The sequence below is a fragment of the Fervidobacterium gondwanense DSM 13020 genome, from assembly GCF_900143265.1.
Classification (GTDB): Bacteria; Thermotogota; Thermotogae; order Thermotogales; family Fervidobacteriaceae; genus Fervidobacterium; species Fervidobacterium gondwanense.
The window spans coordinates 288358-490392 of record NZ_FRDJ01000001.1; the positions used below are offsets into that span (position 1 = coordinate 288358).

At 40.8% G+C, this 202035-nt stretch carries 174 protein-coding genes, 3 tRNA genes and 3 pseudogenes (1 of these 180 only partly in view); 85 read left to right on the forward strand and 95 right to left on the reverse strand.

All coding sequences use genetic code 11. The annotated features are described in order from the left end of the window. The 3 genes in view from mfd to BUA11_RS01315 are tightly spaced (at most 53 nt apart) and all read right to left on the reverse strand, a layout consistent with a single transcriptional unit that may run on beyond the window. Window positions 1-2564 carry the 5' portion of a transcription-repair coupling factor gene (gene mfd / locus BUA11_RS01305; RefSeq protein ID WP_072757485.1) on the reverse strand. 196 nt of this gene lie to the left of the window's left edge, so 2564 of the gene's 2760 nt are visible here — the first part of the coding sequence; its start codon is at window positions 2562-2564; the stop codon falls past the left edge of the window. 53 nt (window positions 2565-2617) lie between these two features. After that, a complete protein-coding gene (locus BUA11_RS01310) occupies window positions 2618-3889 on the reverse strand; it encodes a nucleotidyltransferase (protein ID WP_072757487.1) in 1272 nt (423 codons plus the stop codon). Continuing rightward, window positions 3889-4419: a hypothetical protein gene (locus tag BUA11_RS01315; RefSeq protein WP_245789425.1), complete on the reverse strand. Its 531-nt coding sequence runs from the start codon at window positions 4417-4419 to the stop codon at window positions 3889-3891. The genes BUA11_RS01310 and BUA11_RS01315 overlap by 1 nt, the downstream gene beginning before the upstream one ends. A 216-nt stretch (window positions 4420-4635) precedes the next feature. Between BUA11_RS01315 and BUA11_RS01320 the strand changes: the two genes are divergently transcribed. The 27 genes from BUA11_RS01320 (at window position 4636) to BUA11_RS01450 (ending at window position 29001) form a co-directional block, all read left to right on the forward strand. Further along, window positions 4636-6012, forward strand: a complete 1377-nt coding sequence (locus BUA11_RS01320; RefSeq protein ID WP_072757879.1) for a pyruvate carboxylase subunit B — start codon at window positions 4636-4638, stop codon at window positions 6010-6012. After that, window positions 6009-6815, forward strand: coding sequence for a 2-amino-4-hydroxy-6-hydroxymethyldihydropteridine diphosphokinase (gene folK / locus BUA11_RS01325; RefSeq protein ID WP_072757489.1), 807 nt, complete (start codon window positions 6009-6011; stop codon window positions 6813-6815). Before BUA11_RS01320 ends, folK begins: the two co-directional genes overlap by 4 nt. Before the next feature lie 4 nt (window positions 6816-6819). Continuing rightward, the gene (locus BUA11_RS01330) at window positions 6820-7119 is read left to right on the forward strand and encodes a flagellar protein FliT (RefSeq protein WP_072757490.1); all 300 of its coding nucleotides are present in this window, start codon (window positions 6820-6822) and stop codon (window positions 7117-7119) included. A 43-nt stretch (window positions 7120-7162) separates the two neighbouring features. Continuing rightward, a complete protein-coding gene (locus BUA11_RS01335; RefSeq protein ID WP_072757492.1) occupies window positions 7163-8827 on the forward strand; it encodes an acyl-CoA mutase large subunit family protein in 1665 nt (554 codons plus the stop codon). A 36-nt stretch (window positions 8828-8863) separates the two neighbouring features. Continuing rightward, window positions 8864-9739, forward strand: coding sequence for a pyridoxal 5'-phosphate synthase lyase subunit PdxS (gene pdxS, locus BUA11_RS01340; protein WP_072757494.1), 876 nt, complete (start codon window positions 8864-8866; stop codon window positions 9737-9739). Between the two features lie 3 nt (window positions 9740-9742). Continuing rightward, window positions 9743-10318 (forward strand): pyridoxal 5'-phosphate synthase glutaminase subunit PdxT, encoded by a 576-nt coding sequence (pdxT, locus tag BUA11_RS01345; RefSeq protein WP_072757496.1) that lies wholly within the window; start codon window positions 9743-9745, stop codon window positions 10316-10318. Window positions 10319-10710: 392 nt separating this feature from the next. Further along, the gene (locus tag BUA11_RS01350) at window positions 10711-11196 is read left to right on the forward strand and encodes a Na+/H+ antiporter subunit E (protein ID WP_072757498.1); all 486 of its coding nucleotides are present in this window, start codon (window positions 10711-10713) and stop codon (window positions 11194-11196) included. Next, window positions 11193-11486 carry a monovalent cation/H+ antiporter complex subunit F gene (locus tag BUA11_RS01355; protein WP_072757500.1) on the forward strand — a complete coding sequence of 98 codons (294 nt, stop codon included), beginning with the start codon at window positions 11193-11195 and terminating at the stop codon, window positions 11484-11486. Before BUA11_RS01350 ends, BUA11_RS01355 begins: the two co-directional genes overlap by 4 nt. Then, window positions 11483-11857 (forward strand): monovalent cation/H(+) antiporter subunit G, encoded by a 375-nt coding sequence (gene mnhG, locus BUA11_RS01360; protein WP_072757502.1) that lies wholly within the window; start codon window positions 11483-11485, stop codon window positions 11855-11857. The genes BUA11_RS01355 and mnhG overlap by 4 nt, the downstream gene beginning before the upstream one ends. Further along, window positions 11850-12164, forward strand: coding sequence for a Na(+)/H(+) antiporter subunit B (locus BUA11_RS01365; RefSeq protein WP_084634292.1), 315 nt, complete (start codon window positions 11850-11852; stop codon window positions 12162-12164). Before mnhG ends, BUA11_RS01365 begins: the two co-directional genes overlap by 8 nt. Next, on the forward strand, window positions 12161-12880 hold the full coding sequence (gene mbhE, locus BUA11_RS01370) for a hydrogen gas-evolving membrane-bound hydrogenase subunit E (RefSeq protein WP_072757503.1): 720 nt from the start codon (window positions 12161-12163) through the stop codon (window positions 12878-12880). The genes BUA11_RS01365 and mbhE overlap by 4 nt, the downstream gene beginning before the upstream one ends. 3 nt (window positions 12881-12883) lie before the next feature. Further along, window positions 12884-13228, forward strand: a complete 345-nt coding sequence (locus BUA11_RS01375) for a sodium:proton antiporter (protein ID WP_072757505.1) — start codon at window positions 12884-12886, stop codon at window positions 13226-13228. After that, window positions 13225-14601, forward strand: coding sequence for a complex I subunit 5 family protein (locus BUA11_RS01380; RefSeq protein WP_072757507.1), 1377 nt, complete (start codon window positions 13225-13227; stop codon window positions 14599-14601). Before BUA11_RS01375 ends, BUA11_RS01380 begins: the two co-directional genes overlap by 4 nt. A 2-nt stretch (window positions 14602-14603) precedes the next feature. Then, window positions 14604-16418: a proton-conducting transporter transmembrane domain-containing protein gene (locus BUA11_RS01385; RefSeq protein ID WP_072757509.1), complete on the forward strand. Its 1815-nt coding sequence runs from the start codon at window positions 14604-14606 to the stop codon at window positions 16416-16418. Between the two features lie 3 nt (window positions 16419-16421). Beyond that, entirely contained in the window at window positions 16422-17309 is an 888-nt protein-coding gene (locus BUA11_RS01390; protein WP_072757511.1) for a respiratory chain complex I subunit 1 family protein, read from the forward strand. A 44-nt stretch (window positions 17310-17353) separates the two neighbouring features. Next, the gene (locus BUA11_RS01395) at window positions 17354-17890 is read left to right on the forward strand and encodes a NuoB/complex I 20 kDa subunit family protein (protein ID WP_072757883.1); all 537 of its coding nucleotides are present in this window, start codon (window positions 17354-17356) and stop codon (window positions 17888-17890) included. Further along, window positions 17871-18431, forward strand: coding sequence for an NADH-quinone oxidoreductase subunit C (locus tag BUA11_RS01400; RefSeq protein ID WP_072757512.1), 561 nt, complete (start codon window positions 17871-17873; stop codon window positions 18429-18431). The genes BUA11_RS01395 and BUA11_RS01400 overlap by 20 nt, the downstream gene beginning before the upstream one ends. Continuing rightward, entirely contained in the window at window positions 18424-19527 is a 1104-nt protein-coding gene (locus tag BUA11_RS01405; RefSeq protein ID WP_072757514.1) for an NADH-quinone oxidoreductase subunit D, read from the forward strand. The genes BUA11_RS01400 and BUA11_RS01405 overlap by 8 nt, the downstream gene beginning before the upstream one ends. A gap of 16 nt (window positions 19528-19543) precedes the next feature. Continuing rightward, window positions 19544-21409, forward strand: a complete 1866-nt coding sequence (locus BUA11_RS01410; RefSeq protein ID WP_072757516.1) for an FAD-dependent oxidoreductase — start codon at window positions 19544-19546, stop codon at window positions 21407-21409. A 31-nt stretch (window positions 21410-21440) separates the two neighbouring features. Further along, window positions 21441-21926: a ferritin-like domain-containing protein gene (locus BUA11_RS01415; RefSeq protein ID WP_072757517.1), complete on the forward strand. Its 486-nt coding sequence runs from the start codon at window positions 21441-21443 to the stop codon at window positions 21924-21926. A gap of 469 nt (window positions 21927-22395) precedes the next feature. Beyond that, window positions 22396-23508, forward strand: coding sequence for an ABC transporter substrate-binding protein (locus BUA11_RS01420; RefSeq protein ID WP_072757519.1), 1113 nt, complete (start codon window positions 22396-22398; stop codon window positions 23506-23508). Window positions 23509-23549: 41 nt separating this feature from the next. Then, the gene (locus tag BUA11_RS01425; RefSeq protein ID WP_072757521.1) at window positions 23550-24671 is read left to right on the forward strand and encodes an ABC transporter substrate-binding protein; all 1122 of its coding nucleotides are present in this window, start codon (window positions 23550-23552) and stop codon (window positions 24669-24671) included. Window positions 24672-24770: 99 nt separating this feature from the next. Continuing rightward, window positions 24771-25664 carry a branched-chain amino acid ABC transporter permease gene (locus BUA11_RS01430; RefSeq protein WP_072757523.1) on the forward strand — a complete coding sequence of 298 codons (894 nt, stop codon included), beginning with the start codon at window positions 24771-24773 and terminating at the stop codon, window positions 25662-25664. After that, the gene (locus tag BUA11_RS01435; protein WP_072757536.1) at window positions 25661-26704 is read left to right on the forward strand and encodes a branched-chain amino acid ABC transporter permease; all 1044 of its coding nucleotides are present in this window, start codon (window positions 25661-25663) and stop codon (window positions 26702-26704) included. The genes BUA11_RS01430 and BUA11_RS01435 overlap by 4 nt, the downstream gene beginning before the upstream one ends. Continuing rightward, entirely contained in the window at window positions 26701-27525 is an 825-nt protein-coding gene (locus BUA11_RS01440; protein WP_245789426.1) for an ABC transporter ATP-binding protein, read from the forward strand. Before BUA11_RS01435 ends, BUA11_RS01440 begins: the two co-directional genes overlap by 4 nt. Then, on the forward strand, window positions 27518-28222 hold the full coding sequence (locus BUA11_RS01445; RefSeq protein WP_143145232.1) for an ATP-binding cassette domain-containing protein: 705 nt from the start codon (window positions 27518-27520) through the stop codon (window positions 28220-28222). The genes BUA11_RS01440 and BUA11_RS01445 overlap by 8 nt, the downstream gene beginning before the upstream one ends. A gap of 119 nt (window positions 28223-28341) precedes the next feature. Beyond that, entirely contained in the window at window positions 28342-29001 is a 660-nt protein-coding gene (locus BUA11_RS01450; RefSeq protein ID WP_072757540.1) for an endonuclease III domain-containing protein, read from the forward strand. Window positions 29002-29038: 37 nt separating this feature from the next. Here BUA11_RS01450 and BUA11_RS01455 read toward each other — a convergent pair whose 3' ends face one another. The 4 genes from BUA11_RS01455 to BUA11_RS01470 all read right to left on the reverse strand — a co-directional run bounded on the left by BUA11_RS01455 (window position 29039) and on the right by BUA11_RS01470 (window position 34191). Continuing rightward, the gene (locus BUA11_RS01455; RefSeq protein WP_072757542.1) at window positions 29039-30886 is read right to left on the reverse strand and encodes an ABC transporter substrate-binding protein; all 1848 of its coding nucleotides are present in this window, start codon (window positions 30884-30886) and stop codon (window positions 29039-29041) included. A gap of 172 nt (window positions 30887-31058) precedes the next feature. Then, entirely contained in the window at window positions 31059-31841 is a 783-nt protein-coding gene (gene proC / locus BUA11_RS01460) for a pyrroline-5-carboxylate reductase (RefSeq protein ID WP_072757543.1), read from the reverse strand. A 1-nt stretch (window position 31842) separates the two neighbouring features. Further along, window positions 31843-32922, reverse strand: coding sequence for a glutamate 5-kinase (proB, locus tag BUA11_RS01465; RefSeq protein ID WP_072757545.1), 1080 nt, complete (start codon window positions 32920-32922; stop codon window positions 31843-31845). A 21-nt stretch (window positions 32923-32943) separates the two neighbouring features. Then, window positions 32944-34191, reverse strand: a complete 1248-nt coding sequence (locus tag BUA11_RS01470; RefSeq protein ID WP_072757558.1) for a glutamate-5-semialdehyde dehydrogenase — start codon at window positions 34189-34191, stop codon at window positions 32944-32946. Window positions 34192-34324: 133 nt separating this feature from the next. On the opposite strand from BUA11_RS01470, the gene BUA11_RS01475 reads away from it, so the two are divergent. Both BUA11_RS01475 and BUA11_RS01480 read left to right on the forward strand, forming a co-directional pair. Continuing rightward, window positions 34325-34401: transfer RNA gene (locus BUA11_RS01475), tRNA-Pro, on the forward strand. 110 nt (window positions 34402-34511) lie between these two features. Then, window positions 34512-36656, forward strand: coding sequence for a sodium-translocating pyrophosphatase (locus BUA11_RS01480; protein WP_072757560.1), 2145 nt, complete (start codon window positions 34512-34514; stop codon window positions 36654-36656). Between the two features lie 48 nt (window positions 36657-36704). Here the strand turns inward: BUA11_RS01480 and BUA11_RS01485 are convergent, their stop codons facing one another. From BUA11_RS01485 to ord, 16 genes are all read right to left on the reverse strand, one after another. Continuing rightward, window positions 36705-37772, reverse strand: coding sequence for an ABC transporter ATP-binding protein (locus BUA11_RS01485; RefSeq protein ID WP_072757562.1), 1068 nt, complete (start codon window positions 37770-37772; stop codon window positions 36705-36707). A gap of 15 nt (window positions 37773-37787) precedes the next feature. Next, on the reverse strand, window positions 37788-39932 hold the full coding sequence (locus BUA11_RS01490; protein WP_072757564.1) for an ABC transporter permease: 2145 nt from the start codon (window positions 39930-39932) through the stop codon (window positions 37788-37790). Then, the gene (locus BUA11_RS01495) at window positions 39908-40891 is read right to left on the reverse strand and encodes an ABC transporter substrate-binding protein (RefSeq protein WP_072757566.1); all 984 of its coding nucleotides are present in this window, start codon (window positions 40889-40891) and stop codon (window positions 39908-39910) included. Before BUA11_RS01495 ends, BUA11_RS01490 begins: the two co-directional genes overlap by 25 nt. Window positions 40892-40946: 55 nt before the next feature. Then, window positions 40947-41975, reverse strand: coding sequence for an L-Ala-D/L-Glu epimerase (locus BUA11_RS01500; protein ID WP_072757568.1), 1029 nt, complete (start codon window positions 41973-41975; stop codon window positions 40947-40949). An 18-nt stretch (window positions 41976-41993) separates the two neighbouring features. Then, the gene (locus BUA11_RS01505; protein ID WP_072757570.1) at window positions 41994-43328 is read right to left on the reverse strand and encodes a transglutaminase-like domain-containing protein; all 1335 of its coding nucleotides are present in this window, start codon (window positions 43326-43328) and stop codon (window positions 41994-41996) included. A gap of 201 nt (window positions 43329-43529) precedes the next feature. After that, the gene (locus BUA11_RS01510; protein WP_072757571.1) at window positions 43530-44843 is read right to left on the reverse strand and encodes an alkaline phosphatase; all 1314 of its coding nucleotides are present in this window, start codon (window positions 44841-44843) and stop codon (window positions 43530-43532) included. Window positions 44844-45025: 182 nt separating this feature from the next. Continuing rightward, window positions 45026-45607, reverse strand: coding sequence for a single stranded DNA-binding domain-containing protein (locus BUA11_RS01515; protein ID WP_072757573.1), 582 nt, complete (start codon window positions 45605-45607; stop codon window positions 45026-45028). Window positions 45608-45643: 36 nt separating this feature from the next. Next, window positions 45644-46414: a thermonuclease family protein gene (locus tag BUA11_RS01520; RefSeq protein ID WP_178137734.1), complete on the reverse strand. Its 771-nt coding sequence runs from the start codon at window positions 46412-46414 to the stop codon at window positions 45644-45646. A 51-nt stretch (window positions 46415-46465) separates the two neighbouring features. Next, window positions 46466-48106 carry a hypothetical protein gene (locus tag BUA11_RS01525; protein WP_072757577.1) on the reverse strand — a complete coding sequence of 547 codons (1641 nt, stop codon included), beginning with the start codon at window positions 48104-48106 and terminating at the stop codon, window positions 46466-46468. A gap of 123 nt (window positions 48107-48229) precedes the next feature. Then, window positions 48230-50458 carry a M26 family metallopeptidase gene (locus BUA11_RS01530; protein WP_072757578.1) on the reverse strand — a complete coding sequence of 743 codons (2229 nt, stop codon included), beginning with the start codon at window positions 50456-50458 and terminating at the stop codon, window positions 48230-48232. Window positions 50459-50812: 354 nt separating this feature from the next. Further along, a complete protein-coding gene (gene pruA / locus BUA11_RS01535; protein ID WP_072757580.1) occupies window positions 50813-52387 on the reverse strand; it encodes an L-glutamate gamma-semialdehyde dehydrogenase in 1575 nt (524 codons plus the stop codon). A gap of 59 nt (window positions 52388-52446) precedes the next feature. Further along, on the reverse strand, window positions 52447-54645 hold the full coding sequence (gene oraE, locus BUA11_RS01540) for a D-ornithine 4,5-aminomutase subunit OraE (protein WP_072757582.1): 2199 nt from the start codon (window positions 54643-54645) through the stop codon (window positions 52447-52449). Further along, a complete protein-coding gene (locus BUA11_RS01545) occupies window positions 54638-55012 on the reverse strand; it encodes an ornithine aminomutase subunit alpha (RefSeq protein WP_072757584.1) in 375 nt (124 codons plus the stop codon). Before BUA11_RS01545 ends, oraE begins: the two co-directional genes overlap by 8 nt. Then, window positions 55009-56439, reverse strand: coding sequence for a 2-amino-4-oxopentanoate thiolase subunit OrtB (gene ortB / locus BUA11_RS01550; protein ID WP_072757586.1), 1431 nt, complete (start codon window positions 56437-56439; stop codon window positions 55009-55011). The genes BUA11_RS01545 and ortB overlap by 4 nt, the downstream gene beginning before the upstream one ends. After that, a complete protein-coding gene (gene ortA, locus BUA11_RS01555) occupies window positions 56429-56767 on the reverse strand; it encodes a 2-amino-4-oxopentanoate thiolase subunit OrtA (RefSeq protein WP_072757588.1) in 339 nt (112 codons plus the stop codon). The genes ortB and ortA overlap by 11 nt, the downstream gene beginning before the upstream one ends. Window positions 56768-56797: 30 nt before the next feature. Next, window positions 56798-57808 carry a 2,4-diaminopentanoate dehydrogenase gene (gene ord, locus BUA11_RS01560; RefSeq protein WP_072757590.1) on the reverse strand — a complete coding sequence of 337 codons (1011 nt, stop codon included), beginning with the start codon at window positions 57806-57808 and terminating at the stop codon, window positions 56798-56800. A 361-nt stretch (window positions 57809-58169) separates the two neighbouring features. On the opposite strand from ord, the gene BUA11_RS10320 reads away from it, so the two are divergent. Further along, the gene (locus tag BUA11_RS10320; protein ID WP_178137735.1) at window positions 58170-58454 is read left to right on the forward strand and encodes a hypothetical protein; all 285 of its coding nucleotides are present in this window, start codon (window positions 58170-58172) and stop codon (window positions 58452-58454) included. A gap of 42 nt (window positions 58455-58496) precedes the next feature. Here the strand turns inward: BUA11_RS10320 and purB are convergent, their stop codons facing one another. From purB to BUA11_RS01655, 18 genes are all read right to left on the reverse strand, one after another. Then, entirely contained in the window at window positions 58497-59789 is a 1293-nt protein-coding gene (gene purB, locus BUA11_RS01570; RefSeq protein WP_072757592.1) for an adenylosuccinate lyase, read from the reverse strand. A gap of 4 nt (window positions 59790-59793) precedes the next feature. After that, window positions 59794-60465: a tRNA1(Val) (adenine(37)-N6)-methyltransferase gene (locus BUA11_RS01575; protein WP_072757594.1), complete on the reverse strand. Its 672-nt coding sequence runs from the start codon at window positions 60463-60465 to the stop codon at window positions 59794-59796. A 4-nt stretch (window positions 60466-60469) separates the two neighbouring features. After that, window positions 60470-61363, reverse strand: coding sequence for a flagellar hook-associated protein FlgL (gene flgL / locus BUA11_RS01580; protein WP_072757596.1), 894 nt, complete (start codon window positions 61361-61363; stop codon window positions 60470-60472). A gap of 47 nt (window positions 61364-61410) precedes the next feature. Beyond that, window positions 61411-63954 carry a flagellar hook-associated protein FlgK gene (flgK, locus tag BUA11_RS01585; protein WP_072757598.1) on the reverse strand — a complete coding sequence of 848 codons (2544 nt, stop codon included), beginning with the start codon at window positions 63952-63954 and terminating at the stop codon, window positions 61411-61413. A gap of 100 nt (window positions 63955-64054) precedes the next feature. Then, the gene (gene flgN, locus BUA11_RS01590) at window positions 64055-64528 is read right to left on the reverse strand and encodes a flagellar export chaperone FlgN (RefSeq protein WP_072757600.1); all 474 of its coding nucleotides are present in this window, start codon (window positions 64526-64528) and stop codon (window positions 64055-64057) included. Further along, the gene (gene flgM, locus BUA11_RS01595) at window positions 64525-64812 is read right to left on the reverse strand and encodes a flagellar biosynthesis anti-sigma factor FlgM (RefSeq protein ID WP_072757602.1); all 288 of its coding nucleotides are present in this window, start codon (window positions 64810-64812) and stop codon (window positions 64525-64527) included. Before flgM ends, flgN begins: the two co-directional genes overlap by 4 nt. Before the next feature lie 71 nt (window positions 64813-64883). Next, a complete protein-coding gene (locus tag BUA11_RS01600; RefSeq protein WP_245789427.1) occupies window positions 64884-65330 on the reverse strand; it encodes a 23S rRNA (pseudouridine(1915)-N(3))-methyltransferase RlmH in 447 nt (148 codons plus the stop codon). A gap of 11 nt (window positions 65331-65341) precedes the next feature. Next, window positions 65342-66661, reverse strand: coding sequence for an NYN domain-containing protein (locus tag BUA11_RS01605; RefSeq protein ID WP_072757606.1), 1320 nt, complete (start codon window positions 66659-66661; stop codon window positions 65342-65344). A gap of 67 nt (window positions 66662-66728) precedes the next feature. Then, window positions 66729-67238 carry a DUF501 domain-containing protein gene (locus tag BUA11_RS01610; RefSeq protein ID WP_072757608.1) on the reverse strand — a complete coding sequence of 170 codons (510 nt, stop codon included), beginning with the start codon at window positions 67236-67238 and terminating at the stop codon, window positions 66729-66731. After that, entirely contained in the window at window positions 67211-68008 is a 798-nt protein-coding gene (locus BUA11_RS01615) for a 50S ribosomal protein L11 methyltransferase (RefSeq protein WP_072757610.1), read from the reverse strand. Before BUA11_RS01615 ends, BUA11_RS01610 begins: the two co-directional genes overlap by 28 nt. A gap of 1 nt (window position 68009) precedes the next feature. After that, window positions 68010-68810: a LysM peptidoglycan-binding domain-containing M23 family metallopeptidase gene (locus tag BUA11_RS01620; protein WP_072757612.1), complete on the reverse strand. Its 801-nt coding sequence runs from the start codon at window positions 68808-68810 to the stop codon at window positions 68010-68012. A gap of 120 nt (window positions 68811-68930) precedes the next feature. After that, entirely contained in the window at window positions 68931-70778 is a 1848-nt protein-coding gene (mnmG, locus tag BUA11_RS01625) for a tRNA uridine-5-carboxymethylaminomethyl(34) synthesis enzyme MnmG (protein WP_072757887.1), read from the reverse strand. A gap of 45 nt (window positions 70779-70823) precedes the next feature. After that, window positions 70824-72119, reverse strand: coding sequence for an amidohydrolase (locus BUA11_RS01630; RefSeq protein ID WP_072757614.1), 1296 nt, complete (start codon window positions 72117-72119; stop codon window positions 70824-70826). Between the two features lie 41 nt (window positions 72120-72160). After that, complete coding sequence (gene pfkA, locus BUA11_RS01635; protein WP_072757616.1) at window positions 72161-73120, reverse strand: 6-phosphofructokinase; 960 nt, start codon at window positions 73118-73120, stop codon at window positions 72161-72163. A gap of 107 nt (window positions 73121-73227) precedes the next feature. Further along, window positions 73228-75603 carry a Lon protease family protein gene (locus tag BUA11_RS01640; protein ID WP_084634293.1) on the reverse strand — a complete coding sequence of 792 codons (2376 nt, stop codon included), beginning with the start codon at window positions 75601-75603 and terminating at the stop codon, window positions 73228-73230. After that, window positions 75578-76393 (reverse strand): 4-(cytidine 5'-diphospho)-2-C-methyl-D-erythritol kinase, encoded by an 816-nt coding sequence (gene ispE, locus BUA11_RS01645; RefSeq protein WP_072757618.1) that lies wholly within the window; start codon window positions 76391-76393, stop codon window positions 75578-75580. Before ispE ends, BUA11_RS01640 begins: the two co-directional genes overlap by 26 nt. Then, a complete protein-coding gene (locus tag BUA11_RS01650) occupies window positions 76348-76938 on the reverse strand; it encodes an NUDIX hydrolase (RefSeq protein WP_143145234.1) in 591 nt (196 codons plus the stop codon). Before BUA11_RS01650 ends, ispE begins: the two co-directional genes overlap by 46 nt. A gap of 43 nt (window positions 76939-76981) precedes the next feature. Then, the gene (locus BUA11_RS01655) at window positions 76982-78337 is read right to left on the reverse strand and encodes a GlmL-related ornithine degradation protein (protein ID WP_072757620.1); all 1356 of its coding nucleotides are present in this window, start codon (window positions 78335-78337) and stop codon (window positions 76982-76984) included. Window positions 78338-78726: 389 nt separating this feature from the next. Between BUA11_RS01655 and BUA11_RS01660 the strand changes: the two genes are divergently transcribed. From BUA11_RS01660 to BUA11_RS01675, 4 genes are all read left to right on the forward strand, one after another. Then, window positions 78727-79806 (forward strand): sugar ABC transporter substrate-binding protein, encoded by a 1080-nt coding sequence (locus BUA11_RS01660; RefSeq protein WP_072757622.1) that lies wholly within the window; start codon window positions 78727-78729, stop codon window positions 79804-79806. A 124-nt stretch (window positions 79807-79930) separates the two neighbouring features. Then, window positions 79931-81457, forward strand: a complete 1527-nt coding sequence (locus tag BUA11_RS01665; RefSeq protein WP_072757624.1) for a sugar ABC transporter ATP-binding protein — start codon at window positions 79931-79933, stop codon at window positions 81455-81457. A 25-nt stretch (window positions 81458-81482) separates the two neighbouring features. Beyond that, window positions 81483-82655 carry a sugar ABC transporter permease gene (locus BUA11_RS01670; protein ID WP_072757626.1) on the forward strand — a complete coding sequence of 391 codons (1173 nt, stop codon included), beginning with the start codon at window positions 81483-81485 and terminating at the stop codon, window positions 82653-82655. A gap of 77 nt (window positions 82656-82732) precedes the next feature. Further along, entirely contained in the window at window positions 82733-83857 is a 1125-nt protein-coding gene (locus BUA11_RS01675) for an ROK family protein (protein ID WP_143145235.1), read from the forward strand. A gap of 52 nt (window positions 83858-83909) precedes the next feature. On the opposite strand, the gene BUA11_RS01680 is transcribed toward BUA11_RS01675, so the two are convergent. The 12 genes from BUA11_RS01680 to BUA11_RS01735 form a co-directional block, all read right to left on the reverse strand. Beyond that, on the reverse strand, window positions 83910-84473 hold the full coding sequence (locus tag BUA11_RS01680; protein ID WP_072757628.1) for a LemA family protein: 564 nt from the start codon (window positions 84471-84473) through the stop codon (window positions 83910-83912). Between the two features lie 34 nt (window positions 84474-84507). Then, on the reverse strand, window positions 84508-85443 hold the full coding sequence (locus BUA11_RS01685; RefSeq protein ID WP_072757630.1) for a phosphoribosylformylglycinamidine cyclo-ligase: 936 nt from the start codon (window positions 85441-85443) through the stop codon (window positions 84508-84510). Between the two features lie 45 nt (window positions 85444-85488). Continuing rightward, window positions 85489-86673, reverse strand: coding sequence for a phosphoribosylamine--glycine ligase (purD, locus tag BUA11_RS01690; protein ID WP_072757632.1), 1185 nt, complete (start codon window positions 86671-86673; stop codon window positions 85489-85491). 31 nt (window positions 86674-86704) lie between these two features. Then, window positions 86705-87631: a phosphoribosylaminoimidazolecarboxamide formyltransferase gene (locus BUA11_RS01695; protein WP_245789428.1), complete on the reverse strand. Its 927-nt coding sequence runs from the start codon at window positions 87629-87631 to the stop codon at window positions 86705-86707. 3 nt (window positions 87632-87634) lie between these two features. Further along, window positions 87635-88240 (reverse strand): phosphoribosylglycinamide formyltransferase, encoded by a 606-nt coding sequence (gene purN, locus BUA11_RS01700; RefSeq protein ID WP_072757634.1) that lies wholly within the window; start codon window positions 88238-88240, stop codon window positions 87635-87637. Next, on the reverse strand, window positions 88204-89517 hold the full coding sequence (gene purF / locus BUA11_RS01705; RefSeq protein WP_072757636.1) for an amidophosphoribosyltransferase: 1314 nt from the start codon (window positions 89515-89517) through the stop codon (window positions 88204-88206). The genes purN and purF overlap by 37 nt, the downstream gene beginning before the upstream one ends. 106 nt (window positions 89518-89623) lie before the next feature. Further along, window positions 89624-89854: a DNA-directed RNA polymerase subunit omega gene (locus tag BUA11_RS01710; RefSeq protein WP_072757637.1), complete on the reverse strand. Its 231-nt coding sequence runs from the start codon at window positions 89852-89854 to the stop codon at window positions 89624-89626. Beyond that, entirely contained in the window at window positions 89855-90523 is a 669-nt protein-coding gene (gene gmk / locus BUA11_RS01715; RefSeq protein WP_072757639.1) for a guanylate kinase, read from the reverse strand. A 6-nt stretch (window positions 90524-90529) separates the two neighbouring features. Continuing rightward, complete coding sequence (locus tag BUA11_RS01720; protein ID WP_072757641.1) at window positions 90530-90811, reverse strand: DUF370 domain-containing protein; 282 nt, start codon at window positions 90809-90811, stop codon at window positions 90530-90532. Window positions 90812-90886: 75 nt separating this feature from the next. After that, window positions 90887-91762, reverse strand: a complete 876-nt coding sequence (locus BUA11_RS01725; RefSeq protein WP_072757643.1) for a YicC family protein — start codon at window positions 91760-91762, stop codon at window positions 90887-90889. Between the two features lie 118 nt (window positions 91763-91880). Beyond that, window positions 91881-93752, reverse strand: coding sequence for a transketolase (locus BUA11_RS01730; protein WP_072757656.1), 1872 nt, complete (start codon window positions 93750-93752; stop codon window positions 91881-91883). A gap of 31 nt (window positions 93753-93783) precedes the next feature. Further along, window positions 93784-94941, reverse strand: a complete 1158-nt coding sequence (locus BUA11_RS01735; protein WP_072757658.1) for an iron-containing alcohol dehydrogenase — start codon at window positions 94939-94941, stop codon at window positions 93784-93786. A gap of 173 nt (window positions 94942-95114) precedes the next feature. On the opposite strand from BUA11_RS01735, the gene BUA11_RS01740 reads away from it, so the two are divergent. Further along, complete coding sequence (locus BUA11_RS01740) at window positions 95115-96404, forward strand: PhoPQ-activated protein PqaA family protein (RefSeq protein WP_072757660.1); 1290 nt, start codon at window positions 95115-95117, stop codon at window positions 96402-96404. 59 nt (window positions 96405-96463) lie between these two features. Here BUA11_RS01740 and BUA11_RS01745 read toward each other — a convergent pair whose 3' ends face one another. Further along, entirely contained in the window at window positions 96464-98986 is a 2523-nt protein-coding gene (locus BUA11_RS01745; protein WP_072757662.1) for an alpha-amylase family glycosyl hydrolase, read from the reverse strand. A 98-nt stretch (window positions 98987-99084) separates the two neighbouring features. Between BUA11_RS01745 and BUA11_RS01750 the strand changes: the two genes are divergently transcribed. From BUA11_RS01750 to BUA11_RS01815, 14 genes are read left to right on the forward strand one after another with little or no spacing between them, the layout of a single operon-like run. After that, window positions 99085-99717, forward strand: coding sequence for a response regulator (locus tag BUA11_RS01750; protein ID WP_072757664.1), 633 nt, complete (start codon window positions 99085-99087; stop codon window positions 99715-99717). Next, entirely contained in the window at window positions 99695-100171 is a 477-nt protein-coding gene (locus BUA11_RS01755) for a potassium channel family protein (RefSeq protein ID WP_245789430.1), read from the forward strand. Before BUA11_RS01750 ends, BUA11_RS01755 begins: the two co-directional genes overlap by 23 nt. After that, window positions 100168-100827, forward strand: a complete 660-nt coding sequence (locus BUA11_RS01760; protein ID WP_072757668.1) for a potassium channel family protein — start codon at window positions 100168-100170, stop codon at window positions 100825-100827. The genes BUA11_RS01755 and BUA11_RS01760 overlap by 4 nt, the downstream gene beginning before the upstream one ends. Window positions 100828-100860: 33 nt before the next feature. Then, window positions 100861-102360, forward strand: a complete 1500-nt coding sequence (locus BUA11_RS01765) for a TrkH family potassium uptake protein (RefSeq protein WP_072757670.1) — start codon at window positions 100861-100863, stop codon at window positions 102358-102360. 4 nt (window positions 102361-102364) lie between these two features. Then, entirely contained in the window at window positions 102365-102937 is a 573-nt protein-coding gene (locus BUA11_RS01770; protein WP_072757672.1) for a DUF4897 domain-containing protein, read from the forward strand. 3 nt (window positions 102938-102940) lie between these two features. Next, window positions 102941-103546, forward strand: a complete 606-nt coding sequence (locus BUA11_RS01775; protein ID WP_072757674.1) for a DUF6115 domain-containing protein — start codon at window positions 102941-102943, stop codon at window positions 103544-103546. A 38-nt stretch (window positions 103547-103584) separates the two neighbouring features. Then, on the forward strand, window positions 103585-104103 hold the full coding sequence (gene amrA / locus BUA11_RS01780; protein ID WP_072757676.1) for an AmmeMemoRadiSam system protein A: 519 nt from the start codon (window positions 103585-103587) through the stop codon (window positions 104101-104103). Beyond that, window positions 104100-105434, forward strand: a complete 1335-nt coding sequence (locus BUA11_RS01785) for a hypothetical protein (RefSeq protein WP_072757677.1) — start codon at window positions 104100-104102, stop codon at window positions 105432-105434. The genes amrA and BUA11_RS01785 overlap by 4 nt, the downstream gene beginning before the upstream one ends. An 11-nt stretch (window positions 105435-105445) precedes the next feature. Next, window positions 105446-106300: a tRNA (adenine-N1)-methyltransferase gene (locus BUA11_RS01790; protein WP_072757679.1), complete on the forward strand. Its 855-nt coding sequence runs from the start codon at window positions 105446-105448 to the stop codon at window positions 106298-106300. 21 nt (window positions 106301-106321) lie between these two features. Further along, window positions 106322-107542 (forward strand): S41 family peptidase, encoded by a 1221-nt coding sequence (locus BUA11_RS01795; protein WP_084634294.1) that lies wholly within the window; start codon window positions 106322-106324, stop codon window positions 107540-107542. A 6-nt stretch (window positions 107543-107548) separates the two neighbouring features. Continuing rightward, on the forward strand, window positions 107549-108079 hold the full coding sequence (locus tag BUA11_RS01800) for a hypothetical protein (protein WP_072757681.1): 531 nt from the start codon (window positions 107549-107551) through the stop codon (window positions 108077-108079). 15 nt (window positions 108080-108094) lie between these two features. Continuing rightward, window positions 108095-108499, forward strand: a complete 405-nt coding sequence (locus BUA11_RS01805) for a hypothetical protein (RefSeq protein ID WP_072757683.1) — start codon at window positions 108095-108097, stop codon at window positions 108497-108499. 1 nt (window position 108500) lies between these two features. Next, window positions 108501-110849, forward strand: a complete 2349-nt coding sequence (locus BUA11_RS01810) for an efflux RND transporter permease subunit (protein ID WP_072757685.1) — start codon at window positions 108501-108503, stop codon at window positions 110847-110849. 31 nt (window positions 110850-110880) lie between these two features. Then, window positions 110881-112098, forward strand: coding sequence for a glycosyltransferase family 4 protein (locus BUA11_RS01815; RefSeq protein WP_072757687.1), 1218 nt, complete (start codon window positions 110881-110883; stop codon window positions 112096-112098). Window positions 112099-112100: 2 nt separating this feature from the next. On the opposite strand, the gene rsgA is transcribed toward BUA11_RS01815, so the two are convergent. The 5 genes from rsgA to BUA11_RS01840 are packed head-to-tail and all read right to left on the reverse strand — an operon-like array spanning window position 112101 to window position 116527. Next, window positions 112101-112982: a ribosome small subunit-dependent GTPase A gene (gene rsgA, locus BUA11_RS01820; RefSeq protein WP_072757689.1), complete on the reverse strand. Its 882-nt coding sequence runs from the start codon at window positions 112980-112982 to the stop codon at window positions 112101-112103. A gap of 2 nt (window positions 112983-112984) precedes the next feature. Continuing rightward, window positions 112985-113743, reverse strand: coding sequence for a PASTA domain-containing protein (locus tag BUA11_RS01825; RefSeq protein ID WP_072757690.1), 759 nt, complete (start codon window positions 113741-113743; stop codon window positions 112985-112987). Window positions 113744-113772: 29 nt separating this feature from the next. Then, window positions 113773-114822: a dual-specificity RNA methyltransferase RlmN gene (gene rlmN / locus BUA11_RS01830; RefSeq protein WP_072757692.1), complete on the reverse strand. Its 1050-nt coding sequence runs from the start codon at window positions 114820-114822 to the stop codon at window positions 113773-113775. A 38-nt stretch (window positions 114823-114860) separates the two neighbouring features. After that, entirely contained in the window at window positions 114861-115631 is a 771-nt protein-coding gene (locus tag BUA11_RS01835; RefSeq protein WP_072757694.1) for a radical SAM protein, read from the reverse strand. Continuing rightward, window positions 115619-116527 carry a radical SAM protein gene (locus BUA11_RS01840; protein ID WP_072757696.1) on the reverse strand — a complete coding sequence of 303 codons (909 nt, stop codon included), beginning with the start codon at window positions 116525-116527 and terminating at the stop codon, window positions 115619-115621. The genes BUA11_RS01835 and BUA11_RS01840 overlap by 13 nt, the downstream gene beginning before the upstream one ends. Window positions 116528-116793: 266 nt before the next feature. Between BUA11_RS01840 and BUA11_RS01845 the strand changes: the two genes are divergently transcribed. From BUA11_RS01845 to BUA11_RS10530, 3 genes are read left to right on the forward strand one after another with little or no spacing between them, the layout of a single operon-like run. Beyond that, entirely contained in the window at window positions 116794-117816 is a 1023-nt protein-coding gene (locus BUA11_RS01845) for a M42 family metallopeptidase (protein WP_084634295.1), read from the forward strand. Between the two features lie 6 nt (window positions 117817-117822). Next, on the forward strand, window positions 117823-118791 hold the full coding sequence (locus tag BUA11_RS01850; protein WP_072757699.1) for a hypothetical protein: 969 nt from the start codon (window positions 117823-117825) through the stop codon (window positions 118789-118791). A gap of 57 nt (window positions 118792-118848) precedes the next feature. Further along, window positions 118849-119595 (forward strand): ComEA family DNA-binding protein, encoded by a 747-nt coding sequence (locus tag BUA11_RS10530; RefSeq protein WP_072757701.1) that lies wholly within the window; start codon window positions 118849-118851, stop codon window positions 119593-119595. 14 nt (window positions 119596-119609) lie between these two features. On the opposite strand, the gene BUA11_RS01860 is transcribed toward BUA11_RS10530, so the two are convergent. The 6 genes from BUA11_RS01860 to BUA11_RS01885 form a co-directional block, all read right to left on the reverse strand. After that, window positions 119610-121061, reverse strand: coding sequence for an HD domain-containing phosphohydrolase (locus BUA11_RS01860; RefSeq protein ID WP_245789435.1), 1452 nt, complete (start codon window positions 121059-121061; stop codon window positions 119610-119612). Between the two features lie 38 nt (window positions 121062-121099). After that, window positions 121100-122449, reverse strand: coding sequence for a sensor histidine kinase (locus BUA11_RS01865; RefSeq protein WP_072757703.1), 1350 nt, complete (start codon window positions 122447-122449; stop codon window positions 121100-121102). A gap of 71 nt (window positions 122450-122520) precedes the next feature. Next, the gene (locus tag BUA11_RS01870; protein WP_143145236.1) at window positions 122521-123975 is read right to left on the reverse strand and encodes a substrate-binding periplasmic protein; all 1455 of its coding nucleotides are present in this window, start codon (window positions 123973-123975) and stop codon (window positions 122521-122523) included. Between the two features lie 6 nt (window positions 123976-123981). After that, the gene (locus tag BUA11_RS01875; protein ID WP_072757707.1) at window positions 123982-124527 is read right to left on the reverse strand and encodes a VanZ family protein; all 546 of its coding nucleotides are present in this window, start codon (window positions 124525-124527) and stop codon (window positions 123982-123984) included. Between the two features lie 22 nt (window positions 124528-124549). Further along, window positions 124550-125476: an MBL fold metallo-hydrolase gene (locus BUA11_RS01880; RefSeq protein ID WP_072757709.1), complete on the reverse strand. Its 927-nt coding sequence runs from the start codon at window positions 125474-125476 to the stop codon at window positions 124550-124552. A 51-nt stretch (window positions 125477-125527) separates the two neighbouring features. Next, window positions 125528-126643, reverse strand: a complete 1116-nt coding sequence (locus BUA11_RS01885; RefSeq protein WP_072757711.1) for a DNA polymerase Y family protein — start codon at window positions 126641-126643, stop codon at window positions 125528-125530. A 229-nt stretch (window positions 126644-126872) separates the two neighbouring features. On the opposite strand from BUA11_RS01885, the gene murD reads away from it, so the two are divergent. From murD to eno, 3 genes are all read left to right on the forward strand, one after another. After that, window positions 126873-128135 carry a UDP-N-acetylmuramoyl-L-alanine--D-glutamate ligase gene (gene murD / locus BUA11_RS01890; protein ID WP_072757713.1) on the forward strand — a complete coding sequence of 421 codons (1263 nt, stop codon included), beginning with the start codon at window positions 126873-126875 and terminating at the stop codon, window positions 128133-128135. A 49-nt stretch (window positions 128136-128184) separates the two neighbouring features. Beyond that, window positions 128185-129549 carry an alpha-amylase family glycosyl hydrolase gene (locus tag BUA11_RS01895; protein ID WP_072757715.1) on the forward strand — a complete coding sequence of 455 codons (1365 nt, stop codon included), beginning with the start codon at window positions 128185-128187 and terminating at the stop codon, window positions 129547-129549. Window positions 129550-129749: 200 nt separating this feature from the next. Next, window positions 129750-131045, forward strand: a complete 1296-nt coding sequence (gene eno / locus BUA11_RS01900) for a phosphopyruvate hydratase (protein WP_072757717.1) — start codon at window positions 129750-129752, stop codon at window positions 131043-131045. Between the two features lie 163 nt (window positions 131046-131208). On the opposite strand, the gene BUA11_RS01905 is transcribed toward eno, so the two are convergent. From BUA11_RS01905 to rpsO, 8 genes are all read right to left on the reverse strand, one after another. Next, on the reverse strand, window positions 131209-132558 hold the full coding sequence (locus BUA11_RS01905; RefSeq protein ID WP_072757719.1) for a hypothetical protein: 1350 nt from the start codon (window positions 132556-132558) through the stop codon (window positions 131209-131211). A 169-nt stretch (window positions 132559-132727) separates the two neighbouring features. Continuing rightward, window positions 132728-134020, reverse strand: coding sequence for an S-layer homology domain-containing protein (locus BUA11_RS01910; protein ID WP_072757721.1), 1293 nt, complete (start codon window positions 134018-134020; stop codon window positions 132728-132730). 191 nt (window positions 134021-134211) lie between these two features. After that, window positions 134212-135405: a tyrosine--tRNA ligase gene (gene tyrS, locus BUA11_RS01915; protein ID WP_072757901.1), complete on the reverse strand. Its 1194-nt coding sequence runs from the start codon at window positions 135403-135405 to the stop codon at window positions 134212-134214. A gap of 80 nt (window positions 135406-135485) precedes the next feature. After that, complete coding sequence (gene secG, locus BUA11_RS01920; protein ID WP_072757723.1) at window positions 135486-135719, reverse strand: preprotein translocase subunit SecG; 234 nt, start codon at window positions 135717-135719, stop codon at window positions 135486-135488. A 253-nt stretch (window positions 135720-135972) separates the two neighbouring features. Next, the gene (locus BUA11_RS01925) at window positions 135973-140184 is read right to left on the reverse strand and encodes a PolC-type DNA polymerase III (RefSeq protein WP_072757725.1); all 4212 of its coding nucleotides are present in this window, start codon (window positions 140182-140184) and stop codon (window positions 135973-135975) included. A gap of 39 nt (window positions 140185-140223) precedes the next feature. After that, window positions 140224-140748 (reverse strand): crossover junction endodeoxyribonuclease RuvC, encoded by a 525-nt coding sequence (ruvC, locus tag BUA11_RS01930; protein ID WP_072757727.1) that lies wholly within the window; start codon window positions 140746-140748, stop codon window positions 140224-140226. Window positions 140749-140834: 86 nt separating this feature from the next. Then, a complete protein-coding gene (gene queA / locus BUA11_RS01935; protein WP_072757903.1) occupies window positions 140835-141872 on the reverse strand; it encodes a tRNA preQ1(34) S-adenosylmethionine ribosyltransferase-isomerase QueA in 1038 nt (345 codons plus the stop codon). A gap of 100 nt (window positions 141873-141972) precedes the next feature. Continuing rightward, window positions 141973-142227: a 30S ribosomal protein S15 gene (gene rpsO / locus BUA11_RS01940; RefSeq protein ID WP_072757729.1), complete on the reverse strand. Its 255-nt coding sequence runs from the start codon at window positions 142225-142227 to the stop codon at window positions 141973-141975. 392 nt (window positions 142228-142619) lie between these two features. Between rpsO and BUA11_RS01945 the strand changes: the two genes are divergently transcribed. Beyond that, complete coding sequence (locus BUA11_RS01945; RefSeq protein WP_072757731.1) at window positions 142620-143666, forward strand: hypothetical protein; 1047 nt, start codon at window positions 142620-142622, stop codon at window positions 143664-143666. Between the two features lie 55 nt (window positions 143667-143721). Here the strand turns inward: BUA11_RS01945 and fliE are convergent, their stop codons facing one another. The 3 genes from fliE to flgB are packed head-to-tail and all read right to left on the reverse strand — an operon-like array spanning window position 143722 to window position 144858. Continuing rightward, window positions 143722-144021: a flagellar hook-basal body complex protein FliE gene (gene fliE, locus BUA11_RS01950; RefSeq protein ID WP_072757733.1), complete on the reverse strand. Its 300-nt coding sequence runs from the start codon at window positions 144019-144021 to the stop codon at window positions 143722-143724. Window positions 144022-144026: 5 nt separating this feature from the next. Next, a complete protein-coding gene (gene flgC, locus BUA11_RS01955) occupies window positions 144027-144443 on the reverse strand; it encodes a flagellar basal body rod protein FlgC (RefSeq protein WP_072757735.1) in 417 nt (138 codons plus the stop codon). Window positions 144444-144474: 31 nt separating this feature from the next. Next, window positions 144475-144858 (reverse strand): flagellar basal body rod protein FlgB, encoded by a 384-nt coding sequence (gene flgB, locus BUA11_RS01960; RefSeq protein ID WP_072757905.1) that lies wholly within the window; start codon window positions 144856-144858, stop codon window positions 144475-144477. Window positions 144859-145062: 204 nt separating this feature from the next. Between flgB and BUA11_RS01965 the strand changes: the two genes are divergently transcribed. The 5 genes from BUA11_RS01965 to BUA11_RS01985 all read left to right on the forward strand — a co-directional run bounded on the left by BUA11_RS01965 (window position 145063) and on the right by BUA11_RS01985 (window position 153562). After that, window positions 145063-147555 carry a hypothetical protein gene (locus tag BUA11_RS01965; protein WP_072757737.1) on the forward strand — a complete coding sequence of 831 codons (2493 nt, stop codon included), beginning with the start codon at window positions 145063-145065 and terminating at the stop codon, window positions 147553-147555. Window positions 147556-147569: 14 nt separating this feature from the next. Continuing rightward, window positions 147570-148799: a hypothetical protein gene (locus BUA11_RS01970; protein WP_072757739.1), complete on the forward strand. Its 1230-nt coding sequence runs from the start codon at window positions 147570-147572 to the stop codon at window positions 148797-148799. Between the two features lie 115 nt (window positions 148800-148914). Continuing rightward, entirely contained in the window at window positions 148915-150756 is a 1842-nt protein-coding gene (gene mutL, locus BUA11_RS01975; protein WP_072757740.1) for a DNA mismatch repair endonuclease MutL, read from the forward strand. 104 nt (window positions 150757-150860) lie between these two features. Next, window positions 150861-152258, forward strand: a complete 1398-nt coding sequence (locus tag BUA11_RS01980; protein ID WP_143145238.1) for a TldD/PmbA family protein — start codon at window positions 150861-150863, stop codon at window positions 152256-152258. Continuing rightward, window positions 152255-153562: a TldD/PmbA family protein gene (locus BUA11_RS01985; RefSeq protein ID WP_072757743.1), complete on the forward strand. Its 1308-nt coding sequence runs from the start codon at window positions 152255-152257 to the stop codon at window positions 153560-153562. The genes BUA11_RS01980 and BUA11_RS01985 overlap by 4 nt, the downstream gene beginning before the upstream one ends. A 133-nt stretch (window positions 153563-153695) precedes the next feature. Here the strand turns inward: BUA11_RS01985 and BUA11_RS01990 are convergent, their stop codons facing one another. After that, entirely contained in the window at window positions 153696-157085 is a 3390-nt protein-coding gene (locus tag BUA11_RS01990; RefSeq protein WP_072757745.1) for a fibronectin type III domain-containing protein, read from the reverse strand. A 305-nt stretch (window positions 157086-157390) separates the two neighbouring features. Here BUA11_RS01990 and BUA11_RS01995 point away from each other — a divergent pair, with 305 nt between their 5' ends. The 9 genes from BUA11_RS01995 to BUA11_RS02035 are packed head-to-tail and all read left to right on the forward strand — an operon-like array spanning window position 157391 to window position 167387. After that, window positions 157391-159070, forward strand: coding sequence for an ABC transporter substrate-binding protein (locus tag BUA11_RS01995; RefSeq protein ID WP_072757747.1), 1680 nt, complete (start codon window positions 157391-157393; stop codon window positions 159068-159070). Between the two features lie 24 nt (window positions 159071-159094). Then, window positions 159095-160084, forward strand: a complete 990-nt coding sequence (locus BUA11_RS02000) for an ABC transporter permease (RefSeq protein ID WP_072757749.1) — start codon at window positions 159095-159097, stop codon at window positions 160082-160084. Continuing rightward, on the forward strand, window positions 160084-160926 hold the full coding sequence (locus tag BUA11_RS02005; protein WP_072757750.1) for an ABC transporter permease: 843 nt from the start codon (window positions 160084-160086) through the stop codon (window positions 160924-160926). The genes BUA11_RS02000 and BUA11_RS02005 overlap by 1 nt, the downstream gene beginning before the upstream one ends. Before the next feature lie 36 nt (window positions 160927-160962). After that, a complete protein-coding gene (locus BUA11_RS02010; protein WP_072757751.1) occupies window positions 160963-161919 on the forward strand; it encodes an ABC transporter ATP-binding protein in 957 nt (318 codons plus the stop codon). Then, on the forward strand, window positions 161912-162838 hold the full coding sequence (locus BUA11_RS02015; RefSeq protein ID WP_072757752.1) for an ABC transporter ATP-binding protein: 927 nt from the start codon (window positions 161912-161914) through the stop codon (window positions 162836-162838). The genes BUA11_RS02010 and BUA11_RS02015 overlap by 8 nt, the downstream gene beginning before the upstream one ends. Window positions 162839-162868: 30 nt before the next feature. Beyond that, complete coding sequence (bgaS, locus tag BUA11_RS02020) at window positions 162869-164269, forward strand: beta-galactosidase BgaS (protein ID WP_072757753.1); 1401 nt, start codon at window positions 162869-162871, stop codon at window positions 164267-164269. A gap of 19 nt (window positions 164270-164288) precedes the next feature. Next, entirely contained in the window at window positions 164289-165293 is a 1005-nt protein-coding gene (locus BUA11_RS02025; RefSeq protein WP_072757754.1) for a LacI family DNA-binding transcriptional regulator, read from the forward strand. A gap of 23 nt (window positions 165294-165316) precedes the next feature. Continuing rightward, a complete protein-coding gene (locus BUA11_RS02030) occupies window positions 165317-166381 on the forward strand; it encodes a glycoside hydrolase family 5 protein (RefSeq protein ID WP_072757755.1) in 1065 nt (354 codons plus the stop codon). Window positions 166382-166412: 31 nt separating this feature from the next. Then, complete coding sequence (locus BUA11_RS02035) at window positions 166413-167387, forward strand: glycoside hydrolase family 130 protein (protein ID WP_072757756.1); 975 nt, start codon at window positions 166413-166415, stop codon at window positions 167385-167387. A 112-nt stretch (window positions 167388-167499) separates the two neighbouring features. Here BUA11_RS02035 and BUA11_RS02040 read toward each other — a convergent pair whose 3' ends face one another. The 12 genes and pseudogenes from BUA11_RS02040 to BUA11_RS02095 form a co-directional block, all read right to left on the reverse strand. Continuing rightward, on the reverse strand, window positions 167500-169215 hold the full coding sequence (locus tag BUA11_RS02040) for an ABC transporter permease (protein ID WP_072757757.1): 1716 nt from the start codon (window positions 169213-169215) through the stop codon (window positions 167500-167502). A 14-nt stretch (window positions 169216-169229) separates the two neighbouring features. Then, window positions 169230-170194 (reverse strand): annotated as a pseudogene (locus BUA11_RS02045) (ABC transporter permease). A gap of 153 nt (window positions 170195-170347) precedes the next feature. Continuing rightward, a complete protein-coding gene (locus BUA11_RS02050) occupies window positions 170348-172081 on the reverse strand; it encodes an ABC transporter substrate-binding protein (protein WP_072757758.1) in 1734 nt (577 codons plus the stop codon). Between the two features lie 2 nt (window positions 172082-172083). Further along, entirely contained in the window at window positions 172084-173091 is a 1008-nt protein-coding gene (locus tag BUA11_RS02055; RefSeq protein WP_072757759.1) for an ABC transporter ATP-binding protein, read from the reverse strand. Then, window positions 173081-174082, reverse strand: a complete 1002-nt coding sequence (locus BUA11_RS02060; RefSeq protein WP_072757760.1) for an ABC transporter ATP-binding protein — start codon at window positions 174080-174082, stop codon at window positions 173081-173083. The genes BUA11_RS02055 and BUA11_RS02060 overlap by 11 nt, the downstream gene beginning before the upstream one ends. A gap of 268 nt (window positions 174083-174350) precedes the next feature. After that, window positions 174351-175094, reverse strand: a complete 744-nt coding sequence (locus BUA11_RS02065) for a hypothetical protein (protein WP_072757761.1) — start codon at window positions 175092-175094, stop codon at window positions 174351-174353. Between the two features lie 72 nt (window positions 175095-175166). After that, window positions 175167-175439: an exodeoxyribonuclease VII gene (locus BUA11_RS02070; RefSeq protein WP_072757762.1), complete on the reverse strand. Its 273-nt coding sequence runs from the start codon at window positions 175437-175439 to the stop codon at window positions 175167-175169. A gap of 50 nt (window positions 175440-175489) precedes the next feature. After that, complete coding sequence (xseA, locus tag BUA11_RS02075) at window positions 175490-176965, reverse strand: exodeoxyribonuclease VII large subunit (protein ID WP_072757763.1); 1476 nt, start codon at window positions 176963-176965, stop codon at window positions 175490-175492. Beyond that, a complete protein-coding gene (locus BUA11_RS02080; RefSeq protein ID WP_072757764.1) occupies window positions 176943-179096 on the reverse strand; it encodes a TIM-barrel domain-containing protein in 2154 nt (717 codons plus the stop codon). Before BUA11_RS02080 ends, xseA begins: the two co-directional genes overlap by 23 nt. 28 nt (window positions 179097-179124) lie before the next feature. After that, a complete protein-coding gene (gene panC, locus BUA11_RS02085) occupies window positions 179125-179967 on the reverse strand; it encodes a pantoate--beta-alanine ligase (RefSeq protein WP_072757765.1) in 843 nt (280 codons plus the stop codon). Window positions 179968-180072: 105 nt separating this feature from the next. Then, on the reverse strand, window positions 180073-181086 hold the full coding sequence (dprA, locus tag BUA11_RS02090) for a DNA-processing protein DprA (protein WP_072757766.1): 1014 nt from the start codon (window positions 181084-181086) through the stop codon (window positions 180073-180075). Between the two features lie 20 nt (window positions 181087-181106). Next, the gene (locus BUA11_RS02095) at window positions 181107-181403 is read right to left on the reverse strand and encodes an RnfABCDGE type electron transport complex subunit B (protein ID WP_072757767.1); all 297 of its coding nucleotides are present in this window, start codon (window positions 181401-181403) and stop codon (window positions 181107-181109) included. Window positions 181404-181769: 366 nt separating this feature from the next. Here BUA11_RS02095 and pelG point away from each other — a divergent pair, with 366 nt between their 5' ends. The 5 genes from pelG to priA are packed head-to-tail and all read left to right on the forward strand — an operon-like array spanning window position 181770 to window position 188609. Then, window positions 181770-183197, forward strand: a complete 1428-nt coding sequence (gene pelG / locus BUA11_RS02100; RefSeq protein WP_072757768.1) for an exopolysaccharide Pel transporter PelG — start codon at window positions 181770-181772, stop codon at window positions 183195-183197. After that, on the forward strand, window positions 183166-184470 hold the full coding sequence (locus BUA11_RS02105; RefSeq protein ID WP_245789439.1) for a hypothetical protein: 1305 nt from the start codon (window positions 183166-183168) through the stop codon (window positions 184468-184470). The genes pelG and BUA11_RS02105 overlap by 32 nt, the downstream gene beginning before the upstream one ends. Beyond that, complete coding sequence (locus BUA11_RS02110; RefSeq protein ID WP_072757770.1) at window positions 184451-185344, forward strand: hypothetical protein; 894 nt, start codon at window positions 184451-184453, stop codon at window positions 185342-185344. The genes BUA11_RS02105 and BUA11_RS02110 overlap by 20 nt, the downstream gene beginning before the upstream one ends. A gap of 27 nt (window positions 185345-185371) precedes the next feature. Beyond that, window positions 185372-186238 carry a methylenetetrahydrofolate reductase gene (locus BUA11_RS02115; protein ID WP_072757772.1) on the forward strand — a complete coding sequence of 289 codons (867 nt, stop codon included), beginning with the start codon at window positions 185372-185374 and terminating at the stop codon, window positions 186236-186238. A 43-nt stretch (window positions 186239-186281) separates the two neighbouring features. Beyond that, window positions 186282-188609 (forward strand): replication restart helicase PriA, encoded by a 2328-nt coding sequence (gene priA, locus BUA11_RS02120; protein WP_084634297.1) that lies wholly within the window; start codon window positions 186282-186284, stop codon window positions 188607-188609. Window positions 188610-188817: 208 nt separating this feature from the next. On the opposite strand, the gene BUA11_RS02125 is transcribed toward priA, so the two are convergent. The 5 genes from BUA11_RS02125 to BUA11_RS02145 form a co-directional block, all read right to left on the reverse strand. Next, entirely contained in the window at window positions 188818-190371 is a 1554-nt protein-coding gene (locus tag BUA11_RS02125; RefSeq protein ID WP_245789441.1) for a sodium:neurotransmitter symporter family protein, read from the reverse strand. A gap of 314 nt (window positions 190372-190685) precedes the next feature. Further along, window positions 190686-192254 (reverse strand): CotH kinase family protein, encoded by a 1569-nt coding sequence (locus BUA11_RS02130; protein WP_072757776.1) that lies wholly within the window; start codon window positions 192252-192254, stop codon window positions 190686-190688. A 31-nt stretch (window positions 192255-192285) separates the two neighbouring features. Continuing rightward, window positions 192286-192978, reverse strand: a complete 693-nt coding sequence (locus BUA11_RS02135; RefSeq protein WP_072757778.1) for a hypothetical protein — start codon at window positions 192976-192978, stop codon at window positions 192286-192288. 40 nt (window positions 192979-193018) lie between these two features. After that, on the reverse strand, window positions 193019-194128 hold the full coding sequence (locus BUA11_RS02140) for an ABC transporter permease (protein ID WP_072757780.1): 1110 nt from the start codon (window positions 194126-194128) through the stop codon (window positions 193019-193021). Between the two features lie 21 nt (window positions 194129-194149). Next, window positions 194150-194866: a hypothetical protein gene (locus tag BUA11_RS02145; RefSeq protein WP_072757782.1), complete on the reverse strand. Its 717-nt coding sequence runs from the start codon at window positions 194864-194866 to the stop codon at window positions 194150-194152. Between the two features lie 186 nt (window positions 194867-195052). Here BUA11_RS02145 and BUA11_RS02150 point away from each other — a divergent pair. From BUA11_RS02150 to BUA11_RS02185, 10 genes and pseudogenes are all read left to right on the forward strand, one after another. Next, window positions 195053-195142 (forward strand) — tRNA-Ser (locus BUA11_RS02150). A gap of 80 nt (window positions 195143-195222) precedes the next feature. Further along, a tRNA-Arg gene (locus BUA11_RS02155) sits at window positions 195223-195299 on the forward strand. A 164-nt stretch (window positions 195300-195463) separates the two neighbouring features. Then, window positions 195464-196711, forward strand: a complete 1248-nt coding sequence (locus BUA11_RS02160) for a competence/damage-inducible protein A (RefSeq protein WP_072757784.1) — start codon at window positions 195464-195466, stop codon at window positions 196709-196711. Then, window positions 196678-197679: a LacI family DNA-binding transcriptional regulator gene (locus BUA11_RS02165; RefSeq protein ID WP_072757785.1), complete on the forward strand. Its 1002-nt coding sequence runs from the start codon at window positions 196678-196680 to the stop codon at window positions 197677-197679. Before BUA11_RS02160 ends, BUA11_RS02165 begins: the two co-directional genes overlap by 34 nt. A gap of 40 nt (window positions 197680-197719) precedes the next feature. After that, window positions 197720-198676 carry a D-alanine--D-alanine ligase gene (locus tag BUA11_RS02170; RefSeq protein ID WP_072757787.1) on the forward strand — a complete coding sequence of 319 codons (957 nt, stop codon included), beginning with the start codon at window positions 197720-197722 and terminating at the stop codon, window positions 198674-198676. A 266-nt stretch (window positions 198677-198942) separates the two neighbouring features. After that, window positions 198943-199287 carry an RRXRR domain-containing protein gene (locus BUA11_RS10535; RefSeq protein ID WP_281246560.1) on the forward strand — a complete coding sequence of 115 codons (345 nt, stop codon included), beginning with the start codon at window positions 198943-198945 and terminating at the stop codon, window positions 199285-199287. Next, window positions 199211-199405: pseudogene (locus BUA11_RS10540) on the forward strand (RRXRR domain-containing protein); the annotation flags it as partial. The gene BUA11_RS10535 and the pseudogene BUA11_RS10540, both read left to right, overlap by 77 nt. Window positions 199406-199465: 60 nt before the next feature. Next, complete coding sequence (locus BUA11_RS02175; RefSeq protein WP_245789447.1) at window positions 199466-200191, forward strand: HNH endonuclease; 726 nt, start codon at window positions 199466-199468, stop codon at window positions 200189-200191. 28 nt (window positions 200192-200219) lie between these two features. Further along, window positions 200220-201164 (forward strand): M48 family metallopeptidase, encoded by a 945-nt coding sequence (locus BUA11_RS02180; RefSeq protein WP_072757789.1) that lies wholly within the window; start codon window positions 200220-200222, stop codon window positions 201162-201164. Between the two features lie 18 nt (window positions 201165-201182). After that, on the forward strand, window positions 201183-201743 hold the full coding sequence (locus tag BUA11_RS02185) for a metal-dependent hydrolase (RefSeq protein ID WP_072757791.1): 561 nt from the start codon (window positions 201183-201185) through the stop codon (window positions 201741-201743). Between the two features lie 136 nt (window positions 201744-201879). Here the strand turns inward: BUA11_RS02185 and BUA11_RS10450 are convergent. After that, a pseudogene (locus BUA11_RS10450) lies at window positions 201880-202035 on the reverse strand (IS110 family transposase); the annotation flags it as partial.

The following is a 202035-nucleotide window of genomic DNA, read 5'->3' on the forward strand; positions in this document are numbered from 1 at the left end:
TATGCGTACTTTATTAAATTATTAACACTTACAGGCAACTTGCCGAACCTGTCGACAAGTTCCTCTTGTATGTCAGTAAGTTCCTCTTCAGTGATTGCCGACGCTATCCTTCTGTAAAATCTCATTCTCTCAAATGGATCATATATGTAGCTCTCTGGTATGACTATACTATCAGGTATACCTTCGATTTCTGTATCGATTTTGCTTTGAATATTACCGCTCACTTCCTCGACAGCTTCATTAAGAAGGTCTAAGTAGTATTTTAAGCCGAGGTCGTTTATGTAGCCGTGCTGTTCAAGTCCGAATATCGCACCAACTCCACGAATTTCCATGTCTTTCATCGCTATCTTCATACCACTTCCTGGTCCTTGATAAGACTTTATTGCGTACAACCTTTCCAAAACCTTATCGTTGACATGTTTTGGGTGCAAAAAGTAGGCGAACGCCAATTTATCGCTCCTACCTACCCTGCCACGTAATTGGTATAGCTGAGCCAAGCCATATCTGTGCGCATCGTCTACTATCAACGTATTTGCATCAGGTACATCAATACCATTCTCAACAATAGTGGTACACAATAGAACATCAGCATGCTTGTGATAGAACGCATCTATAACCTTTTTCATTTCACTCTTTGTCTGTTGTCCATGAGCTATTACTATCGATACTTCGGGTATGAGCTCTTTAAGCTTTTCATATACGCTGTAAATCGTATTAACGCGGTTGTGGACGTATATAACTTGTCCGCCCCTTCCGACTTCCCTAAGGATTGCGAGTTTTACTATCCTCTCGTCGTAAGGACCTATATGAACTTGTATTTCTTTTCGTCCAAGCGGTGGGGTCTTTATTTCTGATAGATCTTTTAGATTGGAAAGTGCCATATGTAACGTTCTTGGAATCGGCGTTGCACTCATCGAAAGAACATTGACGTTCACGCGAAGCTTTTTGAACTTTTCCTTTTGCTCAACACCGAACTTCTGTTCTTCGTCAATGACAACAAGCCCCAAATCTGCAAATTTTATATCCTTCAAAATGCTATGAGTACCGATCAACACATCTATTCTACCTTCTTTTACACCCTTCAGTATTTCCTCTCGTTCCCTTTTAGTCGAAAATCTGTTGAGTAGTGCTACTTTTATACCAAAAGGCTCAAATCTTGCCGATATGTTGTCGTAATGCTGTTTTGCGAGAATCGTAGTTGGAGCTAAAAGAGCTGCCTGTTTTCCCGAAGCAACAGCTCTAAATATCGCTCGTATCGCAACTTCTGTCTTACCGTATCCAGCATCTCCGACAAGGAGTCTGTCCATAGGCTTTTCACTCTCGAGGTCTTCAAAAACTTCTCGTATAGCATTGAGCTGGTCAGGAGTTTCTATAAACGGGAAAGTCTTTGCGAATTCCTCTTCAAGCTCTGCTTCGCCAGGAAGTGATACGCCTGTAATTGTATTTCTAACGTGTTGGAGCAACACGAGTTCTCGGACGAGCTCTTCGATGTTCCTTTTGGCTCTTTCGACTTTTCTCGACCAAGTTCCCTTCTTTAATGAGTCAAGTTTTACGTTGATCTCATCACCTACATATTTTTCAACAAGGTCTATGCGCTCTATCGGCACGTAAAGTATGGAGTCTGCAAAATTGAGCACCAGAAATTCTCTCTGTTTTCCGTTCGCATCCACCTTTTTGATTTCGTTGAACCGTGCAATGCCGTATTTTCTGTGGACAACTAAATCACCGACTTGCAGTTCATCTTCAGAAAGAATAGGCACTGAGAGGTACTCTTCTTCGGTAGGTTTAACTTGGACTTTCTGGAGTGGTTGAGATGGATACGCCTGAGCTTTTGAAATTACTTCCTCATAATCAAATATCCCATATTTCTTGTAATTAAAGAGCCTTTCTGCATCGGAAAGTCCCTCGAGAGACTTTCTCAATTCCCTTTCGAAAGACGAGAAGTGCTCAATTACAGACCTTCTATCAGTAGTATACAGCTGAACATCATAGTCAAGAAAGGTGCCGCTGACGTATTTGCCTGTTAGTTGTTCATCGACTGGCTCGAGAGGATTTTCTCTATCTTCGTATACAAATTCTCTTGCAGGTAAAATCAGAGCTGATTCAAGGCTCACTTCACTTCTTTGCGTTTTCAGGTCAAATCTGCGTATATCTTCGATTATATTTCCGTACAATTCTATCCTTGTAGGTATGTTGTTCGGTCCAAGGTAGTCAATTATTTCTCCCCTTATTGAGAATGTCCCGCCCTCTCTGACGTTGAAGACCCGCTCATATCCAAGCCTCGAAAATAGATTCTCGAGGTCTGGCACTTCATCGCCGATTTTGAAAGTGTAGATTTCGTTTTTGAAAACTTCAGGCGGCATTATGTAATGTAATAAAGACCTCAGTGTACAGACTGCTTTCAATTTGCCTTGGAGCGCCAAGTAAAGGGCGTAAATCCGGCGAGATCTGACATACCAAGAGGGTTTGAGATTTTCGTAGGGGAGCACATCGTAGTCGGGAATGTAATAATAACCTTCTATCTCACAATCTTTTTCCGTAGGAACTATTAAGATTTCGTTCATTAAATGATTCGCACACCTCCACGAAACGCACTAAGATTTTCTACGTTTTCAAGTTATATTCTTACAGGTTGTTCAAAGTCCATACCGGCGGTTCGAGTAGATTTGTTTGGATACAAGAATGTATATATGTCACTTGCGAGTAAATCCTTTTCAAACTGCCACAGATACAGTTCGCTATCCACGTCCCACAATCTCTTCTCTTCTGTTATATCCTTTTCTACGCCTTCAAGCACTTGTTTATATAACGAAGCGGTCGATATTATCGGTATAGATGAGTTCTTCTTAATCATCTTCAAAAGTTCTCTGCCTTTTTCATTAAATCCCAGCACTCTTAAATATTGAGGACCAAGTTCATTGCTTTTTTCAACGTGCTCTTTGTCCATTTCGAAGAGAACATGCAATATAGCGCGTCTAATTCTTGAGTATGTAAATCTTTTCGCTTTTACGAGCTCAACAAATTGTTGCAAATCGCCGGTCTCCCTTGCCGATTCGTAGAACCTCAAATCAAGTCCCTCGTTAAAACTGTATATCTTTTCAAAATCTTCCCTTTTCAACTTTCTAAAGAGTGCAATCACAAATTCAAGATTCTCCCAAAAGACGGGTCCTCTTCCCGCTTGGAATTCCTCATGGATTACCTCGTACGTAAATTTCGGCATGGCTTCTTTGGAAGTTTCGAAAAGTCCCTCTTTAATTGCTTTTCGTATAGCACTTGCTGAAGAAAACTTCCCTCTGAACGTTTCGTCGTTGTAATCCGCGCCTATTCGGTTTATCACGTGAGGTGTTATATTGCTGTTGTATCTGATCAGCGCTTTGATATACTCTATTCCAAGTATATCGTTCGACTTTGAAAGTTTGTTGACATCTTTATCGAGGACATCCATTAACGCATATTTCCTCGCATTCGGATACGAATAGCCCAATTTCAATTGTTTCTTAAATGCAACTTCGAATTCCGGAGTCTGGTACGTAAGTAAATGTGCAACTCTTTTCAAAAAGTCTATATCCCCACTCTCACTTCCAAATACTATGTCCGTGACAACCCCCGTCTTGTGAAGGATACCAACTGATCCAAGCGCAAAGCCTCCGGCATCTTGGACGGCATAAATTGTCGGTAACTCGAACACGACGTCTACCCCGTGCATCAGGGCAATCTTCGCACGGGCGAATTTGTTAACTATCGCAGGTTCACCGCGCTGGCAAAAATTGCCGCTCATCACCGCGACTACGTAATCCGGATTAACAAGCCTTATCGATTCGTTCAAGTGATGAAGATGTCCGTAATGGAACGGATTGTACTCAACGACCAATCCCAAAACTTTCGGCACTATTCCTCAAACTCCTTTTTCATTATTGTGTACTGCAGTATGAAGAGTATAAGATTGTAAGCAAAATACACAGCTGATAAGTACATCATCTCAACTGTGTTTCCATGGTCTTTCAAAAGGTCCAGCCCTATCCACGTGGGACCAAAGAACGCAAGTTTGTAAACTTGGACGCCAACTGATATTCCTGATGATATGAAAGCTAAAATTATAAACAGTGAAGAATTACCACCAACCGCTTTAGAATAAGGATAAAGGCTCATAAAGAAGCCACTGACAGTGATCATAACTAATATGAAGAGTAAGAAGCGCGAACCGAGAAAAGTAAGTCCAGTCAGGTTAGAGACTATAGGGGAAATATACATCACAGCAAAATATACGGCGAGCGATATGAACCCAAAGACGAAAGTTAAGAACCCGACTAATATAACGAAATAAAATTCAAAATTATGTTCAGCACCCCTTTTCTTTTGAATGCCTGATGCCACTGGATTTTGCTTCTCCTTATGTTCAAACTGACTCTGCCTTATCAATCCAATTACCCCCTTCTTCTTTCTGTTCACTTAAATTATACCAGATTTATCCTAATCGGTCTATCAATAACAATTATTAGCTTGCTTTGATATACTCTTTCTTGCTTCCAAATACAGTACTTTATACTTTTTACAAGCGTGCTATAATTAATTTGAAACGTGAAAACTTATTTTATATTGCTTCTTCAAGAGGTGAAACAGATGCCAATATTATCAATGTTCACAGACACAACTTTCAGGGATGGACACCAGTCGCTTATAGCCACAAGAATGCGAACAGAAGATATACTCGGAATAATTGAAGAAGTTGATAGTCTCGGTTTTCAAGCGCTCGAAGTTTGGGGCGGAGCAACTTTCGATGTTTGTGTCAGGTTTTTAAACGAAGACCCTTGGGAAAGATTGAGGCTTATAAAGAAAAAGCTAAAAAACGGCAAAGCCCAAATGCTACTGCGTGGGCAGAACTTGGTTGGATACAGGCACTACGCTGATGATGTTGTCGAATTGTTTGTAAAAAAAGCGGTAGAGAATGGCGTTCAGGTAATGAGGATTTTTGATGCTCTCAACGATATTAGGAATTTGGAAAAGAGCATTGAGGTTGCCTTAAAATGTGGGGCACACGTCCAGGGTGCGATATCTTACACCGTAAGTCCATTTCACACAGTAGAGTACTTCGTAAATTATGCAGAGCAGTTGGTTGAACGTGGAGTCCATTCACTCTGTATAAAAGACATGGCTGGGCTGCTAACACCAAAAGTAGCGGGCGAACTTGTTAGCGCCCTGAAAAAGAGATTCGATTTGCCTTTGGAAGTACATTCACATGCCACTGCTGGTCTTGGAGAACTCGCCTACCTCGCGGCTATACAAGCGGGTGCGGATATCATAGACACTGCGTTTTCACCATTCGGAATGACGACAAGCCAACCTGCATTTGAGCCGATATATTATTCTTGGAATGAATACAGACCACTTCCTGAGATAGATTGGCACAAAGTGGACAGAATCGTAAAGTATCTAACAGATGTTCGAAATAAATATGATGCGTACGATGTAAAGATGTACAGCATTGATCACAGAGTGATTACTTCACAAGTTCCGGGTGGTATGTACTCTAACTTAGTTAAGCAACTGTCTGAACAGAAGATGTTAAACAAATTGGATGATGTATTAAGAGAAATTCCGCGCGTGCGTGCAGACCTTGGTTATCCGCCACTTGTAACGCCAACGAGCCAAATTGTGGGAGTTCAAGCTGTGCTCAATGTAATAACAGGTGAAAGATACGCTAAGGTCACCAGGGAAGTAAAGGATTACGTGAAAGGACTTTACGGAAAACCACCAGCGAAGATCGATGAAGATCTTGCAAAGAAAATACTCGGCGATGAAAAACCGATTGAAGGACGCCCAGCTGATTATATAGAACCAGAACTTGAAAAGAGGAAAGGTGAAATTGGGCTACTTGCAGAGAATGATGAAGAGCTTTTGATATACGCTATACTGGGCGAAGTCGGAAAGCAATATCTGAAGAAAAAATACGAAGAAAAATTATACATCGACTGGAACTTGGTTGAGAAGTTTGAAGGGGGTTACCCTGTTTGATAGTCGGTCTTGGAAACGATATAGTGGACATCTCGCGTGTTCAAGTTGACTTAGCAAAAAGAATTCTCACTCCGAGAGAGAAAGGGAACAAAAACAGAATTACTGAACAGTACGTTGCGGGTAGATTCGCATTGAAAGAAAGCTACTTTAAAGCTCTCGGAACAGGTCTTAATGGAAATTCGTTTCAAGATATTTCTTTTCTCAACAGGAATGACGGGAGCCTCTATTGTGTGATTCATAGGTATAGACATGCAAAACACGGGGCATATAATTACATACACACAACGCTGTCTCACGATAAATTCGCAGTAGCCGAAATAATATTAGAAAAGGTCGAAGGAAAAGTTTTTGTAGGCATCGGGACAAATCTTGGAGACAGAAAGAAAAACATACAAGAAGCCATCGAAAGAATTGGAAAGGTAGCGAGCGTAATCTCAACTTCCGATGTTATAGAAACCGAACCTTACGGTAAGACAGATCAACCGAATTTCCTAAATTGCGTAATAGAGATAAGCACTGCCCTATCACCGGAAGAGCTTTTAGATGCTCTGCTGAACATTGAGAAAGAGATGGGAAGAGTTAGAAATGAAAAATGGGGACCAAGAATTATAGATTTAGATATATTGTTTTACGGTAATATAATTGTGGAAAGTGAAAAATTGAGAATTCCGCACTACGATTTTGAAAACAGGATTTTCTTCGTAAAACCGATGGCCCAGATCGCTCCTGACTATATACATCCAATAAGCCTCAGGAAGGTTACGGAAATACTTGAAAGTCTTGAAAAATGGAATGTGGAGTGATACTATGGCAAACAGTGGAGAGAAGGACATATTGAATATCGAAGCTCAGATAGATGAAGCGATAGAGAAAGAAGACTACGAGAAACTGAATCAGTTACTCGATGAGAGAGAAAAGCTCCTTTCGAAGTTATCGAGCGAAGAGTTGATAGAGATATACAAGCGAGACGAGGAGCGGAAGAAAAAACTCGAGCAGAAACTCAATGAATTTAAAGAAATGGCGCTAAAGACCATCGAGGGTGAAAAAATGATGAGATCCTATCTGACGGTTGAAGATAAGGGGAGCAGCATAGACAGGAAAGGTTGAGTAAAGATTAAATTTTTTAAATCGAAGCGAAGGGGGAGTTGGAATGAACGAAAGATTTGTAAAGGCAAAAGCAAAATACGAAGATGTTGTTGCAAAATCGGTAGCAAAGGTACCTGAAAGAAAACCAACTTTTACTTCAACGTCCGGTTATGAAATCAAGAGGCTCTACACTCCAGAGGATATAGAACACATAGATTACGTGGAAGAAATCGGATTCCCCGGTGAATATCCTTACACACGCGGTGTTCAGCCAACAATGTACAGGGCAAGGCACTGGACGATGCGCCAGTATGCAGGCTTTGGAACTGCCGAAGAATCGAATAAGAGGTATAAGTACCTCCTCCAACAAGGACAGACAGGACTTTCGGTTGCATTCGATTTGCCAACTCAAATTGGATACGACTCAGATGACCCAATGGCTGAAGGTGAAGTTGGTAAAGTCGGCGTTGCAATAGACTCGCTTGAGGACATGGAGATACTGTTCGATGGTATTCCACTTGACCAAGTCAGTACTTCCATGACAATAAATAGCACGGCGATGATTCTGCTCTCAATGTACATAGCCGTCGCGGAAAAACAAGGAGTATCGCAAGACAAACTGAGCGGTACGATACAGAACGATATACTCAAAGAATACATAGCAAGGGGAACATATATTTATCCACCTGAACCATCTATGAGGCTTATAACAAACATCTTTGAATACTGCTCGAAGTACATGCCGAAGTGGAATCCGATAAGCATAAGTGGGTATCATATAAGGGAAGCCGGTTCAAGCGCAGTACAAGAAGTTGCGTTCACACTTGCTGATGCTATAGCGTACGTAGACACAGCAATAAAGGCTGGGCTTGATCCAAACGTCTTTGGAAAAAGATTGTCTTTCTTCTTTGCAGCACATAACAACTTCCTTGAAGAGATAGCAAAATTCCGTGCAGCGAGAAGACTATGGGCAAAGATAATGAAGAAAAGATTCGGTGTGACTGATCCAGAGGCATTGAAGTTGAGATTCCATACACAAACCGGCGGTTCTACACTCACAGCTCAACAACCACTTAACAATGTAATCCGCGTCACGATACAAGCACTCGCAGCCGTTTTGGGTGGCACTCAGTCGCTCCACACAAACAGCTACGACGAAGCTCTCGGACTCCCAACGGAAGAATCCGCAAGAATCGCTTTAAGAACGCAACAAATAATCGCTTACGAATCGGGTGTTGCGGACACGATCGACCCACTCGCCGGTTCTTACGTAATAGAAGCAATGACGAGCGAAATTGAAAAGAGAGCGATGGAGTATATCGAGAAGATAGATCAGATGGGTGGAATGATAAAGGCAATTGAGACTGGATACGTACAGAAAGAGATCCACGAAAGCGCTTACAAGCACCAACTTGCAGTTGAAAAAGGTGAAGAGATAATAGTTGGTGTGAACAAATTCCAAATAAACGAAGACTTGAAACAAAAAGAAGTGCTCAAGGTAGATCCAGAGCTTGAAAGAAAGCAAAAAGAACGAGTTAAGAAGCTCAAAGAGAGAAGAGACAACGAAAAAGTGAAGAAGATTCTTAACAAGATAAAAGAAGTTGCGCAGACCGATGAAAATCTCTTCCCGTACGTTCTCGAAGCTGTTAAATCGTACGCAACCGTTGGTGAGATAAGCAACGCACTGAGGGAAGTATTTGGAGAATACACAGAGACTGTAATCATCTGATAAATTGAAACACAATTGAAAAGGAGGGCGATAGATATGGAAAAAGGAACATGGGAAATCAAGAAGGGATTTGCGGAAATGTTCAAAGGTGGCGTCATTATGGACGTCACAACAGCTGAGCAGGCAAAGATCGCAGAAGAAGCAGGAGCGGTTGCCGTCATGGCACTTGAAAGAGTTCCTGCAGACATCAGAAAAGCCGGCGGCGTTGCGAGAATGGCAAGCATTGCCAAAATAAAGGAGATAATGGAAGCAGTTTCCATCCCTGTCATGGCAAAGGTAAGGATTGGACACATCGCAGAGGCACGTATCCTCGAAGCTCTCGGTGTTGACTTCATAGACGAGTCTGAAGTTCTAACGCCTGCAGATGACAAATACCACATAAACAAGCATGAATTCAAAGTCCCGTTTGTTTGCGGTGCAAGAAACCTTGGCGAGGCACTGAGAAGGATCGCAGAAGGCGCAGCGATGATAAGAACAAAAGGTGAAGCTGGTACCGGTAACGTCGTGGAAGCTGTCAAACACATGAGAACAGTGATGGCAGAGATTAGAAAAGTCCAGAACTTGCCATACGAAGAAATAGTAACGTATGCAAAAGAAATAGGCGCACCTGTAGAACTCGTGCAACAAGTGAAAGAACTCGGAAGACTACCGGTTGTGAACTTCGCAGCTGGCGGCGTCGCCACGCCTGCTGACGCTGCACTCATGATGATGCTCGGTGCAGATGGTGTTTTCGTTGGTAGCGGTATATTCAAATCAAAAGACCCAATGAAGATGGCAAAATCGATAGTTATGGCAGTCACGTACTGGAACGACCCAGAGATGCTCTTGAAGATATCAGAAGACATCGGCGAACCAATGGAAGGTTTGGAAATTGAAACGTTAGAAGTAAGGCTCCAAGAAAGAGGTTGGTAAGAAATGGTAATAGGGGTATCAGGCATACAAGGTGATTTTAGAGAACACAAATGGGCGATAGAAAAGCTCGGGGTCGAAACATACGTCGTACGAACTCCAGAAGACCTGGAGAAAGTTGATGGGCTTATCATACCAGGTGGAGAATCTACAACTATGATCCGCATAATGAAGCGCATAGGGCTTTTCGATGCACTGAAAGAAAAGATTTTGAAAGGTTTTCCAGTATACGGAACTTGTGCTGGACTTATAGTCTTGGCCAAAGAAATAGAGAATTACCCGCAAGAGTCCTTAGGGGTAATCAACATCAAAGTGAGGAGAAATGCATACGGACGGCAAGTAGACAGCTTTGACGAAATGGTAGAAATCAAAGGTTTTGACAGACCTTTCAAAGCGATATTCATCCGCGCTCCAAGGGTTGAAGAGTGGGGAAATGAAGTTGAAACATTGGCTTTCTTAGACAAGCACCCAATTATGCTCAGGCAAAAAAACGTGCTCGTCACATCGTTCCACCCAGAGCTAACAGACGACACAAGAGTACATGAATACTTCTTAAGTATGGTTAAGGAGTACAGGAAATAAGCATATTTATCGAGAATTTATAAAAAATTCACAAGGGGCGAACAATTCGCCCCTTTTTTGTTTGAAGAATACTAGATTGAACGCAATTTTGTTTTTAAAAACAATTTTGCTATAATACAGGTGGTTAGTCGCCCAAAATTTCAAGTGTTGTCTCACCATCCAGAAAAACGAATATGAACGATTTGGAGGATATTTTCGAAGATATCAATTAATTTAGATTATATTTGTCCAATTTTTCTATTTGACACATTTGTTGTGTCTGGTAGAATATTAAAGAAAAAATGGAGTATTTTTGTCTATTTTGGCACAAGAACAATAATGCAAGTCTTGCGATCTTGTTCATTTTTATATTCAATACTTTGTGAAAAAAATATCATCTATTAAAGGGAGGGATGTGCGTGAATTTTTCGGTACTCATTGTTACTTTTTTCACATGGTTGTTGTTAACGTGGTCCCTTGATGTTCAAGAGGTTATTGTTGGATTAGTGGTATCGTTTGCTATTTCCATTATTTTCAAACGCTACTACAACATCAAGTTCAACGCCAAGTTCGTACCCGGACTTTTCAAGTTTTTCTTTGTTTACATACCGGTTTTCGTTTGGGAGATGCTGAAAGCAAATTTTGACGTCGCTTCAAGAGTGTTGGACAGTAAAGTACGTGTTAAACCGGGGTTTGTTAGAGTTAAGACATCTTTGAAGGGTGATATTGCCAAATTGACGCTCGCCAATTCGATAACCCTAACACCAGGAACGATTGCTGTTGACATGAAAGATGACGAGCTTTACGTACACTGGATAGAAGTTGGAGGTACCGATGAGAACTCAAAACGCACGTTTTATGGTAGACTTGAAAGGTTCTTGAAGGGGGTGTACGAATGAGTGGCTCTCTTTTAATCGATTTAATTGTCTTTGGATTCACTGGACTCGGTATTTTCTTAACGCTCATCAGGTTCTTGCTCGGTCCAACGAGTTTCGAAAGATTGGTCGCTGTGGATATGATGAACGTCATGTTCATAGGCGTTCTAGTTATGATTGCGTACATATTCAAGAACAATATGTACATGGATATTGCTTTGCTATACGGTTTACTCACTTTTATCGAGACTTTAGTCTTTGCTCGCTATCTTGAAAATCGGGCAGCAAAGACTGCGGACGGTGATAAGAGATGACTGAGATAATAAGAGAAATCGTAGGCTATACGCTCACCGCGCTTGGTGCGTTTTTCTATTTCCTTGCAGGTTTAGGTTTGATTAGAATGCCGGATGTTTATACAAAGCTCCAAGCTTCAACAAAGGCAACGACTCTCGGAACCTTTTCTATCGCGCTTGGGATAGGTATTCTCAATCCAGAATTCTTCGGAAAGTCGATTATATTAATCGCCTTCGTAGCCCTAACAAACCCTGTTGCATCATCTGTAATGATTCGAGCAGCTTACAAAAACAACGCACCCGCATGCAAAGAGACTTGTATTGATGAAATAGCAGAACTAAAAAACAATGCGGTAGAAAAAGCTGTTACGGGTGGTGAGGGCAATGAGTAATTTGAAAGAGTTTTTAACAAGTTTAGAGCTCATCGATTATGTATCTTATTTGGTCGGCGGATTGATGGTAGTCTTTGGAATCTTTGCCGTTGAAGCAAAAAAGATATTCGATTCATTGCTTGCACTTTCTGCTTTAAGCATGTTGTCAGTATTGATATTTGTCGTATTGAAAGCACCAGATGTAGCAATCACGGAAGCGGCAGTTGGTTCAGGACTTGCAAGTGCTGTGATGATTTTTGCACTATTTAGAATTAGCAATCCGGAAAATAAACGAGGCAATAAGAACAAGGCAGGTGAGGAAGAATGAGGCGCATATGGGCAATCCTGCTTTCAGCTGTATTTTTATACTTCTTCTTCACAGTCTATGCTCCAACTCTTCCTGAGTTTGGCATGTTTGACATGTATAGGAGAGTTTCGTTTGATTATATAAGCAAATCAACGACAAAAGAGTACTCACCTGTGGAATTTAAGAAGTCATCCAACCTTGAAGAAGGCAGTGCAAATGTTGTCACTTCAATTGTTGTGAACTACCGTTCTTTCGACACGCTTGGAGAAGTCACTGTACTATTCACAGCAGCACTTGGTGTCGGTTTGCTCGCATCCTACAAGAAAAGAAGAATAGAGTTCGAAAACCACAACGTTCTTTCAACCGCAACAGGTATAGTGTTACCGATAATTTTACTCTTCGGGGCTTACATCTTTATACACGGGCACCTCACACCCGGTGGTGGATTTCCAGGCGGTACGATAATTGGGCTTGGAGTTCTGTTGTTAATTCTTGGAAGAACGGACTTCAAAGTATCCGAAGTGGCTAAGTACACAGAAGGTGTAGCAGGTGCCGGGTACGTTCTCGTTGGATTGGTAGGAATAGCTTTGGCAGGAACGTTTTTGGCAAATTTCCTCCCAACAGGTACGGTAGGATACTTGTTCAGCGCAGGCGTTGTGCCGATAGTCTATACTCTGATAGGCTTCAAGGTTGGAGCAGAGCTTTCGAATATAATTTCAGAAATGAGGGAGGGATAAGATATGCTTTACTACATCTCGTTTGTCCTCTTTGGCATAGGTCTTTATGGAATCATCTCCCAAAAGAACCTTTTTAAACAGCTTGTATCTTTGACAATAATTGATACCGCTGTCAATATTTTCATTGTCTCGCTCGGCTATCTCAAAGGTGCGGAGGCTCCTATCTACTCTGTGATAACTCCTGTCGCAAATTTCGTTGATCCTCTCCCGCAAGCGCTCGTCCTTACAGCAATAGTTATCGGCGTTGGAACTTTAGCTCTTGGTGCAATGCTTTTAGTACACATCAACGAAGAATACGGCTCTGTTGACCCAGATGAAATTCGCGCAGCAAAGGAAGTGATAGAATGATTACTTTGCTAATTGCTGTCCCTCTTGCCCTCGCTTTTGCTACGGTAGCCTTTCCAAAGGCAAGCAAGTACATCTTACCAATCGCCCTTATATTTAATCTAGTTTTGCTTTTCGGATTCTTGAAGCCAGGCACGTTGGTTCAAGTTGGTAATTGGCCCGCTGCTTATGGTATAGCACTTTTGCTTGATAATGTGAATTATCCATTCCTTTTATTCGTGAATATCCTTTTGCTTGCAATATCACTCACCGCAGATTTTAAAGAAAAGCATGGGATTTTGCTCCTTGTGCTTACAGCATCGTTAAATGGGCTGTTGCTCACAGGTGATTTCTTTAACTCATTTGTGTTCCTTGAAATCATATCCGCAATAGCTTACATACTTGCAGCTGAAAAGAAAAACTCTTATGCAGCGTTCAAGTACCTCATTTTCGGTGCTGTTGCAGGAACCCTTTATTTGATAGGTGCAGTAACAGTGTACGTCTATGCAGGTACTTTGAATATGGGATATGCAAGTTTCATCGTTGCACCACAGTATATGGAAATTGCCGGCATTTTCATGCTCTTGGCTCTATTGATAGAGTTGAAAGTCCTTCCTCTTGGACTTTGGGCACCCGATGTGTATTCAAATGGTTCTTCTCTAACACCTGTTGTGCTCGGAACGGCTGTCACCGCTTCGATTTTCTACCTTTTCGCGAGGATTTTCTTTACAATAACACTTCCTGTCAGATTTGAATTGGTCTTCATCCTTTCAACGATTTCAATCATCGTAGCTCAGTTGGCTGCCTTAAAACAGAAAAATCTTGGAAGAGCACTTGCTTACATGGCAATAGCTGGTGCAAGCACGGTAGTGGCAGCACTGTCTGCCGCAGTTCATGGAGAGGATACACTACTTTCAGCTGCTTTCTTTTATCTCTTTGCCGATGTTGTATCAGTATTCGTGCTCTTCTCAATTTTCGCTTACTTGTCACACAAGGGCTTTAAAGGAAACACCACAGTAGGTTTGGCATTTACAATCGCTTCACTTTCGATAATAGGATTACCTCTCACAGCTGGATTCTGGGCGAAAATCAACCTACTTCAATCACTCTTTGAGATGAATAATTTAATTCTTCCTGCTGTATTATTAATTTCAACAGTCATAGAGGCTGGTTATCTCATCAAGTGGAACGTTGAGCTGTGGTACAAAGACCAAGAAGAACAAGAAGATGAAAGCTACATACCATTTGGTACGCAGCTTGTTGTGCTACTCTTAGCTCTTGTACTTATCATCGTAGGTTTCATGCCACAGCTAATCACAGACAAGACTCACAGCATAGCTACGTCGTTAACAGATTTCAGAACCTACTTCGATACTCTCCTGAAAGGAGGTATGTGACAATGCAAAATCTGATACTATACTTGGCTGTCGGAGCACTCGGAAGTTACTTACTTTCCAAAATAGCTAAGCAGATAGGGCCTGTTATATTGTTCGCTCTCTCGATATTCGCTTTGTACATCCTTTGGGGTATGCCAACAGGAACGGTTGAAGGACTATTTGGCCTTGAAGGTATGTTGAAATACACCGCTTTGGCAAAATACTTCTCAATAGTGTCGCTTATAGTATTTGCATCTTTCGGTTTCTTCAATATCTCGTGGATCAGCAAGACAAAAAATCCGAGTGCATTTAACGCTCTTTCGATACTCACATTACTTGGCACACTCGGTGTTTTCTTCTCTTCTAATTTACTCGCATTATACATATTCTGGGAAATCGCCGTTCTTGGTTCGTTGTTCATAGTGCCGATGGGAAAAGAGGAATCTCGTAAGGCAACTATATGGTATATCGTGATAAGCTCGATAGGTACATACATGTTCCTTTACGGAGTGTTCATGCTGTATGCAAAATATTCAACTTTTGACATATTTGAAATCGCTCAGTACTTGCCAAACGAATCACTTGGATTCAGATGGACAGTAGTACTTCTGATGCTTGGTGCTGGTATTGCAAAGAGCGGTATATTCCCGCTCCATACATGGCTGAGGAACGTGCACGGAAACGCACCCGATACGTTCAGTGCAGTACTTTCCGGTCAGCTTGTGAAGATGGGGTCTTACTTGCTCGCTCTGGTTTTAAGCGTATTTCCAATCGCTAATATGTTCTCTGAATTTTACAATGGGATAAATATTCTCTCTTACTTGTTGGTCTGGCTTGGTAATATATCGATCCTCATAGGAACGCTTATGGCCATAAAGCAGAACGATATGAAGATGCTCATAGCGTACTCGACAGTGGCAAACGGTGGTTACATACTTATAGGTCTTGCCACGCTCCATCAAGTCGGATACGCAGGTGGACTCTTCCACGTTGTAAACCACGCCCTTGCCGCAACTATGATATTCCTTTCATTTGCGGCGGTTACATATAGAACAGGTACAACCAAGATCGACGAACTCGGTGGATTAATCCACAGGATGCCGGTCACGTTCGTTACATATTTGGTGGGAATCATCTCGCTTGCAGGTATTCCACCAACAAGCGGATTCATATCAAAATGGATGATATTCCAAAGCTTAGTGTCAAAGGGTATGTTCGTAACAGAACTTTTCGTATTCGTTGGTAGCATCGGTTCGTTCTTGTACGTTTTTAGGCCTCTTGCAGGCGTATTCCTCGGGCAATTGAAGAGTAAACACAAAGATGTTAAAGAAGTGCCAGTAATTATGCAAATTCCTATGATCATCCTCACAGCTTTAACCGTGCTCTGGGGTATATTCCCGCAACAAGTTTTGACATGGATAACCGATGTACAGAAGGAATTTGGCATGAAGCCTTTTGAATTCGAAGGCACGGTCTTAAAGACAAGTTTGGGATACTGGGACACATGGGTAGTCTTCGTGATGTTTGCAGTCGGTTTCATAATCGCAGCAATAATCTACATACTCATGCCAAAAGGCAAGAGGATACCGCTTGAAGATCAGTATACATCTGGTGAGTTCTTGCACAACTATGATCTGTACCATTATGCTGGTAAATTCTATGCCTTCCTCGAAAGAGAATACGAAGGTCATCCTTCATTCGAAGATTGGTACCTGTCTATAGTTAACGTGCTTAAGGCTATCGGAAAAGGTGTCGACTATCTTGCAAGACGCACAGCCTCGGCGTACCTTTTCTGGACTGCTTTGGTTGTTCTGTTGATAATGTGGTGGAGGTGGTAAGACATGGCTATGACGATAGCAAGAGTTGCAGGAGTATTGTTTACAGCCTTCTTCTTTGGCCTGACATTTGAGGGGCTTGGAAGAAAAATTACAGCGCGTATACAAAGAAGATACGGACCACCTTGGTATCAGAACTTTATAGACGTCTTCAAAACTTTGACAAAGCACGGATGGACTCATGGCTGGATATTTGACTTCGGCGTGCTTATGGCTCTCGGTGGAGTCATTGCAACGCTCTCATTTGTTCCACTTGGAAACTTAGTTGCGTTCCCTGGATTGGATAATTTCTTCGTCATAGCTTACTTATTCACAGTCGGTGCACTCGGTATGGCGATGGGAATGGTTGGTACTGGCAACCCGTGGGCGTCCATAGGTGTGGCAAGAGCGCTAACACTCATGCTCGGTTACGAAGTGCCATATCTTATAGTTATCACAACACTTATGTACTTCTACAAAACTGGAAACATATCAAACATCGTAGCAGCTCAGAATGGTACATGGAATCTCTTCAAATTCCCGATAGGTGCACTTGTGGCGTTCATATCGCTCCAAGGTATGCTCGGCAAAGAACCGTTCGAAGCACCGATAGCACCAGCTGAAATCGCATCCGGTCCTATGGTTGAGCTCTCAGCAAAATACATGGGATTGCTGATGCTCATGAATACATTCATGGAATTCGTCGAGATAAGCTTGTTCGTAGACTTCTTCCTTGGCGGCGGAAATTACATAGAATTCTTGCTCAAATATTTCGTAGTCTGGGCTCTTGCAGTAATGATTTCAACGGTGCTCCCAAGATTTAGGATAGAACAAGCCGTTGCGTTTTACTGGACTGTACCAATCCTGCTTGCATTCTTGCAGGTTTTCTTAGTAGTCAATGGCTGGGTGTTTTGATAATTACTGAGTAGATGTGTGCGGAGGTGAAATTGATGGCTCAGATAGATGAAAGAAGCGTGTGGGAAAAGATAGCAGACCAACTCAGAAGCAGATCCATGTGGATGCTCCATTATTGTACTGGTTGTGGTGCTGTAGAGTTGCCACCTTCCATGACCTCAAGGTTCGACATGGAAAGACTTGGCATGGGACCTATGGCAACGCCAAGACAAGCGGATATATTCTTGATAACAGGATATCTCAGCGCAAAAACACTTAGAAGGGTAATTTACACATACGAAAAGATGGCAGATCCAAAGTACGTAATCGGATTTGGCTCGTGTACTATCAACGGCGGTATATATTATGATTCTTATTCAACGATAAACAGGTTAGACTACTACCTTCCTGTCGATTTGTACATCGCAGGTTGTATGCCAAGACCGGAAGCCATTTTGAACGCATTTAACACACTTATGGAAATGATTAGAAAAGGCGAAGCGAACGGCTGGAAGAAGTACAAGGAAAATTACGAGTGGTACAAACAGAATCAACTGCGCAGTCTCGGTGAGGTGATCGTCCATGACCAATTCCACGAATAATGTGGCTAATGTTTCTGAAGTAATCGAAAAAGCAAAGAGTCTTTTCAATATCGAAGTAGAGCAGATAGATGCAAAGCAGTACAAATTTGTAGCAGCAAACGACAAAACGATACCTCTTTTGGCTCACTTAAAGGAAGCAGGATATTCGCATCTATCAATACTAACTTGCGTTGACTGGATAGAAGAAAAGAAATTCGAGCTTGTGTATATTTTATTCAACTGGTCGAATGGGGTAACTTTCCTCGTCTCAACGTTCGTTGATAGGGACAAGCCGATATTCTACACAGTCAAAGATATGTGGCCTGTAGCTGAGTACTATGAACGAGACGTGCACGAGTTCTTCGGTGTTGAGTTCGAAGGAAATGAAAGGTGCAAGTTGCCGATGATTTTAGAAGTCTGGAACGATTTACCACCTCTCAGAAAAGACTTTGACCCTCTGAAATATTCAAAAGATCACTATCCAGACAGGATGTACGAAAAAGACGTTATTCACGAAGCAAAGATAATAAGGGAAGATATAAGAGGTGATATAAATGGGTGAAGTAAAACTGTTTTTTGGTCCAAATCACCCTGGTATGCACGGTAATTTCAGCGTGCATATGTACGTTGAAGGTGACATCGTTGTAAAGGCAAGACCGCTTCCAGGATTTTTGCACAGAGGTTTTGAAAAACTCATGGAAAGAAGGCTTTGGTATCAGAACCTTGCACTTATTCCAAGGATATGCGTTCCAGAACCAGACATCAACGAAGCATGTTATGCTATGGCTATAGAGAAGATAGCAAAAGTAGAAGTACCAGAAAGGGCTCAATGGATAAGGATGTTGGTGCTTGAACTTGCAAGGATAGCAAACCATCTGTGGTCATTCGGTGGTATCGGTGGACCAACTGGCATGTACACGAGCATGTTCTGGTCAGTGAGCGATAGAGATAAAGTCCTCGATATATTTGAGGAACTTTCTGGCGCAAGGATTTACCACATGTATATAATCCCTGGCGGTGTGAGAAAAGACCTCCCACCGAGACTTGAAGAGAAGATACATCAATTGATGGATTATCTCGAAGAAAGAATGCCGGAATATGAGACGTTTATACTAAAGAACAGAATACTCCACACACGTCTAAGAGGAATAGCCAAAATTGATACGGAAACGTGTTTGAAGCTCGGTGTTACCGGTATCGGACTGCGCGCAACCGGTGTGCCGTATGATATACGAAAAATCGACCCGTACCTGTTCTACGACAAAGTGGAATTCGAAGTGCCAACGGCAACTGAAGGAGATGCGTTGGCAAGAATCAGCCTGAAACCAAAAGAAATTAGGCAGAGTATAAGAATTATCAGGCAAGTGCTTGAGAAAATGCCATCAGGACCTGTGAATACGAAGATATCTGATGGTAGTGGTTTGAGAATAAGAGTTCCAAAAGGCATGGCATACGCAAGGGTCGAATCAACACGCGGTGAATACGGCTACTTGGTTGTTTCAAATGGCGGAGAAACGCCTTACCGCGTAGCTGTTAGGGGAGCATCTTATCCTCAAGGACTGTACGGTGTTGAGCACCTATTGCCCGGTACGCGAATAGATGACGTTCCAATCTGGCTTGACACTATGGGTGTTTGCGCACCTGAAATCGATCGATAATCGGGAGGTGCTGATGATGGAAATCAAAGATAAAGGACCTCAGAAGAGCTTCTTCGCTCCACTGCTTGGTTGGAAGAACCTGTTTGAAAAGCCAGTTACAATTAAAGTGCCAAAGGTGTATAGAGAAGCAGCACCAAGGTACAGGGGTTTTCACATAAATGACTGGGAGAAATGTATCGGTTGTGGCACTTGTGCGAAGATATGTCCAACGGATGCAATAACGATGGTCGAAGTACCAGATATGAAAGAAGAATACGGAATGAAACCTCAGAGGCCATCTATAGACTATGGAAGATGTAGCTTCTGTGCGATGTGTGTCGATATATGTACAACTGGCTCGTTGCAGATGACAAGAGAATATATCTTCGTCTCTCCAAATCCAGAGGATTTCTATTATGCACCAACCGAGAAGGGTATATTGAAGAAAGAGCCTGAGGAAATAAAGGTTGGCTGGACAAGGGACGAGGATAGCGAATTGCTTGATCTTGACAGGATCGTTCCAGAGCATATGCCAGCTGAAGAGAGATCTAACTCCTTTGTCGAATTTGTTAAGGCATACAGTAAAGAACAAGCAATCGCCGAGGCTGCAAGATGTGTCGAGTGTGCGATATGTGTGGACAGATGTCCCGAACACATGCAGATACCACAATACATTAAGGCCATCTGGAAAGACGATTTGCAGGATGCACTGAAATGGCTCCTCAAAGGCGTTGAAGACCAGAAGAACTTTGGTGCAAACCCGTTCTCAGGAGTATGTGGAAGAGTTTGTACGCACAGATGTGAGGAAGTATGTTCTATCGGACACAGAGGTGAAGCAATAGCAATAAGGTGGCTGAAAAGGTACATAACAGACAACGTTCCTGCAGAAAAATGGCACGAGATTGTCAAATTTGATTCACCAAAGCAGAACAAGAAGGTAGCGATCGTTGGTAGCGGTCCTGCCGGCCTTTCGGCTGCGTACTTCCTATCATCGATGGGTTATGAGGTTGATGTTTACGAAGCGATGAACAGGCCAGGCGGCGTGATGAGATACGGAATACCAAGATACAGATTACCAGATGAAGCGCTCGATAAAGATATCGCATTTATAGAATCACTGGGTGTAAGAATACTGACAGGTGTAGCTGTTGGAAAGGACATAACATTTGAAGAGCTCAAAAACAGATACGATGCGATATTTATATCGACTGGTTTGACGCTTGGCAGATCGACAAAAATTCCAGGTTCCGACCATCCAAATGTCGTCCAAGCTCTGCCTCTTTTAAGAGAAATAAGGGACTATTTGAGAGGCGAAGGATCCGAGCCAAAGATAGCCAAGCGTGTTGTGGTCATTGGTGGTGGTAATGTCGCGATGGACATTGCAAGGAGTATGGCAAGACTCCAGAAGATGAAATTTGGAGAAGTTCATGTCACGGTCACGTGTCTTGAGAGAACACACGAAGAAATGCCAGCCGATATGGAAGAAATAGAAGAAGCAATTGAAGAAGGTGTCAAAATCTGCCCAGGCTGGGGTCCAAGAAAGGTTATCTTCGATGACAAAGACAACATCAAAGGAATTGAATGTGTGAAGTGTACAGAAGTGTTTGACGAGAACAAAAGGTTTAACCCGAAATTCGACGAATCCCAATTGCAATACTACGATGGCGACATGATAATCGAAGCGATCGGTCAGGCACCAGATTATTCGTACTTGCCAGAAGAATGGAAGCAGAAGATACAGTTCGTCGGTCCAAGAATTTTGACAAACAATTTAAGACAAACTGCTATTCCATGGCTATTCGCAGGTGGTGACATCGTAAACGGTCCTGATATAATCCACGGTGTTGCTGACGGATACTGGGCTGCACGCGGTATTGACCAGTACCTAAGAGAACAAAAATAACAAGGCACGTAAATATGAAAGGGGGGGCAGTATGTACGACATATTGAAACTCGCAGAGCAGTTTGAAATAGAGGGCTATAAATTCTACACCGCAAAAAAAGAAGAAGTGAAAAGCAAACATGTCTCAGACATCTTTGACTACCTTGCGCAGATGGAAAAAGAGCATACGGAATTCATAAGAAGACTTGTAAAGACACTTGAAGAAGGCAGGGAAGTCGAGGCAATCGAGATGCAAGACTCAAGCTATTTCAAATCAAGATACGAAGGTCAAAAGATTCAAGAAACATCACAAGAAGACGATATTGCAGATTTGGCTGTTCTCAGGATGGCTTACCTTATAGAAAAAGATTTCATGGAATTCTATAAGAAAGCTGCTGATAATGAGAAAAATGAAAGTGTCAGGAAGGTGTTGGTGCTCTTGCAAGATTGGGAAGAAGGTCATAAGAGAATTATAGAAGAGCAGATGAAGGCGATAATTGAAAGGAACAATCTTGAATTGGGATTTTATCCATTTTAGTTTAAAACTCAAAATTGATTTGTTGGGCCGAGCAAAGTTGCTCGGTCCTTTTTATTTTTCTGAAATATATAACTTCCATGCAAATTCCAACATCTAAGACGTGTCTGAAACACACCTATTTTTACAGTTACTGACAACAAATGTAACTTGTCGTTTATCATTTCACAAAGTGCAATGAAAAAATACAATAGTCATTTATTCATGACTATTCGTGAACTCCCCTTCAAAACGAATGAATTTATGCTAAAAATACAAATAACTCATATATACGTCAAAAAACGTCTAAAACTACTTATAGATGTCAAAATACAGACTTTCAAAAACCTTCCACGTTTGGTATATAATGTAAAAAAATATTCAGTAAGTTTAACAAAGGTAACACAGCACTATATTTTGCAAATGTTGTTTTTCACTCATTAAGTTTTTAGGATTGCTAAATCTTTCAACTCTTTCAAAGGGAGGGGTAGTTGTGAGGAAAGTTCTGCTGTTTGTATTGCTCATCTTAACGGTTTTCACGTTCTCAGCCATCAGGATAGGTGTTTTTGAACCACTAACAGGTGCTTTTGCTGCCGGAGGTCAGCTCACGCTCAAAGGTATTAGACTCGCCAACGAGATGTTCCCAACCGTACTCAACCAAAAGGTAGAGCTGATAGTCTTAGACAACAAGACCGACAAAGTGGAAGCAGCAAACGCTGTGACAAGGCTCATCCAAGTCTACAACGTCAGTGCGATTATCGGAAGTTACGGAAGTTCATTAGCAATCCCAGGAAGCGAAGTTGCAAACAAGATGAAAGTTCCTATGATGGGTTGTTCACCAACGAACCCACTCGTGACAAAAGATAAGGAATATGCATTCCGAGTTTGTTTCATTGACCCATTCCAAGGTACTGTGATGGCAAAATTCGCTGTTGAAACTCTCAAAGCAAAGACTGCTTACATCCTCCAAGACATCTCATCTGACTACTCTGTCGGACTTGCTCACTACTTCAGAAATGCATTCATACAATTTACTGGAAATTCAAAGTCGATACTTGGAGTAGCTTCTTACCAAGGTGGAGACCAGGACTTCACAGCTCAGCTCACGTTAGCAAAAGCTAAGAATCCAGATGTTCTATTCATACCAGCTGGTTCTTACGGAGATGCCGCACTTATAATGAAACAAGCAAGAGAAATGGGTATCAAGGCAACTTTCTTAGGTGGAGATACTTGGGAAGTTCCTGAAATCATCGAAGTTGGCGGAGACGCTGTCGAAGGCGCATATTTCAGCACGCACTTTGACGAAAAGGCTATGACAACAGAGATGACAAAGAAATTCGTTGAAGCTTACAGGAAGAAATACAACGAAGAACCAAGTGCGTTCGCAGCTCTTGGTTTTGATGCTTACCTCGTTATTCTTGACGCAATAACAAGAGCAAAATCAGCAAAACCAGAAGATATTAAGAACGCATTAGCACAGACAAAGAACTTCCAAGGTGCAACTGGCTCTATAACGTTTGACGAAAACGGAGACGCAGTTAAAGACGCAATAGTTAAGAAGATAGAAAACGGTAAGTTCAAGTTGGTAAGTATTGTAAAACCATAATAATGCTATTTAAATCCCATACTGTATAAGAGGTGATTGGCATGAGAAAATATCTGCTTTTTATCATTATGATTTTGAGTTTATCTATAGCCTTTGCAGCAAATGAAATTGTGATAGGGGTAACGCAACCGCTAACTGGGAACTACGCAATGGGTGGACAGCTTGGCATGAGGGGCATCGAGATGGCGTACGAAGAAGTCCCAACTGTTCTTGGAAGGCCTATAAAACTTGTCACGCTTGATAATAAGAGTGACAAAATCGAAGCTGCTAACGTTGTTACGAGGCTCATTGAACAGTTCAAAGTTTCAGCAATTCTTGGTACCTATTCAAGTGCACTCGGTATTCCCGGTGCAGAGATAGCCAACAAGAACAAAGTCGTTTACATCGCTCCATCGAACACAAACCCACTTGTCACAAAGGACAAACCATTTGCATTCAGAGTCTGCTTTATTGACCCGTTCCAAGGCACAGTTATGGCGAAATTCGCTGTTCAAAACCTTAAGGCAAAGACCGCTGCGGTTATATACGACGTTTCAAACGACTATTCAGTCGGCCTTGCATATTACTTCCGCGATGCTTTCGTAAAGCTTACAGGCGATTCGAAAGCGGTCAAAGTCTACATAGCTTACCAAGGTGGAGACCAAGATTTCACAGCTCAACTTACAGCAATTAAGAAGGCCAATCCGGACGTTATCTTCGTTCCAGCCGGTATCGTTGGTGATGCTGCACTTATAGCGAAACAAGCACGCGAGCTTGGACTAAAGCAGCCATTACTCGGTGGAGACACGTGGGACTTACCACAATTGATAGAAATCGGTGGAAGTGCCGTTGAAGGTGCATACTACAGCACAATGTTCGATGCAAAGGCTGCACTATCTGACAAGACGAAACCATTTGTTGAAAAGTACAGAAAGAAATACAACGAAGACCCAGGCTACTTACCAGCACTTGCTTATGACGCTTACATGGTATTAATCGACGCAATAAAGAGGGCGGGTAGCGATGATCCAGAAAAGATTAGAAGAGCATTGTTAACGACAGACTTTGTTGGTGTCTCTGGAAGAATAAGATTTGACCAAAACAGGGACGCAATTAAAGACGCAGTCATCAAAACGATAAAGAACGGAAAGTTCGAATTCGTTACGGTAATAAAGGGCGATTGATTAGCCCACATTTTAAAGATGGGAATGGCTTCTGCCATTCCCGTCTTTTAGAATTATTAGATTTCTTTCAGATTCTTTCAAAGGGTTGGAGGTGTAGTGATGGATTGGGGCCTGTTTTTGCAACATATGGTTAATGCTATCTCATTGGGGTTTGTTTTTGGGCTCGTCGCAGTAGGATATGCCCTTGTGTACGGTGTTGTTAAGCTTGTTAACTTTGCACACGGAGACGTCTTCATGATGGCGGCTTACTTCATGTTTTATACCTCTTTGATATTCGGCGCTCCTTGGCTCAGTGCGGTGATTCTCGGTATTGTCTTCACATCGCTTCTTGGCGTTGGTATTGAAAAAGTTGCATATAAACCTCTCAGAAAGTATCCAAGGATAAATTCCCTCGTGTCATCGATCGGTATGTCCTTCTTGCTCCAAAACTTCGCTGTTGTTGTTTTCGGTGGAATTCAAAGATCTTTCCCAGTTCCAGAACCGATGAAAAAAACTCTTATCTTCGGTGAAATACGAGTACAGGCTGTGTCGATTTATACGATAATTTTCTCGATAATTGTGGTGGTAATTCTCACTTTCATACTACAAAAAACAAAAATCGGTCTTGCCATGAGAATTCTCTCAAGAGACTTTGACACGGCAAGGCTTATGGGAATAAATGTAAACAGGACGATATCTTTTACCTTTGCTCTCGGTTCTGCGCTTGCTGCTGTCAGTGCTGTTTTCTGGGCGCTCAGATACCCTCAGATATTCCCGTTCATGGGGCAGTATCCAGGCAGTAGGGCTTTCATAGCCGCTGTTGTGGGTGGTATCGGTAGTCTTAAAGGAGCGCTCATAGGTGGATTCGTTCTCGGCTTGCTGACCGTGTTAATTCCTGCGATGTTCCCGGAATACTCAGGCTATCGTGAAGCGTTCATATTCTTACTCCTCGTGTTAGTCCTGATCTTCAAGCCGAATGGACTCTTCGGTCAGGAGGCAGGTGAAAAAGCATGAAACGTTCAACGAGAATTATGCTCAGCATAGTCTTTATAATAGTAATTTATATCTTTGTCTTTTTTGCTGAAAAGTACATGGACCCGTTCATAAAGAGAGTTCTCAACACAGGCTTCATATACGTCATCCTCGCAGTTAGCTTGAACCTCATAAACGGTTTCACTGGTCAATTTTCTCTGGGGCATGCCGGATTTATGGCAATAGGTGCTTATACGTCTGCTCTTTTGTACATGTCGCCTGAGAACAAATTGTCGAACTTTTTCATGGAGCCTTTGATTTCTCCATTAGATCAAATACAAATTCCTTTCTTTTGGGCACTCATTGTCGGTGGTTTGATGGCTGCATTGATGGGATTCATCGTCGGTGCGCCGAGCCTTAGAGTGCGTGGAGACTACCTTGCAATAGTTACGTACGGTTTCTCAGAAATTATCAGATCTCTTTTCAACAACTTGCAAAATATTACGAACGGGCCTCTCGGTTTGAAGGGGTTACCTACTTACACGAACCTTTGGTGGACTGTAAGCTGGGCTATCGTTACAGTGATAGTTATCAGAAGAATAGTTGACAGTTCTTACGGTAGAGCATTGAAAGCGATAAGGGACGACGAAGTGGCTGCTGAAAACTTGGGTATAAATCTCTTCAAGCACAAAGTCCTCGCGTTCGTTGTTGGTGCGTTCTTCGCAGGCGTTGCGGGAGGTCTTTTAGGAAGCTTATTGATGACGATAGACCCCAATTCCTTCAGTATACTCTTCACGTATCAGATAATTACCATAATACTCCTCGGTGGGCTCGGAAATATCACAGGCAGTGTGATTGTCGGAATAGGTTTTGCTTTCTTGATGGAAGGGCTCAGGTTCGTCGAAATGCCTATGAATATATTTGGCATAACGATACCGGGTATACTTGGTATGCGTATGCTGATATTCTCCATACTCCTTATGATAACCATCCTTTTCTTCAGACAGGGTCTCTTTGGACAGCGTGAATTCACTTGGGAAGGCTTTGTCAGGTTATTTACAAAAAGGAAGGTGAGCCAATGATGACAACGCAGATGACAGTCCCTTCAAAAGAAACGAAAGAAGTGAAAACGACTGTTTTAAAAATGGAGCACGTAACTAAAAAATTCGGTGGACTCGTTGCTGTCTCCGATTTTAACCTGGATCTAAAAGATGGCGAACTGCTCGGGTTGATAGGTCCAAACGGTGCAGGTAAGACAACGATATTCAACTTGATAACCCACGTCTTTCCTGCAACGGAAGGGAAGATAGAATTTCTCGGAAAAGATATAACAGATGAGAAAACTGATAGAATAATAAGACTTGGAATTGCGAGAACGTTTCAGAATATAAGGCTCTTTGGAAATATGACGGTACGTGAAAATATAATGACAGCGTTCCACGCTCATTTGAAATCCGATTTGTTTTCTGCCGTTGCTTTCTTGCCAAATTACCAGAAAGAAGAAGAGTATATTCAGAGCATGACAGAAGAACTTATGAAAGAACTTGGCATACACCACCTTGCAGATTATAAGTCAACGTCACTGCCTTATGGTCTTCAAAGAAAGCTTGAAATTGCAAGAGCACTGGCAACTCGGCCAAGACTATTACTTTTGGACGAACCGGCAGCAGGTATGAACCCTGATGAAACGCTTGAACTGAATGAACTGATTTTGAGAATCAGAGAGAAATTCAAATTGACAATCATAGTTATAGAGCACGATATGAAAGTTATTATGAACATCTGCGAAAGGATAGTGGTTTTAGATCACGGTGTCACAATTGCAGAAGGGACCCCAGAAGAAATCCAGAAAAATCCACTTGTCATAAAAGCTTACTTAGGTGCAGGTGATGAAGATGCTTGAGATTATGGACTTACATGTACATTATGGTGGTATACACGCACTGAAGGGTATATCCATGAAAGTCGAAGAAGGACAGATAATATCACTTATAGGTGCAAACGGAGCTGGCAAGTCGACAACGTTAAGAACAATATGCGGCTTGAAGGAAGCAACAAGAGGAAGTATTAAATACAAAGGGAAAGAACTTACGAAACTTGATACAAGCGAGATAGTGAAAATGGGAATAACAATGGTTCCAGAAGGACGTAGAGTCTTTTCGAACTTAACAGTTTATGAAAATCTCTTGGCAGGTGCGTACTTGAGAAAGGATAAAGAAGAGATAAAGAAAGACATAGAATATGTCTTCGATTTGTTCCCAAGGCTACGCGAGAGAACGAATCAGAGGGCTGGTACGCTATCAGGTGGAGAACAGCAGATGCTCGCAATCGGTAGAGCTCTCATGTCAAGGCCAAAATTACTCCTCTTCGATGAGCCGTCACTCGGACTTGCACCTGTTATCGTTAAGGAAGTCTTCCAGATGATCAAGAAAATTCACAGCGAAGGTGTCACGATATTCTTAGTCGAACAAAATGCGTACGAAGCCTTAAAACTGTCCGATTATGCGTACGTTCTGGAAACTGGAAGGATAGTTCTTGAGGGAACAGGTAAAGACTTACTGGAAGACGAAAGAGTTAGAAAAGCATATCTTGGTGGATAACATAAAGATCAAGGGATGTAAATCACTGAGGCGGAGGTTGTTCAGACCTCCGCTTTTTTATGTTAAACTATATTACGGAGATGATAAAACACATAGAATCCTAGGGGAGGAAGTTATCATTGAAGTTCACTGAGCTCTATGATGAACTAAAATCAATATACGGAGAACTTGGCAAATGGTGGCCTGGTGCAAGGGAGGAAATTATCGTATCGGCTGTCTTGACACAAAACACGAACTGGCAAAATGTTGAGAAGGCACTTGTAAACATAAGAAAATACTGCCAAGGTGACATTTTACAGTGCTTAGGAAAATTGAGCGAGCAAGAGCTCTCAGAACTTATCAGACCGGCGGGATTTTTCAATATCAAAGCGAAAAGGTTGAAGAACTTGCTCCAGTGGATAGAAACGTACGGTTATGATCTTGATAAGATTTCAACTTTAGATACGGAAAATTTGAGAAAAGAACTTCTCTCAATCAACGGCATAGGCAAGGAAACCGCAGATTCGATAATACTCTATGCCTTCGAAAAACCGATATTTGTTGTCGATGCGTATACAAAGAGGATAGTAAGAAGGATTTTCGATATCGAGTACAAAGAATATGATGAATCCAGAAAGTTATTTGAGGAAACATTCACAAAAGATGTGAAGCTATATCAAGAATTTCACGGTTTAATCGTTGAACATGCGAAAGCTCTTTGCAGAACTAAACCTCTTTGTGAGCAATGTCCAATAGCAGATTGCCTGTACAAAAGTCAAAAAAGCAAAAGCGGGGAATAACCCCCGCTTTTGTAATTCCTTAGTTATTTTAATGTGCTTATTGTTGTTTGTAAAGTTCAAAGTAGTCGTTTCCAGGCCTCATCGGGTTCGGATACCAACCTTTGACCCACGTCCTCTGTGCTCTTACTCCGACTGGCTGATATATCGGTACGCTGATGTAGTTATCTATCGCAAATTTCTGAATCTGGACATACAGTTTTGCACGTTCATCTGGATCAGAGGAGTTCCTCGCCATATCGATCAGCTCGTCTAAGCTCTTGCCACCGAGTTCCTTTCTTGGTGTACTAACGAATTTCTTAAAGTTGTCGCCTTGTCTTGGTGCGTATGTACCAGCAGAGTGGTAGAACGTGAATATGAAGTTGTCAGGATCCGGGAAGTCGGCAAGCCAGTTGAATATAGGCATGGGCAATTCGGCTTTTCTCATAGCATCGAGATAGCTCGGCCAGTTCAAAGACGCAACTTCAACCTTGATTTTTCCAGGGGCAATCATTTCGAGGTATGTCTTTATCATTTCAGCGATTCTCTGCCTCATCGCATTTCCTGTGTTGTACGCGACGGTGAACTTGATACCAACAGACAGCGCTTTACCACCCCAGGCTTGTTGCAATGCCTTTCGAGCTTCCGTAAGGTTGAACTTGTAAAGTGGAAGCGTTGGGTCAAACCCAAGCAATCCGTTTGGAAGCGCCGAAGGTATTCTGATACCGTAACCTTTAAGAACGTCCCTGATAACCGCATCGTAGTTTATTATATAAGAGACCGCTTTTCTGGCGTTTACATCACTGAAGAAATCTGGTGGCAATCCATTTCCGTCCCATTTTCCACTGCCTATGTATTTGCTGTTTGGTGAAACTGACCATGAAAATCCAACTACAACAACAGACATGGACGGAATGTTTTCAATAATTTGGATATCCTTGTTTCCTCTTATTTGATCGAGGTATTCAAGTACTATTGCAATGTCGTCAGCGTCTCCTTTTTCAAGCATCAGTTTTCTCGTACCCCATTCGCTCACAGTTGTTATAATAACTTTCTTGAGCTTAGGTTCGCCGCGCCAGTAATCTTTGTTCGCTTCCAAAACAACCTTTCTGTTCGTCCTATCCCATTCAACCAATTTGTATGGACCAGTTCCAATCGCCGTTGCGTAAAGTGGTGATTTTTCTTTGGCTATGTTCCTGTAATTCCACCAAGTATCCGGTTTCCCATCCCACAAGCCCATCTTTATAGACGTTTCCTTGTCAAGAACAGCAGACCAGCCAACTGTATGAGCCATTATCGTTAAGAACGGACCGTACGGTCTTGCAAGTTTGAAAACCACGTTGTCACCATCTACTTCTATTGCTGGGTCTATTACTTTTTGGTACATTTCAACAAGTTTGTCTTTGTATTCGGGCAGTGGTTTTCCGTCTTTGAAAACTTCCGATGCAGGCTTTCCTACGTACTTCTCAACCATCTCATTTAGAGAATTCACAGCGAATATAGCATTCCAAAGCATCCACATTGGTCCACCTGTTGGATCATACAAAAGTCCGCGTTCAAATGAGTATTCAACATCCTCAGGTGTCAGCGGATTACCGTTGTGGAATTTCACACCTTTTCTGATTGGAAAGACGTACGTCTTTCCACCATCTTTTATCAATCCGTTTTTCACGGTAGGAACTTGCGTTGAAAGCCTTGGTTCGAATTCTGTTAAGCTGCTGCCTTTGTAAGCTATAAGGCTCTCGTAGACGTTGTAGATTATCTCTCCGCTCACTGTGTCGTACGCTTGATGGATATCCAGAGTATCAGGTTCTCCAACACCAGCAGATACGTATGTCGTTGGATCAAACGCAAAAACAAATCCCGCGAGCAAAACTACCGTTACAAATACGTACTTCACATACCTCACACCAATCCCCCCTTTCAGGATGAGTCGTTTTTAAAGTTAAATTAACTTGTATAACATTATACCACTTAAAAGTTAAAATTCCAAACATTTAGTGAACTTTGTTTGTACGTTCTCCTCCATGCTCATTGCTTGTTGCAAACTACAACTCTTTGTGGTTTACTTGTATCAACATTCATAATTCCTGACTTCTTTTGAAAGCTTCATAAATCGCCGACATTATGGCACCCTTAACTCCATCTTTCTCTAATTCGTAGAGCCCACGTATTGTAACACCACCGGGTGATGAGACAAGGTACTTTAGTCTCGAAGGTTCGATGCTCATGTGTTCGAGTAACTTGACCGAACCTTCAAACGTTCTCAGCACTATATCACGCGCATAATCGGGGTTAACTCCGATATTAATCGCACCTTCTATGAAGCTTTCCAAAATGAATGCCACGAAAGCAGGTCCACTGCTGTTAAGTACGGTGAACGCATCGAACTTCTCTTCTTCAAGCTCCATAACTTCTCCAAGCGGAGAGAGAAGCTTTTCAAACTCGTGTCTTGTACTCGAATCGACATGTTTGCTGCACGCAACAGCTGTTATCCCTATTGAAATTCTCGATGTTATCGTGGGCATTATTCTGATTACGTTCTTTTTTCCCGTTGACTGAGATATCTCTTCAATCCTTTTGCCTGCAGCGGTGCTCACCAAAACACCATGTTCCTCATGAATTTCGAATAGAGTATCATACACTTGTTTGGTTTGTTGTGGTTTTACGCAAAGGAAAGTGCAGTCTGACTGCACGTAGACTTCCTTTACATTGCTGCATATCTTCACATTCTCAAATACTTCGTACTTTCTCACCCTTTCGATGGACCTGTTGTATATGTAAAACTCATGTTCTGCCTTATCGTTCAGCACTTCCAAAATCATACTTCCAATGTTACCAACACCGATTATGCCAACTCTCACATCAATTCACCTCGCTGATTTCTAATATAATATTATCCGCATGAATCGCCTCATCGTAGGTGTATATCTCTTCTGAAATCTCTGAACTCTTTTTTCCCTTTATTTGCCTTAACTCCTCGCTTCCGTAATTTGTAATACCTTTTCCGATGACTTTGGAATTGTACATTATTAGAACTACGTCACCTTTGGAAAATTCTCCTTCGATATCAGTTATACCAACAGGTAAGAGACTTTTTCTTTCTATCAACGCTTTGAACGCACCATCGTTGATGTAAACAGTACCTTTAGGTTTGCTAATATATTTCACCCAAGATTCCTTTTTCGTAAGTCTTCTCTTTCCGGATACTGAGAAATGCGTTCCACATCGTTTTCCAGCAAGTACTTCTTTAACACATTCAAGACGCCTTCCGTTAATTATGTAACTCTCCACACCACTTTCTGCAGCAATCTTTGCAGCATTGATCTTCGTTGCTATACCACCTGTTCCGTGCGATGTCTTTTCCAAATTTGCAAGGACAGGCTCTTTACTACCAATGTGATATTCGTCTAAGACTCTTCCATCTGAGCCAATTACACCGTCAACGGAGGTCATCAAAAATAGATAATCCGCGTTCCAGCATACCGAGAACATAGCAGAGAGAGTATCGTTGTCTCCAAGTTTTATCTCATCGACTGAAACTGTATCGTTCTCGTTGACAATCGGAATCACTCCGACTTTTTCCAGTCCTATTAACGTATTTCTAAGATTCAAAAATCTCTGCCTGTTTGTGAAGTCGTCTCTCGTAACCAATATCTGGCCAACTGTACGATTGTAAAACGAGAACGCCACCTGGTAAATTTCCATCAGTTTCGGTTGACCAACAGCGCAGAGAGCTTGTTTTGAAACTATATCCTTAACACTTTCAAGATTCGGAATCAGCACTCTACCTGCAGCTGCTGCACCGGAAGTTACGATTGCCACTTCATGCCCTGCGTTAAGTAAATCATTCGCCAGAGACGCGATTGTTATAATATACGTCTTATCTATTTGTCCACCTTTCACAAGTAAGTTGCTTCCAAACTTCATGACTATCTTTGCCATATAGATTCCTCCGCTGTATCTTTATTTTCTAACGTTATAGTTACCAAAAACCACGAACTTGGTCGTAGTCAGTTCTCTAAGTCCGACAGGTCCTCTTGCATGGAATTTCTGCGTGCTTATACCTATCTCCGCTCCCATACCAAATTGTCCGCCGTCTGTAAATCTTGTAGATGCATTTATATATACGGTCGATGAATCTACCGAATTCAAAAATTTCATCGCATTTGAATAGTTTTCTGTAAGGATAGCTTCTGAGTGCTTCGTAGAATATTTCTTGATATGTTCAATCGCATCGTCGAGCGATGAAACAACCTTTATAGATATGATCAAATCCAAGTATTCAGTTGACCAATCTTCCTCGGTAGCTTCATTACAATCAATTATTTTTCTTGTCTCCTCACATCCGCGGATTTCAACCCTTTTCGTATCAAAGAGCTCTTTTAATTTCGGCAATAATTTAGAAGCGATATTCTTGTGAACCAAGAGCGTCTCGACTGCGTTACAAGTCCCTGGCCTTTGCGTTTTCGCATTATCGATAACAGAGATCGACTTATCTATATCGGCGCTCTCATCGACAAATATATGGCAAACACCGGCACCAGTTTCCAAAACCGGCATTCTTGAATTGCTCACAACATAATCGATCAAAGCTTTACCGCCTCTTGGTATGACAAGGTCAATGTACTCTCTCTGTTTAAGCATATAATCTACCACAGACCTATCGGTATGTTCAACTAATTCAACAGCATTTCTTGGCAGACCCACGTCATCTAATGCTTCTTTTATAATCCCAACCAACGCCCTGTTAGAATTCAAAGCATCGGAACCGCCTTTGAGTAGAATCGTGTTTCCGGATTTCAAAGCTAAGATAGCAGTCTCAATTGTCACATTTGGCCTTGATTCATAAATAATCGCTATAACACCTATTGGAACACGAATTTTGTAGATTTTAAGCCCGTCTTCACGCACAAATGAATCGACGACTTCACCAACCGGGTCTCGCAAGTTCTCAACGATGCGACAACTTTCTATCATCTCATTTATCCTTTTGTCATTCAGTACCAGCCTATCTACCAACGACTCTTTGACCTTCAATTCTCGAGCTCTTTGAACATCTTTGTTGTTTTCACTTATAATGTAATCTCGGCTTTCATCGAGTCTCTGAGCGAGCTTTCTCAGGAATTTGTTCTTCTTTTCGGAATTCTCTCGACTTAGAATGTCAAATGCGTTTTTCAAATTCTCCAAAGAAATTTTCACATCTTCATACATCGTAACTCCCTCCTATCGTTTCCGAACTAAAACTTTTCGGATATTATAACACAGATAAGCACAAAGTCATCCATTTCCGATAAACTTGATTTTTTGCAAGGCTTGTGCTAAAATTGTTTTGCTGCACAAGAGTCGGGGTGTAGCGCAGGTGGCTAGCGCGCTTGCATGGGGCGCAAGAGGTCGCTGGTTCAAGTCCAGTCACCCCGACCAGTCTAATAAATTGAAAAGGGTACCAACAAGGTACCCTTTTTTGTTTTTAAATATGTTTGTTGTATAATAACGATAATTAATCCCCAAAATCTTCAAGGAGGTGAAAAAGTATGTTATGGCTTTTGGTTGTCCCAATTGCTGCACTACTTGTGGTTGTCTTCAACTTCAGATCTATGATAAGACAACCTGAGGGAAGCGAAAAGATGAGAGAGATTTCCCTGCGGATTAGGCAAGGAGCGGATGCTTTTATAAACCACGAATACAGAGCTGTAGCAATTTACGTAGTTATCATCGCTTTTGCTTTGGCTTTTCTCACAGCTTGGTATGTTGGAATAGCTTTTGTTGTAGGTGCAACGATGAGTTCCTTAGCCGGATATTTCGGCATGAAAGCTGCAACAAGGGCTAACGTCCGTGTCTCTGAGGCAGCAAGGTCAACTAAGAAGCTGGGGACTGCATTGAAGATTGCATTCCAAGGTGGTTCAGTGATGGGACTTTCAGTCGGAGCCTTAGCACTCACCGGTTTGGTGATAGTTGCATACATTTTTAGAAGGCAACTGAACGTTGAGAACTTGATAATTTTTGAGAATCACATTGGTGTGAATTTCATACCATTTGCTATGACACTCTCCGGATATTCCTTAGGTTGTTCTATAGTTGCAATGTTCGACAGGGTCGGAGGTGGTGTTTACACGAAGGCAGCAGATATGGCCGCTGATTTGGTTGGTAAAACCGAGTTGAAATTGCCAGAAGATGACCCGAGGAATCCAGCAACGATCGCTGATAACGTTGGGGATAACGTAGGAGATGTGGCTGGTCTTGGCGCTGACCTTCTGGAAAGCTATATAGGTGCTATATTATCAGCTATTGTGTTAGCTGCATACAGTTATGTACTCTCTGGAAAATATTACGATACGGCTGTGAAACTCATCTTCTATCCTGTCGTCTTTGTAACTGTCGGTGTCGCCGCTTGTATAGTTGGCATTCTTTTCGTGGTCTTTAAGAAAGTCTCTGACAAGCCACATCAAGAGTTGAATTTAGCTCTAATCATCTCAGCTCTCCTCACAGGTCTTGGAAACGTTGTTTCTACAAATCTGATGTTAAACAATGTTCCCATAGAAGAACTACAAGCATACGGTTTCAGATACGGCATTTTCTCTGCATACTACTCGGCAATAATAGGTATCGTTGCGGGGATAATTATAGGACTTTTGGCTGAGTACTACACATCTGATAATTTTACACCTACCCGTAACTTGAGTTATAAATCTCTTCAAGGCACAGGAATGGTAATCAGCGGCGGACTCTCTTTGGGCATGAAAAGTGCTTTGTTACCGTCGTTTGTGTTGTTTCTTGCAATATTCCTTGCGGATCATTTCGCCGGTCTCTATGGAGTGGCGATGGGTGCAGTTGGAATGTTATCTTTTGTCGCAACTTCAGTAACGATAGATTCATACGGCCCAATCGCAGACAATGCAGGTGGCATAAGCGAAATGGCTGAGCTTGAACCGGAAGTGAGGCATATAACTGACAGGTTGGATATGGTAGGAAATACGACAGCTGCGATAGGAAAAGGCTTTGCAATTGGTTCAGCCTCATTGGCTGCACTATCTCTCTTTGCCTCATACATCTACTCTCAAACCTCACCAGGTGAATACGTTACGAGCGTAAAAGAACTGTTGAACTTGAACATAATCAATGCAAGAACGCTCGGAGGTGCTATACTCGGAGCTGCATTGCCGTATTTCTTCAGCGGAATATTAATAGAAGCCGTTGTGAAATCTGCTTCTAAGATGGTAGACGAAATTAGAAGGCAAGTTAAAGAAAAGCCAGGAATATTGGATGGAAGTGAGTTGCCAGATTACGAAAGGTGTATCACGATAAGTGCTGATGGAGCTTTAAGAGAAATGGTCTTACCTGCAATGATTTCAATTGTAACACCTCTTATCTCAGGTTTTTTGCTCGGAGTGGATTTTGTTGGGGGATTACTCATAGGAACTACACTGAGTGGTATTATGTTAGCTTTATTCACAGCGAACGCAGGAGGGGCATGGGACAACGCTAAGAAGCATCTTGAACAAGGAAAGATAGAAGGGCTTTCAAAAGGCTCAATTGAGCACGCAGCATTGGTAATCGGAGACACCGTTGGAGATCCTTTAAAAGATACAGTGGGACCGAGTTTGGATATACTCATAAAAATCATGGCAGTTATATCACTAATATTCGCACCGCTTTTCGAAAAGTTTCATATTTTCTAAAATTCTGCAAAAAAAATACTCCCTAACGGGAGTATTTTTTAGATTATATTATTCCTGAATTATCTTCGCAATTTCTGGAACAATATCAATATGGACCTCTTTACCTTCGCTGAGCGTAGTATCAAACGGTGGGAGAACTTTGACCATGACTTCCCCAAATTCTGTGTCTATATAGTACTCTGAGAAGTTACCAAGATATACTATCGTTTTGATAACACCTTTTACAGGACCTTTCGACGCTATCTTCAACCCTTCTGGTCTACACCCAAGTACATACTTTTCACTCTTAGAAGTTGGCAGCGAAGGTATCGTATAAACTTGACCATTTAACTTGATAACTGTTCTATCTTCCAGTCTTTCTACAATCTCAACCGGGAAGAAGTTGATTTTACCCATGAATTCCGCTGCAAATTTGCTCACTGGCTTTTCGTAAATTTCTTCAGGCGAGCCTATTTGCTCTATTTTTCCACCCTTCATCAGTACTATCTTGTCTGAAAGCGTAAGTGCCTCTGTTCTGTCGTGTGTAACGTATATAGCCGTTATTCCTACTTCCTTTTGTATCCTCTTAATCTCGATTCTCATTTGTTCTCTCAGTAAAACGTCAAGGTTCGAAAGCGGTTCGTCGAATAGTAGAACGGAAGGTTCTACGACCAAAGCCCTTGCAAGCGCCACCCTTTGCTGCTGACCTCCAGATAAGCTCGAAGGTGGTCTATCACCATAGCCTTCCAGACCAACGACTTTCAGTATATTTTTTACCTTCTTTTCTATATCACTTGGAGGAACTTTTCTCATTTTCAGTCCATATGCTATGTTCTCCGCAACGTTCATGTGCGGGAAGAGTCCATAGCTTTGAAAAACCATCGCTGTATCTCTCTTCCAAGGTGGAATCTCAACGACATTGACGTTGTTGATGAGAATCATCCCATCGGTTGGTTTCTCAAAACCGGCAATCATACGCAAAGTTGTCGTCTTGCCACAGCCCGATGGACCGAGCAATGTGACGAACTCTCCCGGCTGAACGTCGAAACTGACATTATCAACCGCCCTCACTTCGTTACCTTTAAAGTCTTTAAATACTTTACTTACGTTTATCAACTTCAACGAAACTTGCTTCACACTTATCCCTCACTTTTATTGTTGAACGATATTCTTTTCTAAGTACTCACTCTTCCTAACTAGCAATCTCAAAAGGCCAAAGACAACTAAGATTATTATTATCAGAACGGATGATAACACACTTGCAAACCCGAAACGGAGATTTTCAGAGAAGTTGTATATCTGCATCGTGATATGGTACCACTTCGCCGATATCAAGAAGACAACAGCACTGACTGCGGTCATAGCCCTGACAAATGTGTAAGACAAGCTTGATATAAACGCCGGTCTTATCAGAGGCAATATAATCGTCGAAAATACTGTCTGCGGATTTGCTCCAAGATTCTGAGCAGCTTCCTCTATCGATGGATCTATCTGCTTGAGCGTTGCAATTCCACCTTCAACGCCAACTGGCAATTCTCTTATCACGTAGTTGATGACTATTATCGCGGCCGTACCAACTAAAATAAGCGGTGGTTTGTTAAACGCTATGACATAGCTTATACCTATCAACGTTCCTGGAATCGCGAACGGCAACAAAACTGCACCTTGTAAAAGCTTCTTACCCGGGAATTTCTTTCTCGCGAAGAGAAACGCAACGATCATCGAGAAGACGCCGGCGATAGGCATAGCCACACCTGCAAGGAATGTAGTATCTGTAAGTGCCTTCCTGCCCCTCTGCAATGCTTCTATAATGTTCGCCGTTGTGAAGGTATAATCGACACCCCAATTTTTCACAAAACAACCCATGAATATCGTTGAATAGAGACCTATGAGAAAGATTATCATAGCGTATACAAACACAGTTAAGACTCTCCGAGTGCCCGGGCTCACTATCTCGACAATCCTTCCACTTGGCTTACCTGTCACGGTAACGTACGATTTCCTGTTAACTACGTACCTTTGGAGATAGAAAGCTGTTAGTGCTGGCAACAGCAGGAGTAAAGATAGGGCAGCACCCCTGTCAAGACGATTCATTCCAGTAACTTCAAGGTACGCTGTGACTGAGAGCACGTTGAACTTTCCACCGAGCATCAATGGATTGGCAAAATCCGCTATTGAATTTGTAAAGACCAAAAGCCATGAGCTGAGAAGACCTGGTAAAGAAAGAGATAAAGTAACTGTCGTAAAAACTTTCCATCTACTTGCACCAAGGTTCATAGATGCTTCTTCCAATGTGCTATCTATCGCTTCAAGTACCCCTACCATCGTCAAATAAGCTATCGGGAACATACCCATCGTCTGTGCAATAACCAATCCGTCGAGACCGTATATGTCCCAATTCAGTTTCAGCAATTGCTTGGTAATAAGTCCATTTGAGCCAAAAAGAAGGATTATCGAAAGAGTCAAAGAGAATGGTGGCGAAATTACCGGCAACGTTGCAAACGTGGAGATGAACTTCTTGCCCTTTATAGATGTCCTTGTCACTAAGAATGCGAAGATGAAACCTATAAATGTTGACACGGTAGCTGTTATGCTTCCGAGAAGGACGCTGTTCGCAAAGGCTTTCAGATAACCTTTTTCAGTCAGTATAACCTTCCAGACGTCAAAACTGAACGTGCCTGTTCTTACGAATGTCAATCGTACTGCTTCGTAGAGTGGATAGACTATAAAGACTATAACAATCGCAAAGGTTACTATTATTGCGTATGTCGTTACAGGGTCTATAGAAAAGGTCGCGACGCCAAATCCAACTGCGAAGAGGGCAAAAAGTATCAAGAACATGTTATCTAAAGTCCTGAGCAATTTTACGTAGTCTTGAGCACTATGTAGCTGGACCATTATGCCAACGACTTGATAATCTTCAATAACAGGCGTGAAGACTACGTTGTAATCCTTTCCTTCGTACTTCACAGAATAAGATGAAATGTAAGTTTCTTCGTACAGAGCGTGTTCTTCCCCATATGCGAAGTCTTCTAATTCTCTTACCAAATCTTTCAAACCGCTTCCAGACTCGTATTCATTGCCATCAAAATCGTACTTGTAAATAAGGACATCTGGGAATTTTTCAGAAATTGCCACAGTATCTGTCATCGAGATGGAGTTTGACAACCTTAAAAGGTTCTCCCGCATCGAGCGGGAGAACTCATTTCTTACAGTTGTCCGTACCCAGAAAAGTAAACCTGCGATTACTGAAAGAATAACCAAATACTTTATTATTTTCCAATTTCTTTGTTCCATCTGTCTATTAACCTCTCTCTGTTCTGCGCTTCCCAAAGTAGGTCTTGCTGTATCAAGTTTATATCTTCAAGCTTGTAGACAACCTTATTTTTCGGAGCTTTTGGTGAAAGCGGAATGACATACCAGCTGGCTATTATACCTTGCGCTTTATCGCCGAGTATCCAGTTGTAGAGTTTCTTAGCCTCCAGTGGCTCTTTTCCGCCCTTGATAAGTGACATCGCTGCGATTTCGTAACCACTTCCGTCTGCTGGCAACGTAATTATTATAGGTGCTCCTTCTTTTTGAAGTTTTACAAGGTCGTGGAGATAGCCAATTGCTATCGTAGTTTCACCAATTGCACAATCTTTACCTGGTGCAGAACCAGATTTTGTATACATGTTTACGTTTGCGTCTAATTTCTTCAGATAATCAAATACCTTGTTTTCGTCTCTCTTGTAAATGTTAACCATCGTTGTAATAACGTTGTAAGCCGTACCAGATGTATTTGGATTTGCCATTCTTATAAGTCCCTTGTACTCTGGTTTTAGTAGATCAGCCCAGCTCTTTGGTGGGTTGATTCCGAGTTCCTTTGCCTTGTTCTTGTTCGTCGCAAATGCAAGAGGACCAACGTAAAGGCCTATCCAGTATCCGTCTGGGTCTTTGAATTTCGGGTCTATGAACTGACTGTATGGTGCTTTGTAGGGCGTTGTAAAGCCTTTGAGTTTCGCTTCTACGTGGAACACGCCAACACCGCCGACCCAGATCGATGCCTGTGGGTTGTTTTTCTCCGCTTCAAGCCTTGCAAGGACCTCGCCAGTCGACAACCTGATCCAGTTAACTTTTATTCCTGTTTCCTTTTCGAACTCTGCAAAGAGGACCTTTGCAAGCGGTTCTTCAAGCGTAGTATAAGCATTAACGTAGTTCGCTGCAAAAGAAATACTCACAAAAACAAAAAGTACTAATACCATCAATTTTTTCATGCTGCTCACCTCCTAGGATATAGTATAAGTGAATTATAACACATTCTATTTAAAATCAAACGTAATAATACGGAACGTCGACTTTGTACTTACCTCTGAACTGCGGTTCTTTCAGCATTAGCGGGCTATCCAAATCGTGGAAATCAAATGCGCCCGTTCCAAGTGCAAAGTGGACGCTCTGGTTAACGCCCAAGCTCGATTCAGCCATACAGCCAAGCATAAGCCTGAGGTTCGCAGCTCTCACCATCTCAACAATCGCAAGTGCATCGCTGATGCCCGATTTCATAAGCTTTATGTTGATATAGTCAACTGCCTCTTCTTTGATAAGTCTCATAACATCGTACTTTGTTCTCGCACTTTCATCAGCCGCAACAGGAAACGGTGAATTCCAACGTACGTACTTCAAACCGTCTATATCATGCATTCCGACAGGTTGTTCAAACACAGAAATATCAATTCCTGCCCGATAGATTTCGGTGACAAACTTCACAGCTTGTTTTGGAGTATAGCCTGTATTGGCGTCGACTATGTATTTACACCCTTTCGAGACTTCGTATATAGCCTTGATCGCTTCGATATCTTCTTCCAAATTCTCGCCTACCTTGATCTTTATGACTCTATGCCCCCGCTCAACAACACTCTTCGCATCTTCCACACGCTCTTCAAGAGTACCTATACTCACCGTATAATCAGTTTCAATTTTCGTCTTTGCTCCGCCGAGGATTTGATATACGGGCGTGCCGATTTCCTCGCTAAATGCATCGAGTACAGCGTACTGGACTGCCGCCTTTACACTCGGAGCTCCGAAGAGTTTGTCTGTCACATCGAATATCTGCCTGTAATTTCTCACATCCATCCCGACTATCATCTCGTTGACAACACTCTCAAAACCCATAAGTGCGCTGACTTTTTCGCCATTCACCCTGAACGAAGGCGATGCCTCACCGTAGCCCTTTATCCCGTTGTCTAGTTCGACAACAACCTCGATATTCTGCGTATCGTACGATACGTTATTCGTAATGTGAAACGGTTTAACGTATTCGAACCTGTTCAAAATGAACTTAACGGATTTGATTTTGCCCATGTCATCCACCCCTTGTTCTCATAGTTCTTCGAACTTTAGAACCTCTATCTTGCTTTCCAAATCGATGACGTATCCATCTTCCTCTTTGGCAATTATTTCCATCTCGCCTGTCTGGTTATCGTACGGATCAAGTCTCCAAGATTTCTTCGATGGATAAAATTCTCCTTGGAATTCCGTATTTGCGAACATCCTAAACCCATCAAGGTTGGTGAAGTAGAATATGCGCATTGGTTCCTGATCTCGCCTCGAACCGCCAAATGACAAATCAACAGGAACCCATCCGTACTTTTCTAGGTAAACAAGCGCCCAGTCGTGAGAAGATGCACCGATTGGTGTAATGCTCCAGCCGGACTGCCATCTTGCTGGAATACCAACAGCCCTACACAGAGTTATGAAAAGCAGCGCTTGGAATCCACAGTCTCCTTTGAACATAGTACCAACGTATTCAGGAATGTTATTATACATCGCGTACGGTAAGACATATGAGTAGTTGACGTTCAGCGTTACGAAATCGTATATCTTCCTTGCGATAGTTATATCATCAAGCTTCTTGTAATCCACATCGTGAAAGATAGACTCTACGAGGGATTTTATAAAAGGAGTGAAGACGATGTGAGGTGGCTTTTCTGAGGTATCTTCTTTTGTGGGTTTTTCTTTCCAAATACCTCTTGTCCCTATCCATTCACTCACTGTGTACTCGAACTCAACGCTGAAAGTATCAGAATCCTTACCTTCCATGTATACTGTTCTCTGCCCGACTGAATTATCAGCAATCTCATGTTCATGACTCGCATTTATCAGTTTAACATCTTCTTGCTGATATCCTTCTTTCGGAAACGGTAACCAAACCCGAACTTTTTCTTCTACAGGATTCTCGTGTTTCAGGCTTATCCTTGCTCTCACCCTGTACTTTTTCGGTTCACCGTACTTCAGAAGTCTTTCAACCGCTTTGTTAATCAATTCTCTTCTCTTCAAAACGTCCTTATCGACTCTTTGTTTTGCTTTATAATCCCTATCGTTAAAAGCAAGGTTTTTGTCGAATCTGCTTTCGTAGTACCTCTGACCGTCTATGTACATCCAGTCAAGTTTTCCCTGTTTTGTTAAAATCTCAAATTCCGGTTTCGTTGCACCTTTGAAGGTCTTTTTGAAAATTGAAAAAGCTTCTTTTTCGTTCCATTTGTAGGTTCTCCTTAAAAGCTTGATTCTAAACAGCTCAAACCTCAGTCTCTGCCTCATCTGCGGTGGTAATCGGTGTTCCAAAATCATCTGAATTTGCTCTTCTGCCTTTTTCAAAAAGCCCATATAGATATCCTTCTTCAATCCATCCGGAATTGGATAAGTCAAAAAGTCCATCCCTACACCCCCGATGTCAAACGATACTTTTCACTACAATTTTACAGCAAATATCGAGAAATTGAAAATCGAGAAACAGGGTGAAAAGTGTTGATAAGACTCTATATCGTTACCCAAAACTTATCAACTGATTAATATGAAATCAAAACAATATAGGGTAGCCTCTCGGCTACCCTACGGTTAGTTATATTGTATAAAATCTCAATTTCCAGCAGCTGAGACTACAGGGAATTTTATAGTAGATAATCCTGTGAGCTTTAATATAAGTTTTGGGATATCTGTGTTATCCATGAAACCGACAAAATATTGTGCACCTGGGCCGAACGCATAAACTGGAACTGGCGCAGCGGTGTGGTCCCATGTTGTCCAGCCAAATCCTACCTTTTCGCTGACAAATCTTGCAAGTTCCCTTCTCAGGTTGCTTGATGACACTTTTCTAAGAGTTTCGTATTCTGCATCCGATATCGAAATTCCATACCAATCTTTGATTCCCTGCACGAATTTCTCTTTGTCTGAAATGTTGTACTGGCTCAGGAACATCTGTGTCGTTCCCTTGGCCTTTCTTGCAAGTTCAACATTTATAGAGTATCCACCTTTTGAAAGTGACAACCCACCTGTTTCGTGGTCCCCAGTTACTATTACCAGCGTGTTTCCATCTTTCTTAGCAAATTCAAGCGCAACCTTTACAGCATTATCAAATTCAACAGTTTCTTTCCACACACCGTAGAAATCGTTAGAATGTGCTTCCCAGTCTATCTGTGAACCTTCTACCATTAGCATGAATGGTTCACCACTTTTCGAAAGAATTTCAAGCGCCTTTGTAGTCATCAAATCGAGAGTTGGTTGAGATGAAGGTCTACTGCTTACAGGTTCCAAATGACTTGCTGCGAATAAACCTAACACCTTATCTGATGATGCAGACTTCAACCCATCGATTGAATTTACATACTCATAACCCTTCTGCTTCATTAATTCAATTAAATTCATTCCATCCGTTCTTCTCCCACCGTTTGCTGTTGGAAGGAACCACTGCCACCCGCCACCAAATACAACGTCAACCGTTCCGGATTCAGCCAATTGTTTTGCAAGAGTAAGCTCGTCGTCTCTATTGCTGACATGCCCATACACCGAAGCAGGCGTTGCATGAGTTACTCTACACGTAACTGCTAAGCCTATCTTATATCCCCCGTTCTTCGCAATTTCAAAGATAGACGTTATAGGTTCTCCGTTCGGAAAGACACCAATCGCCCTGTTGAGTGTCTTAAAACCACTGAATAGTGCAGTTCCAGCCGGTGCCGAATCTGTGACCCATGAATCGTATGAATAAGTTGTTGTAATCGCCGTGTATGGCAACGTCATCGTTGTTAGAACTCTACCTTCGAGAATACTTGCAAGCAAGAGCTGGTTGAACGACATCCCATCTCCGACTAAGTAAATGATGTTAAGCGAAAGTGCTACAACGGAAAGGAAAATGACTAAGAGAATACTCAAGAACTTAGCTCTTACTCCAAACATGCCCTACACCTCCTCTTATAGAATAAACCTCTGGCATCTGAAAAAATCTATGCCTGAACTTTACATTCTACAGTATAACTTCATTTTCTTAAAATACGATTACTCAAAATTAAGATTTGTGAAGATAAGAATCCGGCTGCTTTTCACAGCCGGATTCAAAAATCGCACAGTTTTATCAAATTTCAGAATTTCTTTATATCTTCTGGTGTTCTTGGAAGAATTTCGTACATGCCTTTGTATAAGTACATAACACCAGTTACCGAAACTTTATCGCCTACTTTTAGTGTGCTGACATTAAACGGTACTTCTTTTCTTATATAAATCAAAATTTCAAACTTATCAGTCTTTACAGTAAACTGATATTTTTCAACCGATTTCACAGTACCTACAACGTTTACAAGATTTGAAAGATATTTCTTAAAATCTCCGTCTTTAAGTTCAACCGCTGTCGGTGTTGCTGTCCCAATTATTTCGACTTTGTCAGGTATGATCTCTAGAATATCATAGTAAATCTTTGTTTTGCCGACAACTTTAATCACTTGTCCAACTTTTAAATCAGCTGGTAAGCGGTTCCCGTAGAGCATGATACCTGCAGTTTCATCTTGTATGTAAGTTGTCAACGTTCCGAGAACACCAACAGGTGCGAGCACAATACCTGTTGCCTCTACCGTTTCCCCTTCTTTAACCTTGTAGATATCCGCAATCTTCGCTGCAAAGAATGCAACACTGAGTAGAAGCAGAAGTGCGACTACGAACTTTCTCATAAACCTTCACCCTCCCTGTAAAATATGACGAACTGATTAATTGACTATCTTAATTTCGAATGGTGCGCGGAGCATGATCATGTATTTACTTGTACTCGTATCTGTCCACAGTTCTCCATAAAAGCGCACCTTTCTACCCTTTAAACCGTACAGGTTGTAACTCTCAAAAAGGTGCTTGTATTCTTCGTATCTGATTTTGACAAGTGCAAAATCGGATTCTATGTAGTAAGTGTAATTAGAGTATCTCACGTTAGAAACATCCATCTCAAGCCATATAATCTTTCCCACATACGAATTCGTAATATTTGCTCTTGTTACAACCGGTGCGGTGTCGTATTTTGAGAATATACCTTTTCTATTCTCGTACGCTCTTTTGTACGCATCGACTATCTGTTTTGTATAATTAGGTACAGATGTGTCGTCATACATTAACGGCCTTGCATATCCTATTTCAGTGACGGATGCTTCGTACAGATACTTCTTATCTCCATCGACGGCAAAAAGATAAACTAACTTTCTCCCATAACTATCTGTACCTTTTTGCTCATAAGTAAGTTCAAAATTGTTGGCAAACCAGATTAGGTAGTTCTTTGCATCAGTACCGTACTCTCCGACTGGTTTATCACCAGAGTGAATCTCCGGTGTATCAATACCTATTAGTCTGTACGACTGGCCATAGACTTTGACTGTGTCACCATCCACAACTTCGACATTCTTTAATATCTCTTGCTGCGGTGCGCAGGAAGAGAGGTAAAGTACTAATACAATGATTATGAATATTGGAAAGCTGCTGAGAATTCTTTTCACTTTGGAATCTCCTTTCATCGAATCAGTTAATCGAACAAAATGTAATACAGATTACATCGTTTCAATGTCAACTTGTGAAATTGGTTGTATCTCGTATTCTCCCTTGAAGAGTGTGAGTATACCTGTTACTTTAACCTTCTTACCCTCGGCTATACCTGTTAAGCTAATCCCTGTAGCTGACTTGATGTAGATTTTCACTTTCAAATTACCGGTATTAACTATGAAATTGTCCTTTGCTACATTCTCAACAGTTCCAACAACATACACCATGTTTGACATGTAAGCATCAGAAAGCTCTTTCAGTTCCACAGGCTGAACCTTAGCACTTCCAACAACCGTTACACTGTCCACGACTATTTCAAGTATGCCATTGTAGACTTTTGTTGAACCGCTGACGCTCACGACATCTCCAACCTTGAGTGTTGCAGGAATAGATCTTCCATACAACATTATAGCCCCTGTCTTGTCTTGAATGTACGTGGTTGAACCGCTCAAAAGTCCAACAGGAGCAAGGACTGTACCTGTAACGGTAACTTTTGAACCTTCAGGCATTTTGTATAGCTCTGCAATCGAAATTGTTTGTTCTTTTCCACCAGGCACAGAGGCGGTTTTTGGCATGAACTGCATTACAGCAGCCTGTACACCAGCAAGGAAATCTATGCTCGCTTGGTAGTTGTATGTTACTCTCAAGAGTACCGACTGGGTTCCGGTCATAGATGATGAAACGTACAAGTCACCATTAGCAAGGGATAAAGAAAAGTCCCCGGACGTTATCTTAACACCGTAGAGTGGCAACCAACCGCTTTCTGCCCATATGCTGTTGTATTTTGCAAACAACCCAACGTAGAAATTAGACAGGTTGTAGCCTATCTCGCCCATAACGTTCCAAGTGTTTGGCTGGTTCGGATTTGAAGGTTCTCCTGTTGCAAAGCTCACATCGTACTTATTGCCACCTATCCAAGCGAATTGACCTGCTGCAAATACAGGACCAGAACTAAGAGTTGCACCTATCAGGAAACTTGGCTCGTTGATAGTATTTGTCGCTGCACCGATGCCAGCCCAGTATTTCAAAGTTCCAAATGGTAAATTCTGCGTGTTTTGATAGTTCAATGAAAGTTGGTAGTACCTTGTTTCGTAATATGCCCCAAACTGTCCGAAATCGGTTCTGAGAGAACCGTACAGTGCGTAATTATTGAGCTCTAAACTGTACGCACCACCAAGTTCGTATGAATAATTTCCGAGCTTACCGGAGATGTATCCAACAATACCTCCAGGACCGATTTCTGTTGCTGAAGTTCTGTACGTATCGTACTTCAACCCACCAATCTGAACTCCCTCGTAATTGTTTGTAAGGCTACGTGATAACCTCATTCGCCCAATCGCTAAATACAATGTGTTTACGTAGTTATTATCCATTTTGAATCTTGAATCGACAAAGTAATATCTCGGAACTATGAAATTCATACCAAAAAGATTAGATGTCGTATGTGAATATGTGAGGTAATCGGTTAACTTTAACGCGAAAGAATCAAATGGACTTGGTAAAGTAAACGTCCAGTATCCTATAGGAAAATTGTCTATAGCTCCGGAATTAAGGTCGTACGTTAAATACCCCCTGAGCTGGAAATCGAGTTTGAAAGCCATAGATAGAACAGTTAAAATGACAAGCAAAGTAGCAAGGTATTTCCTCACAACAATCCCTCCCGAGATTCAATAAGATTTGATTATCCGTTATTTGTCTAAATAACCCGGGACAAACCGCCCGGGTTATTTCTATCCGCAAACATTAAATCATGTTTCACTTACGAAAAATTATCAAAATTCCCACTTTAGTCTTGGATAGTCATTGCCTTCGTCGATTTTCCAAATATTCGTGAAGTCCCAATCCACAAACGTTGTTTGCTGTTTCATCTCAGCCGTTGTCTTTCCGATTTGGAGAGAGCTACTTGCTGAGCCAGTTGTTGTTCCAGAAACCGTTGTATCAAAGTAGTTTTTGCCACTGTCAGCCGTAACTGATACACTTGCACCACCTATAAACCCTCTCCAGTTTGTACTTGAACCATTTGGTGCAACCGCTGCGTAGGAACTCACAATTTTAATCTGACCATTGTTAGAAACAGAAGCTAACCCAATCAGACCACCGATGTTGGATGCACCATTTACAAATGTAAGAGTACCAGTAGCATAGCAGTTTTCAATTATACCGACAACATTAGTTCCCGTGCTGAAAAATCTTCCAACCAAAACACCAGTACGGCTATTTGAAAAGTTCGAAGTAACGGTAACATTGCTCGCAAAGGATTCTCTCAAAATCATCGGCTGTGTTGTTGAATCTGTAGTCACATCACCAATCAGCCCACCAGCATATGGGTAGCTGGTACCTGTTGAATATGTTGAAGTTATGCTTGAGTTTCTTACACCGACTCTTATAACGCTCGAATTTTTCGCTGCCCCAGCAAGAGCACCCACATATTGCTTTGCGGTTATATTAAAGTTTTCCAATATCAAATTCTTAACTGTTGAGCTTAAGAGATATCCGAACAATCCTGCGTTTGACCTATTGCTGTCATTATAGGCGAGGTTCTTAATCTTCTTGTTATTACCATCAAACACACCTTTGAATGCTGTATTATCCAAGTCGGTGCTGCTGAAAGTCCCAATCGGTGTCCAAGCAACTCCATTAAGATCTAAGTCTTCTAAGAGCTTAAAATAATAGCTCTTTGCTCTGTAGTTATCATCGCCCAAAAGTTTCAGCTGATTCACGGTGCCTATCAAGTATGGATCGCTTTCCGTACCATTTCCGCCTGCAAATGTGTAACCAATCTCAGCTTTTTCAACTTCCTCCTTTGGACCCTCTTCTCCGTCGACCACAGGTGCAACAGCAATAGCTTTGACGTTGTCATATTCAGATGTAGTTAAACCAAATGAGTAACTTTTATCAGACGTCGTTCCTACCAATTCATAAGCTCCGGAAACTTTCTTGTAAATCTTGAACTCCGTAGCAGAACCATGCGACCAGCTGAGGTACATTTTTCCATTGTAATCATCGTATTTTGCATTCAAATCTGTTACTGGGTCTACTGATACGATTTGAATTTCACTAATCGTCAAAACTTTACTCTTTGAAACTCCCTTAACAACCTGAATTCCTACCGATGTTGGGGTTGCTTCAACAGGCAACACAACATTTGTGAGTGTCGTCGTGGTTGCAAGAACCGTTCTAGTAGCTCCTTCGAGTGTTAAGTACACGTTGAATGATGCACCATTAACTTCAGAACTCCAACCGAGCGTTACGGTCTTTGAGTTCGGATTGTACTTAGCGCTAACACCTGTAACCTGAGGCAATTCCATTTCAACTTTGTCAGGGAATACGACAAACTCCCAAACATCGTTGTAGTATTTTGTATAACCCACGAGCGTTGCTGGAGTAGTCGTTGTCGGCTTATATATTGCATCTATATCAGCACTTTTGAAAACACTTATTGTAGCATATTCTCCATCATTTACCGGATATTTAAATTCGTAAGTGTTTGTCAATTGTCCGTTATTTCCTGTGAACTCGCCGTAGACATATGCATACCTTATGTCCCAGAGAGCTCTTGTTTCTTTTTCATTATCTAGGCTCTTATCAAGAAGTACCGGTTCGATGATGGTATCATCATTACTAAGTTCTTTTGTTCCGCTGGTAAGGTCTATTTCCAAAAACTTTGAATATGTCTTGCCTATAGTATTTCTTACGGTAAGTTTTTTTCCAAGGTCTGTCTCAGAGAGATTTGCCTTGTAAACATAGATAGCAGTAGTTGCATCAGATATTATCGCATTAGTACCTGAGACGTAAATAACTTTTCCGGAAATTTCCGGAATCGTTATTCCGGTGTCTGGATTTACTGAGTTCAATATATCGAGTTTCCATCCGTATATGTCCTTTTTTACCGTTCCGCCACCGCCGTTGCCTCCACCACCTTGGTTCTGAGGAACACATGAGAAAACCAATAGGAGAGTTGTCAAAACCGCAAGAAAAATGAAAAACTTGCTTCTACTCATGAATATACACCCCCTGTAAGTAATGTGGATAACTGATTAACTAACTATTGTTTTAGCTGATTATTATATCACAAAACGTATCTTACTTGTACCTTCTAAGTAATAAATATGAACATTTACATTAAAATTATCGCCAACTACATTTTAAAATCTCTTCTTATCTTTGATTTTCTTTGCAATTTAATACTAAACCTCTTCTATTTTATTATAGCATTAACTTTCAGAAATTAATGTAGTTCAGCTAAGTTCCATTAATTGGCATCTTAATAAAGAACAAAAAGCTCTGGCTGACTTTACGTCAGCCAGAACATTTTTGAGATTCTCAAAATTATATCGTTTAGAACGTTTAAATCGCTAAATCCTCTCGCTTATCGCCTTCGCTTGTAAGAACAATCCAAGGTAGTCCCTTCCGCCCGCTTTACTGTCTGTTCCTGACATGTTGAATCCACCAAATGGGTGCACGCCGACGAGTGCTCCGGTCGATTTTCTGTTGAAGTAAAGGTTACCTACGTGGAATTCTTCTTTTGCTCGTTCTATCCTACTTCTATCCCTTGAATAAAGTGAACCAGTCAAACCGTATTCTGTTGCGTTCGCTATTCTTAGTGCGTCGTCAAAATCTTCGGCTTTGATAATCGCAAGCACTGGTCCGAAGATTTCCTCCTGAGCTATGCGTGCGTCCCACGCTACGTCTTTGAATATAGTCGGCTCAATGAAGTATCCGCCGAGGTCTTCACGTGCGTTTCCACCAAATATCAGCTGTCCTTCTTTCTTGCCTATCTCTATATATGCCATTATCTTTTCCATCGAGCTCTTGTTGACAACTGGACCGAGCCAGTTTTCCTTGTACCTCACATCACCTATCGTTATCTTCTTTGCCCTTTCGATTACTTTTTCAACAAGTGTATCGTAAACATCTTTTACTATCACAGCACGGCTACCTGCACTGCATTTTTGACCTTGGAAACCGAATGCGCTGACGATGATGCCTTCCGCCGCCGCATCAAGGTCCGCTGTCTCGTCAACAACTACAGCATCTTTTCCGCCCATTTCAAGTACCGTTCTCTTAATCCATATCTGTCCCGGCTGAGGTTTTGCAGCGAGTTCGTGGATGCGCAATCCAACATCTTTTGAACCCGTGAAGCTTATGAACCTCGTCTTTGGGTGCTTGACTAAGAATTCTCCCGCAAGAGCTCCGCTTCCTGTCAAAAAGTTGACAACTCCATCGGGCAAGCCCACTTCTTGCAATACTTCGAAGAATTTCGCAGCTATTATAGGGCTGTCGCTTGCCGGTTTTAAAACTACTGTGTTACCCGTTACAATCGCAGCACTCGTCATTCCAACGAGTATCGCAAGTGGGAAGTTCCATGGTGGAATGACTATGCCAACGCCGAGTGGTATATACCTGAGTTCGTTGTATTCGCCTGGAATCCTGACAACCGGCTGTTCTGAAGCGTACCTTAGCATTTCCCTTGCGTAGAATTCCAAGAAATCTATCGCTTCAGATGTGTCAGCATCTGCTTCACCCCAGTTCTTGCCAACTTCGTAGACCATAACTGCGTCGAATTCGAATTTTCTCTCTTTGATTCTTTTCGCCGCTTTGAGCAGGTACTCTGCTCGTACGTGTGCTGGTGTTCTGCTCCATGTCTTGAACGCTTCCCATGCAGCTTCGAGCGCTTTTTCTGCAAGCTCTTCGTTTGCGCTGTTCGCAATTCCGACGATTTCTTCCGGCTTGCTCGGGTTAATTGATTTGATCTTTTTTTCCGTCTTGTACGCTTTTCCTCCGATGACGATGTCGTACTCTTTTCCGAACTCCCTGTAGACTTTTTCGAGAGCTTCTTTCATCTTCGCTTCGTTTTCTGGTTTTGAAAAGTCAGTCACAGGTTCGTTTTTGAATGGTGGTATGATCGTCCAATCCGTAGCCTCGTACATCCCTGTCCCCCCTTGAATTTTTGTAAGTACCTCAAGAATGTTTTAATTTAAGTAGCACATTAATTTCCTTCTTTCTCTTTCAATCTTTTGACTATGAATGATGCAACGTGTATACCTTTTGTGCCCCTTCCGAATCCTGCATCTACGCCGTTCTCTATCGCTAAGTCGTTGTTTATCTGCGTTCCACCGACGATGATGAGCACTTTGTCCCTAATACCTTTTTCTATCGCAAGTTCGTTCAACCTGCGCATGTTTCGAATGTGGACGTCGTTATGAGTGATTATCATAGATGCGAGTATCGCATCAGCGCCAGTCTCAATTGCCGCGTCTATAAGTTTTTCAGGTGGTACGCTCGTGCCAAGGTATGTGTATTTAATACCGTATTTTTCTATACCACCGTGTTTTATGTCGAGGACTTCTCTCAATCCAACCGAGTGTTCGTCTTCTCCAACTGTTGCAGCAACTACCTTGATTGGCCTTTTTTCAACGTAGCTGAAGAGCTCTTCTTCTGGAAGTGTTTCTGGTTTCTTCGGAAGCTCAAGCTCGTCTACCTTAATTTCGAATGGAACCTTTGCTTTGAGTTCGATGTACGTTCCTTCAACTGGGTGGAGAACGGTCTTCGCAATTATCGTTGGCTCTTCAAGCCCAAGTTTTTCACACACGGCTAACGCAGCGGCTTCTGCGTATTCTTCTGGCAGTGAGAATGTCATGTCAAGCTGTATCCAGCCGTCTGCAAACCATTCAACCTCTGGCTTGATTACGTTCCTTGACCTCATGTCTTTTATCTTTTGTAGCCTGAGGTTGACGTTATCAGTCTCGTCGAGCTCATCTATGAATTGTATCTTCTCCGGTTTGTGGAACGTACAGCCTCCTATCAAGTCACAAGGCTTTTCGATACCTTCCGGCAAATTGTTGTAGCCGAAGTGTTCACATACCGGTGCCATGTAGTCGTGGTCTCTCGGAACGACCGTACCTGCCGCAAGTTCTCCGTCTTTCTTTCGAGCGATTCCATCGCCGAATCTTTCGGGATAGTATCCGTTGTCAACGAACATACCAGCTTCAAGTGCCTCGAAGTACCCACCCATTTCGATTATCTCTTCAAGCATCAGGATAGCTCTCATCTTCAATTCTCTGACCTTTTCTCTAATCGCTTCTTGGTCTATCTTGACGTATTTCTTTATCCCGTCGAGTGCAAGGAGTGTGTGCTTTGCAGTTTCAACACCTCTTATTGAGTTTATGTGCCATGGAACGTTTCTTCCTTCGTCGGGGGTTATAGTTGACTGCAAGTCCGCACTTGTAAGTCTCGAAAGCATTGCATTTATAACGTGCGCCCTTGTTGCGTCGAACAAGTCTGATTCGATGTATCTTGTGTTCATCTGTGCCCTAAACCTGTATCCTTGGAAGAGTTCTCTCAGTGCAACGGCGTATGGCAAGTCTATTCTCATTTCCGGAAGTGGTGCAATCACTGGTGGAACGGTTGACAGAGCTATGTTTTCCTTCGGCATTCCTACTTTTACAGAATACATACAGTTTATACCGTGCTGTACGAGTAGTTCGGGCATGACTGTCCATGCAAGTTTTGCGGAGGCGTTTGCGTTGTGCGCTCCGTCTATCTGCAACATATTCGCCCAAGCCATTATTTTCTTTGCAACCGCTGCATCAACAAATGACCTTACTGGGTTGACGCCCCTGTAAAGAACGTTGTACTGCGGGTCTTGGTGAGCTCCGTTCACACCTTCTTCGGCAAATAGGACAGCTATCTCTGGACCGGCAACACCGGAAACATAACTGTGGAAGTTGATAGGTCTTCCAACTTCGTCTTCTATTAAATCGAGCGCCTTTCTTGTTGCACGCACTTGCTTTCTTGTTATCGGTATACCGCCGACACCTTCTGGCGTTCCTTCAATAAGCCCGTCGAAGTGCGATTGTCCGAGCGTTCTGATAACCATTATATGATCCGCACCGTGCCATGCAGCCATGCGCATGCGCCTTATGTCGTCTTCGAATCTACCAGAGGCTATTTCACTTGTGATAACGACATCCGGCTGCGGGTCGATGTTGTTGAAGTAGTGTGCTGCTGGTAATGGAATACTCTTTTTCAGTGGTTCGCTTACCTGATAGTATTCATATCTGTCTATTTTTGTACCCTCTGGCAATTTCTTTCTCCAAGTCCAGCCTCTTCTTCTTGGGCGGTATTTATCCAAATCCTTCAATATTTCTTCAACATCGATTGGTTTCATGGGCTCGAGTTTATCCATTGTGCTTCACCCCTTTGAAGATCCTGTCTACTTCGTCCCAGTACTGCCCGTTTATCATTCTTCTTCCTGCCTCTATGTAGTCAATATTGTGCTCTTTTGCAATGCGCCAGACAATGTGACCTGCTCCTTTTCCAAGCAAGCCTCTTTCGAAAATCATATCCACAAGTTTTTTAGCTTCAAGACTGTTGAATCCCATCCTAAGCAGGACAGAGCGCTCAATTGAAGGACTCGTGTGCGTCCTTGCAAGCTCTACAAGTGGATCTACAACTTTCTCGACAAGTTGCCAAAAGTAAGCGTTGAGCTCTTCGTCAGTCATATTCTGAAGGTGCTTTGACCTTTCCTGGAAGTCATCTGGTCTTGGTCTCATCTTATTCCCTCCCCAACCTCTTCTATCCATTTAAGAATTTCTTCTCTACTTGCTCTCAAATCTTCTTCAAGGAATTTCAATTCTGTTTCGTTGAATTCTTTTCTGTTTTCGCGTTTGATCAGCTCTTTAAGATAGCTCTTTTTCATCTCTTCAACAGGATATTCGATTACACCTATCTGTGCGGGGTGTTCTGGTATTGCGATAACTTTTCCAGGCTTATCTTCTTTTATTGGATCGCCTCGTTTAACAATCATCCCCATCTTTTTTGCAAATGTGAGCTGTGCGGAAGGTAATTTTCCAGCGCCCGTGTATTCGGTTTCGTTTACAACGATAGTCTTGTCTTCGTCCATCTCAAGTGCGAGTGCTATCGCAGCCGTCAAAGATGTATTACCTGCAGGTCCTCTCTGCAAGCCTTCCAAGTGTGCAAGCATCTCTGTTACGTAGAAGACTTCTCCTTGAGTTACAAGGACGTATCTGTCCATATACCTGAGAGGTCTTGCCGCGTTCTTTGGCACGTCTGATCTATCAGGAAATACGGCGAATGGGATTCCGAAGCCCGTATGGCCTGTTGTGAAGTACTTTTTATTGAAATCGTTGTCGCTCGCCATGTGAAGACCTCTTAAGTCCACGCTTGCGCCTATTATCTTTGTTTCAGTTGCACCTGCTTTTTTCAAACCGCGTGCGGTTCCTGTGATAAGTCCACCACCTGCGTGTGTAACAACAACCGCATCAGGATACTTGCCCGTCAATTCTTTCATCTGCTGAGCGATTTCGTATCCGAGCGTCTCTATCCCTGCTATGGCGTACGGTGAGTAAAGCGAAGCGTTGAAATATCCTGTTTCTTCAAGCAATCTCAGAGTGTAATAGAAAAGCTCTGGTCCGACGGTAAGTTGGACAACCTCCGCGCCATATGCTTCACAAGCTCTGCCTTTTTCGAGGATCTCGGGCTGTCCTCTCCACTGGCTGTCGTAGCATTCCTGAACGATGATACATTTTAAACCTCTTTTTGCAGCTTGAGATGCAACCGCTGCACCATAGTTACCACTCGTTGCTGCAATGACACCTTTGTAACCGAGTTTTTGAGCATGATAAACACTGACAGCTGCTCTTCTGTCTTTAAAACTCCCTGACGGGTTTGTCGCTTCGTCTTTTAAAAATATCCTCGCGCCTTTGCCTTTTGGAGCTATCTTCTTAATCAATCTATTTATATTCTTCAATTCGACAAGCGGCGTGTTACCCACACAAGTTTCAGCCTGTATTTCCCGGACTTCTTCTATCGAATATCCGACTTCTTTCATCATTTTTTCATAATCGAACGCTATTCCGTTGATGATGAATTTTTCGTAATCTATCCCGACAGCTTTCTTCATTATCTCGGCGCGTCTTGCCATAACTGCGCTATAGGATATGTCGAGGTTATTTGCCATTTTTCTCACCACCTGAATGCTCATCACTTTCTAAGAATTCTCGTAATTCCATGCCTATGGTGATGAGCTCCGGCACTGGCTCGCCAAAGTCATGCTCATACTTTGGATTGACAGCAACCAATGTACCGGAAACAATCCTACCCGTTGGTGTTTTTATGTTCACGGTATTTCCAATTTCGGCTTTTTCATCTATCAGAAAACCTTTGACACGCATTTCAAGAGGGACTTTCTTCGTATCGTCAGGTACTTGCGGCGCTCGTTCAGTTGGTTGCAAAATCCTCACTTGAACTTGCACCCAATCGCCCTTTTTAGCAACATTTGGGAGCATTCGCTCACCTCCAGAATTTAGAAGTCAAGCTCATTTTGTGAATGAAAGTATTGACCTTGGAACCGGCAAATCTGCCATGCATTTCAGCCCCGGCTGAGCACCGATAACTATCGGTATCATGTTCGTTGCAATCGCTATCGTTGCCTTTCCTCCGGGTATCTCCGGTTTTATCGAAAGGTTTATATTTATGTCCCCGTATATCTCTATGTAATCTCCAGTATCGACACCTTCAAGGTGCGGATGAATCTGTTGCGGATGGTAGAGCTCAATCACGCATTTGTCTCCAACGTATGCCTTAGCTGAATGATTACACCCCGCAACCATGCCCGGTTGTACTTTAACGACGGGCGTTTCTCTGTATACGTTAGAAATTATCGGTTTTCGTTCTTCTTCAACTTTTGATATGTTCCATCCCAACGCTCTTGAAATCATAGCGATGCTCTGCGGGAAACCTATGTGTCCAACGATAGTACCTTTCTTCAAACCTTCTTCGAATTGCTCTGGCGTTGTTCCGACGCCTTGAGTTTCCATAACCGTCTTCCCAAACGGAGATAAATCGTTTATTCTTTTCGCTATTATCTTATCAACTCTTGTGCAAACACCAGTTAACGCTATTATGAGAGTGTCGAGCACAAAACCGGGGTTAACACCTGTTCCGAGAATCGTAACGCCATACCTTTTTGCAAGGCTGTCCATATAGAGCGATTCCTCTGGATGTGAATCAAATGGGAATGCCATCTCTTCTGCAATAGTTATTACGTTTGCATGATTCTTAACTGCGTATTCGATTTGAGGAAGCACGTCTTTTACGAAAGAGCTTGTAGCTATCACAACGAGGTCTGGATTTGTTTCCTCAATAACGTCGATTGAATCTCTAACGCGCACGCCGTAGTTTCCCAAGCCAAGAAGTTCACCCACATCTTTGCCTATAAACTCTGGGTTCTTATCGATAACTCCGACGAGTTTCATGAATTTGCTCTCAATAATATTCTTTGCGATACCCCTTCCCATCGCTCCAAATCCCCAAGTGACTATTCTCATATACTTTCCCTCCTATATTCGTTATTCGAAGAATACAAAACTATTTTACAGAAAATTGACCATATACATCAACTTGACCTTTTCGTATGCTTTTATTGCTAAGTATTGAGATGCTAATCTAATCTTAATATACTCTTTTTCTCTTTCTTTTGCTTTCGTATACTTGTGCATGCAACGTGTTTTCAGAAAACGAACACAATGCTGAGCAATTCTACAATTGTTTTTCGGAGCTATTTCTCGTATTAGTTAATCTCTTGTTAACATACTTTTTTCACTAATTGCTCATTGAAAGTTACATTTAAAATGGTATAATCGCTCTTGAAAGCTGGTTTTTCAACAACTCACAAAGGAGGTTGGAGCTATGGCATCCAAGAAAGGTCTTACGGTAACACTTATCGTTATAGCTATCATTGTGGTAGCTATCATCTGGGCAGTAGCAGCAAACAAGAGCAAAGCAGCTGAAGCAACAACAGAAGAAGCAACAACAACAGAAGAAGTAACAACGGAAGAAACAACAACGGAAGAACTCCCAGCTGAAGAAGTAACAACAGAAGAAACAACAACAGAAGAAGCAACAGAAGCAACAACAGAGGAAATTCCAGTTGAAGAAACAACAACAGAAGAAGCAACAGAAGCAACATTCTAATATTGAAAACTAATAAAAGCGGGCTTTTGAAAGCCCGCTTTTTTATTTTTCAAACCTTTTGAATATTTCTTCAACATTTCTTAGATAGTAATCAGGTTCGAATAAGCTATCAAGTTTTTCTTTGGAAATATATTCTGAAATTCTTTCATCGCTTTGAATCTTTTCTTTAAACGATTCTCCACTTTCCCAACATTCAAGGGCATATTTCTGAACAACTTTGTACGCCTCTTCCCTGCTCATTCCAGACTCAACAAGTGCAAGCAGTATTCTCTGTGAGTAAACCAATCCGTTTGTAAGTTCTAAGTTCCTTCTGACGTTGTTTTCAAAAACTCTCAAATTTTCAACTAGATATCTTGTTTTCTCAAGCATGTAGTATATTGTCATCGTTGAATCTGGCAAGATGTACCTTTCAGCCGATGAGTGCGATATGTCACGTTCATGCCATAGAGCCATGTTCTCAAACCCAACTTGTGCGTAGCTTCTCATGAGCCTTGCCATACCCGTCAGCCTTTCACAAAGAATTGGGTTCTTTTTGTGAGGCATAGCCGATGAGCCTCTTTGCCCTTCTCTAAATGGTTCCATCGCTTCGAGAACTTCTGTTCTTTGAAGATGTCTTATTTCAATAGCTATACGTTCTATCAGTCCAGCTGTAATTGCAAAAACGGAAAGAATGTGAGCAATGTAGTCTCTGCTGACAACCTGGGTGGCCACAGGAGTTGGCTTTAAACCGAGCTTTTCGAGTGCAATTTTTTCTACAACAGGCTCAATGTTTGCATAATTGCCAACCGCTCCACTCAGTTTCCCAACGGATATCTCTTCTATCGCATCGTTTAATCTTCGAATATCTCTCATAAGTTCAGCATACCAAGAGAGGAATTTCAACCCAAATGATGTTGGTTCTGCATGCACGCCATGTGTTCTTCCTATTGTTGGCAAATTCTTGTATTCAACGGCCTTTTTGTACAAGACGTCAGCAAGTTTGTTCATCGAGTCAAGGATATGTCTTGATGCTCTAACAAGTGCAAGTGAGTTGGCTGTGTCGACGATATCCGATGAGGTAAGCCCGTAGTGGAAATAACGCGCTTCATCTCCCATGTTCTTCGTAACAGATTTTATAAACGCTATAACGTCGTGATCAACAACTTTCTCAATCTCTAAGATATCTTCAACGTCGATAACAGCTTTCTTCCGTATCTCTTCTGATGTTCCTCTCGGTGCAATGCCAAGCTCTTCATACGCTTCAACAACGGCGAGTTCTACTTCTAGCCACCTTTCGTACTGAGCTTTTAAGGTCCATAAGCTCTTTAATGGCTCTAATGCATACCTTTCTACCACAAAACTACACCCCCCACTGCGGTGGGTCAACTATCAAATGTTTCCCACCGTTCTTTTTTCCTCTAACTACAACTAATTTCGCTTCTTTTTCAGGTGTTCCGTGCAAAAAACACATTCTTTGAACTATCAACCTCTGCTTTTCTAACAAAGTGATCATTTCCACGAGTATCTTCGGCGAGAATGCGAAAACGAATGTGCCTTTGTTTCTAATCAGGTAAGAAGCTCCATGAATAAAATCCTTTAGTAAATCGTAGTCAGCATTTCTTGAGATTTTTCTTATCTTATTCGGGCTTTCTTTACCTATATGGAACGGTAGATTCGAAACAACCATGTCAAACGTTTCCGTATTGTAGTTAGACCTTATATCTCGAACATCAATGTTTCTAAAAACAACTTTATCCTCTAAACCGTTTATCTTTATTCCATCAACCGCAAGGTCAAACAACTCTTTTTGTACTTCTATCCCCTCCACGTACAGATTATACAACTTCGCAAGTGCAAACGCAACAATCCCTGTTCCACTACCCAATTCCACAACACGCTTGACATCAGCGGTTGGTTTGCTGTACCATACTAAAAAAGCCGACGCGTGCGTCGGCCTGTGTGTAGGTAAATCTATTGTCTCTATTCCTCTTAAAATTTCTGATGAGAATCTTCTAGTCAGGAACTCGTTCATACGATTATCCACCGACAAAATCGACAAGCGATTTCTGGATAGCCATTGCAGCAGATTTTAGAGCTGCTTGCAGCACTGATTGCTGCATGTTGAGGTCTGTGAGTACTTTTGTAAGGTCTGCATCTTGTTCTTTTGATAAGTATTCAGTATTGAACATTTTTAAATCTTCTATTCTCGAAGACACCATCTCAACCATGCGAGCAGTTGAACCGACTGTTGCGAAATGCTCCATCACAGACCTTTCGAGTATTCCAATTTCTTTCAACGATATTTCAGAAAGTTTCTTTTCGTTTCCCTCATAAAGAGCTTTTATCGCATCGTCTATTGTTGAAAAAACAGTTTTGCCGTTCTCCAAAGTGAATACGTCGTACACAGTTACGCCGTATTCTATGCTGTAACCTAACGCATTTACTTTTCTCTTGACGTTCGCTTCCACAGGTGTAACGATGTTACCATTTTCATCGACCGGGCTCAGTTCAGACCTTGCACCACCAAAGATGTATTCATCACCAACGCGAGTGTTAGCAACTTCTATAAGATGCTCCTTTAAAGCCTTAAGTTCGGATGCTATAGCATTTCTTTCGTCAACTGTATTTGTACCGTTTGCACCCCTCACCATCAATTCCCTAACTCGATGGTATAGATCTGAAAGTTCCTGGAGTGTTGTATCATATGATTGTATAAAGTTATTGACATGGTCAACGTTACGCTTGAATTGTTCAAGCTCTCTCAACCTGCTTGATATATTCGATGCTCTTGTTGCAATAACAGCATCATCACTCGGATATTGAACTTCCTTTCCTGAAGAAAGTTTATCGTGCATCTTTGCTATCCTGTACAAGTTTTGCTGTATGTTGAATAGAGACCTGTCATTTATCATGTTATTTGTTATTCGCATCAAAGTCACCTCCGCATGGTACTAAATGGTGCTGATTCATTCCAAGACTATCTACCGACTAATCCGAGTTTATCGATAACCCTCGAAATCATATCATCCACAGCGGTCATTACCCTTGCAGCCGCGTTGAAAGCTTGTTGGTACTTAATCATGTTTGCCATCTCTTCGTCGAGAGATACACCCTTCACACGTTCCCTTTCGCCATCGATTTCTTTTTTCATAAGGTCCGTGTTGCTTTTGATCTTCATGGCGGTTTCACTTTCCACACCAAGTTCGGCAACCACACCACCAAGATATTCATTGAATGATTCAAGCCCATCATTCAATACCTTTTTATATTTTAGCGCAGATAATAGTTCAACTATTCCTGTATTTGCCCTTCCTGAAGGCTTGAAAACCTTTGCATCCCAGTTTGGGTTTTCCTCTGTATAACCAATATCCACAGCTATTGTTTCAGGGTTGCTCTTTATAGTTGAGTTCACTGCAAGTTTTTCGACAAATCTGTACGGCTCTTTTGGCAACTGTTTATCTATGAACAACGCATCGGCTTTTATGTATCTCATTCTCTGGTCCTGCGGCTTTTCGAACGGATTGACAAAGACAAACCCTTCATCCCAGTCGTTGAGAGGATCTCCATCAGAATCTATAAAACCAAGAGCACTCCAAAGCGCTTCAGGACCTTGGATAACCTTTTTCAGTTCAAATCCCAAAGACCTTGAACCACGCAAGACGAATTTTCCATGAGGTGTGACTTCTGCAATAATCCCAGTGTTCGCGTCGTTTATCATTTTTGCAAGGTCTTTCATGGTGTGCTTTGTTGGGTCTATCCTTATTTCTGTCGCACCTATGCGTATAGAGAAAGCTTGAGACCTGTTCAATATGTTTTCAAGTGTCTCCTTGCCCGTATCGAGTGCTTTATACGTCTCTTTGTGGATATTTGCTTGTGTAAAGAGTCCACCAGAATCTGAGAGTTTTAGGCGATTCAAATCGAATTCGTTTGCCTTCGTTGGTATTATCAGGAGCTTGTCATCATGCACATATGCTCTTATGTCGTTCCCAAAGTGAGTGTTGAGTTGGTTGGCTAAATCCTCAAGTGTTGTCGTTGCTGTAATACTCAGGATCTCTTCCTTTCCATTAATCGCAATTTTATATGACCCTTCAGAAACTTTGAAATCGTTTCTATTCACGACAAAAACATCGACGTTTTTCGTGGCAAATCCCATCGTGTTGAACATGTTACCGTTGAAATCAAGTGCAAGGGTGTTTCTTAAATTGCTATTCGCTTCAAAGTACAACCTGTAACCACCGTCACCGTGAGCACCAAGTTTTAAGTCGAACCATTTGTCAGTAATTGTCGACAAAGTGTTTTGAAAATCTTCGACCGTATCGTATGGATTGACTCTCGCTGAAAAGACTTTGTCAGTACCATCGAAAAAGACTATTGCGCCCTTTTCGATAAACGGCTTAGTTGTAATATCGGCAAAATCTTTTCTGTCGCTCATTCCTGAGATATATTTGATAGGACCATTCTCAACCCTTTTCGCACCTGCTAATCTGTAAAGTATCGAATCTTCTATCCTCTCAGCAGATATATCGTTGAAGAATTTTAAACCGGTAACGCTCCCATCTCCGTTGAATCCATCTTGGTGAACAAGGTTGAACTCATCAGTAAGTGAGAGCACAAATTCATCTAATCTGTTCATATATTTGACTAATGTCGAATCACGCAAATCAAAAAGACTTCTTAACTTTCCGTCATTTATGGAAACCATTGAATTCCCAGCGAATATTTCCTTAAAACCTTTACCGTAGGGTTTGTCAAGTGCCCTTAGTTCAACGACATCTTGACCGGTAAGGACGATTTGATTACCAAATCTCAGTGTTATCTGGCCAGCTTGGTCTTCATAATAATATATATCAGCAAGTTCAGAAAGCTCATCTAGAATTCTGTCTCGTTCATCAAGGAGGTCGTTGGGCGTATATTTTAAACTAACAGCTGTTCTCACCTTGGCATTTATGTCTGCCAATCTCTTCACCATTGCATTTATCTGCTGAGTTCTTTGCGCAATTTCGTTATCTATATCAACTCGCAATTGTTCGAGCCTCGTGTACAAATCTTGTATGTGTTCAACAAGTTCCTCCGCCCTACTCACAAGTCCTCTTTTTGCAGCTGTGTTCGTTGGGTCAGTAATCACTTCTTCTAACCCTGACCAGAAAGAATCGAAAAGATACCTGATTCCAGCCTCCGAAGGTTCTGCAAAGAGCTGTTCTACAAAATGCAAGTTTGCAGTCATTGTATCCCAGTAATTGTACTTGTTGTTCGTCTGCCTGAACTGTATGTCTAAGAACTCATCCCTTACACGCTTTATATCTCTAACGTAAACACCCGTACCTATCTGAAGTGGTATACTTGGTTGGGTTAACGATGTTAAAGGAATGGGGGGCATTGTAAGAAGTTCGGGCCTTTGACGTGAAAATCCCGGCGTATTCGCGTTCGATATATTATGTGCAACAACATTCATTGCCAACTTGCTTGCGTAAATTCCAAGTAATCCTGTGTTTAGCGTTCCGAATAGGCTTATGTCTGGCAATGCGATCACTCCTTTTGAGTCGCATGAATCTGTCCAATTTTTCGAAAGCTTTTAAAATAAATAGAAAGGCTTCTCTCAGTTACTCTCTAAAAATCGAAAATCACTTAAATCTATCGTACTTCGAGTCGTATGCAGAAGATTGAAATGTACCACTTTTTCCGTATCCAGAAGCAGAATAGGTCGGTTGTGTCGATGAACCCCTGACGAGATGGTTAAGAAGCTCAAAGTAACGGTCGTTAAATTCCATAATCTGCCTGATCGCATCCATTACTATGGAGAGCTCGTTGAGCTTCTCAACAATCTCGGCGGTCATGAGTGAGATTTCCCGCCTTTCATCAGAATTATCTTTTTCAATATATTCAACAAGTGTTGAATATCCCAGCTTTTTCAAAAATTCATCTCTCTGGGATTCTAAAAGTGATATTTCTAATGATAACTCCTCAATAGAAACCGAATATTTTGAAAGCATGTCCATTTTTCTATTCAAAACAGCACTTTCAAGCCCTCTAAAGGCTTGTATCATGCTTTCCAGTGTCCTTATTTCACTTTTAAGGTTTTCTTTTAACGTATTCATCCCTCCAGTATTTTTTTGGCTATCTTTTCAACATCAACTTTGAAAGTGCCATCCTCTATAGCCTTTTTGATCTGTTCAACCAATTCTGTCCTTACTTCCGAAGAAGTTTTGGCCATTTCAATGTACTCAGCTACCCTTTTACCCTCTTCTACTATGAGCTGGTCACTTACTTTCAAATCTTCTTTTCTCACTTTTGATTTTTCTACGTCCTTCTCAGTTTTTCCTTTGACTTCCTGCAAGTTTTGCATTCCCTGAACCCCGAGCTTGTTTATTTTGTCAATCATACGTCTTCACCACCCTTCTTTTATGCTTTTATCTATTTGTTTTATCGGAAAAACTACACTCTTCTTAAGTCTTAGTAGTGATACTTCTCGTTCCTCAAAATCTTAAAACCCCTGAATATCTGCTCGAGCAAGATAACAAGACACATCTCATGAGTGAATGTCATCTTTGAAAAAGAAATCCTCTCGGCTGCTTTTTTTCTAAGTTCTTCATCAACACCGAGAGGTCCACCTATAACGAACACTATTTCAGATGATATTTGAAAATTCCTATCTATAAGACTCGAAAATTCTTCACTTGTTAACTGTTTCCCCCACAAGTCTATTAAAATGTATCTTCTGTCTTTTAGTTTTTTGAAAATCGCTTCCGCTTCTTTGCCGAGTATCACCTTTGGATTCTCGGTGTTAACATCACCACCGAGTGGTACAAATTCCACGTTGACATCGGCAAACCTTGAAATTTTTTCCAGATAATAATTTTCTGCATCGAGTAAGTGTTTCGAAATCTTTCCCGGGACCAAAATCTCGATTCTCATAATGGTGAATAGAAGTACACGCCCCCAATCTCAGTGATCTCTCCACTGGTTATGAGAAAATTCAGGACCTTTTCAAAAAGTTTCTCATCGTTAGAAAAGACAAGTTCTTTTATGTATTCTATCTCGTGTTTAAATACAAATGTCTGAGACAAGATTCGTTTTACATAGTATGCAAAAGAACTGACTATGAAAGCCTCCAGATTACATACAACTTTCGCTGGAGTTGAGTATGAAATATAGTCACTCTCGTCCATCCCTTTAAGGCAACCGCTTCTTTTCACGGCTTCAACGTACGACTTAAATTCCGAGCTCGTTAATCTGAACTCGCTCTGTAACAACTGATTGAGCGCTTTAACTCTACCGTTTAAGAAGGCTTTATATGTCTTTTCAAGAAACTCCATGAAGTGTTGAGTTAAGATCGGATATTTTTCCAACAATACGGCAAAAAACGCCTTGTTTCTATTTAATTCGTAAACTCCATCGTTTATTTTCAGCACATCGTCGTGCAACAACATATCTAATGCTAACTTTAAGTCATCAATAGCTATTTTATGTCTTTGCGAGTACTCTGGAAGTGTCTTTTCAGAAAGTGATTCGTAAAGTATCCCTCTAATGAGTAGGAGTTTAGTATTCTTTAGCCTTTCCGGTTTTTGCACTTTGCGTTCATATATCTCTTCGGCTAGCTCCGTTATATTGTTGTAACCATATTTTGATGGGTTTATGTTAAAAGACGCGAGAAATCTTGAGAGGTTCTCTATTGTGAAGTTCTTTCCAGACCTTTTAAGGAAAATATCCATCTCCTCTCCAAGTCTGTCAATTGGGTCCGTGAGATTCTCGTTTTTCACAATATCTTCGTAGGGAATGAATTTATCAACAGCTGAGACAAGCTCATAACTCGTTGACTTCGTCCTCGCAACAGCAATTACCTGTTTACCGTAAGACTTCAGCTTGTATACTAAAGCCGTGAAGTCTGCATCTCCTGTCACAAGAAAGAAAGTGTCTATCACATCATTTTTTAGAGCTTGTTCAATACAATCTACCGCAAGCCTTATATCATTTCCCTTCTTGTTTGGTAAGAATTCTGCCTCTGGTATCTCAATGAGCTCTATACCGTAGTTGTAGAGTGCAAAAGCAGGCATTTTGTGCTTAGACCAAGAACCGTAGGCTTTGCCTCCAACTATCCTTCCATACTTTTGAGCTTCTCTGTACACCAACTGCACATCTACTGGTTGATTTTGAAAATCAAAAAGCAAGAATATGTTTAAGTGTGCGGAAGATTGAAGAAACCGGGATTCGTTAAGATTTGTAAGATTCATAATATCCCCCCTACGAGAGATGAAAAATGTGGAATGAAAAGACTCCCCCAGAAAGAAAAAAGCACAATCACAATTTACAACAGTAGCATTCTCCACATTCCTTCTTCTCTATCTGATTGTAAACAAGTTCGCCTATTGGGTTATCTATTCCAGCAAGGTAGTCTGCCAAGTGCAAGTGTAAGCATTTTAAAGTTTTCCAATTTCTTATCCCGCCAGTACCAGAAGAGGCGAGAACTGCGTCCCATTCAGAATCCTCAGGTTTGAGGAGAGACATTCGTTTTTTAATAACATCTTTGTGAGCTTGTTCTAAACGCGAGAAAAATCGTATATTATCTTCGATTAATCTCTCATACTTCTTTACGTAACCTTGCTCCTCTAACTTCGAAACCTCTTTTACTAAGTGTGGACAAGTTAAATAGTGGATAGTTGGAAAGGGCTTGCCGTTTCTTACGGGATAGCTCAAAATAACAACAGGAAAACCGAAAGAACAGTATCTTTCAACGCTTAGCACATTTTCTACGTTCCTGTCAAGCTGTTTCGCAATAATGTTTAAATCTTTATCACTAACGCGTTCCACTCATCCATCACCATTTTCTCTATAACGTTGTATTGGTCAAAGAGGTTCGATTTTTGAGTTATTATACCTGAAAGTATCAAAATCCCATCATCTTTTAAATGATTTTTTGCCTGTTTGAGCATCTCAACGAGTATCTCTGCTATTATATTCGACACAATAATATCGAACTTTCCTTCAACATTTGAGAACAAATCAGACCATTTCACATCTATATCTACACGGTTTCTTACTGCGTTTTCTTGCGCCACTTCAACAGCAAGTGGATCATTGTCGACAGCAACTACTCTATTTGCTCCAAGCTTCTTTGCCAAGATACCTAATATACCGCTCCCGCAACCCAAATCAAGTACGTCCATTCCGGGCTTAAGGTATTTTTTTAAATACATAGCAGACATCTTCGTTGTTTGATGTAAACCTGTTCCAAAAGCTAACCCCTGTGGTATTTTCAAAATTATATTTCCCTGCTCTTCCAAATTGTGATCCATTGGGTCGATTACAACACCTTCTATCATCTCGAAAGGTTCAGTGATGATGTTTTTAACCCAATCTTCCGGTCTTGTTTCTCGCATGCCAATATATTTTAATCCAATCTCGGTAAGTTTCTCCTTGACTTCATCTAATTGTTCCGGATAAAACGAAACAACAGCGAGGAATTTCCCCTCGCTGCTATCTATCGTGTAATAATCGTATTCACCGTAAAGTAAATCATCGATCTCTTCTTGCTTGCTTTCATCAAAATTAAAGACTATTTCTTTGAATACCTTGCTCAATTCACTCAGAGAGAACCCTCCTCATAACGTAAGTGTTTGTTCTCGGTAGATATGCTACAGGATCGTTTGTTTGGTCGTTTTTCCTAACTTCAAAGTGGAGATTCGGTCCTGTCGATGTTCCAGTACTACCAACGCGTGCAATGAAATCTCCTTTTTCAACGTACAGCCCAACGTAAACATTTATTTTCGACAAGTGGGCATAGTAAGTTTCTATCCCGTTTCCGTGGTCGATAATTATGAGATTGCCATATCCAGATTTCCAGCCTGCATACTTAACTTTTCCAGATCTTGATGCAAAGACCGGCGTTCCTGTATCTGCTTTTATATCAATCCCCGTATGGAACATATTCTTGTTATATATCGGATGTATTCTCCAGCCGAATTCCGAACTGATGCTTCCGTAAACGGGCCAAATGAAATCAGCAAGTTGAGTGAAGGACGTATTTACCTTCCCAACCGGAACAAAGACTTCTTTTCCTGCCGAAATAGTGCTTCCTATAGAAGGATTGACAGCCAAAATCTCTTCCGGATCAACAAAGAACAACTTCGACAAAGTTGACAAAGCTATAGTCTTAACTGGTTTATACATTATGCCTGGAACAAATGGTATCTTCAATTTCTGCCCAATCTTTAAGTTCGAAATCGAAACGTCTGGATTCCAATCAAGAAGCACAGGTATTGGAATACCGAATCCCTTAGAGATAGAGTAAATAGTATCCCCACTCTGCACCTGATAGTTTATATAAAATGAAAATACCATTCCTACCATCGCTATCATCACAAGAGCAAGTATTCTTCGCATTCTTAGACCCCCTTATTATATTTGTTACAAAAAATTCCTGTTATATTTTACCATAAAAGTTCAGTATGTCAAAATCTCCCCCTTGGTATACTTTTTATCGCCACCGTGTCCCGAAAATCTTCATTTTTTCTTGATATAGGTCAATAAAGCCAAAATATCTGCAGGCGTAACACCGGCTATCCGCATAGCCTGCCCAATTGACAAAGGTCTTATTTTTTCAAGCTTTTCACGCGCTTCAGTTGATAAATTCGGCACATCTGTAAATTTTATGTTGCCAATTTGTAAATTTTCGTATTCCTCAAAGACTCGAACTTGATCAAGCATCGACTTTATGTAGCCTTCATACTTGAGCTGAATTTCTATCTGGCTTATAATTTCTTTGTCAAGAATAGGTTCTGGATCAAGCTCTTTTATAGCCTCATAGCTCACTTCTGGTCTTCTAAGCAGTTTTGCCAATCTTGTGCCTTCGGTTAATGGTGTGGTTCCAAGTCTTGTCAATATATCATTGACTTGCGTAGATAATGGAACCTTAACGTTCTCTAATCTTTCAAGCTGTTTTTGGATTTCATTTTCCAAATTCACAACACGTTCGTAGAACCACTTCGGAATCAACCCTACTTGGTATCCGTACTTAGACAACCTCATGTGTGCGTTGTCGTGCCTCAGCAAAAGCCTGTACTCTGCACGAGAAGATAGCAATCTGTATGGTTCGTCTGTTCCTTTCGTTACAAGATCATCGATCATGACACCGATATAACTTTCTGATCTTTTCAAAACAATTTGTTGCCCACCTAACAATTTCATCGCCGCGTTTATGCCCGCAACTAATCCTTGGGCAGCCGCTTCTTCGTATCCGCTCGTTCCGTTTATTTGTCCTGCAAAGTAGAGGTTTTCAATAATTTTCGACTCTAAGGTTGGATAAAGTTGTGTGGGGTCTATATAGTCGTATTCCACAGCATACGCTGGTCTAACAATCACAACGTTCTCCAAACCCGGAATCGTCCTGAGCATCTTTATTTGCGCCGCGTATGGAAGACTTGTCGATAGGCCGTTGAGATAGTACTCTTCCGTATCCCTACCCTCTGGTTCGACAAAAACTTGGTGGCTTTCCCTATCAAATTTCACAACTTTGTCTTCAATAGAAGGGCAATAACGAGGTCCCTTCGCTTGAATCAACTTGACCTCTCCGTAAAGTGGTGAGAAAATCAGGTAGTCTCTTATTATCTTGTGAGTTTCCGGCACGGTATGTGTCAACCAGCAAGGGTAGTCTTTGTCCAATACTTTTGGCTCGTTGAAATGAGAAAACACCCAAGGAACATCGTCCGTGTCTTGCCTTGTCATTTTAGAAAAGTCTATGCTCTTCTTAAGAACACGTGCTGGCGTCCCTGTTTTAAATCGTCCAACTGTGAAGCCCAATTTGATGAGTGATTCGGTAAGCCCGTGAGCTGAGAAATCACCCATACGTCCTGCTTCCATCGTATCTCTGCCGATGAAAATCTTTCCTCTAAGGAACGTTCCTGTTGTCAGGATAACAGCTCTCGCTCTGTAATCGATACCAAAAGAGTCGACGATACCCGAAACCTTACCATCTTCCACAAGCAGTTCTTTCACAATTCCATATCTTAGCAACAAGTTGTCCTGCATTTCGAGCTTTCTTTTCATTGTTCGTGAGTAAGAATATTTGTCAATCTGCGCACGAAGTGCCTGAACAGCCGGCCCTTTGCTGGTGTTGAGCATCCTTACGTTTATCATCGTTTCATCTGTTGTCTTCGCCATCTCACCACCGAGTGCATCTATTTCACGCACAACAACGCCTTTAGCTGAGCCACCTATTGCCGGATTGCAGGAGGCCCAACCAACATTATCAGGGTTTCCGGTTATAAGCATTGTTTTCAAGCCAAGTCGAGCACATGCAAGTGAAGCTTCTATACCAGCATGACCACCGCCAACAACTATAACGTCAAACATGTAATCATCGTCAGGTCTTGAAAAGTAATTAATCTTCACTTATGGTTACCTCCTTAGAACCTCTTGCCCGTTTACAAAAATTCCGACTGGATCTCTTTCAAATGGATCTCCATCATACAAACAAAAGTCGGCGCAATACCCTATTTCTATTTTTCCACATTTAAGTCCAATAATCTTAGATCCATTTTCCGTATATAATTTTATTGCATCCTCACGCGTAAAGCCCATTTTCAGAGCAGCTTCCATAACGTACTTTGGATCAGCAGGAGACACGGGTGAGTCTGTAGAGAATGCGATATCAAGACCTGCTCTGTACATTTCCAAAAATGGGTAACCCATTTCAAATGACACATTTTCCAGTAGCGGTATGTCTTCAAAATAAAAGTGCGGTTGAATTGATAGATAATATTTCTTCAACCTTTCAAAATCCTGCCTTTTGATGAATTGCAGATGTATCAATCTATGCTTTAACCTCACTCCATTTCTTTCGAATCTTTCAAGAACTTCGTGGAGTGCTCTATCACCAATCGTGTGAACACATACTTGGAGGTTGTTATTCTCTGCATATTTTATGATATCATCGAAATTTCCAGGAAGCGTAAATACTCCATAGCCTCCTGTATCTTTATATTCTTGGAACATGTAAGCGGTCTTACCGCCAAGCGAACCATCGGCAAATACCTTTATTCCACCAATCTTCGATATTCCGAACTCACTAAATTCGTACTCCCACGGCTCTGTCGTATACAGCTTCTCGAAAATCCGAATCCTGCTTTTAGATAAGAGTACTTTTAGTTTCCCAAATGAGAGCCCATGAAAATCGTCTGAATGAACTTGAGTGACACCGTATCTCAAGAATTCATTTTCACCAGTTTCAAAAGCCATTTCATAAAAATCATCACCAAGTATGGACCAAACTTTTTCGATCTGACCTTCGTATATCAAGTTTTCTTGAAAATTTAATTTTGCCTTCAGATAATCATTTATCCATGCCACATGTCCACATTTCCTTATCAGTATAACCGGTTTAGCCATTTCATTCATTTTATTAATAAGAAGATTATCTGGCAGTTCTTCCCATCCGCGTGCGATAATGATCTCCTCAGCATCACTTTTCAAAATATCCAGAAGATTTTCTTTTGCTAAATCATGCGTCAGTAATTTCATTCCAGTACCTATTACATGCGCGTGCGAATCCACCCAGCCGGGCATTACAAATAGACCTGTGGCATCAACCACAGGTCCAGATTCTGTGAATTTAACAAATTCTCCATTTTCTACATAAAGGTCTCTCTTTTCAAACACTAATCCATTCCAAACATAGCCATTTTTTATTATCATCGATATCCGCTTCCCACCATGCAGAATACTCAAAAATGGCATTAGGATAATATTCCAGCGAGCCTCACGAGTTCCATGTCGAGTCTCTTCTTCTCTTTCAAAACCTCATCAAGCCTTACGGTCACTATCTTTCCACCCTGAAGTGCGGTCATGACATAACTTTCTCCTCTTAGCAGTGCATCGACTGCGGCAACTCCCATTCTTGAGGCTAACAACCTATCGAACGCCGTTGGTGAACCACCGCGTTGGATGTGACCAAGGATAGTTATCCTTGTCTCATAACCTATTCTATGTTCAAGGTGTCTCGCAACTGTGTAAGCACTCGCTGCGCCTTCTGCAACAACAACTATACAGTTGATCTTTCCTCTTTCTCTTTCCTCAAGCAGCTTATTCCCAAGTTCTTCGTAATTCACCGGTACTTCTGGGATTATCACGGCCTCTGCACCGGTAACCAATCCACTGACGGTTGCTATGTAACCCGAGCTTCTTCCCATAACTTCGATGATGAACGCTCTTTCGTGTGAACTTGCGGTGTCTTTAAGTTTTTGAATTGCATCAACAACCGTATTGAGACACGTATCAACACCTATGCTCATGTCGGTCATCGCGATATCGTTGTCTATAGTGCCGGGCAACCCTACCACAGGGATTTTCTGCTCTTCTTCCAAGAACATCGCACCATGCAAACTACCTTCACCACCGATAACAACAAGGCCGTCTATACCGTGCTTCTTAAGTATCTTTGCTGCCTCAGCTCTCGTTTCTTTTCTAACAAACTCAGGACAGCGGCTTGATCTCAGGATCGTTCCTCCGCGCTCCATTATTCCACCAACGGAGGCAAATGTCATAGGCTCAATATCTTCATCAAGCAGACCAGCGTAACCTCTCTTAATGCCGTAGACTTCTAAACCGGACTTGATACCATATCTAACAACTGCACGAATAGCGGCATTCATACCTGGTGAATCTCCACCGCTCGTCATAACGGCTATCCTTTTCAATCCAATCGCCTCCTCGCATCAGCATTTCAAACAAAAAAGCATTTTAAATTATATCATAACGGTAATGATTAGTCTACAAGTTATTGCTACTTGTTGCACTTTTTTTCTTATTTATGCTCTCTTTTCTTTCTTACTCTACTTGTCTTCCCTTCAGCCATATCGTGCGAGCGTTTCAGTGCCTGTACGACATGATAATTCACAGTGCCGCGTGGATATTCGTAGTTTTTTGTCATCACACCAGCAGGTTTGTCAGTCATCAATTCTATAGCTTCATCTACGTCATCTGCTGTCCATATGTGGAATTGTCCTGCTTTTATCGCTTCAATTATTTCATCACTCAGAACAAGGTTCCTTATATTCGCCCTTGGGATGATTACTCCTTGATTACCTGTAAGTCCCTTAAGTTTACATATCCTGTAGAAACCTTCAACCTTTTCGGTGACTCCACCCACTGGCTGAATGTGTCCGTGCTGATTGATAGAACCTGTAACTGCTATGCTCTGTTTTAAAGGTATTTTCGATATGGCTGAAATTATCGCAAGAACCTCTGCCAAAGAAGCACTGTCACCTTCCACATAACCATAAACTTGTTCAAAGGATATTGAAACACCTATTGAGAAAGGAACCTTTCGAGCATACTTACTGCCCAGATAACCTGTTAAAATCATTACTGCCTTGCTGTGTATCTGCCCGCTCAAATCAGCTTCCCTCTGAATATCCAAAATTCCAGAACTGCCGAGGTAAGTTTTTGCGGTGATTCTAACCGGAAGTCCGAATTCGAAATCACCGAAATTAACTACTGTAAGACCGTTGACTTGTCCAACTACCTTACCGCTAACATCTATTATTAAATCTTCTTTTCTGAACATATCATCGTACTTTTCAACGATAAGTTTTAACCGATCTTCTCTTTCAGTTAGTGCCTGATGTACATCCGTATACTCTATAAATTTTGAATTCCTTTTTTGAGCAAAGAAGTTCGCCTCCTCTAACAGATCAATAATAGAACCGAGCTTCATGGAAAGCTTCGTTCTATCTCCGGAAAGCCTCATCGAGTACCATAAAACTTTATTAAGCGCACTCTTTTTGGCGGGCAGGATTTCATTTTCTTTTGTGTAGTCTGCTATAAAAGAAATAAGATCTTTAACGTTTTCAACGGTCGTGTCAAGTTCCCAGTCAAGTTCAACTTTAATCTTAAACAGCTTTTCAAAATCTGGATCATATTCGTACAGAAGTTCATATATTTCAGGAGTTCCAACCAATATAACTTTTAATTTCAGGGGAACTGGTTCTGTCTTGAGAGTCGCTATCGTAGAATAGCCATACGCAGTGTCAATATTCTCAACCTCAATCTGACCTGAGAAAAGCACCTTCTTAAGTCTGTCCCAAACAAAAGGATGCACTAATAGTTCACGTGCATCGAGGATCAAATAACCACCATTTGCTTTGTGAATGCTCCCTGGACGTATCATCGTGAAATCTGTATAGAGCATCCCTTCTCGTTCAATGTATTCAATCTTGCCGAAAAGGTTGTGATAAGTCGGTGTGTCTTCAAAGACAACCGGCGCTGTGTTCAAACCGGAGTTATCAACAATCAAGTTAACACTGTAAGCTCTTCTAAAGTAGTACTCCAGTTCTTGCAACTTCTTTGTCGATGTCACCTTGTCGATAATATCTTCTTTAATTTTATGGATATACTCTTTCACATCACTGTATGGATATTTATTCTCTATCGCTGAGAAGAACTCTTCTGTTGCGAAGAGAAGCGCATACCTATTTAAATCCCGCACGCGTTCTTTATAGACACTCTCGAGTTTTCTGACGTTTTCAACTGCTGCATCTATGAGAAGCTGAACTTTTCTCTCGTTTTCTTCATAAAACTTCTTTTCCTCGTCGCTCAGGTTAATGTATTCCTCTTCCTTTATGACTTTTCCATCTTTCAGTGGGTAATAATTGACACCTGTTGCGGTTAGCTTTATAAGATAACCGAGTTTCTGTGCTTTCTCAATTAGCTCTCTTGTATATCTTTCCTGTTCAGCTTCAAATTCCTCATCTATTTCTTTTCTTCGGACTTTGTAATCTTCACCCTCAAAGACTTTCGAAATCTTTTCCGTTAAGTTTTCGACAAGTTTTTCCATATCCTTTTTAAAATCGATACCTCTTCCAGAAGGCAGGAAGATTACCTTTGCGCGTTGCGGATCTTCGAAATCCATAACATAAGCAACATCTGAAGGCACCGGCTTTTTTTGAGAATACTCACTAACAAAGTGTTTGACAAAGGTTTTTCTACCAGTTCCGGAAAGCCCAACAACAAAGATATTGTATCCACTCTTTTCCATATCAAGCCCAAAAATCAATGACCTGACTGCACGTTTACGCCCAATGAAAGATTGTGTCTCCTCAATCTCTCCTATCGAGTCTATATCAGGTAGCAGTTTGCTTTCAACCACAAGTTCCTCATCCTTCAATTTCATCAAAGGCATCTATTTCCACTCCCTTCTGTGTGAAGTGGTATTTCCCGTTACTGCTTATACAAAAATACGCACTACCGGAGCCTGTCAACGCAGCGGGGAATTCCAGTTTCAGTTTCTCTATTTTGCTCAGCAGATCGTTAGGAATTACTCTCTCAAAAATATTGTAAGTTCCTTTCTTTATCTTCTCACAATCGTTCTCTAAATATGCTCTGTAAAGTTCTAAAGGACCCATAGGTGCTAAATTAAACCATTCACTCCTGAGGTTGCCATACGCTTCTTTTGTTGAAATTGAGTACCCCGGATAGAAAATATCTATCTTGAAACTTGGTAATGGCTCTAATGGTTCTATTATCTCGCCGCGACCCGCAACGTTCGCCGTTCCACCGTACAAAAAGAATGGAACATCGCTTCCAACGGCTTTTGCAAGTTGGTAAGCATCATCTTTTGTAATTACTCCTACATATTCGAGAGCTTTCAAGAAACCTGCCGCGTTACTGCTCCCGCCACCGAGTCCAGCACCCATTGGAATTTTCTTTTCAAGTCTCACTTTAACATCGTGATCCTTATCACCCAAAAGTCTCCAAATTTTGTATAATATATTGTCTTCAATGTGCATGTTTGAATCTATCTGTATATTTCCATCGCCATTTGAAATAATTATCTCCATCTTATCAGCTAAGGATATGTTTTGGAAGAGCGACGATATCTCGTGATAACCGTTGCTTCTCTTTCTAATTATGTCAAGGCAGAGGTTCACCTTTGCGTAAGTTCTAAGTAATAAGCGACAAGTCTTGCCCATCCTTCCATCTCCCCAATGTAATTAGACAAATCTTTTGCTCTTAGTTCGATGAAATTTTCTTTTTCAACAACACCTTTGTAGTTGACATGTGCAATGTACAGAACACCGATATGGACCCTACTAACCGGATTTTCCATATCGTTTATCAAACCGACATATTCCATAGAAAGAAGTTCAACATCTACTTCTTCCTTCAGCTCTCTCCATAAACCTTTCTGAAGGCATTCCTTAGGTTCGTTCGAATCTTCAGTGTTCAGGTGACCACCAACGCCAAGGGTAATCAAATTATGCAATCTCTTCTCAGTTTGGTTTGATGTCCGCTTAAAGAAGATATATTCATCTCCATCTTTAAGCACGATATAGGGAATTATCTGCCGAATTGATTCATCGTACTCAGCTTTCGCCCTTTCAACAAAAAACCCCGTTTCTAAAACTTTCTCGAATTCTTTGTACGGAACTTCTACAACTCCTATTTTGCCATTGCATAACCTTTCGATGTCTGATGTTCGAACAACGAGTACTTTTTCCTGCATTGGATTTTCCATAATATACCTCCGTTCTTTATTTATCAATATTTATCTGTGGTTATCAGTATTCTTCGATATCTATTTCAAGTAATTGCTTTGCTATGTCTTTATCAAGCTTACTTGCGATAAGTCCAATCGCTGCGAAGATGTAATGTTTATCTCTAAGGAATTTTATACCTTCTTGAGGCAACAGCTCCATTGGGTGGATTTTGTGCAGATGTGTCAAACTTTCGAGTGCTTCTTTTGCGTATTTGGACCTCGATAAGAATCCACCGGTCCCAAAAATAGTCTTTACCGCTGTGAGGTCCTTTCCTTCAGCTATCGTCTTGCGACCCGTTGGCGTGTAAAGGTGCTTCTTATTTCCCGCGTGTCTTCTAACGCTCTGCTGTACACAGAACGTTGCGAGCTTGCTTATAAAGTACTCATCACGGTCAGAAATAGGATAAGGGCTTATCCTGGTTAAAAGCTCGTCATAATCTTCAAACTGGTTTCTTAAACTCTCTTCGCCCATCATATTAATAACGTTATGTGCGTTAACGTACAATCCAAGGTCACCCTCGACTGTTCTTTTCGCAAACGGTTCTGGAGAAACGAGCATCTCTTGTACTTCTGGCGAACCTTCAGTGACTGAATCCACATCAGTTGTAGCACCACCGATGTCTATTGTCAAACAATCGCCGAAAATTTCATACGCAAGCTCGGTCGTTGTCATAACAGCGGCTGGGGTTGGAATTATCTCGTAATCGACCATATCTTTAATCTTCTCCATTCCCGGAGCTTTCACAATGTGTTCAGCGAAAACTTCCTTGATAACATTTCTCGTAGGTTCAACGTTAAGGTAATCTATCCTCGGATAAACGTTTTCTGTTACGTACACTTTCTTGCCCGCATTCGTAAGTATGTATTCGACATGCTCAGCTGCGGCTATATTTCCAGCGTATACTATCGGTACGTCAAGCTGCAGTTTTGCGAGCATTTTTGCGTTATGTATAACAGTTTCAGTTTCCCCATAATCAACGCCACCAGCTAATAGTATCAACTTCGGTTGGATAGACATAACCTTTTGTAGGTGGAATTCGTCCATTTTGCCTGCTGTAACGTACTTAATAACTGCACCAGCTCCGAGAGCTGCTTCACGAGCTGCTCGAACGGTCATGTCATAAACAAGCCCGTGTACAGTCATCTTCAACCCACCAGCTGCACTGCTCGTTGCTGCAAACTTCTCCCATTTTATGTCTTCACCAAGAATTTCTTTCATCTTACTAAGCGCTCTCTCAATACCGATAGTTACATCTCCTTCGTTCACAGTCGTCCAATGCTCAGCTTGTGCTATTATCTTTGATTTCAAACCGAAATGGAATGCGGTCAAAACTGTCGTCGTGGATCCAATCTCTGCGAAGAGTAAATCGATTTTCATTTCAGAACCCCCCCTTTATCTTCCTGATTTCGTTTCATCTTCTACGAATAAGAATCTTGCACTCTAAAGTGTTCTCAAACTTAATTCTATTATACTACATGAAAATCCACAAAATAAGAATCTTATTACTTGAACACAAGTAATTATCTATACATGTCGTAAACATACATTCCAAGCAAATTTCGACACGTCACAGCAAAAAAATGAAGATAATCGAAGAAAACCTGAGAAAAAGTGAAAATTGTTTCAATAACCCTATTTTTTTCTTTCTGAAAGAAATATAATAAAGAGCTGATAGATTATGTTAAAGAGGCAAGATGTGTTATATTTTTGCCAAGGGGGTTAAAACCCTAAATTCTGAGAATTCATCCAAAGAGGAGGGAAAGTGTATGAAGAAGCTTTTACTCTTAGGAACTTTTTTTGTGCTTCTTATTTCTGCGGTAGTTAACTTCGCGCTTGACGTTGGTGTCGTACTCCCAACAAACGCTGAACCAAGATGGGTCCAGGATGAAACAAGATTTAGAGACGCTCTTAAAAACACAAAGTACTCAGTTGAAATTCTCTTCAGCCAAGGACTTCCAGCAAAGGAAAGAGAAAACGTTGAAGCTCTTATAGCAAAAGGTATAAAGGTTCTTATCATATGTCCACACGACGCAGTCGCAGCAGCGGCAGCGGCAGAAGCAGCAAAGAAAGCAGGAGTATACGTTATTTCTTATGACAGATTAATTATGGGAACAGATGCGGTTGATTACTATGTCACATTTGACAGTGTCGAAGTTGGTAGGGCAATGGGTAGATACCTTGTCCAGAACGTCAAAGCTGGAACAAAGAACAACCCACTTTACCTCTACGCAGGTGCACTTTCTGACAACAACTCGTTCCTCTTCTTCCAAGGTGCTTGGGAAATCCTCCAGCCAAAGATTGCAGACGGAACGTTCAGAATTATAAACTCATCCGAAGCAGAAAAAGTTAAGAACAAAAAGGATTTGACAAGAGACGAAATGGCAAAGATAATTGGACAAGTAACAACAAACTGGGACTTCAACGTTGCAAAAAGAAAAGCAGAAGATGACCTCACAAGAGCAAAAGCAGCGGACAAAGGAACAGTATACATACTTGCTCCAAACGACGGTACAGCAAGAGCTATAGCAGATGCTTTCAGAGCAGATAAGGACGTCAAAGCTTACTACATAACAGGTCAAGACGCAGAAAAAGCATCAGTACAATACATTATCGACGGTAAACAATCAATGACAGTATTCAAAGATGTAAGGCTTCTCGTCAAAGACGCAATAAACGCAGCACAGTTGTTGATTGAAGGTAAGAAACCAACGACGACAGCTACATACGACAACGGAAAGAAGAAAGTACCAGCAATTCAATCCCAGATACAGACAGTAACGAAGGATAACGTGAAAAAGATACTCATCGACTCTGGCTACTACTCAGAAAAGGACTTCAAGTGGTAATTAGTTCTGCTGTAATTAATTCATGAACAACAAACTGGGTGGTGTGAAATATCACCACCCGGTTTTTAGAATATACAATATACTGTATATTTGAAAACAAGATATGTCAACAAGGGGTGATTCGATGACGGACGATTTCATACTCGAGATGAGAGGTATAACTAAAGATTTTCCAGGAGTAAGGGCGTTGGACAATGTTGATTTCAAGGTAAGAAGAGGGGAGATTCACTGTTTAGTTGGAGAAAACGGCTCTGGAAAATCGACGATGATGAAAATACTGAGTGGTTTTTATCCATATGGAGAGTATGAAGGAACTATTATATTTGACGGAAAAGAACAGAGATTCAGAAATATCCATGACAGTGAGAGTGTGGGTATTGTAACAATATACCAAGAACTTGCACTGATTCCGGAACTCACAGTTTACGAAAATATCTTCCTCGGTCATGAAATAAAACGCGGAAGATTCATAGACTGGAACGAAACGATAAAGAAGGCAAAAGATATGCTCCTACACTTAAAACCTGACCTTGACCCTTCGAGAAAGGTTAAAGACCTCGGCGTAGGTCACCAACAGATAGTTGAGATTGCGAAAGCTTTGAGTAAAAACGTCAAATTGCTTATCCTTGACGAGCCAACGTCGTCGCTCAACGAAGATGACAGCGAAAATTTGCTTCGGATAATTAGGGAGCTAAAAAAGAAAGGTATAACCTCTATATTGATTTCACACAAGTTGAAGGAAGTAGTGGAAGTTGCAGATACCATCACCGTGTTAAGAGATGGCAAGATGGTCGGAAGGCTTGAGAAAAGGGAGGAATTCACAGAGGCTAACATCGTCAAGTACATGGTTGGAAGAGAAATAGAAGATATATACCCAAAACGCAAAAAGAGAGAATTTGGTGAAAAGATTTTCGAGGTTAAGAATTGGAAAGCGTATGATACGAGTCTCAACAGATATGTTGTTAAAGATGCTAATTTCTATGTTCGAAGAGGCGAAATCGTAGGAATTGCCGGATTGATGGGTGCGGGCAGGACAGAGCTCGCTTTAAGCCTTTTCGGAAATGCCAAAGATTATATAGTAGAAGGCGAGATGTACTTTGATGGTCAGAGGTGCAATTTTAGATCACCTTCCGAGGCTATAAAAGCAGGATTTGCATATCTCTCGGAAGATAGAAAAGTGACAGGGCTGATTCTCGATTTTGATGTGAGAACTAACATTACTCTGGCTGGATTAAAGCAGCTGAAGAAAGGATTATTCGTTAATGACAACGAAGAAATCATAGTTGCTGAGAGATTTAAAGAATCTTTGCGTATCAAAACTCCGTCAATCGAGCAAAAGGTCATGAACCTTAGCGGTGGAAACCAGCAGAAAGTTTCGATAGGCAAATGGCTATTTGTAAAACCAAAGTTGCTTATCTTGGACGAGCCGACAAGAGGCATAGATGTAGGCGCAAAGTACGAGATATATACGCTTATGAACAGATTAGTAGAGGAAGAGGGAATGAGTATCATAATGATCTCTTCCGAACTTCCCGAAGTTCTCGGTATGAGCGACAGAGTTTACGTCATGGCTGGTGGAAAGATTGTTGGTGAGTTAAGTAGGGAAGAAGCAACGCAAGAGAAGATAATGCATATGGCAGTGGATTATTAATAAATATTACAAGGGAGGGTACGAGATGAATTTTCTACAAGAACTTGGAGTGCTTCTTAAAAAGAACATACGTGAGTACGGTATGTACATCGCACTTGGTGCAATTATGATTATATTCACCATTCTTACAGACGGGCTTTTCTTCTCTTCAAGGAATATTAGCAATCTTTTTAATCAGATGGGGTATATTGCTGTGCTCGCCGTCGGTATGACACTCGTTATAGTTATAAGGCACATCGATTTGTCTGTAGGATTCATGGCTGGTTTCCTTGGCGCGATTGCGGCAAGGATGCTGAGAGAAGGCATGCCAGTAATACCAACGATACTAATTGTAATAGCGCTCGGTACAGTGTTTGGTCTTGTCAACGGATTTTGGGTTGCGAAAGTTGGACTGCCTGCGTTCGTAGCAACCTTGGCAGGAATGCTTATCTTCAGAGGTGCTCTACTGCTCTTTACACAGAGTACAGGTACTATTATAGTTATGAACGATTCATTCAATCAGATCGGTAATGGATTCATTCCTGATATATTCCACAATGAAAATGTACACATCTTGACCCTCATAATTGGACTTGCGATAATCGGATTATACATTTACAGTGAAATCAAAACGCGTAACAACAAGCTCCGCTACAATTTCGAAGTCCTTTCGATGCGCATGTTCATTCTAAAACTCCTTTTTATAAGCGCTATCATATTCTACATCTTTTGGACATTAGCTTCTTACAACGGACTTTCATGGACATTTGTAATAACACTCATTATAACCTTTGTATACCATGTCTTGACAACAAAAACAGTACTTGGTAGACATATATACGCAGTCGGTGGTAATCCGGAAGCTGCAAGGCTAAGTGGTATAGATGTCAAGAAGATCACTCTTTTCGTATTCGGATCAATGGGATTTTTAACAGCAATATCCGGTATTCTCTACACTTCAAGGCTGCAATCGGCTACACCAGATGCGGGTACCCTCTTTGAACTTGACGCGATAGCTGCTGCTTATGTTGGTGGTGTTTCGGCAGCTGGCGGAGTCGGTAAAGTAGCAAACTCACTTATAGGTGCTCTTGTTATGGCATCACTTATAAACGGTATGAACCTTCTTGGCGTCGGTATATCTCTGCAATACGTTATAAGAGGTGCGGTCTTAATTGCAGCAGTTGTTTTCGATATCAAGACAAGAAGCAAGGTAAGGTAATCTCAAGTGAATCAACCGTTAATGCCGTTTTAGTTTCTAAGGTTCAATCATTTCTTAACACTTGGGAGGAGCGTTCGTTGAAAAAAATCCTACACTCGACAATGAAAGAAAACAATTACCTGTTAATTCTAAGGACGATATTCCACGAAGGTACGATAGAGAGGGTTAGCCTCGTAAAAAAGACATTGCTTTCTCCAAGTACAGTGACTCGATGTATAACTGACTTAAACAACGCCGGTTATATATTAGAAATAGGGCCTGCAGAACAGGAAGGCAACGGTAAACTTGGCAGGAAAGCGATATCCCTGAAGATTAACCCAAGATCTTTTCAGGTGTTAGTCGTTGATATTGGAGCAGTGAGGACGAATTACGCCATTGGAAATGCGGATGGCACGCTCGAGAAGCTTGAATCGTCGTCTACACCTGATACTTTCGAAGAGATTTTGGAAGAGGTCAACGATATTTTACAAAATTACAAAGACGTTGAAGTTGTGGCATTTTCAGTGCCCGGAATGGTGGATGTGGAAAACGACACGATTCTTTTCGTTCCGAGTAAGGGCTGGAAAAACATAAAGATCAACGTTGAAGGCAAAGTTGTATACGCCGACAATGAAGCAAACTTGGCGATGATCGCCGAAGCCTTTCAGCGTGAAGAGGTAAGGAAGTCAAAATGCTCGGTCTTTGTGACTGTAAGGGAAGGATTTGGAACGGGTCTGTGGATTAATGGCGAACTATTCCGTGGTCCTTCTTTCAGCGCCGGAGAATTTGGACACACAATCTTGAACATGCAAAGCAGTAATTTGTGTCGCTGTGGGAATTACGGGTGCCTTGAAACTTATACGTCTATTTCGAGAGTTTTCGGAAAAGGACTTAAGGATGCTCAAAGCCATCTAAATAAACTTTTCAGAAAAAAAGCAGCGGAATTTCTTGAGTATATAGAAACATTATCTGTTGCATTGACCAACATCGTTAATGCAATAAACCCAGAATATCTAATCCTCGGCGGAGAACTTTCAGGTCTTGACGTGGAATTTTATGAATTGCTCGAGAAAAAGATAAAGGGCAGAGCTTTGGAAAATTCTGGAAAGATATTAAAAGTATTACCGCCAACGTTCACCCATGATACTTACCTGTATGGCGCGCTTTACGCAGTTATAGAGGAATATTTCATACCAAATGTGATCTCAAAAGTAGCCAGATAATAATAAAAGCCCAGTTTCTAAGAACTGGGCTTTTATTTTCCATTTGAAAACCTTAGAAATTTACTTTCGGTGCTTCTTGGGCTTCCGGCTTTGCTTCGAAGAATTGCTTTTCTGTGAATCCAAACCTACTTGCGATCAACACATACGGGAATCTTTTAATCAATGTGTTGTATTCTTTCACAGCTTCGTTGTAATCTTTTCGCGCAACCGCTATCCTATTCTCCGTACCGGCAAGTTCATCCATCAGCTGTCTAAAGTTGGCATCGGCTTTCAAATTTGGGTAGTTTTCGACTATGACAAGCAACCTACTGAGTGCTGATGTTAATTCTGCGTCAGCCGTGGCTTGTTCATCTGGTGTCTTTGCTCCGGCAAGTTTCGCTCTCGCGTTGGCAAGCGCTTCGAATATCTCCTTTTCGTGAGCTGCGTAACCTTTAACCGTCTCAACTAAGTTTGGAATCAAGTCGAGCCTTCTTTGGAGTTGATTCTGGATCTGGCTGTAAGTTTCTTTAACGTTTTGGTCTAAAGCTACCATCTTGTTGTACGCACCAATTAGCCAGAAGATAATTCCAAGTGCGACAACACCGATAATAATTAACGCAATGACCCATCCTTTCAAATCGTTCACCTCCGTTTTATTCCACTGGATATCTTTATTGTATCACAATGTTAGTGTTTTGGCTTACTTTACCGATAACTTCTCCGTTCGTAATTTTTAGAACAGATTCAACGTCCTTTTCTGCAATGACCAATATCATTCCGTACCCCATGTTGAATGTCTTAATCGCCTCAGGTATTTCAACGTATTTTAGAATCCATTCTATGTAGGGTTTCAACGTTATACTTATTTCGTAACCTTTATCACCTAACACCCGTCTCAGCGCTCTGAGTATCCCTCCACCAGTAACATGCGCTATGCCTTTGATCAATTCAAAAACTTCGGTAACTTCTTTGTATATCTTCGTGCCGGCGAGTAAGTCGAAGGAAAGCTCTTCGATGCTGATGTTCTCGCTCTCAATTATCTTCCTTATCAAAGACCAGCCGTTCGAGTGGAATCCACTCGCTGGAAGACCTATAATAAAGTCACCATATTCTATCGTCTCTATTGGTATTCGTTTTTCAAGTGTGCCAATGCAGAAACCGGCCGCATCCCAATCGTTTTCAGTATAGATTGATGGTATCTCCGCAGTTTCTCCGGCAACTAATGCCATATCATATTCGTCAAGCTTTCTAACAAGAGCTTCTATGAATTCATAGTGCTGCCTGTCTATTTGGTGAACGCCAAGGTAATCGACAAATGCTCGCGGCTTGCCTCCAACACAGACGATATCGTTGTAGTTCATCGCTATTAAATCTTGCGCGGCATCTGACCAGCTTCTGTACTTTATATGCAACAGCAATTTCGAACCTATGCCGTCAGCTGTTAAGACAATCTTAGGCGTTGTGAAATTCAAAATCGTTGCATAACCCGTCGGCTCTTTCAGTACCCAATCCGGAACTTTGATGACGTTTTTTATATGATCCGTAAAATCATCGTTTCTAAAGACATCAACACCTGAACCTGAATAAGTGTATTTTTCACTACCCATAAATTTCCTCCTTTTTCAACCTAACCAATTAAATATGATTAGATTTTAGATTTGAGCAATATCCTCTCTGTAGAACATTCCCTCGAACTTTACATTCTTTATATTCTCATACGCTTTTCGTCTGGCGATCTCAAGTTCTTTCGCAATGCCCATCGAATGGAGAACCCTTCCACCTGAAACTAAAAGTTTCCCTTCTTTTTCTTTAACACCTGCATAGAAGAAGAAACCACCGTCAATGTCTATAGTCTGTCCTTTTTCCGGATTTTCTGGATAACCTCGCGAGGCTATCACAATATCAACAGCAAAGTTTTCAGGCTTATATTCTCCAAACGGTTCGTTATTAAACGCCTTCAAAACGTTTTCAACAAATCTTTCAGGTTCCATAGCTACGATAACCTCTGTCTCCGGATCTCCAAGCCGAACATTGTACTCAAGAACGTAGGGCTTATTGTCTACAATCATGAGTCCTATGTAAAGAAAACCTCTGTAATCTACACCTTCTTTTTCAATTCCGAATAGCGTCAATTCAAAGATATCTTCGATTTTCCTTTTGAGCTCTTTATCTATCATGATAGGTCCGTAAGAACCCATTCCGCCCGTGTTCGGTCCTTTGTTTCCTGTGTATACCCTTTTGTAATCTCTTGTGAACGGAAGGAGTGCAAAGTTTCTTCCATTAACTATCGCTATCGCTGAAAGTTCCCAACCATTTAAGAACTCATCAACAACAACAGGTCCGCTTACATTTTCGATTAACTTGCCTTCTATAAGTTTCGAACCGCTTTCAAAAGCTTCTTCGTAATCGTTAGCTATTATAACCCCCTTGCCTTGCGCAAGTCCGTCCGCCTTTATTACGTATGGTGGCTTAAAGTACTTTAAAGCATCTTCAAGTTCTATACTGTTGCGGGCAATAATGAACTTCGCAGTTGGGATGTTGTACTTTTCCATGAAGAGTTTTGCAAAACACTTCGAGCCTTCGAGCTTTGCACCATCAGAGCTTGGTCCAAAGACATTTTTCTTTCCGTCAGCAATACCTTTAACGAGAAAATCTTCTGAGCCAGGAATGACGAGGTCAAATCTATCTATCACATCTCCTTCAATGCTTGGTATATTTTCACCTACGAGTTTCGTACCTGCGTTACCTGGGTAGAATGAAACACTGTGCCCCGCTTTATTAAAAGCCCAACCAATTGCGTGTTCTCTTCCTCCGCTGCCAAGTATCAAAACTTTCATATCATTCACCTTCCATTTTTCACAGAGGTTCTCAGTGTCTGAAAAGTCTTATTGGCGATTTATAAAACGCAATTCCATGTTCTTTCGCAAAGTTCAAGACCTCTTCGTCTCTAATAGACCCAAGTGGTGCTGCAACGCATTTCACGCCAGCACTCATAAGTATTTCCAAACCATCGGTGAATGGAAAGAACGCATCGGAGGCAGCTATCGCACCATGCGCTTTTTCTCCTGCTAATGTCGTTGCAATCCAAGCGGACCTCTTTCTCGATGGTTGTCCCCCACCTATGCCCACAGTTACCCCATCTTTCACCAATACAATTGCATTTGATTTGACTGCCTCAACAACTACAAGTGCGAACTTCACTTCGTTAATGTTGAATTCTTCACCGAAAAGTCGTTCCGGCTCTCCTTCGAATTTCCTTTCAGAGAGTACCAGGCTGCCGAACGCTACCTTGCCAGCAAAGGGTGTGTACTCAAGAGGTTTTATAAGTCGGACTTTCTTTTTTGATAGGTATTCGACGGCTTCATTATCAAACTCCGGTGCAACTATAACCTCCAGATACGTGTTTATAGACTTTGCCATGTCCAAGGTGAGAGAAAAGCTTGTAGCGAGTATTCCACCATAACTCGATTCGCTATCTGCTTCTATAGCTTTTCTTATGACATTTATCTTCTCTTCATCGGTATCGTTTCTCAAATACGCGACACCGCACGGAGTTTGGTGTTTGATCACCGCACAGCCTCCGCCTACTACGTTCAAATTCTTTGCAAGAACCCAAGCACTCTCAGCATCCAAGATGTTGTTATATGAGAGCTGCTTACCTTCGTGCAAGAGCTCAAACTGCGGTTTCCCGTAGACAAACGCTGCCTCGTGCGAATTCTCGCCGTAGCGTAAAGTCAAGTCCTGCCTTGGAAGCTCAACTTTCTCTCCTATCTCATTAAAAAAACCCATATCCATAACTTACACCCCCCACAGTACTTTTCTGCCCTCTATTTTGTAAGGCTCGTATAGGATCTTCCTTATTATTCTCCAGTAATGTTCATGTTCCAGTTTGTGTATTCTTTCTTCCAATTCATTCAAAGTCCATTTTTCATCAACTTCTATGGCCTTTTGGAAAATTATAGGTCCTGTGTCAACTCCACTATCCACAAAATGAATTGTAATTCCTGTGATTTTGACACCATACTCGAAAGCTTGGTTTATACCGTCCTTTCCCGGAAAAGCTGGAAGCAACGATGGATGTATATTCACAATCCTTGGAAAGTACTTTTTCACCATGTTCTCTGGTATTATGCGCATGAAACCAGCAAGGACTATTAAGTCAGGAGCGATTTCATCGGTTACTCTTTCAAAATCCTCATACCAAGGTTTTTTCAAAATATGCGATTCAATTCCCAGCTTCAACGCTCTTTCAAGAGCGAAGCACTCCCTATCTACAATCAAACATTCTATCTGTGCACCGAGCTCACCGCTTATAGACTTTTCAGCGATTGTTTGAAAATTGCTCCCATTTCCAGAAGCTAAGACCACTATACGGGGTAGTCGAGATTGAAACAACCCATGCATATTCCATTCACCCCACATCCTTCAAAGACTTCCTTGTAGCCGTCAACGGAAAGGTAGAACAACTTATCAGCTCCTACGTACTCTCTGAGTTTTTCAGCATCGTTTCTCGTTGCTATCAATTCACTCCTGCGTGACGTATCTATACCGTAATTGCACGAACCAATGACGGCAGGTGAATGTATTCCAACGTAAACTTTCTTCGCACCAGCTTCTCTAACCATATCTACGATTATTTTCATAGTCGTTCCTCGAACGATGGAATCATCTATGAGGATTATCTCTTTACCTTCCAAGACAGATGGAAGTGGGGAGAGTTTCCTCCTGACTATCTCTTGGCGATTCTTCGGCATTATAAAGCTTCTTCCTATGTAGTGGTTTCTTATTAGCCCATATTCAATAGGTATACCTGATACTTGACTGTAACCGAGAGAACCTGAGAAACCGCTATCGAGAACGGGGACGATAAAATCGGCCTGCACTCTATTTTCTTCATACAATTTTCGTCCAAGCATCTTTCTGACTTCGTGCGTGTTTACACCGTAGAAGTTACTATCCGGCCTTGCAAAGTAGACAAATTCAAAAGAACAGAACCTATCCTGTCTTCTTGAAAACTTGACAATTTCCGGCTTGTTACTATCGGTGAAAAATATAATCGTGCCAGGTTCTACCTCTTGGATTTCCTCACATTTGCAACCGATAGATCTCAGCGCCGAATCTTCAGACGCCACAATGTAACCATTTTCATATTTTGAATAAAAAAGAGGTCTGATTCCAAACTGGTCACGGGCAGCGGCAAGGAAGGAGTCATGGAGGATAACCAGCGAATATGCGGCTTTGATTCTCGACATGGCCCACTGGAGCGATTCTCTTGGATTTGTGTAAGGTGCAATAGAGAAGTAGTGGATTATGATTTCCGTATCGAGAGTAGTGGAGAATATGCCTCCACTCTCCATTATGAATTTCCTTTTTTCGTTCGCATCTACGATGTTCCCGTTGTGCGCAACTGAGATTCTGCCTTTGAGAGTGTAAGCTGTTATAGGCTGGATTTCGTCGAGTGAACCGTAAGTCGAATACCTTACATGACCTATGCCTCGATTACCTTCCAAGAACCTTTCATCGGTAAGTACGCTTTCTACGAGTCCTTCACCCTTGACAGTTTTAAATCCATTCACAACAACGCCTGCTGCTTGCTGACCTCGGTGCTGGAGCGAAAGGAGCAAGTCATGAATCACATTGTAGGCGTTATCAACGTTCCAAACACCAGCTATTCCACACATAATTCTCCCCCCACGATTTACATCACTTTTGTATTTTAATATCATTATCTATTTGAATTAAAAAGAGGCAGAGGAACCTTTCGGTTCCTCTGCACACACTAATCCCTTATTTGATGTCCGGCAGAAGTATTTTCAGGATATCTTCGTTCTTTATCCTGATGTACCCTTCCTGTAATTCTTTAAAAGCTATGCTTACTGAATAGCTATCAGGTGTCGAGACAAATGGTTTAGCGTAATCGTTTATTGCCTCAGCCCTTTTCGCAACAACGATTGGTATTGCGTACTTGTATGGTATCTTTTCCAAGAGCTTGTCGTATTGTACAACGAGTTTACTCACTTATCGCACCTCCTCAAATAACTTGTTCACTTTAATTGTATCTCTTAACCTTTCATATTTCAACCTCTCGGCAAAAATTATCGATGAAAGGTTTCTGATAGACTCTTCGAGATCTTCGTTTATTATTAAATACTCAAATTCGGGAATGTGCAAAAGCTCCTTTCGTGCAGTATCTAATCTCCGTTGTATCTTGTCCTCAGTCTCCGTTCCCCTTTTTTTGAGCCTTTCTCGCAGTACGCTGTAACTCGGAGGTGCAACAAACACAAATTTAGCACCAGAAAAATTCTTTTTAACCGTTAACGCACCTTGCACATCTATATCAAGTATCACGTCAATGCCTTTGTTTATATTCTCATATACCATCTCAGCTGGCGTTCCGTAATAGTTATCATGCACCTTTGCCCATTCGATAAATTTCTGTTCTTCTATCATCTTCTCAAATTCTTCGTGCGTAATGAAGTAGTAATCTACACCATGTATTTCGCCCGGCCTCTGTTTCCTCGTAGTGCAAGAGACAGAAAAAACAACTCTGTCAACTCTTTCAAGCACAGACCTTATAATGCTCGTCTTTCCAACACCACTGGGACCGCTTATTACAAATAGTATTCCCTTGGCATTTTCAGAGATTTTCTCCGTATTCCAAGGAGCTGGAGTCTCGGAACTGTGCATGTGTTGTTATCCCTTTCTTATCTTTTCAAGTTGCTTCTCAATCTCAGCCATCGATTCGATGAACCTTTGAGCGATTGTTTCAGGTTGGATAGCACTCAGGATGATATGGTTTGAGTCCGTTATGAGTATTGATCTTGTCTTTCTTCCATATGTCGCATCTATTAGTTTGCCTTCACCTTTTGCATCTTCCTTAAGCCTTTTGAGCGGTGCGCTCTCAGGATTCACAATCGCAATAACCCTGTCACCTGCGATAACGTTTCCAAAACCGATATTGATCAATCCGAACATACTCTACACCTCCTGAATTTGTTGAAAAATACTAAAGTGTGTTTAGGCTTGAAAATTCTTGCTACAGATAGATGACTATTCAACATTCATTATCTGCTCTTTAAACTGCGAAACCAAGTACTTCCCTTCTAAAGCAAGATTAGTTACGTTAGTAAATCTGCTCTTCGAAAGTATAGTGTTGAATTCTCTCAGAATCTCCTGAGATATAAAGTTGAGCATATCTCCTATCGGCTCATCCTTAATAAGAAGCTCTTTCGTGCGCTGTAAATGGCTATCCAACCTGACAAGCTCTTCCCTTATATCCGCTCTGTCTGCTATCAAAGCAACAGCGCTCTCGAAAAGTTCCCTATTCAACTCAACCTCATCAGGCAACAATTCTTTAGCGTTCGTTCTTATCCTCTGAGCGATGGCTTTCGGTATCTCATCAGCATGTTCACGGATTTTGTCAACCACTTCAACCATCTTATCAACCATGCTGTTCAAATCTCTCGTAAGTTTTTCTCCCTCGATTCTTCGCTCTTTAACTACCTCTCTGAGCGCTTCTTCCAAAACTTCTTTTGCTCGTTCCCAAGCCATGTCGATTTCTTCGTTTGTAAATTCGAATTGAAATGCGTCTCTGAAGTTGAGCAAATGACTTAGTTCAACAGGTACCGGAATGTTTAGATTCTCTCGGATGTCGGAGAGTGTGTCATAATAAGTCTTTATGAGCGAGTAATCTACCGACACTTGGATAGGCTTTATGAATTTCACCCATATCCTTGCACTTACTTTTCCTCGGCTTATGTACTCTTTTATCTTTGAAATCGCGTCGATTTCTTTCGAGCTCATGAAATAGTTCATCGAAACATCTATCGTAAGTCCTTTTGAATTGAGCGTCTTAACTTCACATGTAATTTTGTAGTAATCTAAAACCTTCTGTATTTTCGCGTACCCCGTCATGCTTCTTGGCATTAATAAATCACTCCCAAATTCATCTGTTTATATTATACACTAATTCCCGAAAAATTCAAAGTATTTCACGAAAAATTAAAAATATGTGCGGAAGTTTGCCTTCCGCACATTGTTTTTCTTATTTGCAACATAACTTTTCCATTATCTTCTCTGCTATCTTTTCGCCGCTAAGTCCGTATATTTCGAAAAGGAATTTCGAATCGCCAGAAACGGGGAATTCACTAAGTCCAAGTTTTATGAACTTACTTGGCATCATTCTCATTTCAAAGTATTCCTGAGCTATCAAGCTCCCAAGCCCGTTAAGTACGTTGTGATCTTCAACCGTTACGACGAAATTGGAGTACTTTCTAAGCACTTCTTCGTCTAAATCATATGGACAGCTGACATTGATAACCGCAAAGTTTATACCTTTTGACTTAAGGATTTCGTGAGCTTTTAACACGTTTGGAATAACAGAGCCTGTTGCGTATATAACTCCGTCTGTTCCGTCTCTGAGTATGTCCATTTTCCCGTACTCAAAAACATAGTTTTCATCGAAGAACAGCGAACCATCTTCTTTTCTGATAGGTTCAAGTTTACTCCTTCCAACTGCAACAACGAAATTGCCGTATTCTTTTGCTATGTATCTCACTACTCTATCGGTCTGGTTCGGGTCAGCCGGGACTATCACTTTGAACCCGTACCACGCAAGCGGTGCGCCTATGTAATTGAGCGCGTGGTGTGTCTTTCCATCTTCACCAACGTCTATACCACAGTGTGTCACAACAACTTTCAAGTTCGTATTGTTTATAGCATTTAATCTGTGCTGGTTGAATGTCTCGTCAACACCAAATACGCCAAAATCCGCAAAGAACGTAACTATTCCATCTGCGGACATAGCTCCCGCAAGTGCTGCTGCGTTGTGCTCCTGCACGCCAATCTCAACAATTCTATCCGGTCTCTCTTTATCTAAGAAATCAAGCTTTACTGAACCCTTCAAATCACAATCAACAGCAACTACGTTATCATTAGCAATGGCAAGATCAGCAATAGCCCTTCCAAGTGCGCTTCTGTTATCCGTTGATTTATCATACACCCTTGGAGCACCTAAATTGACATCAACTTTGTAATACAGCTTAACTTTTTCGTGTGGTTTAACCTCTAACGTTTTTCTCATCGCTATGTACTTTTCAACGTCGTTTTCAATTCCCAATTCATTGAGTGCTTTATCAAGCTCATCCTTTGACAAAGCCTTACCGTGGTAATCAGGTTTATCTTCCATAAAGCTTACGCCTTTACCGATAATTGTATGTGCAATGATTGCTGTCGGGTAGCCATCGTTTCGAGCTATTCTCAATGCAGAAAGTATCTGCTCATAGTTATGACCGTTAATTTCTATTGTCTTCCAGCCTGCTGCTTCGAATTCTGCTTTAATGTCAACGTACATTATGTCCCTTGCATGACCGCTAATTTGGATATCGTTGTAATCGACGATGACAGTCAGATTGTCGAGATGGTACTTTTTCGCAGTTCTTCTTGCTTCTTGTACTTGTCCCTTTGCGCTCTCGCCGTCGCTCATAACCACGTACACATGGTAATCCTTTTTCTTGTACTTTGCAGCCAAGGCAAATCCAACACCTGCCGATAAACCTTGACCGAGGTTGCCCGTTGTCCATTCGACGCCTGGTATCCCACGTGTTATATGTCCTTCGAAGATTGAGGCAGGATGCCTGAAACCTGAGATAACTTCTTCTCTATTTACAAAACCATATGCAGCTAAAGTCGAGTACACTCCCGGGGAAATATGACCATGGCTCACCACTATCCTATCTCTGTCTTCGTTCCATGGATCTTCAGGAAATACGTTTGCAAACGAATACAAGCTGAGCAAAATGTCTATTGATGACATCGAGCCACCTGGATGTCCAGAGTTTGCCACGTATGTCATCTTCAAAATATCTCCGCGACACTGTGTGCCTAATGCTTTAAGTTCTTCCAGTGTTTTCTTCACTTGGCTAACCTCCTTTAAGTTCTAATATATATTATTCATACGCAATCTCATATATTTTTCTTATATCTTCCTTTGTCAATTCCTTAACCGTGCCAAACGGTGCATGTTTGTTAGCAATTTCTGTTAATTTTTCAATGTCTTCTTTAGCAAATCCAACTTCTTTTAAAGTAGTGGGTGCACCGATCTTCTTGTACCAGCATTTGAGTTTATCGATAACTTCTTCTGGCTTAACCTCTCTATCCAAACCAAATATATTCTTATCAAATTTAACCAACTTATGGGAAATCTTGTCTTTTACATAAGTCATCCACGCTGGAAAGACTATGGCAAGTCCCGCTCCATGAGCTACGTCTGGATTAAGTGCGCTTATAGCGTGTTCAAGTTCGTGAGAAGACCAATCTCCACCAGTCGTTCCCATACCTGTAAGTCCGTTGAGCGCTAGTGTGGTAGCAAGACAGAAATTTGCCCGAGCTTCGTAATTTTCTGGTTCTTTCAAAATTATTTCCGTTGCCTCGATAAGTGTCTTAATTATACCTTCGTCTATTCTATCAAGCAAATCACTTCCAGCAACATCGAAGTAATATTCCATAACGTGACTTATAGCATCGATTGCACCGTAAACAACTTGATTTGCTGGCAAGGAATACTGCGTTGTTGGGTCAACAATCGAAACAACAGGGTAAACATGCTTTGAGCCGAAGTAGAATTTCTCCTGGGTAACTTCGTTCGTCACCACGCCGTTGCCGTTCATCTCAGTACCCGTCGCAGACATCGTTAGCACAACATACAGTGGCAGAGCCTTCTTAACGTTGTACCTTCCGATAAATGCATCCCATATGTCACCGTCGTAGTAGTAACCTGCCGCTACCGCTTTTGCACTGTCAACGACGCTTCCGCCACCGACTGCCAATATCGCTTCAACTTGATTGTACTTGGCTATCCTTATCGCCTCATGTACTTTTGAAAGCACTGGGTTCGGTCTTACACCGGAGACTTCAACCTTTTCTATACCGTTTTCGACGAGTGATCTTACAACCTTTTCATAAACTCCGTTCTTTTTTATAGAACCTCCACCGTAGAGCATTAACACTCTCTTGATTCCGTCTTTTTTTAAAAACTCTCCGATTTTCTCAACCGTTCCATTTCCGAAAACCAGTTTCGTAGGGTTGTGGAAAACGAAATTTTCCATACAAATTCCCTCCTTTCGACAATTTTGAACATTCACAACAATGAAATTTTCATTCAGAACCTTGCACCTAAATTATACCACTTTTATCTATTTGTTGAAGTTTTCAATGATTAGCCCAGATTAGCTTAGGTAGGTCGCTTAGGGTGTATAATTAATTTAGGAGGTGAGCAGACATGACTATACGTATAAAATCTTTTCAACACATCATACTTGTGCTCTCAGTACTCATATCTCTCCACTCGGTCAGTTTAGGTAGTTTGCTTGAAAAATATCTCGATAATTCAGGAACGCCGTCGTATGAAATACTTTCACTATCAAACTCACCTGTTGGTGGAAAATGGATACTGCTAAACATCCAAAGCCAAACATGGCGTGGTATAACATGGAACCACAAAGTTGCAGTGTATATACCGAGACGTTTACCACACAAGGAACATGGGATAATATTCGTCACAGGCTCAGCTCCTCGTGACCCGCTCTCAAGAGCAAACGAGTACACACTGGTTGCTGAAAGTATAGGCGCACCTTTTGCGATACTGTGGGATATACCTAACCAACCTCTCTTTGGTTTGAGAGAAGATGCACTAATTGCGTATACCCTTGCAAAATACTTGGAAACACGGGAAGAAGACTGGCCACTGCTCTTTCCGATGGTTAAGAGCGTCGTGGCTACAATGGATTGTCTGCAGCAAATATTCAAAGACCAAGGTTTGAACGTCGAAAAATTCCTTATAACAGGCGCATCTAAGAGAGGATGGACAACATACTTGACCGGTGCGATAGACAAAAGGGTATTTGCTATAGCCCCTATTGTATACGACAATCTCAATCTCCAAGAGCAGATGAAAAGACAGCTGGAATACTACGGAACGTTCAGCGATCAGATCAAAGACTACACAAAACTTGGCTTGACCGAGTTAATGGTTAAGAATGACGAGAAGATTTTTGAAGTAGTTAAATCGATAGACCCGTATTATTATGATATAAAAGTGCCAAAGCTGATAATTCTTGGTTCTAACGACCCATATTGGGTCGTCGATTCCTCTGAGGTTTACTTCGAAAATCTGGCGGCACCCAAGTACGTATTGGTACTGCCAAATGAAGGTCACAATATTTCAAATACGGTCGAAATATTCAATACAATAAGAGCATTCTTCGCAATATCAGTTTCGGGAAAGTATCCAGTTCTGCATTGGAAAAATGAAGAAAGTTCGATCGTTTTGGAGACCGAAGAAGAGATAGAATATGCGAAAGGATGGTACGCAACGTCGAATAACTTGGATTTCAGAAAATCTTACTGGCAAAGTGTTGATCTTGAAATTCAAAATGATGGAGAAAAGTCTGTTGTGAAGTTCAACGCTCCGGATGCCGAAGGAAACGTTGCAATGTTCATCGAAGTCAGACTTATTAAGGAAGGTTATACTTTAAGCCTAACAACTACACCAAGAGTTCTCAGAAAATAATAAAGATAATTAAAAACCCACCTCTTTAACCGAGGTGGGTTTTGTTAATTAACCAACTATTATTCTAATTCGAGCCATACATCGTCCATTATAAGCGGATCCGTCGGATTGCCCCCACCCATTATGTATGCCTTAGGTTCTTGTTGCAATGGTCTGAATTTACTCTCTATTCCATCGTAATCCCAACTCGTTACGTATACAGTCCAGCCACTGAAAGATGAAGGATTTCCAACCCAGTCGCCTTTGACGATTATCTTCACCCAACCATCTTCAACAAAAACTTCAGGTGAACCAAGCTGTGTACCGAACTTGTCTTTCGTAGAACCTTGAGCTGTGTATATCGCACTCGACCAACCAGTTGCGAATACCTCCCAATCCCAATCCCAGTTGTCGAATGCATAGTTCTGCAGTGGAAGAACTCCTGTGCCTTTTCTGCTTGGATCATCTATGAATATCTGGTATGTAACATGGTCAAATCCGTTCGGTGGTCCCCAGCTCTTTGTTAAATCGCGTGGCTTCACGGATATTACTAAGGTACTTCCTATGCTTTCTACCTTTGCTTCAAGTATATCCATTTGACGCTTGAACGTAGCGTCTGTTGGATAGATGTATGTACCGCTTGGTCCTATATCATCATCCGCCGGGTCTTTTGCCTCTGCAAGCAACTTCTTTTCAAGCTCGACAATGAACTTAATCTCCTCAGTGTATACCGTGTCCCTTACGTTCTTTCCGACCGCCCTGACAAGGAGTACGTGTTCGCCGGGATCTAACTTGAATGGGTCAATAACAAACGAGAATTTTCCATTCTTCGGTTCTATTTTCTGCTCACTTTCAGCTTTTCTGTCAAAGTAGACATAGACTGTTCTCGCGTCTGTTTCTCCAAGAATTTCTTTCAGAGCCGTTACTTTTTCGTTTGGTTTAATGCTCACACTTACTTTCGTAGTTGGTTTATAAACTTCAGACTTGTCCTTCGAAATTGCGAAAACCGTAAATGTACGTGCAGGTATCCTTACTGTTATGTAACCGTTCTCCTTGACAACTATAGGCGAGCTTATTCCACCGGTTGCGTTGTATATGGGTTCGAGTGTAGTTCCTGGCTCGTATGAAGTCTTGAAGTTCGATATCCTCGCATCGTTTGCGGTGTTCATGATTATAAAGAGTTCTTCTTCGGAGGATTTCAGCGTGTATACAAGCAGTCCCGCACCTCTTACCTCAGAGAGCAGTATGTTGACCTCGCCATAGCGTGTTGCCGGATGGGCTTTTCTAAATTCTATAGCTTCTCTTATAAATCTGTACATATCGCTGTTGGTATTGAAATGGTCTTCCCCAAAAGAGCCCCAACCGCCTTTGAACATGCTTGCCCTTGTTTCTTCGAAATATTGTTCTGTTCCGTAATATATAACTGGCATACCCGGTAGAGTGAGTAAGAAGCCAAGTGCCTGCATTGTGATATTCGGTGTAACTCCTTTACCAAATCTCTCCATGTCGTGGTTATCGATGAACGTAACAAGTAAACCTTTCTTAAGTATTTCATTTCTCACTTTCATACGGTACGCCAAAAATTCTGTTGGCTGACCGCCTTTTATAACCCTCCTTATCTCTTCCATGAGCGTGAAATCGAGCATGGAATTGAAGCCGTGATCAAAATACGATGCTATCTCCATATCCGATGTATATTCCAGAGGCTTCCCGGAAAGCCACGTCTCGCCAAATGCTATGAAATCTTTTCTAAGCGAGAAAATTCCTTTTTCACCTTTGAAGAACTTGTCGAAGAACTCCTTTGGAACGTACATCGCTGTATCTACCCTGAACCCGTCGACACCAACTTCTTTGATCCAGTAAGAGTAAGCGTCTATCAAAGCCTCAACAACTTCCGGATTTTCAGTATTCAGATCATCCAGTCCGCTCATCTGATAATTGAGCTTTTGGTTCGGATCAGAGTAATTTGTGATATCCGGTGTCCAGTGGTATATAGCCTTTTCTTTTTGCGCCGGGTCATTGTAGTTGTTCAAGTTAAACGGATACTGAGTAGGAGCTGATGTTGGTATGCTACCAGTATTGAGCTCAAACTTTCCATTTCTGAATCTAAAGTAATTTCCAACATGGTTGACCACAATGTCTTGTATCAACTTCATACCGTTGTTATGCAGCGCATCAGCAAGTGCTTTGTAATCTGCAAGTGTTCCAAAATGTTCGTCCACCTTTTTAAAATCCCTCGCCCAGTAGCCGTGGTAACCACCGTAATTGACCCACGGATCCCACCACTGGTTGGCAACAGGTGGAGTTATCCATATACCGTCTATGCCCATACCTCTTATGTATGTTATTTTATCGGTTATACCTTTCAAATCTCCACCGCTGTATTTTGCCCCATCCCTTGGATCGTACTCAACATTGGCTTGGTTGTTGTTTGACGGATCACCATCATTGAACCTATCGATCATGATCATATAGAGCACTTTGTCCGCCCAACCGCCTTTATACTGAGTAAGTACGTCAGAAAGTGCAACCACAGAGCTCAGAAGCAACAGCAAAGTGCTCAGAAGGACAAGTAACTTTCTGTAACCAAACCCTTTAGCCACCTTTACCACCTCCAAACAATAAGATACTTAATTCTACCATTAAAATATGCATGTTAAGAAAATTGTGGTATAATTTCCAAAGAAGGAGGCGAAGATATATGATAGATGTATTGGTGGTTGATGATGAAAAGCATGTCAGAAACCTTTTAGTTCGAATGATTTCCACTATGTACGAATGCCAACCAATGGAAGCTGAGAGCGTTGAAGAGGCTTTAAAAATATGCGATAAACATAAATTCGATGTAATTACAACAGATATTAAGTTCAACGGAGAAGATGAACTCGACGGAAAAGAGTTCATCAAGAGGTTAAGGTTACGCGGAATCTTTACACCTGTGCTGATAATATCCGCATTTGCAACGCCGGAAGATATAGCAGAAGTGTGCAAGTACACGCCAGTTGACTATCTTGCTAAGCCATTCACTCAAGACGAACTCAGAAAGAAGTTGAAATCTCTGCTTGAGTACCAGAAGGAGAGTTTCGAGAAGTACTTGAGAGAAGCAGAAGGGTTGATACATTCGAATTTTCCTGGTGATCTCGATAAGGGCGAGCAGTTGGTCAGGGTCATGTTCTCTCTCATGCCTTCCTCTCCGATTCCTCACTATCTAATGGCAGAGATAATAGAAAAACGCGGCAACCACGAACTTGCTGAAAGGCACAGAAATGCGGCAAGAGCCTTAGATGTTAATCAAAGAGGTTACAGAAAGGGTGAAGAAATTGACACGGACTAATCTCAAATTCTATGTTATAGTCGTTGGGTGCGGCAAAATTGGACTTGAGCTCGCGACAAGGCTTTCAAAAATAGGTTTCAACGTTACCATAATAGACAAAAATCCAGATGCACTTTCTTTATTGCCTGAAGACTATGGCGGATTCGTTATAATCGGTGATGCAACTGAACGTGAAACGTTGAGTAGGGCAAAAGCTGAAAGGGCAGATATAATAATAAGTACAACGGAGGATGACACAACAAACTACTTCATATCAACCGTTGGAGCAAAGATATTTGGAATACCAAAAGTTTTGTCGCTCGTTAACAATAAAGAAAATGTTGAATTGTTTGAAAAAAGTGGCATAGAGGTTATTTCACCAATTCACCTTGCAGTTTACACGTCAGAGAGGCGAATACTCGAAGGTTTTGAAGTCCAAGAAGTTTTTGAGGACATGGATGGTGAGGCGAAGTGAAAGTAATAATAATTGGTGGAGAACGAGTACCTTACTTCCTTGCCAAGCGACTCATAGGGAGCGGTTATGACGTTTATTTTGTAAACAAAAGCAAAGAACTATGCGATGAATATTCAAGAACATTGAACGCAACAATTATAAACGGCGACGGAACTTCAAAATATGTTTTGGATCAGTTACAAATAGAACCTAACGACATCATAGTGCTCCTAACAGAACGGGACAGAAAAAACTTCTTCATAGCGAGACTTGTCCAAGAATACTACAAGGTCAAGAACGTAGTAACGTTGCTTAATAACACAGAAAATGAGGATATTTTCCAAAGATACGGGATAAGGACTCTCAAGGTTACAGACTTGATAATGAACAACATAGAACCTCTCCTCTTCGGAAATAAGGTGATGAAGGATTTAGAAGAAGAGCTCACGAATAAAGGCGCGGAAGTGCTAATGATTCCTATTGAATACGATTCAAAAATAGCTCATAAAGAGTTGAAAGAACTGAACGTACCTCAAGATATGCTTGTGGTTGGGGTTATAAGGAAAAACAGATTCATAATTTCTCGCGGCGATACTGTTATAGAACCAGGGGATGAATTAATTATTGTCTGTGCTTCAGAAAGGCGTTCGGAAGCTGAAGCGTTCTTCAGAATGTAAATACGCAATAACCAAGGCGGTGAAATGACATAGATGCTTGAACGATATTTGAGAATATACAAAGCCTTCACACTCGTTATATCACAATATGCTTTTATTGTAATCGCGCCCCTTATACTGTGCCTTTTTTATCCAGAAGAGCTGAGCAATTCATACGGTTTTCTTCTGCCAGCACTTCTTTCGGCAATTATATTCCTTACCGGTTTGATTATAAGAGTCTCCGATCCAGGAACAATAACTTATCGTGATGGTGCAGTCTTAACAATTTTCACATGGATTGTAATATCCATTCTTTCAGCTTTACCATACATGCTTATAGGCAATCTGACGTTCTCACAATCGATCTTTGAGTCTGTAAGCGGGTTAACTGGTACGGGTTTAACTATGTATACAGACGTAACAAAACTGTCTAAACTCTTATTATTCTGGAGGTCTTTTACTCAGTGGGTTGGAAGCGCAGGTTTTGCCGTTTTGATGCTCGGACTTGTCTTGGGACCGCGTGCGGCTGGTTTCTACAAGTCGGAAGGTCGTTCTGACAACCTTGTTCCAAACATAAAACGTTCAGCCCAAATAATTGTAGCGATCTATGTCTCTTATACAGTCGCTGGAACGATTGCCTTAAAGATTGCTGGCATGAATTGGTTCGAAGCGCTTAATCATACAATGACGGCACTTGCAACGGGCGGTTTTTCCACAAGAAATGGAAGCATAGGTGAATTTAACAATCTTACAATCGAGATTATCGTAATAGTTCTGATGTTCTTAGGCGCTACCGGCTTTGGAATACATTACGCATTTTGGAAGGGAAATATAAGAGCTGTCTTAAAAAATGGCGAACCTTGGCTAATGACAATTTCCACATTCTTCTTTTCCATTATATTAACCATATACAGTCTCGAAAAATTCTTCAAGAATTTCGGAGAAGGCTTCAGATATATCTTTTTCCAAACAGTGTCTGCTGTATCAGGAACTGGTTTTCAAACACTGCCGCTGGGCGAACAGAAATGGATTTCTTTTTCTCCTTTTATGTTTGTCTTAGTCATGCTGATGTTAGCAGGTGGAAACATGGACTCAACATCGAGTGGTATCAAGCAATTCCGAATTTGGATTATCATAAATACCATTTATAACAGCATCAAAAATTTCATATTACCTAAGGGGACAGTTAAAAAGAAAATTCTGTTCAAGGGTGAACAACAATTGGTTATAGGAGATGAAAACGTAAAGGAAGCACTACTAATTTTTATGATGTACATACTGTCTCTCTCAATCGGGTCACTTATACTTATGCTACATGGGTATGATATGGAACGTGCTATCTTTGAATTTGCTTCGGCTATGGATGGTGTAGGATTGAGCTGCGGAGTAACTTCACCTGATATGCCACTGACAGCGATGTGGACTTTGATAATTGGAATGTTTGCTGGAAGGTTTGAGTTTCTGATCGTGCTTTATGCAATTGGAAAAATCATATCAGATTTTAGGAACAAATCTAAGGAAAGATTCTTAATGAAAAACTTGGTTGGGAGATGATCATGTGAATAGTAAGTCTGCACTATACATTCTAATATTTGTGGTTGTTTTTTTCTTAATCGTCGATATTGTTACTCTGTTTATGCGAGGTCAGAACTTTACAATTGAATACTACGATTCCGACATATATGTTGACTATTCACCTGTTGCTACAATAACAACAACGAGTGGACTACTTTTCAAAACGGAAAAGAAGAAAAGTGAATATATTGAAGCATATAAACAGACATCTGCTGAAACTTTTAAAAAGTACTTCTCTGAAATCTCGAAAGAAATAGGAAAGACGATAGACGTAGTTGATTTCAAATCTCAAGTTAACCATAAGGATGATTTACTGGAAATTGTTGAAGTCGTAACTCTGAGGGGGCTTGTAAAAGAAAATAACTCAGCCTACGTGCTCGATATGGGAAATATAACGATGAACCAGCTACAAAATTCCAACTTGAAAGTCCATCTGCCCGAAGGTGCAGTCTTAGAAAGCGTTGAGCCAACACCGACTAAAGTTTTGAATTCTCTGATACTGTGGAAAGGTCAAGACATAAAATTCTTTCCGAAAATAGTATTTAAGAGGGGATGAAATATGACAGCGTTCAACTGGTTTGTTATACTTGCGACTATAAGCACACTTGCTTTTGCCTGGGCAGTATACCTTCTTCAAAATTTCAAAAGTCAGAATGAGAAGACGAAGATAGAGGAGGAGGAGGAGAAACTCGTCGAACTTATAGGTAAAGTGCGCATCTTTGTAGATTCCAAACTTGAACAACTGGATAAGAAAATGGAAGAGACAAGAAGCTTAATAAAAGAACTAAACGAAATGTACATATCTCTTTCGGCACTACTTGTGAAAGCACCGTCCGAGGAGACTAACCAGCCAACTGAAAATCCGTCATTAGTGAATCAAATTTACAAACCAGCGTATCAAAATATAGAAGTAGGAAGCTTGGATGCAAGTAATGTGAATAGCATTAAAGAGCTTGACAAAAAGGCCAAGAATGTCAAAAGCGAGGACGAACAACTCTACGAATCCTACAAAATGACTGAAGAGCTTGTGGAAGAAAAGAAGGAAAATATAATATTTGACATGTACCTGAGCGGTATAGAACCTGTTGAGATAGCGAAGAGAATGAAAATGGGAGTAGGTGAAGTACAGCTTATCATAGACCTCATGAAAAGACAGAAAACTTAATTTCTTAAACAGATTAGTAACACAAGGGGGGGATTTGAATGATAGGCGAGCACCCATTTGTAAGGTGGGCAATAGAAGTGATAGAGAATTATGTACTTCACAGAAAGAAAATAGAACCACATTCCGACTTACCAGAAGAGCTCTTTAAACGTAAAGCAGGGGCCTTCGTTACACTCCACAACCTCGATGGTTCGCTGCGCGGCTGCATAGGTACATTTGCTCCGGTAAGAGAGAACTTGGCGTACGAAATTCGGGACAATGCTATAGCTGCTGCAACTCAAGATCCGAGATTTCCACCAGTTCAACCTCATGAGCTTGACAATATCGTAGTCAATGTCGACATTCTAAGCCCTTACGAGCCAGTAAGGAGCATCGAAGAGCTTGATCCAAAGAAATATGGAATAATCGTACAAAAAGGCTGGAGGAGAGGGTTATTACTTCCAGACATAGAAGGTGTTGACACCGTTGAAGAGCAGATAAGAATTGCCAAATTGAAAGCCGGAATATACGATGACGATTTTGAAATTCTCAGATTCACTGTGGAAAGATACAGATGAGTCGTGAACTCAAAAAGAAGAGATTAGGAAATGTTAGGGTGAAAAGTATGCGATCACTCGCTAAGAAGGAAAGACAACTGAATTCAAAAACAATCAAAGATATGATAATATTACTGTTCGGTGCTTTTGGCTTAGGCACGTTACTGCCTACTTATATTTATTCGATGTCATACCTCTTAAACACCTATGACTTACCAAAGGCTCTTCTGTTGGCAATTTTCTATTCAGAAATAGTAATTTTTATACTTCTGAGGCCATATTTAACGCTATTGTTAGAACTTACAAGAACAGCGATTGGCAGAAGAACCCCATACCTAATAGTATTTGGAACGCTGACAGCTTTTCTCTTAACTGTTGTGTACAGCATGATCGGAAATTTGACATCAGCCTCGATTCTCTTAGTTGTAATCTTCTTCTTCAATTTCTCTGTTTACGTATACACCCTTGCATTAGTAGGCCTGTTTTCTGACAAGCAAAATTACAATTATGACAACATAATACGATTTCAATCTAAAATGTGGTTCGTCATTGGAGCTTTGCTTTCTTACGCATATTCCATAAGTACTTATAAGCAAAAAGAGACGGTTTCATACCCGGCTATGATTTTTCTTTTCTCCGTTTTCGCAGTAGCTTTCCTCATAGTGGAGGACAAGAAATATAAGATAAAGCTGTCACCTACAGAAAAGACTCAAATTTATGAAAGCACTAAGAAAAACTTCGTAAAATTGGATATATCCGATTTGAAAAACATCTTCTTCAAAGAAGGCAAAAATCTCTCAATGCTTTTGAATAGTTACAGTTTTCAGTATCTTTTACCACTCTACGTATTCTTTAGAACTCAAGATATTTTTGCCTCCGCGTTCGCAATTTTTTATTACTTTTTAGGAAGTCTATTTGGTTTGGTTATCACGAAATTTTTCCAAAGAATTATTTCTGTTCTGGAAAATTTAACGCCGATGATTTTGGTTCTTACAGCTGCACTTTTGGTTTCAATTTATCTTACAACAAACATATCGCTAATATACTTAATAGTTTTCTTTGTAGCCATGCTTTTGGAAGTCACACTCAAATCGGTTGGAAAAGAAGTCGTGAAAAGCAATTCACTATTAACAAGTACAGACAGGTTCCAATTCTTAGAAGACACTCGCGTCTGTGTTAATGCTGCTAACAATCTCTTGTTGTACTTAATCATCGTCCTAACCGGAGGACTACTTGATATTTTTGGCTCAAGAATAAGTGGTGTGGTACTGACTGTACTTATTCTCAGTAACATTATTGCACTTAAATATTCACGTGTTAAAATAGAAAATAAAGAAAAGAATAAAAGCTGAGGTGGCGAACGTTGATAAAGGATGGGGACAGAGTCTTACTCTACGGCGAAGACGGTACAAAATTCCTTGTAAAAGTTGAAGCTGGAAAAAAGAAAGGAACACATCTGGGTGTAGTTGAGTTCGACTCGATTATCGGCATGAACTACGGAGATATTGTCAAAATAGGAAAGACAAATAAGTCCTACTATATTCTACCGCCAACGTATATCGACGATATATTTTCAATGAAGCGAAAGACCCAAATCATTTACCCAAAAGATTCGAGTTACATATTGCTGAAACTTGATATAAAACCTGGAAAGAGAGTCATTGATACAGGAGTTGGCAGTGGTGCAATGTGTGCTGCGATGGCTCGGCTTGTTGGAGAAAATGGAAAGGTTTATGCATACGAGAGGCGCGAGGATTTTTACAACCTTGCAACTCAAAACCTTACCGAGTGGGGATTAATTGATAGAGTCGAGCTAAAACTCAGAGATATCTCTATGGGTTTTGATGAAACAAATATTGATGCGTTGCTTCTCGACGTACCGGATCCAGAGAATTACATACAACAATGTTGGCAGGCACTTGCAGGTGGTGGAATGATGGGAGTCATATGCCCAACAGTTAATCAAGTCTCTATGGTCCTTGAAAAGATGTACGAGCTCCCATTCATTGATGTTGAGGTTTGGGAATCACTCATGAGACAGTACAAGCCTTATCCGAACAGACTCAGACCTGTTGATAGAATGGTCGCACACACAACATTTTTGGTCTTCGCAAGGAAGGTAAATTCATTTATCAAAACAGAAGAGATTGAACAAGTTTCCGAGAATATTGATAACGAGAAAGAAAATAGTAATAACAAATATTCTGAGAAGTTATGAACCTGGAAAGAGGTGAGCTCTGTGAAAAGTGTGGTTAAGGGTATTTTTTCATATGTATTTGTAATTGCAGTTGTTATCGGCTCAAGTCTTATATTATCGGGCGCTTCGGATACGCAGTTACTTAACTATATCTCCCCACTATATGAAACGCTCTACAGAATAAATTACAACTATTACGACATCAAAAATGTGAACTTTGACAAACTCATCGATTCAGCAATTGATGGTATGGTTAAAGGCCTTGGAGATGACTTCAGCTACTACTATCCAGCTTCTCAGATGAACGAACAGCAGATAGAAATGGAGGGCCAATACGGAGGTCTTGGCATAGAGGTAACTTACGATAGCGAAAACAGAGCTGTTAAAGTAGTAAGCCCAATGTACGGAACACCAGCTTGGCGTGCGGGATTACAATCCGGAGACCTCATAATCGGTATTGACGATCAACCTGTCAGCGAGATGGAGTACATGGAAGCTGTGAACAAGATGAGAGGAAAGCCTGGGACAAGTGTCAAACTAACTATAAAGAGAGGCAATGAAGTAATCGAAGTAACTATAGTCCGTGAAGTTATACAAATAATCCCGGTAAAATCTGGCATCACAACATACAATGGCAAGAAAATTGGATATGTGCTCATAACAAAGTTCAACGAACCAGTTCCAACAGAGTTGGATAAGGCTCTAAGGAAGATTTATGATCAGAAAGCTGATGCACTCATAATAGACCTAAGAAACAATCCGGGCGGACTTCTCGATGTCGCTATCAAGGTATCTAACATGTTCTTAGATTCTGGAAAAGTAATAGTTTCAGTCAAGGATAGAGATGGAAAGATAACAGATAGATACATCAGTCAAGGCAACAACTATCCGAAGATCCCAGTTGTTGTACTTGTTAACAACGGTTCTGCATCCGCTTCTGAAATAGTTGCAGCAGCGATTAAAGAGAACAATAGGGGTGTTTTGATAGGTGAGAAAACTTTCGGAAAGGGTTCTGTTCAACGTGGCTTCCCACTGAGCAATGGTGGTACTGTGTTCCTAACAATAGCGCACTACATAACACCTTCAGGAAAAGACATACACAAGATTGGAATTGAACCAAACATAAAAGTGACAGAAATTGCCACAAGTACTTCAAGAAAAGTCGAAGCTAAGTCTTATACTCTGACAGAAATTGAAGTCGACCAGCAAGATCCAGTCATAAAAACCGCTCTTGACTACTTAACACAGCCTGGTGGAAAATAGAGACGGATGAAGTTAGAATTCTATGCTCTTGCAATATTCATAATTTCGCTGTTTGCTTTAGTAACGTTAACCTTGCACAAAAGGCCATTAACAGAGGAGGAGGTTCTACCTTCTCCCTCTGTTTTTGTAAAAAATCCTTACAAGCGTCTGTTAGAAAAGAAAGTAAATGAAATGAACCAACAGCTCTTCTTCTTAGAATACAATATTTCAATAAAAATTCCCGAAAGTTCAAAACAACTGGAAAAGATACTTGACGGAATAAAAGATCCCCGCGCACTGAAACAGATCACAAAAAGAGTTTGGCACTATTGGTGGGGTTATGGAATAGAAAACATAAAATATAAAGTCAAGCATATAGAACTTGTCTGGTATCCAGCGATAAGTATTTCCACAAGTTCAAATCTAACATTCGGAGATGCGCTATACATGGCGTTAAATGGAGAAAATTCATCGTTTAACCTTAATAAATCAGATATAGAACTTGTCAACATGATCTCAGAAAAGTACAAAGTTGAAATTATAATAGATGGAAAATAAGGAGCATAAACGGTTATGGCAAAGACTAATTCTTTTGACGAGATGGTGAAGTCTATTTTAGCCTTGATTTTGCTTTTTGTACTCTACACGTGGTCAACAAGGGTTTTGCATCTAAATGTTTTCCTTCTCGATGCTGAACTCTTCAACTTTTTTATACTCTACCTTCCGTCGCTTATATTCTTTTCGAGCCTTTTTTTAGAACCGAAAGACGTCTTCAAAGAAGTCGAACGATTAATAGTATACTCTCTTACACCAGTATTCGCATTTGTTATTGGATGGTACGGATATTCGTTCCACTACGGTTTTGTTGTTTCTTACTTACTTTCAAACCTTGTAAAGCCAAACTTAAAAAAACGCTATGTTATAATTATATTCAACGGTATAGCGTTACTAATTCTATTATGGTGGAGGTCAAGATAAATTGGAAAGATTTGCAAGGTGGTATGTAGAAAGGATACTAAAAAACTCTAAGAGGGTAATTATCACACTCTTTATAATCTCGATTGTTCTCGGCATTTACGCAGCATTTTCGCTCAAAGTAAATGCCGACATAACAGGTCTCGCTCCAAAAGATGACCCAAGATTCCAAGATTTGGTAAAGTACACCTCAGAGAAGGTGACATCAAATACTCTCATTATTGCCATTTCAGGAACTAAGAACCATGATCCTGATTCGATCGCTCAAAAATTTAAAGAAACATTTGAAAAGAGTGGTTATGTATATCAAGCTGAACCTTTTGATAATCCAGAAACTCTCGTAAAATATGGAATGTTAGCATTAAGCGAAAGCTCTGTCGGAGACACTATAAAGTACTATCAGTCACTTACAAAAGTTGAACCAAGAACGCTTGTAGACTTCCGTTTTTGGAGAAATATAGGTGTGGCAGTGTATGACTTAAACAGCTATTTGGAAAGCCTTGTTGAAAAAGTTGGCATCAAAAAATACTACCTCCTCTCTCCTGACAAAGATTTAATGGTAATGAATTTCTCCATGAAAAAACCGATGTCAGACGTAAAGTTTGTCACGGAAGCTGTTGAAAAGCTCAAAATCGAAGCAAAAAAGATAGAGGAAAAAGAGAAACTAACTGTTTACTTCACAGGTGGCGTTATGTCTGCTTACGAATCTAATATACAAGCCAGCAAGGATTTCACGCTGACAACGTTCATTTCAATAGCAGCTATAGTAGTGATAATCCTCTTAGGATTTGGAAACGTATTAGAACTTTTGATACTTTTCGCTGGATTAATAATGTCTATGGCAATAACTCTCGGACTGATAGCTGTATTTTTGAGAGAGTTGAATATTGTAACAACATTTGTCAACGCGATGCTTCTCGGAATGGGTATAGACTATGCAATGTACATAGTCACAAGGATCCAGGAAAGATTTAACATAGATGGAATTTCTCAAAAGAGTATAATCGAAGCATTCGTAGAAAATTTCAGACCTGCATTTATCTCAATGCTGACAACAGCTCTCGCATTCTTGGGAATGCTTTTAAGTCCTTCGAACGCAATTAAGCAGATGGGAATCTCTGTTTCGCTTGGTGTTTCGGTGTATTTCTTCGTATTCAACACATTTGTTCCAATCATGCACGATAAATTTATAAACAAATTCAGGAAAAGAGAAAGAGATACCTATATACGTATAGTGGATATCGTAAGAAAAAGCCGCGTATTAATGACCTTCACAATAATCCTCACATTAATACTAACAGGTATAGGTGTTTATTCGATATTGCACTTTTCTTACACTACGTCCAGTCTTATCCCGGAAAAATCTGAAACAAATATTGCAAGCAAGATTATTTCAGAGAAATTCGGAAGCGTTGCATCAAGCGATGTAGTCATAGCCGCCGAAAGTTCCGAAAAATTATCCGATTACATTAACAAACTCAAAGAAAGAGGGCTTATAACGTCAGATTTTTCGATACTTACGTTTATTCAAAACCCAGAAAAGGTAGCTGAAGAACATTCAAATATATACCTTGAGGTGCTCAAACTCACAAATACGCCTTTCTTAGAAGTTCTATTCAAGAAGCACGGTCTTTACGAAAGTTTCGTATCAACAGTTGACGTGATAAAGAATATATCGAACTTGGAAGACCTCTTCAAAATCATGGAGAAGGATATACCGAGCCTTTTCTATACCGACATAACCGGTAAGAGATTACTCTTAGCATATGTTACGCCATCTGTGAATATATGGGAAGGAAATAACATTAGAATATTTTTTGATTCAATGAAAGATTACAAGGTCTACGGTTACTCTGTTTTGTTCTACAACATAATCAACGAGCTGCTGATGTCTACAATATTAGTTTTTGGATTGGTTCTTATAATTGAAATAATCGTGCTTTATATGGATTTTAGGAATTTTGGGAAAGCGCTTAATATAATAGTTTTAACTATGTTAAATGCGGTCGCTGCTCTTGGCATTTCTTACATCGTTGGAATCAAGACCACATTTATAACCTTCTTGACGTTACCGATATTCTTAGGCATAGGTGTCGACAGTTTAGTTGAGTTTGACCATAGCGTCAAATACGGTAAGGAAAGTATAATAAAGACTGAAAAAGCTGTCATTATGTCGATACTTACAACCGTCTCATCTTTTGCAAGTTTCCTCGTTGCTCGCGGTCAGCTGTTACGAGAGTTTGGTTTTGTGACATCGGCCGGGCTTTTGGGAAGCCTATTCATTTCATTCTTCTGGTATCTAAACATGACAGAAGCCCTTCAAAAATCTCGGGAAAAAGGAAAGCAAAGGTAGAGAACGATAAAACAGACAAGGGTGAAACATTGTGAGAGTACTGATGATTTCTGATACGTATATTCCTCAGATCAACGGCGTTGCTACTTCGATTTATCTGTCAAAAAAATACCTTGAAATGCGAGGTCATCAGGTTTACATAGTAGCTCCTGTTGCACCAGAAGATGATAAGAGTGTTCTCGTTGTCCCGGGAATGCCTTTTTTGCTTGAAAAACAGCATCGGGTTGTATTTGCAAATCATATAAAAATACTTGAATTCGCACTTGAGCATAAGATAGACGTGCTCCACAGTCATGATCCATTAGCACTTGGAATTAGAGCTTTGAAGGTTCAGAAAGATTTGAAATTACCGCACGTCCACACTTACCACACGTTGCTCACTGAGTATAGACACTACGTCCCACCACCGCTCACACCAGACAGAAGATCTGTGGAAGAATTTTCGAGGTGGTTCTGTAACAAGGTGAACACTGTCATCGCACCGACTAAAGAGATTAAAGACGAATTGATAAGCTACGGTGTGGAAAGACCTATCGAAGTACTGCCTACAGGTATAGATACCATTGATTTTTCCAAGCCTGCGCAAAGAGACATCAGGGCTGAATATAACATCCCGAACGACGCTATATTGCTAATGTACGCCGGCAGATTGGCAAAAGAAAAAAATTTGGAATTCCTTTCAAAAGTAGTTTCAAAACACATGCATAATAACAGCCAGATTTGGTTCCTAATAGTAGGTGACGGTCCTGAGAGGAAAGAGCTTGAAAGATATTTCGAAGAGGAAGGACTTTCAAATAGGGTAATATTCACAGGGTATGTACCACATAAAGAAATTAAGGACTATTATAAAGCTGCGGACTTATTCGTATTTGCATCGTTAACCGAAACTCAGGGTCTTGTTGTCCTCGAAGCATTAGCAAGCGGCACACCCGTTGTTGCTATCGCATACAAGGGTATAGCCAATGTTCTGGTAAACGGAGAGGGAGCAATAACAACAGGCATAAACGAGGAAGAATTTTATGACGCCATAGCAAAAGCACTCGAAGAAAAAGAATTCCTCTCAGTAAAGGGCATTGAGTACGTTGAAAAACATTGGTCAATGAATACAATGGCTGAAAGACTTGAAAAGATATATTCGAAGGCGATAGCAGAAGGATACATAGACTTCCACATGCCTTCGATTATTAACACGTCTCTTCAGCTTAAAATTAGTAGGCTATTTAAGAAATTTTTGGAACTATTTGACTAATGCTAAACCGCTTGTTCTTCTTCAAGCTCGGTCAGAAATTTTAAGTAGCTCTCGTATCTGCTTTCAGGGATTTTCCCTTTTTCAACGAGTCTTTTTACATGGCATTCTGGCTCGTCTACGTGTAAACAATCAGGGAAGAAACACTTCTCGTTATCGAATTCCACAAACAGATCTCTGAGTTCGATCGGTTGTATGTGCGAAATTTCAAGGCTCGCAAAACCTGGCGTGTCAACCACCCAACCGCCAGAAGAGATTCTCAAAAGCTCTGCAGCGGTTGTGGTATGTTTGCCGCGCTCAAGTTTTTCAGAGATTTCGCCAGTTCTCAGTTTCAAATTTTCATCAATTGCATTTAAAAGACTGCTTTTTCCAACACCCGACATTCCTGCAAAAACAGATACCTTGCCATGTAGCTTATCTTTCAACTCATCGACACCAATCTTCTGAAGTGCACTCGTCTTAATTATGGGATACAACTTTCCGTAAATACTCTCAAATTCAGATATCTCCTCTTGACTTAACAAATCAACTTTATTGAGGACAATTACTATTGGGAGATTTTCGTACTCAACAAGGACAATGAACCTATCGAGTATGTCGTATGGCACTTGCGGCTTTTCCAATGTAGTTACTATAACAACTTGATCAACATTTGCAACACTGGGTTTTTTAAGCTCATTATTTCTGTTCAATATATTTTCGATAACGCCCTCATTTTTCACGATATGCAAGTACTCAACGATATCACCAACGATAGGTCTTATACCTTGCTTCTTGAATTTGCCACGCAATTTGCAGAGCAAACGTTCTCCATTTTCCAAATCCTCAACGACAAGGAGGTTCGAATAGAACTTGACAACTCTTGCGAATTTTCTTTCAGACTTCACGGCTAAAACTGACCTCCCTGTGTTGTTTCAGCTGAACTTTCTTGCCCATTTTCAAAACTACCAGCGCCCTCTTCCTGTTGAAGTTGCTCCGACTGATTTTCTAAACTCTGGGACGTTCCCTGAGAAGACTCAATCGGTATCTCCGGTGGTATGACGTCAACCGGTAACGATACATCCGTTGAAGGTTCTGACTCTTCAGATGAAGTCGTAGGCTGCTGGATTACAGATGCAGTTCCACTGCTAATAAACAAAGTCACCAAATCTCCGTTCTTAACCTTGTTACCGGAAGTTGGCGCAGTAGAGATGACAACACCGTTTATCCCGGGTTCATTTGTGTTCCTGACGATAGTGCTAACACCTATCAATTCAAGAATATTCTGCACGCTTTTGTACCAGATGCCTTTGAAGTCAGGCAATATAATGCTCTTTTCTACTATGCTCTGTGCAAAGAGCTTCACTTTCCTACCTTGTTTAACCACAGTATTGCCTGGCGGGTCCATTTTGATGACTCTTCCGCTTTCGCCAATTATTTCAACCCTAAAACCTTTCTTTGATAGCTCGTCTTTAGCTACCTGAACGTCCACCCCAACATAATTAGGAAGCAGTGCGGTCCCTTTTCGAGCATCTACGTACATCACAAGATAAAAAGCAAGAAATCCCAGAAAACTTCCGGCGAATATTGTTAGTATCAACAGTATTAAAGACCTTGCGGGTGCGAAATGTCCACGTTTCATATTTCCTTTCGCTCTCTTATCTATCAAGCATATCCCTCCAATTACAAGTTTTGTGTTTATGCTTTTTTCTTATCTATATGCCTTCTCCTCAGCTGACCACACGCGGCATCTATATCCGTACCCTTTTCTTTTCGTATCTCGTTTTCTATATTGTGCTTATCTAAAACCTCTTTGAACCTCTCGATAGCCCAGTGGTGCGGCCGCTCCATTTTAATCTCGCCAATGGTCGGTACCGGGTTAATAGGAATTAGGTTTACATAAGCTCCCATGCCCCTGAGAAGCTCTGCCAATTTCTCAGCATCGTCTACAAAATCATTGAATTCCCTGATGAGAATGTACTCGAAAGTTACTCTGTTTTTTGTAATCCTTTGATATTCTTTTGCAGCATGAATTATTTCTTCTACAGAGTACTTTTTGTTCATAGGTACTATCATATCTCTTTTAAAGTTCGTTGGCGCATGTAGTGATATAGCGAGCTTGACTTCCGGTAAGTCGTTGCCAAGTTGCACTATCCTCTCAGGGATTCCAACGGTAGAGATGGAAATCCTCCTCATACTCATGTTTTTGCCCTTCTTGTGATTCAACATCTTAACACTCTTAACAACTTCGTTGTAGTTCAGCAGAGGCTCTCCCATGCCCATGTAAACCACATTCCCTATGTTCACGCGTCTTTCCTTTTCCATAGCTATCACTTGTGCAACTATCTCACCAGCTGAAAGATTCCTAACAAATCCGCTTTGCCCAGTCGCACAAAAAGCGCACTTTGCAGGACAGCCAACCTGCGATGAGATACAGGCCGTTACCCTATCAGGATGAAATAGCAAAACGGATTCTATCGTGTTTCCATCTTCGAGCTTCCAAAGAAATTTCGTAGTCTTGTCTATCTGAGAAATCTGCATATCGAGAAGCTCCGGGATATTGATCAAAAATCTATCACTGAGAGCTTCCCTGTGCTCTTTTGAAAGGTTTGTCATTTCACTGAAAGAAAAGACTTTCTTTTTGTAAATCCAGTCCCAAACCTGATCCACTCTGAATTTCTCCAATCCGAGCTTATTAAACTCTTCAATTAATTCTTCGTAACTGAAATCCAGTAAATTCTTCCTCATACTACTACCACCTCTATTCGATTCAAACATTGTCTTTACTATTTTACATAGAATGAACAACAGCCTGTTTTGTCGTAACTTTTATTGACAGGCTTTACAACAAAATCAACTTTTCCGCACAATCTCTTTTGTAGTTCTTTTCTGTACTCTCCTTTCGGATGCATACACCCTAAAACCACGTTTTCAAAAATTTCTCTCGCCTTATCGAAAACTTTTACAACATCATCTATGTCAGGTGCTGGGCAATTTTGAAACGCTGTATTCGGCGTAGGTATAAAGATGTTCAGAACGATACTTTTGAAATACTTAGAGAGCATTTCAAGGGCTGTATATTCGTGACTCATTTTACCACATAACACACCGATTGTGATGTGTGGAACTTTCTTCACTTTCAGAGGCAGAACACTTTGCAATATCTGTTCTGGTGTGCGCTCTATGCCGTAGATTTGTTTCAAGACATTTTCATCGCCGTAGAAATCAAAACTGATCAAATCAGCAACGTTTTCCAGTTCAAAAGGCGGATCTTTCGGAAAGCCGATATGGAAGTTATAGGTCAAGTCATACTTTTCTTTCATCGTTTTCAAAAATTCCAGATACTCTCCAAACGGTATCTCGCCATTTGGAAGCATCCCGCCACTAACCAAAAACGACTTATACTTCTCGGCATATTTCTCAATTTCACTAACGTGAACCATGTGTTTTACGTAATGTCCACCGCAATGAGCACAGTTAAGTGGACAGCCTTTTGTTACAGATATTGGTAATGTTGCTGATGGATCAATGCCTACGTAACAGCTCAAATTCTGCATCTCCAATCTACTGGAAAGGTTGTAACACGTTCTTTTTCATCAAGCTGCATCCAACCATCTAAATCAAGTTCTATGAGCTTATCGAGTGCACTCTCGTATTCATCTTTAGTGATTTTCCTATTGATCAGTTCGTCCTGCTTCGCCCCAAAATGCGGTATGTACTGAGACATCAGCGCAACAGAAATCTTCTTATCAAGTGATGCGATAAACTCTAGCGCTCTATCGTGACCGCTGACGTTGTTTGGAAGGACCAAAATCCTGACTATTAGACCCCTCATCTTCTCTTCGTCAAAAGGACCAACCTGCCTGTACATTTCACGTATGGCTTTCTGAGTAACATCCCAGTAATCAGGTACTTTAGAATATTGCATTCCATAACTATTGTCAGTATACCTAATGTCAGCAAGATATATATCTACGTACCCTTCAAGTGCCTTTATCACTTCAACACGCTCGTAACTTGATGTATTATACACAACAGGAAGCTTGAAACCTCTTTCCCTTGCTATATCGAGTGCCTTTACTATCCAGGGAATATGTGGTGTTGGTGTTACAAGGTCCAACGTTTGAGCACCAGCTTCTTGAACTCTTAAGAACGCGCAAGCGAGTTCTTCTGCGGATATCTCGAAACCGACACCTTTCTGAGAAAACCCCATGTTTTGGCAGTAAATACACTTCATCTGGCAGCCGGAGAAAAAGACAGCACCCGCACCGTTCTCGCCAGAAAGCGGTGGCTCTTCTCCCTTGTGCAAGACTATATTTGAAACCTTCGGCAAATACCCAACACCGCAGATGCCTTTGGTAGTCCTTCTATCCACTTGGCACATCCGAGGACAGAGCGTGCAACTTTCTAAAATCTCCAAATTTGACAACGACTTTAATTCGACACTTTCCATCACAGTTTCACTCCTAACCATTTCGAATTGAAGAATTATCCATTTAACAATTATATCATGTAGCATCGATGCATGAATTGATTTTTTGTATACGTTGTGTTGTGTATACTTTAAGAAAAATGCATTTTTCTGAACAATTTAGGAGTGTATATTCTAAGGTTGTGTGTTATAATAATTCTAAAGGATGTTAGGAAAGCTAACATGAGTTAAGAATTAACCATCATATATCGTAAAATACCAAAAATCGTTATCGAACGGGGGTGTTTGTGGTGAAATCAACGTCATTAGAGAATTTGGTAAAAAGGCTAACAGAAACTAAGAGTCCAAGTGGTAGGGAGTCACAGATCACGGCTGTTATTTTAGAAGAGTTGGAAGGAGACATCGACGGGTACAAAATAGACAAACTTGGGAATTTAATAGTATGGAAGAATGGAAAGAGCGGAAAGAAAGTTCTTCTGGATGCGCACATGGACGAAATCGGTGTTGTCGTTACAAATATAGACGACCGGGGATTTCTCAAGATAGATAGAGTTGGGGGGGTCTCTCCGTACACTATATACCAGTCAAGAATCAGGTTTGGCGAAGTGGTTGGTATAGTTGGCATTGAAGGGGAAACTTCCGAAGAATTGCAGACGAACGTCCAGAAGATGTCCTTCGAAAAGCTATTTGTCGACATCGGAGCAAAATCAAGAGAAGAAGCTGAAAAGCTCTGCCCGATAGGAACGTTCGGTACATTCGACAGCTACTTTCATGAACAGGGAGATTACATGATAAGCAAATCTATGGACGATAGAATCGGATGTGCTGTTATAATAGAAGTACTCAAGAGAGTAAAAAAACCAACTAATACAATTTACGGAGTCTTTGCAGTCCAAGAAGAAGTTGGGCTCATAGGTGCACATGTGGCAGGTTACGACATTGAGCCAGGTGTTGCAATAGCACTCGATGTTACAGGTGTCGGGGATACGCCAAAGGGATTGAAGAGGGTGCCGATGGAACTTGGAAAAGGTGCTTGTATAAAAGTTAAAGATATGGCTTCGATAAGTAACAGATACATCGTTGAAAAGCTCAAAGAACTCGCACAAAAATACAACATACCACACCAGATGGAAGTTCTCATATTCGGCGGAACGGATGCGGCGGGCTATCAAGCAACAAAGAGCGGAATTCCGAGCGCAACGATATCGATACCAACGAGGTACATCCACACCCCAAGCGAAATGGTTTACAAACCTGACGTGGAAGCGACAATTGAATTAACAATCAAATACTGCGAAGAGGGGTTATAAGAAGGCATGAAACAAAGAACGCCTATTAGCTCGAGAAAGTGGAAGGATATAACCGATTTTGATTTAAAGGTCTTATCCATTGTAATAATAACCCTCTCACTAATTACTATAACACTTGTGCTGTACACATTTTATCTCAAAGCCCAAAAGTCAAAGGTTGAGGTTGTAATAAGAGAAGTTGGTACAAATACAACACCACCAACTGAAAGAACTCTAAAAACCGCCACTCAGACGGTAATAATCGTTGAGCCGGCTAAGGAAGCTACTTCCTTGGCCGTTTCTATCGATACAGCTGCTACAAGTACTTCAACGCAAATGAACCAACAAACAGCCGAGCAGGAAGGAAAAGGAAAGAAAGATGAAAACTCACAGATGATAAAGCTCGAAACAGAAAGCAACGAGACGGCAAACGTTAATGTTCAACAGCCGCAAAAACAGTCTCAAGAACAAAGCACTCAAGCACAAGCGAAAGGCGAAAAACAAGAACCGCAACAGCCAGAGACAAATACTTATTTGAAAGACATCACAAAATTCGACTACAACCTTCTTGTTTCAAGGATGGCTGAGAACTTTCCTGAAAGTGTGCTAAGGACTGTATATCTCTACGCAGTTGACGGTGAAACGGCTTTAAAGATTGCAAAGTTGACGCAGAACTATGTAATAGATAGATCTGGTTCGAAATACTACGTTTTGACCTTAAATAACGTAATGCCAGAACTTAACCCTTCAAAGTCGATTTACACAATCACTACTGACCCAATCTCAAGCTCGAAAGACGCTTTCAAATCAGTCGTAAATCTTAGAACTGTCGGAATCAGCGCATTTAGTATAAGCACAAAGTCCGGTTACATTATCTGCCTTGGAATATTCACTTCTGAAAATCAAGCGAAAAGCTTCTATTATTCACAGGATTGGACCGAATTGTCGAGATACGGTCACGTAAAAGGCGCGAAGGTATCTAAAATAGGGCAGTAATCACATTAAGTGATTAGAGCGTACAAGTGCGGGGGAATCTCGGGGGGACTTTTTTGTATGATATTTTCAAACTTCGATAGAAGAAATAGCGGAGAAAACACTTCTAGTTCGCTGTTTGAAAATATAAAAGCACTGCACAAGAAGGCATCTGCAAGTCAAAGAGCATTCTTTATACTCTTTGCTTTGATTATAGTTCTCTCTGGTGTTTTGTATCAACCGAGCTATAACAAACTTGTTCAAGAAAGTGTCTACGGGCAAGAAGAAAATCTAGAAGTAGCCGCAGAATCGGCACAGAGGAAATACACTTCCTCAGTTATAGACATCAACACCGCTTCACTTGAAGAACTCCAGACACTTCCGGGAATAGGTCCTTCAAAGGCGCGGGCCATTGTAAAATACAGAGAAAAGCAACAGTTTTCGAAAATTGAAGATATCATGAACGTTCCAGGAATAGGCGAAAAGACCTTTGAAAAGCTTAAAGATAGGATAAAAGTAAGCATACCAAATAATCAGTCTCTTCAAAACACCAATCAAACATTGGTTACCAACAACGCGGAGAACCAACCAACAAACACCTATTCCACGCCACCATCGATTAACAAGACTGAACAGAAGATAAATATAAACACCGCAGGAATTGAAGAATTACAAAAGCTCCCTGGTATTGGTCCAGCAAAAGCACAAGAGATAATCAATTACAGAACAAAAAATGGACCTTTCAGGTCCATCGATGAAATTATGAACGTTAAGGGAATCGGCGAGAAAACGTTTGAAAAGATGAAAGATATGATAACGACAAGATGATGAGCAATTGAACACTATTTTATATACAGTTCTCTTATTTCATCGTACTTTTCAAAGAATATTTTGCATATCTCAGGATCAAATTTCTTGCCTTCTTGATCCTTTATATATTCTAAGACATCATTTTCATTCCACTTGGGCCTGTAAACCCTATCAGACATCAAAGCATCGTACACATCCACAATAGCTACTATGCGTGCTTCTACCGGTATGTCATCACCTTTTAATCCTTTCAAATATCCTGAACCATCCCAGTTCTCATGGTGGAAAAGTGCGATATTGGAAGCTACCTTAAAAATCGGATGCTCAACTTGCGAGAGGATTTTATAGCCAATCAAAACATGTCTCTTCATGATCTCAAATTCTTCGTCTGACAATCTCCCAGGTTTGTTTAAGATCGAGTCCGGAATTCCTATCTTCCCGACATCGTGTAACATTGAAGCAATTTCAATAACGTCAAGATACTCTTCTCCAAATCCAAGAGAACCTGCAAATAATCTGCTCAACTTTCCTACCCTTCTGACATGCTCTCCAGTTTCCAACGACCTCGTTTCTGTTACTTCTGAAAGTATATAAACTATCTTGTAAAGAGTTTCAACTAAATCTTTCGATATAAGATAATTTGTAATGCCAGATGCAAAACGGTCAACGATCACAGTCAAAAAATTTTTCTGGGTTTCTGTCAACTGTTTGGAAAATTCAGCTTTGATTACTTTACCTGAACCTACGGATTCAGAAACGAAAAACTCACAGATCCTATCATCCTTCCAAACAACTTCTGTGTGTTTCAGATTATCAAAAAACTTTATATCTGGTAAATCCACCAACGCATTTCTATCACTTTCCACATATTTAACAACAGCCTCATTATTTAAAATCCTGCTAAAATCATCAAAGAGACTTTCGATGTACATTTTATAATCATCAACCGATTTTTGACCGTCGCTGAAAAGCATTGATGAGTAGAAATTGCCCCTTTCTAAAAGTCTTTTCTGAATCTCAAGTTCTACAATGTCTCGATACTCGCGTAAGCGCGATATTATCATAGTGTAAAGTCCGTTGCTTGAGAGTTCAGCCTTTTCACGATAGTCATTTATGTCATATTTTACTATTATTTCCCTCGGTGGAGCGTATCCCGGTTGGCCCGTGCGGATAACAAGTCTGATAAGTTTATTTCCAATCTTCTCTCTGATGTATTTTACCAATTCAAGCCCGGCATCATCGCCTTCCATTACAACATCTATTATGGCCAATGCTATGTCTTCAACATTCTCCAAAATTTCCTTTGCCTCTTGCGATGAATAGGCACTGTACAATTTTACTTTCTTTCCTTCAAAAACTATGTCCCTTGCAACGACAGATGTTATCGCATGTACATCAGGCTCATCATCGACAACAAGGATTTTCCAGAAATCTTTCAGCTCATGATCTATTTTTTCACTACCCTTTTTGAGGAATTTCGCCAATCGACATCACCTACCTGCAGTTCTTTAGAGGATGTGAACTAATTGCCTTCCTTGATCGGTAATGTAATAATAAACTTCGTTCCTCTCCATAATTCACTTTGAACTTCGATAGTTCCGCCGAGTACTTCTGAGACCAACTGATAGACAATACTCAAACCAAGTCCAGAACCCGATTTTTGGTCTGTAGTAAAGAAAGGTTCAAAAATACGCTTCTGTATTTCAGGTTCAATCCCCTTGCCATTATCTGCAAAAACAAACATCAGTTCTTTGTTGTTCCCGCTTGTTATCGTTTTCATCTCAATTCTAATTTCACCAGGATTGTCATATTCAAAAGCATGAACAATTGCATTATCGATCAAATTCATGAGAATCTGAGTTATCGCTCCAGGAATAGTGTAAATCGTTAGGTTCTCCTCAATATCTGTCACTACATTGATCTTTGTTTTCCTAAGTTTTGGGTGTAAAGAATTGAGGACATCTGTGACTAATAATTTCAAATCGACATTCGCATAGCTTTGAACCATCTCATTCATGGCCACCCTTTTCAAGCTTTGCACAAGCTCAATAATCCTACGGGAGTTCCTCACCATCATATCATTCAGCTCGAACATCGTATTCAAACAATCCTTAAATTCCTCTTCAGTTAATTCGTCTTTCTCAAACTTATCTTTAATATCACTCAAGATCTTGTGTTGTTCTGTTAGAGAAGAGTATATTATTCCTGAAGGTGTATTCACATCATGTGCTATGTTCACCATCAACTTACCAAGTGCAGCCATCTTTTCCGAATTTATTATCTTGTTCTGCGCTTCTTCAAGTTCGTTGAACGCAAGTTCAAGTTCGTTATTCATCTCATTTAATTCCTCAACAAGCTCTTTTAATTGTTCGTTCTTTTTCAAGTTTTTCATTAAAAGAATTAGAATAAAATACATACCGAGGAAGATCAAAGATATATAAAACAGAAAGACTCGCGGGACACTATCGGTATATCTAAAACTCACACTCCCAACAAAAGTGTCGGCATAAAACAAGTTAATGTTCTTGTTATGCAACCTGACTCCGAGAACTTGCTCTAAAATGTTCGGAACATACGACTCATCAGAAGATCCCAACTCACGCCTTTTATCATCATACACAAAGACGCCAGTTATATCTGCTGACTGAGTTATTACTCTTGTCAACTTATCTATTACCCTATTATCGTACGTCCACACAGGATAAGAAAGGGTCTCAGCATAATAATCCAGTCTTAAGAAAAGCTCTCTTTTCCACGATGAATAATGATTAGTAGAAACTAACAAAAAAATCGCAAACAAAATCATAGGTGAAATAATACTGACAATTAGATGTATTTCGACTTTTCCCTTTTCAATACTTGTCGAATTCAAAATTCTCACCTCTTTTCAAAGCTCAGAGCCTATCCCAATTTTACCATAAACCTCCTAAGCAACGAAAGTATTCATTTCCATAATTCTTCATACTTAACGCCATACTTTCTTAAGATATCCATATAATCAGATGTGTTTTTGAATCTTTTGAGTTGTTCAGAAAAGCTCTCAGCAAGGTACGAGCCATGAAAGTTCTTTGAAAACCCGACGTAATATACCATTTTCTCACCAAAAACAGGAGAATACTCTACTTCAATTTTCATCTCACGTGCAATATATTTTCCTACAAGCAAATTGCATACGAATAAATCGATTCTTCCATTTTTCAGAAGCTCAAATCCAACCTCATCAGTGCTTACAGGAACTTTTCTAAACTCTGCATTCCAAAACCAGTCGCCATATGCATAACCATCACCATATCCGCAAAGCGCTTCTTTCGGAATTTTCTCAAGCGATGAAATGTCGATTTTCTTCGATTTTAATTTGAAAAGCACATCGAATCCCGCACTAATGGGTTCTCTTGGAAAAGTAAGGAAATCTTTCCGCTCCTCTATATCTCTAACACTCATGACTCCATCGTACATCTTCGTTTTCATAAGCTCGAGACACCTTGTCCATGGAAATGATAGGAATACAGGCTTGAAACCAAGCTCTGAGAATACTTTCTTCACCACATCAACATCCATCCCAACCCAGTCCTTTTTATCCTTGTCGTACCATTCGTAAGGTTTCCAATCTACAAGCAGAATTTCCACAACGTTCCCTGGAAGTACGTAACCCTCTAACCCATACTTTTTTATCAATCTATCGATAACACCATTTATCAGGATCTTCCTGAGAGCTTCCTCTACAACTCTAATTACTTTATCATCTACCGACTTTGAGAAAACTATGTATTGATAACACTTCTCCGACGGTGCATTCATCGATTTGTACTTCCCTTTGCTTTGCGATATGTAGTATCCCAACGGAAGACTTGAAAGGAATAACGTATCTACTTTTCCTTTCTCAAGAGCTTCCATTGCTTCCGTTATACTCTTGTATTCAACTATCTCTTGCTGTTGTGGCATATTCGGTATCTTTCTTGCTGTTACTGTGCCACCGATTACTCCTATTTTCATACTGTCCTTATTATTCAAAACGTTTTCCATGTCTGACTTTATAACGAAAATTTCTCTCACAACATAAAGAGGCAGTCTAATGTACTTAACAGTCTTTTCCCACTCTTCACTGTGTGGTACACCCACGAAGATCTGAACCCCTTTGTTTGAAAGCGAACTAATTATTTGCTGAATTGGCTTTGCCGTAGACGATTTGTACCTAATCTCTACGTTATCCTTCTTCAGTTCTTTGTTCAGCTCAACTATTATGTCATGACAAAAACCCGAAATGCTGTTTCCCTGAATAATGTACTTTGGTACAATATCCTGAGCATAAGTATACAAAATAACTGAAGATTGCGAAAAAGTGGCTATAGAAAAAAGAACAACAAGAATAACAATTAAAAATTCTTTGAAAATTATCATCATATCTCACCTCTCTTCATATCTCCTCATAGCTTTTAACTTTTTAATTAAAAGCAAGGATAAAATAACAAAAGTGCTGAATAACGAGCCAAAAAACGCACCCGTTGAATCGATGATAACATCGTTTAGCGAGGAACCACGTGCATAGAAAATTTGGTTGTATTCGTCGAATATTGCATAAGTTGAGGGAACCGTGAACCCGAGCAAGGAAGAAATCAGAAAAGACTTTTTCCAAGTGTGGAAAGCAAGTGATATCAAGAACGCAAAAACGAAATAAAGCCCGAAGTGAGCGCTCTTTCTAATAACCATCTCCGCAGGGATATTCTCAGTTCCAAACCACCATTGCTTCAATTTCCTCTCTACTTTCGTAAAAAGCGCTGTACTTGAGAAGTCGAAAATACTGTCAAGCTTCTTAATTACCCTGTACGCAAACTGCGACTGTCTCATCGATTCAACAGGACCTCTTGTTGAGAAATAGTATATCAAGCCAAGCCAAAATAGAACGATACAAAACAGAGATAAGGTTAATATTTTGAGTTTTTTATCCTTCATTAAGCACACTCCTATTACTTTGTTATTGCTTTCTCACATACTCCAAACGCCTATTTTCAAAAATTATTTGTGCATAGTCATTTTCAAACAAGTAATTGCAATAAGCCTTAAGCGTTTGCAACAACAAAACATAGCCTGTAGCATCTAAAGAAAGAAAAAATTTCTCAGCAACATGAGAAACAACGTCATCGATTGTCCTTGGCACATCGAGATAATCTATTATAGTATTTAATGTTTCTTTTACGACGTTTTTGTTCGATTCTACAAGTTTTAAGAATTCTTCTTTCGATTCATCACTCTCAAGATTGTATACTTCACCGTGACTTGGGACTATAAAAGAGACATCGTTTTCAACCCATAATTTTAGACTGTCTAAGGTCTTCAGATGTTGAGCGACATCAACTAAAAAATATACTTTGTACTTCTGTATGGTCTGAGAAGAAACAATTGAGTCTGCTACAAAAAATATCCGCTTGTCTGGTAGATTTGTTAGAATGCCGATCATATCGAATGAATGTCCCGGAAGTGGTATTATATTAACATTCAGCTCTTCGTTAGTGCCATAATCGATAATATCTGTGACTACGGAAGGCTTTGCAAGGAGGAACTTGTTGTCAATACCTTTAAACGGAAGTGCACCCCAAAGATAAGCGGGCTCAAGGACGGGATTTTCTATAAACGCGCTCTCGAGCTTTGTTGCAAAGATTCTGCTTTTGTACTTGCTCTGCAAGAAACTGTTTCCGCCGATGTGGTCTGCATGCGAGTGCGTGTTGATTATCGATACTTTCTTCACTGCAAGTTCTCCCAAAACCCTTGCTATTCTCTTCGCATGGTCCGGACTACTCCCCGTGTCGATCAATACAGCTTCATCGCCCTTTAGAATCACACCGACGTTCACTGGTGATTTTAGAACAAGGAAACTTTCAGCAAGTTTTGCAACTTCGAACATACTTTCAACCCCTAATCTTGTCCTTGCATTTATTTTATCACAACTCACCAGTTAAATGATTTTCTTGCTTTTCAAAATGAAGTAACCGCTGAGGAACGTATTGTTCAATCCATTTCCAACAGCTGCCAACTTCTCGTATTTTCTTTGATATTCCTCCCAAAATAGCGAACATTGAACAGAATCGATTATCTTGAGATTATTCAAAGATATACCAATTTTTGAAATAGGATAGTTTCTGTACAGCTTTTTTGCAATATCTTCCACAACCTTTGATAAAAGAAAAAAGTCATTCGTGTGAACTGCTAAGTTGTGCGAAAGAGAAAACGCGCCAAACCTGTCCTTTATATACAGCGCCACATTCTTCGCACCGTACCTTCCTCGAATCAATTTGGAATAAATCCCAAAGAGAAGATAGTTAAAAACTGCATAAAGTTCTTCAAATGATTTTATTTCCTTATCCAGCGAGAGCGAATGTCCGATGCTTTTGGGCGGAACATGTTTAAAAAACTCTGGTTCCGTATATTCTTTCAACACCAGTTCGCGAAGTTTTTCAGAAATTCCACCATTTTTCAAAAAATCTTCCAAAGTTTCTATTCCAATCTCTTTAAAAACTTTTTGGCTCTTTTTACCTACTCCCGGTATATCTTTTATCGGCAATTGCTTTGCAAATTCATTCAAATCATCTACAACCAAAAACCCGTCTGGCTTAGCGATTTCACATGCGCTTTTTGCTATCACAGGATTAGGTCCAACACCAATAGTACAACTCAACCCTAACCTCAGCTTTATTTCATCCTTTAAAATTTTCAACTTCTCAACACCGTCTTCAAAAACATCAACAGCAATGTACACTTCATCTATGCTCGCTTCCTTATACACCGGAAAGAAATTTTCAATGATCTCCAAAAGCTTGAGCGTTGTGAATTCGTACTGCGGATAATCAGCCTTTACGAACAAAATGTTCTTGCACAACTTTTTAGCTTCTGAATAAATCATCCCTGTCTTCACGCCGTGAATCTTCGCCAAATAATTCGCACTCAAAACGATAGGGTTCTTTCCTCCTCCAACAACAGCAAGGGGCCTTCTTTTGAGAATCGGATTTTTTACCCCCTCAACGGACGCAAAGTAAGAATCCATATCTACAAGTGCAACCTTTCGATATATCACACGGCACACCCCCTATTTAATTTTAGTATACAAAAGTATATTATATACTAATGTATAGTATACAACAAAAGCGGTTGAAAAATCAAGTTTCACACAAAAATCAAGATGCAAGATTTTGTGAATTTTCATTGAATATTTCCAATAAATTCCCGAGAGTGCCAAAATTGTGTGGTAGAATATTCGAGGAAGAATTTTAAGACAACAATAAGCTAAAAAGGAGTGGTATGCTTTGAAATACGCGCTTTTAGGATTTGGATTAAGCAACAAATACGCAGCGAAGTATTTGAAATCACTTGGTGAAGAGATATTTGTAAGTGAAGGTGGAAAGCTTTCCGAAGAAGACAAAAAATACTTAGAGGAAGCAGGCATACCATACGAAGAAGGCACAAACAGTGAACGCCTATTGGAAGCCGATGTTATACTAACCAGCCCAAGCGTTCCGTACAACCACCCAATCCTTATGAAAGCCAAAGAACTGAAAAAGCACGTTGACACGGAAATCACATATTTCACAAAAAACCTTGACTGGAATCCGAAGATAATCGCAGTTACTGGCTCTGTTGGAAAGAGCACGACCGTATCGATGATCAATCACCTCATATCAAAGAGCGCAACTTCACAACTTTCTGGAAATATAGGGATTCCCATCGCGCAAGTATTACTAGAAGGCAAAAAGCCAGAATACTTAGTCATAGAAATAAGCAGCTTCCAGCTCTACTGGGCTGAGTATTTTAAACCGCACGTGGCAGTCATTACAAACATATACCCCAACCACCTTGACTGGCACCCTTCGATGGAACACTACGCAGAATGTAAGTTGAAAATAGCAAAATTCCAAGACAACGAGGATCATTTCGTATACAACCCAAAAGATATGGAGACGTTCAAGAGATTAGCCTTAGTTCAAGCAAAGCGTGTCCCGTTCACCGTCGATTTCAAATTCGAAGAGATACCGTTCCACATACGCACGAAACAGAACGTTGAGAATATTGCTGCAGCAAAGACTGTTTTGAAAGTTTTGAATCTCCCATTCAACATGAATATGCTCGAAGATTTTGTACCGCTACCACACAGGATGGAATACTGCGGCACGATAAACGGTGCGCACTACTACAACGATTCAAAAGCGACGAACGCAGCCGCTGTCGTTAAGGCGCTCGAGAATTTCGACAGCAACCTCTACCTCATAATCGCTGGAAAGGGTAAGAACGAAGACTACACCCAACTTGCTGATACTATCAAACAAAAATGCAAACACGTTGCAATAGTGGGTCCAATCTCAGATCAAGTTGAACCGTACTTAAAAGATAGGGGTATAGATTATAGAAGGTATAAAAGCATCGAGGAAGCCGTTGTAGAGATTTCTAAGATAGCAGGAGAAGGTGATTTCGTGCTCCTTGGACCAGCGGGTGCGAGCTACGATGCTTACAAGAACTTCGAAGAACGCGGAGAACATTTCAAGTCTATTGTGAAGAAATTGATTGGAAGCTAATCTTAAGTAGATATGATTTGCAAAACATTCAAATTGGAGGGAACAGACGATGATAGGTTACGAGATATTTGTGAGGTCCTTTGCGGACTCAAATGATGACGGAATTGGGGATTTCAAAGGCATCGCCCAGAAAGTCGACTATTTCAAGATGCTCGGCGTAGACTTAATCTGGTTAACGCCGCACTTCAAGTCACCAAGTTACCACGGTTACGACATAATCGACTACTTTGACACGAATGTCTCGTTCGGAACACTTGCAGATTTTAGAGATATGGTCGACAAGCTACATGCGAATGGAATAAAAATTGTCATCGACCTGCCGTTCAACCACGTCTCAGACAGGCACCCATGGTTCAAAGCCGCTATGAACGGCGAAAAACCGTATGTTGATTACTTCCTCTGGGCGCAGCCGCACTTCAATTTGAAAGAAAAAAGACACTGGGACGAAGAATTGCTTTGGCACACGAGAAATGGCAAGACATACTACGGCGTGTTCGGTGGTTCTTCGCCCGACTTGAATTATGAAAACCCCGAAGTTGTGCAAAAATCACTCGAGATAGTTGAATTCTGGCTCAAGCAGGGCGTTGATGGATTCAGATTTGATGCGGCAAAGCACATATACGACTACGATATCAAAGAAGGCAAATTCAGATACGACCACGAAAAGAATGTCGCCTATTGGCAACTCGTTATGGACAGAGCAAGGCAAATCAAAGGAGAAGATGTATTCGCAGTTACGGAAGTCTGGGACGATCCTGAAATCGTTGACAGGTACGCTAAGACAATCGGCTGTTCGTTCAACTTCTACTTCACAGAAGCCATAAGAGAATCGATGCAGCACGGAGCGGTGTACAAAATCGTCGACTGCTTTCAGAGAACACTCACGAAAAAGCCATACCTGCCAAGCAACTTCACAGGCAACCACGACATGCACAGACTGGCTCAGCTACTACCACATGAAGAGCAGAGAAAAGTCTTCTTCGGACTGCTCATGACAACACCCGGCGTTCCGTTCATATACTACGGCGATGAGCTCGGAATGAAGGGGCAGTACGACTCCACATTCACAGAAGACGTTATAGAACCATTCCCATGGTACGCTTCGCTATCTGGCGAGGGCCAAGCGTTCTGGAAGGCTGTAAGGTTCAACAGGGCATTCACCGGTGCTTCTGTTGAGGAACACCTGAACCGCGAGGACAGTCTGCTCAAAGAAGTTATTAACTGGACAAAGTTCAGGAAAGAAAACGACTGGCTCACAAACGCATGGGTAGAGCACGTAACGCACAACACGTTCACAATCGCTTATACGGTTACAGACGGCGACAACGGATTCAGAGTTTATGTGAACATAGCTGGCCACCACGAGACCTTCGAAGGAGTAAGTCTCAAAGCGTACGAAGTTAAGGTTCTCTGAGCTTCAGGTTATTGAAAGCAGAGCGCTTTGTGTGAAAAAAATCACTAATATGTAGAAAAACTTGTAGGAATGTGATATAATTTAATCTGTGCCGAAGATGGTAAATTATCAAGCATTTTCTCAACGGTTTTCAAATATGCGTTTTTTAGATAGTCTTGAGTGTTGTTTGTATTTGAAACTAAAAAAGTGGAGGTGTAGTTATGTACGTAGAGATTATTGACGTGAAGGCAAGAGAAGTGCTCGATTCCCGCGGAAACCCAACGGTTGAGGTTGAGGTATTGCTTGAAGATGGAAGCTTTGGCAGTGCTATCGTTCCAAGTGGAGCATCTACAGGAAAGTTCGAAGCACTCGAATTGAGGGATGGCGACAAGAAAAGGTACATGGGCAAAGGCGTGCTCAAAGCGGTAGAACACGTAAACGAAATCATCGCACCAAGAGTTGTCGGATTGAATGCATTTGATCAGGTTTACCTTGACAAAGTCCTCCTTGAGCTCGACGGCACAGAGAATAAATCAAAACTCGGCGCAAATGCAATCCTCGGCGTATCGATGGCAGTCGCAAGGGCAGCATCAGAGAGCGCAGGAGTACCGCTCTACAAATACCTCGGCGGAGCGAATGCAAAAATTCTCCCAGTTCCATTCATGAACGTCATTAACGGCGGTGCGCACGCAGACAACAGCCTCGATATTCAGGAATTCATGCTCGTTCCAGCGGGAGCACCATCGTTCAAAGAAGCTCTCAGGTACGGTGCAGAAGTCTTCCACACGCTCAAGAAGATACTCAAAGACGCAGGACACGTTACAGCAGTCGGTGACGAAGGCGGATTTGCACCAAACCTTTCATCGAACGAAGAAGCGATCCAAGTGCTTATCGAAGCAATTAAAAAGGCAGGGTACGAACCAGGAAAGGACATATACATTGCGCTCGACTGCGCAGCAAGTGAATTCTACAACGAAGAGACGGGAAAGTACAACATCGATGGAACTGAAAAGACAGGCGACGAACTGATTGAATACTACTCAATGCTCATAGACAAATACTGGCCCGTAATAATCTCCATCGAAGACCCATTCGAGCAAGAAGACTGGGATAGCTACGTGAAATTCACGCAGAAAGTCGGCGGAAAAGTACAGATAGTTGGAGACGACCTGTACGTTACGAACGTAAAGAGACTCGAAAAAGGTATTGAGCTCTTCGCAAGCAACTCGATACTCATAAAACTCAACCAGATAGGCTCGGTAACAGAGACGCTCGATGCGATAGAAATGGCAAAGACGGCAGGAATGACGAACGTCATATCCCACAGAAGCGGTGAAACGGAAGACACATTCATAGCAGACCTTGCGGTAGCAACAAATGCGGGCATGATAAAGACAGGTTCACTCTCAAGAAGCGAAAGGATAGCCAAGTACAACAGACTCCTCAGAATCGAAGAAGAACTCGGCGATGCGGCGATATACAAAGGATTAGGAGCGTTCTATTCGATAAAAAGATAAGAATCGAAAAGAGATTTAATTATTGAAAGACTCCCCCTGAAAATGAAAGGGGGAGTTTTTGTTTCTACGTTACGTGTATGTCCAGAATGAACAATCGCGATAAATGGCAAAACAACACCCCGCCTTCCGGCGGGGTGTTACGTCTTATCGATAATTGATTGTATTAGAAGCTTGCTGAGTATGTGAGTTTAAGATTCCATGTTGGATCTGAATTAATTGTCCAACCAGCTCTATCATTGCCTGTCAATGTTCCGTAGAATCCTGTTACATTTACATTTGGTGTTAAGACGTATTTAAATGATGCATTGAAGCCGTTGTTACTTGGAGTCATTCTGAAGTTTCCGCCTACTGTGAAGACACCTGGCACTACATTAACAGAACCATTGACGTGGATGTATGTGTACGTTGCAAGTTCTGTTACATCTGCCCATTCTGCTTTTGCTGTAGCAGAGAGCATCGCATCAGCGTAATCTGCTTGTGTGTAGAGTGTGAATTTCATTGTTGAATCAATTAAGTCTGTTTCTGTTGTCTTTACAAAGAGTGTTACAGGTGTAACTGCTACTTTTGCTGAAAGTTCGTTAAGTGGTACCTTAAATGTTGGTGTTGCTGGCTGCATATCGTACTTTGGTGTTACTTTTGCTGTTACTGTTACTGGTGCGAATGTTGTTGTGTATGTTACGCCAAGCTGTGCAAACTTACCATCTGTTTTGGTGTTGCTCTTGTAAACGAGATTTGCAATACCATCGGTGTATTTGAGTGTCGGCGCAAGTGTTAAACCTGCAACTGGTGAAAGGCTTCCAGATACTGTGACACCGTAAACTGTTTTTGGATTTGCTGAAGATGCATCAACCATACCTGCAAAGACGTCAACTGATGGCTTGAATATACCGAGATCAACTGTACCAAATACGTTGGCACCAACTGTGTAGTAACCACCAGCGACGTACATACCGCCAACAAGTGTGAATGGTGCAACTGGGTATTTCACTAAAAGCATGTCGCTGAACCAATTTGCGTAGTCTAGTGTACCTGTAATTTCTGTTGTGTTATCTTCAATATAAACTTCAAGACCTGCTACTGCTGGGAATGTGAGTTTGAGTGCGTCAGCAAATTCTGATTTAAATTCTGAATCCCAATCAGATATAGAACCATCTGAATTGTAAACTCTACCTGTGAAGTAGTCATTGACAAACTGTTTTCCTGTTGTGTAGTATGCGCCAAAATATGGTGTTGAGAATGTTATTGAACTGAGAGTAAGTGTAACTCCACTGAACGGTGTATAGGTAATTCCGAATGTTGCTCCTGCTTGCGTGTCTGATGTTGGTGAAAGTGAAAGACTTGCTAAAACATCTGATAGAGCTCCATTAAAGCTTACCCCATCCTTATCAGCCGTCAATGTGAAAGTAACTGTACCGGTATACTTTACGTTTGGTCCGAGTGTGAATGGTTTTTCTGCTGCGAAGATGCTAACTACCATGAGAAGCGCTACAAGTACCGTAAAAAGCTTTTTCATAACCTTTCTCCCTCCTCCTGTGAGTTTAGGCTTTCTGCCCCTTTTTGTTTCTCTTTAGAAAACTTCTAAGTTTATAAATAAGGAATATCAAATATACCTTAAAATGCTTCTTGCCATCCCCCCTTTTTTTTGCATAGTAAATTAAAAAGGGTATTCCTAAAGCGATTAATTAGAACCATCCGAAAGCTTTACCTAATGCAATTATTCCAATTACAAGCCCGCTTACACCTGTGACGACTCCCCATGTTGCGAGTTGTCTTGTTTGTTCAAGCTCTTCTTTTGTTGCCAATTTGTTGCTGACTTCTTGCCTAAGTTCTTCGACTTCGCTCTTGTCTGCCTTCACTTCTTCTACAACTTGCGTTAAGCTGACGAGTTGATTCTCTACTAAGTTAAGCCTATCATCGTGGTTAGCTACAAGTTCTTCGAGTGCTTCGATTCTGGTTGCCAAGTCGTCAACTCGGACGTCCACATAGGATGTAAGTCTGTCCTCAAGCGATTTTAAATCTTCTGAAAGTCCGTAAACCATGTCCCTGATCGCTGGTAAACCTGTGTCTATTGTACTCTGTATGTTTAGAACTTTTGTTTCAAGTTCGTCAATTCTTGCCGAGATTTCTTCTTTGCTCATTGTAAATTCCTCTTGTTGCCCGAGTATTGCATCTGACAGTGTTGCATAGTTGTTTGCTATTGTCTCTTCAAGTTCTGCAGCTTTAGCGTTGAGTACTTCGATAGCAGAGGTGTTTTCTTCCAGTTTTGCGTTAATGTCATCTATAGACTTTTGCAACACTTCATCCTGACTTGTGACTTTCTTATCCAAATCCGCTATCTGTTTTCTCAGCAAGTAGTCAACATCGCCAAGCTGCGCCGCTAATCCGTTTAATATCTCGTTCATAGCCGCAACATCGTTTTTGAGCTCTGCAAGGTTGATCTCCGACTTTTGTCCTTCTTCATCTTCGTATGTGAATTTGTCTTGAATTGAATTTACCAAATCGTAGAGCTTTACTATGTCTTGATCGTGTAAGTCGAGAACAAGTTTCATATCTTGAATCGTCACTTCAAGCTCTGCTTTGAATTCTTCAATCATCGCTTGAAGTTCGTCAAGTGAACTTACGTCTGCTTTCGTTTGGAGCGTGTCGTAAATCATGTTTGTGTATTCTTCTAAAAGCTCAATTCTATTTGCCAGAGTTGATATTTTTTCGTCTGTATCTGCTGCAAGTTTGTTTACTTTATCAGATATGATCTGCTCAACATAATCAAGAGTTCTTACAAGGAAAATAGCTATCTGGTATCTTGTTATAGATTCATCACCGCGGTATGTCCCGTCAGGAAAACCTGTAACAATACCGATTTCTTCAAGCTTTTGAACATAGCTTCCTGCCCAATGACCTTTAGGTATATCTCTGAAAGCTGCCATGGAAAGTGTGACGAGAAGTAACACTGTAAGTAACGTGAGAAGCTTTTTCATCTTTATACCCCCTTTGTTATAGAATTTACTTCCATTATATACGAATAAACAGCAATAAAAATGTACCGGTAGGAAGTTATTTACAAATTCAGCATCGATATTATACCACAAATTATTAAGCAATGCAAATTTTTCAATGATTTTTTCCAAAGAAACACTCTGGTCCGTACGAAAGCTATTGCATCAATAAATCACTTATTTGCTATAAGCTTTATAAATAAACGTTTCCCAACTCTTACTATGTGCTCCCCTTGAACGCTGACAACGGCTTTAAAGTTGTCTATTCTATTTCCATCAAAGTAAACTCCACCTTGTGTTATGAGCCTTTTAATTTCGCTCTTCGTTCCGATTCCCAGTTCGAAGAGCAATTCTACAATGTTGTGTTCTCCAGAATTAGCAATCTTCTCCGGCATTTCTTCTGGCAGTTCTTTCTTCTGAAAAACGGTGACAAAATATTCTTCTGCTTCTTTTGCGGCTTCTTCACCGTGGAACTGCTTGACTATCTCTCTTGCAAGCCACATTTTGTAATCTCTCGGATTAACCGTCTTGGCATTTATTTCTTTTTCCATTTTCTGTATGAATTCTTCTGACGCATCCGTAAGCAATCTTGTGTATTTTACGATGAGTTCGTCAGGAATAGACATCACTTTGCCATACATGTCCTTAGGCTCATCTGTAAAGCCTATGTAATTTCCATAGCTTTTACTCATTTTGAGCTTTCCATCCGTGCCTTCTATTATCGGCATTGTCATGACTATCTGTGGTTTAAAACCATATTCTTCTTGTATTTTTCTTCCAACCATCAAGTTGAATAATTGATCCGTTCCGCCAAGCTCGACATCTGCTTGAATCGCAACCGAATCGTACGCTTGTGCCAGCGGATATAAAAATTCAGCAACGCTGATCGGCGAACCTTCCGCATACCTTTTTGCAAAATCTTCCCTTTCGAGCATGCGAGCGACCGTGTATTTACCGGCAAGCTTGACGACATCAGCAAATGTCATGCTCCCGAGCCATTCGTTGTTGTATCTTATCTCGGTTTTTTCTTTATCCAAAATCATGAAAGCCTGTTCTGCGTAGCTTTTTGCATTCTCTACAACTTCTTCCCTTGAAAGCATAGGACGAGTCGTGTTTCGGCCGGATGGGTCACCAATCATGGCAGTAAAATCACCAATGATTAACACAACTTGGTGACCTAAGTCCTGAAATTCTTTGAGTTTTTTCAAAACAACAGCATGACCAAGATGAAGGTCTGGTCTTGAAGGGTCAACACCAAGCTTAACTCTCAACGGCTTGCCAGATTTGAGCCGTTCAAGAAGTTCTTCTTCCGAGACTAAATCCACGCAATTTCTTTTGAGTATTCTGAGTTGTTCTTCGGTTGGCAGGTTCACTGTAGACAAATGATACACCCCACTTCGAAATTTCTAAGAGTACTCTAAAACCACTAAACGTTAATATGCACTAATTACCTGGAAAGCACCCAAGATGTCAGGAAGCACATCACAAAGAACGCAACCGCCAAAGCGACGGTAATTTTTCCCTGAGTGTCGAGGCCTTTTTTTCTACCAAACATCGTATATGCTGCACCACTTCCGAAAGCTCCTCCGAGCTCTGCAAATTTGCTCATTTCAAGAAGTACCATCCAGATCAGAGCACCTGCAATGATAGTGTGGACAATCAATAGTATGACTGCTAACATCTAATACACCTCCAGTAATGTCCTAATTAGTCTCTTAACTGCATATCCCCATAATCCTATAAATTCAAAGCTTATTATACCACAAGAATTTTATGTTTTGCAATAGTTCTACATTTCTTTATTTTGTTTTTGATGGACTAATATTTACCAAAAGTATCCATCTTGTAATTTTTTCTCTAAGAAAGAATAAAAATACACGCTCTTGATAGTTTTTTCTACCGTTAGTATCAACTTTTTAAACGCACTTTCATCTTTAGAACAGTGTTACTTGGTCAGTCTCCGGAAGTTCTTCCAAAACTCCGAGTCTCTTTAGCATTTCAATTTGTGCTTTTGTCACCTTTCCACGGTTCATTAGGTCTTCCACCGATGTAAACATCTTTATATCCCTTTGCTCAACTATCGATTTTGCAACATTGTCACCTATGCCGTGAATTTTGTTGAACGGGATTATCAAGCTCTTACCTTCGATTATAAATCTTGAGTGGTGGCTCTTCTTTAAATCCGGTTTTTTGAATTCAAATCCCCTCAGTAACATTTCAAGGGCTGCTTGGAGCACTTTTTCTTCGTTTTTCTCTTTTACGTCTTTCTTCATCATATTGTTTAGTTCTCTCAAACGTTCTTTTATGGCTCCCTTCCCTCTAAGTATGAATTCGGCGTCGAACTCATCTCCCTTTGTTGAGAAGAATGCTGCATAAAACGCAAGCGGATAGTGGACTTTAAAGTAGGCAATTCTGAACGCCATGCTCACATAAGCAACCGCATGTGCCTTCGGGAACAGGTACTTAATCTTTTTACAAGACTCAATGAACCAATCAGGTACGTCAAATTCTTTCATCAACTGGACTTCTTCATCTTTTAATCCTTTACCTTTTCTTACATTTTCCATTATCTTGAACGCGTTTGAAGGTGGTAACCCTTTATGAATCAAATAAATCATTATATCATCTCTACAAGATATGACTTCTGAAAGCGTCGCTGTTTTCTTTTCTATCAACGTTTGAGCATTGCCGAGCCAAACGTCAGTACCGTGAGAAAGCCCAGATATTCTCACAAGCTCGGCAAATGTCTTGGGTCTGGTATCTCTCAACATTCCCATGACGAAGTCCGTACCGAACTCAGGTATTCCGATTGTTCCAACGTCCGTTCCAAGCTCTTGAGCGTCTATCTTCAAAGCCTTAAGCGATGAGAATATGCTCATCGTCTGTTTGTCGTCCATTGGAATTTTCATTGGATCTACACCGCTGTATTCGTACAGGAGTCTTATCATCGTCGGATCATCATGTCCGAGTGCATCGAGTTTCACGAGGTCATCATGGATAGATTCGTAGGCGAAGTGCGTCGTGTAAACGCCTGATTTCTTATCGTTCGCTGGATGCTGGTAAGGGGTGAAGTCGTGAATATCATAGTCGCTCGGGACTATCATCAGACCACCGGGATGCTGCCCTGTCGTTCTCTTAACACCGCTAACGTACATGGCCAGTCTTTCCTGTTCGGCTGGGTTTAATGAATTTACTACGTTTCCATTCTTGTCTTCCATGTACGATTTCACGTATCCAATTGCACTTCTGTCTGCTATCGTGCTTATCGTACCGGCGCGGAAGACGTGTGATTTTCCAAAGAGTTGTTCAATGAACTTGTGAGCACGTTCTTGATATTCGCCGGAGAAATTTAAGTCGATATCAGGGACTTTGTCTCCTTCAAATCCCATGAATACTTCAAATGGTATATCTTGACCAGCTTTTTCAAGTTTTGCACCACATTTCGGACATCTTTTGTCCGGCAAATCGTATCCAGAGCCCACTTCTTCGTGCAGCTCGAAATGTTTGCAGTCTGGACATCTGTAATGTGCTGGCAATGGGTTGACTTCCGTGATTCCAACCAAATGCGCAACTAAGGAAGAACCAACTGAACCACGGGACCCAACGACGTATCCGTCTTCGCCCGCCTTCTTAACTATCAAGTGCGCAATCATGTAAAGAACAGCGTAACCATGCCCTATGATGCTGTTCAGTTCTCTTTCTATTCTTTTTTCAACTAATTCTGGCAGTGGATTTCCATACAGCTCATATGCCCGCTCGTATGTCATAGAGCGCAATTTCTCCTCCGCACCTTCGATCTTTGGCGGATGGAGTTTCTTCTCGAGCGGCTTTATCTCTTCAACCATTTGAACTATTTTCTTCGGATATTTAATGACTACTTCTTGAGCGATTGTCTCATCTTCGAATATCTCCATCGCAGCTTGCAACATTTCGTCAGTTGTGCGTAAGAAATAGTTCGCACCTGCGTCTTCCACATTGCTCTGGGGTGCGAGTAATACCTTTCGGGCTTTTATGTCTTCCGGATCTAAGAAATGCGCATTTGAAACCATGACCACTGGAATGTTCAGTTCTTTACCCGCTTCATATAACAATCTGTAAGCTTCTTTCGCCTCTTCCTTCGTGAATTCTTCCGAAGATATAGTATCAAGAGGCATTATTTCGATGTAATCGTAGAATTTGAGAGCTTCTTGAAGCGAGGATTTGTCCTTTGACAGTGCAAGTTCAAAGACTTCCGAATTCGCACATCCGGTACCTATTAGCAAACCCTCTCTGTTCTTTTCAAGATCAGACCTCAAGACCTGAGGTACTGTGAAGAATGTCTCTGTATGTGCTTTAGAGACCAATCTGTAAAGGTTCTTCAGACCCGTCTTGTTCTGGACAAGCACCGTAATATGTCGTGGGTGTTTTGAAAGTGGGTTGATGTGCTCTATCAACTTATTCAGCCTGTCAAATGAATTTACAGATTTTTTCCTAAGCAGTTCTACCAATTTCCAAAAAACTTTAACCGTTACCCTCGCGTCATCAAGTGCTCGGTGGTGTTGGAACTTTCCGAGCTCGAAGTAGTCTACGAGTCTGTCCAAAGAAAACGATTTAAGTTTACTTCTCAAAAGAGCTTGCGAGAGTCTTAGTGTGTCAATGTATGGAGGATTGAACTGTCTTTGAAATTTAGAAAATGTATTTTTGAGAAATCCGACGTCAAAATCTGCGTTGTGCGCCACAATTACTGCACCATTGAGAAATTCAGAAAGTCTATCGATAACTTGAGAAATATCTGGTGCGTTTTCGAGCATTTCTTCCGTTATACCTGTTATTTGTAAACTTTTTTCCTTCAACTTAGAAGGCTTGACAAATGTATGGAATTCATCGATTATCTGGCCATTCGCCGTCTTCACTGCGCCGATTTCCATTATTTCATCAAGCCTTGGGTTCAAGCCTGTTGTTTCAAGGTCAAGCACGACGTACGTTGCCTCGTCGATGTTCCCTTCGATTTCGTTAATCATTATCTTCTTCGGATCGTTTGCTATGTAAACTTCACAACCGAATATAGGTTTTATTCCGTTGCTTTTTGCAAGTTCGTACAGTTCTGGGATGCTTTGAACGTTTCCGTGGTCTGTAACGGCAACAGCCTCCCATCCCCATTTCTTTGCCGTCTTTATGTATTCGCTTATATCCAAGACGCTGTCCAGATCGCTCATCTTTGTGTGTGCGTGTAGTTCCACCCTCTTTTCTAAAGCGTTGTCGATTCTGTCAAGAGATGGAATTTCCGTAACGCTGTCGATTTTGAAGAATGTCGTTCCAAATTTATCTGTTGTGAGCATTCCGCTGAAGATGTACCATTCACCAACCGAAAGCTTGTTTTCAATCTCTTGTGATTTAGAGTTGAACACTTTTCCAAGTAGCGAGTCCTTCTTATCGGTGATATATACATTTAGAACCTCGGGGTTTGGCCTGTCGATTTTGAAGACTTTTCCATAAAGTTTGAATTTCTTCTTATTTGAAGGAGGCATATTGGAGGGTGAGTACAGACCGCCGAGCAGGTTTTTATCAAATTGTTCAATCATGTCTGACTCGTCACTCTGAGTTGGACCAGTCTTAACAGTTGCATGGGTAATCTGTTTTTGAACACTTGAAAATCCATCTGTTTTCACGCCAAGCTGTTGACTATCCGGGTCATAACCGACTTTCATATCGTTAATCGCTTGGTCATTCTGCTGATTTTCATGAGCGGTGACATCGATGACGTAGTTTTCAAATGGAAGAGAAGATTTTACCCTCGTCAATCGTTTTGAAATATGCGCCTTGGCGAATTCTCCAAGCGCGTATATTTTTAAAGTCTTATCTTCGATTTCTATGTGCTCTACGTATTTACCTGAACCATTTAGTTGTTGTAGCACGTAGCTCTTTAAACTCTCAACTTCATTTTGAACATCCTTTTCCTCGTCGACGACTACTTCAACAGCAATTTGTAAGAATTCTTCAAGAGAATCCTTGAAACTTTCTATATCTCCTTGAAAATTAGAAACAAAAAACGAAACTATTTCACGTTTTTTGTCGTAAGCTATTCGCTTTATAACCCCTGAAGCGTTTATTCCTATCTTTTCGGCTATATCTCTTATATTTTTTGAAACATCGAAGGAATAGTACATCTAACCCACCCCGAGTCTAACTCTGCTTGAAAAAAAATATCATTTTTCGATTTTCGGTATATTTTGTGTATTAGTGTGACTAACAGCCGCGCACCATGCTATCGCAAGCGCGTCTGCTGCGTCATCTGGTTTTGGGATTTCTTGAAGCTTTAGCAAAATTTTCATAACCTTCTGAATTTGAGATTTTTCAGCTCTTCCATAGCCGGTCACGGTTTGCTTGACTTGATGAGGAGTAAATTCTATAAAAGGCAAATTCGAATGCCTTATTGCAAGGAGTATAACCCCACGGGCTTCCCCAACGAATATAGCAGTTTTGACGTTCTTGTAAAAATACAAACTTTCGACAGCAACAAGTTCTGGCTTATAATCTGATATTATCCTTCGGACTTCCGAGTATATGTATTCAAGACGTTCTTCAAAATGTTCTTCTTTGCCAGTTGTTATCGCTCCGTGTGACACGTATGTTATTCTATTTCCCGTCTTCTCAACAACTCCGTATCCAACAATTCCGTATCCTGGGTCTATTCCTAAGATTCTAAATGGCTTTGTCTGTTCTTTCAACATGTTATTCCCCACCAGTATTTTTATATTATTATACAGCAGTAGCCTAACAATTTAATGTTAAGATTATAAACATGATTTGTGTTAACTCAAAATATGAACATCGCATCACCAAAAGAGAAAAATCTGTACTTTTCTTCGACTGCTATTTTGTAAGCTTGCATTGTCAGTTCATACCCGGCAAACGCACTGACAAGCATGATTAAAGAAGATTTTGGAAGATGAAAATTGGTAATTAACGCATCGACAATTTTGAATTCAAACGGCGGATAAATGAATATATCTGTTTTTCCTGAATAAGACCCGCTCTTTGGTTGCCTTGCTATTGTTTCAAGTGTCCTAACCGATGTTGTGCCTACCGCAATTACTCTACCGTTAGTGCTTTTAACCTCATCGATTAAGTTTACTGTTTCTTCGGGCACGATGTAGTATTCTTCGTGCATTTTGTGATGGCGAATATCTTCGGCTTTAACAGGTCTGAACGTCCCGATGCCAACGTGTAATATGACTTCTGCAGTACGCACACCTTTGCTTTTTATTTTCTCAAGCAGTTCATTTGTAAAGTGCAAGCCCGCAGTTGGTGCCGCAACGCTACCTTCGTGCTTCGCATATACCGTTTGGTAGCGCTCGAATTCAATGTTTTCATTTTTTATATAATGTGGAAGTGGGATCTTGCCAAGAGAAAAGATTATGTGGTCATCGCTCACTGAGAATTCTATTATCCTTGTACCTTCCTCAGCTCTTCCGACACACTTTCCAATTATGTTTCCATCAGGCTTATGAAAAACAATCTCCGTTCCCTCTTTGACCGCCTTTCCTGGCTTGACAAGACACTTCCACACTCCTAGGCTCATCTTCTCCAATAGGAGCAACTCAACAGTAGCGCCCGTTGTTTTCTTGCCGTAAATCCTTGCGGGGATGACCTTTGAAGTGTTAAAAACAAGGATGTCCTTTGGAGAAAGGTACTCCAATATGTCTTTGAACATCCTGTGTTGGATATTCCCAGTTGTCCTATCCAATACCATTAACCGCGAATGATCTCTTGGTTCTATCGGTTGTTGTGCTATCAATTCTTCAGGCAGGAAGTAATCGTACGCATCGAGTTTGTAAAGTTTGGAATTTTCCATCTTGTCCATATAGAATCTCCCCGTTTCAGCGATTTTGCAAAATTAAAGGGCGGAATTCCGCCCCTCAATGACTGTGTTCCAATTGAGTATCGATATTTTTTTACTTTCTCAAAGAAAGCTTTTCAAGGAGTTCTTTGTAAAGCTCTGGGTCCTTTTTCATGAGGTACTTGAGCATTTTTCTTCTGCGCCCGACCATCTTCATGAGTCCACGTCTTGAGTGGTAATCTTTAGGATGATTCTTGAGGTGTTCCGTTAAGTGTCTGATGCGGGTTGTCAGCAATGCAATCTGAACTGCTGTGCTGCCAGTGTCTGCATCGTGGATCTGAAATTCCTTGATGATGTCCTCTTTGTTCATCTTTCTGCACCTCCATCTAATGTCCTCTTGCCAAGTATGGGAAAGATCCCTATACCGAGCAAGGGCATAGATATGATATAATGAAAGCTGATGCATGTCAAGTATTACGATTTAATTTTAAAATTGTTCCCACAAAGCAGTAAATTCGCATAAATAATGTTAAAACCCACTTATAGGTTAATTTTTGACGTTAAATACTCATTTTTAGAAGCGTTCTTTTGGAAACACTATAAAAAAGGCTTTACAAAATTCTTGTTTTTGGTGCTATAATATAAATCGGATAGCTTTATTAATTAGTTTGTTCATATTGCTCAGTACGCTCACCGCGGAATTCGGCTAAACATACGGTTGTTTCTCGGAATTATTACACTTTACTAAAGGAGGGAGTACTTATGAGAAAACTGGGGATTCTCATTGCGGTTGTCTTTTTCGGGATATTTGTATTCGCCGAAGGTGTAGACATTGAAGCACTTTCAAACAGATTAGACCTTTTGGAAGAATACACAAATATGATCTATGACACTCTCAACACAAAGCTTTCTGCCGAAGATCTTGATTTAGCCCTTGCGGAAATTAACGACAAACTTTTGGAACTTGACGCACTTACGAATAGGATAGATTTGCTCGAAGAGTACACAAACATGATTTATGACACACTTGGTACAAAAGTATCCGCCGAAGAACTTGAAATGATGCTTGCAGAGTTTGATTCAAGACTTTCTGAGCTTGAAACTCAATTGTTGAACGTATCAAGCACGGTTGAAACCGGATTACCAGCACTCAGGGATATGCTTTATGAACTTTCAGCAAATCTTGCAGCTATGGAAGACAGGATTACATCATATGTTGAGGTCTCCCTTGCAAGTATAAAAGAAGAAATGTTCGAAGAATTACAACCAATGTTTGACGATATCAAAGTAACGCTCGATATTCACGACAGTGACATTCTCAAGATTTACGACACACTCGGCATGCTTTCTGAACAAATCGCAGCAATTGAAGAGAAACTTGCAGGTTTGGAAGAAGCAAATATCGAATCACTTGCACTCAGACTCGACATGCATGACCAAGACATAGTTAACATCTATGACAACCTTTCAGCGAAGGCGGATAGAGAACAAGTAGACGCTCTTGAAAAAAAAGTAGCAACTCTTGAAGAAGATCTCGCTGGTTTGAGCGATGTAGTCACGGGGCTTGCAGCTCAGATTGGCGACACGGATTACCTACTTAGAAAATCTATAGAAAATGTTCAAAAAGATTTGCAAGGTCAGATTGATACAACAAATAAAAACGTTGAAGGGCTCAAAGCTAGCATAGAAGAACTCAAAGCTAACAAAGCAGACACAAAAGCTGTTGAAGAAAAGGTTAACATGCTCAACATAATAGCGTGGCTTGGTCTCATAATTGGTGTAGCTGGTTTATTCCTTCCAATCCAATAATAAAAGAACGGGGCGAAAGCCCCGTTTTATTCTTATACTCTTCAATTGCACTCTCCTAAAACTGCATCCTCATAATCTCTCTATAAGCATCAACGATTCTGTTCCTAACTTCAACTGTAAGTCTGAGCGATATCGACGCCTTTTCAGCCTCGACAATCAGCTCGTGAATGTTGCTCACTTTTCCAGTAGCAAAATCATCAGATAATTTTTCAACGTTCTTTTGCTGATCGTTGACCGACTTCAAAGCATCTGAAAGAATTTTTCCAAATTCACTGTTCTCACTTGTTTTTTGATTTCCCACATTAGTAGTTATATTCGGCCTTAACGGATTCAACCCACCAATCTTATCTACCACTTACTTCACCTCCCTATCTGAAGGGCAGATGTTATCATTGCTTTCGTTGTGTTTATAGCTGTTGCGTTCGCTTCGTACGCTCTTTGTGCGTTAATCATGTCTACCATCTCGCGTATGATATTAACGTTCGGCAATCTCACGTACCCGTTTTCGTCTGCGTCTGGATGTGTTGGATCATAAACTATTCGAAATTGAGAAGGGTCTTCGTAAATTTCTTTGACGATAACACCACTATTTTCTTGTCGCCCCTGGATATTTCTCAAAAGTTCCTGAAAAACTGGAACTTTCCTCCTATAGGGCTCTCCGTTCTCAGTTCTTGTAGTCTCTGAGTTTGCAATGTTTGTCGAAATTAACTCTATTCTAAACCTTTGCGCAGATAATCCTGTTGATGAGATGTTCATTATATTGAATTCGCTCTGCATCGTATCACCTCATTGATATTTTACCACACTACTATCTTGTATTCCTAATGACAGTGTTGTACCTGTCGATATTTGCACTCATCAATCTTGATAATACTTGATATCTCAGTGCGTCTTTAACCATTTCTGTGACTTCCATGTCTATGTCCACGTTGTTGCCATCGTTTGTCAGAGATGTACTTTTTTGAGTTATCTGCTTAGCCGTTACTGTTTTTGGAAACGTTGGTCTGTGCTTTTCGTTTGTTGTTGTAAGTTTGAGTTTCATCTTCGATTCTTGGAGGTATTCTTCGAAAGCGATGTACTTTTTCTTGTACCCAGGCGTTTCAGCATTGGCTATGTTTTGGGCGTGTAACTCTTGCCTTTTCATCTGGACATCAAGTGCCGTTTTCAGCGTATCAAAATTCGAATTGAATATTCCCGCCATAAAGATACCTCCGTCAAATCGTAATACCACAGACTCTCCATACATTTATAGTATTCTACCATAACTTCTCAAATTCCTACAAGTTTTATTAAACGAAATCGTATATTGAATAGTCAAAATACGTATAAGGAGTTGTATTATAGAAGAGGGAACAAAAATAAATGGATAACTATATAACACTGGGAGGTGGTTCATGTGAAAAGGCTGTATCTGATTTTTTCGGTCGTGATCGTTGCACTTGTCATTTTCTCATGCGGTATAAAGATTCCAGAAAAGGCCCCTGAAAAGGTTAAATTGCAGTATACCAAACACTTAGAGTTTCCAATAACTACACTTGACTTCAAAATCAAAGACTTAGTAGACGATTTCGAGGGTCAGCTCGGTGCAGATATGACACTTGTAAAAACGGATCCTGTTGAGATTAAGTACGCAACTGAAGTTGTATTCAGCCCGGGCACTTTTTTGAAAGGCATCGAAAATGAGCTTCAGAATAAGCTCAGCGAATTTGGTGGAAGGTTTGATTTGAGTATCGATACAAACTACCTTGCCACGCAATTTCACGGCTCTATAGACCTTCCAGAATTGCAGCCAGTTGAACAAACTATAAGCAACCCAGAGATTGAAATTCCTGACCTTACAATCATTAGTGGTCAAGATCTGCCTGTGAGTTCTGGTCAGAACAATTTCAGCATTCCAACAAGTTTCTTGTCCACGTTGATTTTCGATGAAGCTAATTTAAAGAGTGTCGATGTGTATTTACAAATATCAAATGTCACTGCATCTAATCCTGTACTTATCGTCGATGGTGTTTCGTATTCAATAACCCTTGGAACGAAGACTTTATCAAATATCCTGCTGAAAAAATCTTCAAGCGTCATTCTAAGATTCAACTCAGCAAGCGCAGGAATAGCAAAAATAACCCTGGAATTTAGAAATCAAAAACTCAACTATTTCAAGAACCTTGATGCTTCGCAACTTGATGAAGAAAAGATATCTTTAGATATAAGTCAATCAATCTCTGTTGTTTCGGGAACATGGAAATTGGCACTTGATGGAAACGTAGGTATCCAAATTATAGTAGCAGGTTTCTCTGGAAATATAACTCAGACCTACACGGCAAAGTCTGGTTCATCAACGATAGGCTCCGGATCATCCTATTCCCTTAACGCATCAATTGCTCTTGATGAAACAAAGAAATTCACAGTGGGTGATGGTATACAGATTTCCGGAACGATTGAATTAACAGGAACAGTAAGTGCTGACTTCAGAATCGCTCCTAAAGTCAAATTCACTCCAAATGTTCAGGTTAAGAAAATAGAAGATTACCCAGTATCGTTAACAGTACCTCTACCAGAGAATGTAACTGCCCTGTCGTTTACCTCAGGCAGCGGATACATGCTTCTGAGTTTCGAAGGAATTAATATAACAGGTGTTTCTGGAACATTCGGCTCTAACGCTCTTGAAATGCTCTCCGGTCACATAAAAGTACCATTCGGTGGAATCTCTCTACCTGCTGTCCTTAATGCAAACATAAGCGGCGATGTAGGTTCTGGTGGGATTTTCTATTCATTATCTCTGCCGAATGACCAAAACATAATAATTGCCTCTGCTACAATATCTGGTGTAAGTGCTGATCCTGTGGTTATAAACCAACCTGTTCCGGCAGCTGTAAGTCAACTCGCAGACAGCGCAACAGCAACGATTATTGTTAAGTTGAATTATGATGTATCGAACATAACCGGCTTGAATTTAAATATTACTTCTAATTTCTTTGATGTTGGTAACGGCACGCATCCTTTATCTGGACCAGGAATAATAGAGCTTAAATCAGAAAACAAGAACTTTGATTTTTCGACTTTTACAAATTTCTCACTTACTTTGACACCTAACATTCCAAGTGCGATTACTGTGAACAACGTAAATATCCGTGACGGCGTAAGGCTCTCGATCGAACCTGTTCTTGAAAAATTTGAAATATCATCTGTTGATATAAAACCGCAGACTTATTCTGAGGATTTCGGAACAGTTGTTGACTTTGGCGATGTTTTCAGTGGAGATTTCGGGTTCTTGAAAGAACTTGATTTTGCATTAAATGCTTTACTTGGATTTGAGATCACTGAGTCAACGATTCCAGCAACGATGACTCTCTATATCTCAGGCGATCCTGTAAACCTAACAAAGGGAGAAACGGCAAATATTGGTGATATGATAAAACAACTTATAAAAGATGGAAGTGCTCTAGAGCTAAGCATAACTTTGCAAACTGGTTCAGGAGAACTTACGAAGGACAGTGAAATCAGAGCGTGGCTTGATTTAACTATCCCATTGCAAGCGAATACACCGAATACAGATGTAGTTATCAATGAAGGAACAATCGATTTGAGCACTCTCAATCAAGTGAAGGATATCGTTGAACTTGCTCAACTTAAATTCGGAACTTATTCGAACACGACAGGACTAAAAGCAAAACTGAAACTCGGAGATGATGTAACGATTACTTTGACAGATACTCAACCAACAATAGAATTAAATAAGGCACAAATAGAAACCTTGGCAGATACTGCCGTGCCATACAAGATAATGCTTCCTGCGAATTCTACAATCGCGTTAAATTACAACGGTCAACTCAACGTTGCGCCTTACTTATCTGTAGATTTGAAAGTCGCAACTGAAGTAAGCCTTAAATAAGGTAGGTGATTGCGATGAGAAAGAATATAAAGAATATCCTATTCTTAATCGTTCTAATTTCATGTGTTTCTATATTCTCAATGACAGTACAACCATTCGGGCTATTCGGTAATGCCGCACTGGTTAGGGAAGATTTTACAGCCTTGTTGAAACTCGTTCCATTTGTAGAGATTGAATTTGGGCAGAACATACTTACTTTAAGCAACATAAATGCCTTACTCAACGAGGAAGATTTTATAATCAATGAACAAACCCTTTCCGCGGCGCTCCAAGATGGTTTTAAGTTCGGCTTACCAGTCAGCCTTGGCGCTTACGTACACTTGAACCTTGGAGGGTTTAGAATCATACCTTACACAAGAATTGACGGAAATATATTCTTGAACATCCCCAAAACAATCCCACAATTACTTGTTGGTGATACAAACATTAATGAAACATATTCCGACAGCTTGAAAGGATTCCTTGTTGGAGATGTAATGACTAATGGCGGAGTTGCTATTGTTCTTGGAAGCATTTACGTTGCGGGAAATGTGTTCGCACCTGTATTCTACACTGATTACGACTTGACAAGGTTGGATGTCAGCTATACATCAACTGCAACGCCCGCTTACGCAGAATTCAATGCAGATGCACATATACGTGCTTACAGCAGGATACCACTCAACGATTTGATCAATCAAAACATCAACAACGTCATAGAACAATTGAGCAATGTTGATGATTACGGAATGTCCTTGGAATTCGGTTTTGGAACTCAAAACTTTGGCATAGCTGTTAGAAACATTGTTATAAGGCCTGCAAAAGCATACTACTCTGTAGACTTTAATGCAAACGCCAATTTTACGTACACAGCTGAAGGTACCGATGTGACTGCGGAGGCGACATACTCTACAACTGAGCCGATTGTTTCGCGGCTATTTGCACCGATCGAAATCAAACCTGAAATTCAAATAACGGGATACTTAAAAAATGATGGATTCATCATGTGGGGTATTATGGGCAGTTATTGGTTAGACGGAAAGTGGGCGGCAAAAGGGTATGCAGGTTTGAATTTAGCAATCGCAAGACTCTATTACATGCTCGGATTTAACCAAGTTTCGTATTCTCACACTATTGGTGTTAACGCGAATTTATTCTTCTTGAATGCTGACTTGAAATTGACTGCAACTTCAAATTCTCTGACACCTTCTGAAAATACGACTCCAGGTATTGGCTTCTCGCTAATGATATCAGCTGGGTTGTAGTCTTATGTAATAGTCAAAATGTCAACAAAGCGAGTACCTGCCAGTTAAGGCAGGTACTCTTTTTATTTGGTGGTATAATATACTTGAAAACTTATAAGTACTATGAAAGGATGTGATGGTTACGCCTATCAAAAAGCTCCCTGATGAAGTTGTATCAAAGATAGCAGCAGGAGAAGTTGTCGTCAATCCTGCATCTGTTGTTAAAGAATTGGTGGAAAACTCCATCGATGCTGGTGCAACACAGCTTGAAATCGTTATTAAGAATGGTGGAAAAACGTACATAAAGGTTTCTGACAATGGCAATGGAATGTCAAAAGACGATTTACTCCTCGCTGTTGAGCGATACACCACAAGCAAGATCTCAGATTTGGAAGATATCTACAACATCACAAGCTACGGTTTCAGAGGAGAGGCGTTAGCTTCAATAGGTGAGGTTTCGAGACTCGTAATTACAACTTCCGATGGGGAGAGTTCTCATAAGTTAGAGATGATAGGCGGGAAGGTTGTTAAGGTTTCAGAGACATTCAGAGAGAGAGGGACAACAGTTGAGGTATTCGACCTATTTTACAATATACCTGCAAGGCGAAAGTTTCTATCCTCTGAGCGTGTTGAGAAGAGAATGGTCACCGAGGTCGTTGAAAGGTTTTTGATAACAAAACCGTCCGTAGCTTTTCTTTTCAAAGATGAGGAAAGTGTCATCTACAACGCACCTTCATCTTCACTGGAAAGCAGATTCTCGCTAATTTTTCCGGAAGTTAAGGATTTCCAGACTATAGAAAATTTTGTACAAAACGACATCGAAATAAATGGTATCATCTCTTCCCCTCAGTTCTTTAGAAAGAACCGAACTGGGCAAGTATTTTTCGTCAACGGACGGTTTGTTCTGGATAACATGCTGCACCTTTCACTTGAGAGAGGCTATGGAGAGGCTTTGATAGAGGGAACTCATCCTTATGCGGTTATATTCATAAACCTTCCGCCAAAAGAAATCGATGTCAACATACATCCGCAAAAATTGCAGATTAAATTCTCAGATCCAAGAATCGTTTACGACACTTTGGCTCGATGTGTAAGAGAAAGGCTGAGAAGTGTCCAAGGATACCAGATATTTATAAGAAACGAAGAAGGTACAGAATGTACAGAGAAAACCTCTGACTTCTCTCAGGGAAATACTAATAATCTGATTTTCGAAAAGCAAACCGAAACATATCCAAAGTACTTTGAGAAAACCTTCGATATTCACGAACCAAATTCAAGAACTGTAAGCCAGAAAGACTTTGAAAGAAATTCAAGCTACAAAGGAAGCGAATTAAATAATCGAAAAGTCCTTGGAGCTGAGAATTACAAGAGTTCAACTCTTGAAAACATATTCCAGCCCGTTGTCAGCTCAAGCTTTGAAAATGTGAGTAATTTTACTATTGTGCGGAACAGGTATATAATCTTCGAAGATAGAGACGGCATAGTGATCATGGACTTTCACGCTGCACATGAAAGGATAATATACGAAGAACTGAAATCGAAAGACTTTGAACGTGTCCCACTTCTAATACCGGTTGAATTGAAGTTCGGTAAAAGCATGGTCTACACCTTAGATAGCCTTTCCAAAGATCTAAACGACAATGGATTTGAATTTGAAAAAGTAAGTAATGAAGACGGTGCAAAGATGATTGTCAAATCCGTTCCATCGGTAATAAAGCTTTCTCAAATTCAGGACGTGATTATGGAAGTCTTGGAAGAATACAGAGTACCATTTAACAAACCAAAGAGCCTCGCTCACGTGCTCGCTTCTAAAGCCTGTAAGAGTGCAGTGAAGACTGGCGACAATTTGAGTGAAGAAGAAGTCAAGGTCTTGGTAAAAACAGTGCTCGAGAAAAATCTCCTCACCTGCCCGCACGGAAGACCAATAATGATGAAAATCTCGTTCAATCAACTCGATTCTTATTTTGGTAGAAGATAGGTGATTTTTGTTTTTTTGACTTTTAATTTTAAACATGGTATAATTTATATATAGTTCGTATCACGAACTATTATAAATGTTTTTTATTGAAAAGGGGTGAGACTGTGTTGGAACTGTTTGATAAGCTCTTTGTTGAAGAGATTTTGGCAACGGTTATCAGATACGGCGGAGATTTCGCTGAAGTATTCGTAGAAGATAGGTATTCAACAAACATCGATTTGAAAAACGGAAAAGTCGAAAGTGCACAGACCGGTCGTATGTTCGGAGTTGGAATCAGGGGATTTCTTGGTGATAAGGCAATATACGCTTACACAAACGACATATCAAGAGAGAATATTCTGAACGTGGCAAAACGCGTCGGTGAAGCTCTCGGAGAGGTAAAGGTTAAGGATTTTTCTATTGATTTGAGAAAACAGGAACTAAGTAACAAGCATGTCGTTATTTTACAGCCAGAAGAAGTAAAGAAAGAAGCAAAGGTAGGGTATATGAAAAAAGCTTACGAAGCGGCGAAGAAGTATTCACCGATAATTGCACAAGTTGTCGTTCGCTACTGGGATTACAATCAGAACATCTTGGTTGCGAATACGGAAGGCGTTTACGTAACAGACAACAGAGTAAGAACAAGGCTAATGATAAACGCCGTCGCAATGAAAGACGGTCAGATGGAATCTGGTTTCTACGGACCGGGTGCTGGGATGGGACCGGAATTTTTGGAGAGAATAGATGTTGAGCAAGCAGGTGTGAGAGCCGCAAGGATAGCCGTTCGAATGGTCGATGCACAACCCGCACCGGCAGGCAAGATGACAGTTGTCATCTCAAACGAATTCGGTGGGGTTATATTCCACGAAGCAGTTGGACATGCTCTCGAGGCTTCGTCTGTTGCAAGAGGCATGTCGGTCTTTGCCGGAAAACTTGGCCAGCAGGTTGCAGCTGAATGTGTCAGCGCTGTTGACGACGCAACGATTCCTAATGCTTGGGGCAGTGCGAATATTGACGACGAGGGAACGCCGACTCAGAGAACTACACTCATTGAAAACGGCGTACTGAAAAGCTACATGATTGACAAGCTCGGTTCAAGAAGAATGGGTATGCCGTCAACGGGGAGCGGGAGAAGGCAAGATTACACATTTGCACCAACATCGAGAATGAGCAACACATTCATCCTTCCAGGAGATCACCATCCAGAAGAGATCATAGCATCCGTTGAATATGGTCTGTACGCAAAGACGATGGGTGGTGGCTCCGTGAACCCAGCAACGGGCGAATTCAACTTCGCAGTTAACGAAGGATACTTGATAGAGAATGGAAAGATTTCGAAACCAGTTAAAGGCGCAACGCTTATAGGGAAAGGATACGAGATAATTCAAAAGATAGAGATGGTAGGAAACGACGTGGCAAGAGGTCAAGGAATGTGCGGTTCTTACAGCGGCTCCATACCAGCAGACGTTGGGCAACCGACCATAAAGGTTAGGGAAATAATCGTTGGGGGGCGAAACGCATGACGTTCAACGAATTCAAAGATAAGATATTCGCACTTGCAAAGAAGAATAGCGTAGACGTGCAGATTAATTATTCAAAAAATAGAAATTTCCAAGTGAGATATCAAAACGGTACGATGGATCAATACACCGACGCAGGAAAGTTCAAGATTACTGTTCAAGTCTTAAAAGACGGAAAGCTCGGAACTTCGTACACTGAAACATTCGATGCACCGGAAAAGGTTTTCGAAGACGCACTTGAGAACATTTCGATAGTCGACAGTGAAGATACTGAATACTTCTACGATGGCTCCGGAAAGTATCCAGACATAAAACCATACGATGGGGCATTCGAAAACCTTCCTGTCAAACAGAGGCTTTCATACGTTGAAAGAGCACATGAAGAAGTAAGAAAAAGCCCAGAAATACTAAACGACATGGCTGTTTACGGAGATCAGATGAGCGAAGTGAAACTCGTAAACACACTTGGACTCGATTTGTCACATACGTACGGCGGAGGTTTCATGTATGCTATGGCTGTAGCAAAAGATGCATCGCCACGTTCGGCAGTAGAGTTCGCACTGAGTAAAAGACCAGAAGAAATTGATCCAGTACATGTCGGAAGAAAAGCACGAGAAGAGGCACTTGCACTCGTTGGCTCAAAGTCAGTCAAGAGCGGTAAGTACCGCGTTATCCTGAGAAATGATGTATTTTCAGATATTTTGTCGTTACTAATCTCCATGGTCAGCGCAGAAAACGCGCAGAAGAATCTCTCACCACTCAAAGGAAAGCTTAACGAAGTGATAGCAAGTGAAAACTTCACTGTAAAGGATTTACCATACCATCCGCTGAGTATCAATTACACTCCGTTTGATTCCCAAGGAGTGCCGACAAGAGAAAAGGTTGTAATAGATAGAGGAACTTTCAAGACTTTTCTGCACAACTTGAAGACAGCGAAGAAGGATGGCGTTGAGCCAACTGGAAATGCCGTTGGTTCTTCTATCCAGCCTATAAACCTTTGTGTCGAACCCGGAAATCTTGATTTCAACGGCCTGCTGGAAAGACTCTCGGATGGTCTTGTGATAATCGAAGTGGAAGGCATGCACTCAGGTGCAAATCCAATCTCAGGTAATTTCTCGCTCGGTGCAAAGGCGTTCAGAGTTGAGAATGGAAAAATTACCCACGGTGTTGAGCAGATTACAATTTCTGGCAATTTCTTAGAAATGCTTAATAAGATAGAAGCAGTCGGTAATGATCTTAGAGCCTTTATGGGAATAGTAACGCCATCTGTTTTGATAAGCGAACTTGATATAGCCGGAAACGTGTGATTAGTCGATAAATGGATGTAATAAATCAGAAGAGGGCATGAGAACCGCCCTCTTCTATTATTTTATTAATTATTAATAAGAATAAGAACGGCGGTGTTTTAGACACCGCCGTTTCTTATCCGTCAATAGCGTATTACTTCACTTTGAATATCCAAATGTCGCTGCCGCCTAAGTTGGTGCCTACATCGATGTTCTTGGAGAATGTTGTACCAAGAACAATAACTGAACCATCTTCGTCTATGAACACATCATATGCATAATCAGATAGGCTTCCTCCATATGTCTTAGACCATCTCAGATTTCCTTCATTGTCTATGTCGATCAACCAAGCGTCCGCCGCTCCTTTTGTACCATCTAACTTCGACACTGTGTAACCAACTACTATGAATCCTCCATCTTCAAATTCTGCAGCAGAATATGCTATATCTTCGTCCTGACCGCCTAACGTCTTTATCCAGAGAATTTCACCTGCTGGGTTGACTTTTGCAATCAGAACGTCCCAGTATCCTTCGTTTTTCTGCACATCTCCATCAACTGATGTTGTGTAACCTACGAGCAAGAAGTTTCCATCTCTTGTTGGAAGCAACTTAGCGATCTCATCTTGATCAGTTCCTCCATATGCTTTGTTAACTGTAATCTCTTTGAAGTCCTTAGTCACTTTGAATATCCAAATATCTGAACTGCCGTGGTTGTATGGGATGTTACCTTCAAGTGAGTATGTCACATTTGCAATCAGGTAACCATCCTCAAGTTCAACAGCATCAACAGCTTTATCTCTGTCAAGACCTCCAAATGTCTTACTTGCAAGTATGTTACCTTGTCCATCAAGTTTCAGCAACCAGCTGTCCCAAGTACCGATGTTACCTCCAGTGTCACCGTTTACAGAGTTTGTTGTACCTACGACAAGCAAGCCATTATCAGATGTTGGTATAACTTTTGACGCAATATCGTTACCCGTACCGCCGTATAATTTTATCCACTTCGTTTTACCTTCTTTATCAAGCTTTGCAACCAAGTAGTCCCAACCACCCTTGTTGACATTGCCCGCCACTTCTTTCGAGAGTGTATAACCGAGCACTACATAGCCATCAGCTGTCTCTTTGATATCTGCTGCTTCATCCCAACCTTTGCCGCCGAGCAATTTAATCCACTCTACTTTTAAATCTTTTGTAAGCTTTGCAACCAATATGTCAGATTCTCCCATGAATCCTGGTACGCTATCAGATTGAGTGTTTCCAACAACTATATATCCGCCGTCGGAGGTTCTCAAAAGCTTTCTTCCAGTGTCTTGTGCCTTTCCGCCTATGCTGAGCTGTTTTTGCACAGTTGGGAGCTTAGTCCTGAATGTGAAGATATCGCTTTCTATTTGTCCAAACTCGTTACCAGCAACAATCTGCCACCTGTATTCTGTTCCGAAATGCAATTGTGGTAATGCGTATTCGTTGCTTTCAAATCTTCCAACAAGCTCAAGTGTGGTTGTACCAAAGTAGAGGTTGAAATCTTTTGCCCTTTCGCTTTCCCACTTGAGCGTTACGTCAACAGGAACTTCTTGCGCACCGTTTTCTGGATAGATAGCTTTTGGCTTTTCTGGGATCTGACCTGTTGTGAATTTCCAAACTGGTCCTTCGCTTTGACCAAATCGGTTCTTTGCAACGACTTTCCAGTAATACGTGGTTCCGAACAACAGATCAGTTATTTCAACTGCACTTTCTTTGAGGTCAGTTTGGAAGAGTTCCAGCATATCCTCTGTAAATCCAACGTATATGTCGTATGCCTCTGCTTTTGCACTTTCCCACTTCAGAACAAGTTTGTTAAATTGATCAACAGCACCATCTTCTGGGTCAGGATTGAATGGTACTGCTGGGACGTTACCTACCGTGAATTTGACGACCGGGCTTTCAGCTTCACCAAATCTGTTCTTTCCGACAACCTTCCAGTAGTAAGTTGTGCCAAGTTCTAAATCTTTCAACGCAAATACGTTCTCGGTGATATTTTCAGCTACCAATTCCAACGCTTCCGGTGATTTTCCTACATAAACATCATAAACATCTGCACATTCGAATTCCCAAGAAAGCTCCAGATCTTTCCAAACATCCTCTTCGCCATCCGATGGATATAGTATGTTCAAGAATTCCGGTGCTTTTCCTGTTTTAAACATTTCAACGTTGCTTTCACTTGCTCCGAAGTCATTCTTGGCAACAACTTTCCAGAAGTAAGTTGTATCCTGTGGCAATTCATACGGTAATGTGAATTCAGATTCTGTTGTAGTCGCTATAAGTTCAAGATTTTCATAGTCTTCACCAAAATACAGTTCATACTCGTTCGCATCTTCACTGGACCATCTGAACGTTGGTTGTATCCAAACTTTCTCACCAGTTGGTTCAATAAGCTCAGGTTTTGTTGGCACATCACCTGTTGAGAATATCCACACAGGACCTTCCGTTTCTCCATAAGCGTTCTTTGCAACCACTTTCCAATAATAAACAGTCCCGAGTTCGAGCTTTTCGGTATCATACATCGGTTCTTCAACGGTTGCAACAAGCTGTAATTCTTCAGGTGATTTTCCAAAGTACACATCAAACTCTGCTGCCTTTTCCGACTGCCACATGAGTCTTGGCTCGATCCATACTTTTTGAGCACCATCGTATGGGACTGGTTCATCTGGAATCGTTGGAGCATCACCTATTCTGAACTTGAAGACCTTGCTTTCAGTTTCACCGAATGCGTTCTTTGCAACTATCTTCCATTCGTAAGTCGTCGATGGTTTGAGTTTTTCGAGTTCATACTTGTTATCAAAGTAGTTTTTCTCAAGAATCTCTAAATTTCCTTCTTCGCCAAAATAGATATCGTAAAGCTTTGCTCTCTTGCTTTGCCAAGTCAAAGTGATGTTTGGAAGGACATCCACAGCTCCATCTTCTGGTTCAATCTCTCCAATCTCTCCCGGTATGAATTCAGTGTTTTGGAAATCGATAAGGGCATTTACGAGAACACCACCTGTGCCAATTAGTACGTTTAGAGGTATGTTAGCAAGCGATATCCTGTCCCTTACAACCTCAACGGCGTCTTTTCTACCGTATGCAACGATGCGTTCGTCCTTATTGTCAACCATACCAAGTACTTTGACTATAACGTTGTACTTGCCAGCTTTAAGTTTTGCGATAAGGCCTGTTGCTTGACCTGTTTCCCTATCATAGTTCAATTCATACGGTCCTTCAACCACATCCTGGTTGAAAATCTCAACCGTAGCCCGAGTTATCCATATGCCATTTTCAAGTAAGGCTTTATCGAGTTCTGAAAGTCCAAGAGAGTACTCCTCGTATTCACCAGGAGGTAGGATTGGCTCGACTATCGGAGCATACTTTTGCAGTATGTTCTGAAGCGCTTCGTTTAAATCAACGTTTGGATTTTCAAGAAGAGCTTTGAGTTCGTAGTACAACTTTGCAAGCGGTGTAGTTTGGGTGACCTGTGCGATTGAGAGAACTGAAACAAGAACAATAACTACCATGAACAGAAGTTTCCTCATATACTTCCCCCCTTTTGGATATTGAGTTTTTAGGAACTTATAAGCTGAAATGATTATACACCTTCTATATTATAACACCAAATATTTGAATCATTGCAACAATTTTTTATTTTTTCCTGAGTTAGACAATTTTCATAAAAACTCGGAGAAGAACTCAAGTATAAAATTTGAAGAAGATTTTTACAACGATAGCCGAGAACAGGTGTGATAAAATACAAAATTTCAATTTATGAATGTAAATATTTACGCAATAGAATATTGACGTATGCCCTTATGGGCAGATTATCTAAATAGGAGGGGTCGGTATGAAAAGGTTTTTCATAGCGGTTTTGGTGATTGTTGTCTTTGCTACAGCACTTTTTGCGGATGTGGTCTACAAAAGGGATGAAACTCTTTACGCTGGCGGTGGTATGTGGTCACCACCATCAAACTGGAACCCAATCACGCCATGGAATGCAGTAACAGGTACCGTTGGCTTGATCTATGAAACTCTTTTCGGTTATAACCCACTGACTGACGAGCTTATTCCGTGGCTTGCTGAGAGCGGAAAGTGGACATCGAAGAACACATACGAGCTCAAATTGAGAAAAGGAGTCACCTGGACCGATGGTACTCCATTTACCGCAAGAGATGTAAAGTTTACATTTGAGCTTGCAAAGAACATTCCAGAAGTGTCTTACAGCCCACTTTGGACTTGGATTGCAAAGATCGATACTCCAGACGACTACACCGTTGTATTTACATTCTCAACGCCAAGATACCACGAATGGGCATGGCAACTCTATCAGCTCCCGATAATCCCACAACACATTTGGTCAAAAAAGTCTAAGGACGATGTTTTATCAGGAGCGAATGAAAAACCAGTTGGAACAGGTCCGTATATAGCAGAAACCTGGGCAGACGACAGGATGGTGTACTTAAGAAATGAAAATTGGTGGGGGAATAAAGTGTACGGTCAACCAAAGCCGAAAAGAATTGTCTACTTGAGAGTTTTAAGCAACAATGTCGCCCTCGGAATGATAATGAAAGGCGAACTTGACATATCGAACTTCTTCCTACCAGGAGTTCCAACACTGAAGAAAACATATTCCGACATACACACGTGGTTTGAAAAAGAGCCATACATGCTTTCTGACAACACAGCATATCTGTTCATCAACACAACAAAGAAACCTCTCAACGATCCAAACCTCAGGCGAGCACTGGCATTTGCTATCGACCCATCGGTTATAGCAAAGACGGTTTTTGAAGGACAAGTTCTGCCAAGCAACTCCGTTGGTTTCCTTCCAATAAAGGGTTGGATGAAATACTACCCAGAGAACGCAGTGAAACAACTCGGGTTCAAGTACGATCCAAAGACAGCGAGAGATCTGCTTGACAAGGCTGGATATAAAGACGTGAACAAAGATGGATACAGAGAAGCACCGGATGGTAGCAAGTTCAAGATATCGATTATCGTTCCATTCGGCTGGACTGACTGGATGGAATCTATAAAGATCATAGCATCACAACTTAGAGCTGTTGGCATCAACGCAGAAGCACAGTTCCCGGATTACAGCAAGTACTGGGAAGATTTGACGGCTGGAAAGTTCGACATGGCTATCAACAACTTCAGTTCGCAGATGAGCGTTTCACCTTGGACAATGTTCAACTGGCTATTCAACTCGAATATCGATGAATACATGTACAACGGTAACTTCGGAAGGTACAAGAACCAAAAATTGTTTGACTTAATCACTCAACTTAATTCAACACCGATGGAAGATATCGCTGCAAACAAGAAAGTTGTCGAACAGATTGCTGAAATCTTCTTGAAAGAAATGCCTGCAATTCCACTCTGGTACAACGGTATGTGGTTCCAGGCAAGTACACAAGTTTGGAAAAACTGGCCAAGCGAAAAGTCACCGTACGCATATCCAGTCACATGGGGCGGAAGATGGCAGACTGGCGGAGTGCTGATGCTTATTGGAATAACGAATAAATAAGATCGTTGGGCTGAGGTGTGTTTGATGAAAAAATACCTTAGGACAAAAATCTTAGTCTACATACTTACTTTCATATTTGCTGTAACTATAGATTGGTTGATTCCCAGGCTCATGCCTGGGAATCCCATCCTTGTCTTAGTCTCAAGATTCTCAGGGCTTCCGGAGTCCGCAAGAGTCATGTACAGCTATTTAACAAAAGCATTTGGTCTTGACTTGCCAATGTGGAAGCAATACATAAACTTCTGGATAGCATTCTTTAAAGGAGACCTCGGCATAAGTATATACCTTTATCCGAAACCTGTCTTGGATGTTCTAAAGAGCGCTCTTCCATATTCATTGGGCGTGCTCTTGCCAGCGATTATTCTTAGCTGGATCGTTGGAAATTCTCTCGGCGCTATTGCGGCACGCAGAAAGAGATTAGACTCGATTATGCTACCAATTATGTACTTCATCACTGGGGCACCATACTTGTGGTTGGGTATATTGCTTGCCTATTATCTCGGTGTTGTCTTAAGGTGGTTCCCAATTGCTGGTGCTTACAGCTATGCTTTGAGACCTCATTGGTCGTGGCTATTTGTAAGCGATTTTCTGAAGCATTGGATATTACCATTCTTGTCTCTTTTCATCATCCAACTCGGCGGTTGGGCAATTGGGATGCGGAACATGGTCATATACGAACTTGAACACAATTACGTGAGATATCTTGAAACATTGGGTGTGAAGAGAAAACTAATACGAAAATATGCGTTCAGAAACGCCATATTGCCACAAGTCACCGGATTGGCATTGCAACTGGGTACAATTATAGCTGGCCAGGTGACAACCGAAGTTGTCTTTTCTTATCCAGGAATTGGATACATCCTTACTCAAGCAATCTTGAACCAAGATTACTTCCTGATTCAAGGTTGTTTCTTGTTCATCATTATAGGTGTTCTTGTTGCGAACTTCACGGTTGATTTCGTTTACATCGCACTCGACCCAAGAATTAGGTATTCGTACGGTGGTGAGGTATAATGGGAGAAATAATGTTCTTTGCGTTCAGAAATAGAAAACTTCGAGCAGGACTTTCCATCGTTCTTTTCTTTTTAGTATTAGCACTCATCGGTCCATACATATCAAAATACAAAGATCCCTTAGAATATGTAGGGGCTGGTTATCAGCCACCAAGCAAAGATTACTGGCTCGGAACAACGACTTTTGGTCAGGATGTGTTCACTCAGCTTGTGTTTGGACTCCGTTCGTCTTTCTTTGTTGGATTGTTAGGCGGAGGGCTTGCCACACTGATAGGGCTTATTATCGGTTTCTTCGCCGGATACGAGGGTGGATGGATAGACGAGTTGTTGATGATGCTCACGAACATTTTGTTGGTCGTACCAACGTTGGCTTTGCTCATAATCATAGCGGCTTACTTGCCTTACAGAGGCGTTTTTATACAGAGCATCATAATCGGCTTCACAGCATGGCCTTGGACAGCCAGAGCGGTAAGGGCACAGACGCTTTCTCTAAAAGCGAGAGAATTCGTCAACTTAGCTCGAATAAGTGGCCGGAGCCATTTGAAGATAATCATGTACGAGATCATGCCAAACATGTTGTCTTACGTTTTCATGGTCTTTATCCTTCAATTTGGTGGTGCTATTCTGGCAGCTGTTGGTCTTGATTTCATTGGTCTTGGACCAACAAAAGGAATATCCGTCGGCTTGATGCTCCAGAATGCTGTGCTTTGGAACGCGATTCAGCTCGGAATGTGGTGGTGGGCAATACCACCGGGATTAGTCATAACACTCATCGTTGGTGCACTGTACTTCATGAACGTAGGGCTCGACGAGGTCTTCAATCCAAAACTTAGAGAGATGTAGCTTATGGATAATTGGAAAAAGGAGCCGTGATAATAGATGCTTGAAGTAAAGAATTTGAAAGTTTATTATAGAACCCTTAGAGGTTACGTGAAGGCTGTTGACGATGTTACTTTCCATGTTGCAGATAATGAACTCCTCGGACTTGCAGGTGAATCCGGCTGCGGGAAGTCAACTCTTGGAAATGGATTGATACTTCTTAAACCTCCTATGAATTACTTTGGTGGCGATGTATTGCTCGATGGTGAGAGGCTTCCAATAGAGAATTTCGAAGAGATGAACAAGTATAGGTATCATAAAATATCAATCATACCGCAGTACGCGATGGATGCGTTAAATCCAACAAGAAAGATAGGTGTTTACATTCGAGAAGTTCTACAAAGCAAAGGGATCGATCCAGAGAGTATCATGGATAGATTAATTGAAAGGCTCAAATACGTTAATCTCTCAGAGAGAGTATTGAAGATGTACCCAATTGAACTATCTGGAGGTATGAAACAAAGATTAGTCATGGTGATTTCTACCTTGCTCAATCCTTCACTCCTGATAGCAGATGAAATCACATCAGCGTTGGATGTCTCATCTCAAAAGGCAGTTTGCTTGATGATCAAGGGTTTTAAAGAAGCAGGGATTGTCAAATCATTGATATTCGTAACTCACGACTTATCTGTGCTCTACCAAATTGCTGATAGGATAATGATCATGTACGCCGGAAAAGTTGCAGAGATAGGCACAACTAAGCAATTGATTGAGAACCCCGTGCACCCATACACTAAGTTGCTCCTTTCATCGTTACCAGAAGTTGGCATTAGGTATACCGAAAAGCTGCTTTCTGGAATTCCCGGACAACCTCCTCATCTTCTGAATCCGCCACAAGGATGCAGGTTCAAAGATAGGTGTCCACTTCGAGGAAAAGAGTGTGATGAAGAACCACCGTTAGTTCAGGTTGAAGAAGGACACGTCGCTTACTGCTGGAAGGTGAAGTCCAATGCTTGAAGTCAAAAATCTCACAAAAGCATATTCTGTCGGTTCTTTCGGGAAAGAGAAATTCTACGCTGTTGATAATGTTAGCTTTACAATATCAGACAATGAAATCTTGTCTTTAATAGGCGAGAGTGGGAGCGGAAAAACGACTATTGGAAAGCTCATTCTTAGGCTTTTAAAACCCACGAGTGGTACCATACTTTACAACGGAATAGACATCGCTTCATTTAAGAACTTAAAGGAATACTACAAACATGTGCAGGGTGTCTTCCAAGACCCGTTCAGCTCTTATAATCCTATATTTAAGATAGACCGTGTTTTCGATATGATACGGGAAGAGTTCTATCCTTCTGTGAACGGCACAGAGTGGTTAGAAAGAGTGAAGAGCGTGATTGAAGATATCGGACTTAACCCAAAGGAGATCCTCGGAAAATTCCCACACCAACTGAGCGGTGGGCAACTCCAAAGACTTCTTATAGCAAGGGCTTTACTTATGGATACCAAGTTTTTGGTTGCGGATGAAATCATAAGCATGTTGGACGCTTCAACAAGGATAGATGTTCTGAATACGTTAATAAAACTCAAAGAAAAAGGACTCTCAGTTCTATTTATAACACATGACCTTTCTCTTGGATATTATACAAGTGATAAGACGATCATCCTTTACCGAGGATCAATCATGGAAGTTGGCGATACAGTAAAAGTTTTCAACAACCCACTCCATCCATATACAAAGATGCTGCTCAACTCAGTGCCGACAGTTCACAAAAAGTGGGAAAAAGACACCATAGCCCTCGAAGGAAAGAACGTACCAGCGGGTTTTTGTAAATTCTACGACAGATGCCCATTTGGAGATTCAATGTGCAAGAACGTGGAACTAGGAGAAGTTGAATCAAATCACAGTGTTGCCTGCGTGAGAGCAACAAAATAAATCTTTGATTCTGAAGTAGGAGGGATTTATATGTTTCCAAAAGACTTTATGTTCGGAGCTTCGCTTTCAGGTTTTCAGTTCGAGATGGGAAATCCAAACGATCCAAAGGAAGTTGATCCAAACACTGACTGGTTTGTCTGGGTGAGAGAACCAGAAAACCTTGTCAATGGAATAGTGAGCGGGGATCTACCAGAATACGGCGCTGGGTACTGGAAAAACTACGAGAAGGTTCACCAACTTGCAGTCGATTTCGGCATGGACACTCTTAGGATAGGCATTGAATGGTCGAGGGTTTTTCCAACATCGACAAGAGAAGTACCGACAGGCGACGGAATGCTTGAAGCGTTAGACAAGATAGCAAACAAGGAAGCAGTTGAGCATTACAGGAAGATTATGGAAGATATGAAATCTAAAGGGTTAAAGGTTTTCGTGAACCTCAACCATTTCACGTTACCTTTATGGATACATGATCCAATATCTGTGCACAAAGGCATTCCAACAGACAAACTTGGGTGGGTTAGCGACGATACTCCTATTGAATTTGCAAAGTACGCAGAATACATAGCTTGGAAATTCTCGGATATTGTTGACTATTGGTCAAGCATGAACGAACCGCACGTCGTTGCTCAGCTTGGCTATTTCCAAATACTTGCGGGATTCCCGCCAAGTTATTTCAGACCAGAGTGGTACATCAAAAGTCTTGTAAACGAAGCAAAAGCACACAATTTAGCTTACGATGCAATTAAGAAATACACCAGCAGACCTGTCGGAATTATTTATTCTTTCATCTGGTACGATACAGTAAATCCTCAAGACAGGGACATATTCGAAAATGCAATGTGGTTAACAAATTGGTACTATATAGACATGGTGAAAGACAAAGCAGACTACATAGGAATCAACTACTATACAAGGTCTTTAATCGATAGGCTTCCAGCTTCCGGAATGAAATTCGGTGATTTTGAGTTGAACTGGTATCCACTCCGTGGATACGGGTACGCTTGTCCAGAAGGCGGCATGTCGCTGTCTGGTAGGCCAGCAAGTGAATTTGGTTGGGAAGTTTATCCGGAGGGATTGTACAATTTAATCAAGGCTATATATGAAAGATACAAGAAGATTATCATCGTTACGGAAAATGGCATAGCTGATGAAAAGGATAAGTACAGATCGCACTATCTCATATCACACCTTTACGCTGTCGAAAAGGCTATGAACGAGGGTGCCAATGTGATAGGTTACCTACACTGGTCAATAGTTGATAACTACGAGTGGGCAAAGGGTTACAGCAAGAGATTTGGGCTCGCATACACAGATTTGGAAAAGAAAATATACGTACCGAGGCCATCGATGTACATATTCAGAGAAATCGCAAAAACAAAGAGCATAGAACAGTTCAAAGATTATGATCCATACAAACTTATGAAATTCTGAGCATAGAAGGTGTGTAGGAGTGCCAAATATTCACGATGTCGCAAAACTTGCAGGCGTCTCAATCGCAACTGTTTCGAGAGTGATCAATGGAGCTGAGAAGGTAAGCGAAGAGACGAGAAGAAAAGTAATCTCAGCAATTAAACAACTTGGATACAAACCGATGCCTTCCTTGAGGAAGGCATCGGAATTGCTTTACAACATTGGAGTGCTTGTACCAAGCCTTAAAGGATACCACTACACCGAGATTCTTATGGGAATAGAAGAGTTCGCAAACAAACACGATTTTGAGGTGATGGTGTCAGTTCCCAAACTCATCCCGGAAGAAGAAAAACATGTGCTTGACCAATATTTCAAAAGGAAAATAGATGGGATAATTCTTTGCGAACTGATGGGTGGAGTTAATTTTATCAAACCGTTTATAAAAAGCGGAATACCAATAGTTGTATTAGACTATGACATCGAAGAAATTCTTTGCGATTCGGTCAACATAGACAACTTCTCTGGTGCTATGTCCGCTCTTAAGTATCTATATTCGAATGGTCACAGAAAAATTTTGTACTTGAGAGGTCCCAAGTACTCACCTGCTGCGGTGAATAGAGAAAAGGCAGTAAGGAAATTTCAAGATAAACATAAGGATGTTGAAATCTTTCTGAGTGAAAATGAGGGATATAACCCAGAAGACGGGTACTTTGCAATCGTAAATCATCTGAAAAAACACGGTCTGAACTTCACAGCTGTCTTCGCAATCAATGATTGGGCTGCAATCGGTACGATGAGAGCCTTAAGAGAAGCTGGTCTGTCTATCCCAGAAGATGTATCGGTTATCGGTTACGATAACGCACCTTATTCTGAATTTCTCTATCCACCTTTGACAACAATCCACCAGCCAAGGTGGGAAATGGGTCAGACTGCTGCACAGTTGATAATAGAGAGGATTACAAAAACCGGTCCAAAGATTCCCAGAAATGTTATTTTACCAACAAAGTTGATAGAGAGAGCTTCTGTGAAAAAGATAGGAGCATAAATAGGTGTAAAGAGGTGTTCTCCATGCGGTTCAGAAAGAATTTCGCAGTTCTCATGTTAATCGTTTTGATTTCAACGCTGTTTCTATCAACTCAGTGTAAAGGTAACATAAAGAACGTAGAAAGCAAAAAGGAAGGGGAGACAGTTCACGTGTCAAAGTCTGCGTTTGATTACAACAAAATGATTGGGAGAGGCATAAATATGGGGAACGCGCTTGAAGCCCCATTTGAGGGAGCTTGGGGTGTAACAATTGAAGATGAGTACTTCAAATTAATAAAAGAACGCGGTTTTGATTCTGTGAGAATACCTGTCAGGTGGTCAGCACATGTTTCAGAAGAGCCACCTTACAAAATCAACGAAGATTTTCTAAATAGAGTGAAGCACGTTGTCGATGAAGCACTGAAGAATAACTTAACGGTAATTATTAACACTCATCACTTCGAAGAGCTGTATGCTGATCCGGACAAGAACGGTCCTATATTGATTGAAATATGGCGTCAGGTCGCAGAGTTTTTCAAAGATTATCCTGATAATCTGTTTTTCGAGATTTACAACGAACCTGCTCAAAATTTGACAGCGGAAAAATGGAACGAACTCTACCCAAAGGTTCTCGAAGTAATTAGAAAGACAAATCCTACAAGGATAGTAATAATCGACGTTCCAAACTGGGCTCATTACAGCGCTATAAGATCACTAAAACTTGTTGATGACAAGAATATAATCGTGTCGTTCCATTATTATGAACCCTTCAACTTCACCCATCAAGGTGCCGAATGGGTTACGCCAAGGCTCCCAGTTGGCGTTGAATGGAAAGGTGAAGAATGGGAAGTGAATACCATAAGAAACCATTTCAAATATGTAAGCGACTGGGCAAAGAAGAACAATGTTCCAGTTTTTCTTGGAGAATTCGGTGCTTATTCAAAAGCAGACATGAACTCAAGAGTGAGATGGACTGAAACTGTGAGAAAAATAGCTGAAGAATTCGGATTTTCTTATGCATATTGGGAATTCTGCGCAGGGTTTGGTATCTATGATCGCTGGTCGCAGAAATGGATCGAACCGCTCGCAACTTCTGTTGTTGGGAGGTAAAATACACAGACACTTCAAGGAGGGAAAAAGAGTGAAGATTATTGCACAGTCTCTACCAAACATTCCATGGGAAGACAGACCCTCAGGCTCAAGTGAACTGCTTTGGAGATATTCTAAAAACCCTATAATCAAACGTGACGAGGCAAAAGGTTCTAACAGTATATTCAACAGTGCAGTTGTGCCGTTTAATGAAAAATTTGCAGGTGTCTTCCGCGTAGACGATAGGCAAAGGCGGATGAACATAAGAAGGGGATTCAGCGAAGACGGAATAAATTGGAAGATAGATGATGAACCCATTAATTTTATCCAAGAAACGAAAGATCCTGTCGAGAGCGAGTACAAATACGATCCTCGGGTCGTATTCATAGAAGATAGATACTGGATCACTTGGTGCAATGGATACCATGGTCCTACGATAGGTGTGGGCTATACTTACGACTTTGAGAAATTTTACCAAATCGAGAACGCATTTTTACCGTTCAACAGAAACGGTGTTCTGTTTCCAAGAAAGATCAATGGTAAATATGCTATGCTCAGCAGACCTTCTGATAATGGACATACACCTTTTGGTGATATCTTTTACAGTGAGAGTCCGGACATGGTCCATTGGGGTGTGCACAGATACGTTATGGGTGCCGGCTACACACCATGGCAGTCTTTAAAAATAGGTGCGGGACCTGTACCGATTGAAACTGAAGAAGGATGGCTACTTTTCTATCACGGTGTTCTTTTGTCATGCAATGGTTATGTATACAGCTTTGGTGCGGCCTTGCTGGACTTAGATAAACCATGGAAGGTTATAAAACGCTCGAAAGAATACTTGTTGTCACCTCAGATGAACTATGAATGCGTTGGAGATGTGCCGAATGTCGTATTTCCAGTCGCAGCGTTGGTTGACGGAAGCACAGGCAAGCTTGCAATTTATTATGGCGGAGCAGATACAGTCGTTGCTTTGGCGTTTGGATACGTCCAAGAAATAGTTGACTGGTTAAAATATGAAAACTGAAACCACTCTACCCTTCCTTTCCATATAGATCTTCATTCATTGAACTTGAACAAAAAGTGGCGGTTACAACCGCCACTTTATTTTTCTCAATTGTTATTGCGATTACATATACTTATCCAAGAGCCCTCGGGTCGAACGCATCTCTCAAACCATCACCGATGAAGTTAAACGCAAGAACGACTATGAAGATGAATGCGCCAGGAATCAATAGCCATGGGGCTTTTTCGAGTATGTAAACATCCTGAGCTGCTGTCAACATGTTACCCCACGAAGCGGATGGTTCTCTTATACCCAAGCCAAGGTACGAAAGACCAGCTTCACCAAGGATGTATCCAGGAATCGACAGCGTTGAACTAACGATAATGTACGTCGCAAGGTTTGGAATTATATGACGCCACATTATCCTTGTGTCTGGGAAGCCGAGCGCGATTGCAGCTTCAACGTATTCCCTTTGTCTTTCAGCCAAAATCTGACCGCGTATAATCCTTGCTCTTCCGGGCCAACCGAGGAACGCGAGTATAAAGATCAAAAGCATGTAAGTTTGTGAACTCGGCAAGTCAACTGGCAACACCGCCCTAAGTAAGAGCAATAGGTAGAATCCTGGAATAGCCATAAGAATTTCACAGAACCTCATTATGACTTCGTCTACAACCCCGCCATAGTATCCAGCGAGCGCCCCGAAGAAGAGAGAGAGTATAAGTGTCACGAAAAGACCTATGAAACCTATTGTCAGCGATATTCTCGATGCAAAGATAATTCGGCTCCAAACATCCCTACCGAACCTATCAGCACCGAAGATGTTTAAAGACACGTACTGATTGTTATCGTAATTGTCCACTCCGAAGAGGTGATAGTGCAATGGTATTACCCAGAAAAGATACCCGACTCGTTCTGGATCAGTCTTATCAGGTCCCCATGATCTTATGAACCATTTTACTGGATAGAACTTGTAATCGTAAGACACAATCTGAGCTTCGTCTAAAGAAATCTCATATTCATTGAAGTCAGTATCGTAATATTTGATACCAACAAGTTCTTGCTCCAGCTTGACGGCTGTAAGTCTCTCCATAGCTTCTTGCTCGCTCATGGCAAAGAAACCAACCTTCCATCCTTCGTTCTGCGCCACAAATGACCTTGCAGTTCTTGAAGTTGTAACTCGTTCATTGCGGCCCTTTTCAAGAATCGCGTTATCAACACCAAAAACAAGAGCTTCGACATCCTCTGTGGAGTCGTTGTACTGCACCCACTGACCATCTATTTGCGCGTAGCTGATAGTTCTCACAACAAGTTTTATTCCTTCAGCAAGGACAAATTTATCGTCCAGTTTTCTACCTTTTGGCAGATACTTTGGCACAATCGTACCATCTTCTTTTTGTTCAACTACATGCTTGTCGATGATCGCAATCTCTCTCCCGTCGTTCAGCTTTACCTTAATTCTGCTTGGGAAGAGCATAGATCTGAAATTCTGGCTGTAGTCAAGCTTGTCTATGTAACTAACTTCTGGGAGCACATATGGTGCTAAAGTCGTTTTTAAATCTTCTACTTTGTATTTCATCATCACAGTCGTTGGTTTTTTCAATGAATGGTTGAGATTTTGAGTAAATGGATTATATGGGGCCAAGAAATCAGCAAAAATCATTGCGATGTACATTACAATCAATACCCACATACCGAACATGGCAAGCTTATTTTTCTTAAATGCACGCCACATCAGTTGCCCGCGTGTCAAAAATACCTCTTCGAAATCAACACTCTCAGGAGCGCCAGAAGCAGGTGCCTGGTGTTCTACACTTTCATTTTGATTGAGCTTTTTCTTATCTTCAGCCATATCTCTGAGCCTCCTTACTCGTACCTGATTCGCGGGTCAACCGCTGCCAAGAGAATGTCACCGACTAAGTTACCAAGGACAAGCAGTATAGTCCCGATAACCGTACTTGCCATAACAACATAGTAGTCCTTTTGGAGAAGAGCCTGATATGTTAACCTGCCAAGACCTGGCCAAGAGAATATAGTTTCGGTAATAACAGCACCGCTGAGCAAACCAGACAAGCTGTAACCGAACATCGTTATAAGTGGGTTTATCGCATTCCTTAATGCGTGCTTGTATATGACAACCCTTTCGGGCATTCCTTTCGCTCTTGCGAATTCAACGTAGTCTTCGTTCAAAACATCGAGTAATGAACCTCTTTGATACCTCATTAATCCTGCAAATCCACCAAATGTTAACGTGAATGCTGGAAGCTGTAAACGCCAGAAGATATCTTTAAATGCATTCCATACATCGAGTCTGACCGTTTCTGGGCTGTACATTCCACCTATAGGGAACCAGCCAGTCTTAGCTGCCATGTACAAAAGCACAAGTGCAAGGAAGAAACCCGGTAACGCAAGACCACTGAACGCTACAACAGTAAGTACTTTATCAGTAACTGTATACTTCTTTAAGGCAGAGATGATACCAAGTGCCACACCTATAATCCAAGAAAGTACGAATGAATACAAAGATAAAACGAAAGTACCGAGCAATCTCTCGCTGATAAGTGCAGCTACTGACCTTCTGTAGTAGAAGGAATAGCCAAAATCGAGTTTGGCAAGTTTCCCAAGCCAGTAGAAGTACTGAACAACGGCTGGTTTATCAAGCCCAAGCTCCTTTTCCATAGCTTTTAACGTCTCTTGTGAAATCGATGGGTCAGTTTGTATTGATCCAAAAATGTTCCAGGCGACAGTTGAATGAGTGTAAAGACTATTATCGTAATTATCCACAACTCTGGCAAGAGGATGATAAGCCTACGCGCAATGTATTTTATCAACCCAGTTCACCTCTCCTTTAGCTCCGAATATTCTTCGATACCAAGAAACCGCAATCTGTTACTTACAGTCAAAAATGATAAAATCCTTAAAAAAATCAAAAAATCTAATAATGGGCGGGCGAATGCCCGCCCGATAGTTATTATGTTTTCAGATCATTCTTCTTTGTAGAGCCAGTCAAGGTTCCATGTCGTTCCGCCAAGGAGTGTGATCTTAACGTTCTTGACGCTGTTTCTCCATGCGAAGAGCCTTAGTGAGTTAACTGTGTAAATGAGTGGGATATTTTCAGAAGCAAGTTTCTGGTATTTTGCCCAGTAGTCCTTAACAACATTTTCATCGAGAATTCTTACGTTTTCAGCAAATATCTTGTCAATTTCCTTTTCGAAGTCTGGCAGCCAGTATGCCTTTTCATCAACCCAGTTTGCTACCTTTGGTGAGAGGTTCCAGAAGTGGAGCGAACCGTCTACTGCCCATACGTTTCTTCCACCTTGCGGTTCATCAGAACCTGTTAAACCAATGATTATTGCATCCCAATCACCGACGTTGAGCATTCTGTTAACAAGCGTGTTGAAGTCTCCAGGAACGAATGTAATATCCATACCGAGCTGTTTGAGAGCAGCTGTTATAATGTTACCCATACCTTCTCGGACCGTATTACCAGCGTTCGTTTCGATCATGAACTTAACTGGTCTGCCTTTGCTGTCAATGAGTCTTCCGTTTTTGTCCCAGCTGAAGCCACCAAGTTTGAGTTCTGCCTTTGCCTTGTTGAGGTCGTATGGGTACTTTACTGTAACTTTTTCGTTGTAGTATGGAGATGCCATGGATACTGGTGACCATTGTTCGACTGCAAGACCGTTGAAGAGCGTATCGATCATCTTTTTCTTATCCATTGCATATGCTACGGCTTTTCTGAAGTGGACATTTCTGAACCATTCTCTCTTTGCTTCGTCTTTGTTGTTCCAGTTGAACGTTATGAATTGTGTACCATATGCTGGACCATAAGCAAGAACTGTGATATTGAATTTCTTTTCATTTTCTTTGAAGTAGTTGAATTCAGTACCTCTTGGCGAGTAGATGTCAACTTCTCCCTTTTCGAATGCAAGTTTTTGAGCATCTTGCGAGGAGATTATCTTGTAAACTACTTCTTTAAGGAATGGAAGTTGTGTTCCGTCTTTTGTCTTTTTCCAGTAGTTCGGGTTTGCAACAAACCTTACGTATTGGTCTGGAACATATTCTACAGGGATGAATGGTCCCAACCCAACGAGTTCTTTCTTGTTTATCGCATCAACTGTCCAGAATTCTGCAAATTTCTTGTTCTTTACCCAGCTTTCTGCTTTGTGTTTCGGGAATATGTACATTCCGCCGAGGTATCTGAGAGCAAGCCTGAATGGTTCTGGATAGTACATTCTGACTGTGTAGTCGTTAATCTTCGTCGCTTTTGGCAAGTATCCATTTGTACTCTTTAAAATGTCTTTGAATGAACTTGGAATGTCTGGGTTTGTGTAAATGTCGTTAAGCGTGAAGACGACATCATCCGCTGTAAGTGGTTGCCCATCACTCCATTTTACACCTTTTCTGATGTACCAAATGATTTCCATACCACCATCTTTTGTTAGCCTTGGACCATCCCATTTTTCAGCTATTGCTGGATAAAAGTTTCCGTCAACAGCTGACCTTTCAACAAGTGTTCCACCCCAGCTCATGAACATGGCAATGACATCTGAAGAGCTCGTCTCTTTTGAAACCGTATCGTTACATGTTCTCGGACCGCTGAGTGTTGGGATGATGAGAGTACCGCCCTTTTTACCAACCGCATCGTAACCTATAAAGTTAGAAAATGCAAAAACGAAAAGAAGCGCAACCAAAAGTGTTACGAGAACCTTCCTCATACCTACACCTCCCTTTTATCTACCAGGTAACACGAAACCTGGTGGTTTGAAGAAACTGATTTCATCGCAGGATACTCGTTCTCGCATATGTCCATTTTGAACGGACACCTTGGATGGAAGAAACAACCGCTCGGTCTTGCTATCGGGCTTGGAACGTTACCTGTGAGTATTATTCTCTTTCTCTTCTTTTCTATCGCCGGGTCAGGAATTGGAGAAGCAGAAAGCAATGCTTTCGTATACGGGTGAACAGGATTGTCGAAAACCTCGTTAACGTCACCCATTTCCACAATCTTACCAAGATACATAACGGCAACATCGTTGCTGATGAACCTTACCAACGCAAGGTTGTGTGAAATGAAAACGTATGTTAAACCGAGTTCTTCTTGGAATTTGAGAAGCAAGTTGACTATTTGTGCTTGAACAGAAACGTCAAGTGCTGATGTTGGTTCGTCAAGATATATGATTTCTGGATCAACGCTTAGTGCCCTTGCAATAGCTATCCTCTGTTTTTGCCCACCACTGAACTGGTGAGGATACCTGTCCATGTGGAATGGCTTTAATCCAACCATTCTAAGAAGCTCTATAGCTTTTTGATTGGCTTCTTCCTGGTTATTCACCATTTTGTGAAACAACATCGGCTCAGTAAGAATTTGTCCTACCGTCATTCTTGGGTTTAAAGAACCAATTGGGTTTTGGAAAACGATCTGCATCTTCCTTCTGAAAGGTAGAAGTTCTTCTCGTGAAAGTGTTGATATATCTGTACCCATTATCTCAATTTTTCCGGATGTTGGGTCAATTAACCTAAGCATCGTCCTTGCTGTTGTCGTCTTACCACATCCTGATTCGCCAACAAGCGCAAATGTTTCTCCTTTTTTAACTTCAAACGATACGTCATCAACAGCTTTAACATCTGCAATGTGTTTCTTTACAAGGAAACCTTTGTATATGGGGAAATATTTTTTCAAATTTTGCACTCTTATGACAACGTCTTGTGTGTTCTTATTTGGCATTTACATCCCCTCCGAATTCTACTGGGTTGAAACATCTTACGTAGTGCCCTGGCTCGAGTTCTTTGAATTCTGGAAGCTCTTTTGCACATTTGTCAAGTCTTCTCGGACATCTTGGAGCAAACGGACAAACATCAGGAACATCAATCATCCTCGGCGGTTGTCCTGGTATCGATTCGAGCTTTTCCTGCTTTATGTCAACCCTCGGAATTGATTTTAACAACATATTCGTGTATGGGTGCATTGGCTTGTGGAAAAGTTCCTCGGCCGGTGCAAGTTCCATCTGCCTTCCACCGTACATGACCATAACTCTATCAGCCATAGCTGAGATAACACCGAGGTCATGTGTGATAAATAAAGTTCCTGTTTTCAATTCTTTTTGTAGGTCTTTCATCAGCTCAAGAACCTGTGCTTGGATGGTGACATCCAACGCGGTCGTCGGTTCGTCGGCAATGAGTATCTTCGGATTACACGAGAGAGCTATAGCTATGACAACCCTCTGCTTCATTCCACCACTGAACTCAAAAGGATAGGAGTTCATTCGCTTTTCCGGTTCTGGGATTTGAACTTTGTCGAGCATTTCAACGGCTAATTTCCAAGCAGTCGCTCTGTCAACGTCCTGGTGTTGCATTATCGTTTCGATAAGCTGGTCACCAATCGTGTAGAGTGGGTTTAGAGACGTAAGTGGATCTTGGAAAATCATCGAAATTTCCTTACCACGGATCTTCGTCAACTCATCTTCATCCATTTTTACGATATCTTCTTCTTTTCCACGTCCTCTGTAAATAACCTGGCCGTTCACTATCTTCCCAGGATGATGAATAAGCCTCATTATACTTCTTACAGTGATGCTTTTTCCAGATCCAGTTTCACCAACTATCCCAAGAACTTCGTTTTCTGAAAGTTCGAAAGATACATCGTTTACAGCCTTGAGTACCCCTTCTTCAAGATAGAACCATGTGCTTAAGTTCTTAACACTGAGTATGGAACCCAAATCTACCAGGCCTCCTTCAAGTTTGACGTTCAATGAGTTATTTATATAATTGCAGCATGAATGACTTATATTTCCCCCTTGGCGGAATGCTGTGCTCTTAGACAGAAAATGAGGCAAGATTTTAGACTATTAGGTATTATATCATAATCTCGTTTTAACTTGCAACTTTCTAAAATTTGACTCTATAAGTGAAAATGTAGAGAATATTTTTGTTCTTAACACTTTTCACGTGTATTTTTTAACAAAGTTAAGTATGCTATCTTTTTAGTTAACTAATGCTGTCCTGTGGAGTTTTCTGGAAGAAGGCTTTCAGATATATCCCAATCTTGTTGAAAAAATCGTTCCTTACGCTTGACATATCGCCAAAGCTTTCTGAAATCTCCTCTTCTAAGATAGGTATTCTCAAAGTTCCTCCCAATGTTCTTATCTCTAAAAAGTACGTTGTGGAGGCACTTTCACCAAATACTGAAGAGAACAGTACTCTATCTTGAGTAAATCCCTGAGAAATGATTGATTTTGAGGGAATCACCTGATATCCAACAGAATGGTGTGTCATTTTGTAAACATTGAGTCTGTACTCGCTGATATTGAGCATATTATCCTTTATCGATAAGATTACGTAGTAAATAGGGTAGAAATATTTCGGAATCCCGTTTTTCGCTTTCACGTAGTATTCGTCATCCATCCAAGGTCTAAAAGATATGAATTCGCCAAGGATGGTTTCACCACGTTTTTTAGTATCTTCCACTATCTGCGCTTTAAGTTTTTCAATGTTTTCGTCATACTTCGATATTGGAGCAAACGAGAACAAATAAACCATCATCTCAAAAAGCCCGGTAATAATAAAAACAATGCTAATTCCCATCTTGGCAAACTCAACAATCATGGAGTATCTTGAAAATAGTTGAATGTTTGAAAAGTCCATGAAAAGAAATATTATGCCTAATATCATTAATATAAGATATTTTACTGGAAATTTTAGAAAAAAGCTCTTATCAGATTTACTGAACATCGAGAGACACCCTCCTCATCTAACTGAAGCAAAGTTTAGTTACATATTACATAGTAATGGTTCACTAATGGTTCACTGCTCCTCAACATTTTTTAAAAACTCTTCGTATTTTCTGTCTATTTCTTCTTTTTCTTTCTTAATGGTTATTAATTTCTCACGAGCCTTTGTGAGAAGAGTTATCGCTTTTGAATAAAGGACTACTTGTTTTTCTATATCAAGTTCTGTTGAAATGAAATAGCCTTTGATGGTCTCTATTATATCCATAAGCTCTTTAAAAGTGAGTTTCTCAATATCTGCTTCTTTCAATTCCAAAACTTTGTCGACAGTGATCTCTTCAGATTTCATGATCAAACCTCCCTTTTAACTTCCTATTTATATACTCAACATAAGTAATTTCATATAATTTTCGCATCCACCCTACCATCGATGAAATTGATTCTAACTGTCTCTCCCGCTGTAGTCTCTTTCTTAGACTTTACGAGTTTACCATCTTTCGTGATAAGCACACCACCCATAGACAAAACAACCATAGAACCTGCAACATTATCGAGCTCGTTTTTTACAGATTGTACCTTGTCCAATAAGGACAGGTAAATCCTGTCTAAGTTCGCTGAAAGTGTGCCATATAACTCCATTTTCGCAGTTACATCTTTTAGTTTTAACGAAAGGTTGCTATCAAAAAAACTCACTGAATTTTCGATGTTTTGGTTCATTTCTGACATTTTCAAATTCAAATTCCTCGAAACGCTTCTTGTAAAATCGAAAGAAAATTTCTTTTCAAATGCTTCAAGGTTAATAAGTCGAGTGAAATTCTTAGCACTGTCACTAATATTCTTTGCGTTCCTAAGGATATTACTCCTCAGCGTATCCCGGAGCGTATTGTAAGTATTGGATTGCAATTCATTCTCAGTAATCCTTATGACATTCAAAATATTTTGTTGAAGTTCTCTATAACCATTATCAACCTCGTCGAGGTAGTTCTTTATCTGTAGCGATATCTCCTTGGCAACAGCGGTCGGTGTCGGAAATCTTCTCCAAGCAACGTAGTCTATAACCGTTTCGTCTTTTTCGTGACCAATGCCTGTGAGTACCGGTATGAAATCGTTCATCCGCGCTACTTTCACTGCGAGTTCATAATCGTCAAAGTACATCAGATCGCTTGGTCCTCCACCACCGCGGATGATTACGACCACATCATACTTCTTATTTGACACACTACAAAACTCTACAATTCTGTTCAGAGCCGCAGTGACTTCTTGTGCTGTCGACACACCCTGCATCGAAGACTCGTAGAGGTGTATTACGGGCTTGTAGGCATCCGGAACCAAAAGATTTGAGAGGAAATCGAAATATCCCTGTGCAGTTCTGGACGTAACCACGGCTATGAGTTTTATAGGCTCAAGTTCCGACAGATTGTGAACCTCCTGCATCAACAAACCTTGTTTAAGAAGGTCTTCTTTTATCTTCTGTCTTCTTTTGAGAATGTCTGATTCACCTTGTGGTGCTATTGAATCAGCCCAGAAGCTGAACTGGAACCTATCAGGGTAAAAAGATAACTTGCCCTGAAACTCCCATTTCTTATGTTCTAAATCATAGATGCTTTTGACACCAAAAGCTGAGAGGTACTTGAGAATGCTACTTGCCACACCTTGCCAGACGTAAACAGTAAGTTCTGTCTTTTTATTTCCAGGACTTTCTTGCGAAACAGTGATGTAAAGCGAACCGTTGTACGGCTTTACTTTCACAACATCCGCACTGAATTTGTATCTTTGATTCAGTATATCCGTTTCCTTCAGCCTTGCATGGATATATTCGACAAATTCCCTTAAAGTTGGAAAATCAAGCAAATCACTTTGCCTTAAATTCTCCACTGCTTCCCACCACTGCCTTCAGAATTTTTATGTTACCTCGTGCATCAACGACTTCGAACTCCCACTCTCGCTCCATAGTCTTATATCCGTCGTTCAAAGTCTCTATTGTTACTGTATCATCCTCAATAGTAACTTTCTTGAGGTTGTAATCACCTTTCAAATAATCGAGCGTTTTTCCATCGTCTTCGTAGAAATATCCATAAACCTTCGATTTCTGGTTTGTTCTGAACACTCTCCAACTGATCTTTTTAACTTTCGGCATATCAACGTATTCTGTTGGTTCCATCGTTGGAACAGCAGTATTTACAATTTGGAAGGCGGGTATGTGTTCAATCGGTGTTTCAACAATGTTCCAACCAGCTTTGTGAACATTTCCATTGAAAATATTAATCGCCTTTTTTGGAAGCCATACTAATCTCTTCTGTGTGTTTGGTCTATAAATTGGTGCAACTATAATGCTGTCGCCGAAGATAAACTGGTCCTCTAAATTAAACGCTTCCTCTCTGGCATAATCAAGGAACATAGGCCTAATGAGTGGCTTTCTGTTCAGAATGCCGAGCATGTACTGAGTGTATATGTATGGCAAGAGTTTGTATCTCCACCTTATAACATTTTTGAGCAATTCTTCAACTTCTGGCCCAAATTGCCACGGCTCTTGTCTTGCTGTTCCAATAGCCGAATGGTTTCTGAACATCGGTGTGAACAAGCCCAATTGCATGAATCTTATAAGCAACTCGGCATTGACATCTCCACCGAATCCTCCAACATCGCATCCGCTGTAAAACACTCCGCATAAACTAAGTGAATTCAGTCTCACTGTCTCTTGGAGTATGTGTTCCCACCAGCTATGATTATCGCCAGTCCAGACACCACCGTATCTCTGGATTCCAGAATATGCCGACCTCGTAATCAAGAATGGTCTTCTATTTTCCTGTTGCAACATCTCCGAAGTTGCGCGTTGCATGTTGAAACCGTAGGTGTTTTTAACCTTCCAGTGCTCAATTCCATCGAGGTGTACTATATCGTCCCCATGTCCCCTTCTGCCTATTTCACCTATGCTTCCAAGCGTTCCGGCAAGATTTATTCCATCTTCAAGTTTAGCATTCCTCAACCGTTCCCTTGCCTCTTCTAAATCACCCTCGGTAGCAAATATAGCAATTTCGTTCATATCGTTCCAAAAGCCGTCTATTCCATCGTCTAAATATTTCTTTGCATTCTTAGCCCACCATCTTCGCACTTCCGCATTCCTGAAATCCGGGAATCTAACTCTACCGGGCCAAACAGCCCCTTCCAAATCTTTTCTATCTTTTCCCTTCAAAAAGTACTTATCTTTACCTTCTTCGAAGGCGAAGTAATCTTTCTCAACCTTCACACCCGGGTCAAGTATAGAAACTACCTTGAAGCCATCTTTATGAAGCTTTTCCAACATGTTCTTGTAATTTGGAAAATTCTCCTTGCTCCAAGTGAACACTTTGTATTTTTCCATATAATCTATGTCAAGATATATAACATCACACGGTATTTTCTTCTCTCTAAAATTTTTCGCTATATCGAACACTTCGTTTTCGTTGAAATAGCTCCATCGTGATTGCTGATATCCAAACGCCCAGATTGGGAACGCTATATTGTCGCCTGTTAGTTCCAGATACTCTTTGACGATTTCATGAATTGATTTCCCCTCTATTATATATTGATTGAAACCTTCTCCGAGGACTTTGAACGTCAATATCCCGTCGTTTTTTGAATTTAAATCTATCTCCATGTAGCCTGGATAATCAGTGAAACAACCGTACATCTTCTTCAAGTCCTTTGAGACAAAGATAAAAAATGGAAAACTCTTATAAAGAGGGTCGGAAGTGGGGTGGTGTGTAAAGTTGTCCGTATTCCAGAATATGTATTTTCTACCCTTTCTGTCCATCGGTCCAACCTTATCGCCGAATCCAAAGAAATATCCATCCATTATGTGCTTGCGTTTAAGAACAAGAAGAGGCTTTCCATTGTCTTGGGCCTTTTCAATGGCCACATCTTGAAATAGATCAGAATAGTCAGAAGACACTGACTTCCTTACTCTCTGCTTAATCACTGCTTCGCTATTCACCTTCGGAATTCCGTAGACTAATTTCTTTATCAATTTAAACTCCCTCCATTTTTCTGAATTATCATACATCAAATATCATATTATCTATCAATCTCGCTTTTCCAACAAATACTGCGAGCGCTATCAACACCTTTCCGTCGATTGATTCAACAGGTGTAAGCGTCTTTTCATCGGCAATTTCGACATAGTCAATTCTAAGAAGTGGATGGTCCAATATTTTAAGCATTTCCTCTTTTATTTTATTCACGTTTCTTTCCCCAGATTCAATCATTTCTTTAGCTTTCAGAAGAGACTTATATAACCTCGTTGCTTCTTTTCTTTCCTCTTCGTTCAGGTAGACATTCCTCGACGACATTGCCAATCCATCTTCTTCCCTAACTATTGGCATTTCTATCATCTCAACGTCCATATTCAAGTTCTCAACCATTCTCTTAAGTACCCTAAACTGCTGTGCATCCTTTTGACCGAAGTATGCTCTTGTCGGCTTCACTATGTTGAATAACTTCGCAACAACCGTGCAGACGCCTCTAAAATGACCCGGCCTGCTTGCACCGCACAGATACTTTGAAAGCTCGATTTCATCGACGTAAACTGAGTAGAATTGTGGATACATCTCCTCAACAGGAGGGTTGAAGACATAATCGACTCCGAGAGGTTCAAGTAACCTCAAATCTCTTTCCAAATCCCGAGGATATCTGCTGTAATCTTCATTTGGACCGAACTGTGTTGGATTAACAAAGATACTGACTACAACAACATCATTTTCTTTGCGTGCCTGCTCAACTAAACTGAGATGTCCCTTATGAAGGTAACCCATCGTTGGTACGAAACCTATCGTCTTATTTTTCTCTCTGAGCTCTTTTGTTATTCTCTTCATTTCTGATACCGTGTGAACAAGGCGCATACTTTTCTACCCTCCCTTCAGACAAAAAAAGAACTGCCATCAAGTAATCTTCAAATAATCCCCGTTACTTCGAGACCGCGAAAGTATGGGATATTTACTCACGATTTATTTCAAACGTATGTAATTTCCTCGCTCTGTTCTGGACACAACTCCTTTAAGCTCAAGAGTTGTCAGAAGCAACATCACGTGGGAAAACGCCCTTCCTGTGCGACTTACGATGCTGTCTATCGTCGATTCTTCTACTATTGATTCCAGAAGCTCCTTTTCTTCCTCAGATAACTCGATCAATTTGCGATGGTTCTTGAAACCGTAATAATCCAATATGTCTTGCGGTTCGGTAACCAAAAACGCTCCACTCTTAATCAGGTAATTAGGACCAGTCGACGTCTGTCTAAGGATATCGCCTGGTACTGCAAATATATCTTTTCCTTGTTCGAGTCCAAATTTGGCAGTAATGAGCGCACCGCTATCAATACTCGCCTCGGTTACGAGGACACCTTTTGAAAGACCAGATATTATACGATTTCTCTCAACAAACGTGTACTTTTTCGGTTCCTCCCAAGGTAAGTATTCACTAACAACGCAACCATTCTTTATTATTTCTTCGTAAAGTGATTTGTTGGATTTAGGATAAACGTAGTCTATGCCACTACCAAGCACCGCTATTGTCGACCTCTTTACTTTCAATGCTGAGTAATGCGCAACTGTGTCAACTCCGTAAGCCATGCCGCTTACGATCACAAAATGCTTTGCCAATTCTGTGGCAAACATTTCCGTTACAACCTTTCCGTAGCTCGTTATCTTCCTCGTACCAACGATCGCAAACATGCTTGAAGCTAAGAATTCTGAATTTCCTCTAACGAATAAACAAACCGGAGGATGAGTGATATGCTTCAAATCCTCCGGATATTGTTCATCCCAGTAAGTTATTAAAGATGTATCTCGATTCTTCGAGAGGTATTCCACAACCCTCGCTCTAACCATGCGATAGTCTTCTGAATTTTCAAGAATACTTTGAAGAGCTTGACTACCGTATTGAATATACTCATCAATCTCTTCTACGCCCTTCTTGAAAACTCTCGAAAGCACTGCAATAGTGACAGAATCGTATTGTTTCATCCTCGCTCCTTCATCTGCTATCAATGAGAATGAACAGAGTTCGCATTCTTATTTGCAAGAATCTCTTTTATCCTTTCTTCAACTCCATTCTTCTTGCCAGGCAAACACTTGTCGTATTTGTCACCTTTGGCAATTGCTTTCGCGTATCCTTCACATCCAGGATATCCGCAGGCACCACAATTTATACCAGGCAAAGCCTCAAGAATCAATTGAACAGTTGGATCCTCTTCAACTTTGAACTTCTCGCTCACATATGAGAGAAAAAGTCCAAACGCAAAACCGAGTCCTCCAAGTAGGACTGCTGAGTAAATGACCACACCACACCGTCCACCTCCGAAATATGAGAAGAATAAATTGAAGTTGAATGAGAGTCACAATTATTATACCACAACAAAAAGAAAATCAAGGCAATGAATTGCGTAAAAAGAATGCTGTTATTTTCACATCGTCTAAGAAAAACCATTTTGAATTCATCGTTGCAGAGTGTTAACAATCCAAGCCTTGAAACTTTACTTTTGCCAAGGTATAAATGAAGAGCAGCGACCCCCCTATCCCCCCTTGGAAGAGTTGAAGAAACTTTTTCAAGAGACCCCCGGAATGTATCCGGGGGATTTGTTTTTTTGTATTAATCGCAATGGAATGTGTTATAATACACATGTGAAAATATAGATGTGGGGGATTTAATGGCCGGGATTGGGTTCGAACTGAACAAATTCCTCAAAAGGAATTCATTTTTCTCTGACATTTTCAGTTTCTTTTACTCTGCGAACGTAAGTGCGGGACCTTGGATAATGTCCTCGACTACACTTGTCATTATCCAGCTTCTTTTGCCACAGTCGCAGATTCCATTTTTCATTTCAGGGGTTATATACACTTTCATATTCTCCACAATACTCTTCGGTAGTGTGTCCACATCTATTACAAGATACTTGGCTGATTTAATATACAAAAAGGAGTTTCGAAAAATATACAGTCTATACACGTCTTCTATATTCTACGCAATTCTCTCTTCTGGAATATTCTTGACTTCCTTTTTCATTTTAAACAAAATAACTGATTGGAGACAGATATTACTCTTCTCATACTCCTTAATGGTTCTTACAATCATTTGGGTTCAGGTAATATTTATCACGGCAATAATGATATTTCTTCCTGTGGTACTGAGCTTTCTTTTTGGAAGTTTGATAAGTCTGCTATCGACGTTTTATTTTTTCAAGATTGGTGGAGAGTACCTTGCCTATTTGGGCTACAATCTGGGCTTTATGTTCATCATGTCTTTTCTGCAGCTTTTCATAAGAAGATACCTGTACATTGGTGAAGAGCAAAGTACTCAAAGCTTTAAAGACAAATATCTGCTGTTCTTTGATGCGGTAAAGGCCTATAAACCCCAAGCTATCTCTGGTTTTTTTTCATATATGGCGGCATGGGTCGATGACTTTATCGCATGGGCTTATTTTAAATACTCAGTTTCCAGAGGCTTCATTTTCGCACCGCAGTACGATATTCCCATGTTTATTTCATATCTCTTCATCATTCCAACTTTAACTTTATTTGTTCTTAACTTAGAAACCGTTTTCTACACGAAATACAGGGGTTTCTACCGCGCGATAGAGGAAAACAGAACGCTGAATTATATAAGGATAAGTAAAGATTCGCTTGACACTTCGGTCTATTCAACTACAAGACTTATTTTCTCTGTCCAGTTTGCTTTTGCACTTTCAGGAATAATACTTTCCAAATACCTTGCCGACGTTCTCTCGCTCTCAAATTATGGCTTAATGGCGCTTCGATTTGGTATCGTAGGTGCTGCTGCAAACGGGCTTTTTCTGTACACATCTCTTCTTTCTCATTATTTTGATCTTCCTAAAATTCCAATGCATGCTTCAATAATGGCATTCTCCATTAACTTCATCATTTCGTTATTCACAATCTCACGCTTTCCTGGTATAGGATTTGCAATAGGTTTCTTAGTAGCCATCCCTTACAGTATGCTAAAATTCAGAAAGGTATACTCCGAACTCTTGCGGTTTGAATTCTTGCGAAACGCTCCTAAGATGACTCCGAGAAAGGTGATAATCCATGAAAATATCCAAAGTGACTCGTACAGATAAGTCTGCCAAGAAAATTTCTGTCGATAGAAACAGATTTAGTGGATTCAAATTCAGAATTCCACATAATTTTGCCCCAAAATTAAAAGACATATTTAAAAAGAACTATTTGTACGTGTTGGAATTCATCGTTGGGTTCTTCATTATCTGGTTTTTTCATAGACTTGGCATACTGAGCTTTGAAATATCACTTGCTTTATTGTTTTCATTCGTTCTCGTATGGTCCGCAAGGTATGGTTTGATAACGTTTGTAATTGCAATATCTCTTTTTCAAACTTTTCTAATCCTGGATTATCCTGATTCTCCTGGTGGTATTATCAATTACTTAGGGGAAAGCGTAATATCGGTATCAACTATAATCTTAGGCTTGATAATTGGTGTCATAGGCGAGATTCTCAACAATCGAATAAGTGACTTGAAAGACGAGAATCGTAAACTCGAAATTGAAAAGAACAAGCTAATAGAGGCTTTAGAAAACATGAGGTTCGCGTTATCGCAACTTCAGATGAGAATCTACTTTGAAGGCGAAGGTTTAATTGTCCTGCTTGAAAGGTTAAGGGAATTAGAAATATTGGACGTAGATGAAATATTCACACGCGCAGTAGAAATCATAGCTGACTTTTTTGAACTCGAATCATTGCATTTTTACAGAATCGAAGATAATTTCTTAAGGTACGTAGCAGGCGTTGGTAAGAAACAACTCCCGAATGCGTTCGAATTAAAACATTCGAAAGTAGTTGAAGATGCAATTAACAATGGTTACTCTACGTTGCCTAAAATAGTGCTTAGAGAAGAAATATCATCATTCGAACCATGGTTCGCAGTCTCGGTTGGTGAGAAAGAGAACGCTTTTGGAGTTTTTATTGTGGAGGAAATCTCAGTCGAAAAATTTTCTGAGACATTTGTAAAATATGTATCATCGGTGGCTGGGTGGCTCTATGCTAACGCAAGGGTGGTAATGGAGCAGGAGAAGATTGCAGAGCAAAATTACAAGAAAGAAGATGGAACATGGGAAGAAACGTACTATTTGAAAAAGAAAAGCGTATTTCAAAAGAGAAAAGAAAAGTTCGGGATACCATACGAAGAACTCTGCATAATTTACAGAAAGGAATTACACGAAATCATAGCTAAAGTCTTCAGAAAGTCAGATATACTCTACGCAACAGCACGAGGAGAATATATCGTCTTGAAGGCACTCTTGCCTGTATGCGATGAACAAGGAAGAAAACGCGTAATGGAAAGGATAGCGAGCAAACATGAAGTCGAAATTTGTTAATGAAAATTGGTTTGTACGATTCTCAAGAACTAAAAATCAAAATACATCTTCGGTGCTAACAACGACAAACTTAGTACTAATAGGATTGAATATATTTTCCATCCTTACCGATGGTCTAAGACTTGAGAACTTCATAGTTATAGGAATATCAGCAGTACTTTTTTACTTGCAAAGGAAAAACATTTCCGAGACCTTCGTTTTCGTCCTCGCTTATCCCTTTTCTTGGCTCTTCTTCATCCCACTAAAAAACGAAGAGATAGAAGATTTCTTCAATATCCCAATCCCTCTGGAGATTAGACTGAATATTGAAGAGAAAATTCTCACAGCAATGCCTGTCAAAACTTTATTAGTTATTGGAAATCCCGACGAAAAAAAGGAAATCGCAAGGAACATATACAAATACGTCGTTAAAGGTATAGATATAGAGGAAAACATGAAATACCTACGCATGTTATTAAGAGACTCTCATATGGATGTTACGCTGATAGCAGGTCAAGTGCTTGAAGATATAGAAAACTACTTTGAGAGCAGGATATCGAAGACCAAAGACATCAATAATTTTGAATCATGCTTGAACATCTACTACTATCTCAGAACTGAAATTCCAAAAGGCATCTTGAGAGAAGAACTTAAAGAACTCCTGTCAAAAAAGCTAAACAATCTTGAAAGTAAGATCCCGGTGTACTTTGAGATGCTCTGTTACTTAACAGGCGATGAGAATTACTATTTGATAGGTTATGAAAAGACTCGAGAGCCTGTACTTTTAAGAAACTTTCTGTTGTCGAAACTTAGTAAGCGAGAGTACGACATAGTAAAATCACACCTGAGTCCAGAAACAAAGAGTTTGATTTGCAAATCTGAATCAGCTTGGTAAAGATGAGATGAAAGTTGAGGTGATAATATGAAGAATTTTCTTGATAGACACTTTATTTTAGAAACATTACCACCAAGAAGTAGTAATGCGGAAAAGTATATAGAATTCTGCCGAGAAGCAGTAGAATCAGGTGTGGAAATAATCGCTGTAACAGATCTTCCGATGGGAAGTGCGCGTGTGTCGCCGGTCGCCCCGGCTCACATGCTTGTTGAAAATAGCATAGAAGTACTTATGCACTTTTCCAGAACAACTCGAAACGCCATAAGGATCGAAGGTGACCTCATTGCAACACACATGCTCGGAATAAAGAATTTGTTAATCCTCTCTGGAGATGACCCGAGGGTGGGAACTTATCCATTCTCTTCAAGCATCGAAGATTTTAGCATCTATGATGTCTTCAAACTGGTAAATTTGCTCAACGAAAAGGGTGAAGATATAGCGGGCGTAAAGATATACGGCAAATTCTCTTTCAATCCTGGCGGAGTTTTTAGCCCATTCGAAAAAGATGTTAGCCAGACTCTCGAACGAATGGTTAAAAAGATTGAAAATGGGTGCAGATTTTTTGTTTCGCAGCCGGTTTTTTCACAAGAGACAATGGTAAATTTTTTACAAGAGACTGAAATTCATAAGCGCACGAAAATATACGTTGCTCTAATGGTATTTGAATCAGTTCAGCAACTCCAGTATTTTTCAAAGGTCCCAGGAGTATTTGTTCCTAAAGAATACTTCCACCAGAGGGACGATGAGCATTTGAAATGGTATTCTGTCAAAAGGACTATCTCTATAGTTGAATCACTCTCTAAGTACGTAACTGGTTTTTACCTCACATCTACAACAAAAGACTTAGATGTCATTAAGCAAATTGCCGAAGCAGTTTCAGCACAGTGTGAATGAATAATAAATAGAAATCACACAATGTGAAAAGGGTGTATTTAGAATGATATATACCGTTGCAATTTCTGAACTGTCGGAAAATAAACTTTTTCTATACACAAGTCAGGAGAATATAGACTTGGGCGAGCGGGTAATAGTGAATTTTAGAAAAAAGAAAACGGCTGGATACGTAGTTGCTAAGAGCGAAACCCTTAGGCGGTTGCTTGAAGATGAATTAATCAGTACATTCTTAGAAGGCCAAGAAATCTTATCGTCTGGTCAGTTAGACAAAATTTTAGAGCGAACTGATTTTGTTTCTTTCATAGACCAAGCTCGCATACGTGGCTACCTGAATGCTTCCAAAAATTATCAATATCCGATAGGAAGGCTCTTCGACATCTCCTTTCCGCAGAGTTTTGATAAGTATTTTACATTGTACGTTGAAAGTACGAGTCCATTGTTCAAATTCGAAAAGATGAAATTCGAGGACTTCAAGAAGATCAGCAAGTATAAAGAGTACATAGCAAATGGGCTCGTAAAGGTCTACCGTGATTTTGAATCGAAGGCACCTCGTCCCCGAAAGGACAAAGATGAGTACATCTCCCTCTCTCTTTCCCCATCTGAAATTGTGAAATTTAAACTAACGGGAAAGCAAAGTACGGTTGTGAATTATCTTTTAATACGCAGGAACGCATCCATCGATGAGATCTTAAAAGACTTGGAAGATTCTGGAATCGATAGGAATGTTATCATTCAACTGAAGAACAAAGGCATCGTGAAAATATCTGAAGGTTTAGAAGAAGCAGAAACCACAGAAGAGTTTGAAATTCAGAAGAAGTTGACTACTGAACAATTGGAAATTTCAAGAAAAGTTGTAGGGAATTCGAAGCATGAAAAGCACCTTGTGTTCGGTCCTACAGGCAGTGGGAAGACAGAAGTCTATTTGGAAGTTATGAGAACCGCTTTGAACCTTGGAAGTGTGCTTTACTTAGTACCTGAAATATCACTTACCGAACAGACTATCGCAAGGATAAAGGAAAAATTCCCCGAAATAAGGTTAGCGGTTTACCATAGTTACCAAACCGATTCAAAAAAAGTCGAAATATGGGCTAAGGCCGTTAAAGGCGAAATAGATGTGCTTGTCGGTCCGAGAAGTGCTCTTTTCGTTCCCTTAAAAAATCTAAAATTGGTAATCGTTGATGAAGAGCACGATGATGGCTACTACAACAACTCAGAACCATATTATGACATCCACAAAATACTCCAGCATATGCCTGTTACAGTTATATATGGTTCTGCGACACCACATCTTGAAACGTATAAGTTTGCAAAAGAAGGGATGTACAATTTTCACATGTTGAGCAAACGATTCAACGTTGAGCTACCTGACGTAGAAATAGTCGACTTGAGAAAAGAAAAGATGGCAACAACTTCGATTTCAGCTAAACTGCACGATGAGATATTGGAGACAATTAATAACGGTAGAATATCGCTCATCTTCACAAGGAGAAAGGGATTTTCGAGGGTTCAATGTGCTGTGTGCGGCTATTTTGTAAAATGCGACAACTGTGACGTAGCGCTGACATACCATGCCGACAAAGAAAAGCTAAAGTGCCATATTTGTGGCGTTGAAAAAGAATTAACAAATACATGCCCGGTATGCAGTTCTTCAATGTTCGTAGATAAGGGAACTGGAACAGAGAAAGTTGAACGAGAGCTAAGAACCTTGTTCCCAGGAAAAAGTGTCGGAAGAATAGATGCTGAGATAATTGATACTCCAGCAAAAATGAAAGAAATACTCGAAGCTCTAAGGGAAGGTAGATTTGATATAGTAGCTGGCACAAAGATGATAACAAAAGGGCTCGACATATACAGAATAGGGCTTATTGGAATTGCTGATATTGACGCGTTGATAAATTATCCAGACGTTAATGCTCCGCTCCGAACATTTCAAACGCTTGTACAAGTTATAGGCAGGGCCGGCAGAAAAGAGAAAGGCAAGGCTTTAATTCAAACTTACAATCCTGAAAATCCAGTCATTGTGTATGCGAGTGCTCAAGACGTTGTAGGGTATTACGAAAGAGAATTACTACTACGCAAAGAGTTGAATTATCCACCATTTGCAGATGTGGTCCATGTGATGTACGCAAACCAATCTGCTGAGATAGCAGGTGAGACAATAGATGCTGTAGTCGAAGAAATATACAAGACTGATGAATTTATAGAGATACTCGGACCATCAGAACACCCGATATTTAAGGCGCAAAACAAGTTCAGATATCAATTCTTTGTGAAAACGCACAAACCTGAAAAGATATTGCGGATAATTTCTCAAGAAAAGACAAAATATCCAGGCGACTGGATCGTACGCGTGAATCCCCCAGAAATTTAGAACTTTTGTGCGCAACACAAACTCGGAGCCTTTAAAAGCTCCGAGTTTGTATTTTTAAAAATTCAGTGTTTCCTTGAATGCCTTAAGATTGTCGAAATTGAAAGCGCTGATAACAACACGATTAATCCCCAACTCCAAAGCATGAATACTAAAGCCTCTTGGCTCATTGTTCATCCTCCTTTAACCACAGCGATTTTGATCCGAGTGATTAGTTGTTTGTCTTCTTCTCATCAATACCTTTCAAGCTCTTAAACACGACAATGAAACTTATAACAAAAACAAGTATCAGCACTACCCTTGCTGCGAAAATCCAAGGCACAAGGTTCGGATAATTCTTCGCAAAGTCAGGAATGAGTTTTAAATAACCGTCCTGAGCATAAGTAACCGTAGAGAACACAAGCAGTACTATTATAAACACTGGTGTGATAAAGCGCATTACAACGTTGTAGAACCACTTTGGCACTTTCCAGTAGCTACCTTTGTTAATTTCTTCTAATCCCTTGTTTCCAAAGAGCCAAACTGCTGCAAGGATTTCAATCAAACCAAGGACAACCAACAGGTAAGAGCCAACCCAGTTATCGAGTTCTGTCAGGTAGAAAAGTTCAGCAGTTTTTGTTAGTATTGGCTCAAGAGCAACTGGCAATCCACCGAGAACATAAAGTATGAATATCAACAAAGATCCTGTCTTCCTGTTAACGTTGAACTGCTCTTCCAAAAATGCAACAAGATAGTTGAACATGGCGATAGAACTTGTTATACCTGCAAAGAAGAGCAGCAAGAACCAAAATGTTCCAAAAATTGAACCGCCTGTCATGGTTCTGAATACGTTTGGCAAGGCTATGAAAGATAGTCCAACCCCGCTCTTAAGTCCGTCTGTACCCAAGAATGTGAACGCTATAGGGATGACTATGGTACCGGCAAGAATAACCTCGGCAAATTCGTTCAAGGAAGCGGTTGCAACTGCTGAGGTTGTTATGTCATCCTTCTCGTTCAGATATGAAGCATAGTTCTGGATTATTCCCATACCCAACGACAGTGTGAAGAAGATCTGACCTGCTGCGGCCAAGGTTGCTGACCAGCTCAATTCGTTCCACCTTGGCTGCCATAAAAAGTCCAGACCTTTGATTGGCGTCCATTCAGGTTTAACTGGAGAGCCCAACGTCAACGTCCTTATCAGAAGGATTATCGCAAAGATGTATATCATCGGCATTGCTATTTTTGCAAGTCTTTCCAAACCTTTCTGGATACCACCTCTTGTTATGTAGAAGAGAAGCCCCAACGTTATCAACCAAAAAATAAAAACAGTATACGGATTTTGAATATAGCTCACGAAATAACCCGCTGTATCAACAGATGGATCCATGTAATTTCCCGTAGCGGTCAGCCATGCATAACCAAGTGTCCAGCCGATTACGTGGTTGTAGTACGAATTTAGTAAAACAACTATGGATAGCGCGAGTGCACCAGCAAAAGCCCCAAGGAATCTCGCAAACTTCTTCGACGAACCGTGCTCTGCTTGCAAATAGACCATAGGACCAATCGTACCGAACCCGTACCGACCACCATATCTTCCCTGTGCCCACTCTATAATGAGTAGTGGAATACCCATGAAAATTAGTGCGGTGAAATAAGGAATCATGAACGCACCGCCACCGTTCTTCGCTGCTTGATATGGGAAGCGCCAGAAATTCCCAAGTCCTATAGCGTTTCCCGCCATCGCTAAGATCAAACCAAGCTTGCTACCCCAGTGCTCTCTCTTCAAGGCCCACACCTCCTAAATAAAAAGTCAGGAAAATAAGCGGATACTAAGAACATAATAATAACATAAAGCCGAGGAGTTATCAATAAAATACTTATAAAAAATATCACACTAATTGTGCCTTAGCTTTCTAAAGTTTTCAATCACCAATAAAGTTAATCATTACTAATTTTCTCGCGTGTTGTTAACAAAGAGAGAAAAATCTCTTAGTTAATTGAATCATATTGAAACCTGTAAAAATTGAAAAAAATCCCTTTGCCACTTAGAGCAAAGGGATTTGATTATTTTTAATTTATTATTAAATTCTGTGGAAACTATCATTTGAACATCTCATCAAAGTAAGCTATAATAAACTTCCGCCTTTCGTACATAAAGTTCTTAAGCCACCCAACTTCTTCTTTCCAAAAACTCGGTTCTGGTGTGCCATACCTTTTAGCATGAAGCTCTATTTCAGGCTCCAACATGTTTTCGTATCTTGAGATTATGTTTTCGACTCGTTCTGGTTTGAAAACTTCGTTTAAAATATATTCGAATCTCTGAACGAACTTATTCTTGAAAGATTCATTCTCAAGTAGTTTTCGTAGCAGCAGTGTTGCCTCTTCTCGCATCGTCCACGGCACGTTCGGATCTCCATACAGAGCTACTTTCAAGGTGTTGTGCGACGGTTCCCAGAAAGCCAAGTCCATATCGTACATCATGTACCTCCACTTTCCATCGCCGAACGGACTATTCTCTTTTTCGAGTACTCGCCACATCCGCTCGTTGTTGCCCGGCCAATCCGTGTTTGCCGATATAATTTCGGTAATCTTAAAGTCTATAAAATTATCTATATCGAGCATACTGGAAACTACACGATAATTTTCATCTTTGCGCATATCATTGTTCCTTACAAATTCCAATAAGTCCAAGAAACTTTGTTGATCCCCTTCTTTGCCATCCTGAATAGAAAGATCATAGTTGATTATAACGGTGTTCTTCTCATTCACCTTGTGTTTAACCTGCAGAAACCTCTGGTCATAATATTCTGAGAGATATAGTATTCCCCAGTACTCACCATTTATATAATGTACAACAGGATAACTATCTTGGGTGTCAAACCCTAATCCCTTCACTACTTCCTGAACGACAGGATCTCTCATATATGTATACTCATAATCATTTCCTGAGTTTCTCAACAACAACTTTTTGTACCCTACACGCCCGAAAAACGGATATGTAAATTCCTTTTCCTTGTTACGAGCGTACAGTCTTATCGACTTTATTGGAAAGCTCCGTGTGAACTCTCCGTGTATCCTAATACCAATATCTGTTCTGTATAGCAACTTACTATTTTCGAAATACTCCAACACGCCTGTACGTTCCCATTCACTACCTCTCTGGTGGTAATTCCCCGTCCAGTATGGATTGTTCGGGTCAAACAATTTTCCTGGAACGTAAATTCCTCTCTCATAATCAAACATATCGTCGGGATTGACTATTATAGATACCACTGGCAATGTATGCCTAATCCCCACGAAATACGTCCGTGATGTAGAGTCAACAACTTTACCGTCGACAACTTCAATAATCCTTAAAACAGTACCTTTCTTGAGTTCTCCGGAAGGCTCTTTCCAGATAGGAGACGTTGGAATGTACATCAGTTTGTTGTCTTTTCTCTCAGTAATATGTATAGGTTTCGTGTAGGTATATGTGTTGGGATTTCCCAGAACTGGCTCACTTCCATCCAATGTGTAGTAAACACTCCCACTCAGGGTGGAATTAATACTCACATAGAATTCTGAATCGTAAAACCCAGCGTCATGTGAAACAACTAACTTTGGAAACACAAGCGTTGAGAACAGGAAAAACAAAAATAAAATGAGCATCCTGGAAATTTTGTAAAACATTCAAACACCCTCTTTCTTAAAAAAGAACCTATCAATTTCTGTATGCTCGTATCCAGAAAACATACTCAAAACTACCGCCAACCACTTTAATGTTTTCGAACTTAGCTATTTTTTCAAGCGCCAAATTATTAACCTCATATCTCGGTGTTATGACGATATCATATCCTTCTTCCTCAGCTCTGAAACCTACCTCATATCTTCCAGCAATGGATTCATCTACATACCCGGCAGAATGTATGTTTTCCATCTTCAGTGTAGAAATCTTATGTCCACCACTTATGTACCTTCGCACAGCCTTTTCAACTAACTTCAATTCATTGTAGATCTCTTCAGCATCAGGATCCTCATCCAGATCTACTTTTGTTTCAGATCCATCTTCAGTTTTGTCAAATACTAATATAGGTATCAACGTACTATCGGTACTCTCCTTCTGAGTTTTCAGATTATCTTGTCCAAGATTATCCAATTTTGAATCTTGTTCTGGTAACATTTTGGAAGATGGATTTTCATCATCTAAAGCCACTGTGGTTTTATCATCTACGCTTTCTTCATTCTTTTGACTGGCTTCTAACATTTTTTGTTCATTTAGAGAATCCTGAACTTTCAATTCTTCACCTTTACTCTGTGAATAGTCCCATGTAATTTCCCTTCTTGAGTTGAGCGATATAAGGATAACTAAAAATATCAACACCGCAATCAGCACAATCTTTCCAAGTTCGCTCACAAAACCCCCCCTTTAAATATAAGCTAAACATTCAAAAATCTTATCTTGGCGTTGTTTCTCTCTTAACCACTAAGAAAGAAACTATCAGGAAGCCACACGTTAATGTTGTGATGACAGCTGAATTTTTCAGAAACATTTGCATATTTACGCTTCCTGCACCGAAAAGTTGTTCAAGCCTTAGTAGGTACACCGAATTGTATATAGGCACAAAATTCAACATATTTCTCACAAATCTTGGCAGTGAACTTATTGATGTAAGTATACCACTCGAAAAGATTAGGAGAATGCTGAGTGCTGTTCCAAGAAGGTTTGAAATTAGGTAATTCCTGGAGAGGCTTGAGACAAAAATACCGAGCGCGGAGTGAAAGAGCGAAGTGAATAGTATTAAGACAAGAACATCGTTAACGCTTACTGACATATCTGAAGGAAGAAAAACTAAATAAGCCACCAATCCAGATATGCATGAAATTGCCACAGTAACAAGAAACTTAGAGAGAAAATACTGAGAAAATCTGGCCTTTCCAACAGAAATTACTCTAATGAATTTCGTTTCCTTGTCACCTACAAAAGTACTTGCACCTATCATTAAAGCCACAAACATGGTTATTAACAATATAAGACTCGGGGCGAAAACACGGTCGAAATCGAGATCATTTTCAGTTACAAGTTTTGGGGCAGGAACGCTTGAAGAAGTATACATCTGTTGCAAAACTTTCGGATTAAAGAACGGCCCGCCGCTGAGGTCTTCAAACATTTTTTGAAAGACAAGATAAGCCGCAGCCGAAAGCTGCGTGTCTACAGGGCTTGGAATGTACTTTATCTCGGTTTGCCTCCCGGTGAAAAGTCCATTAGTAAATCCATTTGGAATAACAACAACTGCATGTAGTTCGCCTTTTTTCAAAAGTTCAAGATAATCCTTCCCAACGTACTGAATCGTTCCACCTCTGAAAAGCGACATAACAACACCAACTGTAAACTTAGAAAGAGGCGATTTGTCTTCACTGTAAACACCTACTTTTAGATTGCTTGAAGCAAGTGAATTAAAGAAAATTCCACCAATTAGCACAAATAGTACTGGAATAACGAAAAGAACAATATAAGTTGAAGGCTTAACAAAAATTCTTTTAAGCTCGTATTTTATAAATTGCATAGAGCCTCTCCATCACCTTTCTTAAAAATTAATCTGAAATTGCAGAGAGATGCTGTAACCGATGGTAGCTCTTTCTATGTTGGTTGTTGTATCAACAAGTTCTAAGTTGGGCATGAAGGGACCGTAGAGTGCCGTGGATATATAATAGCTCATGGACAAAAGAAGATTGTTAACATTCCTACTTGAAAGCGGAAACTGAACAAGCAGTCTTAATAGTCCTGTTAAATTTATGTTTTGAACAGTGTTGTAGTGTTTAAAATCATTCTGCTTTAAATCAGAAATATCGTTCGATTGTCCAACCAACAACTGTAAAGTTTCAATATCTGCTCCGACACTTCCACCGAATGAGAAGACAGTCTCGCGCGACGAATTTCCAATCCTTATTCCCAAAATCTTCGCGTATATATCGTAGCTAAGGCCGAAGAGCCCATAATTAAAGTCTCTGCCTGGTAAATAATTCATAAATGTCGACTTAAAAGTAAAACCACTTGAGAGTACGGACGGATAACGTGGGTTCGCATTCATCTCGAAAGAATAGACAAATGTCATTTTCTCGAAGATACTGATTTCTCTTCCGGCTATTTCTGCAATAGTTTGAACACATTTGCTTGGCTCAGAATATGATATCCCGTACCAGTCCGCAAAAGTATTTGTGTAAGCAAAAGAGATGGTGCTGAAAAACAAATAAACAACAGCAAACAACTTTACAATATTCAAAAATAAACTCTTTTTGAACATACCCCGCCCACCTCGCTAAGACAATTCTAATATCGATTACAATTTATTATACCATACTCTCTGCAGAAAACTTTCGAAAAGTATGACACCTTAAAGTGGGCAAATAAATGAAAAGAAGGCAAACCCCAAATCCCCCCTTGAAATTATCTGATTATATGATAAAATTTACAGCGTGCTAAGTTTAACGGAGAGATGGCCGAGTGGTCGAAGGCGCTTGCCTGCTAAGCAAGTGTGGAGGTTTCTCCACCGAGGGTTCGAATCCCTCTCTCTCCGCCAGACGCAGAGTTTCGGGTGATGAGCCATTATTTCTCATCACCCGTTTATATATGAAAAGATAAAGCACGAGAAGAATGGACGTGCCCGTAGCTCAACTGGATAGAGCGTCAGACTGCGGATCTGGAGGTTGTGGGTTCAAGTCCCGCCGGGCACGCCAAATTGTTTTGTATTAATCCAAACCGGTAAAAGAAGTCCAAAAAAGCTACACTCCAAAGTGTAGCTTTTCTTTTTTCATATGTTATAATTTTTATTGCTCTGTGAACATTCTTAATCTATTGTTGTTTAACAAAATTAAACAAGACAAACATGCGAGGGGTTCAGGTGAAAAATGCAATAATCTATTCAATAGGCAACGAATTGGTCGAAGGTCTCATAGTTGATACAAATTCTAAGTTTTTGAGCGTGCACCTCAAATCTTTAGGTTATAACGTAATTCGTATAGAGACACTTCCCGATGTGCTTGATATTATTGTTCGACGCATCAGTGAAGGATTATCCGAGGCCGACTTGTTGATTACAACCGGAGGATTAGGCCCTACTGAAGACGATTTGACACGCGAAGCTATTTCAAAAGTGCTCAATAAAAGTTTAGTTTTAAACGAAGAAATCGCAAATGAGTTGATTGAGAGGGCTCTGAAATACTATAACAAGGCTCCTGAAAGCGTCAAAAAACAAGCATTGGTGCTCGAAGGTGCTATCGTTTTGGACAATCCTGTTGGAACGGCTCCAGGTCAGTTAATTAAGCACAACGGAAAAACCATTGTCATTCTCCCAGGACCGCCTGTAGAGATGATACCAGTATTCGAGAGCATAAAGGGAGAACTTAAGACGGACGATGAACTATACACAAGAAGAATAAAAACGATAGGCGTTCCTGAAGCTGTTTTGATGGATGAACATAAAGATTTGTTGTACTCCAATCCTCAGATAACCATTGCCACAATGGCTTCGTATGAAAGAGGTGTAGAAGTCAGACTTACCGGAAGTGTGGTACTGAAAGAAGAGATAGACGGAATCGTGGAACAACTGACAAATCTTCTCGGAGAAAGTGTTTATGCACTAGATGACGATAGCATTGAGGATGTAGTTTATAAGCTCCTGAAGGAGAATAACCTGACCATTTCTTTCGCCGAATCGTGCACAGGTGGTTTGCTCTCAGCAAGATTCGTGGACATACCCGGTGTTTCTTCGGTCTACAAAGGTGGCGTTGTTGCGTATTCAAACGAATCAAAGGCAAACATATTACGTGTTCCTAAGGATATCATCGAAAAGCACGGAGCTGTAAGTGAAGAGTGTGTTTCATATATGGCTAAGAATGCAAGAGAAATTTTTGATTCAGAATTCTCAGTTTCAATTTCCGGAATAGCCGGTCCTACTGGTGGCACTCCTCAAAAACCCGTTGGTACTGTTTGTTTTGCGTTTGCCAGCAAGAAAGGTGTGAAAGCTTTCACTTACAACTTAAGGGGAGATAGGGAAATGATACGAAAAAGAAGCGCGTTAATCGGATTCGATATTGCAAGGCGAGGGATAAGAGAATGGCTAAGGCTAGAAGGAAATATCAAAGGGTAACAATAAAAGATGTTGCAGAATACGCTCAGGTTGGGGTGGGCACAGTTTCTCGTGTACTTAACAATAGCCCGCATGTAGATGAAACAACAAGGGAACGCGTACTCGAGGCAATAAAAAACCTTGGTTACATGCCAAATCCACACGCAAGGCGTCTTTCGACAGGCTCAAGCCAGCTGGTAACTGTCATCACTCCGGAGATGAAAGGCGACTTCTATCAAATTCTAATGTCATCTATAGACGAAGTTTTGGTCAAATACGGATATTCCTCTTTACTTTATCCTCTTTACAACGAGAAGAAATTCGAAGCTTTGAAGAAATCATCGGATATACTCTTATCAACTGACGGGTTGATCGTTGACGGTGTCAATGTCGATAGCGTTATGTCCCATATACTCAATCCTCAAACTCCCGTTATATGTCTTGAACAAGATTCAGACAAGTACGACTCGATTATGGTAGACAATTATTATGGTGGTGTGCTTGTTGGTGATTATTTCGCAGACCTCGACATGGACATATTTGTAGTAACTCACAGAAAATCTCACGAACTTGAAAGTACCGTATTTGACGAAAGATTAGAGGGCTTTCAAGAATCGCTTGAGAAAAAGGGAAGAAGTATAGACAAAATATACTACGTACCACTCGACTGGGAAAGCACATTTGAAGTTGCAAGAAGGATATTCTTCCGTTTCAAAAGATGTGCAATCTTCACCACTACTGACTATCTGGCAGTTCCGATTATCGAGGTTGCAAGAACCATGCAACTAGATGTAGGAAAGGACGTAAGGGTCTGTGGTTTTGATGACCTTCCAATTGCTCAGGTACTGGAGATCACAACTGTCCGACAACCGATAGCAGAAATGGGATATCTCGCTGCTGAGAGCCTTATTAAAAGAATCAATAAGAAGATAAAAGATAAGCCAAAGAAATACATACTGAAACCAGAATTAGTTGTAAGAAATACGTAATCAAAAGCCAAGTGAGAAATTAACCAAGGAGTGGAGAATAGTGAAAATTGCAGTTTTGCTCGGTGGAATTTCAAGAGAAAGAGAAATATCCCTTAGAAGCGGAAAGAGGATAGCTCAAGCTTTAAGAAATTTCGGACATCAAGTGGATGAGATAGATGTAAATTTTGAAAACTTCGACTCCTTAGTCTGGGCTAAGGATTTAAGAAATTACGATGTTGTGTTCAATATACTGCACGGAACATTTGGTGAAGACGGACACGTTCAAAGTATTCTCGATGCTATTCAGATTCCCTACACCGGTTCAGGCGTTGAAGCAAGCGTCATCGCCTTTGACAAATACTTATGCAATCTGTACGTGCAAGACATAACAACCGTTCCTGAGTTCCTGCTCATTACCAAAGAGGAGTTCCAAAAAGATAAAAATATATTCCAAAATACAATACAAAAAATAAACATACCTTGTGTTATTAAACCTAGAAAAGAAGGTTCAAGCATAGGTACTCATATCTGCTTTTCTCAAGACGAACTGTTAGAGAATTTGGAAAAGGAATTTGAAAAATACGACGAAATGATTATTCAAAAATATGTGAAGGGCACAGAAGTAACAGTATCGATTATTGATATTGACGGTTCACCGGTTGTTTTACCAATTTTAGAATTAAGACCCAAAAAACTTTTCTACGATTATGAAGCAAAATACACTGATGGCATGACCGAATTTGTCATCCCCGCAGAAATCGGAGAAGAGATGACAGAAATTGTCAAAGAAAGTGCACTTAAAATATACAAGAAATTGGAGTGCAAACACTTTGCAAGGGTCGACGGGATAGTTAGCGACTGTAAGTTCTACTTTCTCGAAGTTAATACATTACCTGGAATGACTGAATTGAGCGACTTACCTATGTCAGCTAAAGCATACGGCTTTGATTTCGAAGAACTTGTAAACACAATAGCAACTGAAGCGTTCAAGAAACCGTCGTTTAAAAAATTCAGGTGATTTTTTCATTAAACAGCAAGGGGAGAATTTCAGTCAACGCCCCACCCTGAAGTGGCAGGCTTGAAGCCTTCGTTGACTAGCCTCAGCCAAAGCCAATAGGCTTCTTGGCTACGTTAGATGGGCCATGACACCATGGAATGCTGCTCAAGTTCCATGCTCTGTCGCCTATCGTTAAACAGTTCTGGCGGGTAGGGACAGTGCGGTAGGCACGACAAGCCCATCTAACATTGGCGATGAGCACCTAACTCCGCAAGGAGACTTACTGTATGGTATATGTTATCTCGAAAGATGGAAAACCTCTCATGCCTACTAAAAGGCATGGCAAGGTGAGAAGACTTCTAAAGCAGGGACTTGCCAAAGTAGTCAGAAGAGAACCATTCACGATTCAGTTATTGTATGACACTACAACTTACGTGCAACCTGTGACAGTTGGCATCGACATTGGTTCAAAAACAGTCGGTGTCTCAGCCATAACAGATAAGAAAGAAGTGTTCTCAGCAAAAGTAGTACTAAGAACTGATATAAAAAGACTTATTGTGCGAAAGAAGAGAATACAGACAGTTAAGAAGGTATCGCAAGACGAGGTACAGAAAAGCAAGGTTTTTGAATAGGCGTAAACCAGAAGGATGGCTTGCACCAAGTCTAAGGTGAAAAGTAGATGCACATATTAGAATAGTCAACATGCTCAGCAAGATACTGCCGATAGAAAAAGTTGTTGTAGAGATAGCGTCTTTTGATACCCAAAAGATATTGAATCCAGATATCCAAGGAGAAGAATATCAAAATGGAGTGCAGAAAGGCTTTTGGGACGTAAGAGAATATTGTCTATGGCGAGCAGGATATAAATCGGAGGTATCTGGCAAAAAAGGAGTTTTGGAAGTTCACCATATAGTTCCAAGAAGCGGAGGTGGGACGGACAATCCTTCAAACCTGATAGTCTTAACAGCACAAGAGCACAAAGCAATACATGAGGGCAGGTTGAAGATACCAAAGAGCAAGATAGAGAAGGTAAGAATTCTCAAAGATGCGAGTCACGTATCGACAATAGGCTGGCATATAGTTAATGAGCTAAAGGAACTGTACGAGGATGTCAGAGTTACATACGGTAGTATCACCAAAGCAAAGAGAAGTGAGTTTGGATTGGAAAAGACGCACCGAAATGATGCATATGTCATAGCGGGAGGGACAGTTCAGAAGAGAGCGAAAGAATGGTATTTTGGTAAGTTTTTCAGAAGACAAAATAGGTCGTTTCATAAAGTCAATCCAATCAAAGGTGGTATAAGACCAGCTAATACAATAAAAGAGGCATATGGCTTTAGGCGGTATGACAAAGTAGAATGTGAAGGCAAAGAAGGAATCATAGCAGGAATAAGAAGCAGTGGATATTTTGTAATAAGAAGTCTTTCAGGGGAAAGAATACACGATAGTGGGAGATACAACAAACTAAAACTTTTGGAGAAATCAAAAACGGTGATGTTTGAAAGGAGGAAAGCGGCTCTCTCCTCACACGACTAAAGTTGCGTGTCTCCGAGAGCCAAGGACGATGAAAGTACAAAAATTGGAATTAGATAGAAAAACCTCGAACAAAATCTCATCTTACATAATCGCTGTACTTTTTCTGATCATAAGCATGTTATTTGGCACTGTTCTTGACACCATTTTAAGAACACAATCTCTCTTTACTGTCGTATTTGCGATATTCTCTTTACTGCAAATTCTCTTTGGGCTATCCGTTATTGAGAAGATTATAGTCAGATTATTCCAAAAACCTTTAAGTTCAGAAAACATCGAAGCATTGCAGAAAGCTCAAGAAAAGCTCGAAGAAGCTAAACGACACGTGCACATAGACGAAGATATAAATCTTGTCTTGATAGATTCACCTTCTATAAATTCTCTTTCAGTTGGAATGATAAAGCATTCAAGGACAATCTGCATCACAACAGGTGCAGTTGAAAGACTAAATTGCGATGAATTAAGCAGCCTTATTTATCATGAGCTTTATCATATAAAGAACGGAGACACTGACTATCTCACAACTGTAAGTGGCACATTTGGAAGTCCGCTATTAATATTTAAACTGACAAAAAGCAGCATAAGAAAACTTAAAGAAGTTACGAAAGAAGGGAAGTTAGAGCACGAAAGGTACTTAAAAGAAATCCTTCTAATGAATTTTATACTTGTTATCTCAGCGGTGTTCCTACCGCTCAGTTACCTTTCCAACCTCTTCGTGAGTACAAGAAAGGAATTCGACGCGGACATTTTCGCAGCAGAAAGAACGTCGCCAGATGTGTTGATTGGTGTATTCGAGAAGACAAAAAGCAATTGTATACAGCTGGATACTGAATACCATTTCATAAGATATCACTTTTTTGTACATCCTAACTGTGTCGATACTCATAAGAAGCCTAATTCAATAATAGATACATATCCATCTATTGAAGAAAGAATAAACAACATACTAAACACATTTAAGAAAGCAAATCTGTGAGAAGCGAAGGTGAGAATAATGCCAAATCTCCTTGTGCACCTCAGAGTTGGTATGATTTCATACCCAATATACCTATTAATATACGGTGCGATTTCGCACCTGTTAAACATCAAATTCGCGCCAACGCCGATTGATTTAGCAATAAGTTATGCTTTGTACATTTTGGGAAGTGACTTGCCAGATTTAGACAGCAATAACGCACCTCTCAGAAATTTTACAAAAGCTATATCTCTATCTTTCGCCATATACATATTCTCAGCTTTCCTATATGAAAAATTCTATTCTATTCAACAACTGAAATTTATACCACACCCCATCATGCTCTCGATTTCTGTAGCTTCAGCTATGTTAATTGGAGTAGCACTTGTGAACCTCTTCCTTTCCATGCCTATATTTTCGCACCGAGGTTTTGCCCATTCAATTACATTCGCAGCGATATATGGAATAATAATCTACCTCTTCTCATCAACAAAAAGCGAGTACGCAATATTTTTTGGTATCAGCGCATTTTCTGGAGTGATGAGCCACATGATTGCAGATTATTGGAGAAAACCGAGCAAAATCTTCAAATTTTATTGAGAACGAAAAATAAGATTTCCGGTAATAAGTCAAGAGGAGAAAAAATAGAAAAATAAAAAACCTAGTCAACACTTTGACTTTCAATAACTTAATATTTCACTTTCATTCTTCACATACTTGATTTCGTTCTTTTTACCTATTTCATCGGTACATACGGTACGTTGTTCTTTAGTAAATAATACACTAAATTTACTAATTTCCTTGCAGTTAATATTAGCGCTCTCATGTGTTTGTGTGTTGTTGCTTCTGCGTACTTTTTGCGATAATATTCTTTGTATACAGGATCGTATGT

Bases quoted from the DNA above. Each gene is read 5' to 3' on its own strand.
- BUA11_RS01800 (WP_072757681.1), top strand. From the start codon at position 107,549: ATGAAGTTAGAATTCTATGCTCTTGCAATATTCATAATTTCGCTGTTT.
- ortB (WP_072757586.1), bottom strand. From the start codon at position 56,439: ATGGCAAATAACCTCGACATATCCTATAGCGCAGTTATGGCAAGACGC.
- purD (WP_072757632.1), bottom strand. From the start codon at position 86,673: ATGAAAGTTTTGATACTTGGCAGCGGAGGAAGAGAACACGCAATTGGT.
- BUA11_RS10320 (WP_178137735.1), top strand. From the start codon at position 58,170: ATGGCATCCAAGAAAGGTCTTACGGTAACACTTATCGTTATAGCTATC.
- BUA11_RS02105 (WP_245789439.1), top strand. From the start codon at position 183,166: ATGAAAATATCCAAAGTGACTCGTACAGATAAGTCTGCCAAGAAAATT.
- BUA11_RS01650 (WP_143145234.1), bottom strand. From the start codon at position 76,938: ATGGAAAATCCAATGCAGGAAAAAGTACTCGTTGTTCGAACATCAGAC.
- BUA11_RS02110 (WP_072757770.1), top strand. From the start codon at position 184,451: ATGAAGTCGAAATTTGTTAATGAAAATTGGTTTGTACGATTCTCAAGA.
- bgaS (WP_072757753.1), top strand. From the start codon at position 162,869: ATGTTTCCAAAAGACTTTATGTTCGGAGCTTCGCTTTCAGGTTTTCAG.
- pelG (WP_072757768.1), top strand. From the start codon at position 181,770: ATGGCCGGGATTGGGTTCGAACTGAACAAATTCCTCAAAAGGAATTCA.
- amrA (WP_072757676.1), top strand. From the start codon at position 103,585: ATGATAGGCGAGCACCCATTTGTAAGGTGGGCAATAGAAGTGATAGAG.
- BUA11_RS01515 (WP_072757573.1), bottom strand. From the start codon at position 45,607: ATGAGAAAGTTCGTAGTCGCACTTCTGCTTCTACTCAGTGTTGCATTC.
- BUA11_RS01665 (WP_072757624.1), top strand. From the start codon at position 79,931: ATGACGGACGATTTCATACTCGAGATGAGAGGTATAACTAAAGATTTT.
- proB (WP_072757545.1), bottom strand. From the start codon at position 32,922: ATGGCAAAGATAGTCATGAAGTTTGGAAGCAACTTACTTGTGAAAGGT.
- BUA11_RS01390 (WP_072757511.1), top strand. From the start codon at position 16,422: ATGGCTATGACGATAGCAAGAGTTGCAGGAGTATTGTTTACAGCCTTC.
- BUA11_RS02185 (WP_072757791.1), top strand. From the start codon at position 201,183: ATGCCAAATCTCCTTGTGCACCTCAGAGTTGGTATGATTTCATACCCA.
- BUA11_RS02115 (WP_072757772.1), top strand. From the start codon at position 185,372: ATGAAGAATTTTCTTGATAGACACTTTATTTTAGAAACATTACCACCA.
- ispE (WP_072757618.1), bottom strand. From the start codon at position 76,393: ATGGGCAAGACTTGTCGCTTATTACTTAGAACTTACGCAAAGGTGAAC.
- ortA (WP_072757588.1), bottom strand. From the start codon at position 56,767: ATGCTCCCAAATGTTGCTAAAAAGGGCGATTGGGTGCAAGTTCAAGTG.
- BUA11_RS02055 (WP_072757759.1), bottom strand. From the start codon at position 173,091: ATGCCAAATAAGAACACACAAGACGTTGTCATAAGAGTGCAAAATTTG.
- BUA11_RS02130 (WP_072757776.1), bottom strand. From the start codon at position 192,254: ATGTTTTACAAAATTTCCAGGATGCTCATTTTATTTTTGTTTTTCCTG.
- pdxS (WP_072757494.1), top strand. From the start codon at position 8,864: ATGGAAAAAGGAACATGGGAAATCAAGAAGGGATTTGCGGAAATGTTC.
- BUA11_RS01405 (WP_072757514.1), top strand. From the start codon at position 18,424: ATGGGTGAAGTAAAACTGTTTTTTGGTCCAAATCACCCTGGTATGCAC.
- BUA11_RS02065 (WP_072757761.1), bottom strand. From the start codon at position 175,094: ATGTTCAGTAAATCTGATAAGAGCTTTTTTCTAAAATTTCCAGTAAAA.
- oraE (WP_072757582.1), bottom strand. From the start codon at position 54,645: ATGGATAAACTCGAGCCCATGAAACCAATCGATGTTGAAGAAATATTG.
- BUA11_RS02030 (WP_072757755.1), top strand. From the start codon at position 165,317: ATGCGGTTCAGAAAGAATTTCGCAGTTCTCATGTTAATCGTTTTGATT.
- BUA11_RS02050 (WP_072757758.1), bottom strand. From the start codon at position 172,081: ATGAGGAAGGTTCTCGTAACACTTTTGGTTGCGCTTCTTTTCGTTTTT.
- flgL (WP_072757596.1), bottom strand. From the start codon at position 61,363: ATGCGAATAACAAATAACATGATAAATGACAGGTCTCTATTCAACATA.
- BUA11_RS10530 (WP_072757701.1), top strand. From the start codon at position 118,849: ATGATATTTTCAAACTTCGATAGAAGAAATAGCGGAGAAAACACTTCT.
- rpsO (WP_072757729.1), bottom strand. From the start codon at position 142,227: ATGAACAAAGAGGACATCATCAAGGAATTTCAGATCCACGATGCAGAC.
- BUA11_RS01495 (WP_072757566.1), bottom strand. From the start codon at position 40,891: ATGAAAAAATTGATGGTATTAGTACTTTTTGTTTTTGTGAGTATTTCT.
- BUA11_RS01435 (WP_072757536.1), top strand. From the start codon at position 25,661: ATGAAACGTTCAACGAGAATTATGCTCAGCATAGTCTTTATAATAGTA.
- ord (WP_072757590.1), bottom strand. From the start codon at position 57,808: ATGAGAATAGTCACTTGGGGATTTGGAGCGATGGGAAGGGGTATCGCA.
- BUA11_RS01720 (WP_072757641.1), bottom strand. From the start codon at position 90,811: ATGTTCGGATTGATCAATATCGGTTTTGGAAACGTTATCGCAGGTGAC.
- BUA11_RS01685 (WP_072757630.1), bottom strand. From the start codon at position 85,443: ATGGGTAGTGAAAAATACACTTATTCAGGTTCAGGTGTTGATGTCTTT.
- BUA11_RS01740 (WP_072757660.1), top strand. From the start codon at position 95,115: ATGACTATACGTATAAAATCTTTTCAACACATCATACTTGTGCTCTCA.
- secG (WP_072757723.1), bottom strand. From the start codon at position 135,719: ATGTTAGCAGTCATACTATTGATTGTCCACACTATCATTGCAGGTGCT.
- BUA11_RS01985 (WP_072757743.1), top strand. From the start codon at position 152,255: ATGACGTTCAACGAATTCAAAGATAAGATATTCGCACTTGCAAAGAAG.
- BUA11_RS01785 (WP_072757677.1), top strand. From the start codon at position 104,100: ATGAGTCGTGAACTCAAAAAGAAGAGATTAGGAAATGTTAGGGTGAAA.
- BUA11_RS01575 (WP_072757594.1), bottom strand. From the start codon at position 60,465: ATGAACGAGTTCCTGACTAGAAGATTCTCATCAGAAATTTTAAGAGGA.
- BUA11_RS01765 (WP_072757670.1), top strand. From the start codon at position 100,861: ATGCTTGAACGATATTTGAGAATATACAAAGCCTTCACACTCGTTATA.
- BUA11_RS01910 (WP_072757721.1), bottom strand. From the start codon at position 134,020: ATGAAAAAGCTTCTCACGTTACTTACAGTGTTACTTCTCGTCACACTT.
- mutL (WP_072757740.1), top strand. From the start codon at position 148,915: ATGGTTACGCCTATCAAAAAGCTCCCTGATGAAGTTGTATCAAAGATA.
- BUA11_RS01805 (WP_072757683.1), top strand. From the start codon at position 108,095: ATGGCAAAGACTAATTCTTTTGACGAGATGGTGAAGTCTATTTTAGCC.
- BUA11_RS01545 (WP_072757584.1), bottom strand. From the start codon at position 55,012: ATGAGACCAAGACCAGATGACTTCCAGGAAAGGTCAAAGCACCTTCAG.
- priA (WP_084634297.1), top strand. From the start codon at position 186,282: ATGATATATACCGTTGCAATTTCTGAACTGTCGGAAAATAAACTTTTT.
- BUA11_RS01375 (WP_072757505.1), top strand. From the start codon at position 12,884: ATGCTTTACTACATCTCGTTTGTCCTCTTTGGCATAGGTCTTTATGGA.
- BUA11_RS02010 (WP_072757751.1), top strand. From the start codon at position 160,963: ATGCTTGAAGTAAAGAATTTGAAAGTTTATTATAGAACCCTTAGAGGT.
- BUA11_RS01620 (WP_072757612.1), bottom strand. From the start codon at position 68,810: ATGCGAAGAATACTTGCTCTTGTGATGATAGCGATGGTAGGAATGGTA.
- rlmN (WP_072757692.1), bottom strand. From the start codon at position 114,822: ATGAGGAAGAATTTACTGGATTTCAGTTACGAAGAATTAATTGAAGAG.
- flgN (WP_072757600.1), bottom strand. From the start codon at position 64,528: ATGAATACGTTAAAAGAAAACCTTAAAAGTGAAATAAGGACACTGGAA.
- BUA11_RS01430 (WP_072757523.1), top strand. From the start codon at position 24,771: ATGGATTGGGGCCTGTTTTTGCAACATATGGTTAATGCTATCTCATTG.
- BUA11_RS01500 (WP_072757568.1), bottom strand. From the start codon at position 41,975: ATGGGCAAAATCAAATCCGTTAAGTTCATTTTGAACAGGTTCGAATAC.
- BUA11_RS02015 (WP_072757752.1), top strand. From the start codon at position 161,912: ATGCTTGAAGTCAAAAATCTCACAAAAGCATATTCTGTCGGTTCTTTC.
- pruA (WP_072757580.1), bottom strand. From the start codon at position 52,387: ATGTACGAGGCTACGGATTGGACGATCATACCACCATTCAAAAACGAA.
- BUA11_RS01470 (WP_072757558.1), bottom strand. From the start codon at position 34,191: ATGTATGAAGATGTGAAAATTTCTTTGGAGAATTTGAAAAACGCATTT.
- BUA11_RS01400 (WP_072757512.1), top strand. From the start codon at position 17,871: ATGACCAATTCCACGAATAATGTGGCTAATGTTTCTGAAGTAATCGAA.
- BUA11_RS01385 (WP_072757509.1), top strand. From the start codon at position 14,604: ATGCAAAATCTGATACTATACTTGGCTGTCGGAGCACTCGGAAGTTAC.
- BUA11_RS01380 (WP_072757507.1), top strand. From the start codon at position 13,225: ATGATTACTTTGCTAATTGCTGTCCCTCTTGCCCTCGCTTTTGCTACG.
- BUA11_RS01440 (WP_245789426.1), top strand. From the start codon at position 26,701: ATGATGACAACGCAGATGACAGTCCCTTCAAAAGAAACGAAAGAAGTG.
- BUA11_RS01870 (WP_143145236.1), bottom strand. From the start codon at position 123,975: ATGATAATTTTCAAAGAATTTTTAATTGTTATTCTTGTTGTTCTTTTT.
- BUA11_RS02180 (WP_072757789.1), top strand. From the start codon at position 200,220: ATGAAAGTACAAAAATTGGAATTAGATAGAAAAACCTCGAACAAAATC.
- ruvC (WP_072757727.1), bottom strand. From the start codon at position 140,748: ATGTTGAAAGAACAGACAAAGCCATTTAGAATCTTAGGAATAGACCCA.
- BUA11_RS01880 (WP_072757709.1), bottom strand. From the start codon at position 125,476: ATGTTCGAAGTTGCAAAACTTGCTGAAAGTTTCCTTGTTCTAAAATCA.
- flgC (WP_072757735.1), bottom strand. From the start codon at position 144,443: ATGCAGAGCGAATTCAATATAATGAACATCTCATCAACAGGATTATCT.
- BUA11_RS01320 (WP_072757879.1), top strand. From the start codon at position 4,636: ATGTTCACAGACACAACTTTCAGGGATGGACACCAGTCGCTTATAGCC.
- BUA11_RS01660 (WP_072757622.1), top strand. From the start codon at position 78,727: ATGAAGAAGCTTTTACTCTTAGGAACTTTTTTTGTGCTTCTTATTTCT.
- BUA11_RS01505 (WP_072757570.1), bottom strand. From the start codon at position 43,328: ATGGACTTTTTGACTTATCCAATTCCGGATGGATTGAAGAAGGATATC.
- dprA (WP_072757766.1), bottom strand. From the start codon at position 181,086: ATGAAACAATACGATTCTGTCACTATTGCAGTGCTTTCGAGAGTTTTC.
- BUA11_RS01875 (WP_072757707.1), bottom strand. From the start codon at position 124,527: ATGAAGGATAAAAAACTCAAAATATTAACCTTATCTCTGTTTTGTATC.
- BUA11_RS01330 (WP_072757490.1), top strand. From the start codon at position 6,820: ATGGCAAACAGTGGAGAGAAGGACATATTGAATATCGAAGCTCAGATA.
- BUA11_RS01695 (WP_245789428.1), bottom strand. From the start codon at position 87,631: ATGGATATGGGTTTTTTTAATGAGATAGGAGAGAAAGTTGAGCTTCCA.
- BUA11_RS01655 (WP_072757620.1), bottom strand. From the start codon at position 78,337: ATGAAAATCGATTTACTCTTCGCAGAGATTGGATCCACGACGACAGTT.
- BUA11_RS01605 (WP_072757606.1), bottom strand. From the start codon at position 66,661: ATGAATCTTACAAATCTTAACGAATCCCGGTTTCTTCAATCTTCCGCA.
- flgM (WP_072757602.1), bottom strand. From the start codon at position 64,812: ATGATTGACAAAATAAACAAGCTCGGGGTTCAGGGAATGCAAAACTTG.
- BUA11_RS01775 (WP_072757674.1), top strand. From the start codon at position 102,941: ATGACAGCGTTCAACTGGTTTGTTATACTTGCGACTATAAGCACACTT.
- eno (WP_072757717.1), top strand. From the start codon at position 129,750: ATGTACGTAGAGATTATTGACGTGAAGGCAAGAGAAGTGCTCGATTCC.
- BUA11_RS10535 (WP_281246560.1), top strand. From the start codon at position 198,943: ATGGTATATGTTATCTCGAAAGATGGAAAACCTCTCATGCCTACTAAA.
- BUA11_RS01895 (WP_072757715.1), top strand. From the start codon at position 128,185: ATGATAGGTTACGAGATATTTGTGAGGTCCTTTGCGGACTCAAATGAT.
- BUA11_RS02000 (WP_072757749.1), top strand. From the start codon at position 159,095: ATGAAAAAATACCTTAGGACAAAAATCTTAGTCTACATACTTACTTTC.
- BUA11_RS01670 (WP_072757626.1), top strand. From the start codon at position 81,483: ATGAATTTTCTACAAGAACTTGGAGTGCTTCTTAAAAAGAACATACGT.
- BUA11_RS01750 (WP_072757664.1), top strand. From the start codon at position 99,085: ATGATAGATGTATTGGTGGTTGATGATGAAAAGCATGTCAGAAACCTT.
- BUA11_RS01905 (WP_072757719.1), bottom strand. From the start codon at position 132,558: ATGAAAAAGCTTTTTACGGTACTTGTAGCGCTTCTCATGGTAGTTAGC.
- pdxT (WP_072757496.1), top strand. From the start codon at position 9,743: ATGGTAATAGGGGTATCAGGCATACAAGGTGATTTTAGAGAACACAAA.
- BUA11_RS02005 (WP_072757750.1), top strand. From the start codon at position 160,084: ATGGGAGAAATAATGTTCTTTGCGTTCAGAAATAGAAAACTTCGAGCA.
- BUA11_RS02070 (WP_072757762.1), bottom strand. From the start codon at position 175,439: ATGAAATCTGAAGAGATCACTGTCGACAAAGTTTTGGAATTGAAAGAA.
- BUA11_RS01410 (WP_072757516.1), top strand. From the start codon at position 19,544: ATGGAAATCAAAGATAAAGGACCTCAGAAGAGCTTCTTCGCTCCACTG.
- queA (WP_072757903.1), bottom strand. From the start codon at position 141,872: ATGGAAAATTCCAAACTTTACAAACTCGATGCGTACGATTACTTCCTG.
- BUA11_RS02040 (WP_072757757.1), bottom strand. From the start codon at position 169,215: ATGGCTGAAGATAAGAAAAAGCTCAATCAAAATGAAAGTGTAGAACAC.
- gmk (WP_072757639.1), bottom strand. From the start codon at position 90,523: ATGCACAGTTCCGAGACTCCAGCTCCTTGGAATACGGAGAAAATCTCT.
- BUA11_RS01970 (WP_072757739.1), top strand. From the start codon at position 147,570: ATGAGAAAGAATATAAAGAATATCCTATTCTTAATCGTTCTAATTTCA.
- BUA11_RS01530 (WP_072757578.1), bottom strand. From the start codon at position 50,458: ATGAGTAGAAGCAAGTTTTTCATTTTTCTTGCGGTTTTGACAACTCTC.
- BUA11_RS01725 (WP_072757643.1), bottom strand. From the start codon at position 91,762: ATGCCAAGAAGCATGACGGGGTACGCGAAAATACAGAAGGTTTTAGAT.
- BUA11_RS01445 (WP_143145232.1), top strand. From the start codon at position 27,518: ATGCTTGAGATTATGGACTTACATGTACATTATGGTGGTATACACGCA.
- mnhG (WP_072757502.1), top strand. From the start codon at position 11,483: ATGACTGAGATAATAAGAGAAATCGTAGGCTATACGCTCACCGCGCTT.
- BUA11_RS01835 (WP_072757694.1), bottom strand. From the start codon at position 115,631: ATGCAGAATTTGAGCTGTTACGTAGGCATTGATCCATCAGCAACATTA.
- purF (WP_072757636.1), bottom strand. From the start codon at position 89,517: ATGTGTGGAATAGCTGGTGTTTGGAACGTTGATAACGCCTACAATGTG.
- BUA11_RS01945 (WP_072757731.1), top strand. From the start codon at position 142,620: ATGAGAAAACTGGGGATTCTCATTGCGGTTGTCTTTTTCGGGATATTT.
- mnmG (WP_072757887.1), bottom strand. From the start codon at position 70,778: ATGTTTGACGTTATAGTTGTTGGCGGTGGTCATGCTGGTATAGAAGCT.
- BUA11_RS01355 (WP_072757500.1), top strand. From the start codon at position 11,193: ATGAGTGGCTCTCTTTTAATCGATTTAATTGTCTTTGGATTCACTGGA.
- BUA11_RS01425 (WP_072757521.1), top strand. From the start codon at position 23,550: ATGAGAAAATATCTGCTTTTTATCATTATGATTTTGAGTTTATCTATA.
- BUA11_RS01995 (WP_072757747.1), top strand. From the start codon at position 157,391: ATGAAAAGGTTTTTCATAGCGGTTTTGGTGATTGTTGTCTTTGCTACA.
- BUA11_RS01925 (WP_072757725.1), bottom strand. From the start codon at position 140,184: ATGTACTATTCCTTCGATGTTTCAAAAAATATAAGAGATATAGCCGAA.
- BUA11_RS01415 (WP_072757517.1), top strand. From the start codon at position 21,441: ATGTACGACATATTGAAACTCGCAGAGCAGTTTGAAATAGAGGGCTAT.
- BUA11_RS01735 (WP_072757658.1), bottom strand. From the start codon at position 94,941: ATGGAAAATTTCGTTTTCCACAACCCTACGAAACTGGTTTTCGGAAAT.
- BUA11_RS01350 (WP_072757498.1), top strand. From the start codon at position 10,711: ATGTGCGTGAATTTTTCGGTACTCATTGTTACTTTTTTCACATGGTTG.
- mbhE (WP_072757503.1), top strand. From the start codon at position 12,161: ATGAGGCGCATATGGGCAATCCTGCTTTCAGCTGTATTTTTATACTTC.
- BUA11_RS02140 (WP_072757780.1), bottom strand. From the start codon at position 194,128: ATGCAATTTATAAAATACGAGCTTAAAAGAATTTTTGTTAAGCCTTCA.
- BUA11_RS01510 (WP_072757571.1), bottom strand. From the start codon at position 44,843: ATGTTTGGAGTAAGAGCTAAGTTCTTGAGTATTCTCTTAGTCATTTTC.
- BUA11_RS01990 (WP_072757745.1), bottom strand. From the start codon at position 157,085: ATGAGGAAACTTCTGTTCATGGTAGTTATTGTTCTTGTTTCAGTTCTC.
- purN (WP_072757634.1), bottom strand. From the start codon at position 88,240: ATGCATGGGTTGTTTCAATCTCGACTACCCCGTATAGTGGTCTTAGCT.
- BUA11_RS01365 (WP_084634292.1), top strand. From the start codon at position 11,850: ATGAGTAATTTGAAAGAGTTTTTAACAAGTTTAGAGCTCATCGATTAT.
- BUA11_RS01490 (WP_072757564.1), bottom strand. From the start codon at position 39,932: ATGGAACAAAGAAATTGGAAAATAATAAAGTATTTGGTTATTCTTTCA.
- BUA11_RS01850 (WP_072757699.1), top strand. From the start codon at position 117,823: ATGAAACAAAGAACGCCTATTAGCTCGAGAAAGTGGAAGGATATAACC.
- BUA11_RS01335 (WP_072757492.1), top strand. From the start codon at position 7,163: ATGAACGAAAGATTTGTAAAGGCAAAAGCAAAATACGAAGATGTTGTT.
- BUA11_RS01840 (WP_072757696.1), bottom strand. From the start codon at position 116,527: ATGGAAAGTGTCGAATTAAAGTCGTTGTCAAATTTGGAGATTTTAGAA.
- panC (WP_072757765.1), bottom strand. From the start codon at position 179,967: ATGCGCCTTGTTCACACGGTATCAGAAATGAAGAGAATAACAAAAGAG.
- BUA11_RS01640 (WP_084634293.1), bottom strand. From the start codon at position 75,603: ATGCCTTTGATGAAATTGAAGGATGAGGAACTTGTGGTTGAAAGCAAA.
- BUA11_RS02145 (WP_072757782.1), bottom strand. From the start codon at position 194,866: ATGTTCAAAAAGAGTTTATTTTTGAATATTGTAAAGTTGTTTGCTGTT.
- BUA11_RS01630 (WP_072757614.1), bottom strand. From the start codon at position 72,119: ATGATAATAAAAAATGGCTATGTTTGGAATGGATTAGTGTTTGAAAAG.
- BUA11_RS01480 (WP_072757560.1), top strand. From the start codon at position 34,512: ATGTTATGGCTTTTGGTTGTCCCAATTGCTGCACTACTTGTGGTTGTC.
- BUA11_RS02165 (WP_072757785.1), top strand. From the start codon at position 196,678: ATGGCTAAGGCTAGAAGGAAATATCAAAGGGTAACAATAAAAGATGTT.